The 230686-nt window shown below is 41.2% G+C and carries 173 protein-coding genes and 1 tRNA gene (2 of these 174 running past the window's edge); 108 read left to right on the top strand and 66 right to left on the bottom strand.

The annotated features are described in order from the left end of the window. The 14 genes from ACPUEN_RS00655 to ACPUEN_RS00720 all read left to right on the top strand — a co-directional run. On the top strand, positions 1-713 hold the 3' portion of the coding sequence (locus ACPUEN_RS00655; RefSeq protein WP_158530607.1) for an imelysin family protein. 358 nt of this gene lie to the left of the window's left edge; only the last 713 of its 1071 coding nucleotides appear in the window; its start codon lies off the left edge, out of view; it ends in the stop codon at positions 711-713. 94 nt (positions 714-807) lie between these two features. Next, positions 808-2067 carry an HTTM domain-containing protein gene (locus tag ACPUEN_RS00660; protein ID WP_425637913.1) on the top strand — a complete coding sequence of 420 codons (1260 nt, stop codon included), beginning with the start codon at positions 808-810 and terminating at the stop codon, positions 2065-2067. Between the two features lie 7 nt (positions 2068-2074). Continuing rightward, positions 2075-4501 (top strand): TonB-dependent receptor domain-containing protein, encoded by a 2427-nt coding sequence (locus ACPUEN_RS00665; protein WP_425637914.1) that lies wholly within the window; start codon positions 2075-2077, stop codon positions 4499-4501. 125 nt (positions 4502-4626) lie between these two features. Continuing rightward, positions 4627-4812 (top strand): hypothetical protein, encoded by a 186-nt coding sequence (locus ACPUEN_RS00670; RefSeq protein ID WP_425637915.1) that lies wholly within the window; start codon positions 4627-4629, stop codon positions 4810-4812. Between the two features lie 550 nt (positions 4813-5362). After that, entirely contained in the window at positions 5363-6673 is a 1311-nt protein-coding gene (locus ACPUEN_RS00675; RefSeq protein ID WP_425637916.1) for an AAA family ATPase, read from the top strand. Then, a complete protein-coding gene (locus tag ACPUEN_RS00680; protein WP_425637917.1) occupies positions 6651-7238 on the top strand; it encodes an RloB family protein in 588 nt (195 codons plus the stop codon). Before ACPUEN_RS00675 ends, ACPUEN_RS00680 begins: the two co-directional genes overlap by 23 nt. 618 nt (positions 7239-7856) lie before the next feature. Then, positions 7857-9521, top strand: coding sequence for an N-6 DNA methylase (locus ACPUEN_RS00685; RefSeq protein WP_425637918.1), 1665 nt, complete (start codon positions 7857-7859; stop codon positions 9519-9521). After that, positions 9514-10995: a restriction endonuclease subunit S gene (locus tag ACPUEN_RS00690; RefSeq protein WP_425637919.1), complete on the top strand. Its 1482-nt coding sequence runs from the start codon at positions 9514-9516 to the stop codon at positions 10993-10995. The genes ACPUEN_RS00685 and ACPUEN_RS00690 overlap by 8 nt, the downstream gene beginning before the upstream one ends. 11 nt (positions 10996-11006) lie before the next feature. Next, a complete protein-coding gene (locus tag ACPUEN_RS00695) occupies positions 11007-12500 on the top strand; it encodes a P-loop NTPase fold protein (protein ID WP_425637920.1) in 1494 nt (497 codons plus the stop codon). Positions 12501-12532: 32 nt separating this feature from the next. Next, the gene (locus ACPUEN_RS00700) at positions 12533-13906 is read left to right on the top strand and encodes an ATP-binding protein (protein WP_425637921.1); all 1374 of its coding nucleotides are present in this window, start codon (positions 12533-12535) and stop codon (positions 13904-13906) included. Continuing rightward, the gene (locus ACPUEN_RS00705) at positions 13907-17077 is read left to right on the top strand and encodes a type I restriction endonuclease subunit R (protein ID WP_425637922.1); all 3171 of its coding nucleotides are present in this window, start codon (positions 13907-13909) and stop codon (positions 17075-17077) included. Beyond that, the gene (locus tag ACPUEN_RS00710) at positions 17074-17475 is read left to right on the top strand and encodes a hypothetical protein (RefSeq protein ID WP_425637923.1); all 402 of its coding nucleotides are present in this window, start codon (positions 17074-17076) and stop codon (positions 17473-17475) included. Before ACPUEN_RS00705 ends, ACPUEN_RS00710 begins: the two co-directional genes overlap by 4 nt. A 361-nt stretch (positions 17476-17836) precedes the next feature. Then, positions 17837-18562 carry a DUF6088 family protein gene (locus tag ACPUEN_RS00715; RefSeq protein ID WP_425637924.1) on the top strand — a complete coding sequence of 242 codons (726 nt, stop codon included), beginning with the start codon at positions 17837-17839 and terminating at the stop codon, positions 18560-18562. Then, positions 18559-19542, top strand: a complete 984-nt coding sequence (locus ACPUEN_RS00720; protein WP_425637925.1) for a nucleotidyl transferase AbiEii/AbiGii toxin family protein — start codon at positions 18559-18561, stop codon at positions 19540-19542. The genes ACPUEN_RS00715 and ACPUEN_RS00720 overlap by 4 nt, the downstream gene beginning before the upstream one ends. 60 nt (positions 19543-19602) lie before the next feature. Here ACPUEN_RS00720 and ACPUEN_RS00725 read toward each other — a convergent pair whose 3' ends face one another. After that, complete coding sequence (locus ACPUEN_RS00725; RefSeq protein ID WP_425637926.1) at positions 19603-19821, bottom strand: hypothetical protein; 219 nt, start codon at positions 19819-19821, stop codon at positions 19603-19605. A gap of 561 nt (positions 19822-20382) precedes the next feature. Here ACPUEN_RS00725 and ACPUEN_RS00730 point away from each other — a divergent pair. Beyond that, entirely contained in the window at positions 20383-21756 is a 1374-nt protein-coding gene (locus ACPUEN_RS00730) for a HEPN domain-containing protein (RefSeq protein ID WP_425637927.1), read from the top strand. 37 nt (positions 21757-21793) lie between these two features. Here the strand turns inward: ACPUEN_RS00730 and ACPUEN_RS00735 are convergent, their stop codons facing one another. Then, on the bottom strand, positions 21794-22006 hold the full coding sequence (locus ACPUEN_RS00735) for a helix-turn-helix transcriptional regulator (RefSeq protein ID WP_425637928.1): 213 nt from the start codon (positions 22004-22006) through the stop codon (positions 21794-21796). Positions 22007-22362: 356 nt separating this feature from the next. On the opposite strand from ACPUEN_RS00735, the gene ACPUEN_RS00740 reads away from it, so the two are divergent. The 4 genes from ACPUEN_RS00740 (at position 22363) to ACPUEN_RS00755 (ending at position 29312) form a co-directional block, all read left to right on the top strand. Further along, positions 22363-22545 carry a hypothetical protein gene (locus ACPUEN_RS00740; protein ID WP_425637929.1) on the top strand — a complete coding sequence of 61 codons (183 nt, stop codon included), beginning with the start codon at positions 22363-22365 and terminating at the stop codon, positions 22543-22545. A gap of 438 nt (positions 22546-22983) precedes the next feature. Beyond that, the gene (locus ACPUEN_RS00745) at positions 22984-24624 is read left to right on the top strand and encodes a TlpA family protein disulfide reductase (RefSeq protein ID WP_425637930.1); all 1641 of its coding nucleotides are present in this window, start codon (positions 22984-22986) and stop codon (positions 24622-24624) included. A gap of 57 nt (positions 24625-24681) precedes the next feature. Then, positions 24682-27870 (top strand): SusC/RagA family TonB-linked outer membrane protein, encoded by a 3189-nt coding sequence (locus tag ACPUEN_RS00750; protein ID WP_425637931.1) that lies wholly within the window; start codon positions 24682-24684, stop codon positions 27868-27870. Positions 27871-27932: 62 nt separating this feature from the next. Beyond that, positions 27933-29312, top strand: coding sequence for a RagB/SusD family nutrient uptake outer membrane protein (locus ACPUEN_RS00755; protein ID WP_425637932.1), 1380 nt, complete (start codon positions 27933-27935; stop codon positions 29310-29312). A 46-nt stretch (positions 29313-29358) separates the two neighbouring features. Here the strand turns inward: ACPUEN_RS00755 and ACPUEN_RS00760 are convergent, their stop codons facing one another. From ACPUEN_RS00760 to ACPUEN_RS00770, 3 genes are all read right to left on the bottom strand, one after another. Further along, positions 29359-29649, bottom strand: a complete 291-nt coding sequence (locus ACPUEN_RS00760) for a hypothetical protein (RefSeq protein ID WP_425637933.1) — start codon at positions 29647-29649, stop codon at positions 29359-29361. A gap of 452 nt (positions 29650-30101) precedes the next feature. Continuing rightward, complete coding sequence (locus tag ACPUEN_RS00765; RefSeq protein WP_425637934.1) at positions 30102-30533, bottom strand: MauE/DoxX family redox-associated membrane protein; 432 nt, start codon at positions 30531-30533, stop codon at positions 30102-30104. Positions 30534-31275: 742 nt separating this feature from the next. Next, positions 31276-31422, bottom strand: coding sequence for a hypothetical protein (locus ACPUEN_RS00770; RefSeq protein ID WP_158530603.1), 147 nt, complete (start codon positions 31420-31422; stop codon positions 31276-31278). Positions 31423-31442: 20 nt separating this feature from the next. Here ACPUEN_RS00770 and ACPUEN_RS00775 point away from each other — a divergent pair, with 20 nt between their 5' ends. Both ACPUEN_RS00775 and ACPUEN_RS00780 read left to right on the top strand, forming a co-directional pair. Then, positions 31443-32537, top strand: coding sequence for a histidine kinase (locus ACPUEN_RS00775; RefSeq protein ID WP_425637935.1), 1095 nt, complete (start codon positions 31443-31445; stop codon positions 32535-32537). Further along, positions 32521-33249: a LytR/AlgR family response regulator transcription factor gene (locus ACPUEN_RS00780; RefSeq protein ID WP_425637936.1), complete on the top strand. Its 729-nt coding sequence runs from the start codon at positions 32521-32523 to the stop codon at positions 33247-33249. The genes ACPUEN_RS00775 and ACPUEN_RS00780 overlap by 17 nt, the downstream gene beginning before the upstream one ends. A gap of 23 nt (positions 33250-33272) precedes the next feature. On the opposite strand, the gene ACPUEN_RS00785 is transcribed toward ACPUEN_RS00780, so the two are convergent. From ACPUEN_RS00785 to ACPUEN_RS00800, 4 genes are all read right to left on the bottom strand, one after another. Next, positions 33273-35873 (bottom strand): lantibiotic dehydratase, encoded by a 2601-nt coding sequence (locus ACPUEN_RS00785; RefSeq protein ID WP_425637937.1) that lies wholly within the window; start codon positions 35871-35873, stop codon positions 33273-33275. 320 nt (positions 35874-36193) lie between these two features. After that, on the bottom strand, positions 36194-37471 hold the full coding sequence (locus ACPUEN_RS00790) for a type II toxin-antitoxin system HipA family toxin (RefSeq protein WP_425637938.1): 1278 nt from the start codon (positions 37469-37471) through the stop codon (positions 36194-36196). After that, positions 37471-37743, bottom strand: a complete 273-nt coding sequence (locus ACPUEN_RS00795; protein ID WP_111612602.1) for a helix-turn-helix transcriptional regulator — start codon at positions 37741-37743, stop codon at positions 37471-37473. Before ACPUEN_RS00795 ends, ACPUEN_RS00790 begins: the two co-directional genes overlap by 1 nt. A 288-nt stretch (positions 37744-38031) precedes the next feature. Then, positions 38032-38841, bottom strand: a complete 810-nt coding sequence (locus ACPUEN_RS00800) for a LytR/AlgR family response regulator transcription factor (RefSeq protein WP_425637939.1) — start codon at positions 38839-38841, stop codon at positions 38032-38034. A 402-nt stretch (positions 38842-39243) separates the two neighbouring features. Here ACPUEN_RS00800 and ACPUEN_RS00805 point away from each other — a divergent pair, with 402 nt between their 5' ends. The 31 genes from ACPUEN_RS00805 to ACPUEN_RS00955 all read left to right on the top strand — a co-directional run bounded on the left by ACPUEN_RS00805 (position 39244) and on the right by ACPUEN_RS00955 (position 84414). Further along, positions 39244-40077: an RteC domain-containing protein gene (locus ACPUEN_RS00805; protein WP_425637940.1), complete on the top strand. Its 834-nt coding sequence runs from the start codon at positions 39244-39246 to the stop codon at positions 40075-40077. Positions 40078-40168: 91 nt separating this feature from the next. Further along, positions 40169-40576, top strand: a complete 408-nt coding sequence (locus ACPUEN_RS00810) for a hypothetical protein (RefSeq protein WP_425637941.1) — start codon at positions 40169-40171, stop codon at positions 40574-40576. A gap of 67 nt (positions 40577-40643) precedes the next feature. Continuing rightward, positions 40644-40916: a DUF4134 domain-containing protein gene (locus tag ACPUEN_RS00815; protein ID WP_262510742.1), complete on the top strand. Its 273-nt coding sequence runs from the start codon at positions 40644-40646 to the stop codon at positions 40914-40916. A gap of 13 nt (positions 40917-40929) precedes the next feature. Next, positions 40930-41400: a hypothetical protein gene (locus ACPUEN_RS00820; protein WP_425637942.1), complete on the top strand. Its 471-nt coding sequence runs from the start codon at positions 40930-40932 to the stop codon at positions 41398-41400. 86 nt (positions 41401-41486) lie between these two features. Continuing rightward, complete coding sequence (locus ACPUEN_RS00825; RefSeq protein WP_425637943.1) at positions 41487-41804, top strand: DUF4133 domain-containing protein; 318 nt, start codon at positions 41487-41489, stop codon at positions 41802-41804. A 2-nt stretch (positions 41805-41806) separates the two neighbouring features. Beyond that, entirely contained in the window at positions 41807-44242 is a 2436-nt protein-coding gene (locus tag ACPUEN_RS00830) for a TraG family conjugative transposon ATPase (RefSeq protein ID WP_425637944.1), read from the top strand. 2 nt (positions 44243-44244) lie between these two features. Continuing rightward, the gene (locus ACPUEN_RS00835) at positions 44245-44940 is read left to right on the top strand and encodes a conjugal transfer protein TraI (RefSeq protein ID WP_425637945.1); all 696 of its coding nucleotides are present in this window, start codon (positions 44245-44247) and stop codon (positions 44938-44940) included. Continuing rightward, positions 44930-45595 carry a hypothetical protein gene (locus ACPUEN_RS00840; protein WP_425637946.1) on the top strand — a complete coding sequence of 222 codons (666 nt, stop codon included), beginning with the start codon at positions 44930-44932 and terminating at the stop codon, positions 45593-45595. The genes ACPUEN_RS00835 and ACPUEN_RS00840 overlap by 11 nt, the downstream gene beginning before the upstream one ends. Continuing rightward, on the top strand, positions 45582-46232 hold the full coding sequence (locus tag ACPUEN_RS00845) for a TerB family tellurite resistance protein (protein ID WP_425637947.1): 651 nt from the start codon (positions 45582-45584) through the stop codon (positions 46230-46232). The genes ACPUEN_RS00840 and ACPUEN_RS00845 overlap by 14 nt, the downstream gene beginning before the upstream one ends. Further along, positions 46229-47212 carry a conjugative transposon protein TraJ gene (traJ, locus tag ACPUEN_RS00850; protein WP_425637948.1) on the top strand — a complete coding sequence of 328 codons (984 nt, stop codon included), beginning with the start codon at positions 46229-46231 and terminating at the stop codon, positions 47210-47212. The genes ACPUEN_RS00845 and traJ overlap by 4 nt, the downstream gene beginning before the upstream one ends. Positions 47213-47218: 6 nt before the next feature. Next, on the top strand, positions 47219-47836 hold the full coding sequence (traK, locus tag ACPUEN_RS00855) for a conjugative transposon protein TraK (RefSeq protein WP_425637949.1): 618 nt from the start codon (positions 47219-47221) through the stop codon (positions 47834-47836). Positions 47837-48123: 287 nt separating this feature from the next. Continuing rightward, a complete protein-coding gene (gene traM, locus ACPUEN_RS00860; RefSeq protein ID WP_425637950.1) occupies positions 48124-49356 on the top strand; it encodes a conjugative transposon protein TraM in 1233 nt (410 codons plus the stop codon). Between the two features lie 25 nt (positions 49357-49381). Beyond that, entirely contained in the window at positions 49382-50218 is an 837-nt protein-coding gene (locus ACPUEN_RS00865) for a DUF4138 domain-containing protein (RefSeq protein WP_425637951.1), read from the top strand. A gap of 7 nt (positions 50219-50225) precedes the next feature. Beyond that, positions 50226-50954 carry a hypothetical protein gene (locus ACPUEN_RS00870; RefSeq protein ID WP_425637952.1) on the top strand — a complete coding sequence of 243 codons (729 nt, stop codon included), beginning with the start codon at positions 50226-50228 and terminating at the stop codon, positions 50952-50954. 291 nt (positions 50955-51245) lie between these two features. Further along, the gene (locus ACPUEN_RS00875) at positions 51246-51716 is read left to right on the top strand and encodes a JAB domain-containing protein (RefSeq protein ID WP_425637953.1); all 471 of its coding nucleotides are present in this window, start codon (positions 51246-51248) and stop codon (positions 51714-51716) included. Positions 51717-52392: 676 nt separating this feature from the next. Then, positions 52393-53604: an ISL3 family transposase gene (locus tag ACPUEN_RS00880; protein ID WP_425637954.1), complete on the top strand. Its 1212-nt coding sequence runs from the start codon at positions 52393-52395 to the stop codon at positions 53602-53604. Positions 53605-53629: 25 nt separating this feature from the next. Continuing rightward, positions 53630-55570 carry a leucine-rich repeat domain-containing protein gene (locus tag ACPUEN_RS00885; RefSeq protein ID WP_425637955.1) on the top strand — a complete coding sequence of 647 codons (1941 nt, stop codon included), beginning with the start codon at positions 53630-53632 and terminating at the stop codon, positions 55568-55570. Positions 55571-55686: 116 nt separating this feature from the next. Next, positions 55687-55938 (top strand): hypothetical protein, encoded by a 252-nt coding sequence (locus tag ACPUEN_RS00890; protein ID WP_425637956.1) that lies wholly within the window; start codon positions 55687-55689, stop codon positions 55936-55938. Beyond that, complete coding sequence (locus ACPUEN_RS00895) at positions 55935-58955, top strand: hypothetical protein (protein WP_425637957.1); 3021 nt, start codon at positions 55935-55937, stop codon at positions 58953-58955. The genes ACPUEN_RS00890 and ACPUEN_RS00895 overlap by 4 nt, the downstream gene beginning before the upstream one ends. A 16-nt stretch (positions 58956-58971) precedes the next feature. After that, positions 58972-62958 (top strand): DUF6443 domain-containing protein, encoded by a 3987-nt coding sequence (locus tag ACPUEN_RS00900; RefSeq protein WP_425637958.1) that lies wholly within the window; start codon positions 58972-58974, stop codon positions 62956-62958. Between the two features lie 85 nt (positions 62959-63043). After that, positions 63044-63295 carry a hypothetical protein gene (locus ACPUEN_RS00905; RefSeq protein WP_425637959.1) on the top strand — a complete coding sequence of 84 codons (252 nt, stop codon included), beginning with the start codon at positions 63044-63046 and terminating at the stop codon, positions 63293-63295. Between the two features lie 487 nt (positions 63296-63782). After that, positions 63783-65081: a hypothetical protein gene (locus tag ACPUEN_RS00910; protein ID WP_425637960.1), complete on the top strand. Its 1299-nt coding sequence runs from the start codon at positions 63783-63785 to the stop codon at positions 65079-65081. Between the two features lie 121 nt (positions 65082-65202). After that, a complete protein-coding gene (locus ACPUEN_RS00915) occupies positions 65203-67485 on the top strand; it encodes an RHS repeat-associated core domain-containing protein (protein WP_425637961.1) in 2283 nt (760 codons plus the stop codon). Next, positions 67482-67739, top strand: a complete 258-nt coding sequence (locus ACPUEN_RS00920) for a hypothetical protein (RefSeq protein ID WP_425637962.1) — start codon at positions 67482-67484, stop codon at positions 67737-67739. The genes ACPUEN_RS00915 and ACPUEN_RS00920 overlap by 4 nt, the downstream gene beginning before the upstream one ends. A gap of 263 nt (positions 67740-68002) precedes the next feature. Further along, positions 68003-69307 (top strand): hypothetical protein, encoded by a 1305-nt coding sequence (locus tag ACPUEN_RS00925; RefSeq protein ID WP_425637963.1) that lies wholly within the window; start codon positions 68003-68005, stop codon positions 69305-69307. Further along, positions 69308-71689 (top strand): hypothetical protein, encoded by a 2382-nt coding sequence (locus ACPUEN_RS00930; RefSeq protein WP_425637964.1) that lies wholly within the window; start codon positions 69308-69310, stop codon positions 71687-71689. A 741-nt stretch (positions 71690-72430) separates the two neighbouring features. Beyond that, complete coding sequence (locus ACPUEN_RS00935) at positions 72431-73729, top strand: hypothetical protein (RefSeq protein ID WP_425637965.1); 1299 nt, start codon at positions 72431-72433, stop codon at positions 73727-73729. A gap of 841 nt (positions 73730-74570) precedes the next feature. Next, entirely contained in the window at positions 74571-76418 is a 1848-nt protein-coding gene (locus ACPUEN_RS00940) for a hypothetical protein (protein WP_425637966.1), read from the top strand. A 254-nt stretch (positions 76419-76672) separates the two neighbouring features. After that, a complete protein-coding gene (locus tag ACPUEN_RS00945) occupies positions 76673-79867 on the top strand; it encodes a hypothetical protein (RefSeq protein WP_425637967.1) in 3195 nt (1064 codons plus the stop codon). Positions 79868-79883: 16 nt separating this feature from the next. Then, a complete protein-coding gene (locus tag ACPUEN_RS00950; protein ID WP_425637968.1) occupies positions 79884-83858 on the top strand; it encodes a DUF6443 domain-containing protein in 3975 nt (1324 codons plus the stop codon). Between the two features lies 1 nt (position 83859). Further along, positions 83860-84414: a hypothetical protein gene (locus tag ACPUEN_RS00955; RefSeq protein ID WP_425637969.1), complete on the top strand. Its 555-nt coding sequence runs from the start codon at positions 83860-83862 to the stop codon at positions 84412-84414. A 256-nt stretch (positions 84415-84670) separates the two neighbouring features. Here ACPUEN_RS00955 and ACPUEN_RS00960 read toward each other — a convergent pair whose 3' ends face one another. After that, complete coding sequence (locus ACPUEN_RS00960) at positions 84671-85882, bottom strand: ISL3 family transposase (protein ID WP_425637954.1); 1212 nt, start codon at positions 85880-85882, stop codon at positions 84671-84673. A gap of 243 nt (positions 85883-86125) precedes the next feature. Between ACPUEN_RS00960 and ACPUEN_RS00965 the strand changes: the two genes are divergently transcribed. After that, positions 86126-87424, top strand: coding sequence for a hypothetical protein (locus ACPUEN_RS00965; protein WP_425637970.1), 1299 nt, complete (start codon positions 86126-86128; stop codon positions 87422-87424). Positions 87425-88319: 895 nt separating this feature from the next. Further along, positions 88320-88658 carry a helix-turn-helix domain-containing protein gene (locus tag ACPUEN_RS00970; RefSeq protein ID WP_425637971.1) on the top strand — a complete coding sequence of 113 codons (339 nt, stop codon included), beginning with the start codon at positions 88320-88322 and terminating at the stop codon, positions 88656-88658. A gap of 561 nt (positions 88659-89219) precedes the next feature. Here the strand turns inward: ACPUEN_RS00970 and ACPUEN_RS00975 are convergent. After that, positions 89220-89293, bottom strand: a tRNA-Asn gene (locus tag ACPUEN_RS00975). Positions 89294-89672: 379 nt separating this feature from the next. On the opposite strand from ACPUEN_RS00975, the gene ACPUEN_RS00980 reads away from it, so the two are divergent. Together ACPUEN_RS00980 and ACPUEN_RS00985 are read left to right on the top strand one after the other, a co-directional pair. Then, positions 89673-90131 carry a (2Fe-2S)-binding protein gene (locus ACPUEN_RS00980; protein ID WP_425637972.1) on the top strand — a complete coding sequence of 153 codons (459 nt, stop codon included), beginning with the start codon at positions 89673-89675 and terminating at the stop codon, positions 90129-90131. 24 nt (positions 90132-90155) lie between these two features. Then, positions 90156-92441, top strand: coding sequence for a molybdopterin cofactor-binding domain-containing protein (locus ACPUEN_RS00985; protein WP_425637973.1), 2286 nt, complete (start codon positions 90156-90158; stop codon positions 92439-92441). 59 nt (positions 92442-92500) lie between these two features. Here the strand turns inward: ACPUEN_RS00985 and ACPUEN_RS00990 are convergent, their stop codons facing one another. After that, a complete protein-coding gene (locus ACPUEN_RS00990; RefSeq protein WP_425637974.1) occupies positions 92501-92902 on the bottom strand; it encodes a hypothetical protein in 402 nt (133 codons plus the stop codon). A gap of 132 nt (positions 92903-93034) precedes the next feature. On the opposite strand from ACPUEN_RS00990, the gene ACPUEN_RS00995 reads away from it, so the two are divergent. Together ACPUEN_RS00995 and ctlX are read left to right on the top strand one after the other, a co-directional pair. Beyond that, a complete protein-coding gene (locus tag ACPUEN_RS00995) occupies positions 93035-93904 on the top strand; it encodes a hypothetical protein (protein WP_425637975.1) in 870 nt (289 codons plus the stop codon). After that, entirely contained in the window at positions 93904-94839 is a 936-nt protein-coding gene (gene ctlX, locus ACPUEN_RS01000) for a citrulline utilization hydrolase CtlX (RefSeq protein ID WP_425637976.1), read from the top strand. The genes ACPUEN_RS00995 and ctlX overlap by 1 nt, the downstream gene beginning before the upstream one ends. A 19-nt stretch (positions 94840-94858) precedes the next feature. Here the strand turns inward: ctlX and ACPUEN_RS01005 are convergent, their stop codons facing one another. The 3 genes from ACPUEN_RS01005 to purB all read right to left on the bottom strand — a co-directional run bounded on the left by ACPUEN_RS01005 (position 94859) and on the right by purB (position 97146). Next, positions 94859-94996 (bottom strand): hypothetical protein, encoded by a 138-nt coding sequence (locus tag ACPUEN_RS01005; RefSeq protein ID WP_425637977.1) that lies wholly within the window; start codon positions 94994-94996, stop codon positions 94859-94861. A gap of 285 nt (positions 94997-95281) precedes the next feature. Further along, positions 95282-95659, bottom strand: coding sequence for a hypothetical protein (locus ACPUEN_RS01010; protein ID WP_425637978.1), 378 nt, complete (start codon positions 95657-95659; stop codon positions 95282-95284). Positions 95660-95802: 143 nt separating this feature from the next. Next, a complete protein-coding gene (gene purB, locus ACPUEN_RS01015; protein ID WP_425637979.1) occupies positions 95803-97146 on the bottom strand; it encodes an adenylosuccinate lyase in 1344 nt (447 codons plus the stop codon). A 219-nt stretch (positions 97147-97365) separates the two neighbouring features. Between purB and ACPUEN_RS01020 the strand changes: the two genes are divergently transcribed. Together ACPUEN_RS01020 and ACPUEN_RS01025 are read left to right on the top strand one after the other, a co-directional pair. Continuing rightward, complete coding sequence (locus tag ACPUEN_RS01020; protein WP_425637980.1) at positions 97366-98469, top strand: 2Fe-2S iron-sulfur cluster-binding protein; 1104 nt, start codon at positions 97366-97368, stop codon at positions 98467-98469. Further along, entirely contained in the window at positions 98447-98986 is a 540-nt protein-coding gene (locus tag ACPUEN_RS01025) for a hypothetical protein (RefSeq protein WP_425637981.1), read from the top strand. The genes ACPUEN_RS01020 and ACPUEN_RS01025 overlap by 23 nt, the downstream gene beginning before the upstream one ends. A 332-nt stretch (positions 98987-99318) precedes the next feature. On the opposite strand, the gene ACPUEN_RS01030 is transcribed toward ACPUEN_RS01025, so the two are convergent. The 9 genes from ACPUEN_RS01030 to ACPUEN_RS01070 form a co-directional block, all read right to left on the bottom strand. After that, the gene (locus ACPUEN_RS01030) at positions 99319-100248 is read right to left on the bottom strand and encodes a DUF4097 family beta strand repeat-containing protein (protein WP_425637982.1); all 930 of its coding nucleotides are present in this window, start codon (positions 100246-100248) and stop codon (positions 99319-99321) included. A 12-nt stretch (positions 100249-100260) separates the two neighbouring features. Then, the gene (locus tag ACPUEN_RS01035; RefSeq protein ID WP_425637983.1) at positions 100261-101061 is read right to left on the bottom strand and encodes a hypothetical protein; all 801 of its coding nucleotides are present in this window, start codon (positions 101059-101061) and stop codon (positions 100261-100263) included. A gap of 253 nt (positions 101062-101314) precedes the next feature. Then, positions 101315-102346, bottom strand: a complete 1032-nt coding sequence (locus ACPUEN_RS01040) for a hypothetical protein (protein WP_425637984.1) — start codon at positions 102344-102346, stop codon at positions 101315-101317. A gap of 117 nt (positions 102347-102463) precedes the next feature. Beyond that, positions 102464-103267, bottom strand: coding sequence for a hypothetical protein (locus ACPUEN_RS01045; RefSeq protein WP_425637985.1), 804 nt, complete (start codon positions 103265-103267; stop codon positions 102464-102466). Further along, positions 103260-103829 (bottom strand): RNA polymerase sigma factor, encoded by a 570-nt coding sequence (locus ACPUEN_RS01050; RefSeq protein WP_425637986.1) that lies wholly within the window; start codon positions 103827-103829, stop codon positions 103260-103262. The genes ACPUEN_RS01045 and ACPUEN_RS01050 overlap by 8 nt, the downstream gene beginning before the upstream one ends. A gap of 612 nt (positions 103830-104441) precedes the next feature. Beyond that, the gene (locus ACPUEN_RS01055) at positions 104442-104909 is read right to left on the bottom strand and encodes a carboxypeptidase regulatory-like domain-containing protein (RefSeq protein ID WP_425637987.1); all 468 of its coding nucleotides are present in this window, start codon (positions 104907-104909) and stop codon (positions 104442-104444) included. Positions 104910-104954: 45 nt separating this feature from the next. Then, positions 104955-106355 carry an MBL fold metallo-hydrolase RNA specificity domain-containing protein gene (locus ACPUEN_RS01060; protein WP_425637988.1) on the bottom strand — a complete coding sequence of 467 codons (1401 nt, stop codon included), beginning with the start codon at positions 106353-106355 and terminating at the stop codon, positions 104955-104957. A gap of 63 nt (positions 106356-106418) precedes the next feature. Beyond that, positions 106419-108413 (bottom strand): PspC domain-containing protein, encoded by a 1995-nt coding sequence (locus ACPUEN_RS01065; protein WP_425637989.1) that lies wholly within the window; start codon positions 108411-108413, stop codon positions 106419-106421. A 108-nt stretch (positions 108414-108521) separates the two neighbouring features. Then, complete coding sequence (locus tag ACPUEN_RS01070) at positions 108522-108851, bottom strand: PadR family transcriptional regulator (protein WP_111612123.1); 330 nt, start codon at positions 108849-108851, stop codon at positions 108522-108524. Positions 108852-109427: 576 nt separating this feature from the next. Between ACPUEN_RS01070 and ACPUEN_RS01075 the strand changes: the two genes are divergently transcribed. The 3 genes from ACPUEN_RS01075 (at position 109428) to ACPUEN_RS01085 (ending at position 117196) form a co-directional block, all read left to right on the top strand. Continuing rightward, positions 109428-110561 (top strand): PorV/PorQ family protein, encoded by a 1134-nt coding sequence (locus tag ACPUEN_RS01075; RefSeq protein WP_425637990.1) that lies wholly within the window; start codon positions 109428-109430, stop codon positions 110559-110561. Next, positions 110558-115576 (top strand): C25 family cysteine peptidase, encoded by a 5019-nt coding sequence (locus ACPUEN_RS01080; RefSeq protein ID WP_425637991.1) that lies wholly within the window; start codon positions 110558-110560, stop codon positions 115574-115576. Before ACPUEN_RS01075 ends, ACPUEN_RS01080 begins: the two co-directional genes overlap by 4 nt. A gap of 363 nt (positions 115577-115939) precedes the next feature. Next, complete coding sequence (locus tag ACPUEN_RS01085) at positions 115940-117196, top strand: DUF2254 domain-containing protein (RefSeq protein ID WP_425637992.1); 1257 nt, start codon at positions 115940-115942, stop codon at positions 117194-117196. Positions 117197-117723: 527 nt separating this feature from the next. On the opposite strand, the gene ACPUEN_RS01090 is transcribed toward ACPUEN_RS01085, so the two are convergent. Continuing rightward, positions 117724-118590 carry an alpha/beta hydrolase gene (locus ACPUEN_RS01090; RefSeq protein ID WP_425637993.1) on the bottom strand — a complete coding sequence of 289 codons (867 nt, stop codon included), beginning with the start codon at positions 118588-118590 and terminating at the stop codon, positions 117724-117726. 338 nt (positions 118591-118928) lie between these two features. On the opposite strand from ACPUEN_RS01090, the gene ACPUEN_RS01095 reads away from it, so the two are divergent. The 7 genes from ACPUEN_RS01095 to ACPUEN_RS01125 all read left to right on the top strand — a co-directional run bounded on the left by ACPUEN_RS01095 (position 118929) and on the right by ACPUEN_RS01125 (position 126390). Next, positions 118929-120428: an alkaline phosphatase D family protein gene (locus ACPUEN_RS01095; RefSeq protein WP_425637994.1), complete on the top strand. Its 1500-nt coding sequence runs from the start codon at positions 118929-118931 to the stop codon at positions 120426-120428. A gap of 588 nt (positions 120429-121016) precedes the next feature. Then, positions 121017-121487 carry a (2Fe-2S)-binding protein gene (locus tag ACPUEN_RS01100; RefSeq protein WP_425637995.1) on the top strand — a complete coding sequence of 157 codons (471 nt, stop codon included), beginning with the start codon at positions 121017-121019 and terminating at the stop codon, positions 121485-121487. 7 nt (positions 121488-121494) lie between these two features. Beyond that, the gene (locus ACPUEN_RS01105) at positions 121495-123678 is read left to right on the top strand and encodes a molybdopterin cofactor-binding domain-containing protein (RefSeq protein ID WP_425637996.1); all 2184 of its coding nucleotides are present in this window, start codon (positions 121495-121497) and stop codon (positions 123676-123678) included. A gap of 552 nt (positions 123679-124230) precedes the next feature. Then, positions 124231-124494, top strand: coding sequence for a TIGR03643 family protein (locus tag ACPUEN_RS01110; RefSeq protein WP_425637997.1), 264 nt, complete (start codon positions 124231-124233; stop codon positions 124492-124494). Next, entirely contained in the window at positions 124494-125606 is a 1113-nt protein-coding gene (locus ACPUEN_RS01115; protein WP_425637998.1) for an FAD-binding domain-containing protein, read from the top strand. Before ACPUEN_RS01110 ends, ACPUEN_RS01115 begins: the two co-directional genes overlap by 1 nt. A 17-nt stretch (positions 125607-125623) precedes the next feature. Then, positions 125624-126253, top strand: a complete 630-nt coding sequence (locus ACPUEN_RS01120; protein ID WP_425637999.1) for a flavin reductase family protein — start codon at positions 125624-125626, stop codon at positions 126251-126253. Continuing rightward, complete coding sequence (locus tag ACPUEN_RS01125; protein ID WP_425638000.1) at positions 126250-126390, top strand: DUF2256 domain-containing protein; 141 nt, start codon at positions 126250-126252, stop codon at positions 126388-126390. Before ACPUEN_RS01120 ends, ACPUEN_RS01125 begins: the two co-directional genes overlap by 4 nt. 77 nt (positions 126391-126467) lie before the next feature. On the opposite strand, the gene ACPUEN_RS01130 is transcribed toward ACPUEN_RS01125, so the two are convergent. Next, positions 126468-127163 carry a VTT domain-containing protein gene (locus ACPUEN_RS01130; protein WP_425638001.1) on the bottom strand — a complete coding sequence of 232 codons (696 nt, stop codon included), beginning with the start codon at positions 127161-127163 and terminating at the stop codon, positions 126468-126470. 129 nt (positions 127164-127292) lie between these two features. On the opposite strand from ACPUEN_RS01130, the gene ACPUEN_RS01135 reads away from it, so the two are divergent. The 3 genes from ACPUEN_RS01135 to ACPUEN_RS01145 all read left to right on the top strand — a co-directional run bounded on the left by ACPUEN_RS01135 (position 127293) and on the right by ACPUEN_RS01145 (position 130429). Next, positions 127293-128438 (top strand): cystathionine gamma-synthase, encoded by a 1146-nt coding sequence (locus ACPUEN_RS01135; protein WP_425638002.1) that lies wholly within the window; start codon positions 127293-127295, stop codon positions 128436-128438. A gap of 526 nt (positions 128439-128964) precedes the next feature. Further along, positions 128965-129807, top strand: coding sequence for a bifunctional helix-turn-helix domain-containing protein/methylated-DNA--[protein]-cysteine S-methyltransferase (locus ACPUEN_RS01140; RefSeq protein WP_425638003.1), 843 nt, complete (start codon positions 128965-128967; stop codon positions 129805-129807). A gap of 13 nt (positions 129808-129820) precedes the next feature. Continuing rightward, the gene (locus ACPUEN_RS01145) at positions 129821-130429 is read left to right on the top strand and encodes an alpha-ketoglutarate-dependent dioxygenase AlkB family protein (RefSeq protein WP_425640228.1); all 609 of its coding nucleotides are present in this window, start codon (positions 129821-129823) and stop codon (positions 130427-130429) included. A 138-nt stretch (positions 130430-130567) separates the two neighbouring features. Here ACPUEN_RS01145 and ACPUEN_RS01150 read toward each other — a convergent pair whose 3' ends face one another. Then, positions 130568-131293, bottom strand: a complete 726-nt coding sequence (locus ACPUEN_RS01150) for a hypothetical protein (RefSeq protein WP_425638004.1) — start codon at positions 131291-131293, stop codon at positions 130568-130570. 498 nt (positions 131294-131791) lie between these two features. Here ACPUEN_RS01150 and ACPUEN_RS01155 point away from each other — a divergent pair, with 498 nt between their 5' ends. The 8 genes from ACPUEN_RS01155 to ACPUEN_RS01190 all read left to right on the top strand — a co-directional run bounded on the left by ACPUEN_RS01155 (position 131792) and on the right by ACPUEN_RS01190 (position 142365). Continuing rightward, positions 131792-133435 (top strand): TldD/PmbA family protein, encoded by a 1644-nt coding sequence (locus ACPUEN_RS01155; RefSeq protein WP_425638005.1) that lies wholly within the window; start codon positions 131792-131794, stop codon positions 133433-133435. Between the two features lie 16 nt (positions 133436-133451). Then, a complete protein-coding gene (locus ACPUEN_RS01160) occupies positions 133452-134774 on the top strand; it encodes a TldD/PmbA family protein (protein WP_425638006.1) in 1323 nt (440 codons plus the stop codon). Positions 134775-134934: 160 nt separating this feature from the next. Next, entirely contained in the window at positions 134935-135552 is a 618-nt protein-coding gene (locus tag ACPUEN_RS01165; protein WP_425638007.1) for a DUF4159 domain-containing protein, read from the top strand. Positions 135553-135554: 2 nt separating this feature from the next. After that, positions 135555-136553, top strand: a complete 999-nt coding sequence (locus ACPUEN_RS01170) for an AAA family ATPase (protein WP_425638008.1) — start codon at positions 135555-135557, stop codon at positions 136551-136553. Further along, complete coding sequence (locus ACPUEN_RS01175; protein ID WP_425638009.1) at positions 136540-137409, top strand: DUF58 domain-containing protein; 870 nt, start codon at positions 136540-136542, stop codon at positions 137407-137409. Before ACPUEN_RS01170 ends, ACPUEN_RS01175 begins: the two co-directional genes overlap by 14 nt. Beyond that, positions 137409-138581 carry a BatA domain-containing protein gene (locus ACPUEN_RS01180; RefSeq protein ID WP_425638010.1) on the top strand — a complete coding sequence of 391 codons (1173 nt, stop codon included), beginning with the start codon at positions 137409-137411 and terminating at the stop codon, positions 138579-138581. Before ACPUEN_RS01175 ends, ACPUEN_RS01180 begins: the two co-directional genes overlap by 1 nt. After that, entirely contained in the window at positions 138578-140746 is a 2169-nt protein-coding gene (locus tag ACPUEN_RS01185; RefSeq protein WP_425638011.1) for a hypothetical protein, read from the top strand. Before ACPUEN_RS01180 ends, ACPUEN_RS01185 begins: the two co-directional genes overlap by 4 nt. Next, the gene (locus tag ACPUEN_RS01190) at positions 140743-142365 is read left to right on the top strand and encodes a hypothetical protein (protein WP_425638012.1); all 1623 of its coding nucleotides are present in this window, start codon (positions 140743-140745) and stop codon (positions 142363-142365) included. Before ACPUEN_RS01185 ends, ACPUEN_RS01190 begins: the two co-directional genes overlap by 4 nt. Positions 142366-142563: 198 nt before the next feature. Here ACPUEN_RS01190 and ACPUEN_RS01195 read toward each other — a convergent pair whose 3' ends face one another. The 5 genes from ACPUEN_RS01195 to ACPUEN_RS01215 form a co-directional block, all read right to left on the bottom strand. After that, positions 142564-144831 carry a molybdopterin cofactor-binding domain-containing protein gene (locus ACPUEN_RS01195; protein ID WP_425638013.1) on the bottom strand — a complete coding sequence of 756 codons (2268 nt, stop codon included), beginning with the start codon at positions 144829-144831 and terminating at the stop codon, positions 142564-142566. 11 nt (positions 144832-144842) lie between these two features. Next, positions 144843-145301 carry a (2Fe-2S)-binding protein gene (locus ACPUEN_RS01200; protein ID WP_425638014.1) on the bottom strand — a complete coding sequence of 153 codons (459 nt, stop codon included), beginning with the start codon at positions 145299-145301 and terminating at the stop codon, positions 144843-144845. A 118-nt stretch (positions 145302-145419) separates the two neighbouring features. Continuing rightward, positions 145420-147660: a molybdopterin cofactor-binding domain-containing protein gene (locus ACPUEN_RS01205; protein WP_425638015.1), complete on the bottom strand. Its 2241-nt coding sequence runs from the start codon at positions 147658-147660 to the stop codon at positions 145420-145422. 429 nt (positions 147661-148089) lie between these two features. After that, the gene (locus tag ACPUEN_RS01210) at positions 148090-148536 is read right to left on the bottom strand and encodes a nuclear transport factor 2 family protein (RefSeq protein WP_425638016.1); all 447 of its coding nucleotides are present in this window, start codon (positions 148534-148536) and stop codon (positions 148090-148092) included. 94 nt (positions 148537-148630) lie between these two features. Next, the gene (locus tag ACPUEN_RS01215; RefSeq protein ID WP_425638017.1) at positions 148631-149080 is read right to left on the bottom strand and encodes a nuclear transport factor 2 family protein; all 450 of its coding nucleotides are present in this window, start codon (positions 149078-149080) and stop codon (positions 148631-148633) included. Between the two features lie 295 nt (positions 149081-149375). Between ACPUEN_RS01215 and ACPUEN_RS01220 the strand changes: the two genes are divergently transcribed. Together ACPUEN_RS01220 and ACPUEN_RS01225 are read left to right on the top strand one after the other, a co-directional pair. After that, the gene (locus ACPUEN_RS01220; RefSeq protein WP_425638018.1) at positions 149376-150374 is read left to right on the top strand and encodes a sensor histidine kinase; all 999 of its coding nucleotides are present in this window, start codon (positions 149376-149378) and stop codon (positions 150372-150374) included. After that, positions 150371-151078 (top strand): LytR/AlgR family response regulator transcription factor, encoded by a 708-nt coding sequence (locus tag ACPUEN_RS01225; RefSeq protein WP_425638019.1) that lies wholly within the window; start codon positions 150371-150373, stop codon positions 151076-151078. Before ACPUEN_RS01220 ends, ACPUEN_RS01225 begins: the two co-directional genes overlap by 4 nt. Before the next feature lie 368 nt (positions 151079-151446). On the opposite strand, the gene ACPUEN_RS01230 is transcribed toward ACPUEN_RS01225, so the two are convergent. Further along, positions 151447-152133, bottom strand: coding sequence for a LytR/AlgR family response regulator transcription factor (locus ACPUEN_RS01230; protein WP_425638020.1), 687 nt, complete (start codon positions 152131-152133; stop codon positions 151447-151449). Further along, entirely contained in the window at positions 152130-153167 is a 1038-nt protein-coding gene (locus ACPUEN_RS01235; RefSeq protein ID WP_425638021.1) for a sensor histidine kinase, read from the bottom strand. Before ACPUEN_RS01235 ends, ACPUEN_RS01230 begins: the two co-directional genes overlap by 4 nt. A gap of 182 nt (positions 153168-153349) precedes the next feature. On the opposite strand from ACPUEN_RS01235, the gene ACPUEN_RS01240 reads away from it, so the two are divergent. Beyond that, complete coding sequence (locus ACPUEN_RS01240; protein ID WP_425638022.1) at positions 153350-155722, top strand: TonB-dependent receptor domain-containing protein; 2373 nt, start codon at positions 153350-153352, stop codon at positions 155720-155722. Between the two features lie 100 nt (positions 155723-155822). Here the strand turns inward: ACPUEN_RS01240 and ACPUEN_RS01245 are convergent, their stop codons facing one another. From ACPUEN_RS01245 to ACPUEN_RS01255, 3 genes are all read right to left on the bottom strand, one after another. Beyond that, a complete protein-coding gene (locus tag ACPUEN_RS01245) occupies positions 155823-156344 on the bottom strand; it encodes a hypothetical protein (RefSeq protein ID WP_425638023.1) in 522 nt (173 codons plus the stop codon). A 535-nt stretch (positions 156345-156879) separates the two neighbouring features. Further along, positions 156880-158232, bottom strand: coding sequence for a sensor histidine kinase (locus ACPUEN_RS01250; protein ID WP_425638024.1), 1353 nt, complete (start codon positions 158230-158232; stop codon positions 156880-156882). After that, positions 158222-159610, bottom strand: a complete 1389-nt coding sequence (locus ACPUEN_RS01255) for a sigma-54-dependent transcriptional regulator (RefSeq protein ID WP_425638025.1) — start codon at positions 159608-159610, stop codon at positions 158222-158224. The genes ACPUEN_RS01250 and ACPUEN_RS01255 overlap by 11 nt, the downstream gene beginning before the upstream one ends. Positions 159611-159939: 329 nt before the next feature. Here ACPUEN_RS01255 and ACPUEN_RS01260 point away from each other — a divergent pair, with 329 nt between their 5' ends. The 5 genes from ACPUEN_RS01260 to ACPUEN_RS01280 all read left to right on the top strand — a co-directional run bounded on the left by ACPUEN_RS01260 (position 159940) and on the right by ACPUEN_RS01280 (position 167696). Beyond that, positions 159940-161187 (top strand): efflux RND transporter periplasmic adaptor subunit, encoded by a 1248-nt coding sequence (locus tag ACPUEN_RS01260; protein ID WP_425638026.1) that lies wholly within the window; start codon positions 159940-159942, stop codon positions 161185-161187. Between the two features lie 255 nt (positions 161188-161442). Then, positions 161443-162138, top strand: a complete 696-nt coding sequence (locus ACPUEN_RS01265) for an ABC transporter ATP-binding protein (RefSeq protein WP_425638027.1) — start codon at positions 161443-161445, stop codon at positions 162136-162138. 152 nt (positions 162139-162290) lie between these two features. Next, positions 162291-162614, top strand: coding sequence for a four helix bundle protein (locus ACPUEN_RS01270; protein ID WP_425638028.1), 324 nt, complete (start codon positions 162291-162293; stop codon positions 162612-162614). Positions 162615-162718: 104 nt separating this feature from the next. Continuing rightward, positions 162719-165040: an FtsX-like permease family protein gene (locus ACPUEN_RS01275; protein ID WP_425640230.1), complete on the top strand. Its 2322-nt coding sequence runs from the start codon at positions 162719-162721 to the stop codon at positions 165038-165040. A gap of 202 nt (positions 165041-165242) precedes the next feature. Next, complete coding sequence (locus ACPUEN_RS01280; protein WP_425638029.1) at positions 165243-167696, top strand: ABC transporter permease; 2454 nt, start codon at positions 165243-165245, stop codon at positions 167694-167696. Positions 167697-167844: 148 nt separating this feature from the next. Here ACPUEN_RS01280 and ACPUEN_RS01285 read toward each other — a convergent pair whose 3' ends face one another. The 4 genes from ACPUEN_RS01285 to ACPUEN_RS01300 form a co-directional block, all read right to left on the bottom strand. After that, on the bottom strand, positions 167845-168144 hold the full coding sequence (locus ACPUEN_RS01285) for a PAAR domain-containing protein (protein ID WP_425638030.1): 300 nt from the start codon (positions 168142-168144) through the stop codon (positions 167845-167847). Positions 168145-168160: 16 nt separating this feature from the next. Further along, positions 168161-169960: a type VI secretion system tip protein VgrG gene (gene vgrG, locus ACPUEN_RS01290; RefSeq protein WP_425638031.1), complete on the bottom strand. Its 1800-nt coding sequence runs from the start codon at positions 169958-169960 to the stop codon at positions 168161-168163. A 275-nt stretch (positions 169961-170235) separates the two neighbouring features. Further along, positions 170236-170676 (bottom strand): hypothetical protein, encoded by a 441-nt coding sequence (locus ACPUEN_RS01295; RefSeq protein WP_425638032.1) that lies wholly within the window; start codon positions 170674-170676, stop codon positions 170236-170238. 185 nt (positions 170677-170861) lie between these two features. Further along, entirely contained in the window at positions 170862-172430 is a 1569-nt protein-coding gene (locus tag ACPUEN_RS01300) for a PKD domain-containing protein (RefSeq protein WP_425638033.1), read from the bottom strand. 753 nt (positions 172431-173183) lie between these two features. Here ACPUEN_RS01300 and ACPUEN_RS01305 point away from each other — a divergent pair. Together ACPUEN_RS01305 and ACPUEN_RS01310 are read left to right on the top strand one after the other, a co-directional pair. Beyond that, entirely contained in the window at positions 173184-173759 is a 576-nt protein-coding gene (locus ACPUEN_RS01305) for a hypothetical protein (protein ID WP_425638034.1), read from the top strand. A 186-nt stretch (positions 173760-173945) separates the two neighbouring features. Further along, positions 173946-175160 (top strand): exo-beta-N-acetylmuramidase NamZ family protein, encoded by a 1215-nt coding sequence (locus tag ACPUEN_RS01310; protein ID WP_425638035.1) that lies wholly within the window; start codon positions 173946-173948, stop codon positions 175158-175160. Positions 175161-175421: 261 nt separating this feature from the next. Here the strand turns inward: ACPUEN_RS01310 and ACPUEN_RS01315 are convergent, their stop codons facing one another. The 4 genes from ACPUEN_RS01315 to ACPUEN_RS01330 form a co-directional block, all read right to left on the bottom strand. Then, positions 175422-177194, bottom strand: coding sequence for an arylsulfatase (locus ACPUEN_RS01315; RefSeq protein ID WP_425638036.1), 1773 nt, complete (start codon positions 177192-177194; stop codon positions 175422-175424). A 131-nt stretch (positions 177195-177325) separates the two neighbouring features. Then, the gene (locus ACPUEN_RS01320) at positions 177326-177931 is read right to left on the bottom strand and encodes a DUF2911 domain-containing protein (protein WP_425638037.1); all 606 of its coding nucleotides are present in this window, start codon (positions 177929-177931) and stop codon (positions 177326-177328) included. Between the two features lie 77 nt (positions 177932-178008). Then, positions 178009-179142 carry a geranylgeranyl reductase family protein gene (locus ACPUEN_RS01325; protein ID WP_425638038.1) on the bottom strand — a complete coding sequence of 378 codons (1134 nt, stop codon included), beginning with the start codon at positions 179140-179142 and terminating at the stop codon, positions 178009-178011. 127 nt (positions 179143-179269) lie between these two features. Then, positions 179270-180109, bottom strand: coding sequence for a sugar phosphate isomerase/epimerase family protein (locus tag ACPUEN_RS01330; RefSeq protein WP_425638039.1), 840 nt, complete (start codon positions 180107-180109; stop codon positions 179270-179272). Between the two features lie 88 nt (positions 180110-180197). Between ACPUEN_RS01330 and ACPUEN_RS01335 the strand changes: the two genes are divergently transcribed. The 3 genes from ACPUEN_RS01335 (at position 180198) to ACPUEN_RS01345 (ending at position 183089) form a co-directional block, all read left to right on the top strand. After that, positions 180198-181241 carry a 6-bladed beta-propeller gene (locus tag ACPUEN_RS01335; RefSeq protein WP_425638040.1) on the top strand — a complete coding sequence of 348 codons (1044 nt, stop codon included), beginning with the start codon at positions 180198-180200 and terminating at the stop codon, positions 181239-181241. A gap of 46 nt (positions 181242-181287) precedes the next feature. Beyond that, positions 181288-181668: a VOC family protein gene (locus ACPUEN_RS01340; protein ID WP_425638041.1), complete on the top strand. Its 381-nt coding sequence runs from the start codon at positions 181288-181290 to the stop codon at positions 181666-181668. A 113-nt stretch (positions 181669-181781) separates the two neighbouring features. After that, positions 181782-183089, top strand: a complete 1308-nt coding sequence (locus ACPUEN_RS01345; protein ID WP_425638042.1) for a sensor histidine kinase — start codon at positions 181782-181784, stop codon at positions 183087-183089. Here ACPUEN_RS01345 and ACPUEN_RS01350 read toward each other — a convergent pair. The 6 genes from ACPUEN_RS01350 to ACPUEN_RS01375 all read right to left on the bottom strand — a co-directional run bounded on the left by ACPUEN_RS01350 (position 183086) and on the right by ACPUEN_RS01375 (position 190416). Then, a complete protein-coding gene (locus tag ACPUEN_RS01350) occupies positions 183086-183646 on the bottom strand; it encodes a LutC/YkgG family protein (RefSeq protein ID WP_425638043.1) in 561 nt (186 codons plus the stop codon). The two genes, ACPUEN_RS01345 and ACPUEN_RS01350, sit on opposite strands and share 4 nt — an antisense overlap. Next, positions 183643-185001, bottom strand: coding sequence for a lactate utilization protein B (locus ACPUEN_RS01355; protein ID WP_425638044.1), 1359 nt, complete (start codon positions 184999-185001; stop codon positions 183643-183645). Before ACPUEN_RS01355 ends, ACPUEN_RS01350 begins: the two co-directional genes overlap by 4 nt. Beyond that, positions 184998-185756 (bottom strand): (Fe-S)-binding protein, encoded by a 759-nt coding sequence (locus tag ACPUEN_RS01360; protein ID WP_425638045.1) that lies wholly within the window; start codon positions 185754-185756, stop codon positions 184998-185000. Before ACPUEN_RS01360 ends, ACPUEN_RS01355 begins: the two co-directional genes overlap by 4 nt. A gap of 111 nt (positions 185757-185867) precedes the next feature. After that, positions 185868-187193: an FGGY-family carbohydrate kinase gene (locus ACPUEN_RS01365; RefSeq protein ID WP_425638046.1), complete on the bottom strand. Its 1326-nt coding sequence runs from the start codon at positions 187191-187193 to the stop codon at positions 185868-185870. Positions 187194-187203: 10 nt separating this feature from the next. Further along, complete coding sequence (locus tag ACPUEN_RS01370) at positions 187204-188238, bottom strand: GntR family transcriptional regulator (protein ID WP_425638047.1); 1035 nt, start codon at positions 188236-188238, stop codon at positions 187204-187206. 57 nt (positions 188239-188295) lie between these two features. Further along, the gene (locus ACPUEN_RS01375) at positions 188296-190416 is read right to left on the bottom strand and encodes a bifunctional aldolase/short-chain dehydrogenase (protein WP_425638048.1); all 2121 of its coding nucleotides are present in this window, start codon (positions 190414-190416) and stop codon (positions 188296-188298) included. Between the two features lie 775 nt (positions 190417-191191). On the opposite strand from ACPUEN_RS01375, the gene ACPUEN_RS01380 reads away from it, so the two are divergent. The 6 genes from ACPUEN_RS01380 to ACPUEN_RS01405 all read left to right on the top strand — a co-directional run bounded on the left by ACPUEN_RS01380 (position 191192) and on the right by ACPUEN_RS01405 (position 197464). After that, complete coding sequence (locus ACPUEN_RS01380; protein WP_425638049.1) at positions 191192-192466, top strand: sugar isomerase; 1275 nt, start codon at positions 191192-191194, stop codon at positions 192464-192466. A 28-nt stretch (positions 192467-192494) separates the two neighbouring features. Beyond that, the gene (locus ACPUEN_RS01385) at positions 192495-193982 is read left to right on the top strand and encodes an arylsulfatase (RefSeq protein ID WP_425638050.1); all 1488 of its coding nucleotides are present in this window, start codon (positions 192495-192497) and stop codon (positions 193980-193982) included. 182 nt (positions 193983-194164) lie between these two features. After that, positions 194165-195184: an SMP-30/gluconolactonase/LRE family protein gene (locus ACPUEN_RS01390; RefSeq protein ID WP_425638051.1), complete on the top strand. Its 1020-nt coding sequence runs from the start codon at positions 194165-194167 to the stop codon at positions 195182-195184. A 654-nt stretch (positions 195185-195838) separates the two neighbouring features. After that, positions 195839-196201: a transmembrane 220 family protein gene (locus ACPUEN_RS01395; RefSeq protein WP_111612057.1), complete on the top strand. Its 363-nt coding sequence runs from the start codon at positions 195839-195841 to the stop codon at positions 196199-196201. An 83-nt stretch (positions 196202-196284) separates the two neighbouring features. Next, positions 196285-197031 carry an NIPSNAP family protein gene (locus ACPUEN_RS01400; protein WP_425638052.1) on the top strand — a complete coding sequence of 249 codons (747 nt, stop codon included), beginning with the start codon at positions 196285-196287 and terminating at the stop codon, positions 197029-197031. Between the two features lie 70 nt (positions 197032-197101). Beyond that, positions 197102-197464: a hypothetical protein gene (locus tag ACPUEN_RS01405; protein ID WP_425638053.1), complete on the top strand. Its 363-nt coding sequence runs from the start codon at positions 197102-197104 to the stop codon at positions 197462-197464. Between the two features lie 97 nt (positions 197465-197561). On the opposite strand, the gene ACPUEN_RS01410 is transcribed toward ACPUEN_RS01405, so the two are convergent. From ACPUEN_RS01410 to ACPUEN_RS01450, 9 genes are all read right to left on the bottom strand, one after another. After that, positions 197562-200999, bottom strand: coding sequence for a ThuA domain-containing protein (locus ACPUEN_RS01410; RefSeq protein ID WP_425638054.1), 3438 nt, complete (start codon positions 200997-200999; stop codon positions 197562-197564). A 127-nt stretch (positions 201000-201126) separates the two neighbouring features. After that, positions 201127-202272, bottom strand: coding sequence for a galactokinase (gene galK, locus ACPUEN_RS01415; protein ID WP_425638055.1), 1146 nt, complete (start codon positions 202270-202272; stop codon positions 201127-201129). 4 nt (positions 202273-202276) lie between these two features. After that, entirely contained in the window at positions 202277-203299 is a 1023-nt protein-coding gene (locus tag ACPUEN_RS01420) for a LacI family DNA-binding transcriptional regulator (protein ID WP_425638056.1), read from the bottom strand. A gap of 70 nt (positions 203300-203369) precedes the next feature. After that, entirely contained in the window at positions 203370-204350 is a 981-nt protein-coding gene (locus tag ACPUEN_RS01425) for a M28 family peptidase (protein ID WP_425638057.1), read from the bottom strand. Further along, on the bottom strand, positions 204340-205830 hold the full coding sequence (gene cysS, locus ACPUEN_RS01430) for a cysteine--tRNA ligase (protein ID WP_425638058.1): 1491 nt from the start codon (positions 205828-205830) through the stop codon (positions 204340-204342). Before cysS ends, ACPUEN_RS01425 begins: the two co-directional genes overlap by 11 nt. A 318-nt stretch (positions 205831-206148) precedes the next feature. Next, on the bottom strand, positions 206149-206355 hold the full coding sequence (locus ACPUEN_RS01435) for a type II toxin-antitoxin system HicB family antitoxin (RefSeq protein ID WP_425638059.1): 207 nt from the start codon (positions 206353-206355) through the stop codon (positions 206149-206151). A gap of 705 nt (positions 206356-207060) precedes the next feature. Next, on the bottom strand, positions 207061-208587 hold the full coding sequence (gene purH / locus ACPUEN_RS01440) for a bifunctional phosphoribosylaminoimidazolecarboxamide formyltransferase/IMP cyclohydrolase (RefSeq protein WP_425638060.1): 1527 nt from the start codon (positions 208585-208587) through the stop codon (positions 207061-207063). Between the two features lie 135 nt (positions 208588-208722). Next, positions 208723-209931 carry a glycoside hydrolase family 18 protein gene (locus tag ACPUEN_RS01445; RefSeq protein WP_425638061.1) on the bottom strand — a complete coding sequence of 403 codons (1209 nt, stop codon included), beginning with the start codon at positions 209929-209931 and terminating at the stop codon, positions 208723-208725. 155 nt (positions 209932-210086) lie between these two features. Beyond that, complete coding sequence (locus ACPUEN_RS01450; protein WP_425638062.1) at positions 210087-212024, bottom strand: tetratricopeptide repeat-containing sensor histidine kinase; 1938 nt, start codon at positions 212022-212024, stop codon at positions 210087-210089. A gap of 322 nt (positions 212025-212346) precedes the next feature. On the opposite strand from ACPUEN_RS01450, the gene ACPUEN_RS01455 reads away from it, so the two are divergent. From ACPUEN_RS01455 to ACPUEN_RS01465, 3 genes are all read left to right on the top strand, one after another. Continuing rightward, positions 212347-213036 (top strand): head GIN domain-containing protein, encoded by a 690-nt coding sequence (locus tag ACPUEN_RS01455; RefSeq protein ID WP_425638063.1) that lies wholly within the window; start codon positions 212347-212349, stop codon positions 213034-213036. A gap of 182 nt (positions 213037-213218) precedes the next feature. Beyond that, positions 213219-215645 carry an ABC transporter permease gene (locus ACPUEN_RS01460; RefSeq protein ID WP_425638064.1) on the top strand — a complete coding sequence of 809 codons (2427 nt, stop codon included), beginning with the start codon at positions 213219-213221 and terminating at the stop codon, positions 215643-215645. A 226-nt stretch (positions 215646-215871) separates the two neighbouring features. Further along, on the top strand, positions 215872-216567 hold the full coding sequence (locus ACPUEN_RS01465; RefSeq protein ID WP_425638065.1) for a head GIN domain-containing protein: 696 nt from the start codon (positions 215872-215874) through the stop codon (positions 216565-216567). A 149-nt stretch (positions 216568-216716) separates the two neighbouring features. On the opposite strand, the gene ACPUEN_RS01470 is transcribed toward ACPUEN_RS01465, so the two are convergent. After that, the gene (locus tag ACPUEN_RS01470; RefSeq protein ID WP_425638066.1) at positions 216717-217703 is read right to left on the bottom strand and encodes a bestrophin family protein; all 987 of its coding nucleotides are present in this window, start codon (positions 217701-217703) and stop codon (positions 216717-216719) included. A 272-nt stretch (positions 217704-217975) separates the two neighbouring features. On the opposite strand from ACPUEN_RS01470, the gene ACPUEN_RS01475 reads away from it, so the two are divergent. The 4 genes from ACPUEN_RS01475 (at position 217976) to ACPUEN_RS01490 (ending at position 225734) form a co-directional block, all read left to right on the top strand. Then, a complete protein-coding gene (locus ACPUEN_RS01475) occupies positions 217976-219307 on the top strand; it encodes a cytochrome ubiquinol oxidase subunit I (protein WP_425638067.1) in 1332 nt (443 codons plus the stop codon). A 9-nt stretch (positions 219308-219316) separates the two neighbouring features. After that, on the top strand, positions 219317-220336 hold the full coding sequence (locus ACPUEN_RS01480; protein WP_425638068.1) for a cytochrome d ubiquinol oxidase subunit II: 1020 nt from the start codon (positions 219317-219319) through the stop codon (positions 220334-220336). Between the two features lie 426 nt (positions 220337-220762). Further along, complete coding sequence (locus ACPUEN_RS01485; protein ID WP_425638069.1) at positions 220763-223123, top strand: ABC transporter permease; 2361 nt, start codon at positions 220763-220765, stop codon at positions 223121-223123. Between the two features lie 187 nt (positions 223124-223310). Continuing rightward, positions 223311-225734 carry an ABC transporter permease gene (locus ACPUEN_RS01490; RefSeq protein WP_425638070.1) on the top strand — a complete coding sequence of 808 codons (2424 nt, stop codon included), beginning with the start codon at positions 223311-223313 and terminating at the stop codon, positions 225732-225734. Between the two features lie 183 nt (positions 225735-225917). On the opposite strand, the gene ACPUEN_RS01495 is transcribed toward ACPUEN_RS01490, so the two are convergent. Further along, the gene (locus ACPUEN_RS01495) at positions 225918-226283 is read right to left on the bottom strand and encodes a DUF2200 domain-containing protein (RefSeq protein WP_425638071.1); all 366 of its coding nucleotides are present in this window, start codon (positions 226281-226283) and stop codon (positions 225918-225920) included. A gap of 316 nt (positions 226284-226599) precedes the next feature. Here ACPUEN_RS01495 and ACPUEN_RS01500 point away from each other — a divergent pair, with 316 nt between their 5' ends. After that, positions 226600-226881, top strand: a complete 282-nt coding sequence (locus ACPUEN_RS01500; RefSeq protein WP_425638072.1) for a hypothetical protein — start codon at positions 226600-226602, stop codon at positions 226879-226881. 198 nt (positions 226882-227079) lie between these two features. On the opposite strand, the gene ACPUEN_RS01505 is transcribed toward ACPUEN_RS01500, so the two are convergent. From ACPUEN_RS01505 to proB, 4 genes are all read right to left on the bottom strand, one after another. Then, on the bottom strand, positions 227080-227802 hold the full coding sequence (locus ACPUEN_RS01505) for a DUF4197 domain-containing protein (RefSeq protein WP_425638073.1): 723 nt from the start codon (positions 227800-227802) through the stop codon (positions 227080-227082). 206 nt (positions 227803-228008) lie between these two features. Further along, entirely contained in the window at positions 228009-228566 is a 558-nt protein-coding gene (purN, locus tag ACPUEN_RS01510; protein WP_425638074.1) for a phosphoribosylglycinamide formyltransferase, read from the bottom strand. Between the two features lie 197 nt (positions 228567-228763). Beyond that, the gene (locus tag ACPUEN_RS01515; RefSeq protein WP_425638075.1) at positions 228764-230005 is read right to left on the bottom strand and encodes a glutamate-5-semialdehyde dehydrogenase; all 1242 of its coding nucleotides are present in this window, start codon (positions 230003-230005) and stop codon (positions 228764-228766) included. Continuing rightward, positions 229998-230686, bottom strand: partial view of a glutamate 5-kinase gene (gene proB / locus ACPUEN_RS01520; protein WP_425638076.1) — the 3' portion only. The gene runs 394 nt beyond the window's last position; 689 of the gene's 1083 nt are visible here — the last part of the coding sequence; the start codon falls outside the window, past its right edge — the gene reads right to left on this strand; the stop codon is at positions 229998-230000. The genes ACPUEN_RS01515 and proB overlap by 8 nt, the downstream gene beginning before the upstream one ends.

Consider the following 230686-nt stretch of genomic DNA (forward strand, 5'->3'; position numbering starts at 1 on the left):
GCACTCAAAACCGAAGAGGTTTGCCAGCCATGGATTATCTGCTATACGGAGTTGCAGATTCTGATGAAGGAATCCTTGAGAAATACTCCACTGATTCCAACGCTGAAAATAGAAAGCAATACCTTTTGACAGTGAGTCAGCTTATGTTGACTAAAGTGGATTTGGTCTATAATCAATGGCTTCCTACCGGCGGTAATTATCAGGAAGAATTTATCCAAAGCGATGGTACTGATGTGGGATCATCCTTTGGTGAAATGGTCAATTCGATGTCACAATATCTGGAACGATTCACCAGAGATGCACGGATAGGCATTCCATTGGGCAAACGCTCTCAGGGAGTGATTATCCCTAGGAATGTGGAGGCATATTACAGCAGTCAGTCAATTCCTCTTTTCCAGGAACATGTCTCGGGAATGAAGGACTATTATCATGGTAAAGGCGGGAGTCAGGATAGTAAGGGTTTTTATGAATTTCTTCAGGAAATCAAAGCAGGAGAAGATGAACGGTTGGCTCAGCGGATTTCGGATCAATTCGATTTGATCCTCAGTAGATTGGATCAGGTACCTTCACCGCTCGCTGAAACTATCCGAACCAATCCGGCTCCTGCAGAGGCTGCCCACGTGGAATTACAAAAACTGGTCATCCTATTCAAAACAGAATTTTCCTCTGCTTTAGGTGTACTGATTACTTATCAAGACAATGATGGGGATTAATTAGGTTAAAGTGAAGCCATCGATAAACAGTTGTATAAACAAGCCGATTTCAATAGCACCCTTGATTCATTTCAGGGTGCTTTTTGGCTTGATTATGTTTATCAGCGTTATCAGGTTTGTCTTAAATGGCTGGATAAAAACCCAATACATTGATCCCGAATTCCATTTCAGCTACTATGGGTTTTTCTGGATCAGCAACCCTGGTGAAGCAGGGATTTATCTGCTTTTTACCATCATGGCATTGACATCATTGGGCGTTACCCTAGGCTTGTTTTACAGGATATCGGCAGTGCTTTTTTTTATTTCCTTTACCTATGTGGAATTGATTGATGTGACCAATTACCTCAATCATTATTACTTCGTAAGCCTAGTTGCATTTTTGATGATATGGATGCCTGCACATTTAGGATTTTCTTTTGATTCAAGGAGAAAAGGTTTCTCAATTACTCAGATCCCTTATGGGTATGTATTGATTATTCAGTTGCTTTTGAGCATGGTTTATTTTTATGCAGGACTTGCCAAATTGAATCCAGAATGGATGTTGGAAGCGCTTCCATTGAGAATTTGGCTCCCCATGTATAGCCATTTACCGCTTGTTGGCGGACTGATGAATGAGCTTTGGATGGCTTATGCCTTCAGTTGGTTTGGTGCAATCTACGATCTAAGCATTCCTTTTTTACTTTTTTACAGTAGGACGAGGCCGTATGCATTCATTGCAGTTGTGGTCTTTCATATTTCCACTTGGTTGCTATTTCCGATCGGCATGTTTCCCTTTATCATGATTCTTGCCACAACTATTTTCTTTTCCCCCAAGAGTCACAAAAAAGTCTTGTCCCATTTGAAAAGTATTTTTTCGCAGAAAGGATTTTTGAATCCCATTTCCAGACGTACCCTATATAAAACAAACTATCAGAAACTAATCTGGAGCATTTTTACTGTTTTTCTAATCGTACAGATGGCCTTGCCGCTAAGAGCTTTTTTATATCCGGGCAAGCTTTTTTGGACAGAGCAGGGATATCGCTTTTCCTGGAGGGTCATGTTGATGGAAAAGGCCGGATATGCCATCTTCCATATCAAGGACAAAAAGACAGGCAGAGAATGGGAAGATTATGCAAGCGATCATCTGAGTGCGATGCAGGCAAAACAAATGTCAACACAGCCGGATCTGATTCTTCAGTTTGTTCATTACTTAAAGCAAAGATGGGCTGACCAAGGGTATGAAGATGTAGAAATACGCGCTGAAGTTTATGTCAGCTTAAATGGCGGAGTGAATCGCTTGTTGGTTGATTCCAATATAGACCTAACCCAGATCAAAGACAGTTTTGGTCATAAAACCTGGATTTTACCTTACTAAATAATTTATGAAATTCTTTTTGCCTATCCTTCTTTTCATTTTGATCAATCTGCCTTTGCATGCGCAGGTTCTGGTAAAAGGTTCGGTGGAAAGTTTGGGTGAATCTCTCCCCGGAGCCAATGTTTACCTGAAGGGAACAGCCTTCCAGACGGTAAGTGATCAGAAAGGAGCATTTACGCTTTCCTCAATTCCTCAAGGGGAATATACCCTTGTCGTGTTTTTCTTGGGAAATAAAACATTCTCCCGAGTTCTAACTATTGGGCCTAAAGACAAGGTCATTGAGCTAAAAATTGAAATGGAGGAGATCAGCGGTGAATTGAATCAGGTAACTGTCGAGGGTAACAATTCGGATTCCTATGGTATCATAAGGCTAAACTCAGTAGAAGGCACGGCCATCTATGAAGCTAAAAAAAATGAGGTCATTCAGCTGGATAATATCACTGCAAATTTGGCTACAAACAACAGCCGGCAGATCTATGCTAAAGTGCCGGGACTGAATATCTATGAAAGTGATGGTGCTGGATTGCAGTTGGGGATAGGGGCAAGAGGTTTGGATCCTAATAGGACTTCCCATTTCAACGTTCGCCAAAACGGTTATGATATCAGTGCTGATGCTTTGGGATACCCCGAAAGTTACTATACTCCAGCTACCGAGGGAGTGGCGCGCATTGAAGTGGTGCGAGGTGCGGCATCTTTACAATACGGAACTCAGTTTGGGGGATTATTGAATTTTGTAATGAAGGATGGTCCGGAGGACAAAAAGGCTAAAGTAGTACTTAGGAATACGGTTGGCTCTTATGGGTTTTTGAATACATTCAGCAGCGTTGGTGGCACTTTGGGTAAATGGAATTACTACTCATTTTTCCAATATAAAAGAGGAGATGGTTGGAGGGAAAACAGTGGGTTTGATTCCAAGATGGCCTACACTTCACTTTCTTTTAAACCAAATGAAAGATTTAAGGTGAAGTTGGAGTACACGGTGATGGATTATCTTGCCAGGCAGGCGGGCGGCCTTACTGATGCACTGTTTGCGCAAAATCCCAGACAGTCCATCCGGTCTAGGAATTGGTTCAAGGTGAACTGGAATCTTTTTGCTAGCCAATTGGATTTTAAAATCAACAATCAGCTTAAACTCAACCTCAGGAATTTTGGGCTAATCGGAGGTCGGGATGCACTAGGAAATCTAGGTAGAATTGACAGGGTCGATGATGGTCTGGAGCGAAATCTCTTTGTGGATGATTTCCGAAACTTCGGTTCGGAGCTCAGGCTGATTTATAACTATCGTCTTGGAAAGCAGGAAAATGCATTTTTGATAGGAAGTCGCTATTACAATGGATTTACAGACAGAAAACAAGGATTGGGCTCAGCAGGGAATAATGCTGATTTCAGTTTTCTCAATCCCCAAAATCTTGAGGATGCAGATTATGATTTTCCTGGAAGGAATATTTCTGTATTCGCCGAAAATGTGTTTAATCTGAGTGATAAAATCAGCCTGACACCAGGTATCCGAGTGGAATATATCCGAACAGCTGCCAACGGTTATTATGCTGGGAATACCTTGGTGCCTGATCCAGATACGGGTTTTGCGAGAGATTCCACTTTTAAAGTGTTTGAAAAGCTGGATAGGAAAAGAAGTTTTGTTTTTGGCGGTTTGGGCTTCAGTTATAAGCCAAAAGAAAACCATGAATTTTATGCCAACTTTTCACAAAACTATCGCTCAATCAATTTCAATGATATCCGGGTTAACAATCCCAATTTGGTGGTTGATGAAAATATTCAGGATGAAAGAGGGTATAATTTTGATTTGGGCATCAGGGGAAGTCAAAACAAGAAATTCAATTATGATGTCAGCTTTTTCTATTTGAAATATCGGGATCGGATCGGTGCTATTTTACGAACCGACCCTGAGAGTTTTAGGATATTCCGATACAGAACCAACGTTGCGGATGCCTACAGTTTAGGATTGGAGGCTTTTGGAGAATTTGATTTGCTTCGAGTCTTGGAATGGGATGAAAAATATAAGCTTAATTTCTTTACTAATATTTCTTTGATTGATGCTCGTTACCAAAGCTCGGAGGAACAAGTACTGGAAGGAAACAGGGTGGAACTGGTGCCTCCATTCAGTATCCGATCGGGTGCAACATTTGGAGTGGGGGCATTTAATATGACTTATCAGTTTTCATTTGTCGAGGAACATTTTACAGATGCCTCGAATGCAGTCAGGACGCCATCTGCTGTAGAAGGAATTATACCTTCTTATCAGGTCATGGATCTTTCGATGAGATATTGTTACAAGTTTATTAAGCTGGAAGCCAGTGTCAATAATCTGACTGACAACCTGTATTTCACGCGGAGGGCAGCAGGATATCCGGGGCCGGGAATAATCCCTTCAGACGGTAGGACATTCTTTCTAACGCTGGAATTCAATTTTTAGAAATGAATTCCTGTAAAATAAGGATACTAATTGGTGCCTTCAGGGTTCAGAATTCGCAAAATCTAAAGTAGAACAACAAAAAGGGGATAAAAAGAGGGACCGATAGCAGGGTAAAATCAAAACAGTTGGAAGAATCTTTAAGCTACACACATAAGGGAACAGGAAGGGAATTACTTGGGAGTTCAATTTCCTTTGCTATAATGGCAATACAGTGTATCTACGATGCACTTACGATGCTTTTACGATTTGGTATCGAAGAAGTATTGGAGATTGATTGGGATTTGAAGGTAGTAGTAACGGACTTCTTGTAACTATAATTAAGCTACGGAAAAGGAGCTATGGCAAAATTCCAGCCAGTGGCTAGAGGTAAGCGAGCCAGATCATTTGCCTATCTCACTATAACATACATGCTAAGGATTTATAACCAAAGGTTCTAGTCCTTAGGCTCTGCTTCGACTTTGCACCGACCTTGGTTCTACTTTTCATCACTGCGCTGGCGAAGAAAAGTGGACTGACAGCCGGGCTAGACTGAAAGATGATGAAGGTTGTTTATTCATTATCATCCTAAAGGCGGAGAGGATTATGGGGAGGGAGCAAGTGAGAATCTTAGTGTTAAATTACTTGAGAAGTACGGTAAAGCGGTTGCTTAACCCGTCTGTCAGAGCCAGATTTCAAATGGAAACCTATAATCCCGGCAATCCTCTGGATAAAATCCCGCTTGGGAATTTCATTTTTCAGCAGTGGGAGAATACGTGGGACAGGTGAATTATGAATAAAATTTGCATAAAAAACGTAAATTTATACTCTAAAATCACATAAATATATTTTTTTCACGTAGAATTGTATTCAAATCGTAAAGCCATGATCGTTCATTTTTCAGTTCAGAATTTCCGGTCTATCAAGGATCGGGTTGATATCAGTTTTGAGAAGACGGGATTAAAAGGGTTGCCTTCAAACTATTTTGCAGCACCTGCTAAAACCCAGCTGTTAAAGACTGCAGTACTTTACGGACCAAATGCATCAGGGAAAAGTACCGTACTCCAGGCATTCAAAGCCTTGGAATATTTGGTGGTTCATTCAGCAGGGTTTAAACCGGACCAATCCATACCACCCTATGAACCGCATCTATTAGACAAAGGTTTCCGTGAGGAGGCCGTGGAGCTACACGTGGTTTTTTATGGACAGGACAGCATCAAGTATGAATTTAATCTAGCCTTTCTTGAAAAAAAGGTGATTAAGGAAGAAATGTATTTTTACCCTAATGGTGTTCAGTCTGTCCTGTATCAGCGTAGTTTCGGTAAAGAGATCAAGTTTGGGGAAGGTTATAAAGGTGCTAAAAAAGCAATCGAAAAACTCTTGTTGCCCAATCAGCTGTTTATTTCGAAAGCATCGGAAAACAATGTTGAATCCTTATTGACTCCCTATCATTTTTTTGATCAGGGTATGATGGTCTTCCCATTTTTGAGCGAGGATCATGAATCTAATCTAAAAAGACTCTATGCAAGGCGCCTGGCAGAACAGCAGGATTCAGGATTTACCAGAAAGCTGAATGCATTGATCTGTGCCTTGGACACTGGGATTTTGTCAGTTTCTTCCAAGGAAGTGGATTCACATAGTTTTAAATTTCCTGATAATGTTCCCGACGAGATCAAGCGAAAAATACAAGAGGACTATAAATACGATATCAAGACTTCCCATCCCTTGTACGATGGAGGGAAGCTGGTAGGGCAGGAGCTTTTTGATGTAGAAGAGGAATCTACGGGGACTAAAAGCTTGTTGGTGATCGGAGGGATTATTTTGGATTCATTGGAAACAGGAAGAGTGTTGGTTGTGGATGAGTTTGAGAAAAACCTGCACCCTTCCATTACCAGTTACTTGATCAGCCTTTTCCATAATCCCCTGACCAATCCAAAAAATGCGCAATTGATCTTTGCGACACATGACATTACCCAACTTGCAAATGGGGCGTTTAGAAGAGATCAGATTTGGTTTACAGAGAAGAATGAATTTGGAGCCACAGAATTATACGCCTGTTCTGATATCAAGGGGATTCGGACTGAAAATCCCTTGGATAAATGGTATGCTTCAGGGAAATTGGGCGCGACACCTATCATCAATGACGTGGATTTTTTGATTAAAATGCAGGAAGATGTCCTTGAGGAGACCGAATAAGCGGATTTTGATTTTATGTGAGGGGGTGACTGAGAAACTGTATGCTACCTCACTTCGGGCAGAGTTGGGTAGAAACCTACAGAGGAGTATAGCTGTGGAGGTAACGCAGGGAGATCAACAGAATCCCTTGGACCTGGTGAGGGAGGCTATCGCAAAAAAGAAAAAAGCCAGAAAGGAAAAGAACCCATACGATGACATCTGGATATTTTTTGACCATGACAACTGGCCGCAGTTGAGAGATGCGTTCCGGTTGATAGAGACGGAGGGGTTCAGATTTTCTTTTACCGCGCTTTGCTTAGAGCATTGGTTTATCCTTCATTTTGAAGAGTGCGGAAGGGCGTTTCAGCGGGGGGAAGATGCGCTTAGTCATCTTAGAAGGTTATGGCCTCAATACCATAAAACCAAACTGAACCACTTTGTTGAGTTGAAGGAAAAGCTGCCGTTGGCCATGGAGCGTGCCACTAGGATGAATAGCAGGCAAGAGGAAAATACCGTCACAGAGAGGAACCCTTATTGTACCATACCTGATTTGATTTCCTTTTTTCAATCACTAGAGGCCGGATGATTGGGCGGAATTGCCACTGATCTAACTTACATAAATCCTATCGGGAAAGTGATACGAGGAAAAAGCAATTCGGGATCCACTACCTAATTCTTGTCCATAAGCTTCATTAAAAGGCGGATCAATTACCCTGTCACTTCAGGAGAGAGCCTATCCCGATGTTTAAATCCCGATAACCAAGTGATCCGGGAAGCAAAGCAATATCGGTAGCAGTGGAAGGGTTAAAACAACCAATAAAGTGGTATGGCAAGGCTAGGAGGAGGTTAAGAAAACCAATAGCAGATTGCCAAGATTAACAGGGTAGAGTAGAACCTAAAGATGTCTTTTAAGGAAAAACTTTTCTTGAGGCTGATGTTACCCGCCACAATTCCCAACCCTGAGAATTGTGCACACAGCGTGTGCACAATTGAAAGCTTGAATCACCTGTCCTGGCGTATTTCTTTAATAGAAATCTTTTAAATATCCTATTGAGCTTAAAAAGTGACAAATTGCCTTTTCTTAGGGACGAACTTTTATATCTTTAATACTTAATCAATTTCGGAATTTTTTAAATCTATCGTAAGCTTAGTTTTTTGGCTTGCCAGAAATTCCGATGCTAAAGTAGGATCCTAACTAATACCCATGCCCCCAATGGCTAAGAAAACAGCCCAAAAGAATCAAAAGTCCATGGAAGAAACCCTCTGGGATTCAGCCAATAAATTAAGAGGAACGGTAGAGAGTTCCGAATACAAACACGTAGTACTGGGCCTGATATTTCTGAAGTTTGCTTCGGATAAGTTTGAAGAACGAAAAGCCGAACTGATCGCCGAGGGCAAGGAGAAATACCTGGAGATGAAGGAATTCTACAATATGAAGAATGTCTTCTTTCTCGCTCCCGAAAGCCGTTGGAACCATGTCATAGCCAATTCCAAGCAGGATGATATCGCGCTGATCGTGGATACTGCGCTACATACCATAGAGAAAAACAACCCTTCGCTGAAAGGCGCTTTGCCGGATAATTACTTCTCAAGACTCAATCTGGATCCCAGCAAACTCGCTGCCCTGCTCGACACCATCAATAACATCGACACCGTAGGAGACGAAGAAGAAGATGTGGTGGGCAGGATTTATGAGTATTTCCTCGGTCGCTTTGCGGCAGCAGAAGGAAAAGGCGGGGGAGAATTCTATACGCCAAAGTGTATCGTAAATCTGATCGCAGAAATGCTGGAACCTTACAAGGGAAAGATCTATGATCCCGCTTGCGGTTCGGGTGGGATGTTTGTGCAGTCGGTGCAATTCGTCAAAAGCCATCAGGGCAATACCAAGGATATCTCCATCTACGGACAGGAATTTACCGCAGTCACTTACAAACTGGCCAAAATGAACTTGGCCATCCGTGGAATCTCAGCCAATCTGGGCGATGTGCCAGCCAATACCTTCTTCAAAGACCAGCATCCCGATCTCAAAGCCGATTACATTATGGCTAATCCTCCCTTCAACCAAAGTCAGTGGCGGGAGAAAAGCGAACTCGAGGATGATTCTCGCTGGGCGGGATTCACCACGCCACCGGCAGGAAATGCCAACTATGCCTGGATTCTGCATATGCTGAGCAAGCTTTCCGAAAACGGAACGGCTGGCTTTGTCCTTGCCAATGGCTCCATGAGTACCAACACTTCGGGTGAAGGAGATATACGGCGCGAATTGATCGAAAAGGATATGGTGGACTGTATGATCGCCTTGCCGGGTCAGTTATTCTATACCACTCAGATTCCGGTCTGTCTCTGGTTTGTGACAAAAAATAAGTCGAGAAGACCCCACCCGGAAGATCCGGAAAAGGAATTCCGCGATAGAAGAGGAGAAACCCTATTTATCGATGCCCGCCAACTCGGCAGCATGATAGACCGCACCCAAAAAGAACTCACCAAAGAGGATATTGCTACGATTGCAAATACTTATCACAACTGGCGTAATTCCAGTGATGTCAGGCTGAACGAAGTCGAAGCCTCAAACTCCAGTAAGGTGATAGGTAGCGAAGCGAAGCAATCTCAGGATGTCAGCCTGAGCGGAGTCGAAGGCTACCAAGACATCCCCGGCTACTGCAAATCTGCCACCCTCTCCGAAATCGGAGCAAACGACTACGTCCTGACTCCCGGTCGCTATGTAGGTGTAGCCGATGAAAAAGATGACGGCATCCACTTCGAAGATAAGATGACTGAACTCACTGCCACGCTGAAAGGACAACTGGAACAAGCCAAATCACTGGATCAGGCTATTTTGGAGAATTTAAAGGGATTGGGGTATGAGTGATTGGAAGGAATATTCTTTTTCAGAATTATTGTCTGAACCAGTAAGAAATGGAATTTATAAGACTAAAGAATTTCATGGAAGAGGGCAGAAAATTGTGAATATGGGTGAGTTATTCGCAAATCCGAGATTGTTTGATATTGAAATGAAAAGAGTAGAGCTCAATGAAAATGATTTTAAAAAAGCTCTCTTAAAAGAAGGAGACTTAATTTTCGCTAGAAGATCATTAACAGCAGAAGGTGCTGGAAAATGTTCAATTGTTAAAAGGATTAATGAGGATACTTCTTTTGAATCATCTTTAATAAGGGCAAGACCAAATAAAAGTCTATGCAACTCTGATTTTTTATACTACTATTTTTCATCCTACCAAGGTAAGAATGCTATGTATGGCATAATGAGGCAGGTTGCTGTTGCAGGAATCACAGGGTCAGATTTAATGAAACTTAGACTTGAGATACCCTCTCTCCCTGAACAAAAATCCATAGCCCATATTTTAGGGAAGCTGGATGATAAAATCGAGCTAAACCGACAGATGAACCAAACGCTGGAAGCCATGGCGCAAGCCTTGTTTAAAAGCTGGTTTGTGGACTTCGATCCGGTGATGGATAATGCACTGGCATCAAATCAAGAAATCCCCGATGAATTGCAGGCGATGGCTGAGAAGCGCCAGCTTATTGCGAACCGTACCGTCATTGCGAGTGACGAAGGAGCGCGGCAATCTCATCAAGCAAACTCAAAACGCCTCATCGACACCAATCCCGAACTCGCCGCTAAATTCCCTTCTTCTTTTGTCTTTAATGAGACGCTGGGGAAATGGATTCCTGAGGGGTGGAAGGTGAAAGCTGTTGAAGACGCAATCCATGTAAATCCATTCGTATCTATTAAAATGGGAGAGGTCAGGAAATATGTTGATATGAAAGCACTTCCTACCTCTGGGTATTCAATTGATGGATTTATTGAGAAGGAATATAGTGGAGGGGCTAAATTTAAACAAGGAGATGTGCTACTGGCTAGGATTACACCATGTCTAGAAAACGGAAAGACAGCAATAGTTGATTTTCTAGAAAATGATGAAGCTGCTTTTGGATCAACTGAATTCATTATCCTTCGTGGAAAAAATCAAATTAAAACACCATTTATTGCATGTTTAGCAAGATTTGAAGCCTTTGTAAACCATTGCATTCAAAATATGGTAGGGTCATCTGGAAGACAAAGAGTTCAGAACTCATGTTTTAATTCATATTTTTTAGCACTACCTGAAAATGAGCTTTTAAAGAAGTTTGACCTTCTAACAAATCCTTACTTCAAAAAGATAACTGATAACTCAAGTGAAACAAAAACCCTTACTGAACTTCGAGATAATTTATTGCCGGAGCTGATAAGTGGGAGGGTGAGGGTGAAGGAGCTCGATGAATGGACAGAACAAAAATTGGCAATGGTTGCGGAGAAGAGACCTATTTATAATTCAAAATCTTAAAACTAACCAATATGGAAAAATCTGACTTCAAGATTAAAACAGATAGAGGTTCATCAAATTTTGGTAATCATCTGAAACAAGAGGATAATCATAGAATCATCTTTTCTGCTCCTTTTGGTACTGGAAAAACAACTTTTCTTAAAGATTATTTTGTTAGGCATAAATCAGAATATCAGGTATTTCACCTTTTTCCTATTAATTACTCAGTTGCTTCGAATGAAGATATTTTTGAATTAATTAAGTATGATATCCTTTTTAATTTTTTAAGCCTAGGGTTAGAATTTGAAAAGGTCACTATTCCGAAGAGCATATCTTTTGGTTTTTTTCTTCAAAACAACCCTGAAAACATAATAATGCCATTTGTTAGGCAAATTCCTCTTATAGGTAAACAAGTAGCTAAAGTAGCAGGAGAGATAATTAAACTCTATAAGCAATTTGAATTAGATCATAAGAATAATCAAAGCGATCAGGAAAAAACTTTAATCAAATTCCTTGAAGAAATAAATCAAACAAAAGGATCTGCCAAAGAAGAAGATTTTTACACTCAATTAATTTGTCAACTTGCTTCTCAGGCAAAGGCTAAGGATGGTGTTAAAAAAACAATTCTAATTATTGATGATCTTGATAGAATTGATCCAGATCATATTTTTAGAATTTTGAATGTGTTTTCAGCTCATTTTGATCATAATTCAAATGAAAATAAATTTGACTTTGATAAAATAATTCTTGTTTGTGATATCAATAATATTAGAAAAATTTACTCGAATAGATATGGGCAGGATGTTGATTTTTCGGGATATATAGATAAGTTTTATTCAAAAGATATTTTTTCATTTGAATTACTTTATGAAATAGAGGAGAAATTACATGAGTTGTTTCGCTCTATTAAATTAAAGGCTACGAGAGAAATATATGATTTGTATGATCTAAAGAGTAATGAAGATGTGAGGTTTATAATGTATTTAATTTTTGCTTTAAATAAATCAGGTGGTTTACCAGTTAGAAAACTTCTAAAGTACTTAAATAAAGAAATTAGAGTAAATGATAATAGATCAGGTCCAAGAATTAATGGCAGGTATTTTTCTGTTTATGACTTTCGTTTGTTGATTGTACATCAAGCAATTAGGCAAATTGTGCCTGACTATGATTCTTTTCTGAATTCGCTAGATTCTATTTCTGAAAACATTCAAAACAATCCGTATTCAGATTATAGATCTGAATATTTGAAAATGTTAATTCCATTTCTTTCTTTCCCAAGTCATCATTGGAAATTGGAGCTGAATGAGTCTTTAACTGGAAGTTATGTGTATGACGATTATAAATTAGATTGGGATATTAAACCAATAGAAAATAATGCTTCGGGAAATACAACTATAAAATTTGATGTTACTTGTAAAACATTTAATAATGGGAATGAAATTTCTTTAGATAGTCTTCACTTATTTAAACTAACAAAGAAAACATTTGATATAGTTGAAAAATATGATTTGAACTGGATAAAGTAGAAGAAGCTCCAGCAAAATATTTTTATGAATAAATGAAAATCCGCGAATCCAAACTTGACCAAATGACCGAGCGCCAAAATATAGAATGGAAGCAAAGCTGGCATGACGATTACCTAAAATGGGTATGCGGTTTTGCCAATGCCATCGGTGGTGTCATCTATATTGGGAAGGATGATGATGGCCAGGTGGTTGGGCTTTCAGGTTATCAGAAGCTCCTAGAAGATATCCCCAATAAGATCCGTAACTCCATGGGGATCATCTGTGACATCAACCTATTGGAAGAGAATTCCCTGAAATACATAGAAATCAAAGTCAATCCCTATTCGGTACCGGTTTCCCTTAGAGGTAGGTATTATTATCGAAGTGGTACCACGAAGATGGAACTGACGGGAGTAGAACTGAATGAGTTCCTACTCAAAAAAGCTGGGAAGACTTGGGATGATGTAATTGAAGAAGGAGCTAGTATCGATGATATTGACGAGAGAAGCCTTGATGTATATATTTCAGATAGCAAGGATAAGGGGCGTTTACCTGATACTACAGGCCTAATAACTTTTCAGATTTTGGAAAAACTACGCCTTACTGAACATGGGAAACTGAAACGAGCTGCTTTAATTTTGTTTGGCAAGGATCCTGGTCGCTTCTTTCCCAATGTGCTAGTGAAAATCGGACGCTTTGGTAAAGACAGTACAGACTTGAGGTTTCATGAAGTAATCGAAGGTAATTTGATTCACCTACTTAATGAAGTTCAGGTTCAGCTGAATTATAAGTTTTTGACCCGCCCAGTGGAGTTTGTCGGGATGCATCGCCTGGAAAAGGATGAATATCCACTTCCTGCCCTGCGGGAGATGCTTCTCAACGCACTCGTGCATCGAACCTATATGGGAGCTCCGATCCAGATTCGTGTATATGATGATAAGTTATCCATATGGAATGAAGGTCTTCTTCCTCATGGATTGGACATACCTAGCCTTAAGGTGGAGCATAACTCCAGACCGAGAAATCCCAAAATCGCAGATGCCTGCTTTAAATCCGGCTATATTGATGCCTGGGGAAGAGGTACGTTGAAGATTATCGAGGCTTGTAAAGAAGCTGGACTTCCCGAACCTGAACTTATTGAAAAAGATGGAGGCGTGGAGGTGACTTTGTTTAAGCGTGAGGGTGGTACATTAGGTGGTACAATAGGTGGTACAATAGGTGGTACAATCGTCCAACTTACCGACAGACAATTAGAAGTTTTGGAGATGATAAATGTCAACAATAAAATCAGTATACGGGAGATTGCTAAAAAACTACATATCAATGTCTCTGCAACGCAAGCTCATTTAGATGCGCTTAAACAAAAAGGAATTCTATCAAGAGAAGGTGGAACGAGGGGAAGTTGGAAGATTGTAATCGGATACTAAATGAAATTCACTGAATCCCAACTTGAACAGGCCTTTATCTCTCTTTTAGAAGCGCAGGGTTATCCCCATGTGAAGGGTGAGGATATCCTAAGAGGGAAGGAAGAGGTGTTGATCAAAGCCGATTTGCAGGCTTTTCTTCAGAAGAAGTATGCAGATCAGAAGATTACTCCAGTGGAGATTTTTGGGATTATTCGGGAGTTAGAGAAGTTACCTGCTTCGGATCTCTACGAGACGAATAAGACGATTATGAATTGGGTGCGAGATGGCTTTCTGCTGAAGCGGGAAGACCATAAACAGAAAGATATTTTTATCTCCCTGATCGACTACGAGCATCTTGGGAACAATATTTTTAAGATCGTAAATCAGTTGGAGATTCAGGGATTTGAGAAGCGGATCCCAGATGGAATACTTTATGTAAATGGTTTGCCACTGGTGGTTTTTGAGTTTAAGTCATCCATACGGGAGGAAGCAAGTTTGCATTCTGCCTATGTGCAGTTGACCACCCGATATAAGCGTGATATCCCTGATCTATTTAAGTACAATGCCTTTTGCGTGATCGGGGATGGGGTGAATACCAAGGCGGGAAGCTTTTTTGCTCCGTTTGAGTTCTTCTATGCCTGGAGGAAGATTGCAGGTTTGGATCAGGAGATCGATCCCAAGACTGGCCTCTCCACCAAGGTGCATGGCATAGACTCCATGTACACGCTGATCCAGGGAATGCTGGACAAGCATAGACTTTGTGACATTATCCATAATTTCATTTACCTGCCAGATAGCTCCAAGAAGGATGAGAAGATTGTTTGCCGCTATCCACAGTACTATGCGGCAACCAAGCTTTTTGAGAATATCAAGCTGCATCAGCTTCCCCATGGAGATGGAAAGGGAGGAACTTACTTTGGTGCGACGGGTTGCGGGAAGAGTTTTACCATGCTGTATCTCACCCGCCTGCTGATGAAGAGCGTGGACTTTGCCAGTCCTACGATTGTGTTGATTACCGATCGCACCGATCTGGATGATCAGTTGAGCGGGCAGTTTACCAATGCCAAGGGTTTTATCGGTGATAATGTGATCAAGTCAGTGAGCAGTAGGGTAGAGCTGCGGGAAGAACTGAAGGGAAGAAACAGCGGGGGAGTGTTCCTGACCACGATTCATAAGTTTAATGAAGATACCGAATTGCTGACCGAGCGAAGCAATGTGATCTGTATTTCGGATGAGGCACACCGCAGCCAAACCAATCTGGATCAGAAGGTTCGGGTGACAGAAAAGGGCGTGAAGAAGAGTTTTGGCTTTGCGAAGCATCTCCATGATTCCCTGCCGAATGCCACCTATGTGGGCTTTACCGGTACGCCAATCGATGCGACGATGGATGTGTTTGGGGAGATTGTGGATACGTATACCATGACCGAGTCGGTGATGGATGAGATCACGGTGCGTATTGTTTATGAAGGGAGAGCAGCGAAGGTGTTGCTGGAAAATCAAAAGCTTCAGGATATAGAGAAGTACTATTCCATGGTGGCTGAGTCCGGTGCCAATGAATACCAGATCGATGAAAGCAAGCGACAGATCACCCAGATGCGGACTATTCTGGGCGATCCTGGAAGGATAGAAGCTATCGCAAAAGACTTTGTGAAGCACTACGAAACTCGGATAGAAGAGGGAAGTACCCTTTTGGGTAAAGCGATGTTTGTTTGTAGCACCCGGGAGATTGCTTATCAGCTCTATCAGGAAATCATTGGTTTGCGACCTGCTTGGGCGGAAGTATTGGCAGCAGAGCAAGGAGTGGAGCTAACTGAAAAAGACCGGAAAGAACTTAAGCCCATGGCTCGGGTGAATATGGTGATGACCCGGACCAAAGATGACGACAAGGATCTTTGGGATCTTTTGGGAACTCAGGATTACCGGAAGGAACTTGATCGTCAGTTTAAGAATGCCAAAAGTAATTTTAAGATTGCCATTGTGGTGGATATGTGGCTCACAGGTTTTGATGTGCCATTTTTGGATACCATGTACATCGATAAACCCCTACAGGAACATAGTCTGATCCAGACGATTTCCCGGGTAAACCGGAAATTTGAAGGAAAGTCAAAAGGCTTGGTGGTGGATTATATTGGCATCAAAAAACAGATGAATCTGGCACTGAAGCAGTATTCCACGATTGACAGCCAGAACTTTGAGGATATTGAGCAGTCCATCATTGTGGTCAAGGATCATGTGGATCTGCTGGATGCCGTCTTTCATTCCTTTGATTACAAGCAATACTTTACGGGTTCACCCCTAGAGCAGCTGAATACCCTGAACAAAGCAGCCGAGTATGTTCAGCTAACCCAGAAACTGGAGAAACGCTTTATGAATCTGGTCAAGAGGATGAAGGCTGCTTATGATATCTGCTCCGGTTCGGCGGCATTTACCAATGCTGAAAAGGACAAAATCCATTTCTTTATCGCAGTGCGATCCATTGTCTTCAAACTCACCAAGGGAGAAGCGCCGGATACAGATCAGATGAATGCCAAAGTGCGGGAAATGATTCAGGAAGCAATACAGAGCGAAGGAGTAGAAGAGATTTTTAAGTTGGGAGAAGACGACCAGAAAGAGGTGGATATTTTCGAGGCAGACTATCTGGCCAAGATCGATAAGATCAAGTTGCCACATACCAAGATCAAGTTGCTACAAAAGTTGTTGGCCAAAGCTATCGATGATTTCAAGCGGATCAATAAGGTAAAGGGAGTGGATTTCTCCAAAAAGATGCAGCATTTGGTAGAGAAGTATAATGAGCGAAAGGAAGCAGATGTCCTTCAGAGTGAAGTATTGGAAGACTTCACCAATGAGATTATTGACTTGTACTATGCCATGAAAAAGGAGAAGGAATCCTTTGCTGAACTGGGGATTGATTTCGAGGAAAAGGCTTTTTATGATATACTGAAGGAACTAGCCAGAAAGTATGATTTTGTCTATCCGGAAGATAAGTTGGTTCACCTGGCTCAGTTGGTCAAAGATGTGGTAGACGACAAAGCCAAGTACACCGACTGGAGCAAGCGGGATGATATCAAAGCAGAGCTGAAGGTGGATTTGATTATTCTATTGGCAGAAAACGATTATCCTCCTGTAGATCGGGATGAAGTGTATAAGGAGATCTTTGAGCAGGCAGAGAATTTTAAGAAGTATCAGAGATGATAGAAAGAGCAAATGCATTTAATACAGGAATTGCCAGTGAATACTTGGTTCTCCATAAATTATATCGACTAGGATTAGAGGCGTACATAAGTCAAGGAAATAAAAAATCAATTGATATCAGAGTAGTCCTTAACGATCAAAAAACTTTATCTATCGATGTTAAATCGGTTAGAGGATACTCATCATTAATAGTCAACAATGTAATAGCGCGAGACAATCACTTTATAGTGTTTGTTGTTTATAACAATAAGTTTGATGAGGTTGGAGTAATACCAGAAATATTTATTGTTCCAAGCCAAGATGTAGTAACACTATTGACAGACTTCAGTGGGCAAAAACGAATAATGAAGGGTAAAATTCTTGATTATAAGGATAAATGGGAAATTTTACGAGGGTGAGTTTGATCCTGAGAATCCAGATAGAGGACATTCTGGTATGTATAAGCTGTATGGAATTTTTGGGGTTGAGTTGGAAGATTTATAAGGAATTCAAGTGATGAAGCAGAGAAAAAATATTAACTTATTCTCGTACGCTTTTCGAATTAAGCTTTATTGGTTACCAAACACCGGGCTGGTTTAGACCAGCCCGGTGTTTGGTAACCAATAGGAACATCTTTATACCGACGCTTGCGTCGGTATAAAGATGTTCCTGAGGAAAAAGTTCCAAAAATGATTTTTATTTTTAGATGTAATGTTAAAATGTCCAGTTTTTTAATTAAAAAACTGGACATTTTTGTATTTTTGATGGTGAGTAAAACTTATGAAAATCACTGATTACATAGCAGATAGCATTGATAGACTCCCTAAGGGGTATGTGTTCACCTATGCTGATTTTATGGGTGAGGTGAAAGGCAAGGAGGCTGTCATCAAAGCATTGAATCGGATGGTATCTGCAGGTAGAATTAGCAAGTTATCGAAAGGGAAATACTTCAAACCAGAAAAAACAACCTTTGGAGAATTGCCTCCTCCTCAATATCAGATTGTCAAAGATTTGTTGGAGGAAGACGGAAAGGTCACCGGGTATCTGACAGGGTATAGTATTTATGCGAAACTTGGATTGTCCACCCAGATAGGGAACCTGATCCAGATCGGGAAAAATGAGGTGAGACCTGAATTCAAAAGAGGGAGATATAAAATTTCCTTCGTTCGTCAGCGAAATACCATTACAAAGGAGAACATTCCTCTTTTACAGATTTTGGATGCAATACGTTATATTAAGAAAATCCCCGATTCCACCATCTCTGAATCCTGTTTCAGATTTATTGAATTGATTTCGCAATTGAATGAATCGGAAGTGAAAACACTGGTTCGCCTGTCTCAAAAATATCCTCCCTCTTGCCGGGCGCTATTGGGGGCCATTTTGGAACAGCTCAAACGTATTGAATATTTGAATATGCTAAAGAAATCGCTCAACCCGATTACTCAATATCAGCTTCCTGGTGCAGGAAATGTTTTGTCTACTTCTCAAAATTGGAATATTATATGAATCTTCATGAAAACCCGTCATTATTCCGAGAGGCTGTTCGGTTTACCGCAGAACAAATGGGGATATTGGATATCTATGTGGAAAAAGACTACTGGGTGACTAAAGCACTTAGCCTTATTTTTTCTGACCCCATTGGAGCAGAGGTGGTTTTTAAAGGAGGTACGGCGCTTTCGAAATGCTATGGATTGATAGATCGGTTCTCTGAGGATATAGATTTGGTGGTGCTTTCTAGAAAAGGGGAGTCGGGCAGTAAGTTGAAGGGCAAATTGAAAGCTATTTATAATGTTGTGGAGAGGGTGATGCCTGAAGTTGAGATTGTGGGAGTAACCAATAAGTTGGGAATGATCAGAAAGACCGCCCATGAATATCCGATGATTTTTTCAGGAAAATTTGGGCAGGTCAGAGACAAAGTGATTTTGGAGTCTTCTACCCTAGGGCACTATGAGCCATTTCACGAGCAGACAATAAACTCCTTTATCTATGATATGATGAGGAGTACTAATCAAAATGAATTGATTACTCAGTATCGTCTAGAACCATTTACTGTTCAAGTACTGGATGTGAAAAGAACCGTGTGTGAAAAAATATTGAGTTTAGTCCGCTTTAGCCATTCTGAAAACCCCATAGCTGATCTGAAAATGAAGATTCGTCATCTTTATGATTTACATAGAATATTGGGTGAGGAAAATATCAGGGCTTTTATACTATCCTCGGACTTTGAAGTGATGATCAACAGGGTAGGACAGGACGATGTGGTAGGATATAGAAGTAACAATTCTTGGCTGAATCTTCACCCTAAAGAGGCTTTGATTTTTGCGGATCTTGACGCAGTCTGGAAAGAATTGGAGACTACTTATACAATGGACTTTAGAGGCTTGGTCTATGGGAGCTTTCCTTCCTCGGAGCAAGTCCTCTCGACACTGAAGTTTTTGGCAGAAAGAATGACAGGTATTGTCTGGGAGGTAAGGGTGGAGTTATGATGGATTCTGTACTAATTAAGGGATGTTTTTAAGCAGTGAAGAGGTTTTAGGAATCTTAGTTTAGTTGGCAGATTTTCTCTTTTTTCTATCGGCTTTCAGTTTCATCTTCTCAATACGCTCATTGGATTTTATTTCTTCAAGCTTGGTGTCATTATTCTTCCAGGTTTCATAGAATGGATATAGAAGTTTTATGAAAAGGAGAATGAGTGATAGGACTAACGGTGCTTCAACCCCTCCTATAAGGTAGCTTAAAATTCCTAAAATGATTCTCTTTTCCATTTCTCCTAAATTTGCCTGAAACATAAATCAAATTGCTGAGTAAGGATAGGACACATTGTTTTCAAGTCAGAGGACATTGAAAAACATTGATTCTAGCTAATCAGGACTGTTTTTGATTATGTTTCAAAGAACGGATTTCTGTTGGTTCCAGAAAGGACAAAATCGAGGGATAGGAATTTTGAGCAAAATCCTATTTTTTGAATCAGGTTCAAAAGGTGCTTCTTGATTCAAATTTGGACCTAGGAAATCCGAAGAATCAGGGGAAGAGAAGACCAAGTGGATTTGGGAAACGCCTTGTTTTAAACCGATCCTAAGTATTTCATCGGTATCTGACAATTTGCGTCAAATTTGAATTTACGACTAGATATTCCTGGTTGTAAGGGGTAGATTTAGAGTATATAACTTTAAAAAAACTACCATGTCCACCAGAAACGGAATCAAACCAGGTCCAAAAAGAATTGCCAAAACTACTGGTCAGCCTGATAGGCGACAAAGGGATAACAAAAATATCCCAGGAAATACGCCATCATTGAAGCCTCATAAGCATAAGCCTGGGAAATAGTGGATTACAGAAAATATTACAAAGGGGAATTTTGGCCAAAAGACCAAAAGGAAAAGAAGCTCTTTGGATTGTTAAAATTTGTGGACGGCGTAGCGTACATTGACTTGTATGGCTCATTTATTTCCGAAAGCAAGAAGTCCGTTGAGATTGGTTTTGTATATGGGCTTTTGGAGAATAATCAGTTTTGTATTTTTCATAATTGTACTCATCCACGACAGAACCTTTTTCGAAGTTCAAATTTTTTAAATTTTGATTTTTTTATTCATGCACCGAAGCACCTGTTCAAGCCATCAAAGGGTGATAACCTAGAATTTACTACGGTGAAATTTCGATTTGATTTCCTTAGTGATTGGACTGGGATCAACGTATATGAGGTGTTCATTGATGATGAAGGAAATTCTGGAATAAATATTATTCATCCAGATCTAAAGGATTTTATCCTTTTCAATGATAAGGATTTCTTACTTCGAATAGCTCATCAATATTCCTATCCTTTGAGTAATTCATTTTCTAAATATGAGTTGTCGCAGGAGTCTTGGTTGATAGCAGAAATTAATGGTGAGTTAGACTTTAATGGGGTTTTTTCTTTCCTAGAAAATATTGAGGAAATTTTTACTCTATTAAATGGAAAGGAAATTCAATTGACAACACCATTTGTACTGTTTACTAAGTTAGGCAGTGAATTTATTTGTTTTAAAAACAGGATAAAGGCCAGGTTTGAGCCAATTGTATTAAGTGAATCAAATAGAATAATTCATGTTCCAATTTTTAATTTAAATCAAATCCAAGATCTTGTATTGGTTAGAGCTTTTTTTGAAAGCTGGCCAACCGTTAGGTTTAAGTATAAGGATTCAATAAAATCGATAGTTAATTGTTTTAAGCATCGAAATTTAAATCCGGAAAGCACTTTTTTGAACTTGGCTTTCGCTCTTGAAAAAATCATAGAAGTTGATAAAGGAAAAATTGGTGATATAAATGAAATGTCACCTGATGAGCAAAAGCATCTTTCTATTCTTGTTGAGAAAAGTGTGCCCCAAAATACATTGAATTTTATTTCTGCTCGCTTGAAGAAAAAATCTGGAAAAAGGCTTAAGGAGAAGGTTGCTCAATATTTTCTTCAATTGAATTGTCCTTTGGATCAATTAATAGGAAAGGATCAAGAATTGTTTGTGAACAAGTTGGTTGATAGTCGAAACCATTTGGCCCATTTATGTGATTCGTGTAAGGATCAAATGCGGGGAGAAGAATATCCTATTTTCAACAAAAAATTATTGAAAGTCTTGTACTTAATCATTTTTTTGAAAATGGGGCTTCCAAAAGAAGGCATTATTAAGAACTTAAGGACAAATCCAAATATTGCTCTTGAGTTTTAAGCATATTAGTCTTTATTTTCTTAAATACCTGATCTTGTCAACTCTTCAAATTCGAAACCAACAAAGTCCTCACATCGACCTTTAAATAATCAGCGATTTTAAAAAGTGTCTCGATAGAAGGTTGGGCATCATTTGTAGCCCACCTGGAGACTGTAGAATTTGCTATTCCTAGATGTTCTGCTAACTCTTTATTCTTTTCACCTTTTTCTGCTAAGACTGCTTTGAGTCTATTATAGATTGTTTTTGCCATTAGAAAACTGCCAAGTTTCCCAAATATATACATTACAAAAATGATCATAGGAGCATTTAAATAGTGTTTTAAATAAAATAAATTATTTTTTAACTAAAAAAAATAGCGTTTTAGATCAATTATTTTTAATATTAGGAAGTGATTGAATAGGATTAATTCAAATGCATTTGCACTTTATAGTCTCGTCTAAGAAAACTGCCAACTTTCAAAATAGACAGTAGAAGTGAAGTGAAAATGCTCACGCTACGGCGTGAGCTCACTTTTGCTGGATTTTGTTGAAGCCTTTTCTTTTGCGGATGATTGAGATATTTCCTTTATGGTATGTCTCAAAATGACTTAGTAATAACCCAAGTATCATGGAACAGATCGTGATTTTTTCTGGATTAAGTTGCTTCCCGGGAGTCGTATTCTGGAAGAAAGATCTGTCTGCGCTTTATTGCGTTGGGTCACTTTGCTTTACCTATTATAACCTACCAGAGGAACTCGGCATCACCGCGGTAGATCGCTTGTATCCTCTAAAACCCAAGAATCCGATCTGAGGATTCATTTTTAAGACCGTGAAAGGGGAGGTGCACATACCTGAGCAGATCGGTTACCACACACTCAAGTCAGCAAGCTCAGAATAGCTGGTAGAGCTGACATCTTTCTTAGTATTTATTTATTGCTGGTTGGTCGGATAGACTGAGGTGGGATTACTCTATGTCTGGTTTGGAGTAGCTAGTAGCAGGTATCAAGTAGCAAGAGGGGAGAGGTAAGAGTCTAGAGACAAGAAGCTAGAGCCAAGAATCAAGAGGTTAGAGATTTCTCCTCCTCGTTCCTCGTCGTCGAAATGACCCGAAATGCGACTGAGATTGCTTCTCCCGATTCTCGGGATCGCAATGACGGTAACATTGACGACTGCTAACTGCGACTGCCTACTGACCACTTTCTTAGGTCTCCCGTCTTCGGTCTTCCAGCATTAAACAAACATCAAAAGCATGAAAAAATTAATACAATTATGCTTCCTGGCATCGCTATGCCTATACGGAAGCACACTAAAAGCACAAAGTAAAGTTGCGGATTCACCCCCAGACAAGGATTTGGTTTATCAGTCTGGATTCCCAGGGCAGGAGAGCTTTCGCTCTTCTGCCTCTTTGGGGGAGGCTACCCCGGTGGTGGTCTATGTGGAAACCAAGAGAATCGAGTCTGTTGATTCCATGCTATTCCAGCTCTGGGATCCCTACCTCAATGAGAATGATCTACCGCTACCTGAGGTAGCCCAACTTAACCTTAGCCAAGGCACCATGTACGATGGTTCCAGGGCTACGATGCGGGGACAATGGGAATCCAAACCCATCAGTGGCTATGGCAGACTCAGTCTCAGGTTCAATAAGTTTACCTATTTGGATAGATTCCTGGTCGAGCCGGGTGACAGCGTTCGTATCAGATTGGATTTTGTTAATGCCCGTATGCTTTTCTCCGGTCCTGCTGCGAAGAAATTTAGGGTTCAATACGAACTCGCCAATGCCTATGAAAATTACCGCTACGATCAGAATCCTACCATGTTTACAGGGGATTCAGATTACTGGGGCTATAGCACGGAAGATTCCCTTTCTATTCTCAATATAAAAAATCAGCAGTCTTCCATTCGTAGGAAAATGGAGTTTGTCAGTCCCGGGCCGGTTGGCTTAAGCCATTTGGAAAATATATTCTCCATGGACATCAGTTCCCATCCGGGATTTGATATCCTGGATTTCTATCAGGGAAAAGTAGGGGAAGATTTCCTTGAAATCCTCCGGGCTGACCTGATAGGCAGACTGCATTTTGACCAGGTTTTCAAATTCAGCACCTATTACATGGAAGACAGTTCCCATCGGGAATTCTTTCAGGAAAAGATCCTGGGCAAAAATATTCCTATACCTGCAGCAGCAAAGTACTCTGCTTATTTTCCTGAGTATATCTACCAGAAACTTGCCATTGAGTCGGCACTGTCCAAAGAGCCCTTCCGGCATCTTTTGGGTCACCTGCCCCAGGAAGTCCTTGACCAGGTCTATGCCATCTACATCATTAAAAATTACCGTCTATTTAAGAATAGCAACCGACAATTTGAACTGGCATTGGATCAGATTCAAACGCCTTGGGTTAAGGAAGAGATCAACAGGCTTTATTCGGCCCAAGGCATAGGTCAGACGATTTCTGAGATCCCGCTGGTTGATCGACAAGGCAATGAAATCTCGCTCAACTCACTTCAGGGTAAAACGCTACTTATTAGCTTCTGGCTTCCCGGTTGTCAGTTTTCCTCCAATGCATATCAATCGCTCATTAAGCCAACCGAACAGTACTTTACCGAAGATGAAGACATTGAATTTGTGTACATATCTCACGATAGACTTCCGGAAAGATGGAACAACAACATTGAATCAGGCAACTATTCCACTGAAGAAAGTCTTAACCTAAATGCCCCTGGGCCTCCTCATCCTTTTATGGAGTATTACAACATCCGCTACTTCCCAACCTTCATGGTGGTGGACAAGGATGGAACTGTCCAAAATATCGGGAATATCCCCGATTCAAGTGAGGAGCTAATCCACTACCTGGAGTCCATCAATGCAGAATCAAAACCCAACCAATCCAAATAAACAGGATGCAGCGCAGTCTGCCCTTGGTGGGCTGCGTTGGATTTTAAAAGCTAAAATATGATGAAAACAACATACCTCACCATTCTATTGACCTTTTTGCTGGGAGCCGTCTGGGCTCAGCAAAACCAGGTTGACATTGTCGCCCAAGTGTTCTCTTTAGAAGGGAATACCCCGCTTGCCGGAGCAGTAATCAAAGAGAAAGAAGGGACAAAGACTGCCATTTCAGATCAAAATGGCCGCTTTGAATTGTCTGGACTAGTTCCCAATTCCGTGCTGGTCGTGTCTTTTATAGGTTTTGAAACAGTGGAGTTGACAGCATCCGAACTCCAGGCAATGGAAGACGGGATACTGTATCTCCAAAACGCTATAACCGACATGGATCAGGTCACTGTCTTGTCCACCGGGTATCAACAGATCCCCAAGGAGCGGGCAACAGGTTCCTATGTTTCTGTGGATAAGGAGCTGATTAACCGGAAAGTCAGCACCAATCTACTTGACAGATTAGAGGATGTTACTCCCAGTCTCATTTTCAATAGGGGAAATAGATCCAGTAATGATGCGATAAGTATCCGGGGAAGAAGCACCCTGTTCGCTGAGACTCAACCCCTCATCGTCATAGACAATTTTCCTTACGATGGACCCCTGGAAAACATCAATCCCAACGATGTGGAAAGCATCACTGTGCTCCGTGATGCGGCTTCAGCCTCTATTTGGGGAGCTAGGTCCGGCAACGGTGTCATTGTGATCAAAACAAAGTCAGGGGCCTTCAACAGTCCTATGAATATTAGCCTCAATGCCAATATCAACATAACAGAGAAGCCAGACCTTTTTGCAAGACCGCAGATGGCTATTGGTGATTTTATTGCTGTTGAGCAACAACTCTTTGACAATGGCTCATACAACAGCAGAATTAACCAGTCAGCACGACCGCCTCTATCTCCGGGAGTAGAGGCTATGTTGGCATTTAGGGAAGGCCAGATTACCGAACAGGAGAAAAACAATTTCCTGGCAGCTTACAATACATATGACAGTAGGGAACAGCTATTAAGCCATTTCTATAGACCCTCCCAAAATCAACAGTATAGTCTCAATATCAATGGGGGATCAGCAAAACATCGCTACAATATTTCTTTGGGTACCGATTTCAACCTGCACGAAATCCCGGGAAACCAAGACCGAAGGTTTACCCTGAATTCCCAAAATGACTGGAAACTTCTAAAGGATAAATTGGAAATAGGAAGTTCCGTTTCGCTGGTACAATCCAGCCGCCAAATTGGCAATACCCTACCGGACATGGGGCCTTATGAAAGACTCGTCGATGAATCGGGAAATCCTTTGCCGGTAATCCGGGATTTCAATACGCGTTATGTTTCTGCTCTTCCGGAACAAGGCTTCTTGGACGGCAGCTTTGTTCCCCTCAATGAAATCGGGTTAATCTCGGATAGGGGAGACCAACTTGACCTTCGGTTGAATACTACGTTGGCATACCGGATTACCCCTTGGATCAAGGCGAGTTTACTGCATCAATATTGGAACAATACAGGAGAAACCCGGCTGGTGAAACCAAGTGATAGTTATGATGTGCGTTGGTTGATCAATCGATTCACACAATTTGATGATGCGGGATCCCCATCTTACCCAGTGCCCTTAGGAGGAACTTTAAATCAACGGTTAACAAAGTCAACCGGAAATTATTTAAGAGGGCAATTAACCTTCAATCCAAGTTGGAATGGAGTGCACGAACTCAATGGTATCGTAGGCGGTGAAATGAAGGATGTTTCAACCCTGTCCACCGGGTCTCTTTTTTATGGTTACGATGATGATTTTGGGTTAAGCCTACCGGTTGATTACCAAACCAGATTTCAGATTAATCCCAATTCCTCCTCAACCATTCCAAGAGGGGACAGCCATTCTGGTGCCATTGACCGGTTTATTTCCTTATTCGCCAATGCCTCTTATAGTTATCAAAAAAAGTATATCGTATCGGCAAGTGCCAGAAGGGATGCCTCAAACCTCTTTGGAGTAAATACCAATATGAGGGCTGTGCCGCTCTGGTCAGCAGGTTTGGGATGGGTGCTATCGGAAGAGAATTTCTTTCAATCAGGGTTCCTTCCTTACCTGAAGCTTAGGTCTACTTTCGGATACAATGGAAACGTGGACAGGTCCACCTCGGCATTTACTACGGCTAATTATTTCATCACCGCCTCTTTTTCCCAAAACCCGGGTGAACGGGCAGCGGTTATCCAGAATCCACCCAACCCTGACCTGAGATGGGAGCGCGTGAAGATGTGGAATACAGCGCTGGATTTTAGCCTCAAAAATGATCTAGTGGATGGGTCTATCGAATTCTACATCAAAGATGGGATTGATCTCATTGGTGATATCCCGGTGGCGCCTTCCTTGGGTGAGAGTATCTTCAGAGGGAATTTTGCCAGTACCCGAACCAAAGGCTTTGACATTGCCCTTAATGCACGGCCCCTTCAAACAGTAATCCAATGGGATGTCAATTTCTTTATTAGCCACCTCAAGGAAGAAGTAACTGACTATGAAATCCAACCCCAAGTCGATCAAATGGTCTCGGGTCTATTTACTGTTCCGGTCACTGGCAATCCGCTTTTTGGATTATACAGCTTTCCATGGGGGGGGCTGGATCCCGATACCGGGCAACCCAGAGGAATTCTTGACGACGAACCCAGTACAGATTATCGTGGAATCAGAAGGGGAACTAGTCCCGAAGACTTAATTTTTCATGGGTCTACAAGACCAACTTCTTTTGGTGCCCTTCGGAATACGCTTTCCTACAAAGGCATTAGCCTTTCGGTGAATGTTTCCTATCGATTGGGGTACTACTTCCGACGAAACTCGGTTGACTATTCCGCTTTGCTCAGCGGTAGAATCACACATGCTGACTTCAATAATAAATGGGAGAATGCTGGTGATGAAGTATCCACTTCCATTCCCGGTTTACCGGCAGACCTGAGAGTCAATGCCAACAGACAATTCATTTATAACAACGCCGAAGTCTTAGCCGAAAGAGGTGATCATATCCGCCTTCAGGATATCCGTCTGGCTTATAGACTTGATAGAGGTACACACCCATGGTTACCTTTTTCCAACGCTGAACTTTACAGTTATGTCAATAACCTTGGGATAATCTGGAAGAAAACCGAACACGATATCGACCCGGACTTTCAGAATATTCCCCCTTCCAGGAGTATCGCTTTTGGACTTAGAGTCAATTTTTAATTACTGATATGAAGATTGCTAACCGACACAGCTTCAGATCAAACTATCTAAATACTACAAACATGAGAACGTATAAACTTAACATACTACTAGTGATAATCTTTGGGTTTTCCTTTGCATCTTGTTCGGGATTTCTGGATGAAAAACCTTCCAAAACTATTGTGGTTCCTAAATCTGTTGAAGACTTGCAAAGTATTCTAAATGCAGTAGATGGGGTGAATATCTCAGATAGCTTCGGGTTGATACTATCCGACGATATCTTCATTACGGATGATGGCTTGTTGGCTTTACCGGATAATATTAGGGATGGATACCTGTGGAAAAGGCAGCTGAGTGATGCTCAGGGATCAATGCCAACCTGGTCTTTTGCTTATGGGAATATCTTCAAGTTTAATGTGGTGCTGGAAGAAGCTGAAAAAATAACTCCTGCCGATGAAGCTGAAAAATCCCAACTGGATAGAATAAAAGGAGCTGCGCTTTATCTCAGGTCCCAAAATTATTTTGAGCTGCTTCAGATCTTCACCCATCCGGTGATTTCTCAGGCAGATCTTGGGAAAGATGGAGTTCCCCTGATGCTTACGCCTGATTTTTCAGCACCAAAAGGCAAATCAACAGTCGGGGAAGTATATGATCAAATCATCGAAGATTTGATTAAGGCGCTGGATTTACTGCCGGAAGTTCCTGTGGATGCCCTACGCCCATCCAAGGTGGCCAGTTATGGCTTGTTGGCAAGGATTTACCTTCAGCTCGGTGGATACGATCAAGCGCTCAATTTTGCCAATCAAGCGCTTTCGATCAAATCTGATCTCATGAATTTGAATTCAAATTCGTATTTGTCGAATCTTCCTATTACACTCTATACTTATCCCATACCGAGATTTAATGAAGAAGTCGTACTTCATATCTTAGCTGGTTCCCAAAGCTACATGTATTCGAATTTAACATTTGTAAATCAGGTGGTTTATGATTCCTATGACGAAAATGATATCCGTAAATACCTCTATTTTACAGCTCCTGATCAACTGGGAAGAGTGAATTTTGCGGGTAATTTCTCAGGGGAATATCTGGTGTTTGCGGGGATCACCACCGGGGAACTTTATCTCATAAAAGCTGAGGCACTTGCACGTAAGGAAAGGGAAGAAGAGGCACTTCAAACGCTTAATATCCTTCTTGAATCAAGGTTTTATGAGGATACGTTTATCCCTTACACGGCTGAAAATGTGGGGTCTGTTTTAAAAATAGTATTAGAGGAAAGAAGAAAAGAAATGATCTACCGTGGAATCCTGAGATGGACCGATATGCGAAGGTTCTTGAAAGATCAAAATTGGTCCGGGGTTTCTCCTCGGGTAGTTGAGGGAGTTACCTATGATCTCGGGACTTCACCAGAAAATTATTTCCTGGAAATTCCATTGAATGAGCAAGAAAGAAATAAAGCCCTGTAAAAGAATGAAACAGCCATTGGAAACAATCCAATGGCTGTTTATTGAATTAATCCTCAATTGGAGTCAGTCCACTGCCTGGAACAAACTGACCTTCACTGCTAGGAATAGGAGTGATCAAATCAGAATCCTCATAGAGGCAATCGCTTTGCGAAAGATTGCATTGGTACTGCAGCGCTCCTGGCCCCATAGTTCGGGTGGTTACATCATAAACCTCACCATTTGCCGATCCGAATTTTGGATCATTGGTATTGGAGGGATCTGCGAAATTCATGGCCATAGCCAGAGTTGCCCCGAACACTAATCCCAGTGCAGGGAGCATTTTTGTTATTGATTTCATAATCGTGTTGGTTAAGGGAGTTGCCTCCCGGTTGAACATGGTTGTATTCAGTTCCACTGATCAGGAGTTCCTTCCGAGGGCATCATCCTCCATGAGGAAGCCACCCAAGAACTCCGGTTCAGTCTGTGAACCGTCCGGGTAGTCCCGGTTTTGGGAATCGGTTCGGATCCCTGTACTGCCGAGTGTTTGCAGGTCTTCCAGCTCCCTGCGTTAGGAAGAAGCAGTACGGTACTAATGATTTAATTTCCAGTGACTTGTGGTACTAGGTTTTGTCTTTTTGGTATTTTTTGCAGCCCGTGCTTTAGAATTTGTGGGCTGTGGGCGGCGGGTTCAGCACCGTCGCCCTTTATTGTTCTAATTTTCTTGTGGTTATGTATAGATTATTAGAATTTTAGTTTAAATTTGTTGCGCAGAAATTAATGTTTCTGCACTAGTTAAAGCTTAACAACTTGTTAAAGGCCTGGGGCAACTGCCTCGGGCTTTTTGTTTTGGGACTGCTTGAGTCCGACTACTGCCAATGCGATGAATAGTAAGTTTAGAATCAAGTGCTCTAACCAGCCCAGACTTTCTAGAATCCCTGCGCAGTTGCAGGGGACTCTGGGAAAAGCCCCTACCCAGATCAGTCCCACATAGGTAGTGAAGACAGTGAGGAGGAGGATACTTGCGAGGTGTCCCCACCATCTAGTAACTGAAAAGAGTAGGAGTAAGGCAATCAGCAACTCAGTGATTGGTACTGCATAGGCCAATACATCTGCCAGCTCTACAGGAAAGGTCTGATTGTGAAAAGCGTTTTTACTTACCTCCCAACGCAATACTTTGTCCAGCCCGGTATAGATCCAGAGTAGAATGAGGAGTGCCGAAGGTAATTTTGAGAGTAAGTCCATTTTGTTGGGTATAATCCGTGATGGCTGATTTGAATACTAGGTTTTTATACGTTTGTATTCTGATTTAATAATCTGTAAATCAATAAGTAAACCTGCTTGTCTATTCTCTTTTGTACTATGATAAATGTCGGGAGAATCAGATTTCAAAAGCAAGAATTTGGCGAACATGGTAGAGTTATCGGTGAAACTTGCAGGCAATTGGCCATCTTTCTTCCTATTTGAACTGTTTTTTAGGGTAATTCATGGCTTGGGAGATAAGTCCGGTTTTCGGGGGTGCACTCGTAATTGTTTCACGGTTAGTGGATTAGTTCTTTGTAAAAAGTCAGGAATTGGGGAGGTAGTATTGCATGCTAAGTTATAATGATTAACTTAGTTACTCTAAAGCACATATACATTTTTGCACTAGTCATTTCATAGAAGCGTGATTCTTCCAGTTAATGATCAGGTGGTTATGTTTGCAGTAGGTTGATATGTCTGCCGGAATCAAGCTGTATTGGTGGATGAAGCTGCAAAACAATAAACTCAAATGCTTTTGGATTTTTCCATTTGCTGTCTAAAAGTATATGGGGATTTTTAGCAAGGCAACAGCTGGGCTAAAGGTCGTGTAAAAAAAGAACCTGCCTTGAGGCAGGTCTTTGAGGGCCGGATTATTTTTTGGATAGTGGTTTACCTTCAAAATTTCCGGTACAGCTGGCGACTTCAGTTGAAGTCTTTCTTAATCAATCCAGTTAGGATGTAGTAATTATACACGAGTAATGGTGGTACGGCATTCCCTGAAGAAGCTACCGGTCACGCGGCCTTGGGCATTGTTGTTACTTTCCTGATAACTGATTTTGCGGATGGAGAGCAGTGCTTTTTGACATTCCTCCATTGTTTGTTTGTTGATCATAAGATGTAATTTTTTGTACGATGGAAACTAGTAAATCCCAGCTGAACCCTGGGCGTTTAGGTGAAAAGAGCAGGGTTTTGGGTGTAATTGACCTAATTTTCAAGCCTGGCAAACAGCCACTCTATTTACTTTTTCTAATTTTTCTTAGTTACGCGCTGCTTGATTTGCTATCAACCTTTATAGAATTTGGTGAGGTTGACGGTTGGTTAATGGCTCAGTACCATTTTATAGCGGGATATCTGATCTGCGCAGTTTATTTTAAACTCGTCCTTCCCGAGTACTTTATCCTGAAAAGGCGAATTAGGGCGATAATATACTTTCTGTTGTTGCTTATCCTATTGGTAGGGATAAAGCTTTTGGTGCATAATGTGTTTTTGGGGACCCTCCCCTTAACCAAAGGTTTTCTCGTAGGTGAATTTAACCGGCTATTTAATTTCTTGATTTTAACTTCCGTGGTCTGGGCGTTTTATAACATCCTTAAACTGGGTAAGAGTAAATATGAAATAGAAATAAAGCACGAACAATTGAAGGTTATGCACAGATCCATGCAGCTGAGTTCCCATTTTGTATTGAATTCATTAAGTATTTATCTGTCAAAAATCATCAAACTTTCTCCTTCCCTGGCCGCTGAATTTTCCAAGCTCACATCTTTGCTCAGGTACAGTTTCAAGGAATTTGAAGAGCCTAATTTTCTCAATGAAGAAATAAAAGCAGTGGAAGAATACCTTCAGATTCAACGCATGCGGTTCCCTCAGCTTTCACTAGATGCAGCTATTGAGGTTCCTCCTATCTCAGAGGAGTTACCCATGCCCAAGTTATGCCTGCTAACTTTGGTTGAAAATGTATTTTTTCACGCGGACTATACCGATAAAGAGCATCCTTGTTTGATTAAGTTTAAGCTTGTCCGGGAAAAAGCTACCCGAAATTGGCTGTTTACAGTTTGCATCACCAATAAGGTTCAAAACAGTAGGGAAGAACCCCGTACAGGCTTTGGAGCTTCTTCTGTTTTTCGTGTGCTGAGACATGAATTCGGCGATGGATTTTATAACAAAGTAGTATCGGATGAATCAAATTATTCCCTTTTACTGACTATAAACTATGGAACAACAGTATAAAATTGGTCTGATTGACGATGAGGAGCATGTCCTGGAACTCTTGGCAGTAGAAATCTCCATGCTTCCGGGTTTTGAGGTAGGGTTTGCTACCGTTGATCCCCTCGTGGGGCTGGAATATGCCCGGGATGGAATGGCGGACATCCTGATAACAGATATCCTGATGCCTGAACTGGGTGGATTGGAATTATCCAGAAAGCTGATAGATTCCGGGATTCCGGTGATTATCTGTTCGGGACATTCCAAATATGCTTTGTCTGGGTATAAGGTGGATGCATTAGGTTTTTTGACCAAACCACCTGAATCTGTTGAGCTAGCAGAAGTGCTGGAAAAGGCTAAAAAGAAATTGGATTCCCTGTATTGGGTCAGAAAGGAGATGGAGGACAACTATAATGTAGTGGGGGATAAGTTGGGTTATAGGCAACAGGTATACAAGCCGTCGGAAATCCTGTATATGGAGCAGCTAAACAAAAAGTCCACAGTTAAACTGGAAGATGGAAGTGAATTCGTGCTGACTTCCCCATTTTTGGAAAGTCTCAAAAAGCTACGTAACAGGTATATGGTTAGAGTACACCAATCTTATGCAGTCAATATTCTAAAAGTTAAAAACCTTTATCCGGAGGAATGTGAGCTTGTTTCGGGGGATAGGATAGCCATGAGCAGGAGTTATAAGGAAGATGTGAGACGGATTTTTGAAAACAGAAGAATTAACTGAGAGGCTTCACTATTAACCTGAATCTATTCTGCCTGTACACCTTGTTCATGGGCATAAATTTCTCTTCCAATTTCCCTGTAAAGCCTATATTTTATTCTACGTTCAAAATTCAGTGTTTCCAGAGGAAAAAACCGATTGACCATCATGTGCAGGTGGTTGAAAACCAAGGATAGGGATGAATCTTCTTCGGCATGAAAATGTTCATGGCCGGTAATTATCTCAAGGTATTTAAATGAATTAAACTCCGAAGTTTTCATCGTTTTATACGGGTTAAAGGATGATTTATACTCCTTTACTGATTCAAAAGGCATGCGTTTTACATCCGATTTAAGCGATTCAAATATGCTGGAGAGATAAGGGGATTGTGAAAATATGTTTCTCCATAACTGGACAAGCAGATCTTCCCTGTACTTTGCCGGATAGTTTAGATAAAGCATTCCGCTGGATTTATCGGATAGAAATAGGGATTCCAAGTGAAAAAGTTGGTGCGAAGTTTCCAATCCCTTAACGCCGTATTTAGCTGTTTCAGGAAAATAAGGAGCTGTTTTCCAATTCAGTTCATTTTGGAAAAAGAACTCGGAAAAAAGGAGGAGTAGGACCTTTCTATCTTCTTCATTTATATCCAGCACCCGTAGGCGGATTTCGGTGGCTCCGTTTTTCCCATAGAGTAAATAGAACCACAGGGGGGATCGGGAATGGACCTGAGGTTCACCCATGAAGTAGACTAGTCGCTCTAAGGCTTCAGGGAGTTCAGTAGGGTTTACTGTGCTTGTAAAGCAAATGCAATTTTTCCGGGTATGGGTTATAGGATTAAATGAGCTTAAAGGTTGGTGCGAAGGCTGGGGTCTGGAAAGCTGGAACACAAACTGTGGAAAGGCAGCGGTACCGTCATCGGAATGGAAAAGGCCTGAGGGGTACCATGCCGGATCATTCAGGGTAAGCATTTTATCCCGTTGAAGCTCCTGCCAGAGTATTTTTAGATCTTCGGGGATGTAACGGTTTAGCAAAAGTTCCCTGTCTGTATGGCCAGCCAGTACTTGAGGTGGTATTTGTAGTTGATCCAGTCGTTGCCCGAGTGCTGAAAGACTGGGAACATTGGACTTTTTCAGTTTCCATTTTCTGCTTTGAAGACAAATTTTCCCCCAATTCAGTTGTGGGCAATACGGGAGTTGGGAAAGGGTACTACTCTGGTAGGGTAGGAATCTGAATCTACACTGATGGGCTGTCTCCCAAAGTAGCCTGAGGATAGGGTGGGTGATTTGTTCACCGTTGAGCGGGTGCAAAATAACAGGGACTACCTGCCTGCCAGTGTGCTTATGGATAAGTTGGATACGGGTATCCCGAATCCCAATGTAGAGTTCATTAAACGCCAGTTGGCTTGGCTCCTTTGCTTCAAAGGGGGTGATCTCATAGGCAAAGATGTTGTCGACATTGCAGATATGCTGGATCGGTGCTGATTCGAGAAGCTGGACATGGGCATACATTACCTCAGGATCTATAAATATTCTGTTTTTGATCCTTTGGGTTTGTGTTTTGATTTCAGGGTTTCTGTTAAACCTCCCGGTATAGACGAAGGGGCGGTTACAGACTATATTTTCTATAATAGGATTGCCCATAGTATCTAAACGGAAAAGGAGCTGTACATCGTGGATGTCGGTATCAAGGTCCTTAGCTGGAAAGAACTGCTGTAGGTCAATGGAAGCCTGTGTATGCTTTGACAAAATGGCTGAAATGATATCGTCTTCTTTACCAACTGTATCGTCTTGCAAAAATTGGCCCGACAGAAAGCCATTATGGGTCATTAGCTCATTTAAAAGGATATGTCTGTCATCAAATTGAGTGGTAAAGAATTTCTTGAAATCCCTGATGTAACGAGTTTCTTCCTTTGAAAATAGACTTCCTACTGAAGAAGTAAAACGCTGCAGCTGTTCCCTTAGGGTTTCGGGTAAGTTGAGTCGGTTTTTTACCACCGTATCCACACCGGAAGTAGGATCTTTGATTGGATTTTCTGGAAAAAGGAAACCTGAAGACAGGACTTGATTCCATAGGAGCTTTGCCTCTTCGCCCGATATACCAGACTGCTTGGGAGAAATCAATTGTTGGAATTTAGTGAAGTTTATAGAATCCGTGGACATTGTTTTGAGCAGGGCATCAAATAGGGGGTTGACAGGAAGCTTGCATCCTTTCCAGCTACGGCTTTTATGGTCAAAAATAAGGGCATGATAATGCTTTTGTTTAATTTGAATTCCAGGAATCAGCTTATAATTGGAATGCAAAGGATCTGCAGGAAATTCGGATGGTTTACTATTTTCATCTGCGTGGCCCTGAGTAATTTCAGAAGCCTGAACCGGGAAATCTAAGGTTATTTCTTTGGCCCAGCTGCCTAGTCCCACGCCTGCAAACCTACCGAACGGGGTAGGACGATAGCGACCTCTGAGCAGGTATTTTCGAAGTTTAACCCGTTGTTTATGGGTCAGCTCTGATACTGTTTTTCCTTCCAATTCCCTGTGAAAAACAATTGAGGAAAGTTTAATGGCACTGAGAATGAAATTCCATTGCTGATCTAAAACAGCATCTTGTTCATGATCAAAATGGAATAGGGGGAGTCGGTATAGAAATGACATAGTGGATTGATAATTTTCTTCAATCCTAGCTGAATTGGCAATCGGCCTGACATTTCCGGTGAAGACGGTGGGGTTTTCGGTGAAATTAACAGAGGAAAAGGGAGCTGTAGGATATTTAAGTTTCTATTTTTGGGATAAAAGCTGACAGATTATTCCTAAATAAGTGGTTTTAAAAATGGATCTGTTTTTTAGTTGGAGGAGTCAATTTTATTAGATGGATTTATTAATTCTATCCAAGGCAATTTATATTATGTCCTAGAGTTTTTGGCTGAGTCTTCAGGCAGCTGTTGACACCAGATTGTGGTTCCCAGGAACAGTATTTACAATAGGATTGTGAAATCCTTTGAAATTCTAGTTAGAATTGAGTCTGGGATTCCAAGCTCCTTGGCTTTGCTTTCCCAAAATGGAATCAATGCTTGTGTTTCCAGGATGATCTTCTTATAGTTTTTGATCGTGAATTTTTCTGAAACCGTTTGAACATCCTTAAATTGAATGTCTGATTTTTTACCGTTGACTGACAGGGATCGATAGGTCTTTTTATAGTTGATTTGAGGGTTGAGCGAATAAGTGAGGTCATAGGCTGGTGCCAGCCTCCAGTCATCGCTTTCTTCATTATAGATTAAACTCTGGTTTTTCAAATGATCGTCCTTGTTGCAGAAGATAATATTGAATACCATTCTCATGAATAACTGTACCGAGTCTACATGAGGTAAATTTAAATAGTGTAATAAGTTGAAAATATTCTCGTAAGTAGACTGATCTGAATTGATTTGGGTAAAGTCCCATCCGGTTAGACCTGATATGGTTAAGACATGTTTCTTTGTTCCATTGACCCTGTCGAAACGTTGGGTTGCGAAATGCTTTCCTTCAATCATTTTGGAATCCATCATTTCAATTCCGCATTTTCTTGCTGTTAAGTAATAACAGTATTCGATGAGTTCTCGGTTATAAGGAACCTCATCTAAATTGAGTTTGACCAGATAGTGGTAGTATTGATCCGAATAATTAAGGTCACCAGGGATGATTGATCCATCTTCTTTGTTTTCAGAAATCAGGATTTTTGGTCTGGCTCCACCTGCTGAGGATCCGATTTTAAATAAGGTCAATAGTGATTCATGGTTCAGGATAACTGCTGAAGTTCTTTCCTTGGTGTCCAAAACTTTTATAAGTACTTCAACAATTTCGTCAATGTCAATTGTAATATCCTTTGGTATATCTTTTCCTGGCCTGAACTCCAGGGCTCCCATGCCACGATTGGATACATATGCCAATTGTTCCAATACAGTGATTTTGGAAAAGTTTTTTTTTGTGTTTTCCAGCCATTCCTTAAAAATGATATTCCCAAACATATCTGGAAGCGAATCAGCAATCATGGGAGGGAGACCACGGAATGTATCATTGCTATAGTTTTTAAATACCTGAGTTGGGACTATTCTTTTGATAATTCCCAGTTTTTCAGGGAATAGATTGATCATTTTACCTGATTCGAGGTAAGCTGGATTGTATTGGAAAAAAGAAATGTTTTTGGTTTCATCGAAACCAACTTTACCTATTTCCTGCCCAAAGCAATAAAGCGAGATGAGATTGTTTTTTGGCATTAATACAATGAGTCTGGTTTGTTGTATTCAGATGATTTTTCTTTTAGGAAGGAATAGAAGCTCTCCAATTGGTTGAAATGTTGAAAAATGAGTAGCAGGGTGTCAAAGTTGAAATTCTTACCGGATTCCACTTTTTGGATAGTGAGCCGGGAGAGATTCAGATTTTCTGCAAGGCCTTCTTGGGTTAAAGAATTTGCTTTTCGCATTTTCTTGATAAGACTGCCTAGCTCCTTTTTCAGGTCTTCTATTTTTATGAAATTGAAAGTAAGCATTGGGGTTTGTTTTTTATCAATATGTTAATTTTTGTAAGCAAAAATACGATTTATTGTATTAAAAGTTTATTTTAATTTACTTTTTTATTTAGATTAGGTTGATCCCTGTAAATTTTATTTATGTCTATTAATATATACATTTATTATTTTTTTACAGTAAAAGTATATTTTAATATACAAATTAGTGATTTTCTCTGTTTTCTTTCTTCTTCTGAGAAAAATGATTTTACAGTTCATAAGAAAACAGGAGTTAGGTAATTCTTTGATATGAGATTTGTATCAGGGTATTTATCGTTTAATCCATTCTTTAAATTGGGTGGATCGGTTTTGACTCACTGTCACTTCTCCTGCATAGGGGGGCTCTAGGTTTAAAATTAATTTACCATGACCGTTAGATTTGAAATTCAGGCATGCCCTGTAATGGATAATCATTTTTCGGTTTACTCTGAAAAAATCCCTATGAGGCAGGTTCCTCTCCAGTTCATCCAGCGTCTCATTGAGATAAAATTTTGATTCTTCGCAAGTGACTAGGTAGTTCATGCGATTCTGATGATAAATGAACCTGATATCTGTAAGAAAGATGGGGATCGTTTTTGTTCCCTGTTGGACCAACAGTATTTCATTGGATGAAGGTGTTTGTTCTTTATCCTGCTTATTTCTTAAAATGTGATAGTAGAAAAGATAATAGACATTGAATAGAAAGACAGGTAATGCCATTACTGGAAAGGAGCTTTGTGCACTGGGATCTTTATACATCGTATTTATTCCAAAATACCACTGATAGATAGATAGAAAGAATAAATCGATGATCCCAGGAAGCAACATCCCCAGAGCAAACTGAAGTAGCAACCTGACAAGAGGTTTTTCCTTCCAATCATAGCTCTTATCCAATTGTACCGTTACCCTGTGGACAAATTCAATAAAGAACCCAGCTATCAAAAAAGCTGCTAACAACTTAATGAAAAAGGAGGTGTTGGAAAGTGAATCCAGGTAACGTGCGCCTGTCCCATACATCGCCACAAGAAATGCGGCGATTATGCATAGCAGAGTCCGGATTACCTGATCATTATATCTAACGGGAATGTTTTTTTTAGCCAAAATCAACAGCGTTGCGGCCCCTGGCAGACCGGAATAAACAATAGTGAGCCTCCCAAGATGAGGAAGTACTAGTTTATAAGTTAATAAACTCTTTGGTTTTTTTGGGATATGGCCGTCTGGAAGCCATTATTTATTCTTTAGGAGTCGGGTTTCTAAAGCTTGTTGTTTGGGATGTGTGGAGGTTTTATAGTTAATTAACTATGCTAGTTTAGTTTTCATCCTGATGTGATACCATTTCATCCAGCTAATCACCTGATTCATGTTCTCTGTATAGGGTTTTTTTGAGTTTATTTTGTGCAGAAGTTATGTTTGTACAGTACCTGAATGGGTACTCAGGCCTACTGATTTTCAGACCCGCGGGCAGTTTTAACCAGGGATTAGTTCCCATAAAATTGTCAGAACATGATAGCTAATGAACATTTTAACCTGCTTTATCTAAGGATGAAGGAGGAGGTAGGGGCTATAGGGTCATCTACCAGTAACCCACTTCGTGCGGCAGAACAATCCTACCTGATTGTCAGTAACTACTGCGACCAGGTAAAAGCTGAAGAAACCTTTAATTCTCCTGAATCAGAGGTAGCGTTTTTCAAGAAGATCAGACCGGGCTTTGAAGCCGAGCTCCTATATTTTGGTGAGCTCTATTACATTCTTTCCACTCTGCCAAAAAGAAGGAAGGACAGAATCAGGCATTTTGCTAAGCAGTATGCTCCGATTCGGTTGTTTTTCCGAAGATATCAGTTGCTATATGAATACTGGAGTCTTGGAAGATCGGATTTTGATATTCAGTTTTTTACCCGGGATAAAGTGGATGCTCCGCTGCTGATCGTGACTCCGCTACCGCTTGGGGATAGCCATTGTACCCCTGCTGGAAAAGTCTTTGCGAGATTCCGTGCATATAGTGAGCTACACGGATTTCTGGAAAAGGAAATTAGCCGACTGGAAAACAAGACAGAGAAGGAGAGCCAAACACTTAAATGGACAGCTACCAAGGCAGCCTTGGTCGAACTTGCCTATGCGCTGAAAGCTACCGGGGCTGTTAACAACGGCAATGCTTCCATCCGGGATATTGCTACACACCTGGAGCGGGTATTCGGTCAGGATCTTTCCCAGTTCTACCGTACGTTTCAGGAAATCCGTATCCGAAAAAACAGCAGGACTACATTTTTGGACCGCATGAAGGATAAACTGGAACGTTGGATGGACAATACAGATCTGAACAGCAGGGGGGAAGACTGATTTTTTATCTTTTTTTTCTCCCCCTTCGGAATTCGGTGTGAACATTTTTTCTGATTCCGGCGCAGGTTTGTAACCACAAAATCAAACGGTTATGCTGGAAAATGTTTCATGGGGAGTCTTTCTTAAACTGCTTGGAATAATCCTGACTTGCTACTATGGGGTTGTAGTTTTCCGCTACTTCCGGTCAGATATTTCCGGTTTTCTGCTAAAGGGAAAAAGAATGGGACTGCTGGGTAACCAGGGTAAGAATAGGGCTAAAAGTAAGCGCTCTTCCATCGATAAGCTGTATGCGATGTTGGATGAAATAGATCCTGAATTGATAGCCAATGCGGAGACAAAAGCTGAATTGATTCAACTCCTTCGTCAAAAAGTAAGGCACTATGGATTGCCTGATTCCAACACGGCACGCAAAATACTGCTGAACCACCTGCTGTTGGTGGCCAAGACCGCACAGGTAGATCTTGGAGAAGAGGAGCTCCTGGTCCTGTTCAATACCTAACCAAACTGATTATTCAAACCAACTAAACTCACATTCGATGAAAAGGATTACTAAATGGATTAGTGTTATGTACTTCTTACTACTCGCAGGAATGGTGAAAGCCCAGGACGGAAATGCGGGCATCAACGAGGCCACCCAACAGGTACGTGGATATTTTCAGTCGGGTACAGGATTGATGTATGCCATAGGTGCCATAGTTGGACTCATTGGCGCAGTCAAGGTTTTCAACAAATGGAATAACGGGGAACCGGATACCGGAAAAGTCGCTGCCGCATGGTTTGGTTCCTGTGTGTTTCTGGTCGTGGTAGCCACAGTACTTCAGAGTTTCTTTGGTGTCTGAAACTATGCTGGATATGGATCTGCTCAAACAGCGAAAAATGGGGATACTTCCGGAAATTGACATTGCAGGACACCTATATACGGTGGATTTGCGGCTCAATGAACTCCGAAATGTGGAGTTGCCCAACAAAAAGCTTTCACTCGATGAAATGGTGACGGCTCCAAATGGAAGACATTACCTGTTCTTCTATGATATTGAAAGCCGGTCCATTCTGCATGCTTCTTCGGACATGGTAACCTTGCCGACGAATGCTGTCTTGGTGGAAATTCCGGATGAACTTGGGCTGGATCCGGTAGGGATGGCCAGAAAGTACGGACTGAGTGACGAGTACTTCCTCAAGATGCATCCTTATGAAAAAGCGGGTAAGGCTACACTTACCTCACTGGATAAATCGGGACTGCCTGAGTTTGTTGTGGCTAATCAAAAACTACTTCAACAAGACCTCCAAGATCCGCAGAAAATAACCTGCCGCAAATCCCCATAGCTGCCTGTTGAGCACTGGCGTTCCGCTTGAGCACATAGCGATTACCAACTCTATCTTATTCTGAACCTTAGTTAAGAAGCTATAGCATGATCAAGTACCCTGTCAATAGAGGCATCAACAAGCCCATGGAGTTTAAGGGACTCAAAGCACAGTACATCGGATACCTGGCAGCAGGACTGGGACTTACACTGATTGCTTTTGCAATCGGGTATGTTCTAGGGATGTCCATGTATCTGTGCCTGACATTTGCTGTAGTGCTGGCAACAGCGGATTTTGTACTGGTGTTCCACCTGAGTGCTACCTATGGGGAACATGGTCTGATGAAGAAAATGGCCCAAAATCAGGTGCCAGCCAGTGTGGTCATCAGAAGCAGAAAAATCTTTTATAACCTGATCAAGCGCTAAGCATGGATTTAGAAAATTTATTTCCAATCTACAAAGTGGAGCATGAGCTGATCCTTTCCCGCGTGGGGGACATGACAGCAGGCTTTGAAGTTGGCCTGCCTGAATTGTTTTCATTGAGTGCTGCAGGATTCGAAGGAGTGCATCATGCCTGGAATAAGGCTGTCGGGGTACTGCCCGGCAATACCGTGCTGCACAAGCAGGATTGGTTTACAGATGGCGCATATCAGGGAAAGTTTGAAGGCGTAAACCATTCATTTCATTCCATTTCCAGTGAGCGCTTCTTTGCGGAACGGCCGCATCTTAACCACCGCTGTTTACTGTATATCACCAAAAGACCCAGGGGAAATAAGCTAGGGAATTCGGCTGTTTCCAATTTGTTGAGAAAAACCCTTATTCCGATAGAACTGCTGGAAGGCCATGCACAGGAGGAGTTTCAGAATGTACTTGGCCAGCTTGTCCAGATTCTTGGGGATGCAGGAATTGGGCTGAAGCGGTTGAAAGGCGAACAACTTGCAGGAACCCCGTTAAAGCCAGGCGTTTTGGAAGAATACCTGAATTTGGGTGAGGTGGATATGCTTCAGGATATTCAGTTAAAACCGGAGTGGAAAATAGGAAGCAAGTATGTACAGCTCTATAGTTTGGGAGAGGTGGATAATCTGCCTTCCACGGTCAGTCCCCATAGAACTTATGAACCCTATGGAACCGATCAAACGGATTTTCCAATCGGTTTTTCCACGCCTGTCTGTGCCTTGCTACCCTGTAACCATATCTATAACCAGTTTCTGTTTGTTGAAGATCACCAAAAGAAATTGAAAGACCTGGAATCCAAGCGGCAACGACTGGAATCTCTGGCCAACTATTCCAGAGAGAATGCCATTGCACGGGATGCTACAGCGGAGTTTTTAAATGAGGCTATTGCCACAGGAAGAAAGGCAGTAAAGGCACATTTTAATGTGATGTGCTGGACGGATAGTGCTGAATCTGTAGGGATGCTTCGAAATCTGGCAGCCGGAGCACTGGCCAAAATGGATGTGGTACCCAAACAGGAAACTGTTGGTGCTCCACAGATTTTCTGGGCAGGTCTTCCGGGTAATGAGGCTGCTTTTCCGGTGAATGAAACCTTCGATACATTTATTGCACAGGCTACCTGCTTTTTCAATCTGGAAACCCACTACCGTTCTTCCCGAAGTCCGGTCGGAATTCGGCTGGGAGACCGGATTACAGGGTATCCTGTCCATGTGGATATTTCCGATGAGCCGATGAAGCAAGGGCTGATCACCAACCGGAACAAATTTGTTTTGGGGCCTTCAGGATCGGGAAAATCCTTTCTCACCAATCACCTGATGCGCTCTTACTATGAACAGGGTACACATGTGGTATTGGTGGATGTGGGGCATTCTTACCATGGACTCTGTGAGCTGATCGGGGGATATTACTTTACCTACGAGCAGGACAATCCCATCCGCTTTAACCCGTTTCATGTGGAAGGAAGAAAGCGGCCGGAAACCGAAAAGAAGGAAAGTCTCAAAACCCTGCTTATTGCGTTGTGGAAAAAAGAGGATGAGGTATTCAAGCGCTCAGAATATGTGGCAATTTCCAATGCGGTGTCCGGGTATTTTGAGCTGTTGGAAAATGACTTGGAGGTCTTTCCCTGCTTCGATACTTTTTATGACTACCTGAGTAAGGAATTCAGGGAGGTTTTAAAGCGGGATGGGGTCAGGGAGCATGACTTCGATGTGGACAATTTTATGTACGTGTTGCGCCCATATTACAGGGGTGGTGAATTTGATTACCTGCTGAATGCACGGGAAAATCTTGATTTGCTGCAGCAGCGCTTTATCGTCTTTGAACTGGATAACATCAAGGATCATCCCATCCTCTTTCCGGTGGTGACCCTGATGATCATGGAAATCTTTATTTCCAAAATGCGCAAGCTCAAGGGGGTCAGAAAGATCATCCTGATTGAGGAGGCTTGGAAGGCCATCGCGAAGGAAGGGATGGCAGAGTACATCAAGTACCTCTTTAAGACGGTACGGAAATTCTTTGGGGAAGCCATTGTGGTGACCCAGGAAGTGGAAGACATCATCTCCAGCCCGATCATCAAACATGCGATCATCAATAATGCGGATGTCAAGATCCTGCTGGATCAGAGCAAGTACCAAAACAAGTTTAAGGACATCCAGGAGTTGTTGGGTTTGACTGATCAGGAGAAGGCAATTATTCTATCGATGAATAAAGCCAAAGAGCCAGGCAGGAATTACAAGGAAGTATATATCAGTATTTATAAAAAGGTGTACAGGGTGGAAGTGAGCCCGGAAGAATACCTCACTTATACGACCGAGGAGCGGGAGAAAATGAGGGTTGAGGAATTGACCAAGAAATACGGTAGCCGAAAAAGGGCGATTGAGGTACTCTCGAAAGAACTTGAAATCAACTAGCTATGAAAATCAGAAAACGAATTGTGATGGTAGTCCTGCCGCTGGTCATCAGTCTGACTGCATTGCCCATGCAGCAAGCAGCTGCCGTTCCCATCGCTGTGATTTTGGAAGTAATAAAGGCTGGGGTGAAAAAGGTCATCCAGGCAATTGACTTGAAGGTTCAACGCCTGCAGAACCAGACCATCTGGCTCCAGAATGCCCAGAAGGTATTGGAGAATAAGCTGAGTGAGCTGAGGCTTTCGGAGATTTCAGAGTGGAATGAAAATCAGCGAAAGCAGTACGATGAACTCTTTGAGGAACTCTGGAAAGTCAAGCGGATCATCGCACAGTTTCAGCGGGTGCGGGATATTGCCGCTATGCAAAAACAGTTGGTCAGGGAATATCAAACTACCTGGGGAATGATCAACAATTCTCCTGCTTTGGCATGGGAAGAAAAAAAGTTGATCTCTGGGGTTTATCAACAAATCCTGGAGGAGTCAATACAGAATCTCAGCCACCTGAGCGGGGTGATGACTTCATTTACCGCCCAGATGAATGATGCTGACCGGCTGGCTTCCCTTCATCTGGCAGAGGACAGAATCCGCAAAAATCTCGTGGATTTAAGGTCGCATAATTCAAGGAATATGCGCCTGATCCGTTCCCGTGAATTACTGCCACTCAACAACCTAAAAAAGAACTATGATTTGGATGGAAAATAACTATTCCTGGAGAGTAAGCAGGGTGATTCTCCTGCTGGTAATGATGTGTTCTGGAACTGGTGTAAAGTCCCAAACCCTGGAGGAGTGGACTAAGCAGAAAAAGCTGCAGACCAGCTACAAAATCAATCAGATAGCTGCACTGTCTGCCTATCTGGAGGTGGCAAAAAAGGGATATGAAATAGCCAAGGCAGGATGGAGTTTGGTCGGGGACATTCAGGCCGGTGAATACTCACTGCACACCGACTACTTCGGGAATTTGGTTGCAGTTCATCCGCTAGTCCGGGATTACCCGATTGCGCTGGAAATACTGAAAGTATATAAGCAGATCAACAGGGAGGTGGATTGGATGGATAGATTTCTGGCTGATCAAAGCATGCTGGAAGAGGGGGAGATAATGGCTGTCAATAGATTCAATAGGGGAAGTAAAGCGCAGGCGGATGTCCTCATGGATGAGCTCCATGAGTTACTGTCTTCGGATTCTTATGCTATGGATGATGGGGAAAGGCTGGCTGCGATAGATGGATTGTACGCGGGAATTCAACAGCTTTTTCAAGGCTTGAATGTCTACAACGGGAGAATCCGGTCACTGGATTTGCATAGGAAGCGAAAAGAAACCCAACACCAACAACTAAACAGTTTCTATGATGTCAGGTAAAATCAAACAGGTCATTGGGCTGGGGATGCTGCTGCTTGGGTTGCTGCATCCCTCTCCAGGGAACAGCCAGACCCATGAGGCTACACAGCTTATGCTGAATTATGAAAAGCTGATGCAGCTAAAGGAAATCCTGGACCAAATGCATAAAGGGTATGTTGTTCTGGAGCAGGGATATACTAGGGTAAAGAGTATAGCCGAAGGTAATTTCAAGCTCCACGAGGCATTTTTGAATGAGCTCCTTAAAGTCAGCCCTGAAGTCAGAAAGTACTACCGTGTAGCTGAAATCATCCAATACCAGCAGCGGATTTTGGGCGAATATAAATCCACCTATACGAAGGTTAGCATGGGAGATTTTTTTTCTGCTGCTGAGCTCGCACATCTGGCAGAAATGTATGAAGGGCTGTTTAAGGCTTCCCTGCGTAACCTCGATGAGCTGGTACTGATTCTTACCGCAGGGGAGCTGCGCATGTCGGACTTCGAACGGTTGGAAGCCATTGATCGCCTGCATGTGGAAATGTCAGGTCTGTTGGTCTCTCTGCGGGATATAAACACAGAGATTAATTCACTTGGAATTCAACGGAACAGGGTTAGAAATGAACGAAAGTCAATCTTGGAATTAAACGGAATAAAACCATGAGGAAACAAGCCATTTTACTGGTGGGAATGGTATTCCTACTCACCGGATCTGTCCAGGCACAGGCTATTTCCGGAAGTGTCGAAGGCCTGCATGAGGTATTGGATCAACTCTACGATGAAATGATTCCGCTGGCCAATGGGCTGATTACCGTTTCAAGGGCGTTGGCAGGATTTGCAGCCATCTGGTATATCAGCATGCGGGTCTGGGGTCATATTGCCCGCTCGGAACCTATTGATATGTATCCCTTACTTCGCCCTTTTGCCATAGGGTTGGCTATTATGCTCTTTCCGCAGGTATTGGCGGTGATTAATGGAACCATGAGCCCAATCATCAGGGCTACAGCTGAAATGGTGGAAGGAACCAATGTAGCCATAGCCAATCACATCTATGAAATGGAGTCTGAACAGCTTGAGCCTTATATCAACCACTTGCTCGATAGTGGTGAGCAAAAATACCCTGAAAACCTGAAAGACATGGGCTTTTTTGAGCGCTTGGCAAACGAGGTTTTTGTTTTTAATCTAAGAGCCATTGTCAGCAAACTGATATCAGAGTTTTTGCAGGTGCTGTTTTTCGCCGCTGCCTTATGTATTAACACCATCCGCACCTTTCAGCTGATCGTACTGTCCATTCTTGGTCCGCTCGTCTTTGGTCTTTCTGTCTTTGACGGGTTCCAGCATACCCTGGCAGCTTGGTTTGCGCGCTACATCAATTTGTCCCTGTGGCTCCCGGTAGCCAATATCTTTGGTGCAATCATCGCCAAAATCCAACTCAATATGATGGTACTGGATGGGGATTTTACTTCTTCGTTAGGCTACTTGGTCTTCATGGTCATCGCTATTATCGGTTATATGACGGTTCCCAATGTGGCTGGATTTATCGTGCAGCCGGGTGGTAGGGATAGTTTGCTTAATTCTGCCACAGGGGCAGCCAAATCCAGTGCGTTGGGTGGAACCCAGGTTATTCATCAAGTCATCAAATAAGGTACTATGTTTCAAAATCTCAAAAATCTGGATACTGCTTTCCGCCATGTCAAATACCTATCCTATGCAGTTACCCTGGGTTCACTCTGCCTGTCAGGCTACTTGGGGATGAGGGCAATTCAGGCAACCCAGGCAGCACAGGAACGGATTTATATCCTGGCAGAAGGAAAAGCATTGGAGGCTTTCTCGGCTACGAAAAAAGAAAACATACCAGTAGAGGCAAGGGATCACGTGAGGATGTTCCATCATTATTTCTTTACGCTGAGTCCTGATGAAAATTTCATCATGGAGCAGGTGTCCAGGAGCCTTTACCTGGCGGATGGTTCTGCCAAAAGCGTCTATGACAACCTGCGCGAAAGGGGCTATTACACCCAAATCGTATCAGCTAATATGAATCAGACCGTAGAGACGGACAGTGTGAGCATCTCGATGGATTCCTATCCTTTTGATTTCAGGTTTTATGGAAAGCAAAAGATCATCCGGCCTACTTCGGTGGTGACCAGAAGTCTGATCACCCAAGGAAGGCTGCGGCACATTGACCGCACGGATCAGAATCCCCATGGATTTCTGATTGAAAACTGGGAAACCCTTTCCAACGAAACGATAACGGTGAAAAAGCGATGAGAATACTGGGGATACCTGTTTCTTCCGCAATTCAGGAAAGTGCCTTTCTTGAAAAATATGCTGCTCTGTTTTCTAAAAAGGTCAATCGAATCCCGGAGCCCGCTAAAAAGCGATTGATACTAGTGTTTATACTGCTTTGTATAGCGGTGCTAGGGGGTAGTTTGATACTGGAAATGTCCATAGAAACTACCACTTCCCTGCGTATTCCCGCATGGGAACCTCCGCTGATTTACTTCGACTCCCTTGACTATGAACCAAAAACTTCAAACCAATAACTAAACCATACTATGCAACAGCTAACTGAAAAACAGAAAAAAGAACGCAAATTTTTGCTTGTACTTCCCATCCTTACCCTACCATTCCTTTGCCTAGCCTTCTGGGCTATGGGAGGAGGTACCGGTGAACCAAGTATAGGAGAACAGCAGAAAGGACTGAACATGACGCTGCCGGAAGCCCAAGTAGAATCGATTGTGCTGAATAAACTGGAATCCTATGAACATGCGGAAAAAAGGGCTTTGCAGGTACGGGAACAAAGGAGGATGGATCCCTTTGCTGATAGTGCAATAGAGAAGGAGGATACTTTATATCGTTCTACTGCATACACAGGACAGAAAAGTACACTTCAGGAAACCGAAAACGAGGTGCAGGAAAAATTGGTTGTCCTGGAAAAACTACTCAACCAACCGGATATGCAGCAGGAACCCGTCGGTCAGGAGGTTGTCTCAGCTGAATCACCGGAGCAGGGTAGCGCTTCTGCCGATCCTGATCTACAAAAGCTGGAAGCTCTGATGGCATCTGTTACAGCCCCTGAAATGGAAGACCCTGAGATGGAGCGGATTGATGCCATGCTGGATAAATTACTTGATGTGCAGCATCCGCAACGGGTTCATGATCGCATGTCACAGATACATGAACGGGAGGGGGAGACTGTTTTTTCTGTCAGTCTGGTTGAGCATAGTACGCAAGTGGACTCTCCTAAGGAATCTGTCTATAGTGGGGGAGAACGAAATGGGTTTTATTCTCTGGATACTGATCAGCAGCAATCCTTTGCTACCATTCGGCCTGCTGTTTCTGCCCAAGTGACCAAAGATCAGGAAGTGGTATCGGGTGCTTCCATCGAAATGGAACTGACCCAGTCCCTATTCATAGATGGGGTGGAGTTTTCAGCGGGAACGCCTATAACCGGAGTCTGCACATTGAACGGAGAACGGCTGAATATAGCAGTACGGAGTATCCGTTCCGGGAACTTGATCATTCCGGTTGATTTGGAAGTGGTGGATCTGGATGCACTTCCGGGAATAAAGATTCCCAATGCCATCACCCGTGATGCAGTCAAGCAGGGAGCAGGTGATGGAATACAGTCCATGAATAGGATGGGGATGACAACCTCCTGGGAGGCGCAGGCCTCCATGGCTGGGATGGAAACAGTGAAAGGTATCCTGTCCAAAAAAGCAAAACTGGTCAAGGTAATGGTCAAGGCAGGCCACCCACTGCTATTGGCTGATCAGGCTGTTAATTAATCTGTTCACTTTAAAAGCATTTTCTATGAGAATTATTATGGTATTGATAGCGTTTGCGCTATCCCCGATTTGTTGTGCCCAATTCGTTCAGGAGGCACAGATGGAAACCTATCCGATTCAGATCGGATGGGACAAAACTACGGTGCTGGTTTTTCCTTATGAGGTAGTCAGTGCGGATTTTGGAAGTCCGGCCGTGCTTTCTGAAAAGGATAAGGCCGCTCCCAACGTGCTGAAGCTGAAAGCTGGAATAAGGTATTTTAGTTCTACCAGCATGTATGTGATAACCAGCGAAGGAAAGCTGTATCCTTTTACAGTGGACTTCACAGACTATCCGGATGCCAGACCTATAGATATCGGGAAGCAGCAAGAGGTCGAATATGCCAATGCATTGTTGGAAGGGTCGGCTATGAATGCTGCTGATATTTCTGCTGTGATCAATGACTTGTCTCAGCGGATTCCCGATAGATTATTCTGGGGAAAAAAGAGGGGGATGGTCCGGCTGGGATTGGGAGAACTAATTGAAAAAGACGGGTTACTGTTTTTTCAACTGGCAGTTGAAAATGAAAGTTGGGTGGACTACCTGGCAAAAAAATGGAGGTTTACTGTTCAGGACAAAAAGCAGACAAAACGCACGGCAATCAGAGAAGTATCCATCGAGCCAATTTCATTCAGTCCTTTTCATGGCGTTGCCGGTAAATCTGCAGGTGTGGCTGTTTTTGCATTTCCCCGGTTTACCATAGCTGATGCAAAGGAACTTTCCATTCAGGTTTTTGAAACCAACGGTGACCGCAACCCGGTAGTGACGCTCTCAGGGAAGAAACTACTTCAGGTTCAACCCATATTAATTTCAACCAATAAATAACATAATCATGACGATCAAGGAAAACATACAGGAACTACAGGATCGACTAAAATATTCAGGATTCGGAGAGACGCTGAATAAGGAACTGGAAAAACAGATCAAGGCCAAGAAAAGTGATTTTGAACTGAATATGAGCAAGGAGGTCGGGGATAAAAAAATCGAGTACGGCTTACATTTTAGAAAGTCGGATGAGGGAAGATATTATTACAATGGTTTTGAGGCCAAATTAAGTACGCCTGAAGGGAAAGAGCAGTCCCAGCGATTTTACCACAATCAGGGGGTTTCAGCCAAAGAAGCCTTCAATCTATTGGAAGGAAGAGCAGTTTTTAAGAGTCTGTTCAACAAAGAAGGGGAACGATACAATGCCTGGCTTCAGTTGGATTTGGGGAGTAAGGATGAGAAGGGACAGCATCCGGTCACCCAATACCACCAGAATTATGGGTTTAAACTTGAGGATGCGGTACAGAAGCTTCCTTTAAATAACATGGGGTCACCAGACCAGCTTAGCCTGTTACTTTACAGCCTGAAGAAAGGAAACCGCCACGAGGTTGATATTATAGGCAGTGATTCGAGGTTTTTGCTGGAGGCCAATCCTAAGTACAAAACAATGAATGTTTATGATGGGGAGGGAAAGCGAATGAAAAACAGTGATTTGAAAGAAGTCCAAAACCAGGCTAAAGCTGTGGCTGAAAAGATCCCCGAGGCCCAGAGGAAATCGAAGGGAGTGAAGGTGTAGGGTTGTTAGCCTTAATTTAAGTGTTGGTGAAGTTTTACTTTAAAGCCCGGTTATAACCGGGTTTTTTGTGTTTTGGATTTTTAAGATATCAGGCATTCCTGAGGTTAAGAGGAGGGAGGTTCCGGTTCTTATTATTTCGGTACAAAGCTAGGCGTCCCGGTCGGGGCGGTCAGCAGACTACGGCATAAAGCCGCTTGCTGCGCTGCGCTATTTATTCCGTTTCCTGCTTCCTTGCTCCCGGTACACCTGTGTATGGCATCCTAAATAATTTCTAACTTAAACGTAGTTATCATGGAAGCTGTAAATCAAATTATCAATCTCAATGAAGTAGCAGAAATTACACTGGGCTATAAGCCAACTATTAAATCATCCCAACGTCCGAAAGTGGAATGTTCCAGACAGGTGTATGAAGTGCTATATAGCTTTTGGGATAAGGATGCCCTCGAACTTACTGAACATTTTCAGGTCATGTTGTTAAATAGAGCCAACAGGGTGTTGGGAATCTGTACCATATCAAAAGGAGGAACTGCGGGCACAGTTGTGGATGCCAAACTGGTTTTTGGTGCGGCATTGAAAGGATGTGCCCAGTCGATTATTGTAAGCCATAACCATCCTTCCGGAAACCTGTTGCCCTCTGATCAGGATAAAAGAATGACCAGAAGATTGGTGGAAATAGGTAAGGCTTTGGATTTACCGGTTCTAGATCATGTCATTGTTACAGTCGAAGGCTATTATTCCTTTGCAGATGAAGGGGAGCTTTAGGGCTCTTCTTTTATTGAATTAATAGGCACTTCTATTCATGCTTTTCAGCCTTAAAAGTGAATGAGTAGCTATTGCAATTTTACTTTTGCTAAGGAGAGGGTTCTGTTTTTTAAATGTGCGGTCATTTTAGCTATTCTTTGAATGGTTTCATTTTCAATTTGAGCTCAAAGCTTCTACTTCTTTTTTTTTAGAATGGGAATAGTTAAAACACCCTATTGATGTTTGTCAATAAACTCGTCTCGAAGTAGATTCTTTTGATGAAAATAGGATTTGGATAGAAAAATATTTTTGATGAAAAAAATAGGTAAAAATTTTTCTTCTGATTTTCAATAAGTTATGAAATGATTTGATTTGTAGGTGTTTTATAAAAAACACCCTTTTTTGTAAGATATATACAGTAATTATTATTATATATTTCAATTTAAAATTTAGTGACATATGCAATACCCTGTATAGGGTATTTTTTATTTAGGAATTATTCTTCCATTATGCAAAGGATTTGGAATGCTTAGCTTAAGCCAGTTTTCATAACAAAACCTATTTAGTTTTTTCATTGCTTTTTTGTTTCACATTAATAAATGTTCTCTCATTGGATAAAACTCTTTTTATATCTATTTAAACTATAAAAATTGGTTCTACCACGAATTTAATGGAATAGTTATCTTAGAGGAAAAAAATGTTTACCGAGAATTTTTTCACCACCCTGCTTAATCTTGAGGATGGTTGGGAAGTCCAATCTATCGAAACAGACCTTGGAAACGCGGAGATTTACATCAGTATCAGCTGCCGTTTGCAGGAATTGGCAGATGACCAAACCGGAGAGTTATGCAAAGTATATGACCATGCGCCCGAGCGTAAATGGAGACATCTTGACACGATGCAATATAAGACCTACATCAAGTGTAAGCTTCCCAGAATTATCGCCTCGAATGGCAAAGTGAAGACTGTTCAGCCCAATTGGGCATCGGGCTATGAGCGCCATACTTATCTATTTGAGCATGCTGTAATTGATCTGTTGAAGGCAACCAAGAACCAGACTAAAACCGCGCTGCTCATGCGTAGTGGTTTTAACATAGTGAATAGAATTCTACATGTAAGCACCCTAAGGGGCATGGGCAGAAGGAACTATTCGCAGGTAGTTTTTGACCAATTGAGTATAGATGAGAAGTCCTTTAGGAAGGGCCATCATTACATTACAGTCCTGAGCCATCCTAACTCCGGCTGTGTGCTGGATGTAGGCGAAGACCGTACCAAAGAAGCTGTCAAATCACTGTTAAACAAATCACTGACTCCTACACAACTTCAGCAGGTCAATGCAATCAGCATGGATATGTGGAAGGCGTTTATCACTACTGCTCAGGAAATGCTCCCCAATGCATCCATTGTCCATGACCGTTTTCATCTGGTCAAGTACCTCAATGATGCAATCGACAAGGTGCGACGAAGAGAGGTAAAGCAACATGAGGAACTAAAGAACAGCCGCTACGCGCTGCTTAAGAATCCGGAAAACCTCACAGAGAAACAACGTATTCATTTTGATGCGATTGCCGGTGCCAATTATGAGGTCAGCAAGGCATGGCAAGTACGGGAAAACTTCAAGGATTTATTCAGCTCCCAAAAGCTGTACGCCTGGAAATTGTACCTCAAATGGACTGTTGATTCGCAGAAGAGAAAAATCAAGGAAATCGATAAAGTAGTAGATATGTTCAACAACCATATCAAGGGAGTAGTAAATGCCTTATTGATGAACTTGAACAACGCCATGGCAGAACGGCTCAATGGTAAAATCCAAGAGCTTAAAACTGTTGGTAAAGGATATAGAACCTTTGCCAACTTTAGAAGCGCCATTCTGTTTTTCCATGGTGGATTAAACTTATATCCCCACTAACTTAAGGGTAGAACCTAAAAATTTTATGATTCGAGAAAATACTCGACAGTCTGATTTTCTAGCAACTGTCATACTAAATTTCAAAAGGAGGAAATTGACTTTTTTATTGATTGCATTTTTCTTAAGTGTAGTCGATTGCTTACCGCAGCAAACTCAAAAGGTTGAAAACCGAGCAAATTCTGAAAAGAATGACCTGGACAAATCCCTTGATCTCTTGCTTGAAAGCAACCTTGAAAATCGTTTCGATGAGTTAAATTCTATTCATTCAAAACAACCAGAAAAATCCTCTTCAAAAGGTGCCATGATGATGTCAAATCCATTGCCTTCTCAGGCCGAATATGATGCCTTGATGGATTTGTATCAGTCAACAGGTGGGGCAAATTGGAATTATAACTCCGGATGGAGTACAGCAAACCCAAATGTTGTCCAATATGTAGGCAATTGGCATGGTGTCATAACTGACGCGAATGGTCACGTTACTTACTTACTTTTAAGTGATAACAATCTGGTAGGAACAGTCCCTTCAAGTATAGAAAATCTATCTAATTTATATTGGCTTGACTTCAGGTCTAATTCTCTATCAGGTGATTTGGAGGATTGGCTTGGTGTTTTTCCTTATTTAACTGTTTTACATTTAGCAAATAACAGCTTTACAGGTCCGATCCCTCTGGACCTAGGATTAAATACAAATTTAACGGATGTGTATTTTAACCGGAATCAACTTAGTGGTAGTATTCCAACAAACATTGGGAATTTATCCAGTTTAGTTTGGTTAGTCCTTTATGACAATGATCTTACTGGCAGTATTCCATCACAAATAGGGAATCTTGTAAACCTTCAGTATTTATATCTCTACAGAAATAATCTTTCCGGACCAATTCCTTCCACAATAGGAAATATGCAAGCCTTGAAATTTTTAGGCCTTCATACCAACTCTTTCAGTGGTCAGTTACCCTCTACAATCGGAAGTCTGAGCAATCTTACGACAATGCTCCTTCAGTACAATCAGTTTTCAGGCCCACTCCCAAGTCAAATGGGTAACATGTCGAGTCTTCAGGAAATACGGCTATATAACAATAGTTTTTCAGGGTCGATTCCGGGAACTATTGGAAGTTTGACAAATGTCCACAGCTTTTATGCCCATGAAAACCAATTAACCGGATTTATTCCCTATCAATTGGGTAGTATGAGCAGTTTGATGAATTTCAGATTGAATTTAAATAAGTTGACTGGGTCTATTCCCTCAGAATTGGGGAATCTCTCGAATTTGCAGGATCTGAGATTGGCAAACAACCAATTGACAGGTCCCATCCCGTCTTCCCTTGGAAATTTGGTCAATGTTTCAAGTCTTACTCTAAATAACAATGAACTCACAGGAAGTATACCTAGTAGTTTATGTTCTCTCCCAAATATCAGCCAATTGGAATTACAGAGTAATCTATTGAAAGGAGTTATCCCAAATTGCCTTTATGATAAAAATATTAGCATGTTCTTGCTAAGCTACAACAATTTTAATTTTGAGAATTTAGCTTATGCAAAGACTAAAGTGCTTGATAATTTCCAGTATTCCCCACAGAAATTGGACTTTGTTGACACAGTTTATGTACAGCCAAATGCCTCATTGAATCTAACAGTTGATGATGGGAATTACCAGGGGGCACAATCCAGTTACCGATGGAAGAAGAATGGTACTTGGTTACATTCAGCCTCTCCCGGTAACAAAACAATAAGTGTCAACTGCAGTACTTCCTCCTGTGAGGGACTTTACTATCTGGAAATAACCAATCCTGATTATCCAGGTTCACTTTTGTTTGGAGATCTCTATTATGTGAAAATTGGAGAGGATTTACTTCAGACGATTTGTATGGTAGAGGAGGAAGAACCAATCAGCGGGTCTAATTATGAATGGGAGGGGTTGGCTCATTATGACTGGCCAAGGTTACCATATAAAATTCAATACCAATGAAAATAGCCCTTATATAAAAGAATGAGAATCAGTAAGAATGGAAGCATAGGCATTGGAACTGTTCCAACTTCGGAAACCTATCGATTAATGGAAAAATAAAAGCCCATGAAATCAATGTGACCACCACCGGCTGGGCGGACTATGTGTTTAAACCTGAATATTCATTTATACCTATATCAGAACAAGACACTTTGATTGAGAAGAACGGGCGTCTGCGTAATGTCCCTAAAGAAGCTGATGTTTTGGATAATGGCGTTAATCTTTTGAAAATGAATGTAAACCTGCTGGAGAAAATTGAGGGACTGACCTTGTATATTTTCTATCAGTCCAAAGAAATTGAAACTATAAAATCAAAGTTGGATTTATGACTAAAATCTTTAAATATGCCTTTTTGATTTGGCTGGTATCTGCGCCTATCGCGCTTCAAGCTCAGATTAAAGAACCTGGATTTCCATCGGCAAATGCTGCTTCATTGGGAAAATACGGGGATTATCCCGTGAGTCATCATACTGGAGTACCGGATATCTCTATCCCGATTTACACAGTTCAGGAAGGTGATATAAGCCTTCCGATCTCTATGAATTATCATGCTTCTGGAATTAAAGTAGATGAGGTAGCAAGCTGGGTCGGTTTGGGTTGGAGTCTTAATGCGGGAGGGGTAATCACAAGGAGTGTCGTAGGTGCTCCTGATGAAGGCGGGTATCCCCTCAATGGCAACGTGAGGTCTGATCGTGGGGGTTGGGGCTGGTACAAGGATGGAGGTTATCCCTCTGAAATGTTTGATTGTGGCAGTGATAATCCTGCTTGTAATTCTACGCAAGTGGGTTCAGAATGTGATTGTTTAAATTATTATCAAGATGCTGCCAATGGATATTTGGATACAGAACCAGACATATTTACGTTCAATGTAATGGGCCATTCCGGGAAATTTTATTTTGATAAAGATAAAATCCCACAATTTATACCTAAGAAAGACTATGTGATAAAACCGGTGGATGCTCAATTTTCGGCTTGGACTTTAACTGCTCCTGACGGTATGGTCTTCTATTTTGGGGGGTCTGGCGCTACAGAAAACAGCTATTCAGGATTGACAACATTGGCCATGCCTAAAGTTTCAACCAGTTGGTACCTTACCAGAATTGAATCGCCCAATAAACGACATAACGTCTATTTGACCTATGTCGCTGAAAATTATAGTTACGGCACAAGGGGTGGGCATTCCATGACATACCAAGAAGGTAATAGTTGTCCTTTGACAGGCTCCTTTAATGCCGAAACACTGCCAACAATAAATAATATCAATGGTATAAGGTTAAACAAAATAACCACCAGCTCCCTTTATACAGAAATCAATTTTATTGCCTCAGATAGCATTCGAACAGATTTATCCTCATATGATTACATTTTAGGGGACAACACTCAGGCAAAATCCCTGGAAACTATTGAAATTAAGAACGGCTTATTTTGTAAAAACTTCACATTAAGTCATTCTTACTTTCAAAGCCTGACTTCCAGCTCCTATCCGGTTTATGGAAGTACATATGATACAAGAAGATTGAAATTGTTGTCAGTCCAGGAATCTTCCTGTTCGGGATCTATTATTTTCCCTGCACATCAATTTTCCTATATCGAGGGAACGTCCTATACCATGGCAAGAAGATATTCCCTGGGTAAAGATGCTTGGGGCTACTATAATGGGGCGGATTCGAATCAGGGCCTGCTTCCTACCATGACTGTTTTTGTAAATCCCTGCGGCAACATTAATTTTAATGGTGGTGCAAACAGGACCTCAAATGAAAACAAGATGAAATCCTGGACACTTAATGAAATTACTTTCCCTACCGGTGGTTCTACATTATTTGAATATGAAGCCCATAAGTTTATAGACGGAAATAGCGTAACTAATATAGTAGGAGGATTGAGGATAAAAAAAATAACCAGCAATGATGGAAAGGGGGGGACAATAATTAAAAACTATACCTATGATAGCGGAATTTTGTATGCGGGCTTACCTAAATATGATCAATATCCCAAGAGTCAAAGTTATAAGTCAAACTTATACTATAGTGGGTATAATATTGGTACTATTATTAGCTCATCTCCGAATCCTCCCTTAAAAACCACATTGGGATACCATATTGGCTATACAAATGTCACAGAAACGAGATCAGATAACAGTCAGTTTGTTTTTTCTTATGTAAATGGACATCCCACAAATTTCAACCTGAAGTATCCTGCAGCTCCCCCATTATATGACTTCGGGTCCGGGGAGCAAAAAAGCAGTACCTATAAAGATGATTTGGGTATAAATAAATATTTTTCTGACAATTTAAGATCCCAAAAAGGTAGCCTTAATTCAACTTATACCATTAAAGTGGCATTGCTTCCATGTTATAATAATCCGAATGGAGATTGTTCCGAATTACTTCCTTTTTATACAGAATACTATCTGAAAAGTGCCTATTATCTCCTAGACAAAACAATCGAAATAAAGGATGGTGTAACCAAGGAAATCAACTATTCTTATACCACTGATTTAAAGCATTCCAATCCGAAAACAATTTCCGAAACCAACAGTAACGGGGAAGTGGTAAGAAAGGAATTCGTCTATCCCTCGGATGCCGGGTCCGGTGCCCCGACTGTCATGTGGGATAATACTCTTCAAGGATACAGGCATATGACCTCCCCGGTAATCAGGGAAAGCACCTTTGTAAATAACGTTCTGAAAAATCTTAAGGCGAACAATTATCAGTTATTATTTACCAATAAAATTCTACTGACCTCAGTCGATGATTACCCCACTGGAACGGGTGAGTTTATCAAAACAAACTATATATATGATTTATATGGCAACTTGACTGAAAGAAAAAGGGGGGCCAGCACTTCATCTTCATTCCTTTGGGGCTATAAAAATATGTATCCCATAGCAAAAGTGGATAATGCCTCAAAGAACGAATTTTTCTTCACGAGTTTTGAAGAAGAGACAACTGGGGTAACAACCACGGGGGCAAGATCAGGAACTAAAAGCAAAACAGGAGGTTATTCAAAGTCCTTGACTGGTTTGACCACCAATAAAATTTACATTTTAAGTTATTGGCAAAAGCAATCATCCAACTGGGTTTATCTTACCAATGAAGTGACATTGACAAGTCCCATTACCACATACAATATTTCATTATCTGGCCAGGTTGATGATGTCAGATTTTACCCCAAAGAGGCATTGATGACCACATATACCTACAGACCCCAGTTGGGAATTGAGAGCGCGACTGACCCTAGAAACTTTTCTATAAAATACGAATACGACGTTATGGGCAGGCTGAAAACCATCAAGGATGAAGACGGCTATATATTGGAGCATTACGAATACAATTATGCTAACTGAAACTAATTTTTTGACTATGAGACACTATTTCAGCATTGCTCTTTTTATGTTTTTGGTTAGCGTATCAACATCCTTTGGTCAGACTACGGAGAACTTTGTCAAGACCTACAAAGCCAGAATAGCCACAACTTCTACGACCACTGTTACAGGCGGTACATCGAGCCAGTCGTATAAAAGTTTTACTTACCTGGATGGCCTGGGCTGGCCGATGCAGACGGTAGGCAAAGCTTCAACCATCAGCGGCAAGGACCTGATTACCCCTATTGAGTATGACGATTTTGGACGTCAGGAAAAAGAGTACCTGCCTTATTATGAAACGGGGGGTACCCAGGACGGGAGGTTTAGAAGTACAGCAGTTTCTACTCATACCAGCAGGACCTCTGCGATATATGGGGACAGTTATGGCTATTCCCAGACTCTTTTTGAACCTTCCCCGCTGAACCGTGTGGACAAACAGGCGGCCCCTGGTTTGGCTTGGCATCTTAATTCAGGCAAAGAAGTCAAGTTTGAAAGAAGGCCTAATACTTTAGCCGATGATGTAAGAATCTGGACCCTTGACTCCAACGGGCTCCCGGTAACCTCTTCATCCTACACTGCCAATACCTTATGGGTGGAGATCAGCGCTGATGAGGATGATATCCAGACAGTCCAATTTACCGATAAACTGGGGCGAGTAATCCTGAAAAAAACCGAAGGCTGCGTTACGCCAGTCACTGATGGCCACTCAGGTTGGCTGAGTACCTATTATGTTTACAATGATCTGGGTCAGTTACGGGTAGTTCTTCCTCCGGTGGCCATAGATCTGTTTGAGGTAAATGATGTCTGGTCCATGTCTGCGGATTCTGACTTGGCTTTTGAACAATACTTTCGCTATACCTATGACAGCAGAGGCAGAATGAGCAAAAAGAAGGTTCCCGGCAAGGATGATGAATATATTCTCTACGATGCTCAGGACCGTCCGGTGGGTATGCAGGATGGGGTATTGCGTAAAAGTAGTAAATGGCTGTATACCAGATACGATGCTTTGGGAAGGGTGCTGTCTACGGGACTGGTCACTAAAAGCGACCAGGACTTTGGAACCCTCCAGGGAAGCCTGAGCACCGCGGGATCTAACAATGCTGCGATGGTAAACGGAACAGTCACAAATGGCTGGCCAAATGAGGAAGGGGAGTTGTTGACTGTGAATTATTACGATTCCTATGCAGCCCTTACAGGCTACAGCTATCAGGTAAATACAGGTTTTGATGCACAGGCAAGCACGCGAGTCCATGGGCTTCAGACTGGCATGAAAGTTAAAAATCTGGAAACAGGCGCGTTCTATACTACTGTTTTATATTATGACAACAAGGGACAGGTAATCCAGACCATTTCCGAACATCAACTGGGAGGGGAAATCCGTACATCCACCAAGTACAATTTTGAAGGTCAACCTACCCTCAGCCTGACTTCGAGTACCAATACGGGAGTAGCTGCTATCTTAAGATCTTATAACTATAATGTAATTGGCCAGCTGGCCTACATTGATCATACGATAGATGGGACGACCAGAAGAATCGTCCAGAATACCTACAATGACCTAGGACAATTGACAGTAAAATCTTTCCCTGAAATAACTTCCGGCAACCAGACATATACCTACAACATTCGAGGCTGGCTGAAAACTCTCGGCAGTTCATTGACCGATGGCTATACCCAGACGAATTATTACCAGGAAAGTGGAGCCACAGCACCACGCTACAACGGGAATATCTCCCGGATCGACTGGGGAGGGAAGGAAGGTTCCGGGGGAGCATTTAAAACAAGGACTTACAATTACAATTATGACCATGCCAATAGGCTGAAAACCGCGAATTTCACGGCCAGTGGTGAAGCCAATAGATTTAATGTTACGGGAATCACCTATGATGCCAATGGGAATATCTATTCCATGGAAAGGAAGAACCAGCGGACATCCTCGACATATGAAACTGTGGATGATCTTGAATATTCTTACTTTAGATTCAGCAATAGACTATCCCAGGTAAAGGATAACAATCTGAGTACAAATTATACTGCAAAAGATTTCAAGGACTGGGGAACAGCAGCGTATGGCTACGATGAGAATGGGAATATGACGGCCAATGTGGACAAGGAAATTACCCTGATCACCTATAACCATCTCAATCTGCCCCAGGAGATCACCTTTGAGAGTGGGGCGCAACTTCGTTTTGCTTACGATGCTGCAGGAAATAAACTGACCCAGAAGGTGTACAACAGCAGTGGAACCTTGACCAAAACACAGGATTACATCGGGGAGATTGTTTTGTTGGATGGAGCCCTTGATTACCTGATCCATGAAGAAGGGAGACTAGTGGCAGAAGTAGATGGTCTCTGGGGAGAATACTACCTTAAGGATCATCTGGGTAATATCAGACAGGTATTGCGCGCACCAACAAGCCAGAGTTTTATGGCAACCATGGAAACCCAGAATGCAGAAGCAGAAGAGATGGCATTTTCGATGGTATCGGAATCCAGACAGACCGAACCGGAACATAATGTAACCGTAGGCGGGAACCAAGTTGCCTGGCTGAATGCCAACAGGGGCAGAATGGTAGGTCCTGGACGTACACAGGAAATCTATGCAGGTGACAGTCTGAAACTGCAGGTTCATGGCAAGTACCTGGAAGACAAAAAGCAGAAGGCGAATGCTGCAAGCTTCATGGCATCAGGAGGCAAGGAAAGACTGGTGGCCGACCTGAACGAACTGGCGCTAAGCAACCAGCGTGCAGGCGGTGCAAATCCTATAGCTTTACTTAACCTGGCAGATATTCTGGCCAAGGATCTGCAATCCCGATTCCTATCGGGAGGAGCTCCTGAGGCCTATCTGATCTATGCACTATACGATGAGGACAGCAATCGATACGAAGTCGGAAAGAAAGTCCTGACCAAAAATGCGGCAAACCAGCATGAAGTTCTGGAAGAGGAGATGTATATTTCCAAGGACGGATATATGGAAACCTTTGTGGTGAACGAAACTTCAGAGGATGTCTGGTTTGACAATATGATGGTAATGAGCACCACCCCGGTGATCGTTCAGGAGAACCATTATGATCCTTGGGGCTTGGAACTGACAGGACTGGGGTATCAATATGGAGGGATCAAAGCGAATAAGTATCTCTACAACGGGAAGGAACTGATCGAGGACGAAGGTCTTCAGTACTATGACTATGGGGCAAGGATGTATGATGCCACGATTGGAAGATGGGGAAGTGTGGATCCGATGGCTGAAATCTATCATGCGTTCAGTCCATACAATTATACGTTGAATAACCCTGTAAAACTGATTGATGCAAACGGGATGTGGGTAGAGAGTGGGTCAGGATATTCAACAGATAATCAGGATGAGATTCAAGCTTTCTTTAACCAACATACACAAGATGATAAAAAGGGAAAAACCTATGATGGTGGAACTCTGGATGAGGTAACAGTTTCAGCACCAAGAGCATTTGACGGGGTATTGGGAAGAGCAGCGGACAAATGGAGGGATAATAATTTAGGTTATTCAACCTTTGGGTCAATAAATTTTAACAATACTCAGTCGAGAACATCGAATATATCAGTATTTAATGCAGGTGGGTTTTACTTGAATGGAATTACCCCTGCTGGAGGTGCGAGCTTTTCTTTAGAATGGATTAAAGCTTATGATGAGGATAATAAACTAACTAATAACCTTTATTTAAATATGTCATATGCTAGAGGATTGGATATAGGTATTGGTGCAAAGGGTTCACGATATAATTCAAATGGAAGCCTATATCATAGAGATTTGTCAGGTTTATCTATGCAATACGGTCTTGGAAATTATTCGATAAGTCATTCAATGACTCTTAATGATTTTATTGGAAATTTTAACAATGTAACAGGATATTCTTTATCTGCAGGGTATAGCCCATCATTTCCAATAAAAACTAGTTTTAGTGTTGGAGTTGGATATAATTTTAATTTATCTCAAATGTTTGATTAATATGAAAATTAGAATTATTACTAGTTTGGCTATTATGTTTTTTTTTAGTTCATGTGATAACTGCGAGTTTCGAAATAATAGAAATATGAAAGAATATTCTGGTTTAGTACTTGAGAAGAATTATTATAAATGGGATAGAGGTGTGAAAAAAATTATTATCAAAAGTGGCAAAGACGAATTAAAGTTTTATTTCCCCACGAGTCCTTTATATGATGACTTTTGGGATGAAATACATGTTGGAGATTCAATTAACAAGCCAAATAACGATTTTAATTTCACTATTTATAGGGATGGGAAGTTTATAAAAAGTATGGAATTGAAATTTAATTGTAATTAACAGGAAAATTAAATTTTATTCTATATAGTAATTAAGTAGTTAAATGTCAGACTAAACATAGATCAAGACAATAGTCCGGAGAAACTGCGATTTTACACCGACGAGAATTTAAAATCTTGAATATGTTAAAGCAGTAATTATTATTCACCTGTAAAAGAAATAACCGTAGTAGAATCCAAAAATATGGTTTCCATATGTCAATATTCATTATGCTAACTGGGTGTCAGTTGATATTGGGGTAAGATTTGCCCCTCTGGGTGTAGATAAAACATGTTTTTGACTAGGTATAGATTGTATCTACACCTTTCTATAATATAATTTGTAATTCAAAAAGGAAAAAGGCTATAAAAAATTAGATAAATAACTTTTAAATGAAAGGAATAAATGTATTTGGTTTGACAAATAAGCTATGAGAAACGAATTCATTTTTATTATTTTGTTAATGCTCTCACCCAATTTTTTGAAAGCTCAAAGCTTGCCAAGTGGCATGAATTCTAAGCTTCCCAAACTTTCGATTTCAAATTCTATTTCTGCTCTACCCACGAAATCTGAAATTCCTTACTTGGAAGAACTCAAGCATATCCAGTCACTTAAGAAATCTTATGATTCGCTGCAGAAAGAACTCAAAGACCTCAGGGAGATAAACAATGACAGCATTCAGAGAGACAGCCTGTTTACGCTGGCCAAGGAAAGGAGCAGGGAAGTGCTGGAACAGGAAAGCAAAACACTGGAAAGCCTGATCCAAAGCGAGGAGATCCCAGGGGAGGAAATCAAAAATGCCGCAAAAAACACCCTGTATCGGGTGAATGATTCCAAAGCCAGGTTGGCAGATGTCAAGCAAGTGAGTGAGTTGGAATCGTTGATAGATCAGAATAATGAAAACCTCAAGGCGCTGACCAATGAATGGCTTATGCCCAAGTTGGAAGAGCAAATCTCAGGAGTAGTGAAAGAGGGTTTTGATCCAGGAAGCGCCGAACTCCCAGACTTCTATGGAAAGGATGCGCTGGCAGAACTGACCAAAAATGGATTGCCCTCTGAAATCCCTTTTGATCAAGCCAAGGAACTTGCAACCGAGAAAGCGGGACATATCAGCGAAGAATACATTCAAAAGGCAGGTAAGGATTTTTCCAAACTGAAAATTGATTCAATGGGGAATATCAAGACTATTCCATCTGACCTGAATAAGAAAAAGGCAGACTTCTTTGAGAAAAATCAATTGGTAGGACAGCCTTTTTTTCATCGCGTTGGTATGATGGGTTGGTATGATCCGCTGACCTCCTTCGGGGATGGGCTGCTTCTGGATTACGGACTGTCGTATTCCTTTACCCAGCAGTTTTCCCTGCTGGGCGGGGTGACATGGAAAAAGCAGTTTGATGCAGATGAACAACTCAGAAGAGAAGGATTCGGTGTATTTACCGGCTTACGATTCAGTAAGGGGAATTGGTTCGCTCAGGGAACTGTAAACCGCAATCAGGTGACCATCACCAATCCTGCGGGATATGAGTCAAGGAATTTCGATGGAAAGGCCTGGGCATCCAACTTAGCTGTCGGTAGAACCATCCCCATGGGTAAAGTAATCCGCTCAGTGGTGATGGGCTCTGTTGATCCATTTTTTAATGAAAAGTCAAGTCTGTACAAAAGCAGGGTTCAGCTCAAGATCGGTTTTGAAATCGGTTCCTTTAAGAAAATCAAACAGGAAGTCAAAGAGATGATTCCGATGGATGAATTGAAGGAAAAAGGGAATGAGCAGGTGGAGTATTATTTGAGGGATGCTGGGGAGTTGTGATAAAAAGGCTTAAAAGTTACTCATTGATCTGTTAAGTACTGTCAATTTTAAGTACAATCCACGCGGTTGGTTAACTCATATTAATGACGCAAACCTTTCTCAGTCTGGAGATACTTTTGGGATGCAGATTTTTTACGATTATGGATATGGTACCAGTAATTTAAACGGGAATATTTCTGGGGTTCAGTGGAAAAGTAATAGGGATAATGTAAAGAGAAGTTTTGGGTATTCTTATGATGTTTCAAACAGATTGTTACAGGGTTATTTTGCTGCGTTTGGAACTTCATGGGACCAGGAATTGGATAGGTACTCACTTGCCTCAACATCTTATGATAAAAACGGTAATATTAAAACATTAACTAGGAAAGGGAAAACTTCTTCCCCTAGTTCTTACAGTACAATTGACCAATTGACTTATACTTATTCTGGAAATAGGTTGACGAAAATTGAAGATGCCATAAGTAGTACTTTGGGGTATTCTGATTTTAAGAATGGAGCCTCTATAACTACAGAGTATACGTATAATAATGCGGGCTCTACCATTTCTGACGCGAATAAGGGAATAACCAGTCTCACTTACAATTTCAATGAGTTGCCAAGAGTGATTCAATTTGGAGGCGCTTCCAATCAGATTACAAACGTTTATGATGCAGAGGGAGTGAAACTTTATTCTACGACTGTCACAAATGGTGTTTCCAAAAGGATTGACTATCTGGAAGGCTTTATTTATGTAGATAATGTAATCCAGTCGTTTGCTCACGAAGAGGGTAGATCTACATGGGATTCAGATAATTCAGTATTTTACGATGAGTATTTCTACAAAGATCATTTAGGTAACGTCCGTCAAGTTATCAGAGCCCCGGTCACATCAGGGCTCAGAGCAACATTGGAGACTGAAAGTGCTGCAGAAGAAGAAAAGGAGTTTGGACAAATTTCTGAAACCCGAATTTTGGATCATAGGCACAACAATACTTCAGGGGGGAACCAAGTAGCTTGGTTGAACGCTGACCGTGGACGGGTATTGGGACCTTCAAGAGTGCAAGAAGTTCAATCAGGCGATAGTTTGACGCTAGAAGTGGACGTTATATTTGATAGAAAAAGAAAGGGATTTGTTAGTCCAGTAAGTTCAATTAAAAGCGGCTCTAACCTATTGTTTCAAGATCATATGCTAGAATCAGTTAATAATTTTAAATTGGCGCCTCAGATAAATCCATTTTTAATTTACTCAATCACAAAATTGGTGTTGGCAGACATTAACGACAGGAAGACTCCGGAGAGCTACTTAATGTACGCTTTGTACGATCAGGATAGTGTATTGTATGAGCAGGGAAAGGTATTAGTAAGTAATGCTGCAGCAAATAATCATGAGCTCTTATATAAGACCCTAACGGTCGAGAAAAATGGTTTTATAGAAACCTTTGTAGTAAATGAAACATCTGAAAATGTTTATTTCGATAATCTACGGGTTCAGTCAACTACACCAATTGTAGTTCAGGAAAATCATTATTATCCATTTGGGATGACAATAGCTGGTTTAGATTATAGCTACAATAATCATTCGAATAAGTTCCTCTACAACGGAAAGGAACTGATCGAGGACAACGGGCTCCAGTATTATGACTACGGGGCTAGGATGTATGATCCGGCTATAGGGAGATGGGGTGTTGTGGATCCGATGGCGGATTCTTATCAGGCATTCAGCCCCTACAATTACACGCTTAACAACCCAATTGCATTTACTGATCCCAATGGGATGTGGGTTGAGGGACAGAATGGAGGTATGTTTACCGATGATCCGGATGATATATCAAAGTTTTTCCAAGCAGTAGGTGATTTTTTCCATAATCTATTAATCCCATCTCCAACTCAAGAGGGAAATGAAAAGCAGCAAGGTACTTGGGGAAAAGTAGGAAGGGTGAGCAAGTATGTAAATGATCTTCATGATTTACAAAAAGAGGTAGTTGAAATGTTGCCTGGTGGGGTTTTATTAACAGGTCTAATGGATGCTCAGACTGGCACTTTTTCTGGTGAAGAATTTGGTGAAGGTTTAGCATATGAAGCGGGAGTCGGTTTTATTCCTGGAGGAAAACTTATTGGAAAAGTTGCTAAGACGAGTATTCAAGCTGCAAATGGACTAAAAATTAATGGATTTATAGGACATGGTGTCAATAGAGCAATCGGGAGTATGGGTAGAGCTGGAGTAAAACCAAGTGCTATTCTCGATGCGCTAAAAAACCCTTTGAAAATAAATAATGTAGTTACTGATCAATTGGGTAGACAAAGCCAAAGGTTTATTGGTCAGTTTGGTGAAGTAGTGGTTAATCCACAAACGGGCAGGATAATATCCGTCAATCCGACATCTTCAAGTAAAGCTGCCAAACTCTTAAAACAATTAGGACAATGATAGTCAAGCTAAACAGAAATCAGTATGACTATTTGGATTATAGTCTTTCTGAACAGCAACCAGATTTAAAATTAAAACTTCAAAATAGAAAAGAAGATAAGTTTGTTTTTGTTGAAGTTGATGAAGATGTAGCAGATGAAATCCGTGATTGGGCAGGTGAAGAATTACAGAAAAAAGGGTTTGATCTAGATTATGAATTAACGTCTGAAGGCAAAATCTTGGAAGAGTTAATAGATGCCTTTTATGTAGAATAAATGATAAAATGGTTGACCATAGTAAGCCTGATGTTGTTTTTTGTAGCGGGTAATGCTGCTGCGAACAGTGATTTTTTGTGCATAAGAAAAAAAGTGAAAAGAGTATTTATAAACTACAAGATAAATAACTTTCAAATTGACATTTAAATGAAGGGTGTAAATGTATTTGGTTTTACAAATCAGCTATGAGAAAACAATTCACTTTTATTATTTGTTTGTTGCTATCACCCTATTTTTTGAAAGCTCAAAACTTGCCGGGTAGCTTGAATTCAAAGCTTACTAATCCTTCGATTTCAAAATCTATTGCTACTTTACCTTCCAAACCTGAAATCCCTTACATGGAAGAGCCCAAGCAGATCCAGTCATTGAAGAAATCTTATGATTCGCTAAGGAGAGAAATCAAAGAGCTGAAAGAGATCACTACTGACAGCACCCACCGTGACAGCCTCTTTACCTTGGCCAAGGAAAGGAGCAGGGAAGTGCTGGAACAGGAAAGTAAAACCCTGGAAAGCTTGATTGAATCTGAAGATATTCCCGGATCTGAAATTAAGAATGCTGCGAAAAACACGCTGGAGCGCGTGAATGAATCCAAAGCAAAGTTGGCCGAAGTCAAGCAAGTGGGTGAGTTGGAATCGTTGGTGGATCAGAATAACGAAAACCTCAAGGCGCTGACCAATGAATGGATCATGCCCAAGTTGGAAGAGCAAATCTCAGGAGTAGTGAAAGATACTTTTGACGCTAGAGATGCCAAACTTCCTGACTTCTACGGTAAAGAGGCCTTGGCAGAACTGACCAAAAAAGGCTTGCCTTCAGAAGTACCTTTTGATCAAGCCAAAGAACTTGCAACCGAGAAGGCAAGGCATATCAGCGAAGAATACATTCAAAAGGCAGGTAAGGATTTTTCCAAGCTGAAAATCGATTCACTCGGGAATTTAAAGTCGATTCCCTCCGAGCTGAATAACAAAAAGAATGAATTTTTTGAGCCAAACCGGCTAAAAGAGGCACCGGCTGTCCACAGGATAGGGATGATGCTTTGGTATGATCCATTGACTTCCTTTGGCGAAGGGATACTGTTGGATTATGGGCTTTCCTATTCTTTTTCTCAACAGTTATCCTTTATGGGCGGTGTTTCATGGAAAGAACAGTTTGATAAAGATGAACAACTCAGAAGAGAAGGGTTCGGTGTATTTACCGGCCTACGATTCAACAAAGGAAATTGGTTTGCTCAGGGCACGGTAAACCGCAATCAGGTGACCATCACCAATCCTGCGGGGTATGAATCAAGGAATTTCGATGGAAAAGCTTGGGCATCCAGCTTCGCGGTTGGTAGAGCCATCCCTATAGGTAAGGTAATCCGCTCTGTGGTGATGGGATCCGTTGATCCATTTTTTGACGAAAAGTCAAGTTTGTACAAAAGCAGGGTTCAGCTCAAGATCGGCTTTGAGATCGGTTCCTTCAGGGAGATCAAAAAGGAAGTGAAGGAGTTGGTTCAGATGGATGGGTTGAAAGAAAAAGGAAATGAGAAGGTGGAGTATTATTTTAAAGACTTGGATGGTTTGGGTCATTAAATGCATTGGCTGGCACTACTGGTTTTTTGCGGTAACCAGACCTATAGTTACAATATCAGAGGCTGGTTAAAGACCCTAGGAAGTTCATTGACCGATGGCTATACCCAGACGAATTATTACCAGGAAAGTGGAGCCACAGCACCACGCTACAACGGGAATATCTCCCGGATCGACTGGGGAGGGAAGGAAGGTTCCGGGGGAGCCTTTAAAACAAGGACTTACAATTACATTTATGACCATGCCAACAGGCTGAAAACCGCGAATTTCACGGCCAGTGGTGAAGCCAATAGATTTAATGTTACGGGAATCACCTATGATGCCAATGGGAATATCTATTCCATGGAAAGGAGGAATCAAAGAGCTACCTCAGACTATAATGTTGTTGATGATTTAGAGTATTCTTACAATAGATTCAGTAATAGACTATCCCAGGTAAAGGATAACAATCTGAGTACAAATTATACTGCAAAAGATTTCAAGGACTGGGGAACAGCAGCGTATGGCTACGATGAGAATGGGAATATGACGGCCAACGTGGACAAGGAAATTACCCTGATCACCTATAACCATCTCAATCTGCCCCAGGAGATCACCTTTGAGAGTGGGGCGCAACTCCGTTTTGCCTATAATGCCACGGGCAATAAAATGACCCAGAAGGTGTACAACAGTAGCGGGACTTTGACTAAAACCCAGGATTACATCGGGGAGATCGTGTTACTGGATGGAGCCCTTGATTACCTGATCCATGAAGAGGGAAGGCTTGTTGCTGAGGTGGATGGTCTCTGGGGAGAATACTACCTTAAGGATCATCTGGGAAATATCAGACAAGTTTTGCGTGCAGCGACAAGCCAGACATTTATGGCAACCATGGAATCCGGCAGCGCAGCAACAGAGGAGATGGCCTTTTCGATGATATCCGAATCCAGACAGACAGAGCCTGAGCATAACGTTACAGTAGGTGGAAACCAGGTGGCCTGGCTGAATGCCAATAGGGGCAGAATGGTAGGTCCGGGACGCACCCAGGAAATTTATGCGGGTGACAGTCTGAAACTGCAGGTGCATGGCAAATACCTGGAAGACAAGAACCAGAAAGCGAATGCGGCCAGCTTTATGGCAGCCGGAGGCAAGGAAAGAATGATCGCCGATCTGAATGAACTGGCGCTAAGTAACCAACGGGCGGGCGGAGCAAACCCAATCGCCTTACTTAACTTGGCAGACATCCTGGCGAAGGATCTTCAGAAGAAGGAAGCTCCGGAGGCCTACCTGATGTATGCATTGTATGATCAGGACAGCAACAGATATGAGGTAGGCAAGAAAGTCCTTTCCAAAAATGCGGCAAACCAGCATGAAGTTCTGGAAGAGGAGATGTATATTTCCAAAGACGGCTATATGGAAACCTTTGTGGTGAACGAAACGGCAGAGGATGTCTGGTTTGACAATATGATGGTGATGAGTGTGAGTTCGGCGATTGTGCAGGAAACACATTACGATCCTTGGGGACTAGAACTGACAGGGTTGGGGTATCAGTATGGAGGAATAAAAGTTAACAATTGGAAATTTCAGAGTCAGGAATCAATAGATGATTTCGGGCTGAATTGGAGTTCATTCAAGTGGAGAAATCATCAGCCAGACATAGGTCGATTCTTCAACATAGATCCTCTGTCAGATAAGTATGTTCATAATAGTCCATATGCTTTCAGTGAAAATAAGGTTGTAGCGCATGTTGAACTTGAAGGATTAGAGTCTGTCTCAATCCAAACTGAAGGTCGTGGAATAGTACCTGTTGCTGGAAATTTAAGTATTACAGCTGGTGGAGCATACGGAATAGCTATTGGGACTAGGAGAGATCAGGAAGGAATTCATGCAGTACAATATATTAATGGATCAATGGGGCCAGCGTCAGGTATTGGAATAGCTGGAGGTATTGGAACATATTTAAATAGTGGAAGCTTAGAGGATTTGTCAGGACTTGGATTTGGAATAGGAGGTTTTTTAGGAGGTGCTCCAACTGGGTTACCTGATGGTTCTTTTGAATTTAATACAACAGCTGATGGTTCTCAATTAGGGGGATTGATTCCTTTTGTTTCACCTGGAAAAGCTTTTGGAGGTGGAGTTTGGGCCGAAGCTTCCTATACCCAATTCCTTGGAGAACCAGTTAACATTTCCAATATGACTGAAGGCGATATAGGGAATTTTGCCGAAAAGCTTGGCTTTTCTATTGAACAATTTTCTAATATCTTAAATGATGTAACAAAATATGTTAATAGTCAGAATAATCGATATACATCAACAGAAGGTCTTAAAAATGAATTGAAAGAAAGTAGTTTAACGAAATCTGACGCAACTAGAGTTGAAGTTAATAGAAGAGTAAAGAAAGACTAAAATTAATTTTGAATGTATTTTAAATATTTCCTTTATTTAATGGGTTTGCACATGGTTTTATCTATTGTTTATAGATTTAATATATATATATATTAAATAAAAAATTTAATATAATATTTAGAAAAAGATCAGTGTTTTTTTCATTAATTCGCGAAGAGATAATCGAAAGAATTCATGACGAGTGTAACGATTTACCTGTTTTAAAAAGATTAAAGATTTTATTGTTTCTCCATAATTTTTTATCAATTTCTGGTAAAATCATATTAGTCATTTTATTGATTTTAATATTCGTATTTTTTATTAAAATATAACATATTGAAATTTTATCAGAATCTGAATGAGTTTTATTTCACCCAACTGTTCGTATGTGTTTTCTTAAATTCTTTGATGTGAATCAAAAGCATGTTGTATAGAATAGGTTAGTAGTTATACCGCAATCGATGATTAAGCGGAGGGTGCAAACCACCTCTTGGTGCTGTTTTGGTAACGAAATGGTATTGAACGGAAATAGGAAAAGGTTCGCTAGACGAATCAGAAATAAATAAGAGAGACAAATTCACCCAGTACATAGAAATTAATTGACTATGCAAAGACTGATTGAAAATAATATACAAATTGATATTTTAAAAGTAGGGTTAGCTATATTGATTAGACAAAATAATTATGCGTATAGAAATCATTTTTATTATTTGTTTGCTGCTATCATCCTTTTTTTTGAAAGCCCAAAACTTGCCAAGTAGCTTGAATTCAAAGCTTTCTACGCCTTTGCTTTCAAATTCTATTTCTGCTCTTCCCACCAAACCAGAGATCCCCTACCTGGAAGAACTCAAGCAGATCCAGTCACTGAAGAAATCTTATGATTCGCTAAGGAGAGAAATCAAAGAGCTTAAAGAGATCACCGCTGACAGTACCCAACGTGACAGCCTCTTTACCCTGGCAAAAGAAAGAAGCAAATCCCTGTTGGAACAGGAAAGCAAAACCCTGGAAAGCCTGATTGAATCGGAAGATATCCTTGGAGAAGAAATCAAGAATGCTGCAAAAAATACACTGGATAGAGTAAGTGATTCCAAAGCAAGGTTAGATAATATCAGTCAAGTTGATGAGCTTGAATCGCTGGTGGATCAGAACAATGAAAATCTCAAGGCACTGACCAACGAATGGATTATGCCAAAACTAGAAGAGAAAATCTCAGGAGTAGTGAAAGATGGGTTTGACCCAAGAAGCACCGAACTCCCAGACTTCTATGGTAAAGATGCACTGGCAGAACTGACCAAAAATGGATTGCCTTCAGAAGTGCCTTTTGATCAAGCCAAAGCACTTGCAACCGAGAAAGCGGGACATATCAGCGAAGAATACATTCAAAAGGCTGGTAAGGATTTTTCTAAACTGAAAATTGATTCACTTGGGAATATCAATACAATTTCATCAGACCTGAAAAAGAAAAAGGCAGAATTCTTCGAAGCAAATAAATTGGCTGGTCAGCCTGTTTTTCAGCGTGTCGGCACATTACTCTGGTATGATCCTCTGACTTCCTTTGGTGAAGGGGTATTGTTGGATTATGGACTTTCCTATTCCTTTTCCCAGCAGTTAGCCTTTATGGGAGGAGTTTCATGGAAAAAGCAGTTTGATAATGATGAACAGCTCAGACGAGAAGGGTTCGGTGTATTTTCTGGCCTACGTTTCAGCAAAGGAAATTGGTTTGCTCAGGGAACAGTAAACCGTAACCAGGTAACCATCACCAATCCTGCGGGGTATGAAACAAGGGATTTCGAGGGAAAGGCTTGGGCATCCAACTTAGCCATTGGAAGAACCATCCCTATGGGTAAGGTAATCCGCTCAGTGGTGATAGGTTCCATAGACCCATTTTTCAATGAAAAGTCAAGTCTGTACAAAAGCAGGGTTCAGCTCAAGATCGGCTTTGAGATCGGTTCCTTCAAGAAAATCAGACAGGAAGTTAAGGAGATGATTCCGATGGATGATTTGAAAGAAAAAGGGAATGAGCAAATGGAGTATTATTTGAAGGATGTAGGGGAGTTGTGATCAAAAAGTCTTAAAAGTTACTCATTGATCAGTTAATAGGTGTTGATTACGATATCGCAATTAGAATGAGTTAAATTACATTTTTTCCACCATGTGCATTTCATATTCTTTCTCCAAGCTATTCTCTTATATGTTGTATGACTCACGGAAAATATTGGGTTAACAAAATTTGGTATGACGTTAAATGGTCCCCTCTATTATATTTTGAGTGATTGAGTAGCTATTGCAATATTACCTTTGCTAAGGTGAGGGTTTTGTTTTTTATATGTGCAGTCATTTTGCCTATTTTATGAAAGGTTTCATTTCCATTTAGAATTCAAGGATACCTTTTATTTTTTTAGAATGGGATTGGTTAAAACGCCCTATTGATGTTTACCAATAAACTCGTCTCGAAGAAGACTCTTTCGATGAAAATAGGATTTGGAAAGAAAAATATTTTAAGAGAAAAAAAGATAAAAAAAATATCGCTGATTTTCAATAAGTTATGAAATGATTTGATTTGTAGGTGGTTTTTAAAAACCACCTTTTTTTGTAAGATATATACAGTAATTATTATTATATATTTCAATGTAAAAATTAGTGATATATGCAATACCCTGTATAGGGTATTTTTTTAATCTTTAGTTTTAACATATAATTACCTCATAGAAACGAATATAACTTCTTGGTTATTGTTGTAGAGGCCTAGTCTTATTTGCTTCTGATGAAGCAGCATGGTTCCTGGTGGTTTTTGGTATTTCTAATTATTGATATACACATAAATTCTGGTGGTGATATTGTTTATCAGTTTTTTAAAGTGTTGGGTTTTCGCAATAACTCTTTTGTTTTTAATAGTTGTTTTATGATTAAAAATTTGGTTTTGCTTACGGTTTTGTGCTTAATAATCAGCTGTTTTTCATTTTGGTCAAAAGGTGAGACATCATACTCTGGCTTGTTTCAAAGTATTGATCAAACACTAGGTAGTAGTGGACAAGACGGGGAAATTGATAAAAACAAAGCTTACTTGGACAGTTTGGTTTGGGAACAAATGATGCTCCAAGCTGAGCTGATTTCTCCACAAGTTGCTAAAATGAATTATTCCAAAGGGAAAGACAAGAATACTTCTCAGGGAAATGGCCAAAAGGCAGGCAGCAATCAGACCAACAGCACAGAATCCTTTTCGGTAAGTAGCATGTCTGTTCTCCCAAATCAAGCAGAGTACGATGCGCTTATGGATTTTTACCAGGCGATGGGTGGGCCGAATTGGTTTAATAAGTCAGGATGGAGTTCTGCCAATCCTAATGTAGTTCAAAGTGTGAGTAATTTTCATGGGGTAACACTGGATGCAAACGGTCACGTCATATTTCTTGTTTTATATCAAAATAACCTAAATGGCACCATACCGGAAAGTTTTGGTGATCTGACTTATTTGGAGCATATCCAGTTGGTTAAAAATCCATTTATAGGTCAACTTCCACAAAGTATTGGGAATCTGAATAAGGTGAAAGAACTGCTGCTTTATTCCAATAATATGACAGGTACTATTCCTACGACCATTGGGAATATGACTGCTTTAGAAAATATTCACCTGTATGTAAATGAGCTAACAGGCAGTATTCCATCCACCATAACATCTTTACCTAATCTTAAATTTTTTAGTGTATATGATAATAATTTGACTGGTGTGGTGCCTAGTAATCTAGGTAGCCTGAATCAGATGACTCACTTCTACATTAATGGGAATGCGATCACTGGGGGTATTCCTACCTCAATAGGTAATATGACGGTGATGAAGGAAATCTATTTATATTCTAATCAGCTTTCCGGGGCTATACCTACCTCTATTGGTAACCTATCTTACCTAACTCATTTGTTTGTAAACGGAAACCAACTGTCAGGGACTTTGCCTACTTCACTTGGAAACCTGAGTAACCTGCAATTTTTTTGGGCACAGGATAATAATGTGACAGGTCAGATACCCTGGGAAATAGGAGGGCTTCAAGCTTTGGATCAATTTTTTGTGTACAGGAATAATCTGACTGGTACTCTTCCTTCAAGCTTTGGAAATATGCCTGCTTTGAGGCAGCTGAAATTGGAAGAAAACCAAATTGGAGGGACTATACCTCCTTCCTATGGGAATTTGGTAAATATCAATGCCCTAACCCTCAATGATAACAAGCTGACCGGCTCCATACCTAGCACTTTTTGTTCATTCGTAAATATTAGCCATTTGGGTTTGCATAATAATTACCTGGAAGGAACTATACCGAACTGCCTCTATGACAAAAATATGTGGCAATTCACGGTGAGGTATAATCATTATAATTTTGAAGAGCTAACCTATGCCAAATCAAAAGTGGGGGATTATTACCTGTACGCACCCCAATATCTAAAATTTGTGGATACTGTTTATGTGCAACCCAATACTTCGATGAATCTTACAGTTGATGATGGGAATTATCAGGGTTCTCCCTCAATTTACAGATGGAAGAAAAATGGTGTTTGGATGCATGATGCCTCTGCGAATAATAAAGTGATCAGCATCAATTGTAATTCACCTGCCTGTGAGGGAATGTATTTTCTTGAAATAACCAATCCTGATTTTGTAGGGCCTCATTTGACAGGGAATCTATATTATGTAAAGATTGGAACGGATTTAACCCAGACGATTTGTTTGGTAGAGGAGGAAAGTTATTCTCCATATAATTAAAATTTTATTTCCCGCACAATAATATAGAAAATCAAAAAGCAAGTATACTGAATAACAGTTAAAAGATTAATTGGTATATGGTATTTTTTAGTTTAAAATCTCAATTTATGAAAATGATATTTAAAATAATCAATATTAGAATTAGTTGTTTCACAGAGCCTAATATTTTAAGCGCAATCTTTTTATACCTATTATTTGTGAATTATTGTTTTTCACAAGATTCGATTCCAAAGCAAAAAATTCAAACATTTGAAATGCAGCAAAGTATGGAGGGAGAAATGTCGTTACCAAAGCTTCCCGACATTATCTCTCCGACTCCGACAGTTGCCGAACTTGGCAAATACGGAACCTATCCTGTTTCGATGAACACCGGCATTCCCAATATTAGTTTTCCACTTTTTATTGTTGAGGCCGCAGAAATCTCCATACCTTTTAGTCTTTCCTATCACGCCGGCGGGATTAAAGTAAATCAGGAGTCTACGGAAGTAGGCTTGGGTTGGAGCATTAGCGGACCGATGGTTATCCATAGGAATGTGCTTGGAACTCCCGATGAAACCACGGAGGGAAACTTCAACATGGTACCTATGGACTTGAGTGGCTTTTTCGCCAAACAAACTGGTACTGGGCAAACGAAATCCCAAAACTACTATTATTTGAAGGCTATTGCCGACGGTGCAGGAAGGGATACTCGGCCAGATATTTTCAACTACAACATTTCGGGGAAGTCAGGCCAGTTCATCTACGCCCCTGACCGAACTTTCTTTACCTTTCCTTACGAGCCGATCAAGATTTCCTTAGGCAACCCCACAGGGAACTTCTTTTTAAATTTGGTCGACGAGAAGGGGACCACCTACGTGTTTTCCGAATACAACAAGATATTGATCAATGATGAGCCCAACCCCAGATCTAACTACATCACGGACCTTTACGTCAAGGAAATTATATCATACAGCAAGCAGGATACAGTAAGATTCGAGTACGAGACCAAGGTTTATTCCAAAAATCAGACCTCCTTAAGCCATTTGATAGGGGGAGAGTTCGCTGTTAATTCTTCTGGTAGTGGATCTGAAGTAGTAGCAAACCGAGGCTCCTTTATGGAGGAAACTTCAACCTCAACAATACACCAGCAGGAAAAATTCGTAAAGAGAATAACTTACAGAAATGGCCAGGTTGTATTCAATTACAACACCACCCGGATTGATCGAAACGTCTTGGATGCAAAGAGCTTGGACGAAATACTGGTGTATGACGGTGAGGGCGTGTTGGTTAAGAAATTTGTTTTTAACCACGACTATTTTACGGCTACATTTGATGGCACGGGACTACAAAACTACTACATTAAGAGGTTGAAGCTCACTAGTTTTTCTGAGGTTGCGGTAGATCAGCCCAGTAACCTGAAGACCTACTCCTTTGACTATAATACTAGTATTCCCATTCCAAAAATCGGCTCTTTTGCCCAAGATTATTGGGGAATGTTCAATGGGCGAAATAATAGCACCCTAATACCGACTACCTCCATAATTGGTGGAAGTATTACATCCGTAGCAAATTTGGTGAAGGACCAGATTTATTCACCTCAGAGCGTGCCAGATAATTCCTATGTTTGGAATGTGGGGTCGGCCAATAGGTCTTCGGACACGACTAAAATGCAGATGGCAATCCTAAAGAGGATCACCTACCCGACCAAAGGCTTCACCACCTTTGAGTACGAGCCCCACGCGTACACCAGTTCTTCGGGTTCCACAGTTTTTGGAGGAGGATTAAGAATCAAAAAGATCGCCAGTTACGACAAGTTGAATACGTTGTCCGGATTGGAGGAATACAAATACGGTGTGGGTCAAAATGGCCTGGCAACCAAGTTTTTTGACGAGTCGCTGTTCTTTAAAAACTACGACGACTATACCATAGAAACATTTCGGGTATCCGGTTTGGCTTCCTTTGGATGGATATCTGCTTGGCAGCGGAGGTATTTGGGGGTTGACGTTTATTCGGCGGTCAACTACAACGGTCTGCCTTGGGTGTATACAGAGGTGAACAAGTACACAGGCACGAACTCCAGCCAACTTTTCAAATCTAAATATGTCTATAACAGCATTACCGATGATTTGGGCACGGGGAATTCTCTTTTCATCAACAGCTCCAACTATGGGCAGATGGTTCCAGTATCTGGCATCTCCAATTTGGTCGAGGAAACCCATTTTCGAAAGAATGGATCGGTGTATGAAGTAGTAAATAAAGTGGAGTATGTCTATTCGCAAAAGTATACCAATACCATCAATGCCCTGATGGTAAAAGAAGTCCAAAGGTTTGTGGATATGGGGTTATCGGTTATGTACTTACCTGGAGAAGGTGGAGACGAGCCCCAATTTATCCGTCCCGGACAGTACCAGTATAAGAGCAAGGCTTATCGGCTGATCCAGAAGAAGGAGAGTAACATCTCGTATCCTTCAGGGGTCGCTATGTCATTGCAGACTACAACAGACTATTTCTACGAAAACCCCTTTCACCTGCTGGTTACCAGGTCGGAGACGACTGGGAGCGATGGCAAGGTGAATAAGGTGAAAACATTCTATCCGGACGACGTGACCGGAAGCAGTTTTCTGTCGGGCGGGAGCTTGAGCGGGCCGGAATACACTGCTTTGGAGAAGCTGAAGAAGAACAACAATCACCGGATTTCTGAGCCGATACAGGTCGAGAATTGGGTGGATGCCACCAAAACTTCTACTCAAAGGACGACTTACAAAGAATGGGGTGGGTATCTGGTCTTGCCTGAAAAGATCAAAGCTTCTGATCTTTCCAATAACCTTGAAAACAGGGTAGCCTACCATGCCTATGCAAATACAGGTAAACCAGTGTTAATGTCAATGGAAGGAGGAACGATGATTAGCTACCTTTGGGCTTATAAAAGTGGCTTGCCTGTAGCGAAGGCAGAAAATGCTCTGAATACCGAGATTGCTTATAGTTCATTTGAAACTTCTGAAAAAGGTGGATGGACATACAATGGTACCCCAAATTCCACCTATTACCGGACTGGAAAAAAATCTTACAACCTCAGCACCGGATCGATCAGCAAAACGGGGATCACGGCCTCTGCCGCAGATCCCTTTAAAGTCACTTTCTGGACCCGAACCACGAGTGGTTCGGGATCAGTAACTGTAGCTGGGCAGAGCTTTGCTGTTTCAACTACCTGGACTTTGGTAGAGAAGACAATTACATCAAATAGCTTTTCAATATCTGGAGTCAATATCATTGTGGATGAGTTAAGATTGCATCCTTCGGATGCATTGATGACCACATATACCTACAGACCCCAGTTGGGAATTGAGAGCGCGACTGACCCTAGAAACTTTTCTATAAAATACGAATACGACGTTATGGGCAGGCTGAAAACCATCAAGGATGAAGACGGCTATATATTGGAGCATTACGAATACAATTATGCTAACTGAAACTAATTTTTTGACTATGAGACACTATTTCAGCATTGCTCTTTTTATGTTTTTGGTTAGCGTATCAACATCCTTTGGTCAGACTACGGAGAACTTTGTCAAGACCTACAAAGCCAGAATAGCCACAACTTCTACGACCACTGTTACAGGCGGTACATCGAGCCAGTCGTATAAAAGTTTTACTTACCTGGATGGCCTGGGCTGGCCGATGCAGACGGTAGGCAAAGCTTCAACCATCAGCGGCAAGGACCTGATTACCCCTATTGAGTATGACGATTTTGGACGTCAGGAAAAAGAGTACCTGCCTTATTATGAAACGGGGGGTACCCAGGACGGGAGGTTTAGAAGTACAGCAGTTTCTACTCATACCAGCAGGACCTCTGCGATATATGGGGACAGTTATGGCTATTCCCAGACTCTTTTTGAACCTTCCCCGCTGAACCGTGTGGACAAACAGGCGGCCCCTGGTTTGGCTTGGCATCTTAATTCAGGCAAAGAAGTCAAGTTTGAAAGAAGGCCTAATACTTTAGCCGATGATGTAAGAATCTGGACCCTTGACTCCAACGGGCTCCCGGTAACCTCTTCATCCTACACTGCCAATACCTTATGGGTGGAGATCAGCGCTGATGAGGATGATATCCAGACAGTCCAATTTACCGATAAACTGGGGCGAGTAATCCTGAAAAAAACCGAAGGCTGCGTTACGCCAGTCACTGATGGCCACTCAGGTTGGCTGAGTACCTATTATGTTTACAATGATCTGGGTCAGTTACGGGTAGTTCTTCCTCCGGTGGCCATAGATCTGTTTGAGGTAAATGATGTCTGGTCCATGTCTGCGGATTCTGACTTGGCTTTTGAACAATACTTTCGCTATACCTATGACAGCAGAGGCAGAATGAGCAAAAAGAAGGTTCCCGGCAAGGATGATGAATATATTCTCTACGATGCTCAGGACCGTCCGGTGGGTATGCAGGATGGGGTATTGCGTAAAAGTAGTAAATGGCTGTATACCAGATACGATGCTTTGGGAAGGGTGCTGTCTACGGGACTGGTCACTAAAAGCGACCAGGACTTTGGAACCCTCCAGGGAAGCCTGAGCACCGCGGGATCTAACAATGCTGCGATGGTAAACGGAACAGTCACAAATGGCTGGCCAAATGAGGAAGGGGAGTTGTTGACTGTGAATTATTACGATTCCTATGCAGCCCTTACAGGCTACAGCTATCAGACAAATACAGGTTTTGATGCACAGGCGAGCACCCGTACCCACGGTCTTCAGACTGGGATGAAAGTTAAAAATCTGGAAACTGGGGCGTTTTATACTACTGTTTTATATTACGACAACAAAGGGCAGGTAATCCAGACCATTTCCGAACACCAACTGGGCGGGGAAATCCGCACTTCAAGCAAGTATAATTTTGAAGGCCAGCCTACCCTCACCTTGACTTCAAGTACGAATACTGGAGTGGAAGATATCAAACGGAACTATATATATAATGTGATCGGGCAGTTGGCCTACATTGATCATACGATAGATGGGACGACCAGAAGAATTGTCCAGAATACCTACAATGATCTGGGACAGCTGAAAACAAAGGCATTTCCTGAAATAACTTCCGGCAACCAGACCTATACATATAACATCCGTGGTTGGCTGAAGACGCTGGGAAGTTCATTGACAGATGGCTATACCCAGACGAATTACTACCAAGAGAGTGGAGCGACTACCCCTCGATGGAATGGAAATATCTCCAGAATAAACTGGGGAGGGAAGGCCGGAACATCGGGAACCTTTAAAACAAGGACGTATAACTATATTTATGATAATGCTAATAGGCTGAAGTCGGCAACATATACGGCCACTAGTGAATCCAATTGGTTTACAGTTAACGGGATTACTTACGATGCCAATGGGAACATTTATTCCATGATTAGGAGGAATCAAAGAGCTACTTCTGACTATAATGTGGTGGATGATCTGGAGTACGAGTATGATCGGTTCAGCAACCGCCTTTCGCAGGTAAAAGACAACAATCTAAGTACAGGTTATACTGCAAAGGACTTTGTAGAGTCAGGTTCAGAAGAATACGGCTACGATGAGAACGGGAATATGACGGCCAACGTGGACAAGGAAATTACCCTGATCACCTATAACCATCTCAATCTGCCCCAGGAGATCACCTTTGAGAGTGGGGCACAACTTCGTTTTGCCTATGATGCCACGGGCAATAAAATGACCCAGAAGGTGTACAACAGTAGCGGGACTTTGACTAAAACCCAGGATTACATCGGGGAGATCGTGTTACTGGATGGAGCCCTTGATTACCTGATCCATGAAGAGGGAAGGCTTGTTGCTGAGGTGGATGGTCTCTGGGGAGAATACTACCTTAAGGATCATCTGGGAAATATCAGACAAGTTTTGCGTGCAGCGACAAGCCAGACATTTATGGCAACCATGGAATCCGGCAGCGCAGCAACAGAGGAGATGGCCTTTTCGATGATATCCGAATCCAGACAGACAGAGCCTGAGCATAACGTTACAGTAGGTGGAAACCAGGTGGCCTGGCTGAATGCCAATAGGGGCAGAATGGTAGGTCCGGGACGCACCCAGGAAATTTATGCGGGTGACAGTCTGAAACTACAGGTACATGGTAAATACCTGGAAGACAAAAACCAGAAAGCCAATGCAGCCAGCTTTATGGCAGCAGGAGGCAAGGAAAGACTCATCTCCGATCTGAATGAACTGGCATTAAGCAACCAGCGTGCAGGCGGAGCCAACCCGATAGCCTTACTGAATCTCGCAGATATCCTGGCGAAGGATCTTCAGAAGAAAGAAGCTCCGGAGGCTTACCTGATGTATGCATTGTATGATCAGGATAGTAACAGGTATGAGGTCGGTAAGAAAGTCCTTTCCAAAAATGCCGCAAACCAGCATGAAGTTCTGGAAGAGGAGATGTATATTTCCAAAGACGGATATATGGAAACCTTTGTGGTGAACGAAACGGCAGAGGATGTCTGGTTTGACAATATGATGGTGATGAGTGTGAGTTCGGCCATAGTCCAGGAAACACATTACGATCCCTGGGGGTTGGAACTGACAGGATTGGGATATCAGTATGGAGGGATCAAGGTGAACAAATATCTCTATAATGGTAAAGAGCTGATCGAAGATGAAGGATTGGAATACTACGACTACGGAGCCAGAATGTATGATGCTTCGATTGGGAGATGGTCGGTTGTTGACCCTGTTGCTGATGCTTATTTTAGATCAAGCCCGTATTCCTATACATTAAATAACCCAATCATATTTATTGATCCTGATGGCATGATGGTTAGTGATCCAAAGGACGTTATCACTAAAGTCACTAACACAAATCGCTCAAACCCGAATTATACTATTAGAGAAGCATCAATTCGAATGACTTTAAAAATAGTAAACTCTAATGGTGCGGATTTATCTAATACAATGGTTGCTGATGGGAAAGGAACAGCTGATTTGACCAGTACTTTTGGGGGGCGAGCGCTTCAAGGTAGAGTTGAAGGAATAACACCTGACACAGATACTAGAATTAAATCTTTTACAGTTGATTTTGAGGTTGTAAATAGCATAGATGACGTCGGTGAAAATGACCATGTTATGGTAATTGCAGGCGATATCCCTAAATTGAAAGATGGCACTGATCCAGTAGGATTGGCAGAAATTGGAGGAAGGGCATCTGCCGTTGAAGTTGGAACCCTAAAAAATGGTTCTTTTGATGAAGTTGTTACACATGAGCTTGGGCATAATTTAGGGTTGAGTCATACTAATGATGGAAAAGGTTTAATGGGAGCGAAAATAAATGGTCAAACCAATGTTTCCATAAGGGAAAGGGCAACGACATTAGGAGTATCTCCAGTGCAAGGAGATGGAACCTACAAGGCATCTTCAAGTTACACCAAAAATTCAAAGATAGTAACACAACAGTTTTTAAAAGAGAATAAAATCAAATAGGATGAAAAGGATTTTGTTTATAGTGATTCTTGGAATTATCATAGCGTGTTCTTCCTCAAATCAAAAAAAGGAAGAAAACTTTGATGGTTTTTCTATTTGTATCCCGGATAATTGGTTAAAAGTTTCAAGTAACGGAATTGACTCAAAAGTCACAGTCCTTGTAACTAATGAGAATGATACGGTCTTCATTAATTATGGTAAGTCAGTAAGAGGATTTACGGAGACAGTAATAGTGAATTCTTTACAGTCAAAAATTCATTTTGATTCCCTTGACTGGCCATACAGGAGTGAGATGATCTTTTCAAAAGATGCAACCGTGGAAGAACGGCAGGGAATCTTTTTGAGAGAATATTATCGTTATGATACGATTGATGGAAAAAGAGCCAAAATAATGGTACCTAAGTTGTTTGGGAAAGGCTCTACGGGAATTCATTTTGACTCTCTAAATAGAAGAGGAGAAAAGCTCACAATTGTTGGAAACAATCTAAATCAGATAACTCAAGATCAGCTTTATAAATCGTTTTACACCATTAGCTTTGATGAAGCCAATGATTGATTTAAAATCTCAGATAGTCCTATGTATATAAAATATTCAAGCTGGCGCTATTTTCTTTAAACTAATGCCCGCCCTTATGAGAGCAGAAAAATGTTTGGGGATATGTGAAATTTCATCACCAACTATCTTATCTTTTTCTAAAATTCTTTTCAAAAGGTTTTGCAAACGTTAGATTCTATCCACCATCCAATATTAGAATTAAAGTTAGAACAAGGAATATGAGTTTGTAATTAAACCTTTTGGTTCTACCCTTAAGTTAGTGGGGATATAAGTTTAATCCACCATGGAAAAACAGAATGGCGCTTCTAAAGTTGGCAAAGGTTCTATATCCTTTACCAACAGTTTTAAGCTCTTGGATTTTACCATTGAGCCGTTCTGCCATGGCGTTGTTCAAGTTCATCAATAAGGCATTTACTACTCCCTTGATATGGTTGTTGAACATATCTACTACTTTATCGATTTCCTTGATTTTTCTCTTCTGCGAATCAACAGTCCATTTGAGGTACAATTTCCAGGCGTACAGCTTTTGGGAGCTGAATAAATCCTTGAAGTTTTCCCGTACTTGCCATGCCTTGCTGACCTCATAATTGGCACCGGCAATCGCATCAAAATGAATACGTTGTTTCTCTGTGAGGTTTTCCGGATTCTTAAGCAGCGCGTAGCGGCTGTTCTTTAGTTCCTCATGTTGCTTTACCTCTCTTCGTCGCACCTTGTCGATTGCATCATTGAGGTACTTGACCAGATGAAAACGGTCATGGACAATGGATGCATTGGGGAGCATTTCCTGAGCAGTAGTGATAAACGCCTTCCACATATCCATGCTGATTGCATTGACCTGCTGAAGTTGTGTAGGAGTCAGTGATTTGTTTAACAGTGATTTGACAGCTTCTTTGGTACGGTCTTCGCCTACATCCAGCACACAGCCGGAGTTAGGATGGCTCAGGACTGTAATGTAATGATGGCCCTTCCTAAAGGACTTCTCATCTATACTCAATTGGTCAAAAACTACCTGCGAATAGTTCCTTCTGCCCATGCCCCTTAGGGTGCTTACATGTAGAATTCTATTCACTATGTTAAAACCACTACGCATGAGCAGCGCGGTTTTAGTCTGGTTCTTGGTTGCCTTCAACAGATCAATTACAGCATGCTCAAATAGATAAGTATGGCGCTCATAGCCCGATGCCCAATTGGGCTGAACAGTCTTCACTTTGCCATTCGAGGCGATAATTCTGGGAAGCTTACACTTGATGTAGGTCTTATATTGCATCGTGTCAAGATGTCTCCATTTACGCTCGGGCGCATGGTCATATACTTTGCATAACTCTCCGGTTTGGTCATCTGCCAATTCCTGCAAACGGCAGCTGATACTGATGTAAATCTCCGCGTTTCCAAGGTCTGTTTCGATAGATTGGACTTCCCAACCATCCTCAAGATTAAGCAGGGTGGTGAAAAAATTCTCGGTAAACATTTTTTTCCTCTAAGATAACTATTCCATTAAATTCGTGGTAGAACCAACCTTTTTATAAAAAAAAATTTTTGTTTCAAATTTATAAAGTGAAATGAATATTTAAAAATTATCAGATAAACAATATTCAAATCAAGGAAATAATTTTAGAGAGGTTGAAAAATAGTTATGGGTAAAAAATTTATTTTTATACTTAGTTTAATGCTTTCATCCTATTTTTTGAAAGCCCAAAACTTGCCAAGTGGAATGAATTCAAAGCTTCCCAAGCCTTCGATTTCAAATTCTATTTCTGCTCTACCCTCCAAACCTGAAATCCCTTACCTGGAAGAACTCAAGCAAATCCAATCATTGAAGAAATCTTATGATTCGCTGAGAAAGGAACTCAAAGAGCTGAAAGAGATCACTACTGACAGCACCCAGCGTGACAGCCTATTTACCCTTGCAAAAGAAAGAAGCAAAGCCCTACTGGAACAAGAAAGCAAAACTCTGGAAAGCCTGATTGAGTCTGAGGATATCCCAGGAGAGGAACTCAAGAATGCTGCGAAAAACACGCTGGAGCGCGTGAATGAATCCAAAGTAAGGTTGGCCGATATCAGGCAAGTGGATGAGCTGGAATCCCTGGTGGATCAGAACAATGAAAACCTCAAGGCACTGACCAATGAATGGATCATGCCCAAAGTAGAAGAACAGCTTACAGGTGTGGTGAAAGAAGGTTTTGATCCCAGAAGTGCCCAACTCCCGGACTTCTACGGTAAAGATGCCTTGGCAGAACTGACCAAGAAAGGATTGCCTTCAGAAGTGCCTTTTGATCAAGCCAAAGCACTTGCAACCGAGAAGGCTAGGCATATCAGCGAAGAATACATTCAAAAAGCAGGAAAGGATTTTTCTAAACTGAAAATTGATTCACTTGGGGATATCAAGACTATTTCATCTGACCTGAATAAGGAAAAGGCTGAGTTTCTCGAGATAAATAAATTGGCAGGAGAGCCTGTATTTCACCGAATCGGTATGGTTCTCTGGTATGATCCTCTGAATTCCTTTGGTGAAGGGGTATTGTTGGATTATGGACTCTCCTACTCCTTTTCCCAACAGTTTTCTTTGTTAGGAGGTGTAACTTGGAAAAAACAGTTTGATGCCGATGAACAACTCAGAAGAGAAGGGGGCGGTGTATTTACCGGCTTACGATTCAGTAAAGGAAATTGGTTTGCTCAGGGAACAGTAAACCGCAATCAGGTGACCATTACCAATCCTGCAGGCTATGAATCAAGGAATTTCGATGGAAAGGCTTGGGCTTTCAACTTAGCTATTGGAAGAACCATCCCTATCGGTGGTGCCATCCGATCTGTGGTTTTTGGATCCATTGATCCATTTTTTAATGAAAAGTCAAGTCTCTACAAAAGCAGGGTTCAGCTCAAGATCGGCTTTGAGATCGGTTCCTTCAGGAAGATCAAAAAGGAAGTGAAGGAGTTGGTTCAGATGGATGGGTTGAAAGAAAAAGGAAATGAGAAGGTGGAGTATTATTTGAAGGATGTTGGGGAGTTTTAATATTTTTAGCATACGCATTTTTCCTGCTTTATCCTAAAGAGATGTAGTTTCTCGATCAAGGATAGTCTATTTACAAGGCCAAGAAAAATTGATTTTTTCTACTCTTATTGATCCTTCCAAACTTTGAATACATCTAGTATTTTAGCCAACTCTGTTTAAATATCTTCTTACTTTTATCCTTTAATGAAGTGGGCAATTGATGTTGCAGGTTTGGAAGGGTTGATCAATTGGGGAAGTAAATCAGACTCTATAAAAAACTACTGTCATACTTTTTTGCAGAGTTTATTGGCAGTTCTTAGCAAGTAACATGTGCAGCAGAACGTAAAGCCTTTCAATTAGAAGCATTGGAGAGGAGGGCGGGGAATCATCTTGGCACGGCTTTCAATGGAGAGTTGGATTTGCCTCTTAGAACACATACAAATCACCTGAGATCTTCTCAGGCAGTAATTAGAGTCGTTGAGCGTAATTCCTACCAGTTTGCTGGTTTCTTTGTGCCTTAACTGACGAAATCGGCAATTAATTTTTTTCATAGTAAAGAACGAATTGCCTTTGAAAATGTATAGTTGTTCACTCTTCAAACAGGCTAAAAATCCTTCAATTACATTCCAGAAAAAATAACTTTAGGTAGGGGCAATTTGCATCACCACCAAGAGGACAAATTCATTATTTTTTGCATTGATACTACTGTAAGCTAAAAGAAAAAGTAACCAATAATTGCTTAAGCATCTAACGTCTTTTTTGAAGTTTTAAGGTGGTATGGACCACTTATCTTTTATTACAAAAAGCTATTGCCTCATACTTCTGGTTCCAATGTGATAAACCTTGGGAACCAAAAGCTAAATTCAAATAGAAATAATTACATCTCTTTTTTCCATCACAACAACCTAACCTACATATGGAATTAAAATTTGAGGATTTACCTCATGCTATCGCTCAATTAATTGATCAAAATAGCTTGATCTTAACAAGAATTCAAGAAGCTGTTGCTTCTGATTTGGGAAATGAAGAAATATTGACGCTTGGAAGAATTTGTGAATTATTGGAACTAAAAAGACAGACTATTTACAGCTATGTTTCTAAGGGAAAGATTCCTTTTCATAAAAGGGCTGGAAAACTTTACTTTTTTAGACAGGAAATTAAGGAATGGCTCAAAGGTGAAACCAAAGACTCATTAGTGGAAGGAATTAGTTTCAACCCAAAAAGAAAATTTCGTGGTAGAGGATTCAAGAAATGAATACCATACACTTCCCCATTTTGTCCACTCACTCTGAGATTGTGTTTTTTACCAAAGCATTCATTGGTTCTGAAACGTCTTTATCTTATGGAACTTCTCTGTTTCAACAATGTGGGTTACTCTATTTTTTTTCTTTTCGAAGATTTTTACCAACTCTGATCAAATAACTTGACCTGGTTCCAGATTTTTGTAAGCCAAACTTTCTACCAACTGAAAAAAACATGCTAGAATGGTGGGAAAATAAATTGATTTTCTTTGTGCAAATCATGTGCAAATGAAAAATAAACTAACGAAACATTTCTCACAAGTACCTGATTACCAATTTTTCAACTCGGAATGGAGCAAGTACCTACTTATTTTTATAAAAGTGATAAGGAAATAGCCAAAGTCCTTAATGATATTGTTTGAAAGGGAGCTTCAGGCTATTTTATCCTTGGTTATTCCTTAGTCAGCTGATTTTAAAATTGTGCAAAGGTGAAATATGTATTTACAACATTTTGCAAATTTTTTGCAAATAAAAAAGCCACTTACAATTTCACATCGTAAGTGGCTGATTATCAGCTCCTCCTCAAGGACTTGAACCTTGGACCCTCTGATTAACAGTCAGATGCTCTAACCAACTGAGCTAAGGAGGAATTTAGTGTTTTTCCGCTCTAACCTCCCGATAGCTATCGGGATGACAAAGGAGGAATTTTGTGTTTCTTTCGGAGCTTGTTCCGAATTGGTGATGCAAATGTAGGAGGCTAATCCAATTATTCCAAACCACCCTCAGTAAAAATATATGATATTATTCAGTCTTGGTTGTTTTTGCTTCACTTTCAGAGACTTAATTTTTATTGTTTTATCAAATAATAAAGAGGCTTTCTCATGGTGTTATCTCTCTTGTTCTTAAACTAGAATTAATATGGGATTTTAAAAAATAGAACTTAGGTACTAGTCATAATAGCAAATCCATTCTTTTTCATGCCTTAAAGAAAAAAATAGATACCTTATACAGGTAAAAATTTAAGATATATGGCTAGTTATAAATTAAACATCAATGGTGAGACAAAGGAAGTAGAGGCAGTTGAGGACATGCCACTACTCTGGGTGATCCGAGATTTGCTGGATATGAAAGGCACCAAGTTTGGTTGCGGTCAAGCGCTGTGCGGAGCATGTACGGTTCACTTGGATGGCGTGGCTGTTAGATCCTGCTCCTTACAAATTTCTAGTGTGGGAGAGGGTAAAGTCACTACAATTGAAGGACTTTCTGAAAATGGAGATCATCCAATTCAAAAAGCTTGGGTGGAGCATATTGTCCCGCAATGTGGCTATTGCCAATCAGGTCAGATTATGAATGCTGCAGCGTTATTAGGTTCAAATGCTAACCCAAGTGAAGAGGAGATCGAAACAGCAATGGCTGGGAACCTCTGCAGATGCGGTACTTATAATCGTATCAAAGAAGCTATAATGACTGCTTCAAAATCTCTTTAATCTCTTCCACTTAATTGTAATCTCATGCTTCCAAATATTCCATTTTTAAAAAACAAAAAAAGAGAAGATCAGAGTAAGGTCTTTTCTCCTTCGCGAAGAGACTTTTTGAAATTCGGATCTCTTGCCACTGGCGGTCTATTCTTAGGAGTTAGCTTTCAGTGCTCAGGTCCAAAAGGAGAAACGGTCACTTTTGCCCCAAATGTCTACATCAGCATCAATTCAGATAATGAAGTCACGCTAGTGGCCCACAGATCTGAGATGGGCACAGGCATTCGTACCTCTTTGCCGCAAATCATGGCAGATGAATTAGGCGCAGACTGGTCAAAAATCAAGATCGTTCAAGCTGAAGGCGATGAGGAAAAATACGGCAACCAAAATACCGATGGCTCTTTCTCTGTTCGTATGTTTTACGAGCCAATGAGAAAAGCTGGCGCTACTGCCAGACACATGCTAATTGCTGCAGCTGCTTCTGAATGGAGTGTGGATGCTTCCGAGTGTGATACTGAAAATGGGATGGTGATCCATTCTGGAAATGGAAAGAAATTAAGCTTCGGTGATTTGGTAGGCAAACTTGTAGATGCTCCCTTACCAGCTCCGGAGAGTGTAAAATTGAAAGACTTTTCGAAGTTAAAGTTGATAGGTACTGATGTTCCTATTTATGATCTAAAGGATATAGTTACTGGCAAATCAGTTTTTGGAGCGGACGTGAATCTACCAAATATGAAAATTGCGGTGGTTATGAGGACGCCGGTAATTGGTGCCACTTTGACTTCCTACAATGATGAAAAAGCTTTGGCAGTACCTGGCGTGGAGCAAGTAGTGAAGATAGAAGGTTCTGGATTTCCTCCAGGTCTTGATAAGGCATTGGAAGGGGTAGCGGTGATAGCTACGAATACATGGTCAGCGATCAAGGGCAGAGAAGCATTGGAAGTTGTTTGGGATTTGGGAGAAAATCAAAATTATAATTCCGATCAGCAGCTGGCGGAAATGCTTGAAAGTACAAAAGGAAGCGGGAAGGTAAGAAGGGAAAGAGGGGATTTCGATGCGGCTGGCAAAGCTGCTTCGAAAACACTGGAAAGTACTTATGAAGCACCATTTTATGCCCATGCTACCATTGAACCACCTGCAGCAATTGCAGATGTAAAGGAAGACGGTTCATGTGAAGTTTGGTCCCCAAGCCAACATCCCCAGTGGGCTAGAGGAGCAGTTGCTGCTGCTTTAGGTGTAGATGTAGCCAATGTAAAAGTCAATGTAACCTTGCTAGGAGGAGGTTTTGGACGAAAATCCAAGCCCGATTTCGTAGTGGAAGCAGCATTACTATCTAAAGCTGCAAAAGCTCCAGTTCGTGTACAATGGACAAGAGAAGATGATCTTCATTTTGACTTTTTCCACTCCCATAGTGCCCAGAGGATCAAGGCAACTTTGGATTCCTCAGGCAATTTAACAGGTTGGAATCATCACACAGTTTTTCCGGCGATAGGTTCCACTGGGAGCAAAGAGGAATTACATCCTTCAGACGGTGAATTAGGACTTGGTTGTACAGATTTCCCATTTGATGTTCCAAATATTCGAATTGAGTCCCATGAGTCTACGGGTAATACTAGAGTAGGATGGTTACGCTCAGTAAGTAATATTCACCATGCTTTTGCCATACACTCCATGATGGACGAAATAGCTGAGGCAAGAGGTAAGGATCCAATAGAAAATGCCATTGAACTATTGGGAGAAGATAGGGATATCACTTTCCAATCGGAGATGGTGGATAGCAACTATGAAAACTATGGAGAAAAAATAGAAGATTTTCCTTGGAACACAGGGAGGATGAAAAACGTAATTCGCACCGTTGCTGAAAAATCAAATTGGAACTCAAATAAAGCTGCAGGTAAAATAATGGGCTTTGCTGCACATAAAAGTTTTCTGACTTATGTAGGATGTGTAGTGATTTTGGAAAAAGATACAGCTGGAAAAACTGTCATCTCGGATGTTTTCTACGCAGTTGATTGTGGTGTAGCCGTGAATACGGATAGAATTCGCTCCCAGTTTGAAGGCGGTTCTCAGTTTGCTACTAGCTTAGCGACTACTTCAGCTATTACGTTTGACAAAGGGCAAGTGCAGCAAAATAACTTCGATACCTATAAGATTATTCGAATGCCAGCTTCCCCGAAAAATATTCACGTACATATCATAGAAAGCCAGATCAAACCGACGGGCGTAGGAGAGCCTCCGGTACCTCCATTTATTCCTGCTTTGGCAAATGCCATGTACCAAATGAATGGTCAGCGAATTTATAAACTGCCTTTTACCATTTAATTTATAGATCAGTAAGTAGATCAATTGTTGAGTCAATTGGTATGCTTACTGATATTATTTTACTTCTGGTTTTTAACACTGAACTTTCTTGACATCACTTTTATGAATTTGGTTTTTCGGAAGCGTAAGGCAGACCAGTCTTCATTGATAGCGATCTGGCGAACTCCCTCGTAATCAAATTCGCCTAAATATTTCCATCCAGAATCACGATTGATTTTAGCTTTGTAGCGTTTGGAGGTACCTTTTGGGTAGGCAAGCCAAATCTGTTCATCATCTGGAGCAAGAGCCTGCATTTCAAAAAAGTATTTCTCTACATCGGCTTCAGTTTGGACAAAAGCCAGCATAAAATCAGGTTTGAAAGCTGGTTGAATCAAGCCATCTTTTTTCCAATTAGTAATTAATTCCTCAAGTTCCTGCGGGCTGTTCCAAACTTGTATGTTCATTCCCTCTTTCCAGGTCATTTTTTTAAGAATAGGATCCATTTTCTAGCTGTTTATTTTACTTGTTATGTGAAATTAATATTTCTGAGCTGGTTTAGATTGCAAGGCTACTGCTCATTTTTTTTACTTTTAGCTTGTTATTAAATCTACCCCATGAAAATATCATTAGGAATAATCATTATGTTTTTATCTTTTTCCTGTGTAAGTGCTCAGGATGAAGTAATTATGAGCTTTGGGGAAGGTGTTCCTGTCGCCACACTTAAAAATGATGAGTTGGATGAAATTTCAGGCTTGGCAATAAGTAGGGTTTCCCCCGGAGTTATCTATGTTCATAATGACAGTGGCGGTGAAGCGGTAGTGTATTTATTGGATTCTTTGGGAAAAAATCTGGGGAAGATTGTATTTCTAGAGACCGAAAATAGAGACTGGGAAGACCTAGCAATAGGCCCAGGATCAGATGGAAAAAACTACATCTACGTTGGTGAAATTGGTGATAATAATGCTGTGCATGATGAAATTGTCATTTACAGGGTTCCCGAGCCAACTCAGGTAACTTCTATCTCTCAGGTTTTACCCGAAAAAAGAGTCATTAATTATCCGGGAGGAGCAAGGGATGCAGAGTCCTTGATGGTTGATCCAATTTCTGGCGATATCTTTATTATTTCCAAGCGCGATAGCGTTAATACGCTTTATCGTCTTGCTGCAGATAAATTTAATGGTGGTCAAGATGAATTGGAAGAGTTAATTAAGCTTCCATTCACCAGTTCGACTGCCGCTGATATCTCGTCTGATGGAAGCCAGATTTTGGTAAAAAATTACCTGGCTATCTACTATTGGAAAAGGAATACGGGAGAATCTGTAGCGGAGGCTATGGGCAGAAAACCAACAGAGCTCCCTTATTCGCCTGAGCCGCAAGGAGAGGCGATTGGATTTAGACCTGATGGAAAAGTCTTCTACACGCTCAGTGAAAAACGATTCGATTTGGATCCCGTTCTTTATAAGTACACAGCAAAAAAACCTTAATGCAAATTACTTCTACTATACTGATGGTTCGTCCAGCAAACTTTGGGTTCAATCCAGAAACTGCGGGAAATAACTTTTACCAAAAGTCAGATGGAAGATCGCCTGAAATTATAAATTCACTGGCGCAGAAAGAATTTGATGCCTTTGTGGCTATGCTCAGGGATCAGGGAGTCAATGTGATTGTGGAAGAAGATTCTTCTATGCCCGCAAAGCCGGATGCCGTATTTCCCAATAATTGGTTTAGTACGCATCCCGATGGTAAGTTGATTTTGTATCCTATGTACTCGCCAATTAGACGGCAAGAGCGCAGAATAGATCTCATAGAAAATTTGATAAAACGTAAGTTTGTAGTAAATGACGTTATAGATTTAAGCTTTTTTGAGGATGATCAGCAATATTTAGAAGGAACTGGAAGTATGGTTTTGGATCATCATTCCAAAACTATTTTTGCTTGCTTTTCAGAGCGAACACACAGAATTCCTCTTGATTATTTAGGCAAACTGTTGGGTTATAACATTGTAGGCTTTCATGCCAAGCAAGAAAACCAAGGTGTGCTCAGCGCCATTTACCACACCAATGTGATGATGCATGTTGGGACTGATTTGGCTATTGTCTGCTTGGATAGTATTCCTAAAGCATCAGAGAAACAGGCAGTACAAAAATCTTTGACACAGGCAGGGAAAAAAGTAGTCCCTATTACTACAAAACAAAAATTTCACTTCGCAGGAAATATGCTGGAAGTGGGAAATGATGGAGGAGAAAAATTCACCGTCATGTCCGAAACTGCGCTGGATTCTTTGAATATTGGCCAGATCCAATTGATAGAAAAATACTCAACCATCATAAGTCCTTCCATTCCAACCATAGAAAAGCTTGGTGGAGGAAGTGCGCGCTGTATGATGGCTGAGATCTTTTTGCCTAAGGCAACTAATTGATTGAAGTAAATCCTAAATTTTACTCAATTCCTGGATCTACTTTCTTTTTTCTTACTAGTTCAGTTTTGCCCAATTCTGTGAGGTTTTTAACTGAATCAGTAGCTGCATTTGTCACTTCATCTTTCGATGTAGTGGTTGTTTTTTTTTTAGTTTTCATAGCATTAAGAGTTATAGAGTTTATATTCTAAAAAGCAGATGATTGTATTTGAACTGCTATTTATACTATTTGTTTGAAGTAATTTACGGATAATTTATTGGAAAAGTACAAACGAAAAGGCTAATGTGTAATTCAGTCTGCAAATATTGAATAAAACAGAACTAACGTGACGGGTAAAAATCCTACTTATTTTTTCGGTAGATTTTAGCAATTAAAATGTATTTCTCACACGTTACTTTCTATTGGAATTAATTACTAGTTAATTTATGATTAGCGATTATTTTCCTAGTTAAATTTTGAGCGTATTTTTTTAGAAGATGAGTCCATAAAAGTAGGTTTTAGATAGACCAAAATAATCCCTATTTCATCCTCTATATCATACTTGGCGAGAAACTCTTTGTCTTTTTTGACTCTAATGCTATCGATTAAATTAGTATCAACTTTCGAGAAAAAGTCTTTTGATTCTTGATTTGCTGGAAGGAATAGAGTTTTGTCCTCACAAAAAATAAGCATAGATACTGGAGGTACATCCCGTGATTTGCATATTAAAGTAAGGGTGAGAGGTTCTCTTATTGTGGTGTCAAGACTGGTTTTTTGTCCTAATACCATAGTACTTATACTACAGAAACTCAAAAGTAATAAAAGAGATAAATGGATTTTCATTAAAATAGTCTTTAGTTATAAACTAATAACGAAAAAATCATTTTTAGGTTTAATAGATGTATTTTAGACAGGGGAAAAATTAAAGCTGAGACTAAACAGTATCAGCTTTAAAGGTTTGATTCGTTGTAGATTTCAATCTTAAATTATATTCCTGTATAATTAAATGGAGAAATCACACTCAGCTCCGCCTTCAACTCATCAGAGATTGGAAGATTAGCAATAAACTCAGCAATTGATTTTTCGGTGATTTTTGTATTTGTTCTGGTAAGATCTTTCAGCGCTTCATACGGTTTTGGGAATCCTTCCCTTCTCAGTACAGTTTGGATCGCTTCCGCTACTACCGCCCAGTTTTCTTCCAAATCTGCCTGAATTGCAGCTTCATTTAATTCTAGCTTACCTAGTCCCTTCAACAAGGACTCAAAGGAAATCAACATATGACCTAGAGGCACACCGATGATTCTCAGTACAGTGCTATCTGTCAAATCTCGCTGAAGTCTAGAAACAGGAAGTTTCGCCGCCAAGTGCTCCAATAGGGCATTGGCGATGCCCAAATTTCCCTCCGCATTTTCGAAATCAATAGGATTGACTTTGTGCGGCATAGCTGAAGAGCCTATCTCCCCAGCTTTGATTTTTTGCTTGAAGTAATTCATGGCAACGTACTGCCACACGTCCTTGGATAAATCCAACAGGATGGTATTTATTCTTTTCAGTCCATCAAAAATGGCAGCAAGATTATCGTAGTGCTCGATTTGGGTAGTAGGGTAGCTTCTTTCCAATCCTAAATATTCTCCTACAAATTGGAAAGCAAACTCATTCCACTTGAAAGATGGGTAAGCTACATGATGCGCATTCATATTGCCGGTGGCTCCGCCAAACTTTGCTGAATACGGAATGTGGTGAAGCAATTCAAGTTGTTTTTTCAATCTGACAACAAACACCTCGATTTCCTTTCCTAAACGTGTAGGCGAAGCTGGCTGGCCATGAGTTTTAGCTAGCATTGGAATATCCTTCCAGTTATCTGCCAGCACTTGTAGTCTATCTAAAACTGCATCTAACTGAGGTAAAATCACGTCATTTAGACCCTCTTTCAGCATCAGCGGAGTTGCTGTATTATTGATGTCCTGAGAAGTCAATCCAAAGTGAATGAATTCCTTATGTGCTTCTAAACCAAGTGCATCAAATTTCTCTTTCAGAAAATATTCGACTGCTTTGACATCATGATTTGTGATCTTTTCAGTGGCTTTGATCGTGTCGGCATCATTCATGGAGAAATCAGTTACGATCGATCTGAGGTTTGAGAACAAGCTTTTATCAAAACCTTTAAGTTGAGGCAATGGAAGTTCGCAAAGGGCAATGAAATACTCTACTTCAACGTGAACTCGGTATTTGATTAGGGCAAATTCAGAAAAATAGGCTCTCAGAGGAGCAGTTTTGCCAGCATAGCGTCCATCTACAGAAGTCACTGCGGTCAATGCATTTAATTCCATCTCTTTTTAATCAATTTGGTTTTAGGAAGCTGCAAAGTTAATTTTTTGAAGCCAAAAGTCCGGTTTTAAGATGTCTAATTCGGGAAATATCCTTCAAATAATTCGAACCACTCTAGCATTATCTGAGTTATCATGAGCAAATAATCAATCCCAAGCCTTAATATTTGGCTTTCAGGGTTAATTTTGCAACCGTAAAACAAATAAAAGCTCAGATCAGGAATGTTCAATTTATTTAAGAAAAAGAAGGAAGAGGTAAAAGCTCCACAGTTTTTACCACTGAAAGTGAGAGAGGTAGTAAGAGAGACAGAAGATACAGTTACCTTGTATTTTGAGCAGCCAGAGCCATTTTTGGATTATAAGCCAGGTCAGTTTCTGACTCTTGTGATGGATTTTGAAGGCAAAGAGCAGCGCAGATCATATAGCCTGTGCACCTCGCCATTTGTGGATCCCTTCCCCGGGATTTCTGTGAAGCGAGTACCAAAGGGCAAATTTTCTAACTTTTTAAATGAGCGTGTCTTCCCGGGAAAAACGATTAACGTACTAAAGCCACTAGGGAATTTCACCACTGACTTTCATTCCAAAAATAAGAAACATTTCTTCCTGGTAGCGGCAGGAAGTGGGATCACACCAATCATGGGTATTTTAAAATCCGTACTTGTAAATGAGCCAAATTCCAAGGTTTCCCTGCTTTACTGTAGCCGAAATGAGGAGCAAATTATCTTCAAAAAAGAGCTTGCGTCTTTAGTCGAGAACAACCCAGATAGACTGGAAGTCATTCATAATTTGAGTCAGCCTTCTGATTCTTGGAAGGGGATGAAAGGTCGCTTGACAAAAGAAAGTATTCTTGATTTTGCGAAAAAAGCCGAATTGGATCCTGAATTTGACAAGGAATATTTCGCATGCGGTCCCGAAGGAATCATGGATAATGTAGTTGCGGTTTTGGATGAATTAGGTGTGTTAAGGGATAAAGTTCATCGCGAGAGCTTCTATTCCTCCGCCGCAGATAAGGCTCATGAAGATGCTGCCCATGGGATTACTGGAGGTTTGTTAACTAGAGATGTTACCGTGATTTTGGATGGTGAAGAGAATGCAGTCACTGTGTCTCCTGATAAAACCATTCTTGAAGCTGGACTTTCGCAGAACTTGAATATGCCATACAGCTGCCAAAGTGGGTTGTGTACCGCATGCAGAGGTAAATTGCAAAGTGGGAAAGTGAAAATGGATGAGGATGCAGGTTTGAGTCCAAATGAAATCGAAGCTGGCTATGTGCTGTGTTGCGTTTCACATCCTTTGACAGACGATGTCAAGATCAACATTGAATAGCCCAGAGAGTCATAATGAAACTCCCATTCTGGAAAATCAAGAATTCAGGAGGATTTATAAGAACCTGGATCAACTTATTTTGATCCTCTTAATCTTGGTTTTGCCACTTTTTGGGATGATCTATTTGTATCAATCCAGTGGAGAAGTAAAGTGGGATTTACCTGAGTTGCCAACGGTTTTTGGGCAAATTTTGTCTGGTGCAGGAATCGGACTTTTGTTAGCCCAGTACTTACTTTTTCGAAAGAAAATTAAGGCGGTTTTCCATACTGACGAGTTGCTGATGAAATTAAAGATATATGCAAGCGCTACGAGAGAGCGGTATTTGATGCTTTTTGTGATCGCTTTACTATGCTCAGCTGGATTGCTCTTTTTTGGGTCGGCTATTTACAACGTGATATTTGCTGTGGCGCTTTTCTTCTTTTCCGTAGCCAAGCCAACTCCGGAGCGAATAAAAAAAGTGTTAAAACTGAACAAGGAGGATGCTGAAATTATCAGGTTGGCGTCGAGACCGGAATGAGATTTTAGACTTTAGATATAAGACTTTAGACATAAGATTTTAGAATCAAGAAATCAGAACCAAGAGTTTAGAAACAATAGTCTGACTGTAGATGGAAGAATGGTTAAGAGGCTTAGATCATAATCTTATTTGAGGGCTGAAAGCCCTAGATATTTCAGCCTAGCTCGGTAGGGCTGGGTAATTAGATTTGCTGGATATTCCTAGAGCTCTGAAAGAGCGAAATCACTTATTTCCAGTGCTCTCTGTGTACTCCTCCTTGCCCCTGTGGTTTAAAAAAAACACAAAAAAAAGCCAACCCATGTGGATTGGCCTTTTCGGATCATTATAGCTAATTAATTTTCTATTGAGATATTTCCTGAGGAGATGGATCCTTTTACCCAGTCAGAGGCATCATTGTCGATTTCTAGATTTTTACCAGTATTGATTCCACCTACTCTAAGATTTCCAGAGGAAGCTCGTAATGAGAAATTGTATTTTTTCAAATCAGAAGATGTTTGGATTTTGAAATTTCCGGAGGTTCCACTGAGATTGGTTCTTCCACTCAAACCTGCATTTGTAGCACGGATATTTCCAGAGGTGAATTTCATTGAGCCTAAAGAACCTATGTTGCTCAATTTTGCATTTCCTGAGGTAAGGGCAACACTTAACTGACCTTTTACTCGATCTGCAGTCAAAGAACCACTGGTTGATTGGTAGTCAACACTGCCGCCTACATTGTTAATATCTGCATTTCCCGAAGTTACACCTGCTTCAATATCTCCCGATACTTTGTCTATATAGAGAGAGCCAGAACTAGCTTTTATGGCGAGATCTCCAGAGATATTTGTCGCTGTGATTTTCCCTGAAGATACTCTTAGGTTTGTTTTATCTCCAACCACCTTGTCCACCGTGATGGTTCCTGAGGAGTTTCTCATATCCAGGTCTATATTCATTGGACCAGTGATTTTGATGTAGCCTTTGTTTCGGTTGTTGCTCCAAGATGAATTGTTTGAGCTTTGCTCATAAGAGATCTTTAATACATCGCCCACTGTGACAAAAATGATGTCCTGATTTTCGTTTGAAGATTCCAGAAATGCTTCCACATTCACATCTGAATTTGATCCTCCAACGAAAGAGACGTCCAGCCAGCCACCACTGACTTCTATAGCCTTGATGTTGGAGTAATTCTTATTGGCGTCTACCAATATTTTTTGTGCAAAGCTGACCACTGAGATCAGTATCATGGCTAAGGCCAAGCTCGAAAATTTGAATAGTCTGTTCATAGTTCTGGTTGTTTATCTGATAGTGACTCCGAAGCTGATTGCCTGCACTTCAGGGCCTAAGTTTTCTTGGAAAAGGTTATTTAAATCGTAGTTAAAGAATAATGTGACATCACTGACTCCGATCTCAGCACGAGCGCCATAGCGGAAGTTCTCTACGTACATGTTCGACTTTTCAAACTGCTTTTGCTTTTTGCCATTTTCATCATCATAGACAAATTTGCCTCGTCCACCGATTCTCACGCCTGCATAGCCGCCCAGACCAAGTCGAAGTTTTTGGTTATTGGTGAGAATAGTAGGGACCAAAGTGAAATTCAGGTAGGAAGCTGAGATTTTGGATTTTGTGCCTGTACCTGGTCCTGCAAATTCTTCCCAAACTATTCCCTCTGGGTTTTTCACAGCAATCAGATTTCTGTCCTCTAGTTTGAAATTATACCAGTTAACGCCAAGTGAAGTGTTGATATGAAAGTTTTTAGAAACTTTAGTTATTCCCATTAAATTGATCGCATAATACCAAGATCCCCATGGTTTCACAGTTGGCATTTGGTCAGTAGGAGCTACTTGATTGATCCCAAGTTCTGTGTCTATACCAACACTGAATTTTCTCATTTTTTGAAGTTCTGAAATCTTCACTTCATCGTTTTCTTGAACATCCAGAATCCATTTACCGTCTTCTTTTTGCTTGTATGACCAAGTGTTTCCAAATACTTTGATCACCTTAGTCTTGGTGTAGATCACCGTGTCTGCTTTGCCCTGAGCAAAAGCCTGGCTTAAGGAGAGAACCAGAAATAATAGTGGTAGTAGTGTAGTTTTCATAATGAAGTAGGTTTGAAAAACTCTTTTATAAAGTGTCAGACTGAGTACAGTCTAGGCCCATTTCAACTGCGCTGACAATGGTAGATTTTTTGAAGGACTCGGAAAACGGGTCTGTCTGAGCGGAGTCGAAGACCTTTCGACTTCGAGACTCTCGTCTCTCAAGTGCTCAAGGTGACTACGTTTATGGTTCCAGAATAAACTTCTGTCATCCCCCTTTTTGTTTGTTCGTAGAATATTTAAGACTCAAAGAGACTCAAAATACTATTCCAAATGTGATAGGGTTGAGAGCCGGTCCTTTGTCATCCTGGAACAACTCATTTAGATCGTAAGTGGTGAAGAATTTAACTCTTCCGATTCCAAGTTCTCCACGGATACCATATCTGAAATTTTGAAGATATAGCCCGGTATCCTGCTTGTCTTTTTTGCGACCGGATCCACCTAACTCATTGTATACATATTTGGATTGGCCTCCTAGCCTGTAGCCAACATAAGGTCCTGCGGCAATTCTTACTCCACGGCGACCATTGTCATTCATCTTGCCAAAATCCAGCTCGAGCATCGTCATGGCAGTGATGTAAGAAGCAGAGATCTTACTTTTGAATCCATCCACGTCAGTACGTTTGATAAAGTCTATGGATTCATCTCCGCGTATCGCTTGGAAATCCCTGTTTTCAAACTTGAAGTTGTAGAACTGAAACCCTAAGCCAAAGTCCCAATAGAATCCTTTGGAGATACGTTGCGCAGCCATCCAGTTGAGTCCAACATTCCAAGATCCCCAGCCTTTTACAGCGTATGGCTTATCTGAAGTAGGGAATTTGCCATCTTCCAGGTAGTTGTTTACTCCTAGATCAAGGTTGAAATAGGTTCTAAATGGAGGATCACTTTTTCTTTTTAGACCTGGTTCAAAGCGAACTTTGGTGTTTTCTCCTGTTTCATCCACGAGAAGACGCATATTTCCAATATATACTTCTGTCTCCGCTCCATCTTCGGTCACCTTTACGACCTGCTTGGATGTACCATCTTTTTTCTTGATTTCAACGATGGTTGTTTCCCCAGTATCTAAATTTTCTTCCAGGTCAAGCTCACGGATGATCTGATTGATGTTCATCAGTTTTAGCTTTTCAAAATCCTCTTTGCTATTCACGGTAATTACTATTCTACCGGATTTTCCGAATTCTACCACCACGCTGTCACTCAGGACACTGTGGTCTACCGATGGCATGGTTCCGGCAAAGCCTAGTTGCACGATGGCCATCAAACAAAATAATAGAAGGTATTTTTTCATTGGTATCTAGAGTTTTCTATCAAATGGCATCCTGCATTTCGGGCAAAAGGTCTCCGATTGATGCATGGATCATGTCCAATTTAATGTTGAGTTTCGAATTATGTGAGTTGGTAAAGTTTACCTTTCTGCTTTTGATTTTCGGGTTGTGATGGAAGCGAAGAGATTGTTTTTTGCATCCTGCAGGTCTGCAAACCCCTGATCTACTTTGCCCAACAAGTCCTCTACTTCGTTGACAGTTTTGCCTATTTCGGCGATTAGGTTTTTATCTTTTGGTTCTTCAGTCAGTCCACTGGAGTAGATTTTAACCCGATAAGTTGGTTCTTCCACGGCAGCCTCATTTGCGTCTGCCACAGTTTTTTCCAGTTTCAATGCAGGAAGTTCAGCTTCTGTGAAATTTGGGGTCTCTACTTCTAATTTAGGAGCTTTTACATTCTCTACTATTTCTTGCTTTGGTTCCTCTTTTACCTCGTTCATCGCGACTAGATTTTGAGGAATTGTATTCTGAGGTTTTTGTGTGTTTGAAGAAGCATCAGCAGGCTTGGAGTTCGATTTTGTGGTAGTAGTTGGTTTAGTATTCAATTCCTCAGCAGCCTGCTGATTTTCAATTTCGTTTTGCGTTTTCTCTGATTCTTCAGGTGTTATGACTTCTATTTGAGTTGGAGTATCAATTACTTCTTCTGTGGTGTTGTCAGCAAGCATTGACTTTTCTATAGACACATCACCTTCTCGTAACACCAAGTAACCAACAGTGAATAGGAGCGTAAGTGAAGCTGCGGCTGCCCACCAGATCCCCTTATAGGACTTGGACTTCTGAGGCAACTGAGATTCTAATCTTTCCCAGGCTAGTTTGCTTGGTCTTTCTGTATGATTTTCCAGTTTTTCTTTGAAAAACTGATCCAGATTATTTTTTTCCTTAGCCATTGATTCTCCTTTCTTTTGGTGTTTGACTGGCAATTTTTTCTTTCAAAGTATTTCTTGCCCTATTGAGCTGAGACTTTGAAGTGCTTTCTGTGATTCCCAAAAGATCTCCTATCTCCTGGTGCGAGAAACCTTCGATTGCGTAGAGGTTGAAAACTGTCCGATATCCTACCGGGAGGCTTTCTACCATTCTCATCAAATCTTCAGTTTCCATGTGATTGAGCTCGTAATTGTGATCCTGATATTCAGTCTCATTTTCCATATTGACCTCCATCATAAGATGACGATGACTTCTCAACGTCATGAGAGCTTGAGTGACGATGATCCTTTTCATCCAACCTTCGAAGCTCCCCTTTGACTGAAATTGAGGTAGTTTTTCAAAGATTTTCATAAAGCCTTCGATCATCACATCTTCGGCATGTTCCCGGTCTTTTAGATATCGGATGCAGATGGCCAAGAATTTTCCCGAGTACAGATCATACAGGTGGCGCTGCGCCATTCTGTCTCCTTTGAGACATCCTTGTAATAAATCTGATTCGTTTGAAAAATTGACTCTGCTGAACATTTGAATTAGCTTTCAATTAGGTAGATGCCCGTATTGAAAAAATGGTTGCGTGGGTTGGTGAAAAAAAGTTAATATTTTTTGCTTACTGAGTTTTATATTGTTCCCTTTTATTTGTAATCTCCTTAAAATAAGTTGCTTATGTATTTTTAAAACGATACGTTTTTCTTTGATTTTTATTTTATCGAATGTAAGGATTTAAAAGAAAAGGACTTGCCTTGCTGTTTTATTTTAGCAAGACAAGTCCTTATTTGGATAATCCGTCAGGTTCAACCCTTTCAGGGTTTTGACCTGAGTTTTGTTCTTAATTCCAAGGGGTGCACCCATGGTTATTTATGGTTTGATCCCTTCAGGATCATTAAATTATATGATTATCTGCATGATGCCTGTCGCCATATTTTCCTTGCTTTATTGGCTGGAATACCGATGCCGAATGACTCCCGTCAAGTCGGGACAGGCTGAAACGGCCTCATTCCTACAGTTTAGCCAAATAATAAAAGTTTCGAGGTGCTATTTTACGTGCTGTGGACTGTCGACTATGGACTGTCGACGATTATCCCCCGTTCAATGGCTTCATTTTAACCTACGGAACAAAGTCGCGGATTATAATATTAATTAATAAGCTGCCTTATAATTCACCACGATATCAAGTAGCGTCCATTCGTTTTCTTTCACTGTGACTGGCTGAATATTTCCATCTCCATCAAAAATGCTGGCGAAAAGGCCTTCCTCTTCTACAGTAAGAATGGAGTATCTGCCTGGGCTTAGGTTGATAGAATACCTGCCGTTTTCGTCGGTTTCGAATTCGGTTATTGGCTTGGCTGCAACCGACTGGAACAAGCCATTTTCCAAGGTTACATCAGAGATTTTAATTAATGGATAAACCCGTACTGTTCTTTTTACAGGGTTTCCTGTATTGGTATCCTTCGCTTTCTTTTCTTCCTCCAGCACCATAGGCATTTGATTGCCTTCAAGCCAAGTTACCTGACCTACCACGCCCTGACCTTCGGGTTGATAGGGTGCACATTGGAAAAAGATAGATGTAAATGCAAAAGCGATCAGAATTCTAAGTAGTTGGTTCATGAGTAGATGGAATTATAAATTCAAGCGGAGTAAATCTCCTATGTTTTATATTTCCTCAAACAGCATAAATGATTCCAAATAATTTGGGATGATGGTATTCCAGCCTAGTTCATCTTTAAGTTTATGCGCTAACACACCTGCGCTACTCTCTTCACCATGAACGATAAATGCAAGTTTTGGCTTTTCACCGAATCCCTCAGCCCATTCCATCAACTCATTTTGATCTGCATGTGCAGAAAGTCCTTCCACGCTATAGATTTTAGCTTTAACAGGGACCTCTTGTCCATATATTCTTACCTCTGGCTCACCATCGACCAAACGTCTTCCGCGAGTTCCTTCTGCCTGATAGCCTACGAAAACAACTCCATTCTTTTCATTTGGAAGGTGGTGGAATAAGTGGTGAAGTACTCGGCCACCTGTTGCCATACCGCTTGCGGAGATGATGATTGCCTTTCCTTTGAGCTCATTGAGTGTACGGGATTGCTCCTGCTTTCTAAAATAGTGCAACTGCGAATGTTGGAATGGATGCTGATCATTATCATCTAACACCCCAATCAATTGGTGATCTTGGTGAAAATCTTTGTAAAGCGTGGATACATTGATGGCCATGGGTGAATCAAGGTAAATAGGCACATTAGGTATTTTTCCCTTTTTCACCAACTGATACAAAAAGTACATCACCAGCTGCGTCCTTCCTACCGCAAATGCTGGGATAATCACCAGACCATCTCGGTCGAAAACGTCATTAATTGCTCTGGCGAGTTCTTCTTCTGGCTTTATAGGAGTAGAAATGCGGTCACCATAAGTGGATTCTATCCAAACTACATCTGCTTCAGGGATCAGTGTAGGAGGGTAAAGAATGGGATCGTGATACCTTCCCAAATCTCCTGAGAATACCAATTTTTTGGTTTGCTTATCTCCTTTGATCACAATCTTTACAATAGCAGCTCCCAAAATATGCCCTGCATGGTAATAGGTCACTTCCACAGATGGGTGTATGGAAAAAGGCTTTTTGAAATCTTTTGGAACGAGCAGTGGAAAAACGGCTTCTGCATCTTCTACTGTATAAAGTGGCTCCGGGTTTTCATGACTTGAATAACCCTTCTTTTTGGCGTATTCTGCTTCTTCTTCCTGAAGTTTCCCAGAATCTAGCAGTAGGATCTTCGCTAGCTCAGCCGTCGCAGTGGTGCAATAAATTGGTCCTCTAAAACCATCTTTCACCAATTTTGGCAAGCAACCGATGTGATCCATGTGTGCATGAGTAAGCACAATAGCTTCCATGTCTTTTGGTGGCATGGGAAATTTGTCCCAGTTTCTGCGCCGAAGTTCTTTTCTGCCTTGAAAGAGTCCACAATCAACTAGGAATTCAAAATCTCCCAGATCCAACAAATACCTGGAGCCAGTGACTGTGCCTGCTCCGCCTAAAAATTTTACGCTTACATCCATGATCTTTTGTGTTTAAACCAAAAGATACAAAAATAAAAGGCACCCAAGTGGATGCCTTTTTAATTAGTCAATTACTGATGAGCTGTCTACTGGAGCCTTAGACTGATTAAATTTTGCTCTACTGATACTATCCAGCTCAGCACGGTTAAATTCTCCCGTATCAGGTTCTTCTACTTCAAAGTTTACTCCTTCAGATTCTTCATTATCGTCCAGTTCTTTCTCCTTTTTGCAAGTCAGGCAAACCAAGCCCTGCTCGTTAAATGCCCAGATGGTATTTTGAGAAAGATCATTATTTCTATACCCATTTCTATTGATAGTATTACTTAGGATTTCGAGAAGAGAACGATCCATGATAAATGGTTTGTCATAAGGTACTTCTAAGTAAAGATTCAATTGTTGATCTCTGAACTTATCCAAGTTGGAAATGTCATAGCCTTCATTGAAGGTGACAATAGAGTCAAGCACCGTATAGTTGTAGGTGATCATTTTGGCATTGTCCATAGCCTCTGCTTTTGTCTTGCCTCTGGCAAAGAAATCCTCTCGAAGAGTAACAGTACTATCAGCAGTCCCTTCGATTTTCAGATTTACATTGTTGAAAGTAGATTCTTCGCCGATAGGGTTAAGTCGCAGAATCATGATTCCTTCAGTTACGGGCACTGTATTTTCGATTTTATGCCAGTTTTCTTCTTTGAATTGTGCTACGATCAATGGGATTTGGAAGGCACAAATTCCTACACATAGCAACCATAATCCAAGTGCTACAAATCCAAATCTTGAGCCTATCAGGTTCTTTTGCATCAAAACACTTAAGCCTAGAAGGATGATGATGATGCCTGGAATGATCATCAGGAACGATGCTCCGATCACAAGCCAAATTGGAATCAGATTGGAGAAAAGCTCGATTGGGAAATTATCCATCAGCACGCGGTAGTCATCATTGGTGAATATTCCCAAGTAAACTGCAACCGTAAAGATCGGAGTGATAGTCAAGCCTAACCCTAAGAAGAAAACAAAGAGACCGAAGATCACTCGGATCACATTCAGGAAGAATCTTCCCAATGGCCCCAAGGCTGATCCAATTGCTTCTATGATTTGACCTATTATCCTGAATGGAGTAAGCAGGATTTGTCTAGTTCTTGACTCTGGTGCTTTCGGAATAGGGTTTATATTTTCCTTCAAGGTCGAATCAATATTATCCAAGGTGATTTCCCCACCTTTCATTCGGATACGCTCTGTGATTGAACTGGCCACTGGGGTGATAATCCATAGAATAAGATAGATTAAGAATCCAGATCCGCCGGCCAAGATCAAAAAGGCCAATGCCAATCGGGTATACACCACTTCTATCCCGAAGTATGCCGCCAATCCACTTGCTACACCACCGATTACCTTATCATCGGGATTTCTGTAGAGTTTCTTGATGTTTTTATCCTCTTCTATTTCATAGGAAACAGGAAGAATAATCCAAAGAACGATGTATGCGATGGCTGCAAAGATCCCAAAGCTAAGGTTCAACCTGAAGTCATCAAATGGCCAGATATCCAAGAAGCCAAAATTGAAACGCAGGTTGCCAGAGAAAAGCAACAGGATAGAGATCAGCCTCGTCCAAAGTGGATCAATAGTAAAATAATGAGCCACTCCGGCACATACACCACCAAGGATTTTTCTGTTTTCCAAGCGCATTAATTTTTTATACCCTTTTCTCTCAGAATCCGGAGGTGTGACAAACTTGTAGAAATCCTGGTCCTTAGCGGTGCTTTCTTTTTCGTGGTCATAGTCAACTTTTTCCTCTTCTACAGAGGCAAAATCAGCTATGGTACCCATCTTCTCGATAAGTTTATCTACGTTTTCGGCAGAGATTACCTGCTTATTGTTTTTCAGATTGCTAAGAAAAATTTCTGCAATTCTATTTTCAATATCAGAGATAATCTCGTGGTTGTCTTTATAGGAAGAAAAGTGCTGGTTGATCGCATCCAGGTACTTTCGGAGCGTGTCGTAGCCGTCTTCCTCGATGTGGAAAAGAATCCCACTGATGTTTATACTTATAGTCTTTTTCATCTGTTTATAATTTTCTTTCATTGGTCATCCCGATAGCTATCGGGAGGAATCTCGCATTACGGATGATCTTTCCTAATTGTGTGTCTTGGGAAATGCTCGGTTTCATGATCAATTCTTTGAGGTGATAAGAAGGGTGGAATTGACTAGTGAATCCCAGGTGTTGGAGAGTGTGCCCAGAAAGGCTTTTCCTTCTTCTGTGATGGAGTAGTATTTCCGAGGAGGTCCAGATTCGGACTCAACCCAGCGATATTCTACCAAGGAGGCAGACTTCAGTCTATTGAGTAGTGGGTATAGTGTGCCTTCTACTACAATCATTTGAGCTTGGGTCAGCTCTTCGATCAGATCTGAAGTATAAACCTCGCCTCGAGAGATGATATGCAACACGCAAAACTCTAAGAGTCCTTTGCGCATTTGAATCTGTGTGTTGGCGACATTCATTGTTAAGGTGATTAAGTGTCAATGATGCGGGAAATACATATTCCCGTCTCTTCTTGTTAAAGAAAAATTATACCAATCTTTTCCAAGCTACCTTGTATAACCTAATTCCTTGCCATAAACAGGTAGTAGGTATAAGGAAATAGCTAAAAAAGTGCTCTTAATTCGCTGAGATCGATGTTTGTGATTTTTTGATCCTGCAGTAGAAAAAGTTTTTTAAAAAATTATAGTCTTTTCAACTTTAATAAAATGTTAAATTTCTGAACATGTTTATGTACGCGGGCGGACAGGTGAACAGGAATCAGGGAGAAATAAATTGATTACAGATCGTGTCTTTGACCCAGAATTTTATTCTGGATAAAGAAGTCAATTAAGATTCCCCAGAGTGCCAAGGGCACGATCGGTATAATTCTGACTTAATTATATGGTTAATCCTAGCATTGAGGCTGCTTCGGTCTTCCAGCTAAATAAGAAAAGAATGTAAGCTTGTTGGCATCACTGGAGATAATTATAGTGGCATTATTTCATTATTTTTTACCTGAGTTACCATTGGACTGATTATTTGGTTTATTTTGAAAGGTGAATTTTAGCAAAGCAACTTCAGTTTTTTATTCCTTTCTCTTATTCCTCCTAGTGGCGGGGAATACACGTGTTTTTTCGCAAGATTTGACGCCCAAGTATTCCAATGAATTTCTTAGCATAGGAGTGGGGGCAAGAGCACTTGGAATGGGCGGTGCCCAAGTTTCAGCAGTCCGAGATGTGACGGCAGCTTATTGGAATCCGGCTGCTCTGATGGGAGTTCAGCACAAATACGAATTCAGCTTAATGCACTCAGAATACTTTGCTGGAGTGGCTCAATATGATTACCTGAGTTTTACCACACCAATAAAGGATAAAAGCCAAGTTGCTGTTTCTCTTATCCGCTTCGGAGTGGATGATATTCCCGATACCAGATTTCTGTACGATGCCAATGGGGCTTTGAATTACAATAACATTCAGTTTTTCAATGCGGCAGATTATGCCATGCTACTGAGCTATGCCCGAGACCTATCGGATAAATTCAAAGTTGGTATGAATGCCAAAATCATTCACAGGAATGTTGGCAAATTCGCTCAGGCTTGGGGTTTTGGTGTGGATGTGGGTGGAATCTATGTAAAAGACAAGCTAACGCTAGGCTTAATGGTACGTGATATTGCGACGACTTTCAATGCCTGGTCGCACAATGCAGAATTAGTGCGCGAAATCTACGCCCAGACTGATAATGAAATACCTGTGAATTCTGTGGAGCTGACCTTGCCAAGGGCAATCTCCTCTGTAGCTTACACATTTGAATTTGGGAGCAAATTCAATTTACTGACGACACTGGACTTGGATATGACATTTGATGGGGAGAGAAATACGATGATCAGCACTCCTTTGCTAAGCATAGACCCCAGGTTTGGATTAGAAGCAGGTTTTCAAAACATCGCTTTCTTGCGCGCAGGTGTTGGCAACTTTCAATACATCAAGGATTTCCAAGGAAATGAAAGCCTGAATATGCAGCCAAGTATGGGGATTGGGATTTTTATTAGTGAGCGATTTCAGATCGATTATGCCCTTTCAGATATTGGAAATGTATCGGAGACACCTTATTCCCATGTATTTAGTGTGAAAGTAAGTTTGGAGAAATTGGATCCTGATTTCAGGAAATTTAAAAGCTGGACAGACAAATGATAAAGAAACTCACTTTCGTTTTTCTGGCAGTTCTAATGCTTTCCAACCTAGCTATAGCTCAGGAGCCGGTTTGGTACAATTACGATCAAACGTACTATAAAATTCCAACTGGCTCGGATGGCATTCACCGGATCTCTGCTTCCTCCTTAAATAGTTCGGGGATCAATCTCACCGGTTTAGACCCAAGAAATATCCGTCTTTATCATAGGGGACAAGAAGTTGCGATTCATATAGAAGGAGAAAATGACGGGAGGTTTGACGGGGACGATTACATAGATTTCTTTGGGCAACGAAACGATGGTACCCTTGATAAATTGCTGTACACAGACTTTGAAAAGATCCCAAATCCATACTTCAATACGAATTCTGACTCCACTGCTTTTTTCCTAACTGTTACCACCGGACAAAATGGAAAGCGGATGGTTCTACGATCTGCACCTGAGGTTGCTTTGCCGGCAGCCACAAGCTATTCCTCAGAGAAATTGCTGGCGATAGGTGAGCAGTACTCGCTGGGAGTGGGATATGCACTGGGTTTTAGGTTATCAAAGTTCGATCAAGGACAGGGATGGATGTCTGGCATTATCACAAAAGGGAGCACCCGACAACTCACACTAAATGAGCTGGGAGTGATGGGCGCTGGAACCGCCAAGCTTGAAATCGGTTTGGTAGGAAGGTCTTTCAATCCTCACACCACTAGAATTTTGGCTGGACCTACCCCGACAAATCAACGACTGGTTGGTACAATTTCCAGTGTTCAGTTCGAGTCTCCGCAGGTTACGCTTGACCTAGCCATGACTGACTTCAATTCCGACGGGAGTATAGTCATTGGCGTGAATTCGGCAGGACCGGAATCTGCCGATAATATTTCTGTGGCTTATGCCAAAATCACTTATAGAAATAATGTTAGTTCCGGTGATTTTGCTTCGAAGCTGTTCATTTCCCCATCCGGAAATCAGAGAATCCAGCTCTCGGGAATTTCCGGTAATTATTCAGCTATAGATATCGCGGATCCAATTAATCCTCAAAAAGTACAGCTCAGCAAAACTGGGCAGACCTTGTCTTTCAGGTCTTCTATTCCAAGTGATTCCAGCAAAGTTTGGGTTCAAAATGAGGAAAATATCATCCCCATTGCTAGGCTGGAGCCGGTCAAATTCAGGAATTACTTAGCGCAAGCGGCCAATTACATTTTGGTTGGTCATACCGCCTTGGAGCAGCCGAGCACGCAGTTTGACAATCCACTCAAAGCCTATGCAGATCACAGAGCTTCTCCTGCGGGAGGAGGTTTTGATACGCTCATTGTGAAAATGGAGGATTTGTACAATCAGTTTTCCTATGGAGAATATACTCCCGTTGCGATCTATGAGTTTTTGAGATCCTATTATCCAGTGCATAAGCCTACGCACATGCTTCTTGCAGGAAGAGCCTTAGCGGTTTATTCTACTGCAAGAGCAGGTGGAGTAACTTATTTCTACCGAAACAATCCCTCGGCTTTTAGCTTTCGTGATCTAGTTCCTGCAGGAGGGTTTCCTTTTTCGGATAATGTGTACACCGTTGGACTTGACCCAGACAAACCTTTGGCTCCCGCTCTTGCAGTGGGTAGAATTCCGGCTAGAAATTCACAGCACTTGGCGGATTACCTGAGCAAAGCGATTGAAAAAGATGAAGTTGGTATTTCGGATTCTTGGCAAAAGGAGTTGATTCACCTGTCGGGCGGAGTGTCAGAGTTTGAGCTGGAGCGCTTTTTTAATTTCATGAATGGCTTCAAAACTATTGCCGAAGGGCTTTATTTGGGAGGTAATGTTACCACCTATCGCAAGCGGTCCAATTCTACCATTGAGGTAATTGATATTACAGGAGATCTGAATGAAGGCCGATCCATGTTGACGTTTTTCGGCCATGGATCACCGACTGTTATCGATATTGAAATAGGTTTTGCCTCAGATCCCACGCTGAATTATCAGAATAAAGGCAAATATCCGATCATGCTTTTTAATGGTTGCGACTATGGAAGCGCCAATGGAAATAGCTACACCCAAGGGGAGGATTGGGTGATTACGCCGGAGAAGGGAGGGATCTCAGTTATGGCCAATTCCTCTATCGGGGTGGATGTCTACCTGCGTCGATATACCGATATGTTTTACAAAAAGGCCTTTTCGGACAGCACACTTATCTATCGCACGCTGGGTGAAGTGAAAATGGAGGCTGAAACTGCCTATCTTGATGAGTACGGAACAGATCCTCTTTCTTATTCCCATATGGAGCAGATGATCAATTATGGTGATCCAGGAGTGCGGATTTTTCCTGCGGACAAAGCTGATTATGCGGTCAAACTGGAGGAAGTTTCTCTTGATAGTTTTGACGAGGTGCCGATTTCCGTGCTCTCAGACAGTTTGAACTTGAGTTTTGTCCTGAGAAATATCGGTAGAGTCGATACAGATTCCATAGAATATAAAGTGAGTAGAAGATTGCCCGATGGAACTATCGAGAACTTTGACCCGATAAAAATCCCCTACATCGCCAGAATTGATTCGCTCAATTTTACTATTCCGAATATCGGCAGGAATTCAGCTGGTGAAAATACCTTTACTATTGAGGTAAATTCGAAAATGGAAGTGGAGGAAATGACCTTCGCCAATAATTCGGTCAGCTACACCAAGTTTATTCCACTCAGTGGCACGCTCAATCTCTATCCTCTAGAGTATGGTATTGTGAGTGGAACTGAGACGAGGCTAGTCGCGCAGGCGCCAGGCAAAATCATTGATGACCGGACCATCATCATTCAGTTGGATACTGCAGCAGCATTCAATTCCGCGTACCGCAAAGAAGTTCGGGTGACCACTAGAGGTCTGGCAGAAATGCCTTTGCCGTTGACTGCTTTCTCGGACAGCACGACTTTCTATTGGCGATCAAAATTTCAGGAAGCCAAACCTGGGGAGACGGATGCCTGGACTAATTCCAGTTTCTCTTTTATCCCATCCGGCCCTGAAGGCTGGACTCAGCGCACGACTTTCCAGCTTGATGAGGATCAGTTGACCAATTTGGAGCTCAAAGAATCCGATCGAAGCTGGAAATACTTGGATCAGCAAGCTGATATTGGGGTCTTTACGGTCGGGTCGGCAGTGGATACGCTATCATTCCGAAACACCCAATTCTACTTAAATCAGATTCCGCAGATCATCGATAATGTGAACAATGCCAATAGCCGTCTCTGTCCGAATGGCTCCTTGGGCTTGGTGGCTTTTGAGCAAAAAAGTCTAATGCCATACTTGGCGATTCCAGTTCCGGGATTTGATATACTGGATTCCAGAGCTTGTGGTAGAGTACCTCAGATGATTCAGAGTATTCAAAACTCATGGATTACTACGCCTGGGCAAACGATGCTAGTTGACTATGTGAATAATGTAAAAGAAGGAGATTATGTGGTGATCTTCTCTGTCGGCAATGTCACTTTTGAAGCTTGGCCAGATATTGCGTTTGAAAAGTTGAAGGAATTTGGAGCAAGCGAGGCTACGCTGAGGGCTTTGAAAACTGGCGAGCCTTATATTCTTTACGGTAGAAAAGGGATGCGTCCTGGAGAAGCGATTGAGATCGTAGGGAACAAAAACATGGAAGTTCCGGCTTCCCAGCAGACACTTTCTTTTGATACCGAGCTTTCGGGTTACCTGACTTCAGGGATGATTTTGACACCGAGAGTTGGTCCTGCGTCATCTTGGGAGCGTTTCTTCCAAAATGTGAATTCCAGAAACTGGATCAATGAAGAAGAGAAAACTTTCTTTGATATCATTGGAGTGAAGGAAAACGGAGAAGAAGATCTCTTGATAGGGAATACCTACGACCGGGAAATGGATCTGTCATTTATCAGTACGGATGTTTATCCATATCTGAAACTGCGCTACAGTATGAATGACCCTGAGTCTACAGCTCCAGCTCAGCTAGACAAATGGCAGGTGAACTATACCGGAGTTCCAGAGGGAGTTTTGGTTCTCAAATCAGCAAAGGAGCAAGTGAATCTTCGCGAGGGAGAAACGGGCTTGCTGGAACTGCAATTCAAGAATATTTCCAAGTACAACTTCCTGGATTCTATTCAGGTGGATTGGAAAATGACCAACTTGACAAGCAAGAAATTGGAGGAGTTTTCCAAGAAATTCCCAGCACTGAAAGCAGGGGAGGCATTTGACTTTACCATAGAATTCAATTCCATAGGAAAGGCAGGCGAGAATGAGCTGGAAATTTTTGCTAATCCTAGAATACAGCGAGAGCAGACTTTCCGTAACAATCAGGTGGATCTAGGTTCCTACTTCATCGTGGAGGGAGATAATTCCACTGCACTGCTGGATGTGAACTTTGACGGAATCTACATCATGGATGGGGATATAGTCTCACCAAATGTGCTGATCACAGCTTTGCTGAAAAATGACCAAACTCTGATTTATAAGAAAGACACCGTCGGACTGGAACTGTTCCTGAAGCAAAACTGTGAATCCTGTGACTTCAAGCGGGTGAACTTCTCAAATCCAAACCTGACTTGGACGCCAGCTTCCGAAGACGAGGACTTCAAGGTTTCTTTGATTCCAGGCCCGCTGGAAGATGGAATCTATACGCTGAGAATCACGAATGAGGACTCCTCTGAACCGTATGAGACCACCTTTGAAGTGATTAACGAATCCCAGATCACTAATTTCTATCCTTATCCAAATCCTTTCAGTACCTCGGTTCGCTTTGTCTTTACGGTGACGGGGATGGAAGTGCCAGACGAGATCAAGATCCAGATCATGACTGTGACTGGAAAAGTTGTACGAGAGATTTTACAGAATGAACTTGGGCCAATCCGAATCGGGAATAACCTGACCGAATACGCATGGGATGGCAAGGATGAGTTTGGTGATCAGCTTGCAAACGGGGTCTATATCTATCGAGTCCTAGTCCGCAAAAACGGCCAGTTTATGGAACACAGACCTACCGCCGGAGACAAGGCATTTAGGAAGGGCTATGGGAAGATGTATTTGTTGAGGTGATATTCTCAAAAATTATAGGAGTGAGAAAGTAATGAACCTTATTTTATGAATAGAAAAACAGGGGATTTGCTTAATTATACCTGTATTCTTTTTTGCCCATTTTAAAGGTATGAGTTTGTAACTACATCCAAATTTCCTTGTTTAAGCCCATACTAGGGATGGAGTTCATTTGGAGCATTCCTCCTTGACAGGACATATTATAGTTCAGAAAACGACTGTCCACAGGTGGGAAGTTGTTTTACTTAGCCTACTACTAAATTAATAATGCCATGAAATCAAGCATGCCGAACGCGTCACACACTTTTGGATGATTATAAGCCTTGCGAGATTCCATATGGCCTGTAAAAGACAAATTATAAACATATGAAAAAGAAGATTTTTATTGTTGTAAACAGAATTAGGGAGCAGTTATGGTTTAGACCTTTTGTCTTTTCTTTAATCTCAGTTGCAGTCGCTTTGGCAGCTCATATGGCAGACGGGACAAACCTCAATGACATAGTTCCAATCATCAAAATTGAATCAATCAAAGGCCTATTGGATATTTTATCAGCCAGTATGTTGGTGATATCCATATTTGCCGTTGCGTCGATGGTTTCAGCTTTCTCGGCGGCAAGTAGCACAGCAACTCCAAGGTCATTTAAAGTTGTAGTCAGAGATGATGTGTCACAATATGCACTTTCTACTTTTATCGGAGCATTCATATTTAGCATTGTAGCCACAGTGGCTATCGACAATGGGTATTTTGAAGAGGCAGGAATTTTTATTCTTTTCCTCATCACCTTAGTACTATTTACCCTAGTCATTTTGACATTCTTACGATGGGTGGACAGAATTTCTAGGTTAGGCAGATTGGAAAATACCATTGTGCAGATAGAGGATATTGCTATGAAATCCTTTTCCTGCTACATTAAAAACCCATTACTCAATGCACTGCCCACAACCGGTAAATTTCCAAGCGGGAAACCTGTGTGTTCTGAAGCTGTAGGTTATATTCAACACATAGACGTAGAAACTTTGCAGGATTTGGCCCTAGAGCTAGATCTTAAAATCCAACTTAATTGCCTTCCAGGAAAGTTTGTTCATAAAAATTTCGTAACTGCTTTTATTCATTCGAGTCAGGAGGTAGATATGGATATGGTTACTCAAAAGGTACATGCCTCTATTCATATAGGTCAGACTCGGTTATACGATGAGGATCCCCGGTTTGGATTAATTGCCTTGACAGAGATTGCAAGTAGGGCATTGTCCCCTGGAATAAATGATCCGGGAACTGCTATCCAAATACTCGGGAGTCATGAAAGACTTTTTTTTCTATGGCAGGACGAGCTTGAGAATAAAACTGAAAATGAGCTATTATATAATCGTGTGGAAGTGCTACAGATTAGAATGCAGGATTTTTTCGAAGATGCATTTAGGCCAATTTCCAGAGATGGAGCAGATAATTTAGAAGTTATGTTACGTCTGCAAAAAACACTAAGCGCGCTAGCAACCATAAATCACCCTGAAATTAAAGCAGCTGCAATTGAATTTTCAAAAGATGCCTTTGATCGAGCTTCGCTAGCTATGGATTATAAAAAAGACCTAATTACCTTAGAAAGGGAGTGCTTGTTTAACAAATAGAAAGAATCATACAGTGACCAAAGGGTGTCTTGGGATGGCATAGGAGTTTTTGAAAAGGATGATTAGGACTTTTACTCGTAGCTACATTTATTGCATTGGATCAGGCGCATTTTTGACTTTTTCTCCACAGGTCTAATTTATTCATCCCAAAACATTTCCCCACTGAGAGTAATCTAGGCATTACGGTCACTAGGTCTGGATTGTGTCTACGCCTTTCTTTCCTTATCAATTTGAACTTGATCTTGATTTTTGGGTGAAGTTGCAAACTTCACCCAGTCATAATCACGAACTTGAATACCCGCTTAGAGTAGACTAAGTTTTGCAGCCGCAAGGTGTAATTCCTCCCGTCTTAGCGTGGTCTTGGCGATGCTGTCACTAGCTGTAGATTTCCTGCCCTACAGGTAGGCCTCACGCTAAAATGCCTTACCAAAGCATTTTTATAAGTTCGATTCTACCTTCCTATCCTTATCAATTTCTTAAGGTATGCGAATTACTTCTACAAGGACATTTCTTTACCTACCTCATACCTATTTCTGACGAAAGGTATCTGATACAAATGATAACACTTCAGGAAGGGATTCTCTCCAATAAGTCCAATTATGTGCGCCATCCCTTATTCTGAACTCATGGGGAATTTCTTTTTTCTTCATTGCGATATGTACCATGCTATTTCCTTCATAAAGGAAGTCATCATCCCCACAATCAAAATACCATTTGACAGATTTCATTGCTTCCAATTCATTCAATTCGATTTGCCTTAGTGCGGAATGTCGGTCATAATAGCCTTGGAGGTCATTAGTATTCTTTACTTCGGTTTTACTGTTTTGAAGACCTTGATTGAATTCTTCAAAAGTGCTACTCCTCAATGCTGCACTCAAAGGGCAGGCGGAAGAAAACAAGTCAGGGCGGTGCATGGCATAGAAAAATGTGCCACCGCCTCCCATGGACAATCCAGCTATTGCCCTATACCTTTTCTCAGATTTGATTCGGTACTTTTTTTCTACCTCAGGCATCAGTTCCTCAAAAAAGAAATCTTCATATCTCCATTCGTTGTTGACATCATTGAAGTAGCCCCGCTTTCCGGTATTGGCATCAGGCATGACAATGATCATGGCGGTGGATTTTCCTTCTAGGATGGCTTTGTCAGCGATATATTGGACCTCCCCAAATTGTACCCAACCTGTCTGATCATCTCCGGCTCCGTGGAGGAGGTACAAGACAGGGTAGGAGCGCTGCGAAGTCTCGTATCCGGGTGGTAGATAGATCGCATACTTGCGCTCCATATTGAGTATTTTACTCTGCAATGTCATTTGGTCAAAAACCTTACTGTCTTGTGCAAAAGCAACAATTGAAAACAGTAAACATAAGGCTAAAGCAAGTGTGTATTTTTTCATATCGGTTTGGGAATTTGGGTTTGAGTTGAGTAGCTGTTTGATTTTTTGGACAAAGAATCTATCAATGCATTAATCTACCATAAAGATGGATTTATAAAAATCCTTACTTTTTTTGCGGTCGTGCAGATTTTCCAATGGTCAATTCCCCATAAAGTGTAGTCTAAACGCAGAAAACCCAACTGAACGTTATCAAGGGTTTTGGCTAGATGTAATTTTCCCACTCTGCTTCTATCCAATCTAATTTTCATTAAGCCATCTTTTGCCTAGAACTCAACTTTTTTGCCATGGGCTAAAACCGTAATTTAACTTTTTCAATACTCACGATAACCCACTCTGCAATGAGATTTAAAAATGTGCCTAGCCTAGTTGCCCTTATCGTCACTCTTTTTAGTGCAGCCACTTTTGCGCAAAGAACCGATTCCATTCCGGTCAGGCATGACGTCACTTTACCACAAGCACACAAGGGAACGTTGGAAATTGACAGTTTGCTTCTCGATAGTTATGTGAGATTACCTGAGAATAGTAGAAAGTTTTATTTGGAAGCTAGGTCGGTATTTGAGGAAAATGAAGTTGATTTTACAGATGAGAGAATTTTATCAACTGCTGTCAAAAATGGCATTCCTTTGATTTCAGGACCGATGTTGGGTGATTTGAAAGAGAATAGCGTAACCATCTGGTTCAGACCTGCTAGTAAAGATCTGATTGAAATTGAAATAGCTGATTTAGCTGGTACAGAAACAAAGCTGTATTTTTTTAATCCCAGCGTGGCCGGACAAGTTGAGCGAATCGTCCTAGGAAATCTGTCATCAGCAACGAAGTATTCCTATTTTATGAAAATACAAGGTGCAGAGGTTGCTAACGGTACTTTCCAAACCGCCTCAAAAATCGAAGAAACAAGCGAGATACGGCTAGCTTTTGCTTCAGATTTTCACAAGATAGGGCTACATAATCCTAATTTGATGAATGCTATTTTAGCCCGAGAACCTATGGCTATGCTGTTGCTGGGCGATTTGGCTGTGGATGATAGGGATATAAATTTAAGTATGCACCGCTCGGATTATTTGCTTCGGGATGTTTCACAGGCCTGGAAAAAGCTAGCCGCAAATGTTCCGTTATATGCTACTTGGGATGATCATGACTATTTGAATAATGACTTGAGTGGATTACCAAAAGGTGTTACCAAAGAAGATAGGGAGGCACTGCGAGAGCTTTGGTCTGAGAACTGGAATAATCCTGAGAATACAGCGCCAGGTATTTACTTCAATTCGAGGATTGGAGATATAGAAGTGATCATGCTGGATACTCGATCTTTCAGGGAAAATGAGCGAAGAGGAGCGTATACTGCCTATTTGGGGGAGAAACAGCTGAGTTGGCTGAAGGATGTGCTGACCAGTTCTACAGCAACTTTCAAAGTAATTTCCAGCGGAACCATGTGGAGCGACTATATCTCTGACGGCAAAGATTCCTGGGGCACTTGGGATACGCTGGCTCGTGAAGAGATTTACAAGTTAATCGAGAGAGAAAATATTCCGGGAGTACTCTTACTGAGTGGAGATAGGCATGGAGCGCGAGGGTTCACTATCCCGAGAAAATCCGGGTTTGAGTTTTATGAATTTGGACCGGCATCTCTGGGAGGAGTGCCTGGGCCGGAAGCAATCGCCAAGGATTCGAGTAAGCAGTTGTTCGGGTATCTTGGGCAGGGTTTGAAGGCTTTTGGGGAGTTTACTTTTACTATGGAAGAGGAGGATGCTGCGGTTACCTTTCGGTTGATTGATGAATATGGGAATGTCATGGAGGAGCATAAAATCTCTTATAATCAGTTGATTCCAAATCAATGACCCATCAATTAATTGCCTTATGGCTGAATAATATCAATCACAATCAAGCCAGTTTAGATATTTAACTTTTGATTAAAATGCTCCACTAACAATCTATGAAACATCCCTAGAAAGCTTTAAAGAGTACAGACAATCTTAGACTTTTAGTAATAAAGAAGATATGGACTAGTTTTTACGGTTTTCTATGATAGAATTAATTCATAAAAAATTCTTTCCGGATATTGACTATCCAAAGCATCAAAGTTATAATCTATCAGATGAGGATTTCCTCTCATTTTTAAAAAGGTAAGACACCTATTTATTGCTAAATAGAATCTTTGCAGATATTATTTTAGATATCATTTGTTTAGAACAGACAGATGGGGATATTGATAAAGCAATTGAGACTATAAATTCTGACTCGGATGCTGAATAGCTTGTAAAGTGGTATTGCCCATACTGAGAATATATAAAAGCTGGAATAACAGAGATTTTTTTCTTACCCTCTATTTTAACATTTAGCATCGGTACTTAGTTGGTTTGATCTAATCATTTCTGCCTTTGGCAAACAGCTTATTTTCAGTATCTTGAATAAATCAAATTCTTCCTATGGCAGCTTATAAACTTGAAATAAACAATCAAACACATGATGTAAATGTGGAGAAAGGTACCTCTCTACTTTGGGTAATTAGAGAGCATTTGGGGCTAACAGGCACTAAATACGGCTGTGGAATAGCCCAATGTGGCGCTTGTACCATTCATATCGATGGCAATCCAATGAAAGCCTGTGTTCTGTCGGTTGATGACTTTTCAGATGGACAGAAAATCACCACTATTGAAGGTTTATCTAAAGATGGAAATCATCCTGTACAACAAGCCTGGATCGAAAAACAGGCTCCACAATGCGGTTATTGCCATTCTGGCCAAATCATGCAAGCCGTTGCTTTATTAGAAGAAAACCCGACCCCTTCACGAGATGAAATTAAAGCATTCATGAACGGTAATTTATGCAGATGTGGAACCTACCTACGCATCATTGAAGCCATCGAAATGGCAGGTAAAACTATTGCTGCAAAATAAGCTTATCATGAAAAAAGATTCAAAAAACTCCATGTCTCTTAATCGAAGAGAATTTTTAAAATCCGGTAGTGGAATAGCCCTTTTCATCGGAGCCTCAGGATTATTTCCAGTCTTGGTTTCTTGTAGCGAAAACAAAAAGATCAATGAGCAATTAGAAAAGCATCAAGTATCAGCTTGGGTGAAAATATCTGAAGATGGAGAGATAATCATTTACAATCCTGCTTCAGAAATGGGCCAAGGTTCAATGACCTCACTCCCTTTGATTTTTGCAGAGGAAATGGATGCAGATTGGTCCAAAGTCCGCGTTGAATTCTCTCCTCAAGAAAGCGATATCTATGGCTCTCCGGGCTGGTCTCCTGGTACCAAAATGATGTTTACAGTGGGTAGTAGAACAACAAACAGCTATTTCTCAACTATGAGGCAAGCTGGTGCACAGGCCCGATTTATATTGCTCAATTCCGCTGCTAAACATTGGAATGTACCGTTAGAAGAACTCACTTGCTCAGCAAGTGTCATCACCCATGAAAAAACAGGTAAAGAAATCAGTTATGGTGAATTAGTTCCCTTGCTTGTTTTGCCGGATGCAATTCCAGATTTTTCGGAGGAGCAACTCAAACAAGTCAAAGATTTTCGGCTAATCGGAAAAACAATTCCTCGAACAGAAATCCCAGCGAAAGTGGATGGAACAGCACAGTTTGCCATTGACCTTAGACTTCCAAACATGGTCTATGGAGTCTTAGAACGCGGGAATTTGCATGGTTCTAAACCAAGCTTATTAAATGAATCCGAGATTTTGGGACTGGAAGGCGTTATTAAAATTGTGCCTTTTGACTATGCCATTGGAATCATTGCGAATAATCTGGAGCAGGCTTTAAAAGCTAAAAGTCTTCTAAAAATAGACTGGAGCACATCACAAGCAACAGGTTTTAATTCGGAGGAGATTTATGATGACTATGAAAAAATAGCTAACCGAACTGAGAAAGGTTCTATTGTTTCTGAAAAAGGAGACTTTAGCAAATCTCTGAAATCTGCTTCCAAAATCCACACCGCTGACTTCAAAAATGATTATGTATATCATGCTCAACTGGAACCCTTGAATTCTGTAATTCAAGTTTCCGAAGATCTGCAAAATGCGGAAGTATGGGTTGGTAGCCAACAGGGTTTCGATACAAAATTAGGTGTCCCCAGAGTATTGGGCATTCCTCCTGAAAATGTCAAAGTTCACCTACAGTTTCTAGGGGGAGGCTTTGGAAGAAGAAGTATGAGTGATTTTGTGGAAGAATGTGCTGTATTAGCGAAAGAAGTCGCACCCAAACCAGTGAAATTAGTTTGGACAAGGGAGGATGATTTGAGATATGGAACCTATAGACCTCAGTCCTTGCAAAGAATTACTGCTGCTATAGATGCTGATGGAACTATCGATGGTTTCTCGCACGTCGTGGTTGGAGATGGAGGGAATTTGGTCGCAAGTGGAGTTGACAATAGTCATTACGATATACCAAATCAGCTGGCAGAATGGCGTGAAACTTCGCACGGTATTCGATTAAAGCATTGGCGATCTGTTGGGCATGGCCCAAATAAATTTGCCATCGAGAGTATGATCGATGAAATAGCTTTTGATCAGAAAATCGATCCTGTTGTACTTAGAAGGAACTTAATGAAAGAGGCTCCAAAAGCATTGGCTACTTTAGAAAAGGTGGTTGAAATGTCAAAATGGAATACGCCTCTGAAGGAAGGACGTGCCAAAGGGATTTCTTTTGTGGAGCATGGTTCACTAGGAACTGGTGTATGTGAAATATCGGTGGACCGGAATACCGGAAAAATCAATGTCCATCATTTTTGGGTTGCTTTGGATGCAGGGATAATCGTCCAACCTGACAATGTCAAAGCACAGATGGAAGGTGGTATCATGATGGGAATTAGCAGTGTATTAAGCGAAAGAATCTCTATTGTCAATGGTCAAATTCAGCAATCTAATTTCAATGATTATTCTTTATTGAGAATGGAAGATATCCCTGATAGTATTGAAATTTCACTGCTGGAGTCTACAAATCATCCTGAAGGTGTAGGTGAAACAGCCACTCCTATGGTTGGAGGAGCGATTGCAAATGCATTTTTGAAATTAACAGGAAAACACCTTAGGCATATGCCTTTTACCCCGGAGCGTGTCTTGGAAGCTTTGCGTAGCTAAGAGCTTACCAAAGCTTTGAAGGATTGCTGTTCTAATGAAAAAAGAAAAGTCTTAGAAATGAAATCATGAACCAAGAACGATTAGGCGATTTGCCTATAGTCAAGTTGTAATTTTAAAAAAGCCAAAATATGGGTGGAGGATTTAATGATAGAACATTGACAGGTATCAATTTTAGTATTGTTGGCTATTTCATCCTCCTTTGGCTGGCCAATTACTTTCAGTTAGAATTTTTTGTTATTGGATTTTTTGTCGAGCTTTTGACCATTCCATTTTTGCTCGCCCAGCTTGTTTTTTTATTCATTGGTATACAATTCATCTTGAAAAACGAAAGATCCGCCTTGTTAATGGTAAGTCTTTTGGCACTTGCATTATGCACAATAATTACCATCGGCAGTTTCATTTGGTAGGAGCAGATTCATTTCCAATCTGAGTGATTCTATTTAAGAAAATCTGCATTCCTCAAAACATTTCTGACAACTGCTTGCTTTAAATCTTGTAAAGAGTAAAAGCGAATTTTCTCGAAAAATGAGTTTTACAATATGAATTCTACCAATGACTGAGCGAGAGACAGATAGAATAATAGAAATGGCCTGGGAAGATAGGACGCCATTTGAAGCCATAGAGACACAATTTGGAGTGAATGAATCCGATGTGATAAAGTTGATGCGAAGGGAGCTCAAGGAAAGTTCTTTCAAGATGTGGCGAAAGCGCGTGAATAGCGGTGTTAGTCAGAAACATCTTAAGAAGAGAAATCCTGATATCGAGCGATTCAAGTGTTCCCGACAACGAAGTATTTCCTTGAATAAAATTAGCTAGTGAATCATTTTCCCACGGATTTACCCTCAATAGAAAGCAGGATTCAAGCGATCGATCCCGTAAGATATGCCTCCTCGCGTAATTATAAAGATGGAGCAGTCACGAGGTTGAGCCCCTATATTTCGCGCGGTGTGATTTCCACCAAGCAAGTATTTGAGCATATCAAGACGCTGGACCTAAAGTGGTACCAAGCTGAAAAACTCATTCAGGAATTAGCTTGGAGAGACTACTGGCAGCAGGTTTGGATAGCAAAAGGGGAGGGGATTAACCAAGATCTCAAGCAGGCGCAAGCTCCCATTTCCAATCATCAAATCCCATCTGCCATTTTCAATGCAGAGACGGGAATCAATGCAGTTGATCTTGCAATCAAGGAGCTATACAAAACTGGTTATATGCATAATCACATGCGAATGTACGTCGCATCGATCTGCTGCAATATCGCTAAGTCACATTGGTTGCAGCCTGCACAATGGTTGTATAGCCACCTGTTGGATGGGGATTTAGCGAGCAACCAACTGAGCTGGCAGTGGGTGGCAGGCGCTTTTTCAAGTAAGAAATACGTTGCCAATCAGTGGAATATTAACACCTATTTTGACGACAACCAGAAAAGCACTTTCCTGGATGTGGAATATGAGGAATTTGAGCATATGCAGATTCCAAGTCAATTGCTTGATACCATCCCTTTCCACCTGGAAACTATCCTGCCATCTTGTGATGATCTAAAAGTTGAAAAGAATAAGACCACACTTATTTACAATTATTACAACATCGACCCCTATTGGCACCAAGATGAAGACGTACAGCGATTTTTTTTGCTAGAGCCTTCATTTTTCAAAAAGAATCCAGTGAGTCAAAAGTGTCTGGATTTCGCACTTGATCTCACAAGAAACATTCAAGGAATTCAACTATTCGTAGGCGAGTTTTCAGAGTTGATAGAGTTGATAAACTCAGAGCAAGTTATTTACAAAGAGCATCCCACCAACAGACATTATCAAGGAAACGAGGAATCCAGAGAGTGGATGAGTGGAGTGACCGGATATTTTCCTTCTTTCTTCGCTTTTTGGAAAAAGTGTAAAAAGGAAATTAGATACGAAGCCGACGCGGAAAAGTAGGTTCAATAATTACCACTATGCAACTACAAAAAGAAGAGATAGAGCGCTTGGAGCGTACATATAGACTGAACTTGATCAACTCGATCAGCGGTATCAAACCCGCAAATCTGATTGGAACAAAGTCACCAACTAACAAGGAAAATGTAGCCATATTCTCCTCTGTGGTTCATTTGGGATCCAGTCCTGCTCAGCTGGCTTTTATCATGAGGCCGCAGACTGATATTCCTCGGGATACCTATCCCAATATTATGGAAACTGGGTTTTATACGATTAATCATGTCTCAGAAGCTTTTATTCAGAAAGCCCATTACACTTCGGCGAAATTGGAAAAAGGAGAGTCCGAATTTGAACGAATGCAGCTTGAAGCAGAATATATTGGAGACTTCCATGCGCCTTTTGTAAAGGAAAGTTCAGTTAAAATCGGAATGAAGCATGTGGAAAGTATTCCTTTGCCCAACGGATGCATTTTCGTGATTGGTTCGGTGGAGATGATTATCTGTCCAGATGATACTATCAATGACTTGGGGCAACTGGATTTAGAAGGCTATTCGGGAGTTGGGATTTCTGGTTTGAATACCTACTATGGGTTAAAAAAACTGGACTCTTTTCCATACGTAAGAGAAAATGAAATTCCTGAATTCAAATGAAAAAATCTGATTTGCCTACCAAGATTTGCCTAGTTTGCAAAAGACCTTTTGCCTGGCGAAAAAAGTGGGAAAAGAAATGGGAAGAGGTGAAGTACTGCAGCGAACGATGTAGAAGAAATAAAGCAGAAAGACTCTGATGAAATTATTAAGCAAATACGAGAATCTAGAATTGGTGCCTAACCTTGGTCATTGAATATTGAGTATTGCACATTGTTCATTTTTTCTTTTTCCTCAGGTAATTATAAATCCCCGCCACACCGATTACCAAAAGTGCAAGTCCAATGCCCCACTGCAAAGGACTATTCATAGATTCTTTGGCAGCTAAATAAGAACTGGCAATGACGCCTGCGGCGAAAGCAAGAACTGTCCGGGTCAGCATCCCAGGAATGCCATATACCAATACTTTCCAAATCTTGATGTTCATTGAGGCAAAGAGGAAATTTGAAACGGCAAAAGGGACAATCGGAGAGATCCGAACGAAGAAGACCAAAGAGCCTTCTTTTTCTTTTCTGGATTCTATTTCTTTCCTGAATTTTGGGTTTTTCTTAAAAAGTAATTCTGTGAATCCCATGTTGGTGATTTTACCTAAAACATACCCCAAAACGGAAGCTAGTGAGTAGCCCAAAATCAAAAAGGGTAAGGATATCCAACCAAAATAGAATCCGGAAGCCAGCGCGATTAGAGTAGTAGGCAGCAGCGCCAAACCCATCAACAGCGCCCCAATAGCCGTATATATGAAAAAATCTAACCCACTTTCAAGTTGATATGCATCTAACAGGTTATACTTTGTAGCAAAAATCACACTTCCTATAAAAGGCATGGCAGTGACCCAAAGCCAAGCAAAAATTCCGGCAGGGTGACTGCCGAAGTACCTTCGGATAGTTTTGAATATCCTGCCCTTTTTTGTCATATTTGAACTCTCACCTATTGGATTTACTGGGAATGTCTGCAAGTTTAACACGCACTTCTTAAAATTACCTTGAAAATCGTAACTGATTTTCATTTTCTAGAGATCCCAAACAACCTAAACCAATTACCAATGAAATTTGGAACAAAAGCGATTCATGCCGGAATAGAGCCAGATTCTTCGACAGGAGCGATAATGACACCGATATATCAGACTTCCACTTATGTGCAAAAGTCACCTGGTGATCATAAAGGCTATGAGTATTCGCGCACGCATAATCCTACCCGTACAGCTTTGCAAAACAATCTGGCAGCGCTGGAAAATGGAAAGCATGGAATTTGTTTTTCCTCTGGATTGGGAGCTATCGACGCAGTAATCAAACTATTTAATCCAGGTGATGAAATCATCAGTACAAATGATCTCTATGGAGGGACATATAGGCTTTTCACTAAGGTATATGAGCGATATGGGATCAAATTCAAGTTTGTGCCTATGTCAGATGCAGCTTCTATTGCTGATCATCTCACTGATAAAACTCGTATGATTTGGGTGGAAACGCCTACTAACCCAATGATGAATATCATCGATATTGCTGCGGTAGCAAAGTTGGGAAAAGGCAATAAAATCATTGTAGCAGTAGATAATACCTTTGCTTCACCTTACCTGCAAACTCCGCTGGATCTTGGTGCAGATATCGTGATGCACTCAGTGACGAAATATCTCGGTGGGCATTCCGATGTGGTAATGGGAGCATTGGTGGTAAATGATGATGAGCTAGCAAAAAAGCTGGTTTTCATTCAGAATGCTTCAGGTGCTATACCTGGACCACAAGACTGCTTCTTGGTAATCAGAGGAATCAAAACCTTACACCTAAGAATGGAGCGCCACTCCCAAAATGGAAAAACCATTGCGGCATACCTGAAGAATCATCCAAAGGTGGAAAAGGTCTACTGGCCGGGTTTTGAAGATCATCCCAATCATGAAATAGCCAGAAAGCAGATGCGTGATTACGGAGGAATGATTTCCTTTACACTAGTTGGAAACAAAGAATCTGATGCTAGAAAGGTGATGGAGAGCTTTCATATATTTGCCTTGGCAGAATCCCTTGGAGGAGTAGAATCACTTTGCGGACATCCAGCTACCATGACTCATGCAAGTATCCCAAAAGAAGACAGAGAGAAAATAGGATTGGTAGATTCTCTTATCCGGCTGAGTGTGGGAGTGGAGGATGCCGAGGATTTAAAGAATGATCTGGCAAAAGCTCTTTCAAAAATTTAAGTTTTCTACGTTAGAATACTTTAGCCGTTCGCGAAAAGCGAGTGGCTTTTTTTATACAATTTCACCCTGAGGGTGAAGAGTCCCGATGACGGGTTTGACGTAAGATTCAATTCATTTTATTACCTATCGTGCCGTTGGCACTCTATATTATCGACCTGACCACTTACCCCGAATTTAGCTTCGCTGTATTCGGGGCTGTTATGGGTTGTGCCGTTGGCACAAATATGGGACGCCAAGACTGTGTAATATTCATTTAGGTCATATTGAATAGTATCGATGTTAAATTCTTAGATCGGCATAAATTGATATGGAAGCATATTCCCCTTGCTAACGGCAAAGCCAGTAAGAGCCCAGAATGCAATTCTGGGTTTTCGTTGGTATTAATACATTTAATGAGTGCCAAAGGCACGAATGGTAATATAGATCTCAACGCTATTCTGTATTTCCGATTTTGCCAAACTCCGCAAGATTCGGGTTTTGCAATTTCCCTAATCGGGGTACTTTTGGATAACTTAGCATCTAGAATATGAGCGAGAGCCAATCCATCAATTACCAACGCATCGCAGAAGCGATTGAATATCTACAAGCGAACTTCAAAAGCCAACCTTCTTTGGATGAGATAGCGGAGCAGGTTAACCTGAGTCCCCACCATTTTCAGCGCATCTTTAGTGATTGGGCAGGTGTGAGCCCCAAGAAATTTATGCAGTACCTCAGCGTGGAATATGCCAAGCAGCTTCTGCAGAGTAGGGAAGTAACGCTTTTTGAAGTAGCGGAAGAAACTGGACTTTCGGGTACTGGCAGGCTTCATGATTTGTTTGTGAAAATTGAAGGAATGACTCCCGGCGAATTCAAAAATGGTGGAGAGAACCTAATACTCAATTACAGCTTTGCTGAAACTCCCTTTGGGGAAATCATCGTTGCCTCAACTCCAAAAGGTATTTGTCACCTTGCATTTTACGAAGATCAAAACGAAGGAGAAGCAACGATGAAAGCCTGCTTTCCAAATGCAGGGTATCATGAACTTCTAGATGAAATTCAGCAGGAAGCCTTGTTTATTTTTCAACACGATTGGAACAAACTCAATCAGATCAAGTTGCATTTGCATGGTACTCCATTTCAATTGAAAGTGTGGGATGCGCTTTTGAAGATTCCCTTGGGGAAATTGAAAACCTATGGAAGTATCGCGACTGAAATAGAGAAACCAAAAGCTTCCCGTGCCATTGGAACTGCCATAGGGAGCAATCCTGTTGCTTTTTTGATTCCCTGCCACCGGGTAATTCAGGCTAGCGGCAAGCTCGGTGGCTACATGTGGGGTAACACAAGGAAATCAGCGATTATCGGATGGGAAGCTGCCCAGATCAACATATGAATTTATAGTGAACTTGGATTTATTCAATCAGGAATCGGAGGAGAATTTAAATCTGCTTCCAAAGGATGGTACGGTGAATTACTATGGAAAAATCATGCCTACAACTCAGGCGTTAACCTATTTCGAAAACTTATTGAATGAGATTCAATGGAAGAATGATGTGGCGATAATTTTTGGGAAGAGAATAGAAACCAAGAGGAAAGTAGCTTGGTATGCTGAAGAGCCTTTTGAATACACCTATTCCAATACTACAAAAACTGCCTTGCCTTGGACAAAGGAATTGCTGGAGTTAAAGGAATTAGTAGAAAAGAAGTCTGGAGAAACTTTCAATTCTTGCTTGCTGAATTTGTATCACAACGGATCGGAGGGAATGGCCTGGCATAGCGATGGTGAAAAAGACTTGCAAAAAAACGGAGCAATTGCTTCGGTGAGCTTCGGGGCTGAGCGGAAATTTTCTTTCAAGCACAAAGTAACCAAGGAGACAGTCACGCAAGTCCTGGAGAATGGGAGTTTACTGGTGATGAAAGGAACGACGCAGACACATTGGGTGCATAGATTACCTCCAACCAAGGTGATTTCAAAGCCTAGAGTGAATTTGACTTTTCGGACGATTGTGAGGTGATCTTTTGCTGAAAACTGGTTCAAGGTCCCTTGGTCTTTCCGACAATTGGACAGGCTTGAAACTGAAAAAATGTAGTTGCTAGACTGCTAATGTTCTGAGCAAAAATCCAAAATGGAATAAGAGTTCAGAATATTTAAATCAGTTTTCTCCCCTGCGGTATTCACCATTTTCGAATATCAAAACCTCAGTTTCCAGCTTTTTATTAATGTTTTTCTCTTCGCCATTTATTAACTGGTAGTTGGTTACAGAATCCTTTACCATCAAATCGAAATAACCATTAGTAAGAACTGAACTTGGTTCAATCGCTTTATTGTGTACCTCAAACAGTCCATTAGTCATTCCATCTGTGTCTCCATTTAACTTTAGAAGTTCAAAGTTCTCGAGTAGAAGATTTATCTCTTCGCCTTTCCTTTCATACAAACTCAGCTCCTCAATTCCACTTGGAAATACACTACTGCTTCCTTCGTACTCAATAATGATTCCAAGGGTTTCAGAAGTAGAATTTAGCTTGTATGGTTGGTACCTGATTTCAAGACTATTAATTTTTAGAGCGTCCGTTAACCAAGCTTTCTCTTTATAAAAGCAAGATTTGATAGCTCCATTAGCACTGTTTACGACAAGGATGTGACTGTTGAGCACAACATAGCCTTCACCCGATTCTTCTATCTCAGGTATCACCAGAACTGTTTCCTCATTTGAGATCTCTAGGCAACTGACTAAAGGCATAAAGCATTTGTCTTCTTCAACATCCAGCTGAGCGAGCACATGCTCAAATAAAGCAGGGCTGAGACATTGACTAAATGAATTCTGAGATAAGCAAAAAAGAATTACGAGTAAGAATGGCTTGAACATCTGCGCTAACATACTAAGATTTATTTTGAGCCGTAAAAAAGCATATTATCGGAAATAGTTTGTCAGATTTAATACTATAGATTTTGGAGTTAGTAGGGTCAAATATTTATGAATCCCGTGTAGTCAAAAGGGATTTTTCAATTTGCACCCTGAATTTTTACCGAGTCTGTATTTTTATTTTTCTTAATCCAAGGATAACAGTACTTTGAGAGAAGTATTAAACCCAAGGTAATTTTAGTAAAATAAACCATACACGTTAAAAAAGGATTCATTGAAATCGAACATGACACTATGCCCCACATAGAATAATGAATATTCGTTTTAAGAGATTCCAAAGCCTACCCCGATTAATTGGGGTAACCAATCAAAATCAATAAAATAACACAAGAAACCGAGCCTATCTGAGTTAGCCAGGCATGTCGAAGGCGAGACACACTGGGATGTTCATAGGTGATGCGAGATTCCTCCCGATAGTACTGGGATAACCACAATAAATCAAATTACAAATAGATGAAAAGAAGAGATTTTATCCACCTTTCCGGAATGGGGCTTGGCGCTCTAGCTACCTCCGGATTAGTCATGATGGGAAATCCCGTCTCGGCTGAGCAGTTGCTTATACCAGGAATGGATCCAGCTGCCAAAAAAGTACTTGCAGACATTGCTTTGAATGCTGCTAAGTCCAAAGGAGCTACGTATACAGATGTTCGGATCGGAAGATATCTGCGCCAAAACGTAAGCACACGAGAGAAAAATGTTCAGAATATCTCAAACTCTGAGACGTTTGGCGTTGGTATTCGAGTGATAGCAAATGGCACTTGGGGATTTTCTGCCACTTCAGATGTGACCCCAGATGGAATTAAGAGCTGCGCAGAAACTGCCGTAGCTATCGCAAAAGCTAATTCCAAATTGCAAAAAGAACCGGTAGTGCTCGCACCAGTAAGCGGCCATGGGGAAGTGACCTGGAATACCCCGATTCAGAAGAATGCGATGGAAATCCCCGTAAAGGATAAAATCGATCTTTTGTTAAACGTCAACAACTCTGCGATGGACAACGGCGCTGCTTTTGTCAATTCCGCCTTGTTTATAATCAATGAGCAGAAGTATTTCGCTTCTACAGACGGATCTTATATTGATCAGGATATTCATAGAATCTGGCCTACATTTTCAGTCACAGCTGTGAACAAAGGTGCAGGCGGATTCCGTAGCAGACAAGCACTAAGCGCGCCTATGGGCATGGGCTATGAATATATGGATGGCTTAGCCAAGGATAAAATGATGAATCCTGCAGGCTTTAACAGCTACAAGAATTCTTATGATATGGTGGAAGATGCAGTTAATGCTGCGAAACATGCCACCGAGAAAATCACCGCGAAATCAGTGATCCCAGGAAAATATGATTTGGTACTCGACCCTGATCACTTGGGACTGACGATTCACGAATCTGTAGGACACCCGCTTGAGTTGGACCGTGTACTTGGCTATGAAGCAAATTATGCCGGAACTAGCTTTGCTACGCTGGACAAATGGAAATCAGGTGACTTCAAATACGGCTCCGATAAGGTGAATATTGTTGCAGATAAGATTCAGCCTTATTCCCTTGGAAATACAGGATATGACGATGAAGGAGTGAAATGTAAGGAGTGGGATTTGATCAAAGATGGCATTCTGGTGAACTATCAGGCTATTCGTGATCAGGTGCAAATCCTGGGTGAGAACGAATCCAACGGATGTGCTTTTGCAGACAACTGGAGTTCGGTGCAGTTCCAGCGTATGCCAAATGTTTCTTTGCGCCCTGGAAAGGAAAAGTTGAGTCCTGCAGATATGATTAAGGATGTTGAAAAGGGGATTTACATCCTCGGAAGAGGCTCTTATTCCATTGATCAGCAGCGTTACAACTTCCAATTTGGAGGTCAATTATTCTACGAAATCAAAGATGGCGAAATCACCGGAATGCTGGAAGATGTAGCCTACCAGTCCAACACGCAGGAGTTTTGGAATTCTTGCTCCCAGATATGCGACGAAGATGATTACAGGTTCTTTGGGTCATTCAATGATGGCAAAGGCCAACCTTCACAATCATCAGCAGTTTCTCATGGCAGTTCAACTACCCGTTTTGACGGCGTGAACGTGATCAATACGGGAAGAAATATTTAACCTCAACGCGGAAATTATGGCCATATTAACTAGAGAACAAGCAAAGCAAATTATAGATAAAGTACTTTCCTATTCCAAGGCGGACGAGATGGAAGTTTCCATTTTCGGGGGAAGAACAGGCAATATTAGATACGCCAGAAACACGGTCAACACCAGTGGTGAAACCAACGAAATTCGACTAAGTGTCAATTCGGTGTTTGGCAAAAAAGTGGGGTCATCATCCACCAGTGAATTAGATGATGAATCGCTCAAAAAAGTCGTAGCACGAGCGGAGGAAATCGCAAAGTTAGCTCCGGAAAATCCGGAGTACATGCCGATGCTTGGACCCCAAACTTATCCTGCAGCAGCGACATTCAGTGCAGCTACCGATAAAATTGATCCAGAATTCCGTGCTAAGTTAGCTGGAGATAGTATCGAAGTGAGCAGTGTAGGAGATCTTACAGCTGCAGGTTATTTGGAAGACTTCTCAGGGTTCGTAGCAACTGGAAATAGTAAAGGGTTATTCGGTTATAATACGAGCACCTCGGTGGATTTTTCTATCACAGTGAGAACTACCGACGGGACAGGATCTGGATATGCTACACGTGATTTCAATGATGTCAATCTTTTGAACTCGAAAGATGTGACCAGCATCGCGATGCAAAAGGCGCAAGCTTCTGCAAATGCACAGGCTATCGAGCCAGGTAAATACACAGTGATTTTGGAGCCTACAGCAGCCGGAGATTTGCTAGGCTTGCTCACAAGAGGCTTTGATGCCAGAAGTGCCGATGAAGGACGAAGCTTTATGAGCAAAAAAGGCGGTGGAACCCGACTTGGAGAGAAGTTATTTGACGAGCGTGTGACCATCACGTCTGATCCTACCAATACAGAAATCCCTTCGTCTCCTTGGGATGGCGATGGCCTGCCGAGGCAAAAGACTACCTGGGTAGAAAATGGTGTAGTGAAAAATCTCGCTTATTCCCGCTATTGGGCAGAGAAGCAAGGTGTACCGCCGCTCTCAAGTCCCGGAAGAGGTGGTTATATCTTCGCTGGTGGAAATGAATCCATTGCAGATATGATTAAAAGCACCGAAAGAGGTGTGCTTGTCACTAGGTTCTGGTACATCAGAGCTGTGGATCCTCAGACCTTGCTGTTTACAGGTTTGACCCGTGACGGTACTTTCTACATCGAAAACGGTCAGATCAAATTCCCTGTGAAAAATTTCCGATTCAACGAGAGTCCGATTATCATGTTGAACAATATTGAATCAATGGGCAAACCTCAGCGAGTAGGAGGTGATCTGATTCCTGCGATGAAGATTCGGGACTTTACGTTCACTAGTTTGTCGGACGCGGTTTAAATCAGTTTACAGTTACAGTGGTCAGTTTGCAGTCTCAATTCGGCTGCTTACTGATCACTGATTATTTCTTGAAACTTGTTTTCTGAAAACTGAATACAGCGACTGGCTAATAGCACTGCGCGCTGCGACTGATCACGGAGACTGAATACTAATCACTGAAATGCAACCTTTCTTTTTCACCAGAATAAAATACAATTCCGGAAATTGGGATACAGATCAGCGCATGCCGATCAACTTGCTCAATTCCCTGGTAGAATATACGACCATTCCTGTAGATGAGAAGGAGAAAATAGTTGAGCTGAGTAGTAAGGAGATTTTCAAAAGTCCTTTCTGCTATATCAGTGGACATAAGTTGGTGGAGTTCTCTGCTGAAGAACGGAAGAACTTTAAGACTTATGTAGAAAACGGAGGCTTTGTCTTTGCCGATGATTGCAATCATGACATCGATGGGCTTTTCGCAAAGTCCTTTGAGGCCGAGATGGCCAAGACTTTTGGAGAGGATGCCCTCCAAAAAATCCCCAATAACCACCCAATTTATTCCTCCTTCTTTGAATTCGAAGATGGCCCGCCGGCTACCTCATTCGAGCTTAACGGCTGGGGAGATGACCTCATTCATGATTACTTGAAAGCTATTGTTGTAAATGGCAGAATAGGAGTTCTTTATAGCAATAAGGATTACGGCTGTGAATGGGATTATGACTTCAGAAACAAGCGATTCTTAAAGGTTGACAATACCAAGTTTGGAGTCAACATAGTGGTTTATGCATTAACACAATGATTTTGGAAAACACACATATAACAGCATATCAAGAGCTAGTGGGCAAAATACCTCAGCTTAAAAAAGAAATTGCAAAAGTAATCGTCGGTCAGGAATCTGTGATCGAGGAGATTATCATTACACTTTTTGCAGGTGGTCATTGCCTGTTGGAAGGTGTTCCTGGATTAGCCAAGACATTGATGGTAAACTCTCTTTCACAGGGAATGGAGTTGAATTTCAAAAGAATTCAATTCACCCCAGATCTTATGCCGGGAGATATTTTGGGTACGGAGATTTTGGAGGAAGATCACGAGACAGGGAAGAAGTTTTTCAAGTTCAATCGTGGGCCTATTTTCGCCAATATGGTATTGGCAGATGAGATCAATAGAACTCCTCCCAAAACCCAAGCTGCCTTGCTGGAAGCGATGCAGGAGAAGGTAGTAACCTATGGGGGACAGCAGCATCCGCTTCCGGTTCCTTTTTTGATTATCGCTACGCAAAATCCGATTGAGCAATCCGGCACCTATCCGCTACCCGAAGCACAGCTCGATCGCTTCCTTTTATACATCAAGCTAGGCTATCCTTCCGAGCAGGAGGAATTGGATGTATTGGAAAAAACGACGGGAACTTACAAGGGTAAGCCTGAAGTAGTTTTTACAGGTTCAGATATTCAACACTTGCAAAAGCTTACAAGAGAAGTTCATATTGATTCTCAGTTGCTCGTTTACATCAATAAGTTAATTCGAGCTACTCGCCCTGATACTTCAGAAATACAGTCAGTTATAGACTATGTGGAATGGGGGGCAGGCACGCGGGCTGGGCAGGCATTGATTCTTTGTGCCAAAGCCAGAGCACTGGTGAAAGGACGCTATTCTGTCATTCCAGAAGATATCAAGGTATTGGCTTTTCCTGTTTTGAGGCATAGACTTTCCTTGCATTTCCGTGCAGAGGCGGAGAATATCCAAGCAGATGAGGTCATTTCTAAAATCCTAGAAGCGCTTCCAATCCATGCAGGCAAGTAATCTTGAAATCATCAAACTGAACAACTTGAAGCTAGCCGCTAAGATCATTAGTGAGCAGCTTAAAAACGGTTTACACTTTGGAAAGCGGGTTGGTGTTGGTTCTGAGTTTGAGCAATACCGGTATTATGAACCCGGTGATGACCCTAAGCGGATAGACTGGAAGTACTTTTCCCGATCAGGGAAATACATGATCAAAGAATCCCAGACAGAAAGCCATTTGAGCATCCGTATGATGCTAGATCTTTCTGGATCGATGAATTATACCGAAAATGGGATCAAACGGCTTGACTACGCTAAAAACCTACTTGCTTCGCTTTCTTACCTCGCGCACCTGCAGGGCGACTCGTTGAACTACTTTACGCTGAAGGATGGTAGGGTAGAGCAGAAGGTAGCTGCATCGCCAAAAGCATTTCAGCGTATCCTCTATATTTTGGAAGAGGAGACAGCTGCGGGAGCATGGCCTGTGTCTCGTCAGGACTTTCCGATTTTGAAAAGCAAGCAAAAGGAATTGATAATTCTTGTTTCTGATTTTTTGCAAAAGGGAAATGAGTGGCTTGACATCGTGGAGCAAATGAGACATCCAAAAAAGGAGATTGTGCTGTTTCAGATTTTAGGAAAGCAGGAGGAAAAGTTTGAACTCAAGGGGAATTTCAACTTCCATGATTTGGAGTCAAATCGCTCGGTTATTTTGGATAACAAGGCAATAGATAAAATCTATAATGAATCTATAAGAACTTATTTATCAGACTTTAAGAATTCACTACTTCTACCTAAAGTTCACCTGTTTCAAGTGCGATTGACAGATTCTATTTCAGGCATTCTTAGTAAATTTCTTACCGAAAGATCCCTATCCTGATGCAGTTTCTTCAGCCCATATTGCTTTGGGGTTTGCTGGGAATCAGCATCCCAATCCTCATCCACCTGTGGCAAGGAAAGAAAGGTCAGGTGATTCATTGGGCGGCAATGCACTGGCTCTCCGAACAGGAAAGTTCAGTTGCCAAAGGCTTTCGATTGGAGAATTTCTTGGTTCTTTTGCTGAGGATACTCTTGCTAGTTTTATTGGTTTTGCTGCTGAGCCAGCTTTATTTTTCCACCACAGATACCATCGCTGAGCCTAGAATCATTCATCTATTTCAGCCCGATAAGCAACTGGCAGAAGAGTATAAATTTGAACTTCAGCAAGCTTTGGAAAGTGAAGAAGAAGTCTATTGGGCAGATGAAAACCTGACGCCAATTGAAAGCTTGGAGGATTTAGAAGAGGGTGGACAGGTGTTCGATTTACAAGCTTCTCTAGACAAGATTCCTGGTGATGGAACTTCTTTAAATCTCTACCTGAGTAATTCTATGAATGCCCTGAAATCTGATTTTTACCTAAGTTCTCTTAAGCCAATCCTCTTTCTGGGTAGTGCTGAACTTCTCAAATCAGCAAATCAAGTGATTACAATTGATGGTGTGAAAGCTCTTGAAATACGTGAAAATGGATTGCTGGATTCTATTTCTGATTCCGCAAATCAGCTTCCTACTATAGCTTTTAATAAAGCGCATTTTGCGTACTTTTTAGATGGTATCTCCGATTCTGAGCGAGTATTTGTTCAAGCGTCACTTGATGCGATTACCGAGGTTTATGGGTTAGATTTTGTGGAGGAGGAAAGTATGGAGTATGCTACTATGATTTTTACTGCAAATCCTCCGAAAGTGGATACTCCAGAAAAACTCTACTTTGTCTCTAATAATTTCTCCTTCTCTGAGCATGCCAACTTGATTTCTTTTTCGGATCAATTGGCCTTTGAGCACTCAGAATTAGTGCGAACAGGCAAACTGCCTGAAGCGATTCTCGAGAGGTTTTTAGACTTTTCTGATGTTGAAAAAAAAGACGTGCGCTTAAGTCGTGGGCAACTAGAGAATAGATTTTTGGTGGAAAGTGAGGGTGATCAGGGAAGGAGGGGCAACCTCAATTTGCTATTACTAAGCTTTTTCGTGCTGTGCTTTGCCGCCGAGAGATTTTTTGCTAACCGACACGGGATATGAGCAAGATCGAGCACTATATAGCATTGATTGAAACGCAGTTGAGAGTACAAGCTGGCTTGAAAGTTTTTCTTGCAGGGTTATCCGTAGCGGTATTTTCGATGATTTTTACGACTTCTACTTTGGCTATTGGTTTAGTGCTTTTAGCTGGATTTGGTGTAGCAGCTCATTTTCTGGGATTGTTCCAAAGTAAGCGATTTCAGGCAGTTCGGGTGATGCACGAGCAGTTTTCGGATTTGGAATTCAGTTTGGAACTCCTTGATAAAGCTGATAAAAATACAGCTGAAAAGCTTCAATTGGAGCGGGTGAATGATCAATTCCGAGGTGGCGATATTAGTCTTTGGTTCAAGAATACAGGGCCATTTTTGGTTGCGTTGGCGATTGCATCAAGTGTTTTTGGACTATTTCAATTGAGTACTCATAATACAAATTCACCCAAAATCTTCAACAAACTTGAGAATAAATCACCTGTAATTGAAGCAGTTGATATATCGGTTGAACTTGCATCTGTTGAGGTTAACATCGTTCCTCCGGGATATACTCGGTTACCAAAAGTGACTCAATCAGAACTTGAGATAGAAGCCATCAAGAACTCTGATATAGAATGGGTTATTTCGCTTTCAAACTCTCAGGAATTAAAGCTTGAACTGATTAACTCAAATGGAGATGGGCTTGAGTTTGCCAAAAATGAAGATCGGTTTACTCTCCGTGACCGCGTGGTAAATTCAGGAATTTATGCTCTTCGTGCCAGCAAAGATGGGCAGGTCGTTTTTGAGACTGGTTTCTTTCCTTTGCAGGCTATAGACGATTTGGCTCCAATGATTCAGACAACCGAAAAAGAACTCTACAAATACCACTTCACCAAGGATCCAAAAACCATTTCAGTTGCTGCAAAAGTCTCAGATGATTTTGTGGTTAAAGAGGTGTTTTTGGTTGCCACGCTGGCAAGAGGCTCGGGTGAAAATGTGAGATTTAGGGAAAGTCGAATCCCCATTCCTCAGCAGAATTTTAAATCCCGAGACCTCACAGTAACCCTTGATTTGAATTCCTTTGATTTCAATCCAGGTGATGAATTGTACTACTATTGGGCTGCTATGGATAATAGATTGCCTGAACCCAACTTTTCGCGAAGCGATACCTATTTTATCAATTATGTGGACTCTACAGGCGTAGATGAGCAGGAATTAATTGGAATGGCAATTCATGTGATGCCGGAGTATTTTCGCAGTCAGCGACAGATTATTATAGACACGGAGAATCTAATTGCAAGTAAAAAAATAAAGTCTGAGAAAGAATTTAATTCTACTTCCAATGAAATCGGTAGCGATCAGAAGCTTCTACGGATGCGCTATGGGCAGTATTTGGGTGAGGAAAACTCAGATACAAATGCAGGATCCGAGGCAGTTGATTTCCTTGCAGGACACGATCATGATCACAGTCATGAGGGGATAGTTCCAAATCTCTCTCCTATCAAGGAAACTCAACCAACTGACAGCAGTGACAAGGCGGTACCACAAATCACCGGGGAAGATGGGCTTGGAGGGCTTATGAGTGCATTTCTGAACAATACCCAAACTACAACCAAAGCTGAAGTTGATCAAACATCATCTTTGTATTTGCTGAAACTTGCCATAGAGGAAATGTGGGAATCTGAGTTGCACCTTCGCTTATTCGAACCTGAGAAAGCATTGCCTTTTCAGATAAAAGCGCTGGAGTACCTTAAGACTGTACAGCAAAAATCTCGGGCCTATGTGAAAAGATCAGGTTTTGACCCGCCACCGCTTAAAGAAGAGGAAAAGAGACTGACTGGTGATTTGGATGATCTAAAAACTCAACTTGAAAAGGAGCAAAGAGAATTGGATAATCGCCTTATTCCTTTGGTCTCACAGGTTTTGGGATTACTTCCAAAGCAGGAACTTTCGGTAATTGATAAAACTGTGGTGCAGAAATTCGGTGAGCTTTGGACTGAGCGAATGAATTATACCGGAATGCAGGATTGGTCGGTTTTATTGGAGCTTCAGGAGCTGAATTCAGGTAAAATCGATGAAGTGGGCAAGGAGCTACTGTTCCAGAAACTCTATCCTCTGATCTCTCAAAGTGAAGGTGTAAATGCATCTTTTCTCAAAAATCAAAAATTGGAAAAAGCCTTTTGGAGCCAGCTGCAATGATTCATTTCGAACCTATACTATCATGGAATTGGGCTTGGCTGTTTGCTGTAGCAATTTTGGCCATTTTGGTAGCTCAGCTCTTTTGGATTCAAAAGTCAAATTTGAAACCTTCTAGAAAAGGGATAAGAATCGGACTGAATGCACTCCTACCACTACTAGTGATTGGATATATTTTTCAGCCTACATGGAAGTCTACCAGTTCTGAGCAAGCCGTTTTGGTTTACTCAGCTTCTACCAAAAAGAGTCTCATCAACAAATTTCGGGATAGTCTGGATCTGAAAAAATCCTTCGAAATAGCCAAGTATAGGGGAGAAGGAAACCCAGTTTATTTGCTAGGTTCAGACTTTTCCATGGTAGAGCTTTTGAGGTTGGACACTAAAGATATTCGTTGGATTTCAGAATATGAATCTAGTTCAATTTCATTTTTAGAGTGGAAAGGAATTCTCCGAAAAGGTGAATTGCAGACTGTCAATGGGAGAATTGAGACCCAAGATTCCTTGAAAATCTCACTCTCTCAACAAGGAGAACTGCTCAAGGAAACTTGGTTAGGACCTAGTTCAGGTATCTTTTCAATTCAATTTCCAGCCAGTGTTCTAGGAAGAAATGAGCTGGATTTGATGGTTAATGATAGTCTGTATGGTAGTATTAACTTTTATACGAGTGCTGTAACCCCTATTCACTATAGGTTACAATTCGCATTTCCAGATTCCGAAATTCGATTTTTGAGCCAGTATCTTATAGCATCCGGTGAAACGGTAAGTGAGCAAATTGATATCTCTAAAAACTCCAAAATCACATCAGGAGATTCGAAAACGGATTCCCTTCAGATTTATATTGTTGATCCTGCCCAGCTGAACAAGAAATCTATTCAGGAAGCAATAGAGATTGGAGCATCGGTTTTGATGATGAACCTAATTGATCCTGCAACTGATATACCTACTATAAATAAGGCTTTGGATTCCAACTTTAAAGTTCAAAGAACCACAAGTGAGGAGTTTCGAGTAATAGATTCGGATTTGGAATCAGCACCATTTGAATTTGAAAAAGTAATTGCCCAGAAGATGCTTTTTGAAGATGGGTTCGCAGTCCAGCAAGTTGGAAATGGGAAAGTCGGGGTGAGTTTACTAGGAAGGACATTTCCTCTCAAATTGGCTGGTGATAGTCTGAGGTATCAGGAGATTTGGCAAAAAATCCTTAGTGCAATGCTCCCTCAGCAATCAGGAGGCATTCAACTTACTCAACCAGTTTTTATAGGAATGGATGCTGAATTGATGGTAAATCAGCAAGAGTTTGAGGATGATTTTATAAGAATTGAATCTGATTCAGTTTTTCTTCAACAGTCCCTTGTCAATCCATTTTCTAAGTCTGGCAGCTTTGTAAGCTTGGATTCTGGTTGGATTTCAATTGGAGATACGTTGGAGATGTATAGCTATAGTGCTTCTGAGTGGCCAAGTCTCAAAGCAGCCAAGCAGAGAGCTGATTTTTTATCTGATCATAGTGGGAACACTTCTAGGACCCAAGTTTCCGAAGTGGAAAAGAAGATTTCCGACTGGCTGTGGTATGGGATGTTGTTATTAGTTTTAACCATGATTTGGCTGGAGCCAAAGGTTCTCAATTAAGAACTTGCAGCGTACTTTGTGGAAGGTGAGAATAGTGATTAAACCTTTTTTGCACCATTTGATATGCCCAGTATCTAGCTTATTTTCTTTTCACCTTCTGAAAATCTTGAAGTGGCTAGGTCGATAATTGACTATGTCAAAGGCTTTGAATCAAGCCCAGATTGACATAGTCAAGATCGATTTTCTTAAAAGATAAACTTACATCCTCAAATTCTTCATTTCCAAAAGCTTTGGTTGGAATGGCTGCTCATACAATCTCTTTCCAGTAGCTTTATACAATGAATTGCCCAAAGCCGCAAAAACAGGAGGGAAGAGCGGCTCACCCAGACCAGTAGGTGCTTCGTTGTTTTGTACAAAGTGAACTTCGATTTTCTTTGGAGCTTCCTTGTGTCGGATCATTCTATAAGTATCAAAATTCCTTTTGGTCGGAACGCCATCTTCAAAGGCCATTTCACCATAGAAAGCATTTCCTATTCCATCAACTATAGCTCCTTCTCCCATATTAGCTGCGGCATCAGGGTTCACTACTATTCCACAGTCAACAGCGGCATAGACATTTTCAACCACAGGTTGATTGTCCTTTATGGTAATATCGACTACTTCAGCCACATAGGAATTGTGACAGAAATAGGCCGAAACACCTCTTGAAATTCCTGCAGGTACATTTGACCAGTTGGATTTCTCTCTTACCAATTCCAAAACCCCGGCATAGCGTTTAGGATCATAATCATTGTTTTCTCCCACCGGGTTTGTTTCTGCACGCTTGAGTAGCTCCAGTCTAAACTCGATTGGGTCTTTACCCACCTCTTCTGCCAGTTCATCCAAGAAACTTTGCTCTGCTCCGGCGATAAAATTGGAACGGGGAGCTCTGAATGCGCCAATGGTAATGTTTGATTCGATCAGCCATCCTTCCGCCAAGTAATTATCTATTGCCCCAGCGGGGAATCGATTGGCATGAATCGGAGATTCCGGAATTCCACCAGCTTTGACATGAAGGCCCAATAGGTTGTTGTTTTCATCCAAAGCAGCTCGGTAAGTAGCAGAGTAAGTTGGTCGGTAAACCCCGGCGCTCATATCATCTTCCCGGGTATAGACCATTTTCACAGGAGCCTGGATTTTCTGGGAAATCAAAGCTGCTTCTGTCATATGATGGCTATAGGCTCTTCTTCCAAATCCTCCACCCATTCGGGCTAGATTGATCTGGATATTTTCAATAGGAAGTCCGAGACTGCTTGCAATAGTTTGACGGATCAGTTCAGGGGCTTGTGTAGGGCCATAAATTACTGCTTTGTCACCCTTTACATCGGCAAAGCAGTTCATCGGTTCCATGGTATTATGTGCCAAAAATGGTGCTGTGTAGGTTCGCTCCATCACTTTTGCGGCATTTTTAAATGCTCCCTCCGGATCTCCGTCTTTTCGGAGTATATTTCCCGGCTTCTCGATGAATGCTGCCATCTGTGTCTTATGGCTTTCGGTATTCTCTAAGCCTTCAGGCACTTTTGTGATGATCATATTTCCTCTAGCAGCCATTGGAAAAGTACTGGCTGGTGCTTTTTCCCATTCTACGGTAAGCTTCTTTTTGGCTTGAAAAACTTCCCAGGTAGAATTACCAACTATGGCAATGATTGTGGGGAAAGTAGTGGTGTCAAAAAAGTTTCTTCCGTAATCATCCTTGAAAATTTTGATCTCAAAAGCATCTTGAATTCCAGGCATGGATGTCACTGAGCTTTTATCAAATGATTTCAGTTGCATCCCAAAAGCAGGAGGTTGCACGATGGCAGCGTACTTCATTCCTTCCACTTTATGATCTAAAGCAAACATAGGTTTGCCCGTGACAATCTTCGTTCCGTCCACATTCTTTTTAGAATTTCCAATGATTTTAAAATCAGAAATTTCCTTCAGTTTAACTGTCTCAGGATCTGGAGCTTCTAAGGTGCCTGCCAAAGATGCCACTTCACCATAACTAGTTTTATTGCCAGAAGCTTTATGCTCAATCATTCCAGCACCTGTTGTGATTTCACCGGCTGATACATTCCAGGTTTGGGCCGCTGCATTGACAAGTAATTGTCTGGCTGTGGCTCCGGCTGTGCGTAGCGGGATCCAAGCTTGTCTAACTCCCTGACTTCCGCCAGTGAACTGTCTGTCAAATCGCTCTGGATAAAAATCCGCTTGTTCAACAAACACATTTTTCCAATCGATATCCAATTCATCCGCAAGGATCATAGGAAGGGAAGTCTTCACGTTTGACCCGAATTCAGGATTTGGATTGAATAAAGTAACCGCTCCGTTTTCACCGATCTTGATGTAGCTGTTTAACTCAAACCATTCTTTCGGCATGGTTAATACTTCTTCCGGGGTAGGCTTGCAACCCGCCAGCCAGCTAAAGCTGAGCATCATTCCTCCGCCTGCCAGTGTTGACACTTTCAGGAAAGATCTTCTATTTAATTTTTTATCTATTAATGTCATGATCTCTGGGTTTAGGCTGTTTTTGCAGCAGTTTTGATGGCAGCTTTGATTCTGGTGTAGGTTCCGCAGCGACAGATATTTCCGTTCATTGCATTGTCAATATCAGTATCACTTGGAGTAGGATTATCTTTAAGCAAAGCTACTGCTGACATAATCTGTCCTGCCTGGCAATAGCCGCATTGAGGCACATCATGTTCTAACCAAGCTTTTTGAACTGGGTGATCTCCATTTTCGGAGATGCCTTCAATGGTTGTGAGTTCAGCACCTTCTGCAGCTGAAACCGGAAGCTGGCAGGAACGTATAGCCGCTCCGTCCAAATGAATGGTACAAGCACCGCATTGGGCAATACCGCAACCGAATTTGGTTCCAACCATATCAAGATGGTCTCTCAGTACCCAAAGCATAGGGGTATTTGGATCTACCTCTACACTCAGGGATTTACCGTTTATTTTTAAATTATATTTTGCCATGGTATTTGTATTTGTTTCTAAGTTAAGGGATTACGAAAGTTGATCACTTACGAAAATCAAACGAAGATTCTTTTTAGAGAGCTGATTCGATGATTTTCAGGTTTCAATTTTTATGGGTTTAGCTGTTCAATTGATTGATAAAAGGCTGATCATAAAACCTGGTGCCAGTAGCTTTATAGAGCGCATTCGCCAAAGCAGCAAAAACAGGAGGGTAGGCAGGTTCACCGAGTCCTGAAGGATCTAGCCCATTTTCTACAAAATAGGTTTCTATAGATTTTGGTGCTTCTTTCATACGGATCTGACGGTACTGATCAAAATTGGATTTGCTGACTACTCCATCCTGGAAAGTCAACTCTCCAAACATTGCCGTACCAATGCCATCGACAACAGCTCCTTCACAAAGGTTTTTAGCGGCATCTGGATTGACTACCAATCCACAATCTATTGCATTGGTCACTTTATCTATTTGTACTTCTCCGTTTACGATTTTTAAATCTAAAACCTGCGCGGCATAGCTATTATGACAGAAATAGGCAGAAACTCCTCTCGAAACTCCAGCTGCCGGACTTCCCCAGTTAGCCTTTTCTTTGACTAATTCAAGGACTTTTGCATAGCGATCGGCATCGTAATCGTTTCGTTCACCCACTGGATTTGTATTTGCTTTCTGCAATAATTCTAATCGAAAGTCAATAGGGTCTTTACCTGCTGCTTCTGCCACTTCATCCAAAAATGACTGCTCCACGCTAGCCATGAAATTAGATCGTGGTGCCCGAAAAGAACCTGTCGTGATATTGGATGGTACTTCCCAACCTTCTGCTAGGTAATTATCTACTGCTCCGGCAGGAAATCGGTCGGCGTAAAGTGGATTTTCCGGAAGTCCACCGGCATTGACATGAAATGCAATCAACTTATTGTTTTCATCCAATGCTGCTCTATAGGTGGCTTGATAACGAGAGCGATAAACTCCTGCAGTCATATCATCTTCCCTTGTGTAGATCAGCTTGATCGGAGCATTCATTTTTTGGGAAATAACTGCTGCCTCAATCAACCAATGTGCGTAAGACCTTCTACCGTATCCGCCTCCCAATCGAGTCATCGCTATTTCTATATTTTCAACTGGAATTCCCAACCTGTTAGAAAGTGCCAGCTCGGTCAATTCTGGTTTTTGCAAAGGACCTGCGCATTCTACTTTATCTCCTTGCACATGCGCGAAGAAGTTCATCGGCTCCATGCAGTTATGCACCAAAAATGGACCCGTGTAACTCCTTTCTATGACTTTGGCCGCTTTGCGAAAAGCTTCTTCTGGATTTCCGTCTTTTCGTTGAGTTTGCGGGTTATTTGCTGCCAATTTCATCGCTTGCTCCTGAGAATCTGTGCTTTCCAGCCCTTTTGGAACTACTCTGATTCCATCTCTTCCAAACGTATCTCGCTTTTCATCATAGCCATCCTGGATTTCCCATTCAGCTTCAATGACTTTTTTAGCCTGAAGCACTTGCCAGGTACTTTCACCCACAATAGCAATCAAATCGGTAAATTGAACCGTATCAAAAAATGTTCTTATATAGTCGTCCTGAAGGGATTTGATTTGGAATACATCTCGAATGCCTGGCATGGCTCGGGCTGCTGATTCATCAAATGACTTCAGCTTCATGCCAAAGGTCGGAGAGTGAATAATCATGGCATAGAGCATCCCTTCTTTTTTGTAGTCAATGCCAAAAAGCGGTTTTCCTGTTATGATTTTTGGAACGTCTACATTCTTTTTTGAGGTTCCAATGATCTTAAAATCTTTAACTTCTTTTAAAGGAACTTCTTCCGGTACAGGAAGTGTGGCAGCTAAGGTAGCTAGTTCACCAAAATGAGCTTTTTTATTACTTGCTGAGTGAATGACAAATCCAGGTTCAGTTCTGATTTCAGAAGCTGGAACATTCCAAGTTTGGGAGGCAGCATTGATCAATAGTTGTCTGGCTGTAGCACCTGCTGTTCTTAAAGCAGTCCAGCCAGTACGGATTGCCTGACTTCCTCCGATAAATTGCCTGGTAAAATTATCAGTATCCAAAGGAGCTTGCTCCACGATTACCTTGTTCCAGTCTGCATCTAATTCCTCAGCCACGATCATAGGCATGGAAGTTTTGACATTTTGCCCACCCTCAGGATTTGGAGACATGAGTGTGATCAAGCCATTTTCCCCGATTCGGATATAGCCATTCATTCTAAACCACTCTTTTGGCAAGCCTAAAGCTTCTTCCATTTTAGGCTTACATCCAGCAAGCCAACTAAAACTCAGAACCATTCCTCCTCCGGCGAGAGCGGAGACTTTTAGAAATGATCTCCTTTTGATTTTAGTAGATTGGATTGTCATGGATTTTGATTTTTATGACCTCTCAAATTGAAAAAGTCAAGGATTGATTTTTCAGACTTATAATTTAATGATTTTTAATTAGTTGAATCTTACACCATTCAAATCCCTTGAGTTGAATTATTCCAAGGATTTTACCCGAGTCTATTTCGACAGGATTCCCACCAGTCCAATTTTGAGTTTGACCGATGCAACTCAGGTATTGAAAAGGAAAAAGAAAAGAATGAAATACTTCATGATTTTTAAAATTATCTCTTAAAGTGCTGTTCGAGATTGGTAATCTAGAACTAGCTATTTTAAATCCCGATGAGTCTCGCCAAAGTGAGTGTCCTCACTCACTTGACTTATTTTCATGAATTCCGGTTAGGGAAGACACTAACCGGGGCGGGGGAGATATCCGATGCCATGATTAGTATCCTCACTCACTTCAAATTACCGATCTCCCGGTCCCATCAGTTTTGTGAAAGAAAGGGAACCCAATTTCCAGCCATCTGCTTTTTTGATATAAACCTCAGTGACTTCAAAGGGATTGGTAACCTGATTACCACCAACTTCAGCTATTAATGTGATTCGGTTGAGTAAAATGGCTGTGTTATCTATGATCTCCACTGATACCTCATGGATGTCAGCCTGCTTATACCAAATGCCACCTCCGCGGATAATATTGATTTCCCGCTCTTTGCCCCAGGCACCGCCCATGTGTACGAAAACCGCTTTGTCATCAAATAGCTCCGCAAGTTTATCAGCATCCTTATCTGCCATCCATTGCCACTTGGTCTTGGAGAGTTCGATGATTTCTTGTTTCGTCGCTTCGTCTTGTGCAAAGGAGAATTGTACCACGGAGTACAATAAGAAGAACACTAGAATTGTCTTTTTCATGATTTTTTAAGTTGTGGTTTGTCGCCTATGTGAGTGTCCTCAGTCACTTAACTTTTATTTCAGGTTAGTGAAGAAACTAACCTGGGCCCTAGTTTTAATGGGAAATCTCGTGGGTGTCTCTTACACTACTAAATGTCAATGCGAGCATCTTCCAGTCTTCACCTCGCTTTTGGTAAGCTTCCGTCACCGTAAATTCGGTCACTACATCTGTTCCCCGGACAAATGCTGTCAATGTGATGCGATTCCAAACGATTGCCGTATTTCCTGATATCTCTACTGCTGTATCGTGCACATCCGCTTTTTTGTACCAAATACTTCCCGATTCGATAATTTCCAGTTCACGGTCTTTTTTCCAGCTTCCACTCATATGGACAAATTTCGCTTTGTCATCAAAGAGTCTTTCCAGTTTGGCAACATCCTTATCAGCCATCCATTGCCACTTGTCCATGGAAAGCTGTTTGATTTCCTGTTCGGTAGTTGATTGCGCCAAAAGCAAGGAGGAACTCATGAGAGTTAATAAGAGTGCTATTAATACCTTTTTCATAATTGTATGTTTATAACTTAATTTTTTGATAATCAGCTGGAAATAGTTTAGTAAGTCTACTTATCCAATACTAATAGACGAAAAAAAATCAAGTGATTTTTCTGAAATCAATAGACAACAAGGTTCTCTCACCGAGACAAGGGATTTGATCTACGAATGAAAATCTTTGGTTGAATAGACTTCAAATTTTCTCGATGTTTTCCACTTGTGCGACAAAAAAAGCCTTCTGTAGAGTGCAGCCGTCAGTTGGATGATCTTTCAGATTTAGTGTTATTAAAACTCCTAAATTCACACAATGCAAACTAATGTCCTTTCGCGGCCAATATTTTACGCATTGCATTTCCTGTTTTGGTTATGCTATGGCGCGATTCTTTATGCCTCATTGAGTAATTGGGTAGAGTCACCTGCAGAGCTATGTAGGATTGTCATTTCTGATGTGTTGGCATCCTCTGCCATTGCTTATCTGAATTACTATTGGCTACTGCCAAAGTTTTATGGAAAAGGGAATTATGGTTTGTATGTGATATTATCTGTTCTATTGATTGCAACAATTGTTATAATTCGGGTGAGTCTCATTGGCCTAAGTCACCGATCTATGACCTATACCTATTTTATCAGATCGGTACCGGCGATTGGCTTTTACCTGATCACTACGGTCGTTTGGTTCTTTGCCAATTTGATCAAAGCTCAGCGAAATGAAATAGAACTTAGAAACAGTCAATTAGCTACCGAACTTAAGTTTCTGAAGCTTCAGCTCAGTCCACATTTCCTGTTCAATACGCTGAATAATATTTATTCCATGGCATATTTCAGCGACAGCAATACAGCACCGGCAATAATGAAACTGTCCGAGATGATGCGCCATATGCTATATGAGGATCAAGGAAGGTTTGTTTCGCTTGCCAAAGAAATCTCTTTTATGGAGAATTTCATTGAACTCTGGAGACTAAAGCTCGATGAGAAGCCGAAGATTATTTTTACACACCAAGGGATTAAAGATAGGCATCAAATTGCTCATTTGATATTTCTCGTCTTTCTGGAAAATGCCTTTAAGCATGGGAATACGATTGATGGTACTATTGAAATTAACCTGAATATCAACGCTGGTGATAGGTTGTTTTTTTATATTAGAAATGATGTGATAGCCGGAAGAAAGACTGCTGAAGAAGAAAGTGGAGTAGGACTTACGAATGTGAAAAAGAGGTTAAACTTAATTTATCCTACCAAACATGAACTGGAGCTTGACCAGAATGCTACCTCCTTTGAAGTGAAATTAACCATAAACCTGCAATGAACTACCGGATCCTAATCGTTGACGATGAGCCCCCAGCTAGGAAATTACTTTCGGACTATGTGTCCAAAGTTGAAAATCTTGCATTGGCCGGCGTTTGCAGCAATGGGGAGGCGGCATTGCGCTTTTTAAAGCAAAATCCAGTTGACATTCTCTTGTTGGACATCCGTATGCCACTGATGACTGGAGTGGATTTGCTGAACGAGCTTCCTGATAAACCCTTAACAATTTTTGTAACAGCTTATGAGGAATATGCTGTAAAAGGATATGAACTGGATGTAATCGATTATTTGATGAAGCCGGTTTCTTTCGAGCGATTCACCAAAGCCATTGAAAAAGCTACGGAATACCTTTCAGTACAAGTTCGAGCTGATGAAAAAACAGAGAAACCTGAATACTTTTTTATCAAAACGGATACTAGAATTGTGAAATTTCTGTTTTCTGAGGTGCAGGCAATCGAGGCACAACGGGAATACATTAAGATCATCACTCCGACTAGGAAAGTGCTTTCACTGGTCTCCCTGACCAACATTGCTAATGCTTTGCCAAGTGAGTTTGTCCGCATTCATCGTTCATTTATTATCAACATGCGGCACATCGATGAGGTACAATCCAATGAGGTTTTGATTGGGAATGAGCTATATCCCATTAGCAGAAATTATAGAGATGCTTTTCTGGCAAAGCTTGAGGATAGGAAGTTGATATAAGGATTTAAAAGGTCACACCTTAAATTCTGATAAGAGTTAACTGATCTAAACCTTCTTTTCGGAGCTTCTATAAGCTAATTTCTCCTAGCTTTTTTATGGCCTTTATTCTATTTCAGAAAAAAAACTGTTTGATATTCGCTTGTCAGGAATTGTCCTAGTGGAAAAAGCCAAAGTAGAATTTTGTTCCCCGATCCTGTCGGCAACTATACAGGAATTGGGAACTCCTTGGATTTGCTTGCAGTTGACCCTAATTGTCGTCTGTAAAAAACGAAAATGAAATATGTTTTCCGTGGAAAACAATTCATTAAATAGTTAATCCAAACCCATGAAAAAAGGAAACATTAAGTTGTATGACAGATGCTTCTTTCTTAAAGAAATTTATCCATGAAATCTTCTCTATATGTTCTTCCGATCGGCAATATGCTGCCATTTACCAAGTAAACTTGGTTTCCGCTGATCTTATTGACCCTGTGTATATTGACCAAATAGGATTTGTGAATTCTGTGGAAAATTGCCTCATCCAGAAGCTCTAGCCACTTTTTCATAGGTTCGGAGGATAGATACTTTTTGTCTTCCAAAAACACCTCACAATAGTCCCCATCTGCTGCCAAGTAGATTATATTTTCAAAGGCTATCCTTACGTGCTCATACCCAATTTTGATAAAGTGCTCTTTTTTAGATTGAGTTTCCGGTTTGACAGTAGGTTGCGCCTCTCGTTTTACTTTTGCAACGGCTTTTACAAATCGTTCGAATGAAAAAGGCTTTAAGAGATAATCCACTACGTCCAGCTCGTATCCGTCTAGGGCATACTCAGAAAAGGCCGTTGTGAATATGACCTGCGGTTTGTTGGATAGACTTTTTAGGAAGGAAATACCGGAAAGTTTGGGAAGATTGATATCGAGAAACATCAGATCCACAGTTTCTTTTTGTAGAAAATCCATCGCTTGTATAGCATCTCCAAATGTCCCGACTAGATTCAGTGAGCCAATATCCTGAATATATTTTTTCAGGATCCGCTGTGCCGGTGGCTGATCTTCTATGATAATGCAGTTCATGCCTTACTCAACTGGATTTTCAAGCTTACAAAAAATTCTGTATCGGTAGGTTTTATTTTCAATTCGTGGGTATTAGGATAGAGTAGATTGAGTCTTTTCTTGACGTTTTCGAGCCCTATGCCTTTTTCCTTAGTCTGAGTAGCGTATTCAGGAAGGAAATTGTTTTTACAGGTGAAGGTTAACATGCCTTTCCTATCCACGGATACGGAAACTGTTAAGTTGATTTTTTCTGTTTGGCTGGCTTGACTATGCTTAAAGGCATTTTCCACAAATACACTCAGGATCAATGGAGAGATCCGGTAGCTTTCTTCTATGTTATCCGTGTAGAAATCAACCGTTCCCCTTCCCTCGATTTGCAATTCGTAGAGTTGGATAAAATTGAGCAAATGATCAATTTCCTTGGTCAAGGGCACCGTTTCTTCCCGGCATTCGTAGAGCATGTAGCGTAAAACACCACTAAGTCCCAGGATGATTTCAGGTGTTTTTGGGGATTTCTCCACTGCATAGGAGTAGAGATTGTTGAGATTATTGAAGAGAAAGTGAGGATTGATCTGAGAATTTAGAAATGACAATTCACTTTCTTTGGCCATTACCCTTAATTCATCCATTTCCCGCTGCCTATGGATAGCATCCCAGGCGATTTTCATCCCTACCAATGCAACCAAAACGGAGAGAATTTCTCCCATGCTCAGCAGCACACCATTGAAATCCGCACCTCTGGTGAAAGGGAAAAATATTTTTTCCAAAACAAACTCTTCGATCAAAATCACCGCCATTACGCAGCAGAAGGTTAGAATGCCAAACTCAAGGTATTTTTTTCTGTATAAAAACCTCGGCAACAGGACATAGCTGATGATCAGATTTGTACTAAGGTAATTCAGGAAAAATGCCAGTTGGTACCAGTATAATTCGTAGATCATCTGACCTTCTTTGTGATCCATAATCACAAAATGGAATACCAGCAGATGAAGAATTATCTGGAAAATCCACTCTCCTTTGGAAGTGTTCGGCTGAAGTTTGATTGAGTTCATCATTACAAAGTAAATCTCTCAAAGCAGAATAAAATACTGCTGCCGACAAACGGCAGTTTTTACCTGTCAAACGACCTGAAAGCTCTGGGTATGTTGTTTGGCTGGAAAGTCAGGTCGTTCATCGGTAATATTTTTAGGTGTGCTTTATTAATATCAGTTTTGACTTGAATCTAATCGACTCCGTCATGAAAAACATTCTTAGCTGCTTCTTATTTTTTATCCTTGCTATAGCCACAGCTTTTGCACAAGGTATAGAAATAACAGGAAAAGTGGTGGATGCTAAAAGTCAGAAAGCGATTGAATTTGCAACGATCAAGATCCTTGCTAAGGATTCAGATCGCATGCTGGCAGGTACTACTACACAGTCCAATGGTACACTTTTACTCGCTACAGAGAGCAAGGACTTCACTGTGGAAGTGAGTTTTATCGGGTTTGTTACAAAGCAACTTACTGATTTTGAAGTAGTCAACAATCGAGTGGATCTGGGTACTATCTCACTGGAGGAGGATGTGCAGCAAATGAACGAAGTAATAGTTCAAGGACAGCGATCTACGACTGAGTTTCAGCTGGATAAGCGGGTGTTCAACGTGGGTCAGGATCTGAGCAGCACCGGAGCCAGTGCTTTGGATGTGTTGAATAATGTGCCTTCGGTGACTGTAAATATTGAAGGTCAAATTCTATTGAGAGGTACGGGTGGTGTTCAAGTGCTGATCAACGGCAAGCCTTCAGTGCTCACCGGAGATGGAGGGAATGCCTTAGGAACGCTGACAGCTGATATGATAGAAAAGGTGGAGGTGATCACTAATCCATCTGCCAAGTATAATGCGGAGGGGACTTCGGGCATTATCAATATTGTGCTGAAAAAGGAGGAGAAAAAGGGAGTGAATGGCTCCATGAGTTTAAATACAGGTGTTCCGAATAACCATAGTTTGGGTTTTAGTATTAATAAGCGTACAGAGAAATTCAATCTTTTCAGCCAAATCGGAATAGGCAAGCGCACGATGCCAGAAGACTTTGAAACAATCAATCGAAATTCCAGCACATTGAATGAGGTGCAAAGTGTCGGAAATGTAGAGAAGAATGAAAATTTTGTCAATCTGATACTCGGGACAGATTACTATTTCAATGACAGAAATGTCATCACCGTTTCCGGTAATTATGCCTTTGAAGCAGAGGCAGAATACTCCAGAGGGGAATTCAGCACCTTTGATGGGAACATGACTCCCATGTCTGGATGGCTACGTGAAGAAACTACTGAGGCAACCAATCCCAAATGGCAATATGAGATGCAATACAAAAGTGATTTCTCAGATGAAGAAGAACACTTTCTCCTGCTTTCTGCTATAGGAAGTTCGTTTTCGAAGGACCAGTCATCCGATTTTACCAACAGCCCAACTTTTGGTGAAGGTGCAAGGTCAGATGCACAATTGAGTGACAATGATTTCAGCCAAGCAGAATATACATTTCAAGCAGATTACACCCGTCCATTTGGGGAGAAGTTCACCTTGGAGACGGGTGGTCAGTATTTCATTACAGATGTAAAAAATGATTATGCTATTTCTGAGTCAAATGATGGTGTATGGGTAGTCATTCCTGAACTTTCCAATAACTTCTTTTATAAGCAAAAAGTACTTGGACTCTACGGGACAGGAGCTTATGAGAATGATAAGTTTGGGTTGAAACTAGGGCTAAGGCTGGAAAACACAAGTATTGAGACACTCCTCGAAGAAACCAACGAAGAGAATAATCAGGACTTCGCCAATTTGTTCCCTACGCTTCATGCCTCATACAAAGTGGCTAAAAATTTCTCTGTCCAAGGTGGCTATTCCAGACGGATCTCCAGACCTAGATTCTTTGACCTGAATCCCTTTGTGAATATCCGAAATACCTTCAGTGTGTCTACTGGGAATCCAAATCTATTGCCAGAATACACAGATAGCTATGAGGTCACAGGTATCTTTGATCATCCACTTTTCTCGCTTAGTTCATCAATTTACCACCGCTATTTCACCCAGACTATAGAGGATGTCACCACTTTTGAGAACAATATCAATATTACCAAGCCTATGAATATTGGCACCAATAATGTCACAGGCCTGGAAGTAAACGGCAAAATGACTCCATCAAACTGGTGGTCAATGAGTGCTGATTTTAATTATAATTATTTCGATAGATCAGGGACCTATGAGGCTGTGCCTTTTGGCTTCAAGTCAAATCAGTGGACAGCCAGGCTGACCAACAAGTTTGAGTTGCCAGCTGATTTTTCCTTGGAAATAGTTGGAGACTATCGTTCTTCTTATCAGACTTTTCAGCGGGACATCTCAGGTTTTGCTACGGCAGATATAGGACTTCGAAAGAAAATTGTGAAAGGAAAGGTGATCGTCAATTTAAGTGTTAGAGATGTATTTGCTTCGAGAATCTCGGAGAGCGAAACATTGAATCCTGACTTCTACCAATATAATTATAGAAGGAGAGGACGCTTCGTGACCTTAGGGGTGAGCTACGGCTTCGGCAAAGGTGAAGCCATGGAATATAGTGGCGGAAGAAGAAGATTTTAAGTGAAAAATTAAGTACTGCATAAGGGTTTTATTATTAGAAATTCCAAGCTCATTTGAGCTTGGATTTTTCTTTGAAACGTGAGTTAGTTCGGTAAAACAACTACTCAATCTTCATAAACTCCTTAAAATATTTCAATAATTCTTTGTATTCCTCTGAGTCAATTTTGCCTTTTGAGATTGCAGTGGCCACTACTTCGTAGATTTCATTAAATGGATAGGTTTCGCTCAATTGATTATTTTCATCCATCCATTTTTTGAGCATTTCTATCTCATACTTATTGATGTCTCCATCCGCCATGATACCGTAACAGACGCCTTGGAGAAAGTGAAGATCAGCTTTTGTTTTATCCTTTTCTTCGAAGTTTAACGCATGTTTTTCCAGAATTTCTTTGAGTTCATATATCTCCTCTGAGCCTACATTCCCAGTTTTTACTTTGGTAGATATTTCCTCAAAAAAAGAGTTGAAAGGTTCCTGAGAGCAAAGTCCCTCATGCGTGTGGCACCAGGCTTTGAGTGCCTCATATTCGTTTCTGGTGATTCGGCCATCCATGGCAATACCATTTACTAAGCCATTTAAATTGTGAAAAGCTACTTGGGTTTGTGTTAAAAAGTTTGTTTCCATAGTTTTTGCAGTTTTGTATAAGATACAAAGTCTTGATAAACAATGAAATGAAGTTGGTGTGGTATTTTTCGAAGGTGATGAAAAGTTTAACCACATAGTCACATAGAAAAACCTAGCAAAGCAATCACACCATTGATTGTAATTAAATATAATAAAGTAGGGCAGTTTGAAAATGAGAGCACAATTAGTCTAAGTTAGCCTAGTGTCGGACAGGTTAGAAGAATTGAAACAGCTCCATCAGCTACTTCAATTCTATGGGCGCTATGATTCTATGTGGTGAAAAAGGAATAAACCACATAGTCACATAGAAAAACCTAGCAAAGCGATCACTCTATAGGTTGTTATTAATTTTAAAAAGTTATCAATCTGAAGAATGGGATATGTTAGACCTAAGCCCGCCTGATTTTGTACAGGTCTTAGACTCCATAAGAGTAATTCCAATTTGTGGCCTCTGTGTTCCCCTCCGTGGGCTCTGCGGCTAAAAATATTTTTCTACAAAAATCAAAAACCTTTGAGGTTTTGAAAACCTCAAAGGTTACCTGAAATTCATCGTAAATACAGTCCGCTTATTCGGGATAGAAGTCACTTCCAAACTTCCTTTGTGCAGGTTCATAATTTGCCTTGAAATGGCCAATCCAATGCCACTCCCTGTTTTTTTGGTGGTGTAGAAGGGAACAAAAATTCGCTCCAAAGCCTCAGGAATAATTCCAGGTCCGGAGTCTTCCACCTGTATCATCAACCCTAGATCTCCCTGTCCAATAGAAGAAAGCCAAATCGTACGGTTTGCTTGATTCTGAAGGGATTCAGATGCGTTTTTTAGTAAATTAATCAAGATCATGGTAATCTGATCGGGATCACAATGAATCTCTAGATCATCCGGGTGGATTTTTGTTTCTATTTTCACGTGAGCAGATTTTAGCTCTTCCCGCATCAGATTCAGCACATTTTCAAATAATTCGCTCACGGGCATGGTTACTTTTTTCGGCGCAGGGATGTTGGTGTAATCACGGTAGGCATTTACAAAATTCACCAGACCCCGACTACGATTTGCAATCGTGTCTAAGCCTTCCTGCATGTCCATAAAGCCATCTCTTTTGATCAAAAAACCTTCCTGCTGCACATAGCTGTCCTCATCCAAAATGGTACGAAGTGACTCTACCAAACTGGATATCGGCGTAATGGAATTCATGATTTCATGACGAAGTACTTTGGTCAGGTTTTGCCAAGCTTCGAGTTCGTTGGATTGTAGTTCTGCATTGATATTTTGTAGGGAAAGCAAAGTCCAGCTTTGGCCTCCCATTTTCAGGGAAGTTGATTGAATAATAAGATGGAGGGAAAGATTCACTTTCTTTGAAATACGCTGACCTGGCTTCATTGCCATTACATCTTCCAGAAGTTTTGGAGAGAGTTTACCTAAGTCTGTGATGTCACGAAACTGCGGGATTTGTAGTAAATGCTTCGCGGCGTTATTGATCACGCCGATTTTTCCTGCAGAATTGAAAGAAATTATCCCGGTATTGATGTGCTGAATGATGACTTGCAGGAAGAGCATCTGTTCTTCCTTTTCGGCACGGGTTTGCTTGAAAACCTCCATCACTTCATTGAATGAAGTATTTACCTCCCTGAAGGAGTTGCCCATTTTGCTGTCAGATGTGAAGGAACTTGAGAAATCAGCATATCGGATGGAATCGAGAAATCTTGCCAATTTATGGTTGATTGCGTTGACATAATAAATCATTTCCCCAATCTGAATCACTGAAATAAGGCCCAAAATAGCTGGTGCCAGCCATAAATCCTGACTGTAATAAAGCCAAAGAGCAAGGTAGATATTCAGGATGATTCCGATTATCCGAAGTCCAACGCCGAAGGAAAACCGCTTATAAACCATACTTCTCAAGTCTGCGATATAGTGAGGATCGAGTCAGGCCAAGTTCTTCCGCTGCCCGAGTAATGTGTCCATTGTGCTTTTGAAGCGCCTTTCTGATTAGAATACGCTCCACATCCTCAATATTCAAATGCTCCAAACTGACCGATTCATCCTGACGCTCAGGCTGTGCCATTTTCTGCAAAAACAGATCTTCAGGTTGAAGCACATGGTGATTTGACATAATCACAGCACGCTCGATGCTGTGCTGCAGCTCACGGATATTGCCAGGCCAGTGATACTTGGTCATGCGCTTCACCAGCGGTTCTGAGGCTTTGCGGATGTCTTTGTTGTATTTTTTGGAGTAAAAAGCAATGAAGTGATCAGCCAAAAGTGAGATGTCTTCAACTCTTTCCCGAAGAGGAGGAAGCTGAATTTCTATGGTATTGATGCGATAAAGTAAATCCTGACGGAAGCCATTTTCATACACCATGCTATGTATAGGCATATTCGTCGCTGAGATCAGGCGGATGTTCACATCCACGGGACGGTTTGCACCCACGCGTGTTACTTGACGGTTTTGAAGTGCTGCTAAAAGTTTTGACTGAAGGGCAAGAGGTAGATTTCCTATTTCATCCAGGAAAAGTGTTCCCTTGTGTGCCTGCTCAAATCTACCTGCTCGGTCTTCCTTAGCATCGGTAAACGATCCTTTTTTGTGTCCAAATAGCTCCGATTCAAAAAGTGTTTGGGTAATTGAACCTAAGTCCACACCCACAAAAGCCTCGCGATTTCTACGGGAATGCCTGTGAATTGCACGTGCAATCAATTCCTTACCCGTACCATTTTCACCCAAAATCAACACATTAGCATCGGTCACAGCCACGCGCTCAATCGTCTCAAAAACTTTCTGCATGGCAGGGCTTTGACCAATGATATCCTTGAACTTATTATCCATGTCTTTCTCCATGGTCTGCTTCTGATCTCTCAGCAGATCTACTTCCATCTTCTTTTTGCGCAGCTGCAAAGCAGAATTCAATGTAGCCAGCAAGCGCTCGTTTTCCCATGGTTTCAGTACAAAGTCAGTTGCACCTTCCTTAATAGCTTTTACAGCAAGGTTTACATCGCCATAAGCCGTAATCAAAACTACAACCGCAGAAGGGTCAAGCTCAAGAATTCTATCCAGCCAATAAAACCCTTCCTGGCCCGAGCTCACATCTTTGGTGAAGTTCATGTCTAGAAGGATGACGTCATAAGATTCATTATGTGTGAGGATGGGAAGTAGGTCAGGATTGGTCTCCGTATCGACCTGAGAAAAATGCCGCTTTAAAAAAATCTTCGCTGCCTTTAATAAGTCCTCGTTGTCATCTACAATTAGAATTTTGCCTGTACGTTGCTCGCTCATAAGTAAAAGAATTTGTTCATACGCGGAAAATTATCCGTCGTGTTATGCCCACTTGTTCCAAAAGCATACCGAAAAAACTGAGCATATAAATTTGGTGCAAAACGTTTGATTTCGGACAATCTGAGCATGTTTTGGTGAAACTGGGTAGGATTTTAAGTTAGGCAAAAATTATTCGACTTTGAATTATTTTGTTCGCCTGCGGACGAAAATGTTCGCGAGTCTAGCTATCATTTTTTGAGAAATCAACGAAACAAGCTCTTAGAAGGTATTTTTTGCATGGCATACCATTTGGCATAATGGGGATAGCCCGAAAATGGCATTTACACACAATGGATAGAAAATTAGCTAAGAAAACCTGGACCCCTAGAAGAATCGCCTGGATAGTAGGCGGAGTAGTTTTAGTTGTAGGAATTATTTACCAAATCGGATTTGCAGATCATCGCTCTACTATGAATGTGGAGAAGGATCGCTTGAGTATCGCTACGGTTTCGAAAGGGGAGTTTACCGATTATATATTAGTATCAGGACAGATAGAACCTGCACAGACTTTTTTCCTCGATGCAGTCGAAGGAGGTATGGTAGCAGAGATTGTACGTGAGTCAGGGGCTGTAGTGGAAGTTGGGGATACGATTTTGATTATGGCCAATTCTAATTTGCAGTTGGATGTCATGCAGCGTGAAACCATGCTCTACGAGCAGATCAACAATTTGCGTCAGACACGTCTTTTCCTGGATCAGAATGATTTGAGTCAGCAGGGACAGTTGGCAGAGATCGATTACCAGATCAGCTTGCTGGAGCCGCAGTACAAAAGATTCAAGGAACTTCATGAGAAAAAATTGGTCTCTGATCGTGAATTTGAAGAAGTAGCTGAGCAATACCAGTACAACCTAAAACGAAAGGAATTAACCTATAAATCCTACAAGAGTGATTCTATCGCAAGAGCGTATCAATTGGCACAACTTCGTCAATCGGAGAACAGAATGAATGCCTCTCTGAATGGAGTAGGGCAGATCCTGAATAACCTAGTGATCAAAGCACCAATCGCAGGTCAATTAGCCATGGAGCAAATCGAGGTGGGTCAGGCCATCAACTCCGGTGAGCGATATGGACAGATCGATGTGCAGGACGAATTCAAAGTGCGCGTGCCAATCGACGAATTGTATCTCCCGAGAATCGGTCGTGGGCTGCGAGGTAAATTTACATTAAGTGGAGTAGACCATGAGTTGGAGATTATGAAGATCTATCCTACGATTACCAATGGACGATTTGAAGTGGATATGAAGTTTACCGGAGAAAGTCCACAAGGAATCCGACGAGGGCAGAGTGTAAGGATTCGTTTGCAGCTCAGCGATAGCGAGCAGAGCTTATTATTGCCTACAGGTGGGTTCTTCAAGGATACCGGAGGAAACTGGGTATTTGTGATCAATTCAGCTGGAAACGCAGAAAAGCGAAATATCAGACTTGGTAATAAAAATCCTGAATATTACGAAGTGCTGGAAGGATTGGTAGAGGGTGAAAAAGTAATTATTTCTGGCTACGAGAACTTCGGGAAGAATGAGATTTTGGACCTTAAGTAGCTGGAAGACCGAAGACGGGAGAGTTCGTCATCCGATAGCTATCGGATGCGAGTGAGGAACGAGCGAAGCAATCTCTCTTCACCTAGCAGATTGCTTCGGGGGCGGAAAGACAAAATTGATTTGGTGATAAAACACCCCCTCGCAATGACGGTAAAGACAAAGTATGTGATAATCGAATATTAAAAAAAATTATAAAAAATGATGGAGGTTCCCTCAACATAGGTCACCCGACATCGGACATCAAACTTAAAAACCATGAACGTAATCAAAACCGTCAATCTCCGCAAAATGTACGCTACCGAGGAGGTAGAAACAACCGCATTGGATAGCATCCAGATCGAAATCAAAAAAGGCGAATTCGTCGCCATCATGGGTCCATCAGGCTGTGGTAAATCCACCCTTCTGAATATCATCGGACTTCTGGATAATCCGGATGAGGGAGAGTATTACTTTCTGGACAATGAGGTAGCTAAGTTCTCTGAGAGACAACGTTCTTCACTCAGAAAAGGAAACATTGGCTTTGTATTCCAGAGCTTTAATCTCATTGACGAACTTACTGTATTCGAAAATGTGGAGCTACCGCTTCTTTACCTCAAGGTTCCTGCAGACGAGCGAAAGAAAAAAGTGGAAGAAGTGCTTACCCGCATGAATATCATGCATAGAAGAAACCACTTTCCTCAGCAGCTTTCCGGTGGTCAGCAGCAGCGTGTGGCTATTGCCAGAGCGATTGTCGCTAAGCCTTCCGTGATCCTTGCCGATGAACCTACAGGTAACTTGGATTCTACCAATGGTGAAGAAGTAATGCGTCTTTTGGAAGAACTCAATAACGAAGGAACAACCATCGTAATGGTAACTCACTCTCCTCATGATGCAAACTATGCGCACCGGATTATCAATCTATTCGATGGTAAAGTGGTGACTGAGAATATCAGGGAGCAGTTTCATGTGTAAAGTCGGGAAGTAGGAGGTTAGGGAGTAGGAAGTCGGAAGTTTGGTGATCACAGTTAATGTGGTTAGTGAGATTTGTTGTCGATTGATATATCATTTAAAACGAATTATTGATGGATTTTAAATTTGAAAAACTTCGAATCTAGCAAACCTCTATGTCTTTTGGAGAGGAACTCTTTATACTGTCAAAGGCCTTCCCAAAAGAAGAATTGTATAGCCTGACTTCTCAACTTCGTAGAGCAGTTGACTCTATTGCATTGAATATTGCAGAAGGAGCGACTGGTAATTCTCAAGCTGAATTCAGGAAATTTGTTGGCTATTACTTAAGCTCACTAGCTGAGGTAGTGACCTGCCTTCACAAAGCAAAACTTCGCGGATACATTGAAGAAGAATCCTTTCAAAATAGTTATAAACAAGCTTTTGACTTGATGAATAGCATCGCCGCTTTTAGGAATACCTTAAAATCAAACGATAAATAACCTCCAACCCCCAAACTTCCAACCCCCAAACTCCCAACTCCCAAACTTCCAACCTCCCACTCTCCATGCTCCGTCACCAGATCCTCCTCGCCTTTCGAAGTTTCATGAAGTCCAAGCATATATTTGCCATTAATCTTTTTGGGTTAATGATAGGACTCACTACCGTGATCCTGATCATGCTGTGGGTGAAGGACGAGATGAGCATCAATCGCTACCATACTCAGGTAAATCAGATTTATCAGGTAATGACCAACCATGATAATTCTACAGGTATAGTCACGATTCCTTATACTCCAGCAGAAATGGCGGAAGCAATGGGTGCTGAGCTTACGCAGGTGGAAGCGACAACTGCCATTTCACCTTTCATTGAAGGAGTTTCTTTTGAGCAGGGAGATACCAAAATGAATGGAGATGGATTTTTCGTAGATCAGGAATACTTCCAGATTTTCGATGTGGAATTTGTAGCGGGAAATCGGGATAAGGCACTCAATGATATCAATGCAATCACCATTTCAGAAACTCTTGCCAACAAACTTTTTGGTAGTCCGCAGTTGGCTTTGGGCAAATCTTTGAAATGGCAGGTTTTTGATTTTAAAAATGAAGTAGAAATAGAAGGCGTTTATAAGGATTTCGGGAATCTCGATGTGGTGAAACCTGATTTCCTGCTTGCATTTCCTTATTTCAAGCAGATGCTGGGTGAAGGTGCGCACTGGGATAATTTCAATGCTACGGCTGTCGTGTTACTCAAAGAAGGAACTGATGTCTCCGCTTTTAATGCCCAAAATTCTGATTTTATAAAGAATAGGGAAGCTGAATCAAATGTCTCGGTATTCGTTCAGCCTTTTGGAGATACATATTTATATGGAACCTATGAAGACGGAAAAGTAGCAGGCGGAAGAATCAGTTATGTGAAAATATTTTCCGCTATTGCTGCCTTTATCCTGATTATCGCCTGCATCAATTTCATGAATTTGACCACAGCCAAATCCATGAGCAGACTCAAGGAAATTGGCGTAAAGAAAACCATGGGAGCAAGTCGTGGTGGGCTTTTCACGCAGTTTATTACCGAATCTCTTGTGTTGACTTTTTTTGCCATGGTTCTGGCAATCTTGGTTTCGTACCTACTTCAATCCTTTTTTAATCAGGTCACATCCAAAACTCTGGCGCTTGATTTCCAGCCGGATGTATTACTTATACTGGGCGGAATCTGGCTCATTACAGGTTTACTAGCTGGGATTTACCCCGCGATTTACCTGTCCAAATTTAAGCCGGTAGAGGTCATGAAATCCAATCTTAAGGGAAGTTTTGGTGAGCTTCTGGCGAGAAAAGGCTTGGTAGTTTTCCAATTTTCGATCTCCTTATTATTGATTATAGGTATTTCGGTTTTGAGCAAGCAGATGAACTATATCCAAGGCCAGAATCTGGGTTACAATCAATCTCATTTACTGGAATTGAATGCATCAGGAATAGCTCCAAACCAATTAACTACCTACCTGGAAGAAACGAAAAAGATACCTGGAGTGAGTAACGCATCCAGTTTGTCACATCCTTTAGTAGGATTGGCCAGCTCCACTATTGGTCTGACTTGGGATGGCAAAAATGAAGAAGAGCAGGTGAAGTTTGAGAATATCAGCATCAACATGGGCTTGATCGAAACCATGGGTTTTGAGATGGCAGCAGGAAGAGCTTTTTCACCCGCTTTTGGATCAGAAGAAACTAAGATAATCTTAAATCAAGCAGCCGTAAAAACCATAGGTTTCCAAGATCCAGTGGGCCAAATCGTAAATCTCTGGGGTGAGGACAAAGAGGTAATTGGAGTTGTGAAAGATTTTCATTTTGAATCTTTGAAAGAGAAAGTAAAGCCTGCATTTCTAAAATATGACCCTGATTTCGCTCAGAAAGTCATGGTGAGAATTGAATCCAATGACCAACTGGCAAGTATCGCTGGGATCTCTGAAGTTTATGAAAAGTTTACCGGTCAGCCGCTGAGCTACTCTTTCATGGATGAGGATTATCAATCGCTTTATGCTTCCGAGCAAAGAGCCTCAAATTTGGCTAAGTATTTCGGAGCGACGGCGATCTTTCTTTCCTGTTTAGGACTATTTGGTTTGGCAGCATTTACAGCTGAAAAGCGCAAGAAAGAGATTGGAGTTCGCAAGGTGATGGGAGCATCTTTGATCAGTATTCTGACTTTGGTTTCCAAAGATTTTATCGCTTTGATCTTTGTAGCGATTTTGATCGCGGTTCCCGTGGCTTGGTATTTCGCAAATAACTGGCTGCAAAGTTATGCTTACCAAACAGATTTGAGTTGGTGGATCTTTGCAGGCTCGGGAGTACTGTTGATCGTGATTGCCTTGATCACAGTGGGTTATCAGGCATTCAAAGCTGCCTCTGCGAATCCTGTGAATTCATTGAAAAGCGAATAAGGGGATTTCGGGTTTCGGGTTTGGGATTTCGTCATTGGGAGCGCCTAAGAAGCGCGGCAATCTCAAGACAGATTGCTTCGTTCGTTCCTCACTCGCAATGACGTCTTCAATTCCACTTAAACTAGGGTAATGCTAAAAGAAAATTAGGGTTGAGGTTCTATTTAATCTTGTAAATCATACTTCGTAAATCGTAAATGAAACTATGCTAAAGAACTATTTCAAAATCGCCCTCAGGAACTTGAAGAAGCATAAGTTCTACACCTTCATCAATATCCTCGGTTTATCAGTAGGCGTAGCGTTGTGCATGATTATTTCACTTTTTGTCATCAATGAGCTTTCCTACGACAAGCATTTCAAGGATCCTGATCAGGTCTACAGAATTCATGCAGATATAATTTTCGGAGGCAATCACTGGAACATGATCCAAGCTCCAGCTCCAATGGCTGAGGCTCTGCCTGAGGAATTTCCCGAGGTGGAATATGCGGTGAATTTTAGGACGCGCGGCTCGTATCTGGTTAAAAAGGTAGATCAGAATATCAAGGAAAATGCTGTGGTATGGGCTAGTAAGGACTTTTTTAATGTTTTTGGTACGCCACTTTTGGAAGGGAATCAGGATGGGGTTCTAGCAGAACCAAATACCATGGCAATAAGTCAAAGTATTGCTGAGAAATATTTTCCAGGGGAAAGTGCCATAGGCAAATCCTTGATTTTGGATAATGAGTATGATTTCCGAATCACGGGAGTGTATGAAGATATCCCTGAGAATAGCCATTTCCATTTTGATTTTTTACTGGCAATGGAAGGCTTGGAGGAAGCCAAAACCACTTCCTGGTTGAGTAATAATTTCCAGACCTATCTGAAAGTAAGAGAAGGAGCAAATCCAGAGGGTTTAAATGAAAAATTGCAGTCACTTGTCGAAAAGAATGTAACGCCTGAATTGGGGCAGTTATTCGGTGAAGGAGCTTCGTTGGAAGCAATGTTTGCCGATGGCGGAAAAATGGAATATAGAGTTCAACCGCTCTTGGATATCCACTTGAAGAGTGATTTGATGGGGGAGTTTGAGCCAAACTTCAACGTGACCTACGTGTACCTTTTTGTGGCAGTGGCGCTCTTTATTCTAGTCATCGCCTGTATCAATTTCATGAATTTGTCCACTGCCAGATCTTCTTCCCGTGCCAAAGAAGTGGGCATCCGGAAAGTGATGGGTTCATTCCGCACGCATTTGATCCGTCAGTTTTTGATGGAGTCGATCCTGCTGAGTTTTATCTCATTTTTGATCGCAGTGCCGCTGGTTTCCATTTTACTTCCTTTTTTCAATGACTTGGCAGCACGCGAACTAGCCATGCCATTTAGCTTCGGCTCATTTTATCTGATTTTGATCTTAGCCGCCATTGGTACAGGTATATTGGCAGGGATTTATCCCGCATTTTTCCTATCCGGCTTCAAACCGATTAGCATTCTGAAAGGCAAAGTTTCTATGGGAATGAAAAGTGGGATGATCCGCAGTTCCTTGGTGGTGTTTCAATTTGCGATTTCCATCATCTTGGTTATCGCTACGATTGCTGTTTTCAACCAGCTGAATTACATACAGAATAAGAAGATTGGATTCAATAAGGAGCAGATCATCACCGTGGATGATGTCTATGCGTTGGGCGATCAGGCAGAGACCTTCAAGCGGGAGATCCTGGCAAACAGTATAATGGAGTCCGGTACGATTACGGGTTATTTGCCTGTTTCGGGCACATGGAGATCTGATACGCCATGGTGGGCGGAAGGGAAAGACCCCAAGCAAACCGAAAATATGGTCAGCTTGCAAAACTGGCAGGTGGACTACGATTATGTAAAAACCATGGGAATGGAAATAGCTGTTGGAAGGGATTTCTCCATGGATTTCCCTTCTGATTCTTCTGCCGTGATTTTGAACGAAACCGCTGCAAAGCAATTCAACTTTGTAGGAGATCCGATTGGACAAAAGATTTATACCATGGCTGGGACTAACGAGACGGCCAACATGGATAATCTCGAAAGTAAGACCGTGGTGGGAGTGGTGAAAAACTTCAACTTTGAATCCCTTAAGGAAAATATAGGCTCAGTAATGATCTTTCTTAGCGATAGTCCAAGGGGGATTGCTTCCTTCAAGTTCAACTCAAACGATACGGATGAGGTGGTCAATTTCATTGAGGCCAAATGGGAAGCAATGGCTCCAGGACAACCTTTCACTTATTCATTTTTGGATGATAGATTCGGGCAAATGTATGCTTCAGAAACCCGTCTAGGCAAAGTCTTCAGCATCTTCGCAGGTTTTGCAATTGTCATTGCCTGCTTAGGTTTATTCGCTTTGACAGCATTTACTGCAGAGCAAAGAACCAAGGAAATCGGAATCAGAAAAGTGCTGGGATCGAGCATTGGAAGCATCGTGGTATTACTCTCAAAAGAATTTGCGAAGCTTGTGGTTATCGCATTTCTGATCGCTTCGCCTATCGCTTGGTTTGCGATGCAAAAGTGGCTGGAAGACTACCAATTCAAGCAGGAGCTAAGCTGGCAGATATTCCTAGGAGCAGGAATGTTCGCTATCCTTATCGCCATGCTGACCACCAGCTATCAATCGATTAAAGCGGCGACTGCTAATCCGGTGAATTCGTTGAAAAGTGAATAGGAAGTAGTTAGTGACGGGAGAACAGTATCAAGTAGCTAGAGCCAAGAATAAAGTCTGAAGGCTAAAGGCTGAAAAAGCATTTGACGATGCCGCTGTCTGTGCTTGCCTTGTCGGTAGGCAGGGCGTCACATACCAAGACGGTGGCGAACTACCCTCCAATCATCACGGTAAATTCTCCCGCTACTATTGATCCGCCGTGGGCAGTTTGATCACCAACGCGTGCGGCTGGCATTCCGCCAATCATCACAGTGGATGATCCTTTTACGATAGAATCTGGCGGTCCTACACAGACTAGCATATCACCCACACGTGCTGCAGGCAAACCGCCAATTAAAACTGTTGGTTGTCCAGGTCCGACAATTGGTCCGCCAACATGTGGTATTGGAGGTATGCCAGGTGTTTGCATAGGACATTCATGAAAATCGGTTATTCGTGCTGCTGGAGGCATATTTTCTTTCTTTAAGTTAATTAATCATCACCATTGCTCCTTGGATTGTGGTTTGCGCTCCACCTTTTAAGGATGCTGTTGCATTTCCTTCTGCCGAATATTTTATTTCAGCACTTTCGGTTATGTTCATTCCTTTAATTTCGACATCACCCCCAGAAGATTCAATCGCAACTCCTTGATTACCTTTAAGTGTTAGTTTCTGCCCAGATTCTATTATAATGTCTTTATCATTGCTGAGTGTGATGCCAATTTCCGACATAGTAATCCTGTTATTATTCTGATCAATGATGGTAATTTCCTTGTCTTGATCACTAAAAATAGCCCTGTTATTATTTGGGGTTTCTAGCGTAAGTATCTTATTTTCATCATCAAATGTTATAGAAATCCCTGATTTAGTAGCGATAGATTTAATTGCGTTTTTTTCATCTGGACGCAAACCTTCTACCGGTTTATTATTTTCAGCACTGTACATACTTCCTAAAATAATCGGATAGCGAGGGTCTTCATTTAAGAATCCAACTACCACTTCGTCACCAACTTCGGGCATAAAAAATACGCCAGCGCCAGAAGATGCGTAGAAATTTGTCAAGCGCGCCCATATGCCTTCGCCTTTCGGATCAAATAAAGGAAGGTCAATTAATACTCTATACTGACTATCAGGATCTTCAAAAATCTTTTTCACTGTAGCATTGAACAATCCTTGTACGCCTGGTAACAATCCGGATGCTGTTGGTGCTGTCACACTAGGTTCTTGAGTGGACCAACTTGGTGACATGCCAATCGAAGCTTCCGTAATCCAGTTTCCATCTGCGATGGTATGATGTACAAATGAGGTGAAGTGATCTCCATTGAATCGATCGCCAACTCCAGCCAACGTGATGTATTTCGCTGGTTCGACTAGGCTACTTCCTTGAAATTTCACAATTCCCTGAATTTTCGAATAAGCACTTTTAGTCAAAGTAGCTTTAGACCAATTTTCTAAATCAGCTTTTTGGATAGGAGCGGTACTTTGCAATTCAAAATTAGCAAGCCCCACCACTTCCGATAGTTTTTGGGATGATAAATTCCCAGGTCCAGGGTAAGTACTTGTTGCTACTCCCGTCCTGGTTTTTTGAGAAGGAATGTCCCAGGAACTTGCTTGGGCAGAACCTAACTGGGTGACCGCATCCAGTGTAGCATCAAATGCAAACAAGTTGTCTCCATAAGTAATTTGTAAAATAGAAGATGTTTGCTCAGTAGGGTCTAGTACAGATACAATTCCGTTTAGCACGTTTACAATCATTCCGTTTGCTTCTGCTCTTGCAAGTGAAAAATCCCAATCTGTCGCATAGTATTGTACTTGACCTGGCCATACAGTAGTAGTGGCTTTCACTGCTGCACTCAGTCCAGAATAAGAGCTAATAATACCACTTATGATATCACTATCCTTCTTATTGCAATAGGTTCTACTTTTCCGACCTACCATCATTTTAACAGCTTCATCACGACATTCTACTTCTAGGACTGGACCCATAGTATTGTCGAATCGAATGCGCTGTTTGGTAATGATTCCTTTAAAAATGACTTGATTCCGAGAATCGTAACCCGCTTCAATTTCAATGCTGGCGCCAGGAATAAAAGTAGAGGAAGAACTTACATCAAAAGATTCCTCTGCCGCTGATCCGTCGAGAACAGTGACTTTTGCAATTGGAATTCGGTTAACGCCTTTTTCAACTTCAATGGAAAATACTTGGATTGCATCGTCAATATTTTTTCCATTGGTTTTAATAGTAAAAGTGCTTAACCCATCGCTGGGATTTGTTGCTGATTGACTCATTTAGGTTGGATTTATAAAGGTTGGAAAAAAAATAAGGTTTGTCTACTTCTTCCTGAGCGGATCTTAGTTGACCCAATATACCTAGAGCGAGCAACAGTTCAAAATTGATTTCCTTCATCACTTCCTTACGATACGAGGGGCGAATTGAAGGAATCCTTGATAAATAGTATGTTTTAAGAAATAAGTACCAGTAAGGGATAATCAAGATAACAGAGCCAAGTCTGAAGGCTAAAATCTAAAGTCTGAAAAAGCGTTTGGTTTAACGGTTGAGGTTTTCAAAACTGCAACTGGTCTTTTGTTTTTGACTTCCTCTTTTTCTTAACCTTCTCGAAATAAATAACTGAGCCATCAGGAAGGATGATCATCTTACTCCCCCTCTTTTTGAAGATAAGGGGTAGGGGGCTTGGATTTGATTGATTAAGAACTTGCTGAAAATTACCCTGGGTGGTGAGGATGGAATGGGACCCGTTAGAATTTACAATGATCTTGGTGTTTCCATTTCCTACAATCGGAGAGTGCGTTCCATCTGGATTGACTATGATTTGACTGGTGCCTGAACCGACGACAACTGAGTGGGTTCCATTAGGATTGACAATTACTTTGTGAACGCCATGATCAATAATCACTGAATGAGTTCCATCAGGATTTACGATTACCGACTGAGCAAACACTCCAGAACTCAACATTACGAAAAATAGTGCTACTAGAACCTTCATTATAGTTTTTACTTGGAGTGGAGATAAAAGGTTCAAAAAAATATGGTGAGGTTATTTGACCCATTACCTTCCGAGAATAGTTTGAAGGCTTGGAATAGGAGGGCAGCCTAAAGGACGATCTGGCTATGCTCAGGCGGGGTAATGTGATCTGGAGCTAACCGGGATAAAAACCCAGGTTGAACTAATTAATTTGCTCCTATCAGTTTAAGAGTTTCTATTTTTGTACCCCATTCTATTTTTAGAATAGATAGTCCTTTTGGGATTGAACCGAACACAGCGTTTAAGTCAATGACACCCGAATCATCCAGAATTAGATCTTTTGCTTCTAAGAGTTGGTATGAATTTAACAATTCAAGACGAACATTGCTGGGATTTTCGTTTTCAATAGTTGTTAGGATTATTTTGCATTCTGAGCAGGGGTTTGGATATACCTGCCATGAGTTTTGGCTTTCTAAAAAATCTTGTTTCTCAACCATTTTTACTGGGCTGTAACTGACTCCTAAAGATGATGTTTTGGCGATTCTATAGTAAAACCTATTCTCATAGAAAGGATAAGATTGATCAATAAATAAATAGTTAGTGAGAGTTGATTTTGCCCCATTACCTCTTACGGTACCTATTGTGGAAAATGCCTTTGCATTGCCATTACTTCGTTCAATTTCATAGACAGAATTCTCTGTTTCACTCGTTACTTCCCAATTAATCAGGATTTTTGATTTTTCGGCAAGAACTTGAAATTTTGCCAGATTAAAACCGAGGATGCTCGCTATATCAAGTGTGTATTCTTCTGTTTGTTGACAGCCATTTGAATCTGTAACAAGTAGATTATAAGTCCCATCACTCAAGTTAAATATGTCTTTTGAAGTGCTATTGTATCCATCGGGCCCTGTCCATGAATAAGTATACGGTTCTGTGCCTCCGCCTACGGTGGTGTAAATCATCCCAGATGATTCATCTTTTTTGGTAGGGAAAATATCCACCGTTATTCCAAAATTGGGGTCTATAAAGATGTCCTTTTGTATGGTAGTTGTTGAAACCCCATCATTGGCAGTCATGCCAATAGTATAAACTCCAGATCCAGGGAAGTTAAAAACTGGGTTTGCTCCAGTTGCTGTGCCTAAGCCACCAAAATCCCATTGATAGGTATAATTATAAGGTGGCGATCCTCCGATGGTCTCACTAGTAAATTGAATGGTTGTATTACAAATTCCATTATCAGCAAAATCAAACTTAGGGAACAAAGGAACTGCTGCAGTGAATCCAGTTGGACTGGAGTAGCACTGTGAGGTTTTCTTTACCGCAGCAAAGTCACAGGTAGTTCCTGATTTTACAGTACCCGTAGTCCAGTCTATAAAAATATTTTTGACCTCGATGACGTCCCCCCAATTCCAACTAATAGGTCTGACTCTGACCCAGGTGTTTGCTAATATTTCGGTTGCTTCAAAGAGGCAATCCTGCTGATCCGTTGCTGAGATATTGTTATTGCGATAGAGGTCATAAAACATTCGCAAATTATACCCGCCGCCAGTATTGTTTGTCAAAGTCACCCACAATTCTCCTGTCACTGGGTCTCCCAATTCATAATCATCGGTTACACTAAAAGGCTGACCGGATGAGTTTCTTAGTTGATAGTTGGTTGCAACTATGTTGTTTTGGGTACATGAATTTTGAGCATAAAGCATATAGGAATTTGTAATTGCTATTGTAATAAATGCAATTACTATTATTATTTTATGCTTTAGTGTTGTTTTCATTTATTTTAAAATTCATTAAATGAATATTGAAAAACAATTTTATATACTCGTAATTATTTTAATACTAATACTGCTTTTTAAATAGAATAAGGTGGTGATAAAGCTAATGAAATTATATTCTTAAATAAATCAAATTTTACATTTTATTGTACAATATGTAAGGCGCAAGTAAGTGATATTTTTGGAAATATCTTAGAGGACTAAATATTTTTTGTTTTTAAATAAATCTGCTAGGTGTATTTTCAGACAATAGACCTATTTAATTACAATCCTATTCATAAAAAATAAACGTAATTGAAGTTTAAGTAAAAGTGAGGTTTAAAGGTTTTCATCTGTTTATAGAACAAACTCTGAAATCTGGAAAATTAGGAATGGCAAAAGATGGAATTGGAGCATTTTATTGATTTTGAACAACTTATATGATGGTTTTGTCTTATACTGGCAGAAAGGGTTCAGACAGAATGAGCTCAAAACAGCTATAAAAAGTTGGTTGACTATATAAATATATTGCGTAGGCTTATTTCTAGATAGATCTTGGACAAGTGGTGTTGCAATCTTAGGAAGAACTTTTGGGGATAAGCAAAATGGTTCGCTTACTATTAGGGCTCAAATCAAGAGATTTTGATAAGTTCTATTTTGCCTCTTTCAGCTTTTTCTACCCATAGACTCGGACCATGTTTCACAGTCCACGACAATAGTCGATATTCACCCAAACCCATGCAACTTTGCATCTCTAACCTCTGTTTACTTTGCATGCATACCCTTGAGCCATATTTTAATTGGAGAAATCTATACACAGCTGCGGAGGATCCACGTTCGCCTTTCTTTGAATACGAGAACAGCGAGGTTTATTTCACGGATACTATCTACAATTTCCTAATTCACCCACAGTGGGATAGCATGGAATCTGAGACGCTGTTTCTGAAAGTAATCTATGCAGATTATAACCTGGGTTTTGCAGTGATCGAATTGATGGGAGAGTGGAATGACCTGTTGAACAATGATATTATGACTTTGAAGCGAAATATCATAGAATTGATGACCGGAGAGGGGATCAATAAATACATTCTGATCTGCGAGAATGTGCTCAACTTCCACGGCGATTTGGAAGCTGATGATTACTACGAAGAATGGCAGGATGAATTGGAAGAGGGCTGGATAGTCACGCTAAACTTGCGGGATCATGTCTTGTCTGAAATGAGCAAATTCGGGATCGACCGATACTTGGTGATGGGAGGAAGGTTGGATGATGTAAGTTGGCGGACTCGTCATCCGAGTCAGCTTTTTGAAGTAATAGAGGCGGTGGTGGTAAAGAGGTTGGGGATTTAAATAAAACTCTTTTTCCCTGGTCTGTGCCTCATTGACTGAAATGTTAGTGGTCTGTGAAAACACAGACCACGGTTGGGGAAAAAGGAAATGAATATTTAAACTCTATTTTTGAAATAACGATTAGATTGCTTGGTTCCTCGCAATGAGGTATTTTTAGAAATCCTCAAACAAACATTATCAGTACATATGAAATCCATTTCACTTTTTGCACTCAGCATACTCCTTTGCTTTTGTACCACCAAACTTCCGGCGGAGCAACCGGAGAAAGCTCGTGAAGAAATCAAAACCGGAGCCGATCAAACCGAGCTTTACCTTCCTCTTTTGAAAGGTAAGCGTGTTGCAGTCCTTGCCAATCAGACCTCCATCATTGCCAAAACTCATCTAGTGGACAGCTTACAGACTTTGGGGATCAACATCGTGAAAGTCTTTGGGCCAGAGCATGGGTTCAGAGGAAATGCAAGCGCTGGCGCAAAGGTGAGTGATGAGAAAGACGAGCGTACCGGGATTCCGATCATTTCCCTGTATGGCCGAAAGAGCAAGCCTAGTAAAGAAGATTTAGCAGATGTGGATATTTTGATCTATGACTTGCAGGATGTTGGCGTAAGGTTTTATACCAATATCAATGCCTTGGCTCGGCTGATGGAAGCCTGCGAGGAGAATGGCAAGCCCCTGATAATATTAGACAGGCCAAATCCTAATGGTTACCTGATCGATGGTCCGGTGCTGGATATGAATTACAAATCTGGGATTGGTATGTTTCCACTACCGATGGCTCATGGGTTGACTGTAGGGGAATTTGCTATGATGGCAAATGGAGAAGGCTGGTTATCTGGAAAGGTAAAGGCTGACATCCAGGTGATCCCTGTTGCAAATTACACGCATGATATGCCTTATGTTTTGCCAGTTAGCCCTTCACCTAATCTGAATACGCCGCAGTCGGTGTTGCTTTACCCTAGTCTTTGCATGTTTGAGGGTACCTATATCAATTTGGGTCGAGGTACTTATTTTCCTTTTACCGTATTGGGAAGCCCAGCATATAAAGGAATTTATGAGTTCACTTTCACTCCTAAAGGCATCAAAGGAATGGCGGAAACGCCACTTTTCATGGATCAGGTTTGCTATGGAATTGATCTGCGAGAGTATGATACGGAGCTTTTGAGAAAGAGCGGGCAAATCAATTTTGAGTGGATTAAAGAGCTCTACGAAGCTAGTCCTGAGAAGGAGAAGTTTTTTGATTCCAAGCTCAGCAACCAGATGAATACCATCGAAATGCAAATTGGTAGAGGGGATTTTAGACAGCAAATCATTGAAGGTGTTCCTATGGAAACGATTCGAGCAGGTTGGGAGCCAGAGCTTTCGGCATACAAGGAAATGAGGTTGAAGTATTTGCTGTATAAGTAAGGATAATCGACTGCGAGCTTTAGTCTCGGTCTTTGTCTAATAGACCAATCTTGGAGCGATGTCTAGGACGGTTGCCAAGAGATATTTATTAACGTGATTACTTGCAATGAGGGCAGTCCCTACAATTCTTTGCCTAATCTAGTTGCAGGAATGATGAAGGTAGGTCCTTCCGGCCAACATGGAAGCGGTATTGCAATTTTATCTGACCATGCCAAGGGTTGCTTTCGGTGTCTTACAGGATCAATAGCTGGTATATGGTGCCTAATTTACTCGCTCCAAAACCAATAAGCGAACCTCTATAAATTCAGGACCCGTTATTTCCAATGCCTTCATGGTAATGTGCTGATGTCCTTTGTCCAATTGAATAGTTCCAATTTCCATCGGCTTATAATCCTTCTCATAAGACTCATCCCTTGGAGAACGATCATATTCTACAGCTAAGAAGTCTGTGTCATGTGCTTCTTTTATTTTAGTGCTGATTTCATTTTTTCCTTGTTTCAATTGTAGCATAGATCCTACGGCAGAAGCCTTAGCAGTGTAATAAAGCGTCGCTTTGTACTTGCCGGAAGTAAGAATGTCTGTATCCCAAGTCAGGCTGTCGGTGGTGGAAGTCCAATTGGTGAAAAAGGATGAGTTGGGATGAATACTGGATCGCTCAATACCACCATGTGGAATACCATCTCTAGCCGGCAAGAGCGTAAATTTGCTGTCTTTATATCCCACTGGGAATATTTCCTGTCTGTTCCGGTCAAGTTCTGATAATACTGAATTGATCCATTCTTCTTTGGCTTTAGCTATAGGCGCTAAAATGGCCTCAGAAGGCTGCTCGATGGGATGAAACTGTCCGGGATCGGCATTCAGATCAAAGAGTTGGTTGTCCTTATCCAGCATGTATTGCTGATTTCGGATGCTGACGTTTCCACTCCAGTGACTGTAGACGTATCGATCTTTCCATTCTTCCTGCGAACCCATTAGTAAGGGCTTTAAGCTTATTCCATCAAGTGGTTTTTCAAAAGGATTTGTGATGCCTGCTAAGTCTAATAAGGAAGGTAAAATATCAATGGTGCTGGCAAGCTGGGAGATAATTTGAGGTTTCAAAGTTTCCTTCCAGAACATAATGAAAGGAGAACGAACCCCACCTTCATCTGTGCTTCCTTTGATGCCTTTCAGTCCATCATTCCATCTCCAGCCATTTGGTCCATTGTCAGACATGTAGATGACTATCGTGTTTTCCAGGAGCTTCAGGCTATCCAGTTTGTCAACGACTCTACCTACATTCCAGTCTAGATTTTCGCATAAAGCATAGGCTGCCCTCGTCTTATCTAGCTTTTCTTTCTCTCCATTTCTATGAGTAGAATCGATTGCTGCATCCTTGTATTTGTCCCACCAGACATCAGGAACCTGCATAGGACTATGCGGAGTATTATAAGCTAGGTAAATAAAAAATGGATCATTGGAATTTTCCTCGATGTAATCCATCGCATGATCTGTGAGATCATCAATAATAAATCCATTGCCTTGGGTTACTTCTCCATTATGCTCAAGCATAGGGCTGAAGTAATTGCCCCAATGTCCAGAAGCAAAGCCATAATACTCTTCGAATCCTCTGTTATTGGGATGGTAAGGAGGTTGCGAACCGTTATGCCACTTCCCAAAAGCTGCAGTTTTATATCCACCTGCCTGAAAGGTCTCTGCAACTGTTTTTTCGTCCAAATCTAATCGCTCACCACCTCGTGAAGTAGAATAAACTCCGCCACGTGGATGATATCTTCCAGTGAGAATCTCTGCCCGGGTAGGGGAGCATACCGGATTTACATAAAATCTGCTGAATTGAACACCATTGAGAGCGAGTTTATCAATGTTTGGGGTTTGCACTAGAGGATTCCCATTGATTCCCAAATCTCCCCATCCTTGGTCGTCAGAGACGATGAGGACAATATTGGGTTTGCGTATTTCTTTCGTATCAGTTTTGCAGGATTGGAAGAGTAGAAGTCCAGTAATTATGTAAAAAATGTAAGTTGAACTTTTAGTCATGGCTCGATAAGGTTAACTGGGCAGTCCATATAATTTATGGAAATGCTCTTTACAACTTAAGTAGAATTGTGTAAATCAAAAAAAGCCCGAACTAATTTCGGGCTTAAGTACTTTGAACCAGGGATTCTGCATTAGAATACTCCTTTGAATTGCTCTAGCTTTTGATCCACTTGAGTATCTACTTCAAACCATAGCATTACATCTGCCCACATAAAGCTTACTGTAGCTACTTTATTATCCTCAGCTGAAATGAAGTAAGCAAGTCTCTCGAAAGTCTCAGGGGCTGCAACCGGGGAAACTTTGATCGCAACAGCATCGTCTTTAGCCATTGCTTCTTCGTCGATCTTACCATCCTTCATATAAGCAAAAACTGCATTTGCTTTACCATTCAAATGGACCGTCCAATCTCCTGAGGCATGTGGAGTGATGAATAATGAGTATTTTCCTGCAGCCAGATTTTTTCCAGCAATGCTTACTGGAGTGCTGAATTCGATGATCGTTGGTCCATTTGCGCCAGCTCTCCAGGTGACACCATATTTTTCCAATTCACCGAAGACTTTTCTGCCTTTGACAGCTGGGGAAGAATAGTCAATGCTGATTTTGGTGAAGCCTACATTCTGAGACACATAAGCTGCGGGGCTAGGAGCAGGAGCTTGTAGCTGCGCAAAAGTAGTCGTGGAAACGGAGAAGAAAAGAAGTAGCGCAAATGCCGATAAAAAGAGTTTGTTGTTTTTCATATGAAGGATAAATGATATTAGATTAATTAAGGAAAACTAGGTGAAATTTTTCAAAGTGAGTCTATAAATAGTCAACATCACCTCATTTCAGTGATTTTATTTTTAATTGTTTTCATTAGGTTGGTTGGATACGTTCTGTTACCGATATAAATATCTGTCATGAAGTTGATGGCATAGTCCCCATATTTTCTTAAGAGCATGTTCCGGATGATTCTATAGCTATAGAACCATTTGGCTGCAGTCTGGGAGGTCTTAATTTCTGGAAGAAGATCCTTTTCCAGCTTTTGCTGATATATTGCTCCAGCTTTTTCTGGGTTCAGCTTAGACTCTATAATTGCTTCAGCAGCTAATTCTCCACTCCAAAGCGCATTGGAAATTCCCTCTGCTGTCACTGGATCTGCAAAACCTGCGGCATCTCCAATCAGTAATACATTTTTCCTGTAAAAACCATCAGTACGTGGTGTAATAGGGATTTGAAAACCATGGGCTTTTTCGCTCAGTACTTCCTTGATCTCCAGCTTTTCAAGGTATCTTTTGTAGTAAGCTTTTAGGTCTATTCTCTTTCTGCGCGTAGAAGCGATACCTAGTGATAGGTGATTTTCCTTTGGAAAACTCCAAGCGTATCCATGGGGAACGCTATCCATATCAAAGCGCACTTCTTTGGAAAGCCGCTCAAAATCTGCAGGATTTACTTCGACTTCATATTCTAGCGCAGGAATGAGTTTGCGGGTTTCTTCCCAGCCTGCAAGTTTGGCAGTAGGGCTGAGGGCCCCGTCTGCTGCTATGATTAGCCTTACTTGAATGTCACCTTGGCTTGTGTGGAGAATAGGTTTTTCATCAAAAGTGATGGAAGTTAGCTTATGTTCTTGCTTGAGAATTGCTCCTGCTTCTTTGGCTTTTTCGATCAGAAAATTATCAAACTTATCGCGCATGACCATGCTGATGACTGGAACGTCTCGAACTGTAGAGAGAACTTTTGACTCACCTTCCATATAGACCTTCATTCGGTCAAACTCGCGCTCCACTACTGATGAAATATCAAAGGGTAATTTGCGTCTTCCTCTGAAGACCAATCCACCGCCGCAGGTTTTATACCTTGGCAAGGTTTCTTTTTCAATGATAACTGTAGAAATCCCTTTTTTAGCTAAATAATAGGCTGCCATAGCTCCCGAAGGCCCACTGCCTATGACCGCAACATCATAATAATTCATGCGTGCAATTGAAATCAATGTAAATATTCAGCGTAAAGAAAATGCAAAATTGAAACATTGCTCCAAGTTTGAAGAAAATATCTCACATAGACTTGCACTTGAGGAGATGCGAATGAATATGATTTCCTTAGTTTTTCTCGAGTACTCTCTTGATGAATTCTACACTTATTGGGATTTGGGTGACTGATCTGGAGCTTTCATCTTCTATGGTTAAGTATTCTGTTCCTTGCTTTTTGGCTTCCTTGATGATTCCGGCAATGTCTATATCACCAGTTCCTAGAATTACATTCGATTCTACATCACCTTGTCCATTTTTGGAGCCTGGAGTTCCTTTTCTACGGTCTTTAAGATGGAGGATGGGGAATTTCCCTGGGTATTTTTTCATAATCTTCAGAGGGTCACCACCTCCCATTTTTACCCAAAATACATCCATATTGAAGGCAAAGTTTTTAGCATTTTCGAGCATGTAATTGAATCTCACTTTGTTTCTATCCTTAGCAAACTCGTACCCATGTGGGTGATACAAAAAAGTAATTCCTTCTTTTTTCAAATCTGCTCCTACAGCATTGAAAAGTGCGGTAGCTATTTTAAGTTCTTCCATAGATATAGGCCCTTCAGCATGCGGAATCCAGTAGCAGATCGCATATTTTGCGCCATATTTTTTTGCTTGATCTATGATGGGCTGTATGTCTTTGGTGAGTTGAAGGTATTCTGCACCTACGCCAATGATCCTAAGATCATTATCGGCCAGTAGTTTTGAATATTCAGCATCAGTCATTCCATAAGTGCTGCCACCTTCGAGCGCAGAGATGCCCCATTCAGAAATAAGCTCATGGTATTTCACCGGGTCTATTTTCATTTCATTCCGCAGGGAATAGAGCTGAAGGGCAATTTCCTGTGCTTGAATTTGTACTAGTGGGAATAATGCAATTAGAAAGAGAATTAGCTGCTTGTAATATATTTTCATCTTCTTTTTAGTTAGGGTTTGACCTAAACTATAGAATATTATTCAATTTTCGTAAGTAATTGTTAAATTCCAGTCATAACCCTTACTTATGAATTCCGATCGAAGAAAGTTTATCCAAAATACCTCCCTGATGGGACTAGCTATGACTATTTCACCTTCTTTATCCTTTGCCCGTAGACCAGATCAAGTAATTGGCCATGGTGATTTTAAATATCAAGTTGATGCCAAATGGGGCCTTTTGGACCCAGCCAAAGTTCCAGTGAATAATTGCCATGAGATGGTAATGGATCGTAAAGGTAGGATGATCATGGTCACTGATGAGCCTAAAAATAATGTAATCATATACGATCAATCAGGTAAATTTCTCAGAGAATGGACACTTGGGATGGACCGCGCCCATGGACTGACCTTAGTGGATGAAGGAGATGCAGAGTATTTATGGATTTCCGATAATGCCGGCAGAGTGGTAAAGACTACACTTGAAGGCACTTTGGTTTCAGAGATTACAGCCCCGGTTAAAGAAGGGGTTTATACTGAGAAAATGTCTTTTGTACCAACTGAGACCACTGTAGGGCCAAATGGTGACTTGTATGTTGCGGATGGATACGGGTCTCAATATTTTCTTCAGTACGATAAAAATGGAAAGTTTATCCGAAAATTCGGAGGAAGCGGATCAGGTGATGATCAGTTTAGTACAGCTCATGGAATCACAGTAGATCAGCGTGGAGGCAAAGCGCCTACTTTGCTTTGTACTTCTCGGGGACATAATTCCTTCAAGCGATTTACTATGGATGGGGAGTATATGGAAACGATTTTCCTACCAGGTGCTTTCGTATGTCGTCCGGTGATTCATGGGGACAACCTTTATGCTGGAGTATGTTGGTCTAGGCTTCGATATCTAGAGCAAACTCCTGACTCTGGTTTTGTGACGATATTAGATAAAGAAAATAAGGTCGTTTCTAATCCAGGCGGCACGGCCCCTGAGTATAGAAATGGTGAATTACAATTGATGGTTCAATCTGAGGCCATCTTTAAGCATTGTCATGATGTGTGTATCGATCAAGATGAAAATATTTATGTGTGTCAGTGGAATGCAGGTAAAACTTACCCGATTAAATTGACCCGCGTGTAGCTAGATTGACGTTTTTTGAGTTAGTTAACCTTTTAAATTCTCTATTATGAAAAATGTAACTGTAGGCTGGTTTGAAATACCGGTTAATGATATGGATAGAGCAATTTCTTTCTACCAAAAGGTCTTTAATTGTACCCTTCAAAAGATGGATATGGGTGACTTTAAAATGGCAATGTTTCCAGGCGAAGCAGAAGGAAGCGGCGCCGGCGGTAGCTTAGTTTCACATAAAGATTTTTACAAATCAAGTGAACTAGCTGGTCCGCTTATTTATTTTTCATGTGAAGATGTAGCTGATGTGCTGGAGATAGTAGAAAAAGCTGGAGGTAAGGTTCAAATCGAAAAAAGAATGATTTCTCCTGAATATGGTTATATGGGTGTTTTTCTGGACTCAGAAGGTAATCGCATTGCTCTTCATTCACCTAGTTAGAATTAAATTTTTGAATGTGATTTTTAACTTTTAAGTACAGTTTAAGAATGCCCAGGTTTTGTAAGGGGCTAAAGTTTATTATTTTCGAATCTATTTTGTTTACACCCACTTTTATGCTGATCACAAAAGGTTTAATGCTCTCGGAGGAGAATGTCACTGATCTAGGATATATCCAAAGACAGATTGCTAAAATATTTTCACTGTTGACTTTCTTCTTGTTATTGATCTTAGGTTTTTCTGATTTTATGCTTGGGATGTCCCCAGTAATTTATTTATCTAAAATCGCGCTTTCTTTTACATTCATTCTTTCCTATTACTTAGTTTCAAAATATGGGAAGTCGCAGCTGATAGTTAATATACTTTTGATAGTGGCTCACGTAATTATTTGCATCAATTTTAAATACAATGATGGAAATGACGGACCCACGATTTATGCTTTTTTTTTAATGCTTGTGGTGTCTTCCTTGCTTATTCAGGGATGGCTCAAATTGGCTTGGTATTTAGGGTCAATATCCATGTTTTTCATTCTTTTTTATGGTGAAGTGAAGGGGTATATAATTGTTGAGAATTTTTATAGTGGAGTAGAGAACCAGTTTGTTGATCATACGCTTGCAATTTTGTGGATAAGCGCTTTTATTTTTACAGTATTACACTTTTTTATTAAAAGTTATCGAAACCAAAGTCAACTGCTTCACACGATCAAGGAAAGGCAGGATCGCTCACTCGAGGAAGTGAAGATGCTTAATGATCAGAAAAACAAGCTTATTGCATTGCTTTCGCATGACTTGAAAAACCCAATAGGGATGCTTCACACTACGCTAGGTCTAGTAGAGAAAGATGCTTTTGAACCAGGAGAAATGGAGCAAATCCTTTTTAATTTGAAAGGGCAAAGTTACCATCTGAATAAGGTGCTCAACAACACATTAAGTTGGGTGATGACTGAATTAGAAGATACGCCTATACAACTTCATGAGATTAGTTTGAGTGAATTGACTAAGGAGATGAAGGATATGATGGCAATGCAGGCAGAGGAGAAAAATCAAACGATAGATTTTTCAATAGAAGGGGACGATAAAAATATTTCGTTAGAGATCAACGAGATTAAAATCATCCTAAAAAATTTGATGGATAATGCTATCAAATTTGCACCGGTTGATTCAACTATTCACCTCAAACTTAAGATCAATGAGGATAAATTAAGTTGGTTAGTATGTAATCAAGGGGCTACCATCTCTGCTACTGATCAAAAGAATTTATTTGATTTCAGGGCTAGAACTTCATATGGTACGAGGAAAGAAAAAGGAACCGGAGTTGGTTTGCCCCTTTGCAAAAGAATTGCGGATAAGATCAATTTTCAATTGAAATATTCCAGCAGCAAGGACTATAAGAATTGCTTCACTTTATCTAGAAAGCTTGCTTAGAGTATCACCACTCGGAGGCTCATGGCACCATGAGCACCAACAACTAGAGACTGTTCTATATCAGCCGTTTTCGATGGCCCAGCTATGAATATTCCAAACCCTGACTTTGCTAGCCCTATGCGATCATACGCTTGGTGCATATTCCCGAGGATATTTTCTTTTCTGATCACAATCACTAAATGAGCTGTGATAAAGGGTAGGGCCCTGAGGGCTAAATTGCTCTCGTCCAACCAAATAGCAGCATTCTCAGCAGATGCAAATTGTCCTTCTATAATCGCAAGGTCTAAGTCAGCAAAATCAGCTGGATGCTCAGGTACTTGGCAGTTGCTATACTGTTCAAATTCAGGCGAAGCACTGTAAATTTTCAGAAATTCAGTTTCTGATATCAATTTTTCAATTTCTTCTTTGCTCGCGACGGTTCCCTTATTGGCATTGAGAGAAAGACTAAATGCATCAACTAAGTCTGAGGCAATTTCAAAATCCGGGATATCTGGCAGAGGTTTTTCCTCCAATTTCAGTCCTTTTATTGCTGCTAATATGGATTCTTTGCTGCTCATGGTCTATTCTTTTTGTACCAAGCTTTAAATGGTTCTTCGGGTAAATCGGGTAGATCTCTGCCTTTTCCCCAGGTGTTCAATGGGTTGTAAATAATGCTATCAGGCAAGTTCTTCAAAGATGCCCGCATCATTTTGCCAGAGATTCTGTAGGCCAGCGGACTCTTGAAAATTCCATTTGCCATTTTCATCGACAGACCCTTTAGGGATGATCCGTCTGTCTTGGTTATTTCTTGACGCCATTCATAGAGTTGCTCGTGGATGTTGATTTTCACGGGACAGACGTCAGAACAACTACCGCAAAGTGTGGAGGCAAAAGGTAAAGTGCTGTATTTTTTTAGATCTATTCCTGGTGAAAGTATGGAGCCAATAGGGCCAGGAACTGTACTTCCATAGCTAAATCCACCGCTTCTGCGGTAAATCGGGCAGGTATTCATACATGCCCCACATCGGATACATTTGAGGGAATTTCTGAATTTTTCTCTTCCAAGTTGCTTTGTTCGGCCATTGTTTACCAAGATCAAATGAAGCTCCTTACCCGGAGACGGACTTCTGAAATGCGAGTTGTAGTTCGTGATCGATTGGCCAGTGGCGGATCTAGCTAATAACCTCAGGAAAACACCAAGGTCTTTTCTTCTGGGAATAAGTTTTTCTATTCCCATGCAAGCGATATGTGTATCAGCCAAATGCACCCCCATATCTGCATTGCCTTCGTTGGTGCAGACAACAAATTCACCAGTTTCTGCTACCGCGAAATTAACGCCTGTGATAGCCACTTTGGCTTGGAGGAATTTCTCGCGTAAATGGAGTCGAGCAGCATGGGTCAAATATACTGGATCCACGTTTCCTTTTTCTGTGTTTAGCTTTTCGTGGAAAATATCCGAGATATCAGACTTTTTCAAATGGATAGCAGGCATCACGATATGACTCGGTGGTTGCTTTAGAAATTGTATTATTCGCTCACCTAAGTCAGTATCCACCACTTCTATGCCTCGTTCTTCCAAATAAGGATTCAAATGACATTCCTCGGTGAGGATAGATTTACTTTTTACAATTGCCTTGCAATTTTTCTCCTCTAATATTTCCGCAACGATCTGATTATGTTCTTCAGCATTTTCAGCCCAGTGAACTTTTATCCCGTTTGCGGTGGCATTATTCTCCAGTTCTTCTAGATAAAAATCAAGCTTGGAAAGTGTGTGATCTTTTATTTGAGATGCTAATTCCCGAAGCTTCTCCCACTCTGGGATTTGATGGATAGTTGCATCGCGTTTTTCACGTACTATCCAAAGTGTCTCATCATGCCATTTTGCACGTGCTTTATCTTTCAGAAATACTGTGGCGTTCTCTGGATGACTCATGAGATGGCTTGGTTTAGGATTTCTGCAAAATGCATTAGCTGAATAGGTTCGTTTTCCCGGGCTGCAATTCCCTGCATATGCATGATACAGGACATGTCTCCACCTACGATGATTTCTACGCCTTTATCAATGTGATCGGCTAGTCTGTCCTTTCCCATTTGTACTGAGATAGCTTCTTCACTTACTGCGAAAGTCCCTCCAAATCCACAGCATTCATCCTTTCTAGTGAGTTCGACTACTTCCATCCCTTTTAGATCGCGCATCAATTGGAGTGTTTTATTAAAAGCGGGCTCATTTCTCTCTGAGTCACTCGCTAGTCTCAAACCCCGAAGTCCATGGCAGGAAGCATGAAAACCAATCTTATGCGGAAAACTCCCTTGAATGGAGTCAACTTTCAGTATATCAGTAATAAACTCGCTGAGTTCGTAGATATTCGATTGTACGTGTTCTTGATTCTTTTGAAGGTTTTTGACCGTAGGCGAATGGTCTTTGACATGCAAAACACAGCTTCCTGAGGGAGCAACTATGTAGTCAAATCTGGCGAAATCACGGATAAATTTGGAAGTAGTTCCCTCGGTATCAGCTTCAAACCCTGCATTGGACATGGGCTGCCCACAGCAAGTTTGACCTGAAGGATAGGTGACTTTGCAGCCTAGTTTTTCCAGCAATTCTAAGGTTGCTATTGCGACATTGGGGTAAAACTGATCAATGTAGCAAGGGATAAACAGGCCAATATGAGGGGATTCTATTTTCATCTACTGAGTAATTTGATTTTCGCAGGACATCTCGATGTAATTTTGGATTAGCATACTTTCGTGAACCGCTCGAGTATAGCTCGATTTCAATTGTAATGTAAATTAAACCATCTATTCCATTGATACCAGCATGGCTGCTCCTAATGCTGATCCATTTGGGAAGTCACTTGGAATGATCTTTAATTCAGGTAATTTTTTCCGAAGCATCTCTACAAAAATATCATTTGCATTGAAGCCTCCATCAATAAATAGCCTATCAACAGGAGCATTTTTCGTTACTAGTTTGATAGCTGCAGTTTGCAAATCTGTCAGCTCATGAATAAACGTGTAGTAGGCTTCATTGAATTCAGCGAAACTTGACCAATCATTTTCCTTCGCTTGATCTAAGCCATAATCCTCAGGCTTTAAGTATTGAAAATGGACTCGTTTGGACTTATTGTCTCTTACTTTTTCAAATAGAGTAGAGTTGAATTTTAGTTTCTTGTAGGTTCCTAAAGGCATTTGGAAGTACTCATACAGCTTCTCTACCTGATACTTATGCTCTTCACCGATGAAAAGTCGTGAGATTTTGATCGGGTCACCCTTAATACTTAGGAATTGTAAGCAGTCACGCTTAAGCTCTTTTTTGGTGAGTGTAGTTTTGTTGAATGGGTTGATGCAAATAGCCCAAGTACCTGTGGAAAGTAGAGCAAATGGTTCTGTTTCTTGCTTGATATACGGAAGTAAAGCTGCAGATGAATCATGTACACCTATCCCACATGGGATATTTCCGAGCTCAGGTTTAGTCTTCAAAAGTGTATTTCCTGGAACAATTGGAGGTAATAATCTTCTGATTTCTTCCCGATCTACCCAGGCATGGTAATCGTTTGTTTCATAATCCCAAAGCCCAGTATGGCAACCGATACTGGTATAATCAGACACCATTTCTCCGGTAAACAAGAAGCTCAAGTATTGAGGGAAATGAAATGAGTGTTTGATTCTCTTGAAGAAATCTGGTTTTTCGTACTTGATGAAATAAAGCTGTAAACCTGAATTTAGCATCGCCAGAGGTGGGGAGGATGTAGCCCTGCAAAAGGTCATCTTTCCACCATTTTCTTCATAAAACCTGCTAAGAAGTTCATCTGGGAATGGCTTTAGGTAGTCATAAAGAGGAGTTGCTGGAATTCCGTTTTCATCTGTGTGCACAAATGAAGCTCCGTGACAAGAGAAATTCAGACGCTTGATCAGATATTCTTCTGATTTTAACGCCTTTTTAAAAGTCTTAAGCATCCATTCTTCAAGCGGTGCTAAGGGCTCACTAGGAAAATTGTCTTCATCTGGAATTGCGTCTAGACGAATATAGGAACTGTAGACTTCGGTTAAATTTTCATCAAAAAGAAAGAACTTTTTATTGGTCTTGCCGATATCAAAAACAGCCGTTACTGGAATTTTACTCATAGCTACGCTATCAAAGCGATTTTCGAATGATCATTTTGAATGGACTTTTCAGAGGGATTTTATCCTCTGCACCTAGGATCTGGTTTGCGATGGTAGTCCCCATTTGCATAAAGTCAGTAGAAATAGTCGTAATTCCCTCTGCCAATATCTCTTTGAGAGGAGTCTCATTGTAGGAAATAATCCCTATGTCGCTACCAAGTTGTAACTGCTGTTCCCGGGATTTTTTTACGATGTTGGCAAGGTCAGTTTCTGCTAAGACAATAAATGAATCTCCTTTGTAAAGAGGTTCGTCATCGATTCCATCTAGGATGAGATTGTTGAAGTTATGGAAATAACAGAAACGTTTGAAACCGTCAATAATCTCTACTGGGTACATGTCTCCCTTAGGAAACACCAGGATTAATCTGGAATATTTTCGCAAGTGAATGATACCGGACTCCAGTGCTTCGAATATATCTCTGGCAAAATCCTGATAAACTCCCGGGAATTCATTTTCATGATTTTTAACATCACGGTCCATGATCAGAAGCTTATCTTTTGGGATTTGCTGAATCAAGTCATAGCAGGTTTCTGGATGATTGTTTTCATCAAAGAAATGCGGTGCTAAAACATAATAGTTGTAGTTTCCCAAGTTTCTTTCTAATAAGTTTTCGAGAATGGTGCGGTTATAATGGTGGATTTGAAGATCGACAGTCGCTTGGTTTCCCAAAGTTTCTATTATAGAGTAGTAGATGATTTTCTTATAAGAACTCAGTTTGTTGAAAATCAACAACACCTTCAATTTATTAGCCATGTTAGTCGAATTAACGTAGAAACCCTTGCCTCTTACGGAGGTGATTATTCCACGGTCCCGGAGTTCATTGTAGGCTTTTTCTACGGTATCCCTAGAGAGCAAGAAGTCGAAACTGGTTTCATTGATAGAAGGTATTCTATCACCGATTTTCAGTTTACCACTATCGAGGTCGTCTAGAATTAGATTGACCACTTGCATGTACTTAGGGGTTCGAGAATCCGTTAGGATCTTTTCTGATTTATCGACTAACATGGCATTTTGGGTTGTTTTGGAGGAATTAAAGGTAATCGAGGTTTATTAATTCATAATCTATCTTGGGAATGCTGCGGCTAATCCACCATCTACATTCAGCATATTTCCTGTTGTTTTGCCAAGCTGACCGCTGACGAAAACGAATGCAGCGTTTGCGATATCGCTTGTCTTTACACTTTCTTTTAATAAGGTACGATTAGCATAGAACTGAGGCAAATCTTTCACGTCAATTCCATAGGCTTTTGCGCGATTTTCGCCCCAGCCACCTTCCCAGATGTTGGAGTTTTCGATCACAGCGTCTGGATTTACCACGTTGACTTTGATTTTGTCTTCAGCTAATTCTGCAGCCATCAATCTTGACATGTGTAATTGTGCTGCTTTGGCAGTACCATAAGCCACATTTTTTGCACCTGCGACCAAGCCATTTTTACTTGCAATGTTTACAATATCACCGCCATGACCTTGAAGCTTCATGATTTTTACTCCAGCTTTTGAGATATGGTATTGACCCATTACCAAGATGTCGTTCAGCCTATCCCAATCTTGATTCGTGTGATCTTCGAATGATTTGCTTATAGAAATACCGGCATTATTCACCATGATGTCCACTCCGCCAAACTGAAGACAAGTAGCTTCAATCGCAGCTTCCAAGCTTTCACCATTAGTTACATCTAGCTTCACAGTTAGAAATGCGTCTTTTCCGTATTTTTTCAAAAGTGCATCTCCAGTGGTTTGTAATCTATCGCCATCAATATCTGTGACCACGACGCAAGCCCCTTCCTGTATGAATTTTTCGGCAATTGCCAAACCAATTCCTCCTGCACTGCCCGTCACCAAGGCCACTTTTCTAGAGAGTGGTTGCTCTTTAGGCATTCTTTGAAGTTTTGCTTCTTCGAGTAACCAATATTCAATATTGAAGGCTTCTTGTAGCGGTAAAGAAACATATTGAGAAACTGCCTCAGCACCACGCATTACATTGATTGCATTGATATAGAACTCACTAGCAACGCGACTTGTCTGCTTGTTTTTTGCGTAGCTAAACATCCCTACGCCAGGCCAGATGATGATTACTGGGTTTGGGTCCCGCATCGCTGGGCTATTGGAATGCTTATGATTTTCGTAGTAGTCAGCATACATTTCTCTGTATGACTGAAACGCGAAGCTGATTTGTTCTTTCAACGCCGATAGGTCCGACAGATCCTTGTCAGCTGGAATATCAAGAACCAAAGGGGAAATCTTTGTTCTCAAGAAGTGATCTGGGCAACTTGTACCCATCGGAGCTAGTTTGCTAAGATCGTTGCTATTGATAAACTGAAGTACTTCTGGAGCATCAGTGAATGTACCCACCATTAGATTTTCTGAAGATGCAAGGCCTCTCAGCAGGGGTGCAAGCTTAGCAGCTTGACTTTTTCTCTGGTCTGGAGCAAGAGATTTTACTTTTTCTCCTCCGAAGACTGGACGGGTTTTGCCATAATTCTGTGCTAAGTATTCCGAAGCAGTTTCGATTACTTCCAAACTATTGATATAACATTCGAAAGCAGTATCCGCCCACGTGAAAAGTCCGTGTCCGCCAAGCATAATTCCTCGGATCCCAGGGTTTTCATCAAGTGCTTGTTTTAATTGTAAGCCCAAATCAAAGCCTGGTTTTTGCCAAGGTACCCAAGCGATTTGACCATCCCAAAGATCTTTAGTGATCTGCTCTCCATCTTTGGCAGCTGCAATTGCAATTGCAGCATCAGGATGAAGGTGATCTATATGCTTGAATGGAAGGAATGCATGCAGCGGAGTATCAATGGAAGGAGCTTTGGATTTGAGATCATAGATACAATGGTTGAATAGTTCGACCATCTCGTCTTCAAATTCCAGCCCTCTATATATACCTTTCAAAGCACGCAGCTTGTCTACATAAAGTCCAGCCAAACCAGCTTTAGTTAAAGTCCCGATATCGCCACCTGAGCCTTTGACCCACATTACCTCTACCTTTTCGTTGGTAAGCGGATCTGCTTCGTAAGTTTTACAGCTGGTATTTCCACCTCCGTAATTGGTGATTCTCAGATCAGCTCCAAGGATATTTGATCGATAAATTAGAAGGTCAACTTCATTTCCCTCAAGTTTAGATGCTACGGCATCATCCCAGAGGTAACTTACATGCTTAAAGTTTTTTGTTGTTATGCTCATTGCGTTTAGCAGATTGTTCTGAAAGTGAATATGGGTGAAAAGTTTGCCTCAGGTATCCTGTGCTGTCTTGAATACCTAAAGCTTAATACTATTTTTTTTGAGTTTTATTGCTACTATATTGTGCAAAACATCATTCTGTTAGATATTTATTCTTTAGACTACTAAAAGTCAGAATTAAATTTTGATTGAAAGAATCTGACTAGGTCTGTAGTATTTGATTTTCTATTTGTACTATTTAATTCTAAAGTTTTGCTACTACCTACAGTTATATTTTTATGACTGTAATCTAAAAAGTATAATCCAAAATCCATAAAGATCACGGGGCCGGGTTTCAGGTAAAAGTTTGACTCAATTCTTTTTCAACTTCTAGACTTTTGTGATTTAATGCTTATTTCATTAGTGAGAAATTGTTTCCATTAACCTTTTTTATGGCGACCAATTTGACCAGTGAATATAACAATCGTCAATGCTTTCATTGATTAGGAATGGATTTTAATGATTTTTCTCCAAATAAATCTGATGTGAGAATGCTCAATTAATAAGATCTTAATTTCTCTGAAAAGCTGATTTCTGCTGATTTAGGATGATTTACTTAATGAAAGAGTAGTAAAAAAGGAAATGAGAATCAGCTTTTTACCAGTTTTCAGAGAAAAATTGAATTCTAAATCACATCATTTCTCAATCCAATTCGGAAGGTTTTTGAAGCATCTATTTGCCTGATTTTTGGCCTGTTTTTGAACAAACTGAGTAAAAAAGTTACAGTACCGCCTATTCTATGAAATTAACTGAGGATCAACTAGCATCATTTTCTACCAATAATTTTCATTACAGATCACTAGATCTGTTAAGAGTTAGACTCTCAAATCAGCGATTGGATTTTGATGACATCCTACGTAAGATTCAAGCGTTTCAGATCGCCATTCCAAGTGCTGCATTGGGAAATGGTAGGGCAGGTGCAAAAATGCATAGAACAGGAGGAGAGCCAAGAAACCTAAATGAAAAACTAGAGGATGTAGGTCTTTTACAACAATTGACAAGAAAGACAAATTCTATTTCTGTTTATATCCCTTGGGATATGCCAGAGGATTACAAGGAGACTAAAGAGTTAGCTGCTGATCTGGATCTGGTATTTGATTCAATGAATAGCACAAGTTCTCAAGATGAAAACAAGCGGAAGTATGCCAATTTAGGATCCTTAGGAAATCCTGATAAAGCAATCCGGCAAGAAGCTATCGCTCATAATGAGGAGGTGATTAGCATAGGTAAAAAACTTGGAAGTAAAGGATTAACTGTCTGGATGGCTGATGGAAGTAATTTTCCAGGTCAGTCAAATTTCAGAAATACCCTAGGCTGGACAGAGGAGTCACTTCGTGAAATATATGAATTCATGCCTTTGGATTGGGATTTGATGCTTGAGTACAAACCCTATGAGCCTAATTGCTACCATACGGTGGTTCCTGACTGGGGCACTTCCTGTATGCTTGCAAAACGGTTAGGGTCAAGAGCCAAAGCGCTTGTAGACCTAGGATATCACCTGCCTAAGACAAACATAGAACAGATAGTAGCTACGCTTATGTATCAAAACCTCCTAGGAGGCTTTCATTTCAACGATAGTAAGTACGGGGAAGATGATTTGAACCCAAGTAGTATCAAGCCATATCAACTTTTTCTGATTTTTACCGAGCTTATCGGAGGAGACCAAGATGGTGCGCAGGCTTGGGAAAGTATTTCCTGGATGATCGATGCCAGCTACAATACTCAGGATCCTTTGGTCGATTTGATTCAAGCCTTGGAAGCTATTACTAAAGCATATGCTAAAGCATTGCTGGTGGACCGGGAAAAGCTCAATGAGCGCCAGCAGAATGGACAAAGCTCTGAAGCTCAAGAAATTTTGCAAATGGCGTATCTGACTGATGTGAGACCTTTGGTATGCGAAGCGAGGCTTCGCTCGGGTGGAGTTGCCGAGCCTTTAGAGGCATATAGAATCTTGATGATTCGTAATAAACTGGTACAGGAACGAGGAGCAAAATCATACAGCTACTTATTTTAGTCAGAACCATTTCTTATTATCTTGGGGCATGATAAAAACCCAGAATCTCCCTTTAACCTCCCTGTTGCTTTCTGTTTTCATTGCTTTTTGCAGCTGCAGTACCAGTCCAAATCAGGCGAAAGTAATAGAAGAAGAGAAAAAGAATAATATCATTTTTATTCTCGCGGATGACTTAGGGTATGGAGATCTTGGGTTTTTGGGACAGCAATACATAGAAACTCCCAACATTGATCGTCTGGCGAAGGAAGGGATGTTTTTCACCAATCATTATTCTGGAGCCACGGTCTGTGCACCTTCTAGGTCATCGTTTTTGACAGGGTTGCATACCGGTCACACGCCCATTCGAGGCAATCGAGAAGTTCAACCAGAAGGCCAGTATCCAATGCCAGATTCTATTCCCTCAATAGCCAAAGTGATGCAAAGTGCTGGTTATATAACTGGCACTTTTGGAAAATGGGGTCTAGGTTTCATTGGTACCACAGGTGATCCGAGCCATCAGGGATTTGATCAATTTTATGGCTACAACTGCCAGCGTTATGCCCATCGTTACTATCCAGCTCATGTGTGGCACAATGACGAAAAAGTGATTCTCGAAGGAAATGGATGGGAAGAGAAAGCGGTCTATGCGCCAGATCTGATCCAAAAGGAGACTATTTCTTTCATAGAAAAGAATAAGGATAATCCCTTTTTCCTATACATTCCTATCGTAATGCCGCATGCAGAATTAGCGGCTCCTGATGATGCAGTATTTCAAAAGTATAGAGAAAAATTCGATGAGGAAAAGGCTTTCCCAGTACGGAAAGGTTCAGAATATGGTCCTGATGTAACTATCTCTGCCTACCAATCACAACCTTACCCCCATGCGACCTTTGCAGCCATGGTGGAGCGAATAGATATTTACGTTGGAGAAGTACTAGCTAAACTTGATGAATTGGGGTTGAAAGAAAATACCTTGATAATTTTTGCTTCTGACAATGGTGCACATCAGGAAGGTGGTGCGGATCCTGACTTTTTTGATAGTAATGGGCCATTTCGAGGATATAAAAGAGATTTGTACGAAGGTGGAGTGAGAACGCCAATGATCGCTTGGTGGCCAGGTAAAATCAAAGCAGGAACTAAGAGTGATCACATTTCAGCATTTTGGGATTTGCTACCAACTTTTGCAGATGTAGCAGGAGCTATGATCCCTCAGGATATTGACGGAATTTCGTTTTTGCCGGCACTTTTTGGAGAAAATGAACAGAAAGAGCATGAGCATTTGTACTGGGAATTTCATGAGCAAGGGGGTAAACAGGCTGTAAGGCAAGGAAGGTGGAAGGCTATAAAACTCCATGTTTTTGGTGGGGGTGAGCCTACCATTGAGCTTTATGATTTAAGCACTGATATTGGAGAGGAAAACAATATTGCTGCTGAAAATCCAGAAAAGGTCAAGGAATTGGAAGGTTTGATGAACTCATCGCATACAGAAAACCCTATTTTCGGTTTATTGCCTTCAGAACGGAAGTTTGGAAATTAATTTGTTTTGAAAGAGAAATGGCCAAGATTCACCTTCACTTTCACCTTCTTTGCCCAATCTTTATAGCGATAAAACTCTTAAGACCGGATTTTTGATGAAGAATTGGCCTGATGATTTTTCAAAGCCCTTTTGATGTATTTTCCTTTTAGTATAACCCTATTATAATCTATACTTCGATACAAATGAAAAATTCAAATTTCCTATTGCTCCTTATCCTAATCTCGGGATGTTCTAATCCCAAAACTTCAACCACTAATGAAGCGGATGACTTCAATTATCAAACTGTTGGCTCCATTGAAAGATTGGACACGGATCTAAATGAATTCCTATCTGAAGATGCCAAGATCGAAGTAATCGCCTCTGGTTTTGAATGGTCTGAGGGGCCACTCTGGCTGGAAGATCAAAAGGCATTAATCTTCTCAGATGTGCCAACCAATAAAATATGGAAGTGGACTGAGCAAGATAGTTTAAGCTTATTCTTGGAGCCTTCTGGATATTTGGGAACTGAGACCAATAAAAAAGAACCAGGATCCAATGGCTTAGCATTGAATGCAAATGGAGAGCTAATACTTTGCCAGCATGGAGAGCGACAAATCGCAAAGATGAATGCCTCCCTTTCTAGCCCAAAAGCTGATTTTATTTCTTTGGTTTCCGATTACGAAGGGAAAATGCTCAATAGCCCAAATGATTTAGTATTTAATAAATCAGGACAGCTGTTCTTCAATGATCCTCCTTATGGTTTGGACCCATGGAATACTAAAGAATTGGATTTTCAGGGGGTGTATAGACTAGATCCAGATGGGAGTTTAAATTTGCTTGTGGATTCACTGAGTCGGCCAAACGGAATAGGGTTGAGTCCTGATGAGAAAACCTTGTATATCGCACAATCTGATTTTGAAAAAGCGAGATATTATGCTTTTGATTTGGATGAAAATGGTGATGTAATAGGAGGGAAGGTTTTATTGGATGCCACATCAAGTATAGGTAGAGAAAACCCTGGGTTACCAGATGGCTTGACAGTTCATAGTTCAGGAACATTGTTCGCTTCGGGTCCAGGTGGGATTTGGGTGATCAGTGCAGAGGGAAAACATTTGGGTACTATTAAGACCGGGCAAGGCACAGCTAATTGCGCTTTTGACAGTGCGGAGAAATATTTATACATGACTGCCGATGCGTTTCTAATGCGAATCAGGTTGAAATAAGGAGAAGCTATTGGGAGAATTAAGCAGTATCTCGTAAAAATGTGATTAAAAAGTTGATAACCATCTAATTAAGGTTGATAAGTCTGTTTGTTTAGAATATTATTTGGTGGAAAGATGGTGGGGAACTAAGTGTCCGAAATTTTGCTATTCGGCTAATTTAAGGAGATATTTATTAAACCAAGTAAGAGATAAAAAGACCGAGAATACGATCTCGGATAAAGATTGAAAGCTCACAATTAACATGAAAGGTCAGCGTCCTTAGGGATTTTGTCTGAGATGGTTTACCACAAAAGTGTTTATTGAAATCTTCAAAACCGAAAGGTGAAGAAGACGGAGTTAGTAGATCGGTATTAAAAATCCGGGTAACTGGAGAAAAAGTCTTTTAACAGTAGCTTGGCTCTTAAGGCTAACTAAGGTTAGTTATAAGAGAAAGGGAAGCGTTCGCAAGAGGGTTTCCCTTTTTGTTTTATTGGTTTATTCCTTTTTCAGGATTTTCTTTCTTAAGTATATTGGATGATTTGGGATGTTTTAAGCATTGCAACAGCATCGAAAATCACTTTTCACCTTACTCAGCTAGGCTTCCATAGTTTTTAGTATTTTAAGTTTAATAAAATTCTCTGTTTTATGTAGTTTTGGACAAACCCTTGAAATATTATGAAGTTTAACAAAATCTATTTTGGCATCTGGATTTTCATTTTCGCGCTTTTTGCTTTTTGGCAGTTCAACGACCCCGATCCTGAAATTTGGGTGAGTATTTATGGTGTAGCAATTATATTCTGCCTGTTGGGTGTTCGCGGTATTTTCCCCAAAATTCCATTGACAATTCTTGCAATAGCTTGTGTCCTTGGTGCTATATATTACTGGCAAGGAGATGTGGGAGGTTGGATTTCCGAAGAAGTGAAGCAGCATAATTTAAGCATGAAAACTCAGTCCATGGAAGAATCAAGAGAGACTTTTGGTTTATTAATTATCCTAGTTGCGTTGTTTCCGGCAATCTGGAAGGCATGGGAGAAATAGACTTTAACTTCTACCATTGCTAAATAATCAAAGGAATTACCCGGAAAACATGTCTTTTATATTGCCCTAAAAACCCACTACTCATGCAAAAAATTATCTTCAGTATGATTGCAATGCTTTTTGCCTTCGCAGGCTATGCTCAAAAGTTGAGTGATACTTCGACTTATTTCGAAATAAGAAAGTATTATGCCAATGAAGGAAAGCTTCCAGATCTGATCAAGCGTTTTCAAGATCATACGCTTTCGCTTTTCGAGAAAAGTGGGATGGAAAATATCGCCTATTTTCTACCTGTCAATAATGAAGATAATTCACTGACTTATATACTTGGCTATCCAGATGAGAAGTCAAGAGATGTGATGTGGGGGAAATTTTTGAACGACCCTGAATGGAAAAAGGCCTATGAAGAATCCAGGGTAAATGGAGCTTTGGTGAAAAGCATAGATCAAACTTTTATGAAACTTGCTCCAGGGTTGAATGAGACACCAATTCCACAGGCCAGCGGGATTTTTCAAATGAGAATCTACACTTGCTTAGATGGGAGACTTGATAATTTGGTAACTAGATTCAAAGACCACACGCAGGAATTGTTTTCGAAGCAGGGCTTAAAAAACTATCCTTATTGGATTACAGTCGAAAAGGATGGAAGCCAACCTAAATTGGTTTATCTATTAGGTGACAGAAATCAAGCTTCTTTTGAAGCTAATTTTCAAAATTTTGCAAAAGATCCAGCTTGGATAAAAGCAAAGGAAATGTCTGAAGCTGATGGGAAGATCGTTGAAAATGTAGAAGCAATCTTTTTCAAAACCTTGCCTTTTTCACCGATGAAATGAACCGAAAGGTAGCGTTCGGTTTATTCGTTTCGTCATGGGTTTAACTTCTTTTTTCACTAAACCTACTTGTATGAAAAAGTTAATTAACCCGATTTTCTTATGTTGCCTGTTAATTAGCGTGTCCTGCACGGAAAACGAAGATCCTGCCATGGCTTGTGGGGTTTCGGATCCTATTGAAAACTTGCCATGGCTAAAACAAATGGCTGAGAATGCATCTAGTGGAGGGCTTTCAGAGTTTGCTTATATCGCGAAAGCAAAATATAAAGGAAAGCGAGTTTTTTACTTGGGGTCTTGCTGCCCCAATTGCAGTTGGGCACTGATACTATATGATTGTGAGCGAAATACTTTAACCGATGAAATCGGCTTCGATGATCTTGAAGATACTAAGGTGATTTGGCAAACGTCCGACAACCAGTGTGCTTTCTCAGGTTAAGATTGCGTGAGTAGCATATGTTTTCTCCAAGCTAAATCTTAGTAAAAAAGCCATTCCTGAGAATAGGAATGGCTTTTTTCATGCATTAAGATTGGTATTATTTTGCGTTGAAAGTGAAAGATCGAATTACAAACCTTCCTTCATCGCCAGAGTTTTTTGGTTTAGAAACCAAATACACCTTGTGCATTTTTCCATCTGCGCTTCCAGTGAACGGAATAGTCAGCGATCCTTGAGTTGGCGCTCTGCCTGTGGAGGCTGTTGGACTGAAAGTTCCTTCTCCAACTAAATCTCCAGATGGACTGTCTAGCCTTAGTTCAAAATCATAAGTGCCTGTTAACGGTCCCATTGTAAATGTGTTCAGGGTGACCGAACCAACATCAGTCAAATCTACTGTGCTGATAAGAGCTGAGCCATCTTCTTTAGGAACAGTAAGGAAGTTTGCTCCTTCATAACTGCTGACAGCATATCCACCCATTAGTTCTTCTGCTTTACCCAAATCAATAGTATTGCTCTTCAGAAATAGGGTAGAAGAACCTGAAAGAGGTTTAATGTTTTCTCCTCCTTGATCAGTATAAGATGCACTAAGCATCAATACGCCTGTTGCTGTTGGCTCTTTGCCTGCGGTAGGGTCCACCGTTCCAGAAGCAGGAAGAGATGGTGTCGTCACTTGGTCTAAGGAAAGAATGTAGGCTACCAAAGCATTCAAGTCAGAGTCTTTCATATCCGGATTTGCAGGCATAGCTACTTCACCCCAGACTCCTGCGCCTCCATTTTTGATTTTATTCTTTAGGTAATCGGCATCTCGTTGATTGTATTTTTTAGCCACATCGATGTATGCCGGACCCACAGATGCCTCAGCTTCTTTGTGACAGGTCTTGCATGTCAAGGTGGTAAAGAGTGATTTACCCATCATCGCTTCAGTCATGACTTTGTGACCCATGTCAGATTCTGCCTGATCTAATCCTTCTATATAATCTGCAGATACATACAGCGTACTCATGTCTGTATCTGCCTCTGGATTATCAGCATCTTTCACGGTTACGCTATAGCCTACCTTCTTTCCAGGGAAATAGAAAGACTGGTTACCTTCTAGTGTGATGGATACTTCTGGAGCAATATTTCCTGAGTAAATGCTTTCGATTCCACTGTTACCCGCCAATCCAGCAGGATCTTTTGCAGTCACTCGAACTTCGTATTCTCCGATGGCATTGAAAGTATGTGTAAGGGTAGGTTCATCTGTTGAGATAGACTCTCCATTACCCAAATCCCAGACATAGTTCAACGGATCATTTTCAGGATCAGAAGCTTCGGTGGTGAAAGTGACAGTAAGAGGATTCGTTCCTGAAGTTTTGTCAGCGGAAATTTGAGTTACAATTGGAGCTCTATTTCCTCCATTGAAGTCAATTCTTGAAAGTCCTGAATCCGGATTTTTAGCGAACCAGCCATTTCCATATTCTAGGATATATATCCTTCCGTCAGGCCCCATTTCCATATCGATGATGGAGTTGAATTTGGTGCTAGGCATGAAAGCTTCCATTTTATCATAATCTCCATTTTCCTTCAGGGTTACTGCTTTGATCCATCCTCTGATCCAATCGTAAATAAATACCTTGGAATCATAGTACTCTGGAAGCTTAGTGTCCGCACTGTACATATCAGCGTAATAAACCGGTCCGGCCATTGCATTTCGTCCTCCTGTTCCTAACTGTGGAAACTCTTCAGATTCCCCATATGGATACCATATAAAAGCGGGAGCCAACGCTGGTAAATTCTTTCTGCCTGTATTATTTACAGATCTATTAATAGGTTCCTTGGGATCAAAAGCAGCTCCTGATTCCCCAGTTACGTAGTCAAACTCCCGGTAAGGATAATTATTTCCTACAAAGTAAGGCCAGCCGAAATTACCTGCCTCTCTGGCTTGGTTTACTTCATCATACCCTCTAGGACCACGTGTTTCGAACATGTCTTCATTGGCATCTGGGCCAACTTCCCCCCAGTATAAGTAGCCGTTTTTCTGATCTATGGAGATTCTGTAAGGGTTTCTGTTTCCTTGAACATATATTTCAGGTCTGGTTCCTTCTGTTCCTACAGGATATAAGTTTCCTTCAGGAATGTTATAAGAACCATCTTCATTTACTTTAATCCGAAGGATCTTACCTCTCAAGTCATTGGCATCGCCAGAAGATCTTCTCGCATCGTATTGCTCATAGCCAGGCCGCTGATCTAAAGGTGCAAAACCATTGTTTCTGAACTCAGAGTCTGGCTGATTGAAAGGAGTGGAGTTGTCTCCTAAAGAAAGGTATAAGTTCCCTTCCTTATCAAAAGCTATAGAACCTCCAGTATGGCAACAGATATCTCGATCTGAGTGAATATCCATTATTACCACCTCAGAGCTCATGTCCCAGGTATTATTTTTGAAAGTAAATCGGGAAAGTCTATTGATTTCTTCGTCTCCTGAAGGGGAATAGTAAACAAACACATACCCATTTTCAGCATAATTGGGGTCTTTTTGAATTCCCATTAAGCCTTCTTCAGCATTAACTCCCCTTACATCAGTTTTCCAGTAAACGTCAAATTTTGCCACTTCAGTAAGCTCTTCTGTCTCATGGTTAAAAAACAAAATCTCTCCTCTTCTTTGCGCTACAAGAATATCCAAATTTGGAAGAATGGTCATTTCAGTAGGCTCTGTGAATTCTGCACCTACCAGCGAAGTTTTGGTAAACCTGTTTTCCTCTGGTACTCTTTTACTTTTAGCCTTCGAGTAATCCAATTCGGAATTATTGCCAATAGCATACTCAATGCCTGCCAGTACATGCTTCAGGTAAAGTTCTTCTGAATAAGATTCATCTGTATGGCCGCCTCCAGTGTACCAGGCTCTTCCTCCATCATAATCGTGATACCAGGCGATAGGATGCTCACCCATATCCATGCCGCCTTTATAAGAGGCTTCATCCAGTGTCAAAAGTACATTGACCTCAGGATTCATGTTTTTATAGCTGTACCATTCGTCAGTTCTTGGCCAAGGGCTTGGCAGAAACGAAGTAGAAGAATGACTTTCGTCCACCACGGTGATTTCGCCAGGTTGAACGTTTGGATTTGGATCATTGATACCAGGATGGTCAGCGAAGCTTCCTCCAACTAAACGAGCATACCAGCCCCAATCGTATTCTGTATCCGCAGCTGCATGGATACCCACGAAACCTCCTCCTGCCTGAATGTATCGTTCGAAATCGGCTTCTTGGTAGTTATTCAATACATCTCCGGTCGTGCTTAAAAAGATAACAGCTGAATATTGCGCTAAATTTTCTTCAGTGAACATCTCTGACTGAGTAGTGGTATCTACCTCAAATTCATTTTCAGTTCCAAGCTTTTGGATAGCTGCGACTCCTTGGGGAATAGAGGCATGATAGTAACCTGCAGTTTTGCTAAAGACGAGCACTTTTGGTTTGCCAGAGCGAGAACTACAGCTCCAGAAACCTACGCTCGCTATCATTCCAAGTAGCAGTAAGCTTCTTAGGTTTTTTGGGAAATTCATAGGTTTAATGTTATTAGGATAATAGGCAATTATACTCAATTGAGAGTTACGGCTACAAATTGGTGATTTTTTTGGAAAAACTTTCAGGAAATACCTTCTAAAGACAATAGAAACTGTAAGCGGTAAATTAGCCCAGAATTCTAGCTCCTTCGGAAAGTGCAACTGAAATGAAATCCGCCTCAATACCGAATTTTTCTTGGTATGCTGTACGCATTTCAGTTTGGAAACTTTCTAAATTCTCGTTGGAAATCAGGTTGATAGTGCAGCCACCAAAACCGCCACCCATCATTCTAGATCCTAGGACTTCTGCTGACTTCCACGACTGTACCGCCAAGAAATCCAGCTCGGCACAGCTGACTTCAAAGTCTTTGCTCAGACTCTTGTGAGAATCTTTTAGTAAGTCCCCAAAGGCAGTTAAATCACCTTCATGAAGAGCTTTTGAAGCTAGGTTAACTCGCTCTATTTCGGTGATCACATGCTTTGCTTTGGGAAAAAGCGCGGCCGGTAAGATATCTTTGACTTTCTCCAAATCTTTAGCCGGAATATCTCTTAGTGTGGTTGCGTCTGGGTAAACTGACTGCAGTATTTTCACACTTTCCTCACATGATTCTCTACGTTTGTTGTAGGCTGAATCGGCTAGGTTATGCTTCACTTTAGAATTGACTAGTAGAAGGGAATGTGGGCCGAAATTCACAGCAACTTCTTTGTGCTGATTGGTACGGCAATCCAAAATTAGTGCATGATTTTCTTTGCCGAAGGCGGATGCATAAGGATCCATGATCCCGCATTTCACACCTGCAAATAGATGCTCTGACTTTTGAGCGTAAAGTACAATTGACTTTTTGGAAATCTCCAAACCAAATAATGCAGAGAGTGCAGTTCCTACAGCGACTGAAAGGGCTGCAGAAGAGGACAGTCCTGAAGCTGGAATATTTCCTCCAAAAACCAAGTCAAAGCCTTCCAGTTTATAGCCGGCTTGCTGAAATTGGGAGACCATTCCCATGGTGTAATTGGCCCAGTGCCCTTTTTTAGGTGAAAATGAGTTGATGTCAAAAACAAACTCTTCACGGAAATCCTCCGAGAAAATTCTGGATGTGGTAAGATCGTTTTTTTGTATAGCTACCCAGATGCCCTGCGCTACAGCAGCTGGAAAAACAAGACCATCTTGATAGTCTGTATGTTCGCCGATTAAGTTGATTCTTCCAGGTGCAAAGGCCAGAATAGGTTTCTTTCCAAAGAGATTCTCAAAGGATTGGGCAATTTTATCTTTCATTAATTTAAAGTGCTTTTGTCGATTGACGGGGTAGCAGGGTGGTTTCTAAAACAATGGAAATAGGATCATCTGAGGCTTGACCCTCTAATTGATCAAGCAAATGACTGACTGCCAATTTCCCCATTTCATAGCCAGGCTGAGCCACGGTGGTGAGGGGAGGTTCTATTACTGCTGAAGCGGGGTTGTTGGTAAATCCAGCCAGGGCCATGTCGTCGGGGATTTTAATTCCCATAGGCTTCCATACGAACATAAAATCCAAAGCGATAGGATCTATCATGCAGAATACGCCGTCAGGTCGCTGATCCATGGCGGCGATTTCTCCGGCAATTTTCATGTTGCCTTCGGAAGTAAGGTCTGAGATTTTTACTAGTTCGGGTTCAGGGGATATTCCAAACTCGGCTAGCGCATGTAAATAACCTTCTTTTCTTTTCTTGCTAATGTATAAGTCCTCTGGACCGGATACATACATCACACGTTTGCATCCACTCTCCAGCAGATGCTTAGTTACCTGATAGGCTCCCCCTTCGTCATTGAACGTCACTCTGGAGACTGGAATATCCTCATTTACCCGGTCGAAAAGTAAAAAAGGGATTTCCCGGTTGTAAAGATCTAAAAGGTGATCGTATTTATTAGTTTCTCTACTCAGTGAGATCAGCAAGCCATCCACCTGTGAACTAACCAAGGTTCTGATATTTGCTTTTTCCAGCTCTAACGTCTCATTTGATTGACAAATCATCACATTATAACCACGCTTGTTGGCATAATCCTGAATGCCTGAAATACAAGAGGCGAAGAAGTGGGAAGTGATCTCAGGGACGATTACACCCAGTGTATTGGTGCGACTGATACGAAGGCTTTGTGCTAGGAGATTTGGCTGATAGTTCATCTCCTTCGCCATTTCCACAATTCGCTTTTTAGTGTCGGGGTGAAGCTCTGGAGAATCTTTCAGCGCTCTGGAAATAGTCGATACAGAAACGCCTAATTTCTTGGCGATTTCTTTCATCGTAACCTGATGACCTTTCTTCATGGGGCAAAATCATTTAACTATCACTTCAAATCTTCCAAATTGGACGATTCTAAGATGGAAAGATAAGCTTTTACTCTTGGTATACGGTAAATAAAACAGTTTCTCCTACGGCTTGCAAAGTTCTGCGGTCAATGATTTCCATTGTATCACTGTGCTTATGGTGATACTGCGCAAAGCCAAAATCTGGGGAAAACTCGATTATATCGATCATTGGGATTTTAGCAAATTCATTTACAAAAGCATGGTCATCCAAAATCTCAGGAGCGTCTTTATAGATAAAAAAGTCTCCTTGGCCTATCTGGTGGGCGTTATCCCATACTTTTTTCAAAATCCCTGAGGCATATTGGCGTGAATAACCTTCTCTGTAGAAACGCGCGCCTTTGGCACCTACCATGTCCACTAAGATTCCGTAATAGGCTGAGTAATTCGGTTTATGCTTGTTTTTGGACCAGTGCTGAGAGCCCAAGCACCACCAGAAATCTTGCTCGTTGTTTCTCATTTCTGTTCCTTCAGGCTCCCCGTCATCTTCCCCATCAAAAAGGATGATATCAACTCCGACATCCGGCTTGAGTTCCTGAGAAGCAATCACACGGGCGATTTCAAGTAAAACTCCCACACCGCTAGCACCGTCGTTGGCTCCATCTATGGGTTCATCAAGTCGCTCGGTGTCTTTGTCCGCGATTCTACGGGTGTCCCAATGCGCGGCAAGAAGTATTCGTTTGGTGGCTCCTGGATTATGTGAAGCAATAATATTGCTCAGGTCCCAAGTCAGGCCATCGTAGGTTTTTGCTTGGAAATCCTGTGTTTCTACTGCAAATCCGTAACTCTCAAATTTACCCAAAAGCCAATTTTTGGTTGCTTCGTGAGGAGCGGTTTCAGGAACACGTGGTCCGAAATCCACCTGCTTCTGCACAAATGCATAGGCAGAATCTGGGTTAAAAGTAGGGTAGGGCTTTGCCGGAGCTTGCTCAACTGTCTCAGTTTTTTTCTCTGGACTACTACATGCCCAAGCAAGGGCAAGCAAGCCGACCAACCAAAATCTATTCTTCATAAGCCCAGTCAATTTTATCTTTCATGTCTTTCACTACAAACCCTAGAGCTTTTAATCCTGCTCTGATTTCGTCCACTTTACTATAATCACGGGCGGTTTTAGCCTCAGAATAGAGTTGTAGCAGTAAATTCAGCATTTCATTTTGGCTGTCTGATTTCTCTTCGATCAATCCTAAAATATCTGAAATGAATATGGTGTATGTTTCAATCAGTTTATTGAAAACCTCCTCGCCAAAGACCGCTGGTTTCAATTGACCTGTGTACATGGAGTTGATTTTCTTCAGCAAATTGAACAAATGTCCAATCGCCTGCGCCGTATTGAAATCATCGTCCATCGCTCGGTAGGCATTGGTGATGATTTGTCCCACTTGCTTGATTTGCTCTTCATCTTTTTCGTCCTCGCTCACTTCATATTTCAAAAGCTTGGCGATTCGGAGTCCATTTATAAGTTTTTTATAGCCTTTTTGCGCAGCTTGCAGTGCTTCATTGGAAAAATCCAAAGTAGAGCGATAATGTGCCGTCAGGATAAAATAACGGATGGTCATCGGGCTGTAAGCCTGATCTAGAAGTTTGTGGTTTCCTGTGAAAAGCTCCTGCAAGTTGATGAAATTACCCAAGGACTTGCCCATCTTCTGTCCGTTGATGGTGATCATGTTATTGTGCATCCAATACTTAGCTGGATCTTGATGATTGCATGCGTTTCCCTGAGCGATCTCACATTCGTGGTGAGGGAAAAGTAAATCCATTCCACCTCCATGAATATCGAACTGCTTGCCAAGGTATTTGGAACTCATAGCAGTACATTCTAGGTGCCAACCCGGAAAACCAATTCCCCAAGGAGAATCCCACTTCATTAGATGCTCAGGGGAGGCATTTTTCCAAAGTGCAAAATCAACGGCATTACGCTTTTCGTCTTGGCCATCCAGCGTTCGGCTTCCGCTCAAGAGATTTTCCAAGTCCCGTCCGGAAAGCTTGCCATAGTTGCTCGTTTCGTTGTATTTCAATACATCGAAATACACGGAACCATTGATTTCGTAAGCTAAACCTTCTTTCAAAATGGCTTCTACCAAAGCAATCTGCTCAGGTATATGACCAGTCGCTCGAGGCTCAATGCTAGGCTTCCAGGTATTTAGAAGCGACATGTCTCTGTGGTAGCTGTCTGTATATTGCTGGGCAACCTCCATTGGTTCGAGTTGCTCCAACTTTGCTTTTTTGGCGATTTTATCCTCGCCCTCATCTGCATCTCCCTGTAAGTGACCTACATCAGTGATGTTTCTTACGTAACGAACTCTAAAGCCTAGGTGAGTCAGGTAGCGGTTAACCGTGTCAAAAGTGATAGCAGGACGACCGTGGCCTAGGTGAGCGTCTCCATAAACAGTTGGTCCGCAGACATACATGCCCACGAAAGGCGGATTGATGGGTTGGAACTCTTCTTTCTGGCGGGAAAGTGTATTGTATAATTTAAGATTATGCGATTTCATGTTGAGAATCAAGATTCTAGTATCAAGAACCAAGAACAGGGAAAGCCCATAATTGATTCAGCCTGCAAAATAGGGGATTCGCGTGGGGAAATGAAAGGGAATGAAAATAACCTTTCGGTAAGGATACCTATGTTTTTTCAATCAATATGAATTTGCTCTGAGGCCATAGTGGACCAGCTGATCTCAGCAGCTCAATCAATTTCGTTTTGAGGTTATTATAGAAATTTAAACTGAGGCTAATTTTATATACAATTTAAAAAGTGTCTGCCACTTTCTGTTTTCACTTTAGCATAAAAACAGAGTAATTTTAAGCAAGCATCAATTTCCCTTAGGGACAGGGATGGATCTTTCTAAAGATTTTGCTGTTTCAATCCATTCCGCAATGACGATTTCAACATTGGATAATGCCTCTGAGTATGACTCTCCATCGGCCAAGCAACCAGCTAATTCTGGCACTTCTGCAATGAATGTTTGATCTTCTTCACTCCAGTAAATGATTATCTCGTAGCGAGGGTTAGTTTTCATCTGTTTCATGTTTGATTTTCAAAGATCATATGATGTAGGTAAGGATAAAATCATTGTTCTAAATGAGATTTAGAGAAAATATGGTGACTGCCCTTAATTCTTTCCTCAAACCCAAAAATGAGTATTATGACTATCCTAAATCTTACCAGTATGGTAATGTATTCAGTGTAAAACTTAGTAAAACGCAAGTTTTTTCTCTAATCATGAAACTGAAGTTACACGTGGCGCCGAAGGTGCCAAACCATTCATAACCCTGCACGCAAGTGCAGGGAGGTTGATAAAGTAGTAAACCGTAGCCCTGAAAGGGCGAAACTTCAAAGTTTCGCCCTTTCAGGGCTACAAAGGATATTAGTTTTATACCCCCGGCTTTGCCGAGGGTTATGAATGGTTTCAATCCTTCGGATCTTTTTAGAACTGTGAATTAAATTCGTGATAAATAGAAAGGTTATAAATTTGGCAACTGGTGAAAAAGCGGATATACATAATGAGTAATAACATTTTAAGATCTTCAAAATCAATGTTTTGATCTGATGTTCCTCTAAGGATTTTCAACAGGATCTTCTCATACTTTTTCATGAATAAATAGAAACTTCTGACTTCCAACGCCTTTCACAGTCCGAAAATCTTTCCTGAATAAAAAAAGACCTTCGAAATGTTTACTTCCGAAGGTCTTGAATCTTGATTCTAAAATCTAGTATCTAGAAATTAATGCTTAAAATGTCTCACGCCCGTCATCACCATAGCGATGCCGTTTGCGTCACAGTAGTCAATGCTCAACTGATCCTTGATAGATCCACCTGGCTGAACTACTGCGGTGATGCCAGCTTTACCAGCGATCTCTACACAGTCTGGGAACGGGAAGAAAGCATCAGATGCCATTACAGCTCCATTCAAATCAAAGCCAAATGCCTTAGCTTTCTCAATAGCCTGAAGCAATGCATCCACACGGGAAGTTTGCCCAACGCCGCTGGAGAATAATTGATTGTCGTTAGAAAGAATAATGGTGTTTGATTTGGTGTGCTTACAGATTTTTGCTGCGAAAACTAATGCGTCTTGCTCAGATTCTGTCGGGGCTTTTTTGGTAGCTACCGTGAAATCAGCCTTTGATTCCGTAGCCAAATCCTTGTCCTGCTCGATCACGCCATTTAGCAATGTCTTGAGCATTTTGGTACCCGGAAGATCCATTTTTTGCTTCAGCAAAATCCTGTTTTTCTTGCCCATCAAAACTTCCAAAGCTTCTTCTGTGAAATCAGGAGCAATCAACACTTCGAAAAATAAGGAATGCATTTCCTCAGCAGCGTCCTTATCCACGGTCTGATTGGTGATCAGCACACCTCCGAATGCAGAAGTAGTATCCGCGTCAAATGCTTTTTGGTATGCCTCTTTTACCGTAGGTGCCAAAGCCACACCGCAAGCATTGGTATGCTTCAAGATAGCGAAGGCTGTTTCTCCTTTGAATTCTGCAATCAAATTCACAGCCGCATCTACATCGACTAGATTGTTGTACGAAAGCTCTTTTCCATTCAACTGGTCAAAAAGTGCTTCCATGTCTCCATAGAAATGCGCGTTTTGATGTGGATTTTCTCCGTAGCGAAGGGCTTTTGCTTTGGTCTCAGATACTTTTAGAGCAGGGATGCTTTCCTCCGCATTGAAGTAGTTGAAGATATGTGTGTCGTAGTTGGAAGAAACCTGGAAAGCCTGCGCCGCGAAATAACGGCGATCAGCCAATGTAGTAGCACCATCTTGTGCGGTAAGTCTTCCTTCCAATTCGGTGTATTGATCCTTGGAAGCAATGATGGTGACGTCCTTGAAGTTTTTAGCTGCAGCACGGATCAGAGATATTCCTCCAATGTCGATTTTCTCGATAATATCAGCTTCAGGAGCACCTGAAGCTACAGTTTCCTCAAAAGGATACAAATCCACAATCACCAAATCGATGGCGGGGATATCGTATTCTCCAGCTTGAGAAAGGTCGCCTTCATTATCTCTTCTATAAAGAATACCTCCAAACACCTTTGGGTGAAGGGTTTTTACTCTACCTCCGAAAATAGAAGGATAGCTGGTCAACTCTTCCACTGGGATAACTTCCGCGCCTTGGTCCTCGATAAACTTCTGAGTACCACCGGTAGAATAAATGGTGACATCATGTTTTTTCAATAGGGCGATAATTGGTTCAAGGTTGTCTTTATAAAAGACAGAAATAAGTGCGGATTTTATTTTTTTTGTTGCCATTTGGAAATGGGTTGATTAGAAAACTTAGCAAGCTGCAAAGGTAAGAAAATTGCTTGGAAGGGAGGTAGAAGAAATTTGAATTACGAAATACGAATTTCGATTTACTCCAAAAGGTAAGGATATGTTAAATGCCTTTTAGTTTGCAGCCTTATAAATGGCATCAAGCAAACTACCTTCTTCCTTAGTGTCGTTTCCTAATTCCCAGAACATGATTCCGCCTAGACCTTTTTCCATTGTGTACTTGGTTTTTAAAGCCACAGAAACTGTGTCATCGTAGGATACAAACAGGCTATCAGCAGCATTATACATGTAAGGCGCTTCTGCTTTTTCATCCCAGAATCGCTCGAAGTTGCTGTCTTTTTCATACTTCTCTCGAATCTGGTGATAGGCCATCCAGCCAATGTGTAGCCCACCACTTAATTGATGTAAACCCTTGTTCACTGGTGGTACACCAGCCCAGACACGGCCATAGAATGCTGCACCAATCACAATCTGTTTTGGATCCACTCCTTCTTCAATAAGGAAATCAACGATTTTCTGTGCAGATCTTGGATCTGGATCTTGATTGTTTCCATTTGCGAACAAACTATCGAGATGTGCCTGAAAGGGAGTTCCTACTATGTCTGCACGTTTCACATCTCCAAGAGGCGTGTGGTGACCTGTATAAATGGACACGCCAGAAACTTGGTCATAAGTCATCACATTGGTGTAATCTGCGTATTTCATCACTTCATCCATATCCACAAAATCGTAGTAGCGCTTCCAACCTGCTGAAGCGAAAGTCAGTACTTTTGGGGAGTCAAACTCATCCAGCATTTCTCTCAAGCCCTTCATCAAAGCGGTGAAATTCGCGGTGTCTTCAGTGCGAGCCATCGTGCCAGCACCGGATATTCCAGGGTATTCCCAGTCCATATCCATGCCGTCAAGTTGATATTTGCTGATGAATTCAGAAGCACTTTTGATAAATTTTGCTCTGCTTTCCTCCGTCAAAGCCATATCTGAGAAACCGTCTGCTCCCCAACCACCACAGGCGATCATTACTTTTAGATCAGGATTTCGTTCCTTTTGAGCTACTAGCGCTTCAAGCTTAGGTCCAGCGACTTCTTCATTTCGGAATTTCATTTCTCCGCCAATCACATTCGTAAAGGAGTAGATGATATGAGTGAGTTTTTCTACCGGAATTTTTTCTGGCTGATAATCACGCTCCGCTACATAATAGGCCATGATTACTGGATCAGGGGTCAAAAAGGTTTCTTGGGGTTCTTTAGTCTGATTGTCAGCGGGCGCAGAGCAACTGAGGATACTAAAAAAGAGAAGTAAGTAGGAGAAGTTAGGGTTTTTCAAAGGAGTAGTGGTTTATGATACTTATTAAATAATTTCGAATAAGTTGAAATTACTTAATTTAAAATATTCGCCACTAATTCACAGGTTAAAAGAATAGAAGTTGGTAATAAATTTCATTCAAATTGGAATGATCACATCTATCTACCCTGCATTTCTTAAAATTCCAATCTAAAAGTTGTGCTTTTTCCTAGCTCGCTACTTACAGAAATAGTTGCACCGATGCTATCCGCAAAATCTTTGGATAGCATTAGTCCTATTCCAGTACCTTGTTCTCCATTGGTTCCTGAGGTGGAATATTGCTTGTTGTTAAATAGACTGTCTTGCTGTGACTGATTCATACCTACACCGCTGTCTCGAATCATGATAGTGGATGGATGGTTAGAGTCAATTTCCACACAAATGTCTCCTCCCTGAGGAGTGAATTTGATCGCATTGGATAGAATGTTTCGTAAAATAAAATTCAGTCTATCCCGATCTGTAGTGATGCTGAAGTCTGAAGGGATCTTGTTGTTCAGCTTTAGGTTTTTCTGTTCAAGTTGCTTAGCAAATAAGTTTTTATTTTCTGTGATTAAGTCAGCAAGAGCAATCCCTGAATTTTTCACTTTATCTGAACTCATCTGTGAACGTGTCCAGGTAAGTAGATTTGAAAGGAGATTAGAAGCTGCATTTGCATCTAAGGCAATAGATGAAAGAACAAAGTCCATATCCTTCTTACTGAGGTCGCCTGAATCCCAGAGTTCGAGAGAGGTGCTGAGAGATGAAAATGGCGCACGTAAATCATGTGAAATAATTGAGAATAACTTATCCCGGAAACTATTAGCTTGTTTCAGCTCAAGATTAGTACTGGTTAATTGATCAGATTGCTGCTGTATCCGCTGATTTTGAGCTTGTACTTTTGAGTTTATTTCTTTGAGCTCTCTATGGGCTGCCTTTAGTTTTTGATTGGTTTTCAACTGGTACCAAGCAAGTCCTATTAAAAGAATAGCTACGATGATAAAGGTGAACAGTAGCTCATTTTTCCTTGTGATGGCTAATTCGGATAGTTCCTGATCTTTTATTAGCCTTTGATTCTCGAGTTCTTTTTTCTCGCTTTCATATTGAATTTCCAGTTCAGTCCGGATTTTCTGTCTCGAATCATTGAATATGGAATCATTGCTAGCTTCCTTGACCCGTTGAAATTCGTAGGCTTTTTCGAAATCCTTATTCAAGGCAGAGAGGTGAGCCATCTTGCTCGCGGCTATACTTATCTGGTAATTTGATTTGGTTTGTTGTGCCAGTTCATAGGCCTGAGCGGCGTAATCTAGTGCTTGAGCCAAGGATTTATTGTCTCTATGGTAATCTGAAAGTGTTCCCAGGGCTGATAATCTCCCTTCTGTATTATTCAATTCTTCGGCAATGTCAAGTGCCTGTGTCAGTAGGCGGATTCCTCTCTGCTTTTCCCCTGATTCATAGTAGAGTTCTCCCAGCTGAAGTAGGGTATTGGTAAGACTGCGTTTATCGTTTAGTTTTTCCTTGATAGCCTTTGATTTCTCCAGATATTCCTTGGTCTTATTGAAGTCTTCGGCTTCTTTGAATGACAGCCACCTATCCAGGTAAAAGCTACCAATGTTATTGTAAAGCAAGCTCATAGCCCGCTCATGATTGATCAATTGAGCCAGTGTTAGGGATTTTTGGTATTGGACAACTGCTTTCTCGGGTTCATGAAGACGGTAATAAATATTTCCAAGATTCATGGTGGATTCGATGATCCCAGTAGTGTCCTGTAATGTTTCCCGTATACCAAGTGCTTCCAAATGAGTACTTAAGGAGCTTTCATAATCTGATTGAATCAAATACGATACCCCTACAATATTCATAGCATTGGCTTCTATTATTTTTAAACCTCTTTCTTTTGCTATTGCGATGGCTTCTTTTCCATAAAGTATCGCTGTGTCCTGATCATAGGTGTAATAGAGTTTACTTAAGTTATAAAGACTCGAAGCTTTTAGAGAATCATTATCAGTCGTTTCTACAATCTTTTTTAGACTATCTGTCTGTGATTGTTGAACTGGCAAAACGAAAGGTAAAATCCAAACCAGTAAGTAAGGAATCATAGGTAGGTTTTTGAAAGTAATCTATCCAACAAGGATAAAAGGATGATTAGGTAAAGATGCACCTGCTCGCCTGAAAATCAAATGCCTAAAATTAAATTACCAACAACATTTTAATTAGTTGAGGGGAGATAGCTGTTTTTCCTATGTTTTTTGATTACAATTTTGAGGATGAAATATAGATTTTGTTGTCCGCATTCGAACAAAACATCGCTTACTCGGACAGATTGTAATTTGTAAGTGCTGTTCAAACGTGCTTAAAGGCATTGTTTTCCCTTGGCACAATGTCTGAAAAGTAAGTACAGGAAATAAAACCAAATCCATTATGAACTTCTCAAAAATCACTTCGCTAGTCCTCTTTTTATTTTTCTTAGGTTTCTCCGCTCAGGCTCAAACCGAAACCCGAACCCCAGGGAAATTTACAGGAGTAAGTTCCGAAGGCTCATGGGATGTAATAATCACTATTGGTGATATAGATCAAGTCAAGCTAGTTTCCAAGGGATTTGACTTGAGTGAGGTCATCACAGAAGTGGATAATGGAAATCTTGAGATCGAACTCAAAGACGATGACGATGACAATAGAGACTTTACAGTTTATGTAACCATCAAGAAACTAGAAACTTTAGGATTGGCTGGCTCAGGGAATATCATGGTTCGATCTGATGTCTATGCCGGTGAGTTCAGCATAGGTCAGGCAGGATCAGGAAATGTCGAATTGGAAATGTTACAGACAAAGAGTTTGAATGTTGGGATGAGTGGAACTGGAGATGTCGTTATTTCCAAAGGAAAAGCTAGTGATGTTAATATTGGTCAAGTAGGCTCTGGCGATTTTAAGGGAATTGACCTGCTTTGCGGAGATATCAAAATAGGTAAAGCTGGCTCCGGAGATATTCATGTTGGCGTAGAAGGAGAGCTAACTGTAGGCTCAGTTGGATCTGGAAACGTGTATTACAGTGGAACCCCGACAGATATTACTAAAGGCAACTTAGGCTCTACTAAGGTGATTAAGAAATAAGTAGCAAGTATCATGACATAAGACTTTAGAACCACTTGTCAAGAGAATGTATGACACCAAAGAGATCAATTGTAAGGTATTTAGTCCTTGAGAAAGCGGATAATCAAACTTTACCACCTTGCGACTTTTCAACCTTCATGACATAATTTTCCAATCTTTCAATTTTCCAATCCCACAAAATCATGCTCAAAAACTACCTAAAAATCCTACTTAGAAATACTAGAAAAAGTCCACTCTACATGTTTATCAACGTGTTTGGGTTGGCAGTAGGAATGGCAGTCAGTATTCTGATATTCTTGTTTGTACAGCATGAGTTGAGCTACGACAGATTTCACGAAAATGCAGATCGTATCGTGCGGGTTTCTCGGGCTTGGTTTAATCCAGACGGAGAAGTTAGCCTTCATCTTGGACATACGGCACCTCCATTTGCGCCTTTGATCGCTGCCGACTATCCAGACGAGGTGGCTTTTGCAGGAAGAATGCTAGAAGGAAATCCGCTGGTGACAGTAGGTGAGAATAAATTTATTGAAGATCATTTTACTTTTGCTGATCCTGAAGTCTTTGATATTTTCAGCATTGACATTCTTGCGGGAGATCCTAAAGCTGGGCTCAAGGAAAATGACGGCTTGATCATCTCCGAAGCCACTTCCAAGAAGTATTTTGGATCAGAATCTGCCTTGGGAAAGGAAATGTTGATCAACCTACAAGGGCAGGAATTCACTTATCAGGTTAGGGGTGTATTTCGGGATTTTCCGGATAATTCTCATTTTCATCCGACTTTTTTCGCTTCCATTTTTCCTGTTGTAATGTTTTATGGTGGGCAGGAAGCTTTCATGAGCAACTTTGGAGGGAATAATTTCTCCTCCTACCTCTTGCTCAACGAAGGGGTAGACCGAGAGAATTTCGAGGCCAAACTTCCCAACTTGATCGACAAATATATGGGTGAAACTCAAGCAGGAACCCCTATGTCGACAGGCACGAAGTTAATCCTGTGGCCAATCACAGATATTCACCTTTATTCTAATTTGGACACAGAGATCGAGGCCAATGGTGACATTGCTTACGTCTACATCTACCTTGCCGTAGCGCTTTTTATTTTGCTGATCGCTTGTATCAATTTCATGAATCTATCTACTGCAAGATCTTCTCTTAGGTCTATGGAAGTAGGGCTTCGCAAAGTGATGGGGGCAGACAAGGGGCGCCTTATCAGACAATTTATGGGTGAATCCTTTATGCTAACTTCCATTTCTATGATTTTGGCTGTGATTTTAGTCTATTTGTTTTTACCCACTTTTTCAAATTTTACCGGGAAAGCATTGAGTATGAACTTCGTGGATAATCCGGAATTTCTTCTTGGACTCGTGGGGCTGGTGGTTTTTGTAGGAATCATTTCAGGTAGTTATCCAGCGCTTTTCCTTTCGGGATTTCAGCCTGCATCAGTCCTAAAAGGAGCCTTTAAGGCAGGGAAAAGTCATGAGCAATTCAGGTCATTTTTGGTGATAGGACAATTTGCTATTTCAGTGGTTTTGATTGTGGCTGTGTTGGTTGTGGTCAATCAGCTCAATTTCATGCAGAGCAAGGACTTGGGTTTTAAGAAAGAAGATATTGTTCTACTTCCTACTAGTCCATCAATTGAGGAAAACTATCAAATCGTAAAGGATCGGCTAGAGAAGTATAGCGGAGTCCAGGCAGTTTCCATGTCGAGTAGAGCTCCATCGGGAAGATTGTTGGACTCACAAGGCGGGACTGCCGAAATTAACGGTGAGATGACTCAACTACAGATTCGAATAGCCGATATACATGTTACTCACAACTTTGTGGATACTTATGGGATACCGATTGTTGCGGGGAGAAATTTTGATCAAAACCTTGCCAGTGACTCTACAGAGGCATTTATTCTCAATGAAACAGCCATTCGGGAGATTGGTTGGGCTAATCCTGAGGAAGCAATTGGAAAGCAATTTTTGTATGGAGGCAGAAGAGGTTTTGTGACTGGAGTGATGTCGGATTTCCACTTCGAAAGCCTGCATCAGCCGATTGTTCCTATTGTATTCATGGTTAGTTTAGATCGGAATAATTTGGTGAGCCTGAAGATAGACGCTGACAATCGTGAAGAAACCTTGGCCTATTTGAAAGAAGAGTGGGCAGCACTTAGACCTAATTTTCCTTTTGAGCCAAGATTTGTTGACCAAGGATTTAACGAACAGTATGCCGCAGAGCAGCGGGTGAAAACGATTTTCACCTTCTTTTCGGGATTGGCGGTTCTGATTTCCATCTTGGGATTATTGGGCTTGGTCACCTTTGCGACAGCTCAGCGAACACGAGAAATCGGGATCCGAAAAGTGATGGGAGCAGAGACAACAAACATCTTGATACTCTTAGGAAGAGACTTTCTAAAGCTTGTTTTAATAGGGTTTTTGATTGCTATCCCGATTTCTTGGTTTGGAATGTCCAGTTGGCTGGAGGATTTTGCCTACAAGGCCGGTATCAGTTGGACCGTGTTTCTCTGGGCAGGGTTAATAGCCGGAGCAATAGCAGCAATCACCGTAATGTCGCAATCACTAAAAGCAGCTTGGGCTGATCCGGTGAAGAGTATAAAGAGCGAGTAGGGAGTATTAAGTGCAGAGTATCGAGTACAAAGTATCTAGAGTCAGGTATTAAGAATCTAGAGCCAAGAATATAGACTGTATATGCAACCATTTGAATAGTTGTTACATCTACTAAATGGGGCTTGGATTTTAGTACGTTTTCTACTTTCCAACTTTACCATCTTTCAACTTTACTACTTCATAATTTTACAATATTTCAATTTTCCAATCTTACAATAAATTTACCATGAAAATCTATTCAAAAATCTTCGCATTTGCATTGACCGCTTTGGTGATGGCATCCTGCGTGCAGGCACAATCTACAGAAACGAGAACTCCGGGACATTTTACCAAAGTTCACTCTGGCGGAAGCTGGGAGGTGATCTTAACTGAAGGTGATGAAGAAGAGGTAAGAATCGAAGCTAAAGGAGTAGATCTAAGCAAAGTAAAAACAGAGATTGACGGTGATGTCCTCAGTGTGGGCTTGGTAAAAGGAAATTACAACAATGTCAAATTGAAATTTTTCATCACGTATAAGGAACTTGAAGGAGTAAAATGCTCTGGATCAGGATCTTTGGAAGTTACTTCACCTTTGATGACGGATTCGTTCTACGCGGCACTTTCTGGCTCTGGAGATATTACTTTGGGAAAACTGGAAGCAAAGAAGTTATCCGTAGGTATTTCGGGTTCGGCAGATTTAGCCATCAAAACCGGGTCAGTGGATCAAGCTGAAATTAAGCAATCCGGTTCAGGTGATTTTAATGGAGAGCGCCTCGCTATAGGTGATCTGGCTGTAGGCAAATCTGGCTCCGGAGACACCCATGTAGGTGACTTGGGTAAATTATCTGTGAGTTCTTCTGGATCTGGAGATGTGACTTATACAGGTTCACCACAGTTGGGGAATATTAGAACATCAGGCTCAAGTAGCATTACAAAAAGATAAAAAGAGCTTAGCCTTATTATGGTCCCTCAAGCGAAAGTTTGAGGGATTTTTTTTATTCGTTTTTTAAGCGAAGGGTACGCCGAAATTCTTGAAGAGTGCGTTATATCTTCCCACTTTTTCACCTTCCACTTTCCAACCTCTCAACTTTCTTACATCAAAAACCCATTTTCTGACTGATATGGACCTGGGATATTTTCCTCATCCAGCATTTCGAGCAGATCAATTTCTATTGCTCGAGAAATGGAAGAAATGGGAACATCGTTGTAGCCTCCTTCGAATGGATTTTCTGAGTAATCACCGATTCTATCTACTACAAAGAATGTCCAAATAATAATAGCAGAAAATGGGATAGTCAACCAATAATGCAATGCGGTGCTTTGGGCGAAAATATCTAGTAAACCAAATGGGATCAACGCACAAAAAATATAAGTAATCCAAAGGCCAGTGGAAGCATATTGCCTTGGAAAGGGGAAGTTTTTGATCCGCTCACTCATGCCTTGATGCGTGTAGAAATTCGCGATTATCTGATGGATCCAAACTTGCTTATACTCAGAGATAAAGCCTTTTTCCTTCAATTCAGCGATTTCTTTGCTTTGGATTTTTAGCAGCTGAGATGGAATATTTGAATTGTCCCTAATGGTAGTTAGCTCTTCTTCAGAGAGGTATTTTTCGATTTCAGCAAAGATGCCTTCATAGTATTCCTTGATGAATCCAGGGATGAAAACCAGTTTTTCTACAGGTAAATTATGCTCCCAAGTTTTTTCCTTCCGCATCACATGTTTCAGTGCAAGAAGCCAAGCAAGGTGCCTGTATATAATTTTCTTTCTTTCCTCCTTGGGCAAATCAGGATTGGGTAGACTGAGAATAGCAGTGGCAAAAGTTCTGCTGTCATTGACTATCGCGCCCCAGATTTTTCTTGCTTCCCATGTTCGATCGTAGGAGCTGTTATTTTTGAAGCCCAAGAAAAAGGCTACTGCTATACCGATAACTGATATCGGCTGCCAGGGGAGAGAAAATGGTATCGAGGTAATCTCATACAATACGATGACTACGAAAGAATAAAGTACTCCATAGATTAATGAATATTTGGACCAGCGCACTGTCATCCAAAAACTGTAATACCGTTTTACGTACATAAAAATATTTTTTTGCAATTAATCTACAGAATAATGTCAAAAATCCATTATTCAATCCACTGATTATGGATAAAAAGTGAAAAATCTACAGAAGCTTATTTCTTATTTTACTCCCAAATAATTGTATATCTGTACGGGACTGAAGGGGTTCATCTATAGGTGAATTTTAATTGATCAAACTTGAACTAATCAGCTTATTTCAGCGTCAATTCTATGACTAGTTTTACACTTTCAGTCTATTATTGCTGACTGAATCAAACCTTGTAGTATACATGGAAGATCTTTTTGCTGCTCGTTCCCAGATGGCTCTTTCTCTGGGTTTCCATATTATTTTCGCTTGTATTGGTATGGTTATGCCATTCTTCATGGCGACTTCCCATTACAAATATCTAAAAACAGGAAATCCACTTTACAAGGATCTGACCAAGGCTTGGAGCAAAGGAGTTGCTATTTTCTTTGTGACAGGTGCCGTGTCCGGTACTATGCTTTCCTTCGAACTTGGATTGCTCTGGCCTGAGTTTATGCTTCATGCAGGACCTATTTTCGGTATGCCATTTTCGCTGGAAGGAACGGCGTTTTTTATAGAAGCGATTGCCTTGGGATTCTTTCTGTACGGTTGGGGCAAATTCAAACCTTGGTTCCATTGGTTTACAGGAGTAGTGGTGGGAATCAGTGGATTGGCTTCTGGGATTTTGGTAGTGGCAGCAAATGGTTGGATGAATAGTCCAAGTGGATTTGATTACGTTGATGGTAAGTTTCTGAATATTGATCCGATCGCTGCCATGTTCAATGATGCTTGGTTTACTCAAGCATTACACATGACATTGGCGGCATTCACAGCCACTGGTTTTGCGGTTGCTGGAATTCACGCCTACATGATTCTGAAGGGTCAGAATCAGGAGTTTCACCGTAAAGCTTTTACTATCGCATTAGTCTTTGGAGCTGTTGCGGCCTTGCTTCAGCCTATTTCCGGAGATATTTCTGCTAAGGATATTGCGGTACGTCAGCCTGCGAAATTGGCAGCAATGGAAGCTCATTTTGAAACAAGTAAGTCCGCGCCTCTGATCATCGGAGGGATTCCTGATGAAGAAGCGAAGGAAGTGAATTATGCGATTGAGGTTCCCGGAGCCTTAAGTTTCTTGGCGCATGGGGATTTTGAAAAAGAGGTAATGGGCTTAGATCAGTTTCCAGAAGAACATCATCCGCCTGTAGCAGTGGTACATTATGCATTTCAGATCATGGTTGGTTTGGGAATGCTGTTAGTTGGCTTGAGCTTGCTGTACTTTATTTCCTTATGGAAGAAGAAAAACTGGCAGATTCAACGCTGGTTTCTTTGGCTTTTTGTGTTTGCTACGCCTTTGGGATTCATTGCATTGGAAGCTGGATGGACAGTCACGGAAGTGGGAAGGCAGCCTTGGATTATTTATGAAATCATGCTGACCAAAGATGCCGTGACCCCGATTCCTGGCATTCAGTATTCCTTTTTCATATTTACGGCTATTTATGTTTCGCTTGCGGCAATAGTTTCTTTCTTGCTCTATAGACAGATAAAAGCCGTACCAGCGTCATTGAAGAGAAATGCCGAAACATTAGCTGACTCTTAATCTGAACTTATGCTCTACGTAGTTATCATTTTCCTTTGCCTTGCGCTTTTGATGTATGTCATCCTTGGAGGCGCTGACTTTGGCGCTGGGATTTTGGAAATTTTCACGCCTGCCCGCATGCGTTCCCAACTTCAAGACACTACCTATAAAACTATAGGACCGATCTGGGAAGCAAACCATATGTGGTTAATTATCGCTATCGTAATTCTGTTTGTTGGTTTTCCTTCGATTTATACCATGCTTTCAGTCCACTTGCATATTCCTCTGGCCCTTATGCTTATTGGTATTATTGGTCGGGGAACAGCGTTTGTATTTCGTCATTATGATGCTTATCAGGATGAAATGCAGAAGGTTTATGACCTCATATTTACATATTCAAGTTTTGTCACACCCTTCTTTCTGGGATTGATCTTTGGTGCTTCGATAGGTGGAGAGATTGACCCAGAAGCACTTGGGTTTTATGAAGCATATATCCAACCTTGGTTTAACTTATTCAGTGTTTCTGTCGGTATTTTCACCGTTGCGATTTGTGGGTTTTTAGCTTCCGTATTCTTAGTTGGCGAGGCCAAAAAGCCTGACGTTAGACTATTTTTGGTGAGAAAAGCAAAACTGTTTATTCTGTTTACTGTACTAGCGGGAGGTTTGGTTTTTGCTGCTTCGATTATTGATGATGTGCCTCTTGTTGGGTTGCTGTTGAAAGAGTGGATGACTTTAGGAATCTTGGTGTTGGCTACACTTGCAATGATTGCTCTATGGCTAAAATTGAAAGAGGGAAGTAAAACGCTTGTTCGCTTACTGAGTGGTTTTGTGGTTACCGCAATTCTAGCGGCATTTGGCTACCATTATTTCCCTGATATCATCATCACTAAGTCAGGTGAAAACTTATCTGTTTTTAACTCCGCTGCAAATGGCAAACCCATAGAAACTTTGGCTTGGGCACTGATGATAGGAAGTGTTTTTATTTTGCCTTCGCTTATTTACTTGTTGTATAGTTTTCAGGGGAGTAAAGAAGTTGAAGAGATTGTTTGAGTAAGAAGTATTAAGTAGCAAAAGTTCTAGAACAAAGAACCAAGATTTAAGACCTGAGATTTTAGAAATAAAGAGGAGAATCAGGGTAACCTGAGACTAAGGATTTTTTACAACCTTAAAACCTCGCCACTTTCCTCATTGGTACATTTGCCCACCAGCGGACAAAACTGTCCGTGCTTTAAAATCATAAAATCAACAAAAAGCTATTTTTGAGCGATCTAGAGTAATTTTTTAGTGGCACAAAAGTAGATTGAGTAGGCTGTATCAAGACATAAGTATCAAGAGTCAAGACATGAGACATTAGATATTAGGACAAGAAGAAGGATAAACTAAGGCTAGGAATACTTTCCCTCCTTCCAACCTTAAACTTCTAAACCCAAAATCTTCCAGTCTTCAAATTTTAAAATTTTCCAATCCTCCTAAAAAATGCTCAAAAACTACTTTAAAATTGCCTGGAGAAATATCCTTAGAAGTAAAGGTTATGCTTTCATCAATATCGGAGGATTGGGTATTGGGATGGCGTCTGCTATTCTGATTTTGCTATGGATCCAAAATGAGGTAAGCATGGATCGGGAGCATCCCAAATCAGACCGAATCTATCGAATGTATAACAGAGATACATTTAGCGGTGAACTATGGGCATGGGGAACGACTCCCAAAATAATGGGTCCAACCTTAGCGAAGGATTATCCTGAAGTAGAGCATGCAGTTCGGCTCAATTTTGCCAATTTCCTATTTACGGTTGGAAATAAAAAAATGAACGAATCAGGTTCTTTTATCGATCCTGAGTTTTTGGAGGTTTTTGATTTCCCGATGCTGCAAGGCAATAGTTCTACTGCTTTGGAAGACCCGTATAACATGGTGGTCACGGAAGATTTTGCCAAAAAGCTGTTTGGTACTGAGATGGCGGTGGGGCAAACGGTCAAGATCGATAGTACGGATATTTTCACCGTAACAGGAGTGCTGGAGAATTTACCAAACAATACCCGCTTTCAGTCGGACTACTTTCTGTCTTGGGCCTACATGAAAAAACTTGGTTGGGATGATGAATGGTGGGGTAATAATTCCGTCGAAAACTATGTGTTGCTCACTGAAAATGCTTCCCATGAGGCATTCAACGAGAAGGTCATAAATATTACCAAGGAACATACCAACGGGGAGAACACCGCAGATGTGTTTAGCTACCCGCTTTCACAGATACATCTATATGGAAAAAGCGAAAATGGCAAGCTCGTAGGGGGTAGGATTGTAACTGTTCGCATGTTTGGCTTTATCGCATTGTTTATCCTGGTCATTGCCTGTATCAACTTTATGAATTTGAGTACGGCTCGAAGTGAAAAGAGAGCCAAGGAAGTAGGATTGAGAAAAGTGGTCGGTGCCAGAAAAACTTCTCTTATCGCACAGTTCATCGGAGAAAGCACGCTGATTGCGTTGATTGCAGGTGTTCTGGCAATTCTCTTGGTAGAGCTGGCACTTCCTTCCTTTAATACCTTGATTGGCAAGCAGCTATTTCTTCCATACAGCAATATGATTTTCTGGCTTCAGTTGATCAGCTTTATATTACTTATTGGACTTTTGGCTGGCAGTTATCCTGCATTTTTTCTATCGTCTTTTAGTCCAGTGGATGTGCTGAAAGGAACTTTCCGTTCTGCTGCCTCGGCGGTGAATCCAAGAAAAATACTGGTCGTGATACAGTTCAGCTTTGCTATTATTCTAATTGTCTCTACGATTATCATCCAGCGTCAAATAAGTCATGCTCAAAACCGTGAGTTGGGTTATAACCAGGACAATCTCATCTACATCTCCATGCAAGGTGATATAGAGAAGCATTATGGAGCAATCAAACAAGCCCTTCTTTCTAGTGGCTCCAGTCTTGCGGTCACGAAATCGATGAGTCCGATTACCCAGCGCTACAGCGATGGCTGGGGATACTCGTGGGAAGGAAGCACGCCTGAAGATGAGAAGCTTGATTTCATTCGGTTCAGTGCAGATGCTGATTTCATGAAAGTAATGGGGACCAAGTTAGTAGAAGGTAGGGATATAGATATTTATGAATTCACTAGTGATTCTACTGCAATTTTATTGAATGAAACAGCGGTAAGAAAAATGGGATTGGAAAATCCTGTAGGTCAAATAGTCTCAGATGGAGAAGATAACTATACCGTCGTAGGGATTATTGAGGATTTTATTTTTGAATCCCCTTATGACCCTGTGAATCCTTTGATGGTATTTGGGCCATCTTCCTGGTTCACTTCGCTGCATATACGTCTCAATCCCGATCAGCCTGTCGCAGATAATCTAACGAAAGTTCAGGGTGTATTTGAAGAGTTCAATCCAAATTTCCCATTTGAATACCAATTTGCCGATGAGCAATATGCTAGGAAATTTGATGATACCGCTAGAACGGCGAAGCTTTCCTTAGTCTTTACCATTCTGACTATAGTTATTTCCTGTTTGGGTCTATTTGGACTTTCTACTTACATGGCGGCCAACCGTCTGAAAGAAATAGGAGTAAGAAAAGTCTTAGGAGCGAGTGTGGGCAGTATATCTCTATTGCTTTCTAAGGATTTCCTAAAGCTTGTCGGGATTGCCTTTCTGCTTTCTGTTCCTATTGCTTGGTATATTATGGATCAATGGCTCCAGGATTATCAATACAGTGTGGGAATTGAATGGTGGGTTTTTGTCGCCACAGGTACGGTCACGATGCTTATCGCATTGTTTACGGTAGGCTTCCAATCGATCAAAGCAGCGCTGACGAATCCGGCAAGGACGCTGAAGAGTGAGTGATTATAGTAGGAATTAGATAGTATCAAGACATAAGTAGCAAGAGTCTAGAACCAAGAATCAAGACTTCTGCTTCGCTCAGTTTGAAACACTTTACAACTTTCTACTTTGTTCAGGATGACACCTTAAAACTGTCTGAACTCCTAATCTTCCAATATTTTAATTTTCCAATCTTTCAATCTTAAAACAAATGTGGAAAAACTACCTAAAAATCGCCTACAGAAATCTTCTCAAAAAGAAGGTTTATTCCTTTATCAATATTGTCGGTTTGGGAATAGGGATGGCCTGCTGTGTGCTCATTTTTATGTTTGTGCAGGATGAACTTTCTTATGATAAGTACCATGAGAAAGGCGACAGGATTTATCGGCTAACACATGGTTCTAGCTCACCTGAAGGAGTGGAGGAAGGGGCTGAGGCTGAGCCATTCTGGGTTTGGCACAATGCGCCAGTCGGCCCGGCGATGCAAGAGTATTTTCCTGAAGTTGAGAAAATAGTGCAGTTTTCCGGTCGCTCTGATTTACTGTTGAGCTATGGTGAGACCACCCAGCAGGAAGACGGTGTGTTTTTTATGGATTCGACGGCGTTTGATGTGTTTTCCTGGGAGTTGCTGGAAGGAGATCCGAAGACGGCACTCATGGCCCCCTTTAGCATAGTGCTTACAGAAAGTACTGCGAAGAGATATTTTGGTAATGAAGATCCAATGGGTAAAACGCTGAAAGGAAGTGAATCGGCTGGTAGAGCGAATGCCGGAGATTACACCGTGACTGGAGTGATGCCTGATGTTCCCTCAAATTCACATTTCAAATTCAATGCGCTACTTTCTTTGAGCACCTTCAAGCAATCCCGTCCAGGTGTTTTTGAGGAGTGGGGTTATGTAGATTTTTATACCTATTTCTTGGTAAATGAGGGATTTGATCAGGTCGCTTTTGAGCAAAAAATCCCGGATTTTGTAGAAATGAACTACCCGTATAAGGAGGATCCCTATACAATTCATGTGGAAGCGCTAAAGGATGTGTATCTCAGGACTACAGCAGACCGTCAGCCCGGAGAAACGGGGTCTCTATCTAATATCTACGTTTTTTCCATCATAGGGCTTTTCATCCTGGGGATTGCCATCATCAACTTTATGAACTTGTCCACTGCCAGATCCATGGAACGGGCGAAGGAAGTGGGAATTCGGAAATCTATCGGCGCAGATAAAAGCAGTTTGATTCTTCAGTTTCTCGGGGAATCCCTCATTATCGTACTTCTTTCCGGAATAGTGGCAATTTTCTTAGTGACTTTTTCACTTCCAATGATGAATACCCTTACTGGAAAAGTATTGGAGATTAACCAATTGATCAATTGGCAGACGATACCATTCTTTTTTGGAATACTCGTGCTCGTTGGTTTACTAGCGGGCTCTTATCCTGCATTGGTACTTTCCAGTTTCCGGCCTGTGATGATTCTCAAAGGAATCAATAAATCCGATGCGCGAGGAGTTAATCTTCGCAAGGGGTTGGTGGTTTTCCAGTTCAGTCTTTCCATTGCATTGATAGCAGGAACTATAATAGTGTATTCGCAGATGAGCCACATACTTGACAAGGAAATGGGTTTTGACAAAGAGCAGATGCTGGTACTGGATTATAATTATGACCAGGATGTAAACAGGCTTTCTTCCGCTTTGAAATCAGAGATGGAAAATATCCCTTCAGTGAGTTCTACGGCTTTTTCGCGTAGCGTACCGGGTAGCTATTTTCCCAATGCAGGTACGGTCATTGAAAATCCTGAAGGCGAAATGATTCAAGAAGGACAAGCTATTTTTCAGGTTGGGATTGATTTTATCAACCATTATAATCTTGAATTGATAGCTGGAAGATCCTACTCCAGAGATTATCCTTCGGATTCTTCATCGGCTTTGGTCATCAATGAAGCAGCTGCCAAGCAATATGGCTATGCGAATCCGGCGGAAGCAGTTGGGAAGAAGTTTTCCCAGTGGGGCAGAGAGGGCGAAGTGGTCGGCGTGGTTAAGGATTTCAATTATATCTCCCTGCACCGTACAATTGAGCCTCTGACCTTGCCTTTTGAAGCCTATGCAAGTCGATATATGTCATTGAAAGTGGCAGGAGAAGATCTTCCTGGGACGATTGCACAAATAGAACAGGTTTGGAGCCGGATCGCACCGCATAGACCTTTTCTTTATAGTTTTCTAGATGCGGATTTCAATTCCCAATACGAATCAGATTTCAGGTTTAGACAGATATTCACGAACTTCTCAGTGTTGGCGATTTTGATCGCCTGCTTAGGTTTGTTAGGCTTGGCTACCTATACGGCAGAACAGAGAACCAAGGAAATTGGCATCCGAAAAGTGTTGGGAGCAGACATCGGTAGTATCGTTGGTTTATTGTCCAAAGACTTTATCAAACTGGTTTTGATCGCGATTGTAGTCGCTACTCCAGTGGCTTGGTTTGCCATGAATAAATGGCTAAAAGGCTTCGCTTACCAGGTGCCAGTTCAATGGTGGGTATTCTTGGTTGCGGGTGTATTGGCGGTGATTGTGGCCTTGGTGACGATCAGTTTTCAGGCAGTCAAAGCAGCTATGCTGAATCCGGTGAAGAGTTTGAAAAGTGAATAAAGTAGCAAGTAGAAAGACGTAAGTATCAAGTATGTAGAATCAAGAGCCAAGAGCCAAGAGCTAAGAATCAAGATGGGGCAGCTATGTCTTTGCAACCCTTCAACTTTGCTCAGGGTAACTCTTTAGAACCTAGCTACCTTATAAACTTCGCTCAACCCTTTCTTTGATGCAAATAGCAATCTCTTACCCCTCTCTCAGAATCTTCCCCATTTTACGGCCTTTCGCTAATTCATCTACAATTTTGTCGAGGTAACGTACTTTCTGGGTGAGTGGGTTTTCTATTTCCTGCACTATATAGCCACAGATGGAGCCGGTGATTAAGCTAGCGTTGAGGTTTAATTCTGCCTCTGCAAAGAATTGCTCAAAACTTGATTTTGCATCGATCTGCTGCTGTATTCCTTTTTCATCATATCCAGTTAGCCAGGTGATCACCTCATGCAATTCTTCTCTCGTCCTTCCTTTGCGCTCTACCTTGGTGAGATAATGTGGGTAGACAGAAGAGAAGGTCATTTTTGCTATTTTATCATCGTGATGATTGGTGCTGCTCATACTACTTGGAGGTTTGGTTTTGATGGTACAATATACTAGCGCTCAAAGCACTTTGTCCAAGTACGGGCAAAATTGTTCGCTGATTTACCTTTAATATGACTGGTTAATGCCAATCAGAGTCGTTTTGAAACATTTTAGATGGCATGGGATGTGGAGGAATAGAGAAGATGAAAGTAGCTAGTATACAGAAGCAAGAACCAAAAGTCAAGATTACCATACGAGCTTCATAACCTTTCAATTTTAGAAATCTCCAACTTTGCAACTTCCACTTTATCACCAATACATGAATTAATCCTTACCCAAAACACACAAAGCCATGAGTCACATCGCAATTCCAATCCCAAACCTACCTGGAAAACAAAATATTGACATCCAGGTGATCATCAATAATGAGGTGAAGTCACTTCACTATAAAGTAGAGTTGTTCTACTGGGATGATTGCAAGAATCCCACTGCTCATCGAGCAGATTGCATTTCCGAAATGCTAGCGAAGCATGATCCTAACTGGACGGTTTACTTTATCGGAGTACCTACGGATAAGTTTGTTCCAATCACTTTTGTGGACCGGGAAAGTAAAAAGTGGATGCAAGTCAGATGAGGCTTCGACTTCGCTCAGCAAAAGTTTACTATTTATGATTTCCTTTTTGCAAACATTGCAGGAATGCGGCAATTTCTTTTTGATATTCCGAAAAGAGATTACTTTAAAGTGATACGAAAACAACTGATGCAAAGCTGGTTAAGGTGAACCAGACTTCGCAATTACATTCTAAGTTTGCCTCTCCAGGTTTGGATGTTATTACTTTCCAGCTTGCTTAGCAAAACCAAAGACTTTTTCGAGCAATGGAGAAGATCTTGCCGAAATGTTTTCCCGGATTTTCAACTCCTCCTTAGCTATTTCTACAAATAAGCCGTCGATCGCTTTTTTGGTCACATAGGCGGTGAGATCGGTATCTACTTTTTTCACAAAAGGGACTTTATTGTACCTGGTCATTACATCTTGCCAGTATTTCGTCGCGTCAGTTTTTTTCAGACTGTTGTCTATGATAGGGGAGAATTTCTCTGTGAGCGCCGGGGAAGTAGTCGTGTTGAAATAACTAGTTGCCGCATTGTCTTCTCCCAAAAGGATGGTTTTCACATCTGCAATGCTCATTTGCTTGATCGCATCAGTAAAGATGGGTTTTGCTTCTAAAGCAGCATCTTCCGCAGCACGGTTCACACTGGTGATCACCTGATCCACCATGCTGTCCAGTCCAAGAGAGCGGAGGGTTTTTTCAATGTTTTTAGCCTCTTCCGGGAATAGGATTTTCACGCCTAGATTTCCTAGGTATCCATCTTTGGCACCCAAGCGATCGGCACTTATTCCGGTAGCTTTTTCCAATGCTTCCTTTATCCCGGAATTAATTTCCGTGTTACTTGGAATCGTGATTCCCTGTGCCTTTGAATCGTTTATGGATGAAAAGCTAAGTATCGACACTAGGATAAATCCGATAATTAGGCCAAGAGAATAGTGATATTTCATGAGGAGTATTTAGGAGTGATATTTTACAAATGTGAGAAAGTAAACTGAAGCCTCACATTTGCTATGAATTAGTAACGAAGTTATCGACAAGGAGGATTACATGTCCAAACGGATAGTTTTCGGTACAGTTCTGCTAGGTTAGATTTTTAAAGAAAATTGGCTTGCATACTTTTAAAAAAAGGAGAATGGATATTGATATAATCAAGTTACAAAAGTCCTTCAATCACTTCCGGAAAATGCTTGTGCTCTAGTGCATGGACTTTTTCGGCGATAGAATCAGGGGTGTCTTCTGAAGTCAGTGGGGTAGAGGCTTGAAATACAATCCTCCCTTCATCATAATTTTCATTGACCAAGTGAATAGTAATTCCTGTTTCGGTTTCACCTGCAGCTTTTACAGCTTCATGCACGAAACTTCCATACATCCCTTTTCCTCCATATTTTGGCAAAAGCGCAGGGTGAATATTTACCATCCGGTCTGGAAAAGCTCTTGTCAAGTCCACAGGGATTTTCAGTAAAAAGCCAGCCAGAATCACCCATTCGATGTTTTCTGCATTCAGTTTCTTAAGCAAAACGCCTGCATCCATTTCTTTTCTTGAAAAAGTAAACGTAGGAACATCAAATTTCTTGGCGCGCTCCAGTACAAAAGCATCAGCCTTGTTGGAGGCAACTAATGCGATTTCTGCTATTTCGGAATTCTGGAAATGCTCCATAATCTTTTCGGCATTGCTACCAGATCCAGAAGCTAAGATTGCGAGGCGTTTCAATGTATTGTTGTTTTGATGGGTTACTGCGAAATTAAGGTAAATCTCTCGCAATGGCGCGAAGGCGCAAATTGTTTTTAAAGATGGAGTTTAGTGTTCAAAGTCTATCCTGAGGGCAAACGGAGAAGCAAAATTTGGGTTGGCACCTCAACTTTACTCAGAGTGACTAACTCTGCAAACTGATCACTGCAAACTGAAAACTATTGTCTAACCTGTCCATTTCCTCTCACAATCCACTTATAGCTGCAAAGTTCTTTCAGTGCCATTGGTCCTCGTGCATGGAGTTTTTGGGTGCTTATTCCTATTTCAGCTCCCAAACCGAATTGAGCACCGTCAGTGAAAGCTGTGGAGGCATTTGCATAAACAGCTGCTGCATCAACTTCTAGCAAAAAGCGATCAATAGTTTCCTGATTTTCTGCCACAATGGCCTCAGAATGTTTCGAGGAATATTCCGCGATATGATCTAGTGCTTCATCCAGATTAGCTACAGTCTTGATGGACATTTTCATCCCGAGAAATTCTGTTCCAAAGTGTGATTTATCAGCTCTTGATATTAACTCATTTGCATTCAACGCAGCAAATGCTTTTTCATCTGCAAAAACCTGAACCTTGCTTTCTAACATTGATTGGATCAAGTCATTTAAAACTGGTAACTGTGCTTCATGAATTATGAGACAGTCGAGTGAGTTGCAGACGCTTGGTCTACGGGTTTTGGCATTGAAGGCAATTTCCTTGGCTTTCGCCAAATCTGCTGATTCATCGATATAAGTATGCACGATACCAGCTCCAGTTTCGATCACCGGTACCTTTGCATTTTCTCTAACAAAATTAATCAAGCCTTGCGAGCCACGTGGGATAATCACATCCACAAAACCTACAGCTTCTAAAAGTGCCTTTGTCGCAGCTCGATCTGCAGGTAAAAGTTGGAAAGCAGAAGTTGGAAGCTCATTGACTTCCAAAACCTGATGAATCAAACTCATGATCGCACGATTCGAAAAGTCGGCATCAGAGCCGCCTTTCAGTACGAGACCATTTCCAGATTTTAAGGCAAGCGTAAACACATCAAAAGTGACATTTGGCCTAGCTTCATAGATGATCCCAATCACGCCAAGCGGCACGGTGGTTTTCTCTAAGGAAAGTCCGTTTTCAAGAGTTTTACTTTCCAAGACATGATGAAGAGGACTTGGCAAGGCACTCACCTGAATAATTTCTCCTGCGATATTCTGAATGCGCTCTTCAGTCAGCAACAACCTATCGTACATAGGGTTTGTTGGCTCCATGCGGTCCAGGTCTTTTTGGTTTTCTTCCAATAAGAAATCTGTGTTTTCAACAGCCAGAATTGCAAGATTATGCAGGACCTGATTTACTTTTTCATTGCTAAGTCCAGTCAGTTTCCTAGACCCTTGTTTTACTCCTTCAAATATATCTTGGTACTCAGTCATGATCGAAAATATAGAGGTAATCGTAATGGATTAAAGCTTTTTGGTTCTTTTGGCCTACACGTTCATTGGCTACTTTGGAGGAATACTCTGCTCGACCCAAGCCTATTTTATGGCCAGTTTCGTCTCTGATCAGAAGTATGTCTCCTTTGGAAAACTCTCCTTCCAGTTTAATAATTCCAATTGGCAAAAGGCTACGGATCACCTCAGCAGTCAGTGAGCTTTTTGCGCCTTCATTAATGGTGACTTCTCCTACGTAGTAATGTTCCCCGTGAGCCAGCCATTTCTTCGCGCCGTGCTTAGCTTTCTGTGGTTCAAACCAAGTGCATCTCAATGTCTTATCTGCAAATTCCCCCAGGACATTTTCCCGTTTTCCATTAGCTATGACCACCTGTATGCCTAAATCAGCAGATTTCTTTGCCATGGCATATTTAGTCAGCATCCCACCACGACCGAAAGATGATTTGGAAGCAGAGATGTATTTGGAAACTTCTGGCATTTTGGATGCAACTTTCTCGATGAGTTCGGAATCAGGGTCAGACGGATTTCCAGTGAAAATCCCATCTACATTTGTAAGTAACATCATGGTATCCGCATTGATCATCGCAGCGGTCAAGCTTGCCAGTTCATCGTTATCGGTGAACATGAGTTCCGTGATCGTCACCGTGTCATTTTCATTGATGA

Origin of the sequence: Algoriphagus yeomjeoni, assembly GCF_049821175.1 — a bacterium.
Lineage (GTDB): Bacteria > Bacteroidota > Bacteroidia > Cytophagales > Cyclobacteriaceae > Algoriphagus > Algoriphagus yeomjeoni_A.

Bases quoted from the DNA above. Each gene is read 5' to 3' on its own strand.
- ACPUEN_RS00795 (WP_111612602.1), bottom strand. From the start codon at position 37,743: ATGCTTACTTTCAATTTCATAAAAATAGAAGACCTGAAAAAGGAGCTA.
- ACPUEN_RS01195 (WP_425638013.1), bottom strand. From the start codon at position 144,831: ATGACATTAATAGATAAAAAATTAAATAGAAGATCTTTCCTGAAAGTG.
- ACPUEN_RS00755 (WP_425637932.1), top strand. From the start codon at position 27,933: ATGAGAACGTATAAACTTAACATACTACTAGTGATAATCTTTGGGTTT.
- ACPUEN_RS01205 (WP_425638015.1), bottom strand. From the start codon at position 147,660: ATGACAATCCAATCTACTAAAATCAAAAGGAGATCATTTCTAAAAGTC.
- ACPUEN_RS01385 (WP_425638050.1), top strand. From the start codon at position 192,495: ATGATAAAAACCCAGAATCTCCCTTTAACCTCCCTGTTGCTTTCTGTT.
- ACPUEN_RS01455 (WP_425638063.1), top strand. From the start codon at position 212,347: ATGAACTTCTCAAAAATCACTTCGCTAGTCCTCTTTTTATTTTTCTTA.
- ACPUEN_RS00830 (WP_425637944.1), top strand. From the start codon at position 41,807: ATGGATTTAGAAAATTTATTTCCAATCTACAAAGTGGAGCATGAGCTG.
- ACPUEN_RS00940 (WP_425637966.1), top strand. From the start codon at position 74,571: ATGATTAAAAATTTGGTTTTGCTTACGGTTTTGTGCTTAATAATCAGC.
- ACPUEN_RS00660 (WP_425637913.1), top strand. From the start codon at position 808: ATGTTTATCAGCGTTATCAGGTTTGTCTTAAATGGCTGGATAAAAACC.
- ACPUEN_RS01265 (WP_425638027.1), top strand. From the start codon at position 161,443: ATGAACGTAATCAAAACCGTCAATCTCCGCAAAATGTACGCTACCGAG.
- ACPUEN_RS01435 (WP_425638059.1), bottom strand. From the start codon at position 206,355: ATGAAAACTAACCCTCGCTACGAGATAATCATTTACTGGAGTGAAGAA.
- ACPUEN_RS01375 (WP_425638048.1), bottom strand. From the start codon at position 190,416: ATGAGCATAACAACAAAAAACTTTAAGCATGTAAGTTACCTCTGGGAT.
- ACPUEN_RS00750 (WP_425637931.1), top strand. From the start codon at position 24,682: ATGATGAAAACAACATACCTCACCATTCTATTGACCTTTTTGCTGGGA.
- ACPUEN_RS00760 (WP_425637933.1), bottom strand. From the start codon at position 29,649: ATGAAATCAATAACAAAAATGCTCCCTGCACTGGGATTAGTGTTCGGG.
- ACPUEN_RS01350 (WP_425638043.1), bottom strand. From the start codon at position 183,646: ATGAGCAGCAAAGAATCCATATTAGCAGCAATAAAAGGACTGAAATTG.
- ACPUEN_RS00780 (WP_425637936.1), top strand. From the start codon at position 32,521: ATGGAACAACAGTATAAAATTGGTCTGATTGACGATGAGGAGCATGTC.
- ACPUEN_RS01005 (WP_425637977.1), bottom strand. From the start codon at position 94,996: ATGAAAACTAAAAAAAAAACAACCACTACATCGAAAGATGAAGTGACA.
- ACPUEN_RS00815 (WP_262510742.1), top strand. From the start codon at position 40,644: ATGTACTTCTTACTACTCGCAGGAATGGTGAAAGCCCAGGACGGAAAT.
- ACPUEN_RS01040 (WP_425637984.1), bottom strand. From the start codon at position 102,346: ATGAAAAAATACCTTCTATTATTTTGTTTGATGGCCATCGTGCAACTA.
- ACPUEN_RS01450 (WP_425638062.1), bottom strand. From the start codon at position 212,024: ATGATTCCTTACTTACTGGTTTGGATTTTACCTTTCGTTTTGCCAGTT.
- ACPUEN_RS01050 (WP_425637986.1), bottom strand. From the start codon at position 103,829: ATGTTCAGCAGAGTCAATTTTTCAAACGAATCAGATTTATTACAAGGA.
- ACPUEN_RS01395 (WP_111612057.1), top strand. From the start codon at position 195,839: ATGAAGTTTAACAAAATCTATTTTGGCATCTGGATTTTCATTTTCGCG.
- ACPUEN_RS00710 (WP_425637923.1), top strand. From the start codon at position 17,074: ATGATAGAAAGAGCAAATGCATTTAATACAGGAATTGCCAGTGAATAC.
- ACPUEN_RS00680 (WP_425637917.1), top strand. From the start codon at position 6,651: ATGTCCTTGAGGAGACCGAATAAGCGGATTTTGATTTTATGTGAGGGG.
- ACPUEN_RS01025 (WP_425637981.1), top strand. From the start codon at position 98,447: ATGTCAAGATCAACATTGAATAGCCCAGAGAGTCATAATGAAACTCCC.
- ACPUEN_RS01045 (WP_425637985.1), bottom strand. From the start codon at position 103,267: ATGGCTAAGGAAAAAAATAATCTGGATCAGTTTTTCAAAGAAAAACTG.
- ACPUEN_RS00840 (WP_425637946.1), top strand. From the start codon at position 44,930: ATGGAAAATAACTATTCCTGGAGAGTAAGCAGGGTGATTCTCCTGCTG.
- ACPUEN_RS01295 (WP_425638032.1), bottom strand. From the start codon at position 170,676: ATGAAGGTTCTAGTAGCACTATTTTTCGTAATGTTGAGTTCTGGAGTG.
- ACPUEN_RS01135 (WP_425638002.1), top strand. From the start codon at position 127,293: ATGAAATTTGGAACAAAAGCGATTCATGCCGGAATAGAGCCAGATTCT.
- ACPUEN_RS00720 (WP_425637925.1), top strand. From the start codon at position 18,559: ATGAATCTTCATGAAAACCCGTCATTATTCCGAGAGGCTGTTCGGTTT.
- ACPUEN_RS01270 (WP_425638028.1), top strand. From the start codon at position 162,291: ATGTCTTTTGGAGAGGAACTCTTTATACTGTCAAAGGCCTTCCCAAAA.
- ACPUEN_RS01260 (WP_425638026.1), top strand. From the start codon at position 159,940: ATGGATAGAAAATTAGCTAAGAAAACCTGGACCCCTAGAAGAATCGCC.
- galK (WP_425638055.1), bottom strand. From the start codon at position 202,272: ATGAAAGATAAAATTGCCCAATCCTTTGAGAATCTCTTTGGAAAGAAA.
- ACPUEN_RS01090 (WP_425637993.1), bottom strand. From the start codon at position 118,590: ATGAAAAAATACACACTTGCTTTAGCCTTATGTTTACTGTTTTCAATT.
- ACPUEN_RS01150 (WP_425638004.1), bottom strand. From the start codon at position 131,293: ATGTTAGCGCAGATGTTCAAGCCATTCTTACTCGTAATTCTTTTTTGC.
- ACPUEN_RS00790 (WP_425637938.1), bottom strand. From the start codon at position 37,471: ATGCCAAAAAACAATCTCATCTCGCTTTATTGCTTTGGGCAGGAAATA.
- ACPUEN_RS01425 (WP_425638057.1), bottom strand. From the start codon at position 204,350: ATGAAGAATAGATTTTGGTTGGTCGGCTTGCTTGCCCTTGCTTGGGCA.
- ACPUEN_RS01255 (WP_425638025.1), bottom strand. From the start codon at position 159,610: ATGAGCGAGCAACGTACAGGCAAAATTCTAATTGTAGATGACAACGAG.
- ACPUEN_RS01125 (WP_425638000.1), top strand. From the start codon at position 126,250: ATGAAAAAATCTGATTTGCCTACCAAGATTTGCCTAGTTTGCAAAAGA.
- ACPUEN_RS00960 (WP_425637954.1), bottom strand. From the start codon at position 85,882: ATGTTTACCGAGAATTTTTTCACCACCCTGCTTAATCTTGAGGATGGT.
- vgrG (WP_425638031.1), bottom strand. From the start codon at position 169,960: ATGAGTCAATCAGCAACAAATCCCAGCGATGGGTTAAGCACTTTTACT.
- ACPUEN_RS01480 (WP_425638068.1), top strand. From the start codon at position 219,317: ATGCTCTACGTAGTTATCATTTTCCTTTGCCTTGCGCTTTTGATGTAT.
- ACPUEN_RS00965 (WP_425637970.1), top strand. From the start codon at position 86,126: ATGAATTCAAAGCTTCCCAAGCCTTCGATTTCAAATTCTATTTCTGCT.
- ACPUEN_RS01370 (WP_425638047.1), bottom strand. From the start codon at position 188,238: ATGTTAGTCGATAAATCAGAAAAGATCCTAACGGATTCTCGAACCCCT.
- ACPUEN_RS00920 (WP_425637962.1), top strand. From the start codon at position 67,482: ATGATAGTCAAGCTAAACAGAAATCAGTATGACTATTTGGATTATAGT.
- ACPUEN_RS01460 (WP_425638064.1), top strand. From the start codon at position 213,219: ATGCTCAAAAACTACCTAAAAATCCTACTTAGAAATACTAGAAAAAGT.
- ACPUEN_RS01245 (WP_425638023.1), bottom strand. From the start codon at position 156,344: ATGGAAACAAACTTTTTAACACAAACCCAAGTAGCTTTTCACAATTTA.
- ACPUEN_RS00805 (WP_425637940.1), top strand. From the start codon at position 39,244: ATGATAGCTAATGAACATTTTAACCTGCTTTATCTAAGGATGAAGGAG.
- ACPUEN_RS01310 (WP_425638035.1), top strand. From the start codon at position 173,946: ATGAAATCCATTTCACTTTTTGCACTCAGCATACTCCTTTGCTTTTGT.
- ACPUEN_RS01300 (WP_425638033.1), bottom strand. From the start codon at position 172,430: ATGAAAACAACACTAAAGCATAAAATAATAATAGTAATTGCATTTATT.
- traK (WP_425637949.1), top strand. From the start codon at position 47,219: ATGTTTCAAAATCTCAAAAATCTGGATACTGCTTTCCGCCATGTCAAA.
- ACPUEN_RS00705 (WP_425637922.1), top strand. From the start codon at position 13,907: ATGAAATTCACTGAATCCCAACTTGAACAGGCCTTTATCTCTCTTTTA.
- ACPUEN_RS01140 (WP_425638003.1), top strand. From the start codon at position 128,965: ATGAGCGAGAGCCAATCCATCAATTACCAACGCATCGCAGAAGCGATT.
- ACPUEN_RS00775 (WP_425637935.1), top strand. From the start codon at position 31,443: ATGGAAACTAGTAAATCCCAGCTGAACCCTGGGCGTTTAGGTGAAAAG.
- ACPUEN_RS01130 (WP_425638001.1), bottom strand. From the start codon at position 127,163: ATGACAAAAAAGGGCAGGATATTCAAAACTATCCGAAGGTACTTCGGC.
- ACPUEN_RS01505 (WP_425638073.1), bottom strand. From the start codon at position 227,802: ATGAAATATCACTATTCTCTTGGCCTAATTATCGGATTTATCCTAGTG.
- ACPUEN_RS01065 (WP_425637989.1), bottom strand. From the start codon at position 108,413: ATGAAAAAGACTATAAGTATAAACATCAGTGGGATTCTTTTCCACATC.
- ACPUEN_RS01120 (WP_425637999.1), top strand. From the start codon at position 125,624: ATGCAACTACAAAAAGAAGAGATAGAGCGCTTGGAGCGTACATATAGA.
- ACPUEN_RS01155 (WP_425638005.1), top strand. From the start codon at position 131,792: ATGAAAAGAAGAGATTTTATCCACCTTTCCGGAATGGGGCTTGGCGCT.
- ACPUEN_RS01405 (WP_425638053.1), top strand. From the start codon at position 197,102: ATGAAAAAGTTAATTAACCCGATTTTCTTATGTTGCCTGTTAATTAGC.
- ACPUEN_RS01355 (WP_425638044.1), bottom strand. From the start codon at position 185,001: ATGAGTCATCCAGAGAACGCCACAGTATTTCTGAAAGATAAAGCACGT.
- ACPUEN_RS01390 (WP_425638051.1), top strand. From the start codon at position 194,165: ATGAAAAATTCAAATTTCCTATTGCTCCTTATCCTAATCTCGGGATGT.
- ACPUEN_RS01325 (WP_425638038.1), bottom strand. From the start codon at position 179,142: ATGAATTATTATGATGTTGCGGTCATAGGCAGTGGGCCTTCGGGAGCT.
- ACPUEN_RS00715 (WP_425637924.1), top strand. From the start codon at position 17,837: ATGAAAATCACTGATTACATAGCAGATAGCATTGATAGACTCCCTAAG.
- ACPUEN_RS01360 (WP_425638045.1), bottom strand. From the start codon at position 185,756: ATGAAAATAGAATCCCCTCATATTGGCCTGTTTATCCCTTGCTACATT.
- ACPUEN_RS01495 (WP_425638071.1), bottom strand. From the start codon at position 226,283: ATGAGCAGCACCAATCATCACGATGATAAAATAGCAAAAATGACCTTC.
- ACPUEN_RS01485 (WP_425638069.1), top strand. From the start codon at position 220,763: ATGCTCAAAAACTACTTTAAAATTGCCTGGAGAAATATCCTTAGAAGT.
- ACPUEN_RS01400 (WP_425638052.1), top strand. From the start codon at position 196,285: ATGCAAAAAATTATCTTCAGTATGATTGCAATGCTTTTTGCCTTCGCA.
- ACPUEN_RS01085 (WP_425637992.1), top strand. From the start codon at position 115,940: ATGAAAAAGAAGATTTTTATTGTTGTAAACAGAATTAGGGAGCAGTTA.
- ACPUEN_RS01225 (WP_425638019.1), top strand. From the start codon at position 150,371: ATGAACTACCGGATCCTAATCGTTGACGATGAGCCCCCAGCTAGGAAA.
- ACPUEN_RS00700 (WP_425637921.1), top strand. From the start codon at position 12,533: ATGAAAATCCGCGAATCCAAACTTGACCAAATGACCGAGCGCCAAAAT.
- ACPUEN_RS00845 (WP_425637947.1), top strand. From the start codon at position 45,582: ATGATGTCAGGTAAAATCAAACAGGTCATTGGGCTGGGGATGCTGCTG.
- ACPUEN_RS01190 (WP_425638012.1), top strand. From the start codon at position 140,743: ATGATTCATTTCGAACCTATACTATCATGGAATTGGGCTTGGCTGTTT.
- ACPUEN_RS01210 (WP_425638016.1), bottom strand. From the start codon at position 148,536: ATGAAAAAGACAATTCTAGTGTTCTTCTTATTGTACTCCGTGGTACAA.
- ACPUEN_RS00985 (WP_425637973.1), top strand. From the start codon at position 90,156: ATGCTTCCAAATATTCCATTTTTAAAAAACAAAAAAAGAGAAGATCAG.
- ACPUEN_RS01305 (WP_425638034.1), top strand. From the start codon at position 173,184: ATGCATACCCTTGAGCCATATTTTAATTGGAGAAATCTATACACAGCT.
- ACPUEN_RS01105 (WP_425637996.1), top strand. From the start codon at position 121,495: ATGAAAAAAGATTCAAAAAACTCCATGTCTCTTAATCGAAGAGAATTT.
- ACPUEN_RS01010 (WP_425637978.1), bottom strand. From the start codon at position 95,659: ATGAAAATCCATTTATCTCTTTTATTACTTTTGAGTTTCTGTAGTATA.
- ACPUEN_RS00905 (WP_425637959.1), top strand. From the start codon at position 63,044: ATGAAAGAATATTCTGGTTTAGTACTTGAGAAGAATTATTATAAATGG.
- ACPUEN_RS00895 (WP_425637957.1), top strand. From the start codon at position 55,935: ATGACTAAAATCTTTAAATATGCCTTTTTGATTTGGCTGGTATCTGCG.
- ACPUEN_RS00970 (WP_425637971.1), top strand. From the start codon at position 88,320: ATGGAATTAAAATTTGAGGATTTACCTCATGCTATCGCTCAATTAATT.
- ACPUEN_RS00675 (WP_425637916.1), top strand. From the start codon at position 5,363: ATGATCGTTCATTTTTCAGTTCAGAATTTCCGGTCTATCAAGGATCGG.
- ACPUEN_RS00685 (WP_425637918.1), top strand. From the start codon at position 7,857: ATGCCCCCAATGGCTAAGAAAACAGCCCAAAAGAATCAAAAGTCCATG.
- ACPUEN_RS00820 (WP_425637942.1), top strand. From the start codon at position 40,930: ATGGATCTGCTCAAACAGCGAAAAATGGGGATACTTCCGGAAATTGAC.
- ACPUEN_RS01220 (WP_425638018.1), top strand. From the start codon at position 149,376: ATGCAAACTAATGTCCTTTCGCGGCCAATATTTTACGCATTGCATTTC.
- ACPUEN_RS00910 (WP_425637960.1), top strand. From the start codon at position 63,783: ATGAATTCTAAGCTTCCCAAACTTTCGATTTCAAATTCTATTTCTGCT.
- ACPUEN_RS00990 (WP_425637974.1), bottom strand. From the start codon at position 92,902: ATGACCTGGAAAGAGGGAATGAACATACAAGTTTGGAACAGCCCGCAG.
- ACPUEN_RS00825 (WP_425637943.1), top strand. From the start codon at position 41,487: ATGATCAAGTACCCTGTCAATAGAGGCATCAACAAGCCCATGGAGTTT.
- ACPUEN_RS00950 (WP_425637968.1), top strand. From the start codon at position 79,884: ATGAGACACTATTTCAGCATTGCTCTTTTTATGTTTTTGGTTAGCGTA.
- ACPUEN_RS01365 (WP_425638046.1), bottom strand. From the start codon at position 187,193: ATGAGTAAAATTCCAGTAACGGCTGTTTTTGATATCGGCAAGACCAAT.
- ACPUEN_RS01095 (WP_425637994.1), top strand. From the start codon at position 118,929: ATGAGATTTAAAAATGTGCCTAGCCTAGTTGCCCTTATCGTCACTCTT.
- ctlX (WP_425637976.1), top strand. From the start codon at position 93,904: ATGCAAATTACTTCTACTATACTGATGGTTCGTCCAGCAAACTTTGGG.
- ACPUEN_RS00900 (WP_425637958.1), top strand. From the start codon at position 58,972: ATGAGACACTATTTCAGCATTGCTCTTTTTATGTTTTTGGTTAGCGTA.
- ACPUEN_RS00930 (WP_425637964.1), top strand. From the start codon at position 69,308: ATGCATTGGCTGGCACTACTGGTTTTTTGCGGTAACCAGACCTATAGT.
- ACPUEN_RS01250 (WP_425638024.1), bottom strand. From the start codon at position 158,232: ATGGTTTATAAGCGGTTTTCCTTCGGCGTTGGACTTCGGATAATCGGA.
- ACPUEN_RS01410 (WP_425638054.1), bottom strand. From the start codon at position 200,999: ATGAATTTCCCAAAAAACCTAAGAAGCTTACTGCTACTTGGAATGATA.
- ACPUEN_RS01285 (WP_425638030.1), bottom strand. From the start codon at position 168,144: ATGCCTCCAGCAGCACGAATAACCGATTTTCATGAATGTCCTATGCAA.
- ACPUEN_RS01185 (WP_425638011.1), top strand. From the start codon at position 138,578: ATGAGCAAGATCGAGCACTATATAGCATTGATTGAAACGCAGTTGAGA.
- ACPUEN_RS00785 (WP_425637937.1), bottom strand. From the start codon at position 35,873: ATGTCATTTCTATACCGACTCCCCCTATTCCATTTTGATCATGAACAA.
- ACPUEN_RS00690 (WP_425637919.1), top strand. From the start codon at position 9,514: ATGAGTGATTGGAAGGAATATTCTTTTTCAGAATTATTGTCTGAACCA.
- ACPUEN_RS00880 (WP_425637954.1), top strand. From the start codon at position 52,393: ATGTTTACCGAGAATTTTTTCACCACCCTGCTTAATCTTGAGGATGGT.
- ACPUEN_RS01100 (WP_425637995.1), top strand. From the start codon at position 121,017: ATGGCAGCTTATAAACTTGAAATAAACAATCAAACACATGATGTAAAT.
- ACPUEN_RS01315 (WP_425638036.1), bottom strand. From the start codon at position 177,194: ATGACTAAAAGTTCAACTTACATTTTTTACATAATTACTGGACTTCTA.
- ACPUEN_RS01230 (WP_425638020.1), bottom strand. From the start codon at position 152,133: ATGAACTGCATTATCATAGAAGATCAGCCACCGGCACAGCGGATCCTG.
- ACPUEN_RS01165 (WP_425638007.1), top strand. From the start codon at position 134,935: ATGCAACCTTTCTTTTTCACCAGAATAAAATACAATTCCGGAAATTGG.
- ACPUEN_RS01060 (WP_425637988.1), bottom strand. From the start codon at position 106,355: ATGGATGTAAGCGTAAAATTTTTAGGCGGAGCAGGCACAGTCACTGGC.
- ACPUEN_RS00915 (WP_425637961.1), top strand. From the start codon at position 65,203: ATGCAGATTTTTTACGATTATGGATATGGTACCAGTAATTTAAACGGG.
- ACPUEN_RS01380 (WP_425638049.1), top strand. From the start codon at position 191,192: ATGAAATTAACTGAGGATCAACTAGCATCATTTTCTACCAATAATTTT.
- ACPUEN_RS00995 (WP_425637975.1), top strand. From the start codon at position 93,035: ATGAAAATATCATTAGGAATAATCATTATGTTTTTATCTTTTTCCTGT.
- ACPUEN_RS01030 (WP_425637982.1), bottom strand. From the start codon at position 100,248: ATGAACAGACTATTCAAATTTTCGAGCTTGGCCTTAGCCATGATACTG.
- ACPUEN_RS01080 (WP_425637991.1), top strand. From the start codon at position 110,558: ATGATAAAGAAACTCACTTTCGTTTTTCTGGCAGTTCTAATGCTTTCC.
- ACPUEN_RS00810 (WP_425637941.1), top strand. From the start codon at position 40,169: ATGCTGGAAAATGTTTCATGGGGAGTCTTTCTTAAACTGCTTGGAATA.
- ACPUEN_RS00885 (WP_425637955.1), top strand. From the start codon at position 53,630: ATGATTCGAGAAAATACTCGACAGTCTGATTTTCTAGCAACTGTCATA.
- ACPUEN_RS01035 (WP_425637983.1), bottom strand. From the start codon at position 101,061: ATGAAAACTACACTACTACCACTATTATTTCTGGTTCTCTCCTTAAGC.
- purB (WP_425637979.1), bottom strand. From the start codon at position 97,146: ATGGAATTAAATGCATTGACCGCAGTGACTTCTGTAGATGGACGCTAT.
- ACPUEN_RS00955 (WP_425637969.1), top strand. From the start codon at position 83,860: ATGAAAAGGATTTTGTTTATAGTGATTCTTGGAATTATCATAGCGTGT.
- ACPUEN_RS01055 (WP_425637987.1), bottom strand. From the start codon at position 104,909: ATGAACCAACTACTTAGAATTCTGATCGCTTTTGCATTTACATCTATC.
- ACPUEN_RS00770 (WP_158530603.1), bottom strand. From the start codon at position 31,422: ATGATCAACAAACAAACAATGGAGGAATGTCAAAAAGCACTGCTCTCC.
- ACPUEN_RS01110 (WP_425637997.1), top strand. From the start codon at position 124,231: ATGACTGAGCGAGAGACAGATAGAATAATAGAAATGGCCTGGGAAGAT.
- ACPUEN_RS00745 (WP_425637930.1), top strand. From the start codon at position 22,984: ATGAAAAAATTAATACAATTATGCTTCCTGGCATCGCTATGCCTATAC.
- ACPUEN_RS00875 (WP_425637953.1), top strand. From the start codon at position 51,246: ATGGAAGCTGTAAATCAAATTATCAATCTCAATGAAGTAGCAGAAATT.
- ACPUEN_RS00735 (WP_425637928.1), bottom strand. From the start codon at position 22,006: ATGGCAAAAACAATCTATAATAGACTCAAAGCAGTCTTAGCAGAAAAA.
- traJ (WP_425637948.1), top strand. From the start codon at position 46,229: ATGAGGAAACAAGCCATTTTACTGGTGGGAATGGTATTCCTACTCACC.
- ACPUEN_RS01465 (WP_425638065.1), top strand. From the start codon at position 215,872: ATGAAAATCTATTCAAAAATCTTCGCATTTGCATTGACCGCTTTGGTG.
- ACPUEN_RS00765 (WP_425637934.1), bottom strand. From the start codon at position 30,533: ATGGACTTACTCTCAAAATTACCTTCGGCACTCCTCATTCTACTCTGG.
- ACPUEN_RS01175 (WP_425638009.1), top strand. From the start codon at position 136,540: ATGCAGGCAAGTAATCTTGAAATCATCAAACTGAACAACTTGAAGCTA.
- ACPUEN_RS00865 (WP_425637951.1), top strand. From the start codon at position 49,382: ATGAGAATTATTATGGTATTGATAGCGTTTGCGCTATCCCCGATTTGT.
- ACPUEN_RS01420 (WP_425638056.1), bottom strand. From the start codon at position 203,299: ATGAAGAAAGGTCATCAGGTTACGATGAAAGAAATCGCCAAGAAATTA.
- ACPUEN_RS01475 (WP_425638067.1), top strand. From the start codon at position 217,976: ATGGAAGATCTTTTTGCTGCTCGTTCCCAGATGGCTCTTTCTCTGGGT.
- ACPUEN_RS01340 (WP_425638041.1), top strand. From the start codon at position 181,288: ATGAAAAATGTAACTGTAGGCTGGTTTGAAATACCGGTTAATGATATG.
- ACPUEN_RS00725 (WP_425637926.1), bottom strand. From the start codon at position 19,821: ATGGAAAAGAGAATCATTTTAGGAATTTTAAGCTACCTTATAGGAGGG.
- ACPUEN_RS01180 (WP_425638010.1), top strand. From the start codon at position 137,409: ATGCAGTTTCTTCAGCCCATATTGCTTTGGGGTTTGCTGGGAATCAGC.
- ACPUEN_RS01490 (WP_425638070.1), top strand. From the start codon at position 223,311: ATGTGGAAAAACTACCTAAAAATCGCCTACAGAAATCTTCTCAAAAAG.
- ACPUEN_RS01470 (WP_425638066.1), bottom strand. From the start codon at position 217,703: ATGTACGTAAAACGGTATTACAGTTTTTGGATGACAGTGCGCTGGTCC.
- ACPUEN_RS01345 (WP_425638042.1), top strand. From the start codon at position 181,782: ATGCTGATCACAAAAGGTTTAATGCTCTCGGAGGAGAATGTCACTGAT.
- cysS (WP_425638058.1), bottom strand. From the start codon at position 205,830: ATGAAATCGCATAATCTTAAATTATACAATACACTTTCCCGCCAGAAA.
- ACPUEN_RS01515 (WP_425638075.1), bottom strand. From the start codon at position 230,005: ATGACTGAGTACCAAGATATATTTGAAGGAGTAAAACAAGGGTCTAGG.
- ACPUEN_RS00945 (WP_425637967.1), top strand. From the start codon at position 76,673: ATGCAGCAAAGTATGGAGGGAGAAATGTCGTTACCAAAGCTTCCCGAC.
- ACPUEN_RS01200 (WP_425638014.1), bottom strand. From the start codon at position 145,301: ATGGCAAAATATAATTTAAAAATAAACGGTAAATCCCTGAGTGTAGAG.
- ACPUEN_RS01335 (WP_425638040.1), top strand. From the start codon at position 180,198: ATGAATTCCGATCGAAGAAAGTTTATCCAAAATACCTCCCTGATGGGA.
- ACPUEN_RS00870 (WP_425637952.1), top strand. From the start codon at position 50,226: ATGACGATCAAGGAAAACATACAGGAACTACAGGATCGACTAAAATAT.
- ACPUEN_RS01215 (WP_425638017.1), bottom strand. From the start codon at position 149,080: ATGAAAAAGGTATTAATAGCACTCTTATTAACTCTCATGAGTTCCTCC.
- ACPUEN_RS01500 (WP_425638072.1), top strand. From the start codon at position 226,600: ATGAGTCACATCGCAATTCCAATCCCAAACCTACCTGGAAAACAAAAT.
- ACPUEN_RS01320 (WP_425638037.1), bottom strand. From the start codon at position 177,931: ATGAAAAACAACAAACTCTTTTTATCGGCATTTGCGCTACTTCTTTTC.
- traM (WP_425637950.1), top strand. From the start codon at position 48,124: ATGCAACAGCTAACTGAAAAACAGAAAAAAGAACGCAAATTTTTGCTT.
- ACPUEN_RS01275 (WP_425640230.1), top strand. From the start codon at position 162,719: ATGAAGTCCAAGCATATATTTGCCATTAATCTTTTTGGGTTAATGATA.
- ACPUEN_RS00835 (WP_425637945.1), top strand. From the start codon at position 44,245: ATGAAAATCAGAAAACGAATTGTGATGGTAGTCCTGCCGCTGGTCATC.
- ACPUEN_RS01070 (WP_111612123.1), bottom strand. From the start codon at position 108,851: ATGAATGTCGCCAACACACAGATTCAAATGCGCAAAGGACTCTTAGAG.
- ACPUEN_RS01020 (WP_425637980.1), top strand. From the start codon at position 97,366: ATGTTCAATTTATTTAAGAAAAAGAAGGAAGAGGTAAAAGCTCCACAG.
- ACPUEN_RS01235 (WP_425638021.1), bottom strand. From the start codon at position 153,167: ATGATGAACTCAATCAAACTTCAGCCGAACACTTCCAAAGGAGAGTGG.
- ACPUEN_RS01280 (WP_425638029.1), top strand. From the start codon at position 165,243: ATGCTAAAGAACTATTTCAAAATCGCCCTCAGGAACTTGAAGAAGCAT.
- ACPUEN_RS01240 (WP_425638022.1), top strand. From the start codon at position 153,350: ATGAAAAACATTCTTAGCTGCTTCTTATTTTTTATCCTTGCTATAGCC.
- purH (WP_425638060.1), bottom strand. From the start codon at position 208,587: ATGGCAACAAAAAAAATAAAATCCGCACTTATTTCTGTCTTTTATAAA.
- ACPUEN_RS00665 (WP_425637914.1), top strand. From the start codon at position 2,075: ATGAAATTCTTTTTGCCTATCCTTCTTTTCATTTTGATCAATCTGCCT.
- ACPUEN_RS00980 (WP_425637972.1), top strand. From the start codon at position 89,673: ATGGCTAGTTATAAATTAAACATCAATGGTGAGACAAAGGAAGTAGAG.
- ACPUEN_RS00695 (WP_425637920.1), top strand. From the start codon at position 11,007: ATGGAAAAATCTGACTTCAAGATTAAAACAGATAGAGGTTCATCAAAT.
- ACPUEN_RS00740 (WP_425637929.1), top strand. From the start codon at position 22,363: ATGGAACAGATCGTGATTTTTTCTGGATTAAGTTGCTTCCCGGGAGTC.
- ACPUEN_RS01160 (WP_425638006.1), top strand. From the start codon at position 133,452: ATGGCCATATTAACTAGAGAACAAGCAAAGCAAATTATAGATAAAGTA.
- ACPUEN_RS01330 (WP_425638039.1), bottom strand. From the start codon at position 180,109: ATGAAAATATATTACAAGCAGCTAATTCTCTTTCTAATTGCATTATTC.